The organism is Microbacterium sp. NRRL B-14842 (assembly GCF_050470785.1).
Genome location: NZ_JBFLUM010000001.1, coordinates 2,134,624 through 2,362,002, shown reverse-complemented (window position 1 = coordinate 2,362,002; position 227,379 = coordinate 2,134,624). Strand labels below are relative to the sequence as shown.

Annotated in this window: 210 protein-coding genes, 3 tRNA genes, 1 pseudogene and 1 riboswitch (2 of these 215 cut by a window edge); of the genes and pseudogenes, 126 read left to right on the top strand and 88 right to left on the bottom strand. The window is 70.9% G+C overall.

Annotation, left to right across the window (positions count from 1 at the left end; translation table 11 throughout):
• The 14 genes from AB1285_RS11610 to AB1285_RS11545 all read left to right on the top strand — a co-directional run.
• Positions 1–890 carry the 3' portion of an ABC transporter permease gene (locus tag AB1285_RS11610; RefSeq protein ID WP_259952983.1) on the top strand. 76 nt of this gene lie to the left of the window's left edge, so 890 of the gene's 966 nt are visible here — the last part of the coding sequence; its start codon lies off the left edge, out of view; its stop codon occupies positions 888–890.
• On the top strand, positions 887–2,686 hold the full coding sequence (locus tag AB1285_RS11605) for an ABC transporter ATP-binding protein (RefSeq protein ID WP_370428328.1): 1,800 nt from the start codon (positions 887–889) through the stop codon (positions 2,684–2,686). Before AB1285_RS11610 ends, AB1285_RS11605 begins: the two co-directional genes overlap by 4 nt.
• A gap of 276 nt (positions 2,687–2,962) precedes the next feature.
• Positions 2,963–6,466 carry a DNA-directed RNA polymerase subunit beta gene (locus AB1285_RS11600; protein ID WP_259952987.1) on the top strand — a complete coding sequence of 1,168 codons (3,504 nt, stop codon included), beginning with the start codon at positions 2,963–2,965 and terminating at the stop codon, positions 6,464–6,466.
• Between the two features lie 108 nt (positions 6,467–6,574).
• Entirely contained in the window at positions 6,575–10,450 is a 3,876-nt protein-coding gene (gene rpoC / locus AB1285_RS11595; RefSeq protein ID WP_187663361.1) for a DNA-directed RNA polymerase subunit beta', read from the top strand.
• Between the two features lie 204 nt (positions 10,451–10,654).
• A complete protein-coding gene (locus AB1285_RS11590) occupies positions 10,655–11,584 on the top strand; it encodes a PfkB family carbohydrate kinase (RefSeq protein WP_370428327.1) in 930 nt (309 codons plus the stop codon).
• An 86-nt stretch (positions 11,585–11,670) separates the two neighbouring features.
• Positions 11,671–11,755: transfer RNA gene (locus AB1285_RS11585), tRNA-Tyr, on the top strand.
• Between the two features lie 72 nt (positions 11,756–11,827).
• On the top strand, positions 11,828–12,319 hold the full coding sequence (locus AB1285_RS11580; protein WP_060922589.1) for an FBP domain-containing protein: 492 nt from the start codon (positions 11,828–11,830) through the stop codon (positions 12,317–12,319).
• Positions 12,320–12,364: 45 nt separating this feature from the next.
• The gene (locus tag AB1285_RS11575) at positions 12,365–13,165 is read left to right on the top strand and encodes an enoyl-CoA hydratase/isomerase family protein (RefSeq protein ID WP_370428326.1); all 801 of its coding nucleotides are present in this window, start codon (positions 12,365–12,367) and stop codon (positions 13,163–13,165) included.
• A 116-nt stretch (positions 13,166–13,281) separates the two neighbouring features.
• Entirely contained in the window at positions 13,282–14,301 is a 1,020-nt protein-coding gene (locus AB1285_RS11570) for a hypothetical protein (RefSeq protein ID WP_370428325.1), read from the top strand.
• Positions 14,301–15,095, top strand: a complete 795-nt coding sequence (locus AB1285_RS11565) for an inositol monophosphatase family protein (RefSeq protein ID WP_370428397.1) — start codon at positions 14,301–14,303, stop codon at positions 15,093–15,095. Before AB1285_RS11570 ends, AB1285_RS11565 begins: the two co-directional genes overlap by 1 nt.
• Before the next feature lie 239 nt (positions 15,096–15,334).
• Complete coding sequence (locus AB1285_RS11560; protein WP_429977468.1) at positions 15,335–16,486, top strand: M23 family metallopeptidase; 1,152 nt, start codon at positions 15,335–15,337, stop codon at positions 16,484–16,486.
• Positions 16,487–16,554: 68 nt separating this feature from the next.
• Positions 16,555–16,626 (top strand) — tRNA-Thr (locus AB1285_RS11555).
• A 32-nt stretch (positions 16,627–16,658) separates the two neighbouring features.
• A tRNA-Met gene (locus AB1285_RS11550) sits at positions 16,659–16,732 on the top strand.
• 156 nt (positions 16,733–16,888) lie between these two features.
• Positions 16,889–17,368, top strand: coding sequence for a hypothetical protein (locus AB1285_RS11545; RefSeq protein ID WP_187663366.1), 480 nt, complete (start codon positions 16,889–16,891; stop codon positions 17,366–17,368).
• Between the two features lie 9 nt (positions 17,369–17,377).
• Here the strand turns inward: AB1285_RS11545 and AB1285_RS11540 are convergent, their stop codons facing one another.
• On the bottom strand, positions 17,378–18,202 hold the full coding sequence (locus AB1285_RS11540) for a CPBP family intramembrane glutamic endopeptidase (protein ID WP_232089182.1): 825 nt from the start codon (positions 18,200–18,202) through the stop codon (positions 17,378–17,380).
• A 164-nt stretch (positions 18,203–18,366) separates the two neighbouring features.
• On the opposite strand from AB1285_RS11540, the gene AB1285_RS11535 reads away from it, so the two are divergent.
• Positions 18,367–18,528, top strand: coding sequence for a hypothetical protein (locus AB1285_RS11535; protein WP_259952998.1), 162 nt, complete (start codon positions 18,367–18,369; stop codon positions 18,526–18,528).
• A gap of 6 nt (positions 18,529–18,534) precedes the next feature.
• Here AB1285_RS11535 and AB1285_RS11530 read toward each other — a convergent pair whose 3' ends face one another.
• A complete protein-coding gene (locus AB1285_RS11530) occupies positions 18,535–20,202 on the bottom strand; it encodes an MDR family MFS transporter (RefSeq protein WP_187663369.1) in 1,668 nt (555 codons plus the stop codon).
• Positions 20,202–20,813, bottom strand: a complete 612-nt coding sequence (locus AB1285_RS11525; RefSeq protein ID WP_268777224.1) for a TetR family transcriptional regulator — start codon at positions 20,811–20,813, stop codon at positions 20,202–20,204. Before AB1285_RS11525 ends, AB1285_RS11530 begins: the two co-directional genes overlap by 1 nt.
• Positions 20,814–20,988: 175 nt before the next feature.
• Here AB1285_RS11525 and AB1285_RS11520 point away from each other — a divergent pair, with 175 nt between their 5' ends.
• The 9 genes from AB1285_RS11520 to AB1285_RS11480 all read left to right on the top strand — a co-directional run bounded on the left by AB1285_RS11520 (position 20,989) and on the right by AB1285_RS11480 (position 25,067).
• A complete protein-coding gene (locus AB1285_RS11520; RefSeq protein ID WP_187663371.1) occupies positions 20,989–21,426 on the top strand; it encodes an Asp23/Gls24 family envelope stress response protein in 438 nt (145 codons plus the stop codon).
• Positions 21,423–21,614 (top strand): DUF2273 domain-containing protein, encoded by a 192-nt coding sequence (locus AB1285_RS11515; protein ID WP_025104398.1) that lies wholly within the window; start codon positions 21,423–21,425, stop codon positions 21,612–21,614. The genes AB1285_RS11520 and AB1285_RS11515 overlap by 4 nt, the downstream gene beginning before the upstream one ends.
• Positions 21,611–21,952: a hypothetical protein gene (locus AB1285_RS11510; RefSeq protein WP_370428324.1), complete on the top strand. Its 342-nt coding sequence runs from the start codon at positions 21,611–21,613 to the stop codon at positions 21,950–21,952. The genes AB1285_RS11515 and AB1285_RS11510 overlap by 4 nt, the downstream gene beginning before the upstream one ends.
• Positions 21,949–22,515 (top strand): hypothetical protein, encoded by a 567-nt coding sequence (locus tag AB1285_RS11505; RefSeq protein ID WP_370428323.1) that lies wholly within the window; start codon positions 21,949–21,951, stop codon positions 22,513–22,515. Before AB1285_RS11510 ends, AB1285_RS11505 begins: the two co-directional genes overlap by 4 nt.
• The gene (locus AB1285_RS11500; RefSeq protein WP_268777222.1) at positions 22,512–23,210 is read left to right on the top strand and encodes a hypothetical protein; all 699 of its coding nucleotides are present in this window, start codon (positions 22,512–22,514) and stop codon (positions 23,208–23,210) included. The genes AB1285_RS11505 and AB1285_RS11500 overlap by 4 nt, the downstream gene beginning before the upstream one ends.
• A gap of 14 nt (positions 23,211–23,224) precedes the next feature.
• The gene (locus AB1285_RS11495; RefSeq protein WP_370428322.1) at positions 23,225–23,398 is read left to right on the top strand and encodes a CsbD family protein; all 174 of its coding nucleotides are present in this window, start codon (positions 23,225–23,227) and stop codon (positions 23,396–23,398) included.
• A gap of 117 nt (positions 23,399–23,515) precedes the next feature.
• Complete coding sequence (locus AB1285_RS11490; protein WP_259953005.1) at positions 23,516–24,082, top strand: RNA polymerase sigma factor; 567 nt, start codon at positions 23,516–23,518, stop codon at positions 24,080–24,082.
• Positions 24,079–24,681, top strand: a complete 603-nt coding sequence (locus tag AB1285_RS11485) for a hypothetical protein (protein WP_259953006.1) — start codon at positions 24,079–24,081, stop codon at positions 24,679–24,681. Before AB1285_RS11490 ends, AB1285_RS11485 begins: the two co-directional genes overlap by 4 nt.
• Entirely contained in the window at positions 24,678–25,067 is a 390-nt protein-coding gene (locus tag AB1285_RS11480) for a hypothetical protein (RefSeq protein WP_370428321.1), read from the top strand. The genes AB1285_RS11485 and AB1285_RS11480 overlap by 4 nt, the downstream gene beginning before the upstream one ends.
• Positions 25,068–25,091: 24 nt before the next feature.
• On the opposite strand, the gene AB1285_RS11475 is transcribed toward AB1285_RS11480, so the two are convergent.
• Positions 25,092–25,937, bottom strand: coding sequence for an SDR family oxidoreductase (locus AB1285_RS11475; RefSeq protein ID WP_370428320.1), 846 nt, complete (start codon positions 25,935–25,937; stop codon positions 25,092–25,094).
• A gap of 93 nt (positions 25,938–26,030) precedes the next feature.
• Here AB1285_RS11475 and AB1285_RS11470 point away from each other — a divergent pair, with 93 nt between their 5' ends.
• The 7 genes from AB1285_RS11470 to glmM all read left to right on the top strand — a co-directional run bounded on the left by AB1285_RS11470 (position 26,031) and on the right by glmM (position 32,165).
• Positions 26,031–26,396, top strand: a complete 366-nt coding sequence (locus AB1285_RS11470; protein ID WP_370428319.1) for a winged helix-turn-helix transcriptional regulator — start codon at positions 26,031–26,033, stop codon at positions 26,394–26,396.
• A 98-nt stretch (positions 26,397–26,494) separates the two neighbouring features.
• Entirely contained in the window at positions 26,495–28,033 is a 1,539-nt protein-coding gene (locus AB1285_RS11465; protein WP_187663380.1) for an APC family permease, read from the top strand.
• A gap of 37 nt (positions 28,034–28,070) precedes the next feature.
• Positions 28,071–28,919 (top strand): tRNA pseudouridine(38-40) synthase TruA, encoded by an 849-nt coding sequence (gene truA / locus AB1285_RS11460; protein ID WP_187663381.1) that lies wholly within the window; start codon positions 28,071–28,073, stop codon positions 28,917–28,919.
• 53 nt (positions 28,920–28,972) lie between these two features.
• The gene (locus AB1285_RS11455; protein WP_136052048.1) at positions 28,973–29,641 is read left to right on the top strand and encodes an endonuclease/exonuclease/phosphatase family protein; all 669 of its coding nucleotides are present in this window, start codon (positions 28,973–28,975) and stop codon (positions 29,639–29,641) included.
• A 192-nt stretch (positions 29,642–29,833) separates the two neighbouring features.
• Complete coding sequence (gene rplM, locus AB1285_RS11450; RefSeq protein WP_187663382.1) at positions 29,834–30,280, top strand: 50S ribosomal protein L13; 447 nt, start codon at positions 29,834–29,836, stop codon at positions 30,278–30,280.
• A 26-nt stretch (positions 30,281–30,306) separates the two neighbouring features.
• Positions 30,307–30,792 (top strand): 30S ribosomal protein S9, encoded by a 486-nt coding sequence (rpsI, locus tag AB1285_RS11445; protein WP_025104384.1) that lies wholly within the window; start codon positions 30,307–30,309, stop codon positions 30,790–30,792.
• A 14-nt stretch (positions 30,793–30,806) separates the two neighbouring features.
• Positions 30,807–32,165 carry a phosphoglucosamine mutase gene (gene glmM, locus AB1285_RS11440; RefSeq protein ID WP_144880707.1) on the top strand — a complete coding sequence of 453 codons (1,359 nt, stop codon included), beginning with the start codon at positions 30,807–30,809 and terminating at the stop codon, positions 32,163–32,165.
• A 67-nt stretch (positions 32,166–32,232) separates the two neighbouring features.
• Here glmM and AB1285_RS11435 read toward each other — a convergent pair whose 3' ends face one another.
• Together AB1285_RS11435 and AB1285_RS11430 are read right to left on the bottom strand one after the other, a co-directional pair.
• Positions 32,233–33,684 carry a hypothetical protein gene (locus AB1285_RS11435; RefSeq protein WP_292795027.1) on the bottom strand — a complete coding sequence of 484 codons (1,452 nt, stop codon included), beginning with the start codon at positions 33,682–33,684 and terminating at the stop codon, positions 32,233–32,235.
• Entirely contained in the window at positions 33,681–34,466 is a 786-nt protein-coding gene (locus tag AB1285_RS11430) for a glycosyltransferase family 2 protein (protein WP_259953021.1), read from the bottom strand. The genes AB1285_RS11435 and AB1285_RS11430 overlap by 4 nt, the downstream gene beginning before the upstream one ends.
• Before the next feature lie 54 nt (positions 34,467–34,520).
• Between AB1285_RS11430 and AB1285_RS11425 the strand changes: the two genes are divergently transcribed.
• Positions 34,521–34,967: a GtrA family protein gene (locus tag AB1285_RS11425; protein WP_187663385.1), complete on the top strand. Its 447-nt coding sequence runs from the start codon at positions 34,521–34,523 to the stop codon at positions 34,965–34,967.
• A gap of 19 nt (positions 34,968–34,986) precedes the next feature.
• Here AB1285_RS11425 and AB1285_RS11420 read toward each other — a convergent pair whose 3' ends face one another.
• Both AB1285_RS11420 and AB1285_RS11415 read right to left on the bottom strand, forming a co-directional pair.
• Positions 34,987–36,429: a polysaccharide biosynthesis tyrosine autokinase gene (locus AB1285_RS11420; protein WP_292795024.1), complete on the bottom strand. Its 1,443-nt coding sequence runs from the start codon at positions 36,427–36,429 to the stop codon at positions 34,987–34,989.
• Positions 36,430–36,500: 71 nt separating this feature from the next.
• Positions 36,501–37,868 carry a polysaccharide biosynthesis tyrosine autokinase gene (locus AB1285_RS11415; RefSeq protein WP_292795022.1) on the bottom strand — a complete coding sequence of 456 codons (1,368 nt, stop codon included), beginning with the start codon at positions 37,866–37,868 and terminating at the stop codon, positions 36,501–36,503.
• Between the two features lie 94 nt (positions 37,869–37,962).
• On the opposite strand from AB1285_RS11415, the gene AB1285_RS11410 reads away from it, so the two are divergent.
• Positions 37,963–39,063 carry a hypothetical protein gene (locus AB1285_RS11410; protein WP_292795020.1) on the top strand — a complete coding sequence of 367 codons (1,101 nt, stop codon included), beginning with the start codon at positions 37,963–37,965 and terminating at the stop codon, positions 39,061–39,063.
• Between the two features lie 24 nt (positions 39,064–39,087).
• On the opposite strand, the gene AB1285_RS11405 is transcribed toward AB1285_RS11410, so the two are convergent.
• Entirely contained in the window at positions 39,088–39,684 is a 597-nt protein-coding gene (locus AB1285_RS11405; RefSeq protein ID WP_292795018.1) for a low molecular weight phosphatase family protein, read from the bottom strand.
• 183 nt (positions 39,685–39,867) lie between these two features.
• Here AB1285_RS11405 and AB1285_RS11400 point away from each other — a divergent pair, with 183 nt between their 5' ends.
• The 9 genes from AB1285_RS11400 to AB1285_RS11360 all read left to right on the top strand — a co-directional run bounded on the left by AB1285_RS11400 (position 39,868) and on the right by AB1285_RS11360 (position 50,165).
• Positions 39,868–41,679, top strand: a complete 1,812-nt coding sequence (locus tag AB1285_RS11400; protein ID WP_292795016.1) for a polysaccharide biosynthesis protein — start codon at positions 39,868–39,870, stop codon at positions 41,677–41,679.
• The gene (locus tag AB1285_RS11395; protein WP_292795014.1) at positions 41,676–42,812 is read left to right on the top strand and encodes a DegT/DnrJ/EryC1/StrS family aminotransferase; all 1,137 of its coding nucleotides are present in this window, start codon (positions 41,676–41,678) and stop codon (positions 42,810–42,812) included. The genes AB1285_RS11400 and AB1285_RS11395 overlap by 4 nt, the downstream gene beginning before the upstream one ends.
• A 32-nt stretch (positions 42,813–42,844) precedes the next feature.
• On the top strand, positions 42,845–43,438 hold the full coding sequence (locus AB1285_RS11390; protein ID WP_292795012.1) for a sugar transferase: 594 nt from the start codon (positions 42,845–42,847) through the stop codon (positions 43,436–43,438).
• Positions 43,435–44,082 carry a NeuD/PglB/VioB family sugar acetyltransferase gene (locus AB1285_RS11385; RefSeq protein WP_292795010.1) on the top strand — a complete coding sequence of 216 codons (648 nt, stop codon included), beginning with the start codon at positions 43,435–43,437 and terminating at the stop codon, positions 44,080–44,082. The genes AB1285_RS11390 and AB1285_RS11385 overlap by 4 nt, the downstream gene beginning before the upstream one ends.
• Positions 44,079–45,257 (top strand): glycosyltransferase, encoded by a 1,179-nt coding sequence (locus AB1285_RS11380; RefSeq protein WP_292795008.1) that lies wholly within the window; start codon positions 44,079–44,081, stop codon positions 45,255–45,257. The genes AB1285_RS11385 and AB1285_RS11380 overlap by 4 nt, the downstream gene beginning before the upstream one ends.
• Complete coding sequence (locus AB1285_RS11375) at positions 45,254–46,423, top strand: glycosyltransferase family 4 protein (protein WP_292795006.1); 1,170 nt, start codon at positions 45,254–45,256, stop codon at positions 46,421–46,423. Before AB1285_RS11380 ends, AB1285_RS11375 begins: the two co-directional genes overlap by 4 nt.
• Before the next feature lies 1 nt (position 46,424).
• Positions 46,425–47,495, top strand: coding sequence for a glycosyltransferase (locus AB1285_RS11370; RefSeq protein ID WP_370428317.1), 1,071 nt, complete (start codon positions 46,425–46,427; stop codon positions 47,493–47,495).
• A 76-nt stretch (positions 47,496–47,571) separates the two neighbouring features.
• Positions 47,572–48,864, top strand: coding sequence for an O-antigen polysaccharide polymerase Wzy (gene wzy, locus AB1285_RS11365; protein WP_370428316.1), 1,293 nt, complete (start codon positions 47,572–47,574; stop codon positions 48,862–48,864).
• A complete protein-coding gene (locus AB1285_RS11360; RefSeq protein ID WP_292795000.1) occupies positions 48,861–50,165 on the top strand; it encodes a lipopolysaccharide biosynthesis protein in 1,305 nt (434 codons plus the stop codon). The genes wzy and AB1285_RS11360 overlap by 4 nt, the downstream gene beginning before the upstream one ends.
• Here the strand turns inward: AB1285_RS11360 and AB1285_RS11355 are convergent.
• The 4 genes from AB1285_RS11355 to AB1285_RS11340 form a co-directional block, all read right to left on the bottom strand.
• Positions 50,107–50,673 (bottom strand): acyltransferase, encoded by a 567-nt coding sequence (locus tag AB1285_RS11355; protein ID WP_292794998.1) that lies wholly within the window; start codon positions 50,671–50,673, stop codon positions 50,107–50,109. The two genes, AB1285_RS11360 and AB1285_RS11355, sit on opposite strands and share 59 nt — an antisense overlap.
• A 29-nt stretch (positions 50,674–50,702) precedes the next feature.
• A complete protein-coding gene (locus AB1285_RS11350; RefSeq protein ID WP_292794996.1) occupies positions 50,703–52,409 on the bottom strand; it encodes a DUF4012 domain-containing protein in 1,707 nt (568 codons plus the stop codon).
• A 270-nt stretch (positions 52,410–52,679) separates the two neighbouring features.
• A complete protein-coding gene (locus tag AB1285_RS11345; protein WP_292794994.1) occupies positions 52,680–53,153 on the bottom strand; it encodes a VanZ family protein in 474 nt (157 codons plus the stop codon).
• Positions 53,154–53,188: 35 nt separating this feature from the next.
• The gene (locus tag AB1285_RS11340; protein ID WP_370428315.1) at positions 53,189–54,124 is read right to left on the bottom strand and encodes a Ppx/GppA phosphatase family protein; all 936 of its coding nucleotides are present in this window, start codon (positions 54,122–54,124) and stop codon (positions 53,189–53,191) included.
• A gap of 28 nt (positions 54,125–54,152) precedes the next feature.
• Here AB1285_RS11340 and coaA point away from each other — a divergent pair, with 28 nt between their 5' ends.
• From coaA to AB1285_RS11300, 8 genes are all read left to right on the top strand, one after another.
• Positions 54,153–55,106: a type I pantothenate kinase gene (coaA, locus tag AB1285_RS11335; RefSeq protein WP_071327518.1), complete on the top strand. Its 954-nt coding sequence runs from the start codon at positions 54,153–54,155 to the stop codon at positions 55,104–55,106.
• A 64-nt stretch (positions 55,107–55,170) separates the two neighbouring features.
• A complete protein-coding gene (gene glmS / locus AB1285_RS11330; RefSeq protein ID WP_187663386.1) occupies positions 55,171–57,018 on the top strand; it encodes a glutamine--fructose-6-phosphate transaminase (isomerizing) in 1,848 nt (615 codons plus the stop codon).
• A gap of 105 nt (positions 57,019–57,123) precedes the next feature.
• The gene (locus tag AB1285_RS11325; protein ID WP_187663387.1) at positions 57,124–57,483 is read left to right on the top strand and encodes a holo-ACP synthase; all 360 of its coding nucleotides are present in this window, start codon (positions 57,124–57,126) and stop codon (positions 57,481–57,483) included.
• Positions 57,480–58,586, top strand: coding sequence for an alanine racemase (alr, locus tag AB1285_RS11320; RefSeq protein WP_259953053.1), 1,107 nt, complete (start codon positions 57,480–57,482; stop codon positions 58,584–58,586). The genes AB1285_RS11325 and alr overlap by 4 nt, the downstream gene beginning before the upstream one ends.
• A complete protein-coding gene (gene tsaE / locus AB1285_RS11315) occupies positions 58,583–59,077 on the top strand; it encodes a tRNA (adenosine(37)-N6)-threonylcarbamoyltransferase complex ATPase subunit type 1 TsaE (RefSeq protein ID WP_292794988.1) in 495 nt (164 codons plus the stop codon). Before alr ends, tsaE begins: the two co-directional genes overlap by 4 nt.
• Complete coding sequence (locus AB1285_RS11310) at positions 59,074–59,919, top strand: response regulator transcription factor (protein WP_187663389.1); 846 nt, start codon at positions 59,074–59,076, stop codon at positions 59,917–59,919. The genes tsaE and AB1285_RS11310 overlap by 4 nt, the downstream gene beginning before the upstream one ends.
• 209 nt (positions 59,920–60,128) lie before the next feature.
• Positions 60,129–61,721 carry a sensor histidine kinase gene (locus tag AB1285_RS11305; protein ID WP_370428314.1) on the top strand — a complete coding sequence of 531 codons (1,593 nt, stop codon included), beginning with the start codon at positions 60,129–60,131 and terminating at the stop codon, positions 61,719–61,721.
• On the top strand, positions 61,718–62,854 hold the full coding sequence (locus tag AB1285_RS11300) for a hypothetical protein (protein ID WP_187663391.1): 1,137 nt from the start codon (positions 61,718–61,720) through the stop codon (positions 62,852–62,854). The genes AB1285_RS11305 and AB1285_RS11300 overlap by 4 nt, the downstream gene beginning before the upstream one ends.
• A gap of 15 nt (positions 62,855–62,869) precedes the next feature.
• On the opposite strand, the gene AB1285_RS11295 is transcribed toward AB1285_RS11300, so the two are convergent.
• A complete protein-coding gene (locus AB1285_RS11295) occupies positions 62,870–63,538 on the bottom strand; it encodes a FadR/GntR family transcriptional regulator (RefSeq protein ID WP_187663392.1) in 669 nt (222 codons plus the stop codon).
• 278 nt (positions 63,539–63,816) lie between these two features.
• Between AB1285_RS11295 and AB1285_RS11290 the strand changes: the two genes are divergently transcribed.
• Positions 63,817–65,505: a 2-isopropylmalate synthase gene (locus AB1285_RS11290; protein WP_292795033.1), complete on the top strand. Its 1,689-nt coding sequence runs from the start codon at positions 63,817–63,819 to the stop codon at positions 65,503–65,505.
• Here AB1285_RS11290 and csrA read toward each other — a convergent pair.
• The 12 genes from csrA to AB1285_RS11230 form a co-directional block, all read right to left on the bottom strand.
• Positions 65,502–65,753, bottom strand: coding sequence for a carbon storage regulator CsrA (csrA, locus tag AB1285_RS11285; protein WP_025104370.1), 252 nt, complete (start codon positions 65,751–65,753; stop codon positions 65,502–65,504). The genes AB1285_RS11290 and csrA overlap by 4 nt on opposite strands.
• A 4-nt stretch (positions 65,754–65,757) precedes the next feature.
• Positions 65,758–67,821 carry a flagellar biosynthesis protein FlhA gene (locus tag AB1285_RS11280; RefSeq protein WP_187663394.1) on the bottom strand — a complete coding sequence of 688 codons (2,064 nt, stop codon included), beginning with the start codon at positions 67,819–67,821 and terminating at the stop codon, positions 65,758–65,760.
• The gene (locus AB1285_RS11275; protein ID WP_187663395.1) at positions 67,818–68,909 is read right to left on the bottom strand and encodes an EscU/YscU/HrcU family type III secretion system export apparatus switch protein; all 1,092 of its coding nucleotides are present in this window, start codon (positions 68,907–68,909) and stop codon (positions 67,818–67,820) included. Before AB1285_RS11275 ends, AB1285_RS11280 begins: the two co-directional genes overlap by 4 nt.
• Positions 68,906–69,667, bottom strand: a complete 762-nt coding sequence (locus AB1285_RS11270; RefSeq protein ID WP_370428313.1) for a flagellar biosynthetic protein FliR — start codon at positions 69,665–69,667, stop codon at positions 68,906–68,908. The genes AB1285_RS11275 and AB1285_RS11270 overlap by 4 nt, the downstream gene beginning before the upstream one ends.
• 4 nt (positions 69,668–69,671) lie before the next feature.
• Positions 69,672–69,944, bottom strand: coding sequence for a flagellar biosynthesis protein FliQ (gene fliQ, locus AB1285_RS11265; protein ID WP_025104366.1), 273 nt, complete (start codon positions 69,942–69,944; stop codon positions 69,672–69,674).
• Entirely contained in the window at positions 69,941–70,750 is an 810-nt protein-coding gene (fliP, locus tag AB1285_RS11260) for a flagellar type III secretion system pore protein FliP (protein ID WP_187663397.1), read from the bottom strand. Before fliP ends, fliQ begins: the two co-directional genes overlap by 4 nt.
• Positions 70,747–71,184 (bottom strand): FliO/MopB family protein, encoded by a 438-nt coding sequence (locus tag AB1285_RS11255; RefSeq protein WP_232089187.1) that lies wholly within the window; start codon positions 71,182–71,184, stop codon positions 70,747–70,749. The genes fliP and AB1285_RS11255 overlap by 4 nt, the downstream gene beginning before the upstream one ends.
• Positions 71,185–71,234: 50 nt before the next feature.
• Positions 71,235–71,894 (bottom strand): flagellar motor switch protein FliN, encoded by a 660-nt coding sequence (fliN, locus tag AB1285_RS11250; protein WP_187663398.1) that lies wholly within the window; start codon positions 71,892–71,894, stop codon positions 71,235–71,237.
• A complete protein-coding gene (locus tag AB1285_RS11245) occupies positions 71,891–72,787 on the bottom strand; it encodes a flagellar motor switch protein FliM (protein ID WP_429977467.1) in 897 nt (298 codons plus the stop codon). The genes fliN and AB1285_RS11245 overlap by 4 nt, the downstream gene beginning before the upstream one ends.
• Positions 72,788–72,861: 74 nt before the next feature.
• Complete coding sequence (locus tag AB1285_RS11240; protein WP_187663400.1) at positions 72,862–73,671, bottom strand: OmpA/MotB family protein; 810 nt, start codon at positions 73,669–73,671, stop codon at positions 72,862–72,864.
• Entirely contained in the window at positions 73,668–74,480 is an 813-nt protein-coding gene (locus tag AB1285_RS11235) for a motility protein A (RefSeq protein ID WP_071327503.1), read from the bottom strand. Before AB1285_RS11235 ends, AB1285_RS11240 begins: the two co-directional genes overlap by 4 nt.
• On the bottom strand, positions 74,480–74,734 hold the full coding sequence (locus AB1285_RS11230; RefSeq protein ID WP_187663401.1) for a flagellar FlbD family protein: 255 nt from the start codon (positions 74,732–74,734) through the stop codon (positions 74,480–74,482). The genes AB1285_RS11235 and AB1285_RS11230 overlap by 1 nt, the downstream gene beginning before the upstream one ends.
• 218 nt (positions 74,735–74,952) lie before the next feature.
• On the opposite strand from AB1285_RS11230, the gene AB1285_RS11225 reads away from it, so the two are divergent.
• The gene (locus AB1285_RS11225) at positions 74,953–76,338 is read left to right on the top strand and encodes a M23 family metallopeptidase (RefSeq protein ID WP_232089188.1); all 1,386 of its coding nucleotides are present in this window, start codon (positions 74,953–74,955) and stop codon (positions 76,336–76,338) included.
• A gap of 91 nt (positions 76,339–76,429) precedes the next feature.
• Here AB1285_RS11225 and AB1285_RS11220 read toward each other — a convergent pair whose 3' ends face one another.
• The 16 genes from AB1285_RS11220 to AB1285_RS11145 form a co-directional block, all read right to left on the bottom strand.
• Positions 76,430–77,590, bottom strand: coding sequence for a flagellar hook protein FlgE (locus AB1285_RS11220; RefSeq protein WP_292794345.1), 1,161 nt, complete (start codon positions 77,588–77,590; stop codon positions 76,430–76,432).
• 25 nt (positions 77,591–77,615) lie between these two features.
• Complete coding sequence (locus tag AB1285_RS11215) at positions 77,616–78,074, bottom strand: flagellar hook assembly protein FlgD (RefSeq protein ID WP_136050650.1); 459 nt, start codon at positions 78,072–78,074, stop codon at positions 77,616–77,618.
• Between the two features lie 14 nt (positions 78,075–78,088).
• Complete coding sequence (locus AB1285_RS11210) at positions 78,089–79,453, bottom strand: flagellar hook-length control protein FliK (protein ID WP_313366417.1); 1,365 nt, start codon at positions 79,451–79,453, stop codon at positions 78,089–78,091.
• Positions 79,450–79,872, bottom strand: a complete 423-nt coding sequence (locus tag AB1285_RS11205; protein WP_259955187.1) for a hypothetical protein — start codon at positions 79,870–79,872, stop codon at positions 79,450–79,452. Before AB1285_RS11205 ends, AB1285_RS11210 begins: the two co-directional genes overlap by 4 nt.
• Positions 79,869–81,161, bottom strand: coding sequence for a FliI/YscN family ATPase (locus AB1285_RS11200; protein WP_313366418.1), 1,293 nt, complete (start codon positions 81,159–81,161; stop codon positions 79,869–79,871). Before AB1285_RS11200 ends, AB1285_RS11205 begins: the two co-directional genes overlap by 4 nt.
• Positions 81,158–81,766, bottom strand: coding sequence for a FliH/SctL family protein (locus AB1285_RS11195; RefSeq protein WP_313366419.1), 609 nt, complete (start codon positions 81,764–81,766; stop codon positions 81,158–81,160). Before AB1285_RS11195 ends, AB1285_RS11200 begins: the two co-directional genes overlap by 4 nt.
• Positions 81,756–82,760, bottom strand: coding sequence for a flagellar motor switch protein FliG (fliG, locus tag AB1285_RS11190; protein ID WP_187663408.1), 1,005 nt, complete (start codon positions 82,758–82,760; stop codon positions 81,756–81,758). The genes AB1285_RS11195 and fliG overlap by 11 nt, the downstream gene beginning before the upstream one ends.
• Entirely contained in the window at positions 82,757–84,379 is a 1,623-nt protein-coding gene (gene fliF / locus AB1285_RS11185) for a flagellar basal-body MS-ring/collar protein FliF (RefSeq protein ID WP_370428311.1), read from the bottom strand. The genes fliG and fliF overlap by 4 nt, the downstream gene beginning before the upstream one ends.
• Entirely contained in the window at positions 84,379–84,639 is a 261-nt protein-coding gene (gene fliE, locus AB1285_RS11180) for a flagellar hook-basal body complex protein FliE (protein ID WP_051582258.1), read from the bottom strand. The genes fliF and fliE overlap by 1 nt, the downstream gene beginning before the upstream one ends.
• 41 nt (positions 84,640–84,680) lie before the next feature.
• On the bottom strand, positions 84,681–85,076 hold the full coding sequence (locus AB1285_RS11175; protein WP_071327494.1) for a flagellar basal body rod protein FlgC: 396 nt from the start codon (positions 85,074–85,076) through the stop codon (positions 84,681–84,683).
• Complete coding sequence (flgB, locus tag AB1285_RS11170) at positions 85,073–85,414, bottom strand: flagellar basal body rod protein FlgB (protein WP_025104347.1); 342 nt, start codon at positions 85,412–85,414, stop codon at positions 85,073–85,075. Before flgB ends, AB1285_RS11175 begins: the two co-directional genes overlap by 4 nt.
• 112 nt (positions 85,415–85,526) lie before the next feature.
• Positions 85,527–85,823: a hypothetical protein gene (locus AB1285_RS11165; RefSeq protein ID WP_363445537.1), complete on the bottom strand. Its 297-nt coding sequence runs from the start codon at positions 85,821–85,823 to the stop codon at positions 85,527–85,529.
• A complete protein-coding gene (gene fliS / locus AB1285_RS11160) occupies positions 85,820–86,206 on the bottom strand; it encodes a flagellar export chaperone FliS (protein WP_370428310.1) in 387 nt (128 codons plus the stop codon). Before fliS ends, AB1285_RS11165 begins: the two co-directional genes overlap by 4 nt.
• A 2-nt stretch (positions 86,207–86,208) precedes the next feature.
• Positions 86,209–87,597, bottom strand: a complete 1,389-nt coding sequence (fliD, locus tag AB1285_RS11155; RefSeq protein ID WP_187663411.1) for a flagellar filament capping protein FliD — start codon at positions 87,595–87,597, stop codon at positions 86,209–86,211.
• 88 nt (positions 87,598–87,685) lie between these two features.
• On the bottom strand, positions 87,686–88,516 hold the full coding sequence (locus AB1285_RS11150) for a flagellin (RefSeq protein ID WP_197971868.1): 831 nt from the start codon (positions 88,514–88,516) through the stop codon (positions 87,686–87,688).
• Positions 88,517–88,597: 81 nt separating this feature from the next.
• Entirely contained in the window at positions 88,598–89,401 is an 804-nt protein-coding gene (locus AB1285_RS11145) for a sigma-70 family RNA polymerase sigma factor (protein ID WP_370428309.1), read from the bottom strand.
• A gap of 218 nt (positions 89,402–89,619) precedes the next feature.
• Between AB1285_RS11145 and flgN the strand changes: the two genes are divergently transcribed.
• From flgN to AB1285_RS11095, 10 genes are read left to right on the top strand one after another with little or no spacing between them, the layout of a single operon-like run.
• On the top strand, positions 89,620–90,102 hold the full coding sequence (gene flgN, locus AB1285_RS11140; protein ID WP_025104341.1) for a flagellar export chaperone FlgN: 483 nt from the start codon (positions 89,620–89,622) through the stop codon (positions 90,100–90,102).
• Between the two features lie 13 nt (positions 90,103–90,115).
• Complete coding sequence (gene flgK, locus AB1285_RS11135) at positions 90,116–91,525, top strand: flagellar hook-associated protein FlgK (protein ID WP_259955202.1); 1,410 nt, start codon at positions 90,116–90,118, stop codon at positions 91,523–91,525.
• A gap of 13 nt (positions 91,526–91,538) precedes the next feature.
• Complete coding sequence (gene flgL / locus AB1285_RS11130; RefSeq protein WP_268777196.1) at positions 91,539–92,420, top strand: flagellar hook-associated protein FlgL; 882 nt, start codon at positions 91,539–91,541, stop codon at positions 92,418–92,420.
• Positions 92,417–92,788: a flagellar assembly protein FliW gene (locus AB1285_RS11125; protein WP_187663415.1), complete on the top strand. Its 372-nt coding sequence runs from the start codon at positions 92,417–92,419 to the stop codon at positions 92,786–92,788. The genes flgL and AB1285_RS11125 overlap by 4 nt, the downstream gene beginning before the upstream one ends.
• Before the next feature lie 58 nt (positions 92,789–92,846).
• Positions 92,847–93,464, top strand: coding sequence for a tRNA (adenosine(37)-N6)-threonylcarbamoyltransferase complex dimerization subunit type 1 TsaB (gene tsaB / locus AB1285_RS11120; protein WP_370428308.1), 618 nt, complete (start codon positions 92,847–92,849; stop codon positions 93,462–93,464).
• Positions 93,461–93,949, top strand: a complete 489-nt coding sequence (rimI, locus tag AB1285_RS11115) for a ribosomal protein S18-alanine N-acetyltransferase (RefSeq protein WP_370428307.1) — start codon at positions 93,461–93,463, stop codon at positions 93,947–93,949. Before tsaB ends, rimI begins: the two co-directional genes overlap by 4 nt.
• Positions 93,946–95,034, top strand: a complete 1,089-nt coding sequence (gene tsaD / locus AB1285_RS11110) for a tRNA (adenosine(37)-N6)-threonylcarbamoyltransferase complex transferase subunit TsaD (RefSeq protein ID WP_187663418.1) — start codon at positions 93,946–93,948, stop codon at positions 95,032–95,034. The genes rimI and tsaD overlap by 4 nt, the downstream gene beginning before the upstream one ends.
• Positions 95,031–95,513, top strand: a complete 483-nt coding sequence (locus AB1285_RS11105; protein ID WP_259955208.1) for a hypothetical protein — start codon at positions 95,031–95,033, stop codon at positions 95,511–95,513. The genes tsaD and AB1285_RS11105 overlap by 4 nt, the downstream gene beginning before the upstream one ends.
• An 11-nt stretch (positions 95,514–95,524) precedes the next feature.
• Positions 95,525–96,589, top strand: a complete 1,065-nt coding sequence (locus AB1285_RS11100) for a hypothetical protein (protein WP_370428306.1) — start codon at positions 95,525–95,527, stop codon at positions 96,587–96,589.
• On the top strand, positions 96,573–97,760 hold the full coding sequence (locus AB1285_RS11095) for a hypothetical protein (protein WP_259955211.1): 1,188 nt from the start codon (positions 96,573–96,575) through the stop codon (positions 97,758–97,760). The genes AB1285_RS11100 and AB1285_RS11095 overlap by 17 nt, the downstream gene beginning before the upstream one ends.
• Before the next feature lie 6 nt (positions 97,761–97,766).
• Here the strand turns inward: AB1285_RS11095 and AB1285_RS11090 are convergent.
• Positions 97,767–98,973, bottom strand: a pseudogene (locus AB1285_RS11090) (THUMP-like domain-containing protein).
• A gap of 150 nt (positions 98,974–99,123) precedes the next feature.
• On the opposite strand from AB1285_RS11090, the gene groES reads away from it, so the two are divergent.
• The 3 genes from groES to AB1285_RS11075 all read left to right on the top strand — a co-directional run bounded on the left by groES (position 99,124) and on the right by AB1285_RS11075 (position 101,885).
• Positions 99,124–99,420, top strand: coding sequence for a co-chaperone GroES (gene groES, locus AB1285_RS11085; RefSeq protein WP_017203655.1), 297 nt, complete (start codon positions 99,124–99,126; stop codon positions 99,418–99,420).
• Positions 99,421–99,551: 131 nt separating this feature from the next.
• The gene (gene rarD, locus AB1285_RS11080; RefSeq protein WP_370428305.1) at positions 99,552–100,484 is read left to right on the top strand and encodes an EamA family transporter RarD; all 933 of its coding nucleotides are present in this window, start codon (positions 99,552–99,554) and stop codon (positions 100,482–100,484) included.
• A 144-nt stretch (positions 100,485–100,628) separates the two neighbouring features.
• Positions 100,629–101,885 (top strand): ABC transporter substrate-binding protein, encoded by a 1,257-nt coding sequence (locus tag AB1285_RS11075; RefSeq protein ID WP_187663424.1) that lies wholly within the window; start codon positions 100,629–100,631, stop codon positions 101,883–101,885.
• A 64-nt stretch (positions 101,886–101,949) separates the two neighbouring features.
• On the opposite strand, the gene AB1285_RS11070 is transcribed toward AB1285_RS11075, so the two are convergent.
• Genes AB1285_RS11070 through AB1285_RS11055 form a run of 4 tightly spaced genes read right to left on the bottom strand, consistent with a single transcriptional unit; the run spans position 101,950 to position 105,969 of the window.
• Positions 101,950–102,717: an ABC transporter ATP-binding protein gene (locus AB1285_RS11070; protein WP_187663425.1), complete on the bottom strand. Its 768-nt coding sequence runs from the start codon at positions 102,715–102,717 to the stop codon at positions 101,950–101,952.
• Positions 102,714–103,712, bottom strand: a complete 999-nt coding sequence (locus AB1285_RS11065; protein WP_370428304.1) for an ABC transporter ATP-binding protein — start codon at positions 103,710–103,712, stop codon at positions 102,714–102,716. The genes AB1285_RS11070 and AB1285_RS11065 overlap by 4 nt, the downstream gene beginning before the upstream one ends.
• Positions 103,702–104,679 carry a branched-chain amino acid ABC transporter permease gene (locus AB1285_RS11060; RefSeq protein WP_025103732.1) on the bottom strand — a complete coding sequence of 326 codons (978 nt, stop codon included), beginning with the start codon at positions 104,677–104,679 and terminating at the stop codon, positions 103,702–103,704. The genes AB1285_RS11065 and AB1285_RS11060 overlap by 11 nt, the downstream gene beginning before the upstream one ends.
• Positions 104,680–104,682: 3 nt before the next feature.
• On the bottom strand, positions 104,683–105,969 hold the full coding sequence (locus AB1285_RS11055) for a branched-chain amino acid ABC transporter permease (protein WP_187663427.1): 1,287 nt from the start codon (positions 105,967–105,969) through the stop codon (positions 104,683–104,685).
• 316 nt (positions 105,970–106,285) lie between these two features.
• Between AB1285_RS11055 and guaB the strand changes: the two genes are divergently transcribed.
• On the top strand, positions 106,286–107,788 hold the full coding sequence (guaB, locus tag AB1285_RS11050) for an IMP dehydrogenase (RefSeq protein ID WP_025103734.1): 1,503 nt from the start codon (positions 106,286–106,288) through the stop codon (positions 107,786–107,788).
• A gap of 74 nt (positions 107,789–107,862) precedes the next feature.
• Here guaB and AB1285_RS11045 read toward each other — a convergent pair whose 3' ends face one another.
• Positions 107,863–108,273: a hypothetical protein gene (locus AB1285_RS11045; protein ID WP_268777189.1), complete on the bottom strand. Its 411-nt coding sequence runs from the start codon at positions 108,271–108,273 to the stop codon at positions 107,863–107,865.
• A gap of 100 nt (positions 108,274–108,373) precedes the next feature.
• Here AB1285_RS11045 and AB1285_RS11040 point away from each other — a divergent pair, with 100 nt between their 5' ends.
• The 16 genes from AB1285_RS11040 to AB1285_RS10965 all read left to right on the top strand — a co-directional run bounded on the left by AB1285_RS11040 (position 108,374) and on the right by AB1285_RS10965 (position 127,875).
• Entirely contained in the window at positions 108,374–108,685 is a 312-nt protein-coding gene (locus AB1285_RS11040) for a DUF2277 domain-containing protein (protein WP_259954242.1), read from the top strand.
• A 138-nt stretch (positions 108,686–108,823) separates the two neighbouring features.
• Entirely contained in the window at positions 108,824–109,870 is a 1,047-nt protein-coding gene (locus tag AB1285_RS11035) for a response regulator (RefSeq protein WP_187663430.1), read from the top strand.
• Positions 109,870–110,859, top strand: a complete 990-nt coding sequence (locus tag AB1285_RS11030; protein ID WP_187663431.1) for an ATP-grasp domain-containing protein — start codon at positions 109,870–109,872, stop codon at positions 110,857–110,859. The genes AB1285_RS11035 and AB1285_RS11030 overlap by 1 nt, the downstream gene beginning before the upstream one ends.
• Positions 110,856–111,569, top strand: a complete 714-nt coding sequence (locus tag AB1285_RS11025; protein WP_268777188.1) for a PHP domain-containing protein — start codon at positions 110,856–110,858, stop codon at positions 111,567–111,569. Before AB1285_RS11030 ends, AB1285_RS11025 begins: the two co-directional genes overlap by 4 nt.
• The gene (locus AB1285_RS11020; RefSeq protein ID WP_292794443.1) at positions 111,569–113,056 is read left to right on the top strand and encodes a glycosyltransferase family 2 protein; all 1,488 of its coding nucleotides are present in this window, start codon (positions 111,569–111,571) and stop codon (positions 113,054–113,056) included. Before AB1285_RS11025 ends, AB1285_RS11020 begins: the two co-directional genes overlap by 1 nt.
• The gene (locus AB1285_RS11015; RefSeq protein ID WP_187663434.1) at positions 113,053–113,196 is read left to right on the top strand and encodes a hypothetical protein; all 144 of its coding nucleotides are present in this window, start codon (positions 113,053–113,055) and stop codon (positions 113,194–113,196) included. The genes AB1285_RS11020 and AB1285_RS11015 overlap by 4 nt, the downstream gene beginning before the upstream one ends.
• On the top strand, positions 113,193–113,540 hold the full coding sequence (locus AB1285_RS11010; protein WP_025103741.1) for a response regulator: 348 nt from the start codon (positions 113,193–113,195) through the stop codon (positions 113,538–113,540). The genes AB1285_RS11015 and AB1285_RS11010 overlap by 4 nt, the downstream gene beginning before the upstream one ends.
• Positions 113,537–115,357 carry a sensor histidine kinase gene (locus tag AB1285_RS11005; RefSeq protein ID WP_187663435.1) on the top strand — a complete coding sequence of 607 codons (1,821 nt, stop codon included), beginning with the start codon at positions 113,537–113,539 and terminating at the stop codon, positions 115,355–115,357. Before AB1285_RS11010 ends, AB1285_RS11005 begins: the two co-directional genes overlap by 4 nt.
• A 32-nt stretch (positions 115,358–115,389) precedes the next feature.
• Positions 115,390–115,638: an AbrB/MazE/SpoVT family DNA-binding domain-containing protein gene (locus tag AB1285_RS11000; protein ID WP_259954249.1), complete on the top strand. Its 249-nt coding sequence runs from the start codon at positions 115,390–115,392 to the stop codon at positions 115,636–115,638.
• A gap of 93 nt (positions 115,639–115,731) precedes the next feature.
• Entirely contained in the window at positions 115,732–117,420 is a 1,689-nt protein-coding gene (locus tag AB1285_RS10995; protein ID WP_268777185.1) for an ABC-F family ATP-binding cassette domain-containing protein, read from the top strand.
• A 45-nt stretch (positions 117,421–117,465) separates the two neighbouring features.
• Entirely contained in the window at positions 117,466–118,581 is a 1,116-nt protein-coding gene (locus tag AB1285_RS10990; RefSeq protein ID WP_370428395.1) for a GuaB3 family IMP dehydrogenase-related protein, read from the top strand.
• A gap of 57 nt (positions 118,582–118,638) precedes the next feature.
• The gene (locus tag AB1285_RS10985) at positions 118,639–119,397 is read left to right on the top strand and encodes an SURF1 family protein (protein WP_292794475.1); all 759 of its coding nucleotides are present in this window, start codon (positions 118,639–118,641) and stop codon (positions 119,395–119,397) included.
• Positions 119,398–119,638: 241 nt separating this feature from the next.
• Positions 119,639–124,279: an ExeM/NucH family extracellular endonuclease gene (locus AB1285_RS10980; protein WP_292794454.1), complete on the top strand. Its 4,641-nt coding sequence runs from the start codon at positions 119,639–119,641 to the stop codon at positions 124,277–124,279.
• 103 nt (positions 124,280–124,382) lie between these two features.
• Positions 124,383–124,895, top strand: coding sequence for a DUF3817 domain-containing protein (locus tag AB1285_RS10975; RefSeq protein WP_060922041.1), 513 nt, complete (start codon positions 124,383–124,385; stop codon positions 124,893–124,895).
• Positions 124,892–126,478 (top strand): glutamine-hydrolyzing GMP synthase, encoded by a 1,587-nt coding sequence (gene guaA / locus AB1285_RS10970; RefSeq protein WP_136052711.1) that lies wholly within the window; start codon positions 124,892–124,894, stop codon positions 126,476–126,478. The genes AB1285_RS10975 and guaA overlap by 4 nt, the downstream gene beginning before the upstream one ends.
• An 8-nt stretch (positions 126,479–126,486) precedes the next feature.
• Entirely contained in the window at positions 126,487–127,875 is a 1,389-nt protein-coding gene (locus tag AB1285_RS10965; protein WP_292794459.1) for a glycosyltransferase, read from the top strand.
• A 56-nt stretch (positions 127,876–127,931) separates the two neighbouring features.
• Here AB1285_RS10965 and AB1285_RS10960 read toward each other — a convergent pair whose 3' ends face one another.
• Positions 127,932–130,028, bottom strand: a complete 2,097-nt coding sequence (locus AB1285_RS10960) for a glycoside hydrolase family 10 protein (protein ID WP_292794462.1) — start codon at positions 130,026–130,028, stop codon at positions 127,932–127,934.
• A 183-nt stretch (positions 130,029–130,211) separates the two neighbouring features.
• Here AB1285_RS10960 and AB1285_RS10955 point away from each other — a divergent pair, with 183 nt between their 5' ends.
• Positions 130,212–130,640: a YciI family protein gene (locus AB1285_RS10955; protein ID WP_268777181.1), complete on the top strand. Its 429-nt coding sequence runs from the start codon at positions 130,212–130,214 to the stop codon at positions 130,638–130,640.
• Positions 130,641–130,653: 13 nt separating this feature from the next.
• Positions 130,654–131,949, top strand: a complete 1,296-nt coding sequence (locus tag AB1285_RS10950; protein ID WP_259954257.1) for an RNA polymerase sigma factor — start codon at positions 130,654–130,656, stop codon at positions 131,947–131,949.
• Between the two features lie 97 nt (positions 131,950–132,046).
• On the opposite strand, the gene AB1285_RS10945 is transcribed toward AB1285_RS10950, so the two are convergent.
• The gene (locus AB1285_RS10945) at positions 132,047–132,319 is read right to left on the bottom strand and encodes a GlsB/YeaQ/YmgE family stress response membrane protein (protein WP_187663444.1); all 273 of its coding nucleotides are present in this window, start codon (positions 132,317–132,319) and stop codon (positions 132,047–132,049) included.
• A gap of 159 nt (positions 132,320–132,478) precedes the next feature.
• Positions 132,479–133,399 (bottom strand): Bax inhibitor-1/YccA family protein, encoded by a 921-nt coding sequence (locus AB1285_RS10940; RefSeq protein ID WP_259954258.1) that lies wholly within the window; start codon positions 133,397–133,399, stop codon positions 132,479–132,481.
• A gap of 90 nt (positions 133,400–133,489) precedes the next feature.
• Between AB1285_RS10940 and AB1285_RS10935 the strand changes: the two genes are divergently transcribed.
• Positions 133,490–134,476: a glycerophosphodiester phosphodiesterase family protein gene (locus AB1285_RS10935; protein WP_370428303.1), complete on the top strand. Its 987-nt coding sequence runs from the start codon at positions 133,490–133,492 to the stop codon at positions 134,474–134,476.
• 9 nt (positions 134,477–134,485) lie between these two features.
• Here AB1285_RS10935 and AB1285_RS10930 read toward each other — a convergent pair whose 3' ends face one another.
• Complete coding sequence (locus AB1285_RS10930) at positions 134,486–134,884, bottom strand: YccF domain-containing protein (protein ID WP_060922036.1); 399 nt, start codon at positions 134,882–134,884, stop codon at positions 134,486–134,488.
• Between the two features lie 89 nt (positions 134,885–134,973).
• Here AB1285_RS10930 and AB1285_RS10925 point away from each other — a divergent pair, with 89 nt between their 5' ends.
• From AB1285_RS10925 to ligD, 6 genes are all read left to right on the top strand, one after another.
• Positions 134,974–135,960 carry an ABC transporter ATP-binding protein gene (locus AB1285_RS10925; protein WP_370428302.1) on the top strand — a complete coding sequence of 329 codons (987 nt, stop codon included), beginning with the start codon at positions 134,974–134,976 and terminating at the stop codon, positions 135,958–135,960.
• Positions 135,957–136,973, top strand: a complete 1,017-nt coding sequence (locus AB1285_RS10920) for an ABC transporter permease (RefSeq protein WP_280568197.1) — start codon at positions 135,957–135,959, stop codon at positions 136,971–136,973. The genes AB1285_RS10925 and AB1285_RS10920 overlap by 4 nt, the downstream gene beginning before the upstream one ends.
• Positions 136,974–137,106: 133 nt before the next feature.
• On the top strand, positions 137,107–140,232 hold the full coding sequence (locus tag AB1285_RS10915) for a lamin tail domain-containing protein (RefSeq protein ID WP_292794935.1): 3,126 nt from the start codon (positions 137,107–137,109) through the stop codon (positions 140,230–140,232).
• 84 nt (positions 140,233–140,316) lie between these two features.
• Complete coding sequence (locus AB1285_RS10910; protein ID WP_292794933.1) at positions 140,317–142,770, top strand: ATP-dependent helicase; 2,454 nt, start codon at positions 140,317–140,319, stop codon at positions 142,768–142,770.
• Positions 142,771–142,814: 44 nt separating this feature from the next.
• The gene (locus AB1285_RS10905; protein ID WP_292794931.1) at positions 142,815–143,951 is read left to right on the top strand and encodes an SseB family protein; all 1,137 of its coding nucleotides are present in this window, start codon (positions 142,815–142,817) and stop codon (positions 143,949–143,951) included.
• A 66-nt stretch (positions 143,952–144,017) separates the two neighbouring features.
• Positions 144,018–145,088 carry a non-homologous end-joining DNA ligase gene (ligD, locus tag AB1285_RS10900; protein ID WP_280568186.1) on the top strand — a complete coding sequence of 357 codons (1,071 nt, stop codon included), beginning with the start codon at positions 144,018–144,020 and terminating at the stop codon, positions 145,086–145,088.
• Between the two features lie 6 nt (positions 145,089–145,094).
• Here the strand turns inward: ligD and AB1285_RS10895 are convergent, their stop codons facing one another.
• Positions 145,095–146,138 carry an ATP-dependent DNA ligase gene (locus tag AB1285_RS10895; RefSeq protein WP_292794927.1) on the bottom strand — a complete coding sequence of 348 codons (1,044 nt, stop codon included), beginning with the start codon at positions 146,136–146,138 and terminating at the stop codon, positions 145,095–145,097.
• Positions 146,139–146,181: 43 nt separating this feature from the next.
• Positions 146,182–147,633 carry a phytoene desaturase family protein gene (locus tag AB1285_RS10890; RefSeq protein WP_187663454.1) on the bottom strand — a complete coding sequence of 484 codons (1,452 nt, stop codon included), beginning with the start codon at positions 147,631–147,633 and terminating at the stop codon, positions 146,182–146,184.
• Positions 147,634–147,698: 65 nt separating this feature from the next.
• Here AB1285_RS10890 and AB1285_RS10885 point away from each other — a divergent pair, with 65 nt between their 5' ends.
• Positions 147,699–148,181 (top strand): hypothetical protein, encoded by a 483-nt coding sequence (locus AB1285_RS10885; protein WP_187663455.1) that lies wholly within the window; start codon positions 147,699–147,701, stop codon positions 148,179–148,181.
• A complete protein-coding gene (locus AB1285_RS10880) occupies positions 148,181–148,732 on the top strand; it encodes a GNAT family N-acetyltransferase (RefSeq protein ID WP_187663456.1) in 552 nt (183 codons plus the stop codon). Before AB1285_RS10885 ends, AB1285_RS10880 begins: the two co-directional genes overlap by 1 nt.
• Here the strand turns inward: AB1285_RS10880 and AB1285_RS10875 are convergent.
• The 3 genes from AB1285_RS10875 to AB1285_RS10865 form a co-directional block, all read right to left on the bottom strand.
• A complete protein-coding gene (locus tag AB1285_RS10875; protein WP_187663457.1) occupies positions 148,729–149,964 on the bottom strand; it encodes an acyl-CoA dehydrogenase family protein in 1,236 nt (411 codons plus the stop codon). The two genes, AB1285_RS10880 and AB1285_RS10875, sit on opposite strands and share 4 nt — an antisense overlap.
• Positions 149,965–150,030: 66 nt before the next feature.
• Positions 150,031–150,696: a TetR/AcrR family transcriptional regulator gene (locus AB1285_RS10870; RefSeq protein WP_259954271.1), complete on the bottom strand. Its 666-nt coding sequence runs from the start codon at positions 150,694–150,696 to the stop codon at positions 150,031–150,033.
• 125 nt (positions 150,697–150,821) lie between these two features.
• The gene (locus AB1285_RS10865; protein ID WP_292797720.1) at positions 150,822–151,106 is read right to left on the bottom strand and encodes a hypothetical protein; all 285 of its coding nucleotides are present in this window, start codon (positions 151,104–151,106) and stop codon (positions 150,822–150,824) included.
• Positions 151,107–151,280: 174 nt separating this feature from the next.
• On the opposite strand from AB1285_RS10865, the gene sucC reads away from it, so the two are divergent.
• Both sucC and sucD read left to right on the top strand, forming a co-directional pair.
• Complete coding sequence (sucC, locus tag AB1285_RS10860; protein ID WP_025103777.1) at positions 151,281–152,447, top strand: ADP-forming succinate--CoA ligase subunit beta; 1,167 nt, start codon at positions 151,281–151,283, stop codon at positions 152,445–152,447.
• Between the two features lie 28 nt (positions 152,448–152,475).
• Positions 152,476–153,378: a succinate--CoA ligase subunit alpha gene (gene sucD / locus AB1285_RS10855; protein ID WP_187663460.1), complete on the top strand. Its 903-nt coding sequence runs from the start codon at positions 152,476–152,478 to the stop codon at positions 153,376–153,378.
• 131 nt (positions 153,379–153,509) lie between these two features.
• On the opposite strand, the gene AB1285_RS10850 is transcribed toward sucD, so the two are convergent.
• On the bottom strand, positions 153,510–154,985 hold the full coding sequence (locus tag AB1285_RS10850) for an NCS2 family permease (protein ID WP_187663461.1): 1,476 nt from the start codon (positions 154,983–154,985) through the stop codon (positions 153,510–153,512).
• A gap of 91 nt (positions 154,986–155,076) precedes the next feature.
• Here AB1285_RS10850 and AB1285_RS10845 point away from each other — a divergent pair, with 91 nt between their 5' ends.
• The 8 genes from AB1285_RS10845 to AB1285_RS10810 all read left to right on the top strand — a co-directional run bounded on the left by AB1285_RS10845 (position 155,077) and on the right by AB1285_RS10810 (position 165,781).
• Positions 155,077–156,363 (top strand): cell division protein PerM, encoded by a 1,287-nt coding sequence (locus AB1285_RS10845; RefSeq protein WP_292797715.1) that lies wholly within the window; start codon positions 155,077–155,079, stop codon positions 156,361–156,363.
• Between the two features lie 61 nt (positions 156,364–156,424).
• On the top strand, positions 156,425–157,012 hold the full coding sequence (gene purN / locus AB1285_RS10840; protein ID WP_292797713.1) for a phosphoribosylglycinamide formyltransferase: 588 nt from the start codon (positions 156,425–156,427) through the stop codon (positions 157,010–157,012).
• Between the two features lie 33 nt (positions 157,013–157,045).
• Positions 157,046–158,653 (top strand): bifunctional phosphoribosylaminoimidazolecarboxamide formyltransferase/IMP cyclohydrolase, encoded by a 1,608-nt coding sequence (gene purH, locus AB1285_RS10835; protein WP_060923212.1) that lies wholly within the window; start codon positions 157,046–157,048, stop codon positions 158,651–158,653.
• A 144-nt stretch (positions 158,654–158,797) separates the two neighbouring features.
• Positions 158,798–160,315: a DNA-3-methyladenine glycosylase 2 family protein gene (locus tag AB1285_RS10830; protein ID WP_292797709.1), complete on the top strand. Its 1,518-nt coding sequence runs from the start codon at positions 158,798–158,800 to the stop codon at positions 160,313–160,315.
• Positions 160,312–160,809: a methylated-DNA--[protein]-cysteine S-methyltransferase gene (locus AB1285_RS10825; protein ID WP_187663465.1), complete on the top strand. Its 498-nt coding sequence runs from the start codon at positions 160,312–160,314 to the stop codon at positions 160,807–160,809. Before AB1285_RS10830 ends, AB1285_RS10825 begins: the two co-directional genes overlap by 4 nt.
• A 304-nt stretch (positions 160,810–161,113) precedes the next feature.
• A complete protein-coding gene (locus AB1285_RS10820; protein ID WP_232089190.1) occupies positions 161,114–163,060 on the top strand; it encodes an ABC transporter ATP-binding protein in 1,947 nt (648 codons plus the stop codon).
• A complete protein-coding gene (locus AB1285_RS10815) occupies positions 163,057–164,868 on the top strand; it encodes an ABC transporter ATP-binding protein (protein WP_060923216.1) in 1,812 nt (603 codons plus the stop codon). The genes AB1285_RS10820 and AB1285_RS10815 overlap by 4 nt, the downstream gene beginning before the upstream one ends.
• A gap of 91 nt (positions 164,869–164,959) precedes the next feature.
• Positions 164,960–165,781: a hypothetical protein gene (locus AB1285_RS10810; protein ID WP_370428301.1), complete on the top strand. Its 822-nt coding sequence runs from the start codon at positions 164,960–164,962 to the stop codon at positions 165,779–165,781.
• An 85-nt stretch (positions 165,782–165,866) separates the two neighbouring features.
• Here the strand turns inward: AB1285_RS10810 and AB1285_RS10805 are convergent, their stop codons facing one another.
• Positions 165,867–166,325 carry a GNAT family N-acetyltransferase gene (locus tag AB1285_RS10805; RefSeq protein WP_101847088.1) on the bottom strand — a complete coding sequence of 153 codons (459 nt, stop codon included), beginning with the start codon at positions 166,323–166,325 and terminating at the stop codon, positions 165,867–165,869.
• Positions 166,326–166,489: 164 nt separating this feature from the next.
• Here AB1285_RS10805 and AB1285_RS10800 point away from each other — a divergent pair, with 164 nt between their 5' ends.
• A complete protein-coding gene (locus AB1285_RS10800; protein WP_292796969.1) occupies positions 166,490–168,709 on the top strand; it encodes an NADP-dependent isocitrate dehydrogenase in 2,220 nt (739 codons plus the stop codon).
• Between the two features lie 167 nt (positions 168,710–168,876).
• Here AB1285_RS10800 and AB1285_RS10795 read toward each other — a convergent pair whose 3' ends face one another.
• Entirely contained in the window at positions 168,877–170,364 is a 1,488-nt protein-coding gene (locus AB1285_RS10795; protein WP_232089191.1) for a L,D-transpeptidase family protein, read from the bottom strand.
• A 115-nt stretch (positions 170,365–170,479) separates the two neighbouring features.
• Entirely contained in the window at positions 170,480–170,884 is a 405-nt protein-coding gene (locus AB1285_RS10790) for a RidA family protein (RefSeq protein WP_187663468.1), read from the bottom strand.
• A gap of 25 nt (positions 170,885–170,909) precedes the next feature.
• Between AB1285_RS10790 and AB1285_RS10785 the strand changes: the two genes are divergently transcribed.
• From AB1285_RS10785 to nagB, 5 genes are all read left to right on the top strand, one after another.
• On the top strand, positions 170,910–172,127 hold the full coding sequence (locus tag AB1285_RS10785) for an alanine racemase (protein ID WP_268777168.1): 1,218 nt from the start codon (positions 170,910–170,912) through the stop codon (positions 172,125–172,127).
• Positions 172,118–175,390 (top strand): family 20 glycosylhydrolase, encoded by a 3,273-nt coding sequence (locus AB1285_RS10780; protein ID WP_370428300.1) that lies wholly within the window; start codon positions 172,118–172,120, stop codon positions 175,388–175,390. Before AB1285_RS10785 ends, AB1285_RS10780 begins: the two co-directional genes overlap by 10 nt.
• A 79-nt stretch (positions 175,391–175,469) precedes the next feature.
• Positions 175,470–176,657, top strand: coding sequence for an ROK family transcriptional regulator (locus AB1285_RS10775; RefSeq protein WP_259951940.1), 1,188 nt, complete (start codon positions 175,470–175,472; stop codon positions 176,655–176,657).
• 31 nt (positions 176,658–176,688) lie between these two features.
• Positions 176,689–177,654 (top strand): ROK family protein, encoded by a 966-nt coding sequence (locus AB1285_RS10770; protein WP_187663472.1) that lies wholly within the window; start codon positions 176,689–176,691, stop codon positions 177,652–177,654.
• Positions 177,647–178,426: a glucosamine-6-phosphate deaminase gene (gene nagB, locus AB1285_RS10765; protein ID WP_292796958.1), complete on the top strand. Its 780-nt coding sequence runs from the start codon at positions 177,647–177,649 to the stop codon at positions 178,424–178,426. Before AB1285_RS10770 ends, nagB begins: the two co-directional genes overlap by 8 nt.
• Before the next feature lie 10 nt (positions 178,427–178,436).
• Here nagB and AB1285_RS10760 read toward each other — a convergent pair whose 3' ends face one another.
• The 6 genes from AB1285_RS10760 to AB1285_RS10735 all read right to left on the bottom strand — a co-directional run bounded on the left by AB1285_RS10760 (position 178,437) and on the right by AB1285_RS10735 (position 185,784).
• Positions 178,437–178,844 carry an NUDIX hydrolase gene (locus tag AB1285_RS10760; protein WP_187663474.1) on the bottom strand — a complete coding sequence of 136 codons (408 nt, stop codon included), beginning with the start codon at positions 178,842–178,844 and terminating at the stop codon, positions 178,437–178,439.
• On the bottom strand, positions 178,837–180,201 hold the full coding sequence (locus AB1285_RS10755) for an FAD-binding oxidoreductase (RefSeq protein ID WP_187663475.1): 1,365 nt from the start codon (positions 180,199–180,201) through the stop codon (positions 178,837–178,839). The genes AB1285_RS10760 and AB1285_RS10755 overlap by 8 nt, the downstream gene beginning before the upstream one ends.
• A gap of 10 nt (positions 180,202–180,211) precedes the next feature.
• On the bottom strand, positions 180,212–180,583 hold the full coding sequence (locus tag AB1285_RS10750) for a YrdB family protein (protein WP_187663476.1): 372 nt from the start codon (positions 180,581–180,583) through the stop codon (positions 180,212–180,214).
• A 9-nt stretch (positions 180,584–180,592) separates the two neighbouring features.
• Positions 180,593–182,596: a sigma-70 family RNA polymerase sigma factor gene (locus AB1285_RS10745; protein ID WP_370428299.1), complete on the bottom strand. Its 2,004-nt coding sequence runs from the start codon at positions 182,594–182,596 to the stop codon at positions 180,593–180,595.
• A gap of 507 nt (positions 182,597–183,103) precedes the next feature.
• The gene (locus AB1285_RS10740; RefSeq protein WP_370428298.1) at positions 183,104–184,276 is read right to left on the bottom strand and encodes an N-acetylglucosamine-6-phosphate deacetylase; all 1,173 of its coding nucleotides are present in this window, start codon (positions 184,274–184,276) and stop codon (positions 183,104–183,106) included.
• Positions 184,273–185,784, bottom strand: a complete 1,512-nt coding sequence (locus tag AB1285_RS10735) for a family 20 glycosylhydrolase (protein ID WP_370428297.1) — start codon at positions 185,782–185,784, stop codon at positions 184,273–184,275. Before AB1285_RS10735 ends, AB1285_RS10740 begins: the two co-directional genes overlap by 4 nt.
• A 117-nt stretch (positions 185,785–185,901) precedes the next feature.
• A riboswitch (ZMP/ZTP riboswitch) is annotated at positions 185,902–185,986 on the top strand.
• 38 nt (positions 185,987–186,024) lie between these two features.
• On the opposite strand from AB1285_RS10735, the gene glyA reads away from it, so the two are divergent.
• Together glyA and AB1285_RS10725 are read left to right on the top strand one after the other, a co-directional pair.
• A complete protein-coding gene (gene glyA, locus AB1285_RS10730; RefSeq protein WP_025103803.1) occupies positions 186,025–187,299 on the top strand; it encodes a serine hydroxymethyltransferase in 1,275 nt (424 codons plus the stop codon).
• Positions 187,296–188,174: a bifunctional methylenetetrahydrofolate dehydrogenase/methenyltetrahydrofolate cyclohydrolase gene (locus AB1285_RS10725; protein ID WP_292795406.1), complete on the top strand. Its 879-nt coding sequence runs from the start codon at positions 187,296–187,298 to the stop codon at positions 188,172–188,174. The genes glyA and AB1285_RS10725 overlap by 4 nt, the downstream gene beginning before the upstream one ends.
• An 80-nt stretch (positions 188,175–188,254) precedes the next feature.
• On the opposite strand, the gene AB1285_RS10720 is transcribed toward AB1285_RS10725, so the two are convergent.
• The 8 genes from AB1285_RS10720 to AB1285_RS10685 form a co-directional block, all read right to left on the bottom strand.
• Positions 188,255–188,977 (bottom strand): DUF6882 domain-containing protein, encoded by a 723-nt coding sequence (locus AB1285_RS10720; RefSeq protein ID WP_187663481.1) that lies wholly within the window; start codon positions 188,975–188,977, stop codon positions 188,255–188,257.
• A gap of 22 nt (positions 188,978–188,999) precedes the next feature.
• Entirely contained in the window at positions 189,000–190,244 is a 1,245-nt protein-coding gene (locus AB1285_RS10715; RefSeq protein WP_292795404.1) for an MFS transporter, read from the bottom strand.
• Positions 190,245–190,325: 81 nt separating this feature from the next.
• Complete coding sequence (locus AB1285_RS10710; RefSeq protein WP_259951968.1) at positions 190,326–191,129, bottom strand: HpcH/HpaI aldolase family protein; 804 nt, start codon at positions 191,127–191,129, stop codon at positions 190,326–190,328.
• Entirely contained in the window at positions 191,114–191,899 is a 786-nt protein-coding gene (locus AB1285_RS10705; protein ID WP_259951969.1) for a fumarylacetoacetate hydrolase family protein, read from the bottom strand. The genes AB1285_RS10710 and AB1285_RS10705 overlap by 16 nt, the downstream gene beginning before the upstream one ends.
• 9 nt (positions 191,900–191,908) lie before the next feature.
• A complete protein-coding gene (gene hpaD, locus AB1285_RS10700) occupies positions 191,909–193,075 on the bottom strand; it encodes a 3,4-dihydroxyphenylacetate 2,3-dioxygenase (RefSeq protein ID WP_187663485.1) in 1,167 nt (388 codons plus the stop codon).
• Between the two features lie 29 nt (positions 193,076–193,104).
• Entirely contained in the window at positions 193,105–194,604 is a 1,500-nt protein-coding gene (hpaE, locus tag AB1285_RS10695; protein WP_292795398.1) for a 5-carboxymethyl-2-hydroxymuconate semialdehyde dehydrogenase, read from the bottom strand.
• Positions 194,601–195,287: a GntR family transcriptional regulator gene (locus tag AB1285_RS10690; protein WP_025103811.1), complete on the bottom strand. Its 687-nt coding sequence runs from the start codon at positions 195,285–195,287 to the stop codon at positions 194,601–194,603. The genes hpaE and AB1285_RS10690 overlap by 4 nt, the downstream gene beginning before the upstream one ends.
• Positions 195,284–196,756 (bottom strand): fumarylacetoacetate hydrolase family protein, encoded by a 1,473-nt coding sequence (locus tag AB1285_RS10685; RefSeq protein WP_187663487.1) that lies wholly within the window; start codon positions 196,754–196,756, stop codon positions 195,284–195,286. Before AB1285_RS10685 ends, AB1285_RS10690 begins: the two co-directional genes overlap by 4 nt.
• 143 nt (positions 196,757–196,899) lie before the next feature.
• Here AB1285_RS10685 and AB1285_RS10680 point away from each other — a divergent pair, with 143 nt between their 5' ends.
• Entirely contained in the window at positions 196,900–198,279 is a 1,380-nt protein-coding gene (locus AB1285_RS10680) for an MFS transporter (RefSeq protein ID WP_187663488.1), read from the top strand.
• 57 nt (positions 198,280–198,336) lie between these two features.
• On the opposite strand, the gene AB1285_RS10675 is transcribed toward AB1285_RS10680, so the two are convergent.
• Positions 198,337–199,044, bottom strand: coding sequence for an IclR family transcriptional regulator (locus AB1285_RS10675; protein ID WP_259951973.1), 708 nt, complete (start codon positions 199,042–199,044; stop codon positions 198,337–198,339).
• Positions 199,045–199,172: 128 nt separating this feature from the next.
• Here AB1285_RS10675 and AB1285_RS10670 point away from each other — a divergent pair, with 128 nt between their 5' ends.
• The 6 genes from AB1285_RS10670 to AB1285_RS10645 all read left to right on the top strand — a co-directional run bounded on the left by AB1285_RS10670 (position 199,173) and on the right by AB1285_RS10645 (position 205,090).
• Positions 199,173–201,035, top strand: coding sequence for an FAD-dependent monooxygenase (locus AB1285_RS10670; RefSeq protein ID WP_292795415.1), 1,863 nt, complete (start codon positions 199,173–199,175; stop codon positions 201,033–201,035).
• An 80-nt stretch (positions 201,036–201,115) separates the two neighbouring features.
• The gene (locus AB1285_RS10665) at positions 201,116–202,090 is read left to right on the top strand and encodes an ABC transporter ATP-binding protein (RefSeq protein ID WP_292795391.1); all 975 of its coding nucleotides are present in this window, start codon (positions 201,116–201,118) and stop codon (positions 202,088–202,090) included.
• A 1-nt stretch (position 202,091) separates the two neighbouring features.
• Positions 202,092–202,853 (top strand): ABC transporter permease, encoded by a 762-nt coding sequence (locus AB1285_RS10660; protein WP_292795389.1) that lies wholly within the window; start codon positions 202,092–202,094, stop codon positions 202,851–202,853.
• Between the two features lie 29 nt (positions 202,854–202,882).
• Positions 202,883–204,010 carry a sensor histidine kinase gene (locus AB1285_RS10655; protein ID WP_292795387.1) on the top strand — a complete coding sequence of 376 codons (1,128 nt, stop codon included), beginning with the start codon at positions 202,883–202,885 and terminating at the stop codon, positions 204,008–204,010.
• Positions 204,011–204,021: 11 nt separating this feature from the next.
• Positions 204,022–204,633, top strand: coding sequence for a response regulator transcription factor (locus AB1285_RS10650; protein ID WP_259952189.1), 612 nt, complete (start codon positions 204,022–204,024; stop codon positions 204,631–204,633).
• 76 nt (positions 204,634–204,709) lie between these two features.
• Positions 204,710–205,090, top strand: coding sequence for a VOC family protein (locus AB1285_RS10645; protein ID WP_292795384.1), 381 nt, complete (start codon positions 204,710–204,712; stop codon positions 205,088–205,090).
• Positions 205,091–205,811: 721 nt separating this feature from the next.
• Here the strand turns inward: AB1285_RS10645 and AB1285_RS10640 are convergent.
• Both AB1285_RS10640 and AB1285_RS10635 read right to left on the bottom strand, forming a co-directional pair.
• The gene (locus AB1285_RS10640) at positions 205,812–206,660 is read right to left on the bottom strand and encodes a PhzF family phenazine biosynthesis protein (RefSeq protein ID WP_370428296.1); all 849 of its coding nucleotides are present in this window, start codon (positions 206,658–206,660) and stop codon (positions 205,812–205,814) included.
• Positions 206,661–206,686: 26 nt separating this feature from the next.
• Complete coding sequence (locus tag AB1285_RS10635; protein ID WP_370428295.1) at positions 206,687–208,414, bottom strand: thiamine pyrophosphate-binding protein; 1,728 nt, start codon at positions 208,412–208,414, stop codon at positions 206,687–206,689.
• 160 nt (positions 208,415–208,574) lie between these two features.
• On the opposite strand from AB1285_RS10635, the gene AB1285_RS10630 reads away from it, so the two are divergent.
• Positions 208,575–209,084, top strand: a complete 510-nt coding sequence (locus AB1285_RS10630) for a phosphoribosyltransferase (protein ID WP_292798040.1) — start codon at positions 208,575–208,577, stop codon at positions 209,082–209,084.
• Here AB1285_RS10630 and AB1285_RS10625 read toward each other — a convergent pair whose 3' ends face one another.
• The 8 genes from AB1285_RS10625 to AB1285_RS10590 all read right to left on the bottom strand — a co-directional run bounded on the left by AB1285_RS10625 (position 209,085) and on the right by AB1285_RS10590 (position 215,825).
• Positions 209,085–210,623 carry an ATP-dependent DNA ligase gene (locus AB1285_RS10625; RefSeq protein WP_292798043.1) on the bottom strand — a complete coding sequence of 513 codons (1,539 nt, stop codon included), beginning with the start codon at positions 210,621–210,623 and terminating at the stop codon, positions 209,085–209,087.
• Positions 210,624–210,690: 67 nt separating this feature from the next.
• Positions 210,691–211,461, bottom strand: a complete 771-nt coding sequence (locus tag AB1285_RS10620) for an enoyl-CoA hydratase/isomerase family protein (RefSeq protein ID WP_268777150.1) — start codon at positions 211,459–211,461, stop codon at positions 210,691–210,693.
• 12 nt (positions 211,462–211,473) lie between these two features.
• Entirely contained in the window at positions 211,474–212,637 is a 1,164-nt protein-coding gene (gene paaE / locus AB1285_RS10615; protein ID WP_292798048.1) for a 1,2-phenylacetyl-CoA epoxidase subunit PaaE, read from the bottom strand.
• Positions 212,637–213,140 carry a 1,2-phenylacetyl-CoA epoxidase subunit PaaD gene (paaD, locus tag AB1285_RS10610; protein WP_292798051.1) on the bottom strand — a complete coding sequence of 168 codons (504 nt, stop codon included), beginning with the start codon at positions 213,138–213,140 and terminating at the stop codon, positions 212,637–212,639. Before paaD ends, paaE begins: the two co-directional genes overlap by 1 nt.
• Positions 213,134–214,006: a 1,2-phenylacetyl-CoA epoxidase subunit PaaC gene (paaC, locus tag AB1285_RS10605; RefSeq protein WP_370428294.1), complete on the bottom strand. Its 873-nt coding sequence runs from the start codon at positions 214,004–214,006 to the stop codon at positions 213,134–213,136. Before paaC ends, paaD begins: the two co-directional genes overlap by 7 nt.
• Positions 214,003–214,332: a 1,2-phenylacetyl-CoA epoxidase subunit PaaB gene (gene paaB, locus AB1285_RS10600; RefSeq protein WP_025103829.1), complete on the bottom strand. Its 330-nt coding sequence runs from the start codon at positions 214,330–214,332 to the stop codon at positions 214,003–214,005. The genes paaC and paaB overlap by 4 nt, the downstream gene beginning before the upstream one ends.
• Entirely contained in the window at positions 214,332–215,321 is a 990-nt protein-coding gene (gene paaA / locus AB1285_RS10595) for a 1,2-phenylacetyl-CoA epoxidase subunit PaaA (RefSeq protein WP_370428293.1), read from the bottom strand. Before paaA ends, paaB begins: the two co-directional genes overlap by 1 nt.
• A gap of 84 nt (positions 215,322–215,405) precedes the next feature.
• Positions 215,406–215,825 carry a pilus assembly protein CpaE gene (locus AB1285_RS10590; RefSeq protein ID WP_370428292.1) on the bottom strand — a complete coding sequence of 140 codons (420 nt, stop codon included), beginning with the start codon at positions 215,823–215,825 and terminating at the stop codon, positions 215,406–215,408.
• A gap of 88 nt (positions 215,826–215,913) precedes the next feature.
• On the opposite strand from AB1285_RS10590, the gene AB1285_RS10585 reads away from it, so the two are divergent.
• On the top strand, positions 215,914–218,040 hold the full coding sequence (locus AB1285_RS10585) for a RecQ family ATP-dependent DNA helicase (protein WP_292798060.1): 2,127 nt from the start codon (positions 215,914–215,916) through the stop codon (positions 218,038–218,040).
• A 24-nt stretch (positions 218,041–218,064) separates the two neighbouring features.
• On the opposite strand, the gene AB1285_RS10580 is transcribed toward AB1285_RS10585, so the two are convergent.
• Positions 218,065–218,832 (bottom strand): IclR family transcriptional regulator, encoded by a 768-nt coding sequence (locus AB1285_RS10580; protein WP_268777145.1) that lies wholly within the window; start codon positions 218,830–218,832, stop codon positions 218,065–218,067.
• Between the two features lie 148 nt (positions 218,833–218,980).
• Here AB1285_RS10580 and dhaK point away from each other — a divergent pair, with 148 nt between their 5' ends.
• From dhaK to AB1285_RS10550, 6 genes are all read left to right on the top strand, one after another.
• Positions 218,981–219,973 carry a dihydroxyacetone kinase subunit DhaK gene (gene dhaK / locus AB1285_RS10575; RefSeq protein ID WP_370428291.1) on the top strand — a complete coding sequence of 331 codons (993 nt, stop codon included), beginning with the start codon at positions 218,981–218,983 and terminating at the stop codon, positions 219,971–219,973.
• Complete coding sequence (dhaL, locus tag AB1285_RS10570; RefSeq protein WP_370428394.1) at positions 219,973–220,614, top strand: dihydroxyacetone kinase subunit DhaL; 642 nt, start codon at positions 219,973–219,975, stop codon at positions 220,612–220,614. Before dhaK ends, dhaL begins: the two co-directional genes overlap by 1 nt.
• A complete protein-coding gene (gene ptsP, locus AB1285_RS10565) occupies positions 220,611–223,166 on the top strand; it encodes a phosphoenolpyruvate--protein phosphotransferase (protein WP_313366426.1) in 2,556 nt (851 codons plus the stop codon). The genes dhaL and ptsP overlap by 4 nt, the downstream gene beginning before the upstream one ends.
• A 155-nt stretch (positions 223,167–223,321) precedes the next feature.
• On the top strand, positions 223,322–223,699 hold the full coding sequence (gene paaI / locus AB1285_RS10560) for a hydroxyphenylacetyl-CoA thioesterase PaaI (protein ID WP_292797688.1): 378 nt from the start codon (positions 223,322–223,324) through the stop codon (positions 223,697–223,699).
• Between the two features lie 32 nt (positions 223,700–223,731).
• The gene (gene paaK, locus AB1285_RS10555) at positions 223,732–225,051 is read left to right on the top strand and encodes a phenylacetate--CoA ligase PaaK (protein ID WP_292797704.1); all 1,320 of its coding nucleotides are present in this window, start codon (positions 223,732–223,734) and stop codon (positions 225,049–225,051) included.
• 63 nt (positions 225,052–225,114) lie between these two features.
• The gene (locus AB1285_RS10550) at positions 225,115–225,723 is read left to right on the top strand and encodes a TetR/AcrR family transcriptional regulator (RefSeq protein WP_280566701.1); all 609 of its coding nucleotides are present in this window, start codon (positions 225,115–225,117) and stop codon (positions 225,721–225,723) included.
• An 87-nt stretch (positions 225,724–225,810) separates the two neighbouring features.
• Here the strand turns inward: AB1285_RS10550 and paaZ are convergent, their stop codons facing one another.
• A protein-coding gene (paaZ, locus tag AB1285_RS10545) for a phenylacetic acid degradation bifunctional protein PaaZ (RefSeq protein WP_292797692.1) crosses the window boundary here: on the bottom strand, positions 225,811–227,379 show its 3' portion. Its footprint extends 516 nt past the window's final position; 1,569 of the gene's 2,085 nt are visible here — the last part of the coding sequence; its start codon lies beyond the right edge, outside the window — the gene reads right to left on this strand; its stop codon occupies positions 225,811–225,813.

Sequence of the window (227,379 nt, the reverse complement as noted above, 5' to 3'; positions counted from 1 at the left end):
AGGCCGACCTCAAGGACGGCGGCGGCGGCTTCTGGCGCGACGTCTTCCGCCGGCTCCGGCGCAACCCGACGGCGTGGATCGGCGCCGTCATCGTGCTCCTCTTCCTGCTCGTCGCGGTGCTCGCGCCGGTCCTCGCTCCGTACCCCGAGACCGCGCTCCCTGGGGCGAAGGAGATCACGCCCACGCACATCCCCGGCCCGGGGGAGCTGCCGCAGTTCCCGCTCGGTCTGGACCGGTTCGGCGGCGACGTGCTGTCGAAGCTCATCTGGGGCGCGCAGGCGTCGCTGCTGATCGGCGTCGTCTCCACCGCGATGGGTCTCGTCGGCGGCATGATCCTCGGACTCCTCGCCGGCACGTTCGGCGGCTGGGTCGACACGGTCATCATGCGCGTCGTCGACATCATCCTGTCGGTGCCGAACCTGCTGCTGGCGGTGTCGATCGCCGCGATCCTCGGACAGACGCCGTACGCCGTGATGATCGCCATCGGGGCCTCCCAGGTGCCGATCTTCGCGCGCCTGCTGCGGGCGTCCATGCTCCAGCAGCGCTCCAGCGACTATGTGCTGTCGGCGCAGACACTCGGCCTCGGCCGCGGCCGGATCACGATGTCGCACGTCCTCCCGAACGCCATCGGTCCGGTCATCGTGCAGGGCACCCTGACCCTCGCGACCGCGGTCATCGACGCGGCAGCGCTGTCGTTCCTCGGTCTCGGCGGCGGCGGGCCCGCGACCGCCGAGTGGGGCCGCATGCTCACGTACGCACAGGCCGAGCTGGCGATCGCCCCGTGGCTGGCGTTCCTCCCCGGCATCTGCATCGCCGTCACCGCGCTGGGCTTCACCCTGCTCGGCGAGGCGCTGCGTGAGGCCATGGACCCGAGGACGAGGGCACGATGAACATCCATGACGAGGGCGCCGTGCGCGCCGCGAAGGAGAACGGCATGGCGGACGAGCCCCTGCTGTCGGTCGAGGGCCTGGCGGTGGACTTCGCCACCATGGACGGCGTCGTGCACGCCGTCGAGGGCGTCGACCTCGAGATCCGCCCCGGGGAGACGGTGGCGATCGTCGGCGAGTCCGGTTCCGGCAAGTCGACCACCGCGATGGCGATCATCGGTCTGCTCGCGGGCGGGGGGAAGGTGGCCGCCGGCAGCATCAGACTCGACGGGCGGGAGATCTCCCGCGCCTCCGAGAACGAGTTGCGGTCGATCCGCGGACGGGACATCGGCCTCGTGCCGCAGGACCCCATGTCCAACCTCAACCCGGTCGCGAAGATCGGCACCCAGGTCGCCGAGACGCTGCTCGCCCACGGCCTCGCCACCCGGCAGAACGTGCAGTCCAAGGTCGTCGAGGCGCTCACCGCCGCCGGCCTCCCGGATCCGGAGAGCCGTGCGAAGCAGTACCCGCACGAGTTCTCCGGCGGCATGCGGCAGCGGGCGCTCATCGCGATCGGGCTGGCGTGCAAGCCGCGGCTGCTCATCGCGGACGAGCCCACCAGCGCCCTGGACGTGACCGTGCAGCAGACCATCCTCGACCAGATCGGCGAGATGACCAGGGAGCTCGGCACCGCCGTGCTCCTCATCACGCACGACCTCGGGCTCGCCGCCGAGCGGGCCGAGCGGGTGATCGTGATGCACCGCGGCAAGGTCGTCGAGCAGGGTCCCGCGCGGCAGATCCTCGAGGATCCGCAGCACCCGTACACCCAGTCGCTCGTGAAGGCCGCGCCGTCGGTCGCGGTGGCACGGCTGCGCCCGGAAGCCTTCGTGCAGGGCGCTTCGACAGGCTCAGCGACCCAGGAGGAGGCTGGCTCAGCGACCCAGGAGGGCGCTCCGACAGGCTCAGCGACCCAGGAGGGCGCTTCGACAGGCTCAGCGACCCTGGAGAAGGCTGGGTCCCTGAGCTCGTCGAAGGGCAACATCGTCGAGATCGAGAACCTCACGAAGGTGTACCCCGTGCGCGGCAAGCACGAGGACTTCGTCGCGGTCGACGGCGTCTCGCTCGCGATCCCGCGCGGCGAGACCGTCGCGATCGTGGGGGAGTCGGGGTCGGGCAAGACCACGACCGCGCGCATGCTCCTCAAGGTGATCGAGCCCACGAGCGGCCTCATCCGCTACGAGGGCAAGGACATCTCGACCCTGAGCCGCGCGGAGACGAAGGACTTCCGGCAGCGGGTGCAGCCCATCTTCCAGGATCCGTACTCCAGCCTGAACCCCATGTTCACGATCGAGCGGCTGATCGCGGAGCCGCTGGAGTTCTACAAGCGGGGGAGCGGAGCAGACCGGCGCAAGCGCGTGCGGCAGCTCCTGGACGACGTCGCGCTGCCGCAGTCGATGCTGCGGCGCTACCCGTCCGAGCTCTCCGGCGGGCAGCGTCAGCGTGTGGCGATCGCGCGGGCGCTGGCCCTGTCGCCTGACCTCATCGTGTGCGACGAGCCCGTGTCGGCGCTCGACGTGCTCGTGCAGGATCAGATCCTGCGGCTGCTGGGCGACCTGCAGCGCGAGTACGGGCTGAGCTACCTGTTCATCTCGCACGACCTCGCGGTGGTGCGGCTCATCAGCGACTACGTGTGCGTGATGAAGGACGGGAAGCTCGTGGAGGCCGCGACGTCGGAGGAGATCTTCACCAACCCTCGCGACCCCTACACGCGCCGCCTCCTCGCCTCGATCCCCGGCAACGAGCTCAACATCGCGTCCTGACCCGAGACCCCGGTTTCGCGTCGAAACCCCGCCCTGCCCCCGCGGCGAGGGCGGGGTTTCGACGCGAAGGCGGGGTCTCGGCCGTCCCATTACCGCAGCGAGGAAGATTGGTCAAGGATTGCGCTTGCCATGTCGTGAGATCGCGTCTATAGTTGGTAGTTGCGCTCGCTTCTCCCTGCCCTCATATGGTGGTCGGCATCTCGTGAGCTTCTGAGCGCACTCCACCTGACGACAAAGGAATCGAGAAGCCCTGCGGGGCTCACGGAGGTTATTCCCTTGGCTGCTGCTCCCAACGCATCCACATCCACCACCACCAAGAACGGACGCGGAGCTTCCCGTCTCTCGTTCGCCAAGATCTCCGACACGCTGACGGTCCCGGACCTTCTCGCCCTGCAGACCGAGTCCTTCGGTTGGCTGGTCGGCAACGACGCCTGGAAGGCGCGCGTGGCCGAGGCCAAGGCCGCCGGTCGCACCGACGTGAACGAGAACAGCGGTCTGGGCGAGATCTTCGAGGAGATCTCCCCGATCGAGGACCTCGGCGAGACGATGCAGCTGTCGTTCACGAACCCGTACCTCGAGCCCGAGAAGTACTCCATCGAGGAGTGCAAGGAGCGCGGCAAGACGTACGCGGCCCCGCTCTACGTCGAGGCCGAGTTCATGAACCACCTCACGGGTGAGATCAAGACTCAGACGGTCTTCATGGGCGACTTCCCGCTGCAGACCGACAAGGGCACGTTCATCATCAACGGCTCCGAGCGCGTCGTCGTCTCGCAGCTCGTGCGCTCGCCGGGTGTCTACTTCGACAAGACCCCCGACAAGACGTCCGACAAGGACATCGTGTCGGCGCGCGTCATTCCGAGCCGCGGCGCGTGGCTCGAGTTCGAGATCGACAAGCGCGACCAGGTCGGCGTCCGCGTCGACCGCAAGCGCAAGCAGTCCGTCACGGTCTTCCTCAAGGCGCTGGGCATGACCAGCGAGGAGATCCTCGCGGAGTTCGCCGGCTACACCTCGATCGAGGAGACGCTCGCGAAGGACACCATCGTCACCAAGGAAGACGCGCTGCGCGACATCTACCGCAAGCTGCGTCCGGGCGAGCAGGTCGCCGCCGAGGCCGCCCGCGCGCTGCTCGACAACTTCTACTTCAACCCGAAGCGCTACGACCTCGCCAAGGTCGGCCGGTACAAGATCAACCACAAGCTGGGTCTCGACACCCCGCTGACGGAGTCGGTGCTGACGGTGCAGGACATCGTCGCCACCATCAAGTACCTCGTGCGTCTGCACGCGGGCACCGAGGAGACCTTCGAGGGCATCCGCGGCGGCAAGAAGACCGAGATCCGTCTCGCGACCGACGACATCGACAACTTCGGCAACCGTCGTATCCGCGCGGTCGGCGAGCTGATCCAGAACCAGGTCCGCACCGGTCTGTCCCGCATGGAGCGCGTCGTCCGCGAGCGCATGACCACGCAGGACATCGAGGCCATCACGCCGCAGACCCTGATCAACGTGCGTCCCGTCGTCGCCGCGATCAAGGAGTTCTTCGGAACCTCGCAGCTGTCGCAGTTCATGGACCAGAACAACCCGCTCGCGGGTCTGACCAACAAGCGTCGTCTGTCGGCTCTGGGCCCCGGTGGTCTGAGCCGCGACCGCGCCGGCGTCGAGGTCCGTGACGTCCACCCCTCGCACTACGGCCGCATGTGCCCGATCGAGACCCCGGAAGGCCCGAACATCGGCCTGATCGGTGCGCTCGCGACCTTCGCGCGCATCAACTCGTTCGGCTTCATCGAGACCCCGTACCGCAAGGTCGTCGACGGTGTCGTGACCGACCAGATCGACTACCTGACCGCCTCCGAGGAGGTCGACTACAACATCGCGCAGGCCAACGCGCCGCTCGATGCGAAGGGTCGCTTCCGCGAGAGCCACGTGCTCGCGCGCCCGAAGGGCGGCAGCGGTGAGGTCGACCTGTTCCTCCCGGAGGAGATCGGCTACATCGACGTCTCGCCGCGCCAGATGGTGTCGGTCGCGACCTCGCTCGTGCCCTTCCTCGAGCACGACGACGCGCAGCGCGCGCTCATGGGCGCCAACATGCAGCGTCAGGCCGTGCCGCTGCTCCGCAGCGACTCGCCGCTCGTCGGAACCGGTATGGAGGGCTACACCGCCATCGACGCCGGTGACGTGATCACCGCCGAGAAGGCCGGTGTCGTCTCCGAGGTCTCCGCGGACCGCGTCGTGGTCATGCTCGACGAGGGCGGCACGCAGGAGTACCACCTGCGCAAGTTCGACCGCTCGAACCAGGGCACCTCCTACAACCAGAAGGTCGTCGTCAACGCCGGTGAGCGCGTCGAGGTCGGAGAGGTCATCGCCGATGGCCCCGCCACCGAGAACGGCGAGCTGGCCCTCGGAAAGAACCTCCTCGTCGCGTTCATGACGTGGGAGGGCTACAACTTCGAGGACGCCATCATCCTGAGCCAGGACCTGGTGAAGGACGACACCCTCTCCTCGATCCACATCGAGGAGTACGAGGTCGACGCCCGCGACACGAAGCTCGGCAAGGAGGAGATCACCCGTGACCTCCCCAACGTCAGCCCGGAGCTGCTGAAGGACCTCGACGAGCGCGGCATCATCCGCATCGGCGCCGAGGTCCGCCCCGGCGACATCCTCGTCGGCAAGGTCACGCCGAAGGGCGAGACCGAGCTGTCGGCCGAGGAGCGCCTGCTCCGCGCGATCTTCAACGAGAAGAGCCGCGAGGTCCGCGACACGTCCCTGAAGGTGCCGCACGGCGAGCAGGGCACGATCATCGCGGTCAAGGAGTTCAACGCCGAGGACGGTGACGACGAGCTCGGCTCCGGCGTCAACCGCCGCGTCGTGGTCTACATCGCCCAGAAGCGCAAGATCACCGAGGGTGACAAGCTCGCCGGCCGCCACGGCAACAAGGGTGTCATCGCGAAGATCCTCCCCATCGAGGACATGCCGTTCCTCTCGGACGGCACGCCGGTCGACATCGTCCTCAACCCGCTCGGCATCCCGGGTCGAATGAACTTCGGCCAGGTGCTCGAGACCCACCTCGGGTGGATCGCGAAGCAGGGCTGGAAGGTCGAGGGCACCCCGGAGTGGGCCGCCAAGCTGCCGCAGCAGGCCTTCGAGGCCGCGCCCGGCACCAAGGTCGCCACCCCGGTGTTCGACGGTGCCAGCGAGGAGGAGATCTCCGGTCTGCTCGACTCGACGCTCCCGACCCGTGACGGCCTGCGCCTGATCGACTCGAGCGGCAAGACGCAGCTGTTCGATGGCCGCTCCGGCGAGCCGTTCCCGGCGCCGATCTCCGTGGGCTATATGTACATCCTGAAGCTCCACCACCTGGTGGACGACAAGATCCACGCCCGCTCCACCGGTCCGTACTCGATGATCACCCAGCAGCCGCTCGGTGGTAAGGCGCAGTTCGGTGGACAGCGCTTCGGTGAGATGGAGGTGTGGGCCCTCGAGGCCTACGGTGCGGCGTACGCCCTCCAGGAGCTCCTCACGATCAAGTCCGACGACATCCTCGGCCGCGTCAAGGTGTACGAGGCGATCGTCAAGGGCGAGAACATCCAGGAGCCCGGCATCCCCGAGTCGTTCAAGGTGCTCATGAAGGAGATGCAGTCGCTCTGCCTGAACGTCGAGGTCCTCTCGGCCGACGGCACGCTGGTCAACCTCCGCGACACCGACGACGAGGCGTTCCGCGCCGCAGAGGAACTCGGTATCAACATCTCCAGCCGCTTCGAGGCCGCCTCGATCGACGAGATCTAACCCTTCGACGGGCTCAGGGACCCAGGTTCCTGGGATCAGGACCCACCGGGTCGCTGAGCCCGTCGAAGCCCAGACTTCTCAAAAAGAATTTCCGACACAGGAGAACTAGTGCTCGAGTCCACAACTTTCGATGAGCTTCGCATCGGCCTGGCGACCGCAGACCACATCCGCGCGTGGTCCTACGGCGAGGTCAAGAAGCCCGAAACCATCAACTACCGCACCCTCAAGCCGGAGAAGGACGGTCTCTTCGGAGAGCAGATCTTCGGCCCGTCCCGTGACTGGGAGTGCGCCTGCGGCAAGTACAAGCGCGTCCGCTTCAAGGGCATCGTCTGCGAGCGCTGCGGCGTGGAGGTCACCAAGAGCTCCGTCCGTCGTGAGCGCATGGGTCACATCGAGCTCGCCGCTCCCGTCACCCACATCTGGTACTTCAAGGGCGTGCCCTCGCGCCTCGGCTACCTGCTGGACATGGCGCCGAAGGACCTCGAGAAGGTCATCTACTTCGCCGCGTACATGGTCATCTCGGTCGACGAGGATGCCCGTCACCGCGACCTGGGCACCCAGGAGAACAACATCCGTCTCGAGCTGAAGACGCTCGGCGACCGCCGCGACTCGAAGATCGCGGAGCGCCTGGCGAAGCTGGAGGAGGAGCTCGCGGCCCTCGAGGCCGAGGGTGCCAAGGCCGACGCCAAGAAGAAGGTCAAGGACGCCGCCGAGAAGGAGATGTCGCTCATCCGCAAGGGTGCCGACGAGGCGATCCTGAAGCTGGAGCGCGTGTGGGAGGACTTCCGCACGCTCGAGGTCGGTGCCCTGCGCCCGGAGGACGACGTCTTCCACGAGCTGCAGGACCGCTTCGGCCAGTACTTCGAGGCATACATGGGTGCCGAGGCGATCCAGCGTCGCCTGGCCGCTTTCGACCTGGCCGCCGAGGCCGAGAACCTGCGTCTGCAGATCTCGGAGGGCAAGGGCCAGCGCAAGATCCGTGCGATCAAGCGCCTCAAGGTCGTCAGCTCGTTCCTCGAGACCGGCATGAGCCCGGCCGCGATGGTTCTCGACGTCGTCCCGGTCATCCCGCCGGAGCTGCGTCCGATGGTCCAGCTCGACGGTGGCCGCTTCGCGACCTCCGACCTGAACGACCTGTACCGCCGCGTGATCAACCGCAACAACCGTCTCCGTCGCCTGATCGACCTCGGTGCCCCCGAGATCATCGTCAACAACGAGAAGCGGATGCTGCAGGAGGCCGTCGACGCCCTGTTCGACAACGGCCGCCGCGGTCGCCCCGTCACCGGTACCGGCAACCGCGCCCTGAAGTCCCTGAGCGACATGCTCAAGGGAAAGCAGGGTCGCTTCCGCCAGAACCTGCTCGGCAAGCGCGTCGACTACTCGGGCCGTTCGGTCATCGTCGTCGGCCCGCAGCTGAAGCTGCACCAGTGCGGTCTGCCCAAGCAGATGGCGCTCGAGCTCTTCAAGCCGTTCGTCATCAAGCGCCTGATCGACCTCGGTCACTCGCAGAACATCAAGGCCGCGAAGCGCGCCGTCGAGCGCACCCGTCCCGAGGTCTGGGACGTGCTCGAGGAGATCATCCGCGAGCGTCCGGTGCTGCTGAACCGTGCACCCACCCTGCACCGTCTCGGCATCCAGGCGTTCGAGCCGCAGCTCGTCGAGGGCAAGGCCATCCAGCTGCACCCGCTCGTCTGCGCGGCGTTCAACGCCGACTTCGACGGTGACCAGATGGCCGTGCACCTGCCGCTGTCGGTCGAGGCTCAGGCCGAGGCCCGCGTGCTGATGCTCGCGTCGAACAACATCCTGAAGCCGTCGGACGGCCGTCCGGTGACCCTGCCCTCGCAGGACATGATCATCGGTCTGCACCACCTGACGACGGTCAAGGCCGGCGCCAAGGGCGAGGGTCGTGCGTTCGGCTCCGTCGGCGAGGCACAGCTCGCGTACGACGAGGGCACGCTCGACCTGCAGGCGAAGGTCCGCATCCGCATCCCGGGTCTGGCCTTCCTCGAGGGCGAGGCTCCCGAGGGCTACGAGAAGCACGGCCTGGTCGACGCTTCGCTGGGTCAGGCGATCTTCAACGACGCGCTCCCGAAGGGCTACCCCTTCGTGCGCGAGCAGGCCGACAAGGGCAAGCTGTCGCAGATCGTCAACAAGCTGGCCGAGGAGTACCCCAAGGTCGAGACGGCCGCCACGCTGGACCGCATCAAGGACGCCGGTTTCTACTGGGCGACCCGTTCGGGTGTGACCGTCGCGCTGAGCGACATCCTCACCCCGCCGAACAAGGCGGAGATCGTCGCGGGCTACGAGAAGCAGGCCGCGAAGGTCCAGTCCCAGTACGAGAAGGGCCTCACGACCGACGCCGAGCGTCGTCAGGAGCTCATCAAGATCTGGACCGAGGCGACCGACGAGGTGCAGGCCGCGATGAAGGCGCACTTCCCGGAGGACAACACCATCAACCGCATGGTGTCCTCCGGCGCCCGTGGTAACTGGCTGCAGATCCGGAACATCGCCGGTATGCGTGGTCTGGTGAACAACCCCAAGGGTGAGATCATCCCGCGTCCGATCATCTCCTCGTACCGCGAGGGTCTGTCGGTGGCGGAGTACTTCATCGCGACGCACGGTACCCGTAAGGGTCTGGCCGACACCGCTCTACGTACCGCCGACTCGGGTTACCTGACCCGTCGTCTGGTGGACGTCTCGCAGGACGTCATCATCCGCGAAGAGGACTGCGGCACGTCGAAGGGCCTCGAGCTCCCGATCGCCGCTCCGAACTCGCAGGGTGAGCTGGTGCGCGACGCGAACGTCGAGAACTCGGTGTTCGCCCGCACGCTGGCCTCCGACGTGGTGAGCGAGTCGGGCGAGGTTCTCGCTTCGGCCGGCGACGACGTGGGCGACGTGCTCATCGACAAGCTCGTCGGACTCGGTGTCGAGACCATCAAGGTCCGTTCGGTCCTGACGTGCGACTCCGCCGTCGGTGTGTGCGCGCAGTGCTACGGCCGTTCGCTCGCGACCGGCAAGACCGTCGACATCGGCGAGGCCGTCGGCATCATCGCGGCCCAGTCGATCGGTGAGCCCGGTACCCAGCTGACGATGCGTACCTTCCACACCGGTGGTTCGGCGTCGGCGGATGACATCACGCAGGGTCTGCCCCGTGTGCAGGAGCTGTTCGAGGCGCGTACCCCCAAGGGTGCATCGCCGATCGCGGAGGCCGACGGCCGCATCACGATCGACGAGACCGAGAAGGCCAAGAAGGTCATCCTGACGCCCGACAACGGCGACGAGCCCGTCGTCTACCCGGTGCTGAAGCGTGCCACCCTCCTCGTCGAGGACGGCCAGCACGTCTCGGTCGGTCAGCCCCTGCAGGTCGGCACGCTCGACCCCAAGGAGGTCATGCGCGTCATGGGTGCCCGCGAGGTGCAGAAGTACCTCGTCGGCGGCGTCCAGGGCGTCTACCGCTCGCAGGGTGTGCCGATCCACGACAAGCACATCGAGGTCATCGTCCGTCAGATGCTCCGCAAGGTCACCGTCGTCGATCACGCCGACACGACCCTGCTGCCGGGTGAGATGGTCGACCTGAAGCGCTACCAGCAGATCAACCGCGAGGCCGTGGCCGAGGGCAAGCGCCCCGCGTCCGGTCGCCCGGAGCTGATGGGTATCACGAAGGCGTCGCTCGCGACCGAGTCGTGGCTGTCCGCTGCGTCCTTCCAGGAGACGACCCGCGTGCTCACGCAGGCCGCCATGGAGGGCAAGCGCGACCCGCTGGTCGGTCTCAAGGAGAACGTCATCATCGGAAAGCTCATCCCCGCCGGAACCGGTCTCTCGAAGTACCGCGACGTCACGGTCGAGGCCACCGAGGAAGCCAAGAGCGAGCGCTACCCGAACCGGATCTTCGCATCCGACGGTGCGTACGCGGACGGCGACTTCGGCTACGTCGACTTCGACGCGTTCTCGACGGACGACATCACCCCCGGTACCTACAACTGAGGTGTGAGTGAGTGAACGAAGGCCCCGGGGTTCTCCCCGGGGCCTTCGTCGTCCCTCGGTCCGTTCGGGTGTGCACAACTCAGGAGATACCGGGACGGCAGGCCGCCGTCGGCTGCTCGTGACGGCATGGAGGCCCAGGTCTCCTGAGTTATGCACACGGTTCGGCGCTGCTTCGGGGCGCGGGCGCCGCGGTAGGGTCGGCGAGTGAGCACTGAGACTTCCCCCGGCGGCGTGGCCGTCGTCATCGGAGACGCCCTGATCGACGAGATCCGGGATGACAGCGGCGTCCGTGAGTTCGTCGGCGGAGCGGCCCTGAACGTGGCGGTCGGGCTGCGCCGGCTCGGCATCCCCACGACCCTCATCGCGATGGTGGGGGAGGATGTCGCGGGCGCGCACATCCGCGAGTACCTGGCCGATCACGGCGTGCGGCTGATCGCGAGCGCGGCACCGCACGGGTCGTCGCGGGCCGTCGTGACCCGGGCTGCGAACGGTGAGCCGAGCTACGTCTTCAATCGCGCGGCCCAGGAGCGGACCATCCGGTACTCGGACGAGGCGAGGGCCGCCATCGGCGACGCGGACATCGTCGCCGTGAGCTGCTTCCCCTTCGATGCCCCCGAGGAGGTCGACGCCCTCGCGGCCGCAGTGGAGGACGCGCGGCTGGCGATCGACCCGAACCCGCGCACCGGCATGCTGTCCGACCGCGAGGAGTTCGTCCGCGGCTTCGAGCGGCTGGCTTCGAGGGCCGAGCTGGTGAAGGTCGGTGCCGACGACGCTGCCGTGCTCTACGACGGCGACCTCGACGCCCTGCGCGCGCGGCTCCGGAGCCTCGGAGTCACCGCTGTGCTCGCGACGGCCGGGGCAGACGGCGCGGTGCTCGAGTCGGACGGCGGGTCGGTCTCGGCTCCCATCTCGGCGCTCCCTGGTCGCGTGGTCGACACCGTGGGGGCTGGGGATGCGACTCTCGCCGCCGTCGCCGCCGGGCTGGTGGACGGCGGCCCGAAGGCGGCCGAGGAGTGGACGGCCCTGCTCACGCGCGCGATGGACGTGGCCGCCGCGACCTGCCGCGCCGAGGGCGGGCTGCTGCGCACACCGGAGTCGCTGGCCGTCGCCGACCGCGGCGTGTACGGGAGCTGACGCCTCGATTTCTCGCGCCCGCATCCGGCAGGTATGATGGTTCTTCGTGCCCCCGGTTGGCTGTTCAAGTCGGACGGGTGCGCTCTGGCGAGTTACCCAAGTGGCCAAAGGGATCTGACTGTAAATCAGCCGTCTTCGACTTCGGGGGTTCGAATCCCTCACTCGCCACCACGGAAGCCCCCGCTCGCGGGGGCTTCTCGCGTTCCCGGCCTCACCTCCGCGCCGAGTTCCTAGACTGGAGCGATGCGACCTCTCACCGAAGCCGACGTCCGGGCCTCGTTCGTGAACGCGGACGCCGACGAGCTGCGCGTCATGGAGATGCCGCACGACTTCCTCCTCGTGGACTGGGACTACCTCGACTTCTTCGCCTGGCGCGACCCGAGTGCCGGCAAGCGCGGCTACGTCCTGATCCCGCACGAGGGGCGCGTGGTCGGCGTGGTGCTGCGGGCGTCGGAACCAGGGCGCGGGCGCTCCGGCATGTGTAACATCTGCCACACGATGCAGCCGGGCAACCAGGTGGCGTTGTTCGCCGCCCGGCGCACGGGGGAGGCGGGGGAGCGCGGCGACTCGGTCGGCACCTACATCTGCGCCGACCTGTCCTGCCACGAGAACGTGCGCCTGGCGCATCCGCTCGCGCCGAACGAGATCCGGGCGGCGGGGCAGGTCGACTTCCGACTCGACGGCACCCGGCGGCGGATGGAGCGGTTCGTCGCTCGCGTCTGGGACGGCTCCTGAGCGCGACTAGCCTGGAGGCATCCGCCTGTGCTCGAAGGAGAAGCCATGAGTGATGCCATCCTGTTCGCCGTCGACGAGGGGATGGCGCGGTTGACGCTCAACCGTCCGACCCGCCTCAACGCCTTCAACGCCGATCTGGCGTACGCCTGGCAGGATGCGACCGTCGAGGCGACATCGCGGGACGACGTGCAGGCCATCCTCATCGACGCGGCGGGGCCGGCGTTCTGCGCGGGCGGCGACGTGATCGACATGGCGACGACCATGGGGTCGTCCGGGACGGAGATCACCGCGCTCGCGGAGGTCATCAACACCGGGATCCGCGCGCTCACGGAGTCGAGCGTGCCCGTGGTCGCCGCCGCGCACGGGACGACGGCCGGCGGTGGACTCGGCATCCTGCTCGCCACGGACTACGCGGTGGTGGGCTCGCGGTCGCAGCTCGGGAGCCTGTACGCGAACATCGGCCTCACGCCCGACCTCTCCGTGTCCGCGCAGCTCGCGCGGGCCGTCGGCCAGCGTCGCGCCCTCCAGCTGGTGCTGCAGGACCGGCTGCTCAGCGCCGCGGAGGCCCTCGACTGGGGGCTGGTGGCCGAGGTCGTGGAGGGCGAGGACGGCAGGGCGGAAGCCGATCGGGTCCGTGCGCGGGCCGAGGAGGTCGCGCGGTTCTGGCTCGCCGGGGCCGCCGACGCGTACGGACAGGCGAAGCGGCTGGTGCGGTCGCAGCCGGAGCGCACGTTCGCCGAGCAGTTGAGCGAGGAGGCCCGGTCCATCGGCGCCGCCCTGGAGACCCCGGACGCGCAGGCGCGGGTCGCGGCGTTCGCTGCGGCATCCGCGAAGAAGGCCGGCTGACCCCTCCTCCCCAGAGCGCGGTCGCGTCCCGATCTTCCGCGCGCCTGAGGGAAGCCGGAACAAGCGGGCCTGCGCGTGGCAGGATGAAGGCATCGCCGCTCGACGAGAGGATCCCCATGTCCCATCCGGACACCGCCCGGCTGCAGCCGCAGGGTGACAAGAAGAACATGTCGCTGCTCATCAGGGGGTCGCTGTGGGTCGCCATCGGCGCCCTCATCGCCGCCGCCTTGGTCTGCGTCGTGTGGGTCCTGGTCGGTGATCAGAACGGCCTCATCGGTCGTGCCTTCCTCACGATCCTCCTGCTCGCCGCCTTCGCCGGAATCGCCATCCTCGAGGCGGGCCTCGCCCCGAACCGGCCGGACTGGCTCCAGCTCGCCAGCATGGTCACCTGGGTCGTCGCGCTCCTCGTCGGCCTCGTGAAGATCTGGCTTCCGGAAGACGGCCTCTATTTCGGCGCGGAGCGGTTCTTCCAGCTGCTGCTCGTGATCGGCATCCTTCAGCTCGCACTGCTCCACGTGCGGTTGTTCACCCGTGCCGCGCAGCGCCACGTCACGACCTTCACGAAGGTGATCCACATCGTGACGATCGTCTTCCTCGGTGCCCTCGTCGCGCTGCTGGTGTTCTTCCTCGCGTTCCCGAACACCTTCGACTACACCGAGCTGTACTGGCGCATCGTCGTCGCCCTCACGATCCTCGTCGCCGTCGGCACCACGCTGATTCCGCTGCTGAACGCCCTGTTCGCGCCGAAGAAGGCTCCCGCCGCCCGTCCCGTCGCTTCCGCCCCGTCCTGGCCGACCTACGCCGATGGGATCACGCCGCTCCCGGTCCTCCCGGACGGCAGCCCGGACTGGAACGCCTACTACACGGGGTACCCCTCGACGGCCCCTCCGGCACTGGGTCAGGCGCCCGCCACGGCGTTCCCCGTGACGACGCCGCCCCTCGCGCCGACGACTCCGGCCCTTCCCGACTTCGGCGCTCCTCCCGCTCCGGGACCCGTGCCGCCCGCGCCTGACCGACCCGCTCCGCCGCAGCCGGCGCCTCCGCAGCCGGCCCCGCCGCAGCCCGCGTCGCCCGCCCAGGGCGAGCCCCCGGCCTTCCCGCCGCCGCCGCCCGCCCCTTCGCACCCGGCGCCGTGATCGACGCTCTCGAGCTCAGCGCCCTGGCGGCCGAGATCGCCGAGGAGGCGGGAGCTCTCGCCCGGACCCGTCGACGGGAGGGCGTACGCCTCGCCGCGACAAAGTCGACGCTCGCCGACATCGTCACGGACGCCGACCGCGAAGTCGAGGAGCTGATCCGCGAGCGCCTGCGCGCGGCGCGACCGACGGACGGCTTCCTCGGTGAGGAGTCGGGCGCGGCCACCGGCGACAGCGGGATCACCTGGGTGGTCGACCCCATCGACGGCACGGTGAACTACGCCTACGGCATCCCCGCGTACAACGTGAGCATCGCAGCCGTCAGCGGTCCGCCGGAGCCGGACGAGTGGGAGGCGCTGGCCGCGGCCGTGCACGCACCCGCCGTGGGGGAGACCTTCACGGCTGCTCGCGGCCACGGGGCCTGGTCGGACGGCGTCCGGCTCGCGGTCACCGAGGTGACCGACGCCGGCGCGCTCCTGGCGACCGGATTCGGCTACGACCCGACGACCCACGACGGCGATCTCGCGACGGTCCGGCGGGTGATGCCGATCGCCCGTGACCTCCGTCGTATGGGGTCCGCGGCCCTGGATCTGGCCTATGTGGCGGCCGGCCGACTGGACGGATATTTCGAGCGCGGGCTCAAGCCGTGGGACCATGCCGCGGGCGCGCTGCTCGTCCAGGAGGCGGGTGGCCGGGTCAGCCGGATCGATCGGGAATCGCCGCGGCCTTTCCTGATCGCGGGCGGCGTGACCCTGCACGACCGACTCCGCGCTATCCTCGATGAGGAAAAACCCTGACCGATCCATGGCATTCACAGGTCGATCGGGGTAGTGTTTACCCGATCGTTACTTTCACCACCCGAAGGTGAGAGTTGTCATTGCGCCCCCGAGCATCACGAACGACCGAGAGATTAGCTTTGCCCTTCGAGAACCCCCAGGCTGCCGCTGCGCCCACGCGCCGGTCCAGCCGCCCTCGCACTGCGGCCTCCGAGGCCTCGGCGAGCGGGTCGACGGCACCCCTCGCTGACGCGGAGACCGTGATCGCCCTCGCTGCTGTCATCCCGCTCTCCCGTCGCGCCGCGCGTCAGCGTCAGGCCGACGTTCCTCCGGTGCCCGCCGCGCCGGAGGAGCCCTTCATTGCGGCGGCTCCCGCGCCTGCCATCGCCGATGTCCCCGCGGTGCCCGTCGTCGCGGAGATCGTCGAGAAGGCCGAGGACACGGTTCCGGTCGAGGACATCGCCCCGGCGTCGGAGCCCTTCGTCGCCGAAGCCGACGCCGAGGGTGACGCCTTCGAGCGCGCCTCCCGCGCCTTCCGCACCACCGGCTCCATCCCGACGTCGTCGGCGTCCCGCCGTTCGGCCTTCGCCCCGAATGCCGCATCGCAGACCGCGCCGAAGATCGACACAGCAGGCCTCGCGGCCGTCGGTCCTCGCCGCACGCGCAGCATCCGCAAGGCCCTCACTGCCGGTGCCACCGTCGGAGCAATGGGCCTCGCCGGCCTCCTGGCCGTGTCCATGACGCTTCCTGCGGAGGCGGTCGCCGCCGCCCAGGGCGGCTCCCTCGCCTCGACCTCCCTCGTCACCGCGGCGGCTGCTGACGCAGCAGGCTCGGCGGACGACGAGATCCAGGCCTTCGTCGCGCCGTCCGGTGTGCAGAACGAGCCCCTCTCGCGGGCCGACAACTTCAGCACCGTCTCGCTCGTCGAGGTCGCCGCGGAGCAGGGCATCAACTACTCCGGCGAGATCTTCACGAACGACCCGGATGCCGCCATCCAGTGGCCGTTCCTCGTCGGCGTCGGCATGAGCTACGGCTACGGCATGCGCAGCGGCCGCCTCCACGAGGGCATCGACTTCGTGCCGGGCAACGGCGCGCCCATCCAGGCCATCGCCGACGGCACCGTCCGCATCGCGACCGAGCAGGGTGCCGCCTACGGTGTCACGGTCTACATCGACCACGTCATCGACGGCTCCGTCATCACGAGCCACTACTCGCACATGCAGTACGGCTCGCTGCAGGTCAAGGCGGGCGACAAGGTCAAGGTGGGCGACATCGTGGGCAAGACCGGCAACACCGGCCGCTCCTACGGCGCGCACCTGCACTTCGAGCTCATCGTGAACGGGACGACCATCGACCCGATGCCGTGGCTCAAGAAGAACGCCGGACGCACGTCTCTCACCTCGGAGGAGTGACCGTCTCGATTTCATGAGGACGCCACAGTGATGGTATTCTCGTGTGGTTGCCCCGCGAGGGGCAGCACGCCCCGATAGCTCAGTGGCAGAGCACTTCCATGGTAAGGAAGGGGTCGTCAGTTCAATCCTGACTCGGGGCTCGGAGTTCGCATCTGCGATGCGGATGCCGTGCGGCAGGGTAGCTCAGTTGGTGAGAGCGCACGACTCATAATCGTGAGGTCGCGGGTTCAAGCCCCGCTCCTGCTACAGAATGAAACCCCCGGAACATTCCGGGGGTTTTGTCGTCTCCGACCTCAGTGCCGGGATACCGTCCTCACCCTGCGCGGAGCGTCCTAGAGTGTGTGACACGTCGGCCTCCCAGCCGGCCACCGAGATGGCGGGCATCGAGGGACGAGGTCTGCCGTGTCTGCGCCCGATCGCCGTGCGAGCATCGTGTTCCGGGACGCCCGGCGCGCCCTGGAGGAAGCCGTCGCGGACGGGCGCGGTCATTCCCTCGGGCTCGAAACGCTCGCGCCGCACGAGTCCTGGGACCTGCTGGTCGCCGAAGGGTACGGGCGCGCGTTGCTGACCGGCGCCCTCGCCGGGGCACTCGCCGGGCTGCTGCGACACGGCGTGACCGTCGCCGACGTGCTGAGCTGTCCTGCGGTCCCTCTCGGGGTCGAGCTCGGGACGAGATCCCTCCGGCTCGTCATGGGGTGGCTCGCGGACGGCGTGGCCGAGATGGACGATGCCGTCGTGTCGCGGACGATGGTGGCCGGTGTCGCCGACGATCTCATCGGTGCCTCCGACGCGGCCCTGGCCGTCGGCGATGCGCACCGGGTCGCCGTGCTGGTCTTCGCGATCGCGGCCGTCGGCACGCACGCCGTCTGGCGTGCGGTGTGATCCGGGCGGTCAGCGCTGCGGGGCGAAGGTGTCGGGTGCGGAAGCCCCGACCCGACCACGGATGAAGATCATCAGCACGAGACCCGCGACGATCACGACGATGTTGCCGAGCCCCGCGACCGCGGTGAGCCCGCCCTCGGCGGGGTGCATGGTCTGCAGGAAGATACTCGGATCGGTGCTGGCGTGCAGGAGGATCGGGGCGATGATCGTCCCGGTGACCCGGAGCGCGAGGTACATGCAGATGCCGAACGCGAACGTGTACACGAGCTGGAACAGCGTCGGGAGCAGATCCTGCCCCGTCAGGAGATTCCCCGCATGCAGAGCGGCGAAGATCGCCGCGGAGACCACCGCGACGACCAGTTCGCGTGCGCCGGCGTCCCGCATCATCTTCACGACGAGGCCGCGCGTGAGCACCTCTTCCGCGAAGCCGATGGCGAGTCCCGCGAGCAGCCAGGTCGCGACAACATCACGTCCGACGCTGCCGTCCTCGATCGTGAGGAAACGGAGGACGTTGAACAGCAGGACCGCGATGATCGCGATCCACATCCACCCCGCTCCCCGGATGGGCTGGGGCCCGAACACGGGTCGCCACCACCCGAGCGAGGCGATGAACGCGACCAGCAGGAGGCCCCCGACGAGGATCGGCAGGACGTCGTAGACGAGGACGCCGGCTGCACTCGCCGGATCGTCGACCTGCGCGGCCAGCGGGAGGAGGGCCAGCGAGAGCAGCTGATAGAGCCCGTAGTACACGGCCGCGAGCAGGAGGGCGCGCCACCAGCCTCCGCGATCCCAGAAGCGCTGCCAGGCGGAACGGTGCGGTGCGGCGTCGATCACGGGTGCTCCTCGGGAAGGGAGGGAGAGGGGGCGAACAGCTCCAGTCTGGTGGCTCCGCCCCCGGCGAGTGGGCGTGCGGCGGCGACACGCCGTGTCAACCCCCTCGGCCGCGTCGGCGCCCCCGCGCAGACTGGCCGTCCGGATCCCCAACATCAGGAGGCGCCATGTCCGACACGTCGAACAGCCAGGACAACCAGGAGGAGATCGAGGCCATCGGCGTCGACCCCGACTTCGTCACCACCGATCACGACCCCGAGCCTGACGACCTTCCCGCGACGGGCGGTGGGGAGGACGACGACGACGTCGACGTCGCCGACCTCCCCTAGCGCGGGCTACCTGCCCGTGGACGCCGAGCCGGTCTCTTCCGGCTCGGCGTCCGTGCGTGCGGCACCGACCCGCCCGGCCGTGCGGAGCTCGGCCTCGAGGCGCTCGGCCTCCTCGCCGCTGATCGCCTCGCCGCGCGCGACGAGACCCGCCTGATCCGACAGCGGGATCTGCTTGAGGAACAGCGACAGGATGAGCGCGAGCGCGATGAAGGGCACGAGGTACCAGAACACCGGGGCGAGGGCGTCCGCATATGCCGTGACGATGCCGTCGCGGACCTCGTCCGGCAGGCTGTTCAGCGTGGCGGGGTCGATCGTGGACGCGGCCTCGGAGGCGGCCTCGGGGGACGCCCCGGCGCCGGCGAACACGCCGAGCAGGTTCTCCGTGAGACGCGTGGTGAAGATCGTGCCGAACACCGCCGTCCCCAGCGAGGCGCCGACCTCGCGGAAGTAGTTGTTCGTGCTCGTGGCGGTGCCGATCTCGCCCGCCGGGACGGCGTTCTGCACGACGAGCACGACGACCTGCATGATGAGGCCGAGCCCGGCGCCGAAGACGAACAGGAATGCGCAGATCAACCAGATCGGCGTCTCCGCCGACAGCGTGGTCATGGCGACCATCGCGATACCGGTGATGATCGTGCCGAGGATCGGATAGATCTTGTACTTCCCGGTCTTCGAGATCGCGAGGCCGGAGAAGATCGAGGTCCCCATGAGGCCGACCATCATCGGGATCATCAGCAGCCCGGAGGCGGCGGCGGAGGTGCCGGACGACATCTGCAGGAACGTCGGGACGAAGCCGATCGCGGCGAACATGCCGATGCCGAGGACGAGGCCGATCGCCGTGGCGTTCACGAAGATCGGGTTGCGGAAGAGGCTGAGCGGGATGATCGGGTCCTGCACCCGGGACTCGGTGATGACGAACGCCGTCGCCGACACCACGAGCCCGGCGCCCCAGGCCCAGGTCGCGAGCGAGTCCCAGCCGAACGCGGCGTCGCCGCCGAAGTCGGTGAAGAAGATGAGGCAGGTCGTCGCCGCCGACAGGAAGAGCACGCCGAGGATGTCGATCGGCTTCTCCGCCTTCTTGCTGGGGAGCTTCAGAGCCACGAGGGCGATGAGGAACGCGGCGATGCCGACCGGGATGTTGATGTAGAACGCCCACTGCCAGGTCATGTGGTCGACGAAGAAACCGCCGAGGAGCGGTCCGGCGACGGCGGAGAGGCCGAACACCGCGCCGAGCGGACCCATGTACTTGCCGCGCTCGTTGGCGGGCACGATGTCGGCGATGATCGCCTGCGACAGGATCATGAGCCCGCCGCCGCCGAGACCCTGGAGGGCACGGAAGACGACGAACATCCAGAAGTCCGTCGCGAACGCGCAGCCCACCGAGGCCAGTGTGAACAGGGCGATGGCGACGAGGAAGAGTGACCGTCGTCCCAGCACGTCGCCGAACTTGCCGTAGATGGGCATGACGATGGTGGTGGCGAGCAGGTAGGCGGTGGTGATCCAGACCTGATGGTCGACGCCGCCGAGCTGGCCGACGATCGTGGGCATCGCCGTCGACACGATGGTCTGGTCGAGGCTCGCGAGCAGCATGCCCGCGATCAGGGCGCTGAAGATGATCCAGATGCGGCGCTTCGTGAGGAGGAAGGGCGCATCCGCGGTGACGGTGGCGGACATCAGTGGGCTTTCTGTGAAGGGGAGTAGAGGTCGCGCGCGAGGCGCAGTCGGCGGGCGATGAGGTCGGCGAACGGCTCGGTGGAGTGGTGGTGCAGCAGCTGCTCCATGCAGAGGCGGACGAGCGCGCCGACGGAGTGGACGAGCACTTCGGCGCGGAGCTCCGCGTCGGTGGCACCGCCGATGCGGCGCGCGACGAGGGCGATGTCGCGCCGCTCGTGCTTCTCCTGCTGCTCGAACGCCGCGCGCAGCAGTCGCGGCTCCTGCTCGATGACGGCGAACAGCTCGGCGGCGTGCTCGATCGGATCGAAGAGGGCGAAGCGCTCGACGGTGAGCTGCACGAAGTCGTCCAGGAGATCGCCGTCGCGCTCGAGGAAGACCGCTTCGAGCTCCTCCTGGCGGGAGTCGATCACGGCGAACCCGAAGACGGCGTTCTCCTTGCTCTCGAAGTAGTTGAAGAACGTGCGCCGGGAGACTCCGGCGTCGGCGCACAGCTCTTCGACCGTGAAGCCGGCGAAGCCCCGCTCGGCCGTCAGGCGGCGTGCGGCCTGGGTGAGTGCCCGCGTGGTCTGCCGCTTGCGTTGCTCCCTCGTGGATTCTGCACTGTTCTCCATAGAGTGCAACTTTGCACTCTGAACCTTGGAGTGCACTGAAAGTCGCCGCCGAGGAAGGCCCGGAGATTCGTTCCGAGAAGTTTGTGACATTCTGTGCTCCCCGACCGTCTTAGTGGTGTCGTGAGAACACGGCCCGCGCGGAAACCGCGTGGACACACGGATGAAGGAGCTCGAGATGGCGAACGTGACTGGGGGCACCCAGCCCAAGGCTCAGGTCGTCCCGGCGTCGCAGGGGGCGGCGGGGAAGACGACGATCGAGGATGCGGTGGTCGCGAAGATCGCCGGCATCGCGGCGCGGGAGGTCGACGGCGTCTACGCGCTCGGCGGTGGCGCCGCGCGCATGATGGGTGCGATCCGCGACGCCCTCAACACGACCGACCTCGCGCAGGGGATCAGCGTCGAGGTCGGCGAGACGCAGGTGGCCGTCGACGTGACGATCGTGGCGGAGTACCCGGTGTCCCTGCAGAAGGTGGCCGACCAGGTGCGGGCCGCGATCCACCGGGCCATGGTGGAGCTGGTGGGCATGGACGTCGCCGAGGTCAACGTGACCGTCAACGACGTGCACATCCCCTCGGAGGACGACGACGAGGCTCCGGAGGCGCGGGTCCAGTGAACGCCTCGGTGATCGGCGGAGCTGCGGCGACGGTGCTCGCGCTGACCTGGATCGTCTGGGGGTTCTGGGCGTTCCTGCTCGTCACCCTCGCGATGCTCGTCGGCGCCGTCGTCGGCCGCATCGTCGACGGTCGCCTGGACGTGCGGGCGCTCGCCGACGTGGTGCGCGGGCGGCGATCGTCCTCATGAGCGTGGCACAGACGGACGGGCCGACGACCGTGGCGGGGGCCACGGTCGTCGAAGCCCGCGCGTTGCACCGGCTCGCTCTGGGGATCGTCCGCGATGCCGCTCGGGTCGGTACCGACGACGTGAGCGTTCAGCTGGCGGACCGTCGCGGCGACCTGCGGGTGTTCGTGGAGGTTCCGGTCGTGCTGAGCCGTCAGGGCACCGATCCCGTGAGTGCACGGGCGGACGCCGTCCGCGACGCCGTCGTACAGGGGATGCGCGACCTGGCAGCGCGTCACGTGGGAGCGGTGGACGTGCGCTTCGCCGGCGTCCGACGCGAGACGGAGAGGAGAGTGGCATGACGACGAACACCGCGACACCCCGGCGGCTCCTCCGCCGAGAGGCGAGGGCGACGCGTCGGGGCCCTGCGATCGCGCTCGCCGTGGTGCTGACCCTGGTCCTCGCCGTGTTGCTGGTCGGGGTGGCGGTGTGGGCCCTCGACGAGGGGTTCCGCACGCAGGCCGCCGCCTGGTTCGCGCCCGTCCCGGCGCTCCTGCAGATGCCGTCGGCCGTGATCGCGGTCGGGGTCGTGCTTCTCCTCCTGGCGTTGCTCCTCTTCGCGCTCGCTGTGCTTCCGGGCCGGCGTGCGCGCCGCACACGTCTCGACACGCGGGCAGCGCTCGTGATCGACGACGGTGTGCTCGCCGACGCCATCGCGGACGGGGTCGCGCGCCGGATCGGGGTGCCGCGCGGGCAGGTGGGCGTGACCGTGGCCCGACGCGCGGCGATGATCCGGGTCACTCCGACGAGTGGGGTGCCGGTGGATGCGGCTGCCGCCGAGGAGGCAGCGGCCCGAATGCTGGACGAGGTCGGCTTCCGGCTCTCGCCGCGCGTGCAGGTGGAACGGGAAGGAGTGATCGCATGACGTCGGCAGGGACGGCGGCGAACCGCGCGGTCCTCCTCGGGGGAGCGGCAGTGCTTCTGAGCGGGGGCGTCGTCCTCCTCGCCGGGGGGCTGCGGGGCACGGGCATGCTCCCGCCACCCTTCGAGGAGGTGCTCGCGCAGGCGGACGGCCTCGTGGCGTGGTCGGGGGCATGGGGCCTCGACATCCCCGGTGCGGGCTTCGTGCCGCTGTGGGCGATCGTGGGGATCGCCGCTGCGGCACTGCTCGTGGTCCTGCTCGTGGCTTTCCTGTTCACCCGCCGGCCGCGGCGGGAGCACACCGTCCTCCGCCTCGTCGGCGGAGGAGGAACGACCACCGTCGACCGGAGCGTGGCGGAGGAGCTGCTCGCGGCGCCGCTCGCCGATCGGGCGGACGTGCTCGCGGCCCGGCTGACGAGCCGGAGAGTCGGGCGAGGGATCGCTCTCGGCCTCGTGGTGACCCCGCGCCCCGGTGCGGCTCTGGGCGGGCTGCTCGCGGCCGTCGATGACGTGGTGCAGGAGTGGGACGCCCTCACCGGTACCCGCATGCCGCTCGTCGTGCACGTCGCCGACCGCGGGTGGCGGGAACTCTTCCGGTCGCGGCAGCGGATGCGTCGTTCGCTCGCGACGGGACGAACCGCGGCGCCGGAGGGCCGGAACGCCGCACGGACATCGACCCCGACCGTCGGGGTCGTGTGAGGAAAGGAGACGCCATGAGCGCGGAGAACAAGATCAAGGCCGCAGCCGAGAAGGTGGCGGGCAAGGCCAAGGAGGTCGTCGGCGACGTCACCGACAACGACAAGCTCGTCGCCGAGGGCAAGGCCGAGCAGGCCAAGGGCGATGTCAGGAGCGCGGCCGAGGATGTCAAGGACACGTTCACCAAGTGACGGAGGGGGAGGAGACGCCCGTGCGGGCGTCTCCTCCGCCTGCGCGCATCGGGTCGTCACGATCCGACGCGGCGCGGGCTCCGAACGCCTGGGGAACCGTGAACGAGGGGTGGGGGAATGGCAGCCGACCGCTGGGGTGAGGCGCTGGAGCAGGCTGGGGACCGCATCGTCGCCGGCCGTGCGATGGATGGGGACGTCGCCGCATTCGCGGTGCTCGTGCGCAGGTACACGCCGATGATGAGGGCCTACACGCACAGGATGCTGAACGCATCGGCGGAGGTCGACGACATCGTGCAGGATGCGTTCGTGACCGCGTGGCAGCGGTTCGGTGAGCTGGAGGACCCCGCCAAGGTGAAGAGCTGGCTCATGCGGATCGTGAGTCGCAAGGCGGTGGACCGGCTGCGGCAGACGCGGCCGGCCCTCGACGTGGACGAGATCGACCGGCCCGCGCCGCCGCAGGCGTCGCCCGCCGCGGTCGTCGAAGCGCGAGCGGGTGTCGCGGCCCTCGGTGCCGCTCTGCGCGAGCTCCCCGAGGCCCAGCGCGAGTGCTGGGTGCTGCGGGAGCTGGGCGGCTACAGCTACGACGAGATCGCCGAGGAGCTCGGCATCCCCGTCAGCACGGTGCGCGGACTGCTGTCCCGCGCGCGACGATTCCTGATCACACGGATGGAGGCGTGGCGATGACCGATCACCACGAGGACGACCAGCTGCGCCGCCTCGGTCTCGAGCCCGCCGACCTGGACGGGCACACGATCGAGGACCTCAGCGATTACCTGGACGCCGGACGCACCCCGCGGAACCCCGCGATCGAGGAGTCTCCGGGATGCCAGCTCGCGCTCGACGCCCTGGAGAGGCTGCGCGGCCTCGGCAGCGAGCTGATGGATGACGACGCGGCCTCTGCCGCGCCGGTGGACGAGAGCTGGGTGGACCGGATCCTCAGCGGCATCGCGATGGATGCCCAGGCAGGACGCCGTATCCCGTTCGCCTCCGACGATCCGGCCGTGGAGCTGGCGATCACCGAGGGTGCCGTGCGCGGACTGGTCCGTGCCGCGGAGGAGGCCGTCCCCGGGGTTCTGGTCGGCCGGTGCCGACTGGACGGCGACGTGACCGAGCCCGGAGCGCCCGTGCGGGTGATGATCGACGCGAGCGTGCGCCTCGGCGACCCTCTCCGCAGCGTCGCCGACCGGCTGCGCGCCGAGGTGGATGTCCGGCTGCGTCGTCACACCGAGCTGCAGGTCATGGCGATCGACGTCGCGATCACCGACGTCAGGGAGGGGGCATGATGGCCGACGCCGAGCTGACGAAGGAGGAGCGCGCGGATCTCGCTATCCGGATCGAGGCCGCCCTGCGCGCCTGCTCGGGTGTGCGCGGTGTGTACCGCTCCGGATCGCTCGTCTCGAACCTCGTGCGTGCGGGGGCGGCCGCCTGGGGCGTCGAGCGCGGTGCCGACCCGATCGTGTCCGTCACCGCGGCACCGGAGGGCGTGGCGGTCGAGGCCGCGATCGGGGTCGACGGGCGGGTGAGCAGCGTCGCGACGCTGCGGCACGCCCGCGACACCGTGGATGCCGTGCTGCACGCGGACGGCCTGCGGCGCGACAGGCTCACGCTGACCGTCGCCTACGTGCAGAGCGCCGGGGAGCCGGTGCCGGGGGAGCGCCGCCGCCCGTGACGGCGGCCGGCGGCGCTCCGCACCTCACACCAGGGCGCGGAGGCCTTCGACGAGCGGTGTCGTCGGGCGGCCGATGAGGCGGCGGAGCGTGCCGTCGGTGTCTGCCAGTGCGCCGTCGCGGATACCGGCGTCGAGGGCGACGACGAAGCCGGCGGTGCCCTCATCGAGCCCGGCGGCGCGCAGCGCGGCGAGCTGCTCGTCCGCGGAGAGCGGGAGGAAGGTGACCTCGCGGCCGGTGACCTCGGTCATCGCGGCGGCAAGGTCGGCGTAGGTCCACGCGACGTCTCCGCCGAGCTCGTAGACGGCGCCGATGTGTCCATCCTCCGTGGCCACGGCCGCGGCGGCCTCGGCGTAGTCCTTCCGGCTGGCGGAGGCGACGCGGCCGTCTCCGGTGCCGGCGCTGAGGGTGCCGGTCTCGGCGGCGCGGGCGAGGTCCGCGGCGTAGTTCTCGGTGTACCAGTTGTTGCGGAGGATCACCGCGGGGAGGCCTGCGGCCGCGATGAGCTCCTCGGTGGCCTTGTGCTCGGGAGCCAGGACGAGGGTGCTCGTGGTGGCCTTCGGCGCGCTCGTGTAGATGAACTTCGACACGCCGGCGTCCTTCGCGGCGTCGATCACCGCCCGATGCTGCGCGACGCGCTGGCCCACCTCGGAGCCCGAGACGAGCACGACGGTGTCCACGCCGTCGAGCGCCGCGGCGACCGATTCCGGGTCGGTGTAGTCGAGACGGACGACGGGCACGCCGAGGTCGGCACCCTTGGCGAGGTCGCGGGCGCCGGCGCGGATCGCCTGCGGCTCGACACCGCGCTCCAGGAGGGCGGCGACGATGAGGCGGCCGAGGTGACCGGTCGAACCGGTGACGAGGATGGTCATGGGAGTCCTTTCGTAGCTGACTCCCCGGACAACCCCGAAAGCCGTCGTGAGCATTCCTTTCAGCAGGTACCCACTTTTCGGTAAGGTACCCACATGACGGCGAGTTTTGCGCAGATCCGCGATTCGCAGCCGGCCCTCTTCGATCAGGGGTGCGGCACGCGCGTCGTCCTGGACCACATCATGAGCAAGTGGGGCGTTCTGGTTCTCTCATGTCTCTCCGACGGCACCCACCGCTGGGGAGAGCTGCGCCGACAGGTGGACGGCATCAGCGAGAAGATGCTCGCCTCCACCCTGCGCACGCTCACCGACGACGGCCTGGTGCACCGGGAATCGCTGCCGACGGTGCCGCCGCACGTCGAGTACAGCCTCACGCCGCTGGGGCGCGACCTGATGGAGCGGATGCTGCCCCTGATGGAGTGGGTGGCGGCGCACGCCGACGGAATGCTCGCTCGCGACTGACCCACGGAATCCTTCGCATATCCCCACACGACGCGTGGAATCCGTCGCCGAAACAAAAGGATTGACGGGATACCGCGGCCCGCCGTACTGTTCTGAGCATGGCAACGACGCCCATCCACCTTGAACGACCCGACGGCAAGGGCCTGGCTGCAGGCACCCTCGGCCTGTGGGGATCCACCGTCATCGGTCTGGCCTCCACGGCCCCCGTCTACTCGCTCGTCGCGACGCTCGGCTTCGTCGTGCTCGCGGTGGGAGCCCAAGCACCGATCGCCTTCATCATCGCCTTCGTGCCGATGCTGCTGATCGCCTTCGCCTACCGGGAGCTCAACAACGCCGTCCCCGACTGCGGCACCACCTTCACCTGGGGCACCAAGGCCTTCGGCCCCTGGGTGGGATGGATGGGCGGCTGGGGCGTCGCGGTCGCCGGCATGGTCGTGCTCGCGAACCTGGCGCAGATCGCCTCCGTCTACTTCTGGTCGCTGATCGGACAGGACCTCGAGAACAACGACTGGCGGGTCGTCGTCGTGGCCGTGCTCTTCATCGCCGCCATGACCTGGGTGAGCTGGCGCGGCGTGGAGATCGGCGAGCGCATCCAGAACGTCCTCCTCGCGATCCAGTACCTGGCGCTGGCGATCTTCGTCGTCGCCGCCCTCTGGCAGTTCTTCACCGGCGACGCCCCCGACGCCACGCCGTTCGCGTGGGAGTGGCTGAACCCGTTCGGCTTCACCGACTGGTCGGGCTTCACGGAGGCCATCCTCCTGGCGCTCTTCATCTACTGGGGGTGGGACACCTGCCTCGCCCTCAACGAGGAGACCAAGGACCCGAAGCGCATTCCCGGCCGTGCCGCGGTGCTCACCTGCGTGATCCTCCTGGTGACGTACGTCGCCGTGACGATCGCCGCGATGATGTACGCCGGACTCGGCGAGGATGGCACGGGACTCGGCAACGAGGCCAACGCCGACGACTTCTTCCTCGCCATCAAGGACGGCCTGCTCGGCCCGTTCGGGTGGGTGCTCGTGGTCGCGGTCATCATCTCGGCGATCTCGTCCACCCAGACGACGATCCTCCCGACCGCCCGCGGCACGCTCGCGATGGGCGTGTACCGCGCGCTCCCCGCGAAGTTCAAGGACGTGCACCCCGTCTACAAGACGCCGTCGTTCTCGACGATCGTCATGGGCGTGGTGGCCTCTCTCTACTACGTGGGCATGACCCTCATCAGCGACAACATCCTCCAGGACTCGATCCTGTCGCTCGGACTCGCGATCGCGTTCTACTACGCGATCACCGGCTTCGCCTGCGTCTGGTACTTCCGCGCCGATCTGCGGCGCTCCGCTCGCGACCTGTTCTTCAAGGGGATCTTCCCGCTGGTCGGCGCCCTGCTGCTCACCGGGGCGTTCGTCCAGTCGGCGATCGACATGTGGGACGTCGACTACGGCTACACCGTGCTCTTCGGCATCGGCGGGACGTTCGTGATCGGCATCGGGTCGCTGGCGATCGGTCTGGTCCTGATGTTCCTCTGGTATCTCTTCCCGCGGTCGAAGCGGTTCTTCCGGGGCGAGAGCCTGAACCGGGAGACCCAGGTGATGGTTCCCGAGGAGCCGGGCGCGCTGATCCGATCGGTCGACGGCGGCATCTGACGCACGGGTGCGCACGCGGCTGTCCTAGGCTGGCCTCGTGCGCATCCGGCTCGACATCGCCTACGACGGCACCCATTTCCGCGGGTGGGCCACGCAGCCCACGCTCCGCACGGTGCAGGGGACGCTGGAGGCGGCGCTCGCCCGGATCGTCGGCTCCGACGTGCGGTTCGTCGTCGCCGGGCGGACGGACGCCGGCGTGCATGCGAGCGGACAGGTCGCGCACGTGGATCTCGACGAGGCGCAGTGGGCGCGGATCGAGGCGCGCCACGGCCGCGCCGCCGAGGACCCGGCCGGCAGCATCGCGGCGCGCATGCGCGGGGTGCTCGGCGCCTACCCCGACGTGACGGTCACCCGGTCCTCGCTCGCCCCCGAGGGGTTCGACGCGCGATTCTCGGCCGTCTGGCGCCGCTACCGCTACCGGCTCGCCGACGACCTCGCCGGATACGACCCGCTGCGGCGGCTCGACACCACCACCATCCGGGGGCGGCTGGACGCGGAGGCGATGGACGCCGCGGCGCAGACGCTCATCGGCCTCCACGACTTCGCCGCCTACTGCAAACCCCGTGAGGAGGCCACGACCATCCGTACGCTGCTCGATTACCGGTGGCAGCGGGACGCGGACGGGGTGCTCGTCGCGGAGGTCAAGGCCGACGCGTTCTGCCACAGCATGGTGCGGGCCCTCGTCGGCGCCTGTGCGGCTGTGGGGGAGGGGCGCCTGGACGTCGGCGATCTCGTCGTGCTCCGCGATGCGCTCACGCGGACGAGTGAGTTCAAGGTCCTCGCCGCCCGCGGGCTGACCCTCACGGAGGTCGGCTACCCGGCAGAGGAGCTCCTGGCCACGAGAGCCGCCCAGACCAGGGCCCGCCGCGACCGCGAGAGCGACTGATCGCCGGGATCGGGAGCCGGGGCACAGATGGGGCGGGTAGCGTGGGGACGATCATGAAGGTCATCTCCTACAACCTGCGCAAGCACCGCGCCGCCGGCGAGCTCGCGGCGCTCGTCGATGAGCATGATCCCGACATCCTCTGCCTCCAGGAGTGCGATGTCCCGGAGCTTCCGGATCGGATCGGCGGTCTCGTGCTGGCGGACGCGACGCAGGGCAACAGGCTCGGCCTCGCCCTCTTCTATCGCGAGAGCACCTATCGTCTGCTCGGCATCCGCACCCTCGGCCTGAAGAAGTCGCTGCATGACCGCATCGCCAAACCCGCGCATGAGCGCGTCCTCGGCGCCCGCCTGCGCGACATCGACGACGGCGGCGAGTTCATCGTGGCGTCCTTCCATGCCGCGCCCCTGACGGCGTTGAACTCACTGCGCCGGCACCAGATCCGCGCGGCGCTCGCCGAGCTCGCGACGCTCGGCGAGGGGCTGCCGCAGCTCATGGTGGGGGACTACAACTACCCCGTCTTCAAGGAGAACCTCGGTCAGGCGGTGCGCGATCAGGGATACGCGCTGTCCCTCAGCGACGACCACACCTACACGCGGTACCGGGTCTTCCGCGGGCACTACGACTTCGCGACCTCGTCCGGCTTCGAGATCGAGCGCATCACCACGCTGCCGCAGCGCTCCAGCGACCACCGCCCGATCCTCGTGACGGTCCGTCCGAACTGACACCCGTGCCGGGCGGGTTTGGGGAATGCCGTTCCGGTGGCGTATGCTGACTCTTTGGTGCCCTTCCCTGCCTGCGGGGAAGATGCACATCCGAACGTGAGCCCTCCACTGGCGTGTTCCTCCCCGTAGGGAACGAACCACCCCGGAGTGGGATTCACGAACACCTCCGTTCGACAAGAAAGCAGCACTATCGTGACGCGCACTTACACCCCCAAGGCTGGCGAAGTCCAGCGCGACTGGGTCGTCATCGACGCCACCGACGTCGTTCTCGGCCGCCTGGCCTCGCACGCGGCGACGCTTCTGCGTGGCAAGCACAAGCCGACCTTCGCCAACCACATCGACTCGGGTGACTTCGTCATCATCGTGAACGCCGACAAGGTCGCGCTCACCGGTCAGAAGCTCCAGAAGAAGCTGGCCTACCGCCACTCCGGCTACCCGGGCGGCCTGAAGTCGGTCACCTACGCCGAGCTTCTCGAGAAGAACCCGGTCCGCGCCGTGGAGAAGGCCATCCGTGGCATGCTCCCGAAGAACAGCCTGGGCCGCCAGCAGCTGTCGAAGCTGAAGGTGTACACCGGTGCCGAGCACCCGCACGCCGCGCAGCAGCCCCAGCCGTACACCCTCGACCAGGTCGCCCAGTAAGCGCCGTACAGACTAAGGACATACTCGTGGCTGACATCCAGGACTCCACCGAAAACCTCCAGAACTTCTCGACGTCGACCCCGGAGACCGACGCGGTCGAGGCGGCTCCCCGCCCCGTGCTGAGCGTCCCCGGCGCCGCTGTCGGCCGTCGCAAGCAGGCCATCGCCCGCGTGCGTCTGGTCCCCGGCTCGGGCACCATCACGGTCAACGGCCGTACGCTCGAGGACTACTTCCCGAACAAGCTGCACCAGCAGCTGATCAACGACCCGTTCACCGCGCTGAACCTCGCCGGTGCGTACGACGTGATCGCCCGCATCTCGGGTGGTGGCGACTCCGGCCAGGCCGGCGCCCTGCGTCTCGGCATCGCGCGTGCCCTCAACGGCATCGACGCGGAGAACAACCGTCCGACCCTGAAGAAGGCCGGCTTCCTCTCGCGCGACGCTCGCGTCAAGGAGCGCAAGAAGGCCGGACTCAAGAAGGCCCGTAAGGCGCCTCAGTACTCGAAGCGTTAAGGTCCACTGCTCCGATGCCGATCTTTGGCACGGACGGCGTGCGAGGACTCGCCAATGGCATCCTCACCGCCGACCTGGCGCTCACCCTGGCCCAGGCGACTGCTGTCGTCCTGGGCCAGGGCCGTACGGCGGAGGCTCGCAAAGCCGAAGGCAAGCGACTCACCGCCGTCGTCGCCCGTGACCCCCGGGTCTCCGGGCACTTCCTGACCGCTGCCGTCGCCGCGGGCCTCGCCTCTTCCGGAGTCGACGTCCTCGAGGCCGGGGTCATCCCCACGCCGGCTCTGGCGTTCCTCGTGGCGGATCGCGATGCGGACTTCGGCGTGATGATCTCCGCCTCGCACAATGCGGCGCCCGACAACGGGATCAAGATCTTCGCCCGCGGCGGACGCAAGCTCCCCGACGTCGTCGAGCAGCGCATCGAGGAAGCCATGCATGGCGAGATGCTGCGCCCGACCGGTGCCGGCGTCGGTCGCATCGACCGTTTCTCCGATGCGGAGGACCGCTACGTCGTCCACCTGCTCGGCTCGCTGCCGCACCGCCTCGAGGGCGTTCACGTCGTGCTCGACTGCGCCCATGGCGCCGCTTCCGGGGTGTCTCCCGAGACGTTCCGCGACGCCGGCGCCGAGGTCACCGTGATCGGTGCCGACCCCGACGGCTGGAACATCAACGACGGCGTAGGCTCCACCCACCTCGACAACCTGGCCGAAGCCGTCGTCCGGCTCGGCGCCGACGTGGGCATCGCCCATGACGGCGACGCCGACCGCTGCCTCGCGGTGGACGCGCAGGGCAACGTCGTGGACGGCGATCAGATCATGGCGATCCTGGCGCTGTCGATGAAGGAGCGCGGCCGTCTCACCGACGACACGCTCGTCGCGACGGTCATGAGCAATCTGGGTCTGCACGTCGCGATGCGCGAGCACGGCATCACAGTGCGCCAGACGGCCGTCGGCGACCGCTACGTGCTCGAGGACATGAACGAGGGCGGGTACGCGCTCGGCGGCGAGCAGTCCGGACACGTCATCATGAGCGAGTACGCGACCACGGGGGACGGCCTGCTCACAGGTCTCCATCTCGTGGCCGAGATGGCGCGGCAGGGCAAGTCCCTCGCAGAGCTCGCATCGGTCATGACGGTCTACCCGCAGCTGCTGATCAACGTCCGCGACGTCGACAAGGATCGCGTCGCCGAGGACGAGGTCGTGCAGCAGGCGGTGCGCGATGTCGAGGCTGAACTCGGCGACACCGGGCGCGTGCTGCTGCGCAAGTCCGGCACCGAGCCGCTCGTGCGGGTCATGGTCGAGGCCGCCGACTCCGAGTCGGCCCGGACCTATGCGGAACGTCTCGCGGCGGTCGTGCAGGAGCGCCTCGCGCTCTAGGACCGCCGTCTCCGAACCGGTCGGTCGCCTCGGCGGCCGGCCGGTTCGTCGTCTCCGGAGGCCGCGTTCAGCGGGCGGCGCAGAGGCGGCTCGTGGTCCCCTCGGCCAGCGTCGCCGTGGGGCAGTCATCGAGGGCCAGTCGCGGTGCCTCGGTCATCGACGGCGCATCCTGCAGGCCGAGATGCGCGCCGGTGAGCACCACCAGCGGCACCGCCCAGCCCCAGCGCTCCGCGGCGACCCATTCGACGTCGTTCTCCTCGACCCAGGCCCGCAGCGGCTCCACGTCGGCGCGCTGCGCGGCGAGCGTCAGCCCGGGGGACGTGACGGTGCCTGCGAGGTGCAGCACCGCGCCCGCCGCGACGATCATCGCGACCAGGGCCGCCGCGACGGTCCCGCCGAGCCGCCACGCGCGTCGCTCGGGAAGCCGCGCGACCGCCCAGACCGCGACGGCGGCGAGGACCGGGAAGAAGGCGAGGATCCCCGGCGCGGGATGCCGGACCCACAGCGGCAGACGCGAGGCGGTCGCCCACCAGGTCACGAAGGCGAGGGCGCCGACGACGGCCGCGAGAGCGTAGGCGATGACCACACGTTCCTCTTCCGTCGCGATGCGCCAGCGACGGGCGACGCCGAGCGTCACCAGAGCGAGGGTGAGGACAGCGCCGAGGAGCGCGACGGCGGGCGGCAGCGACCAGGAGTCGGCGAGCGTGCCGAGCTTCTGCAGCACCGTCGTCGCGGCGTCGGCCTGGCCGCCGCTGCGCACGAAGCGGACGAACGCGCGCAGGTGCTCCACGAATCCGGCCGGGCCGAGAGCGAGGAGCGCCCCCAGCTCGAACAGGGCCGTCGGCACCGCCGAGAGGAGGAGCGGCAGCCACGCGCGGCGCAGGGCGTCGCGGACGCGTGCCCATCCGCGGCCATCGGCGAGGACCCACAGCGCGACGGCGTAGGCAGGGAGGGCGAGCGCGGCGATGAGCTTGGCCTGCACTGCGAGACCGACGAGAAGGCCCGCGAGCCAGGCCCGTCGCGGGAGCACGGCGAGAGCCCAGACCAGGAGCGCCGCGGCGGGGATCTCGCCCAGCAGGTCGGCAGGCCCCTCGATGGGGGAGACGCCGGCGCCGGCGGTGAACGCCAGGGGGACCGCGACGGCGAGAAGTGCCGCCCACCGCCCGCCGATACGACGGCCGAGGACCGCGAGTCCAGCGAGGAGCAGCAGCCAGAAGGCGAGCGGCACGAGTCGGGCCGCCAGCACCGGGTCCATGCCGGTCGCCAGGAGCGCCGCGACTGGGAGGAGCACGACGGGCCCCGTGGAGATGCGGGGGTCGAACGGAGTGATCGTCGAGCCGGACAGGGCGCCGTCACTGGCGTATCCGAGCCCGGCGAGGAGGTTGCGGGGCACGGTCAGATTGAACGCCTCGTCCTCCCAGAAACGGGACACCGTGAGGCTGTGCCAGGCGAGGACGACGTGGCCGATCACGAGGGCGGCGGCCGCCACCCAGAAGAGGGCCGTGCGCAGCCGGCTCATCGGCGCACGGGCTCCGGACGACGGACGGCGCGGAGCGGAGCGGACGGACGCAGCGAGAGGAGCCAGGCCTCGCTGAGGGCGGATCGCACGAAGACGCGCAGGCGCTTCGGTGGCAGGGGGAGCCCGCCGCCACGGCCCCACATGGTGCCGGTGCTGGAGGCACCGCGGCGCGGGATGCTGGCGACCCGGACGTACCGCACGCGGAATCCGCCGCGGGCCTCGGCGAGCGAGAAGTGTACGTGCGGCACCGTTGCGTCCGCGGGCACCGCCTCGACCAGGACTCGCAGAGCCTCGGGACGGTAGGCGCGCAGGGGCGTGTTCACGTCCGGGATGCGGCGACCCGCTGCGACGGCGATGAGGAGGCCGACCGCGCCGGTGAGCGTCTTGCGGTACCAGGGATCGGTGCGTCCGTCGCGCACGCCGTGCACGACGTCGGCCTGCTCGTCGGTGAGCGCACGCAGCAGCCGGGGGAAGTCGGCGCCGTGGAACTGCCCGTCACCGTCGACGTGCACGAGCGCGTCCGGGTCTGCGGCGAGTCCGGCGCGATAGGCCGCGAGGGCGGTCGGCCCGTGTCCGCGGTTGGTCGCCTGCACGACGACGGTGGCGTCGGCGACGTCGTCGAACACGGTCGCGGTGGCGTCCGTCGAACGATCGTCGGCGATGTGGAAGGAGACCTCGTCGGCCAGAGGCTCGACCGCCGACCGGATCTCGTCGATGAAGCCCCGGATGCCCTCCACCTCGTTGTAGGCGGGCATGACGATGGCGAGGTGGCGGAGAGTCACGGAGTCCTTGCGGTGGCGGGCTGCAGAGGTGTCAGCCAGTAGCCTAGTTGAGCCATGAATCCTCCCTCCCGACTGCGTCGCCTCGCCGGCGTGGGCAGCCGCTTCCTCGTGGTCGGGGCGCTGAGCACCCTGATCGAGGTCGGCGTCTTCAACCTCCTCGTCTACGCCTGGGGGTGGGACGTCGTCGCCGCGAAGATCGTGGCCTCGCTCGTCGCCCTCATCAACGCGTACATCGGCAACCGCGAGTGGACCTTCCGCCACCGCGATCGCCGGGGACGGGCCGCGGAGGTCGCCCTGTTCCTCGCGACCAACGCCGTGTGCACCGCGCTCGGGGCCGCGCTCGTGTGGGTCGGCGTCGAAGCGGTCGGCGGCATCCTCGGCCGCACGCCCGGAGCCGTGGCGGTCAACCTCGTGAACCTCGTCAGCATCGTCATCGTCGTGCTGCTGCGCTTCGTGCTCTACCACTCGATCGTCTTCCGGGTCGCGTCGCCGAAGGCCTGAGCGGCCGACGGGGTCGGCGTCAGGCGGTCGCCTTCGCTCGTCCCCGACGAGGACGAGCGTCGGACCTCTTCAACTGGATAGGGTCTTGCTCGATCGGGGTGGTCGCGCCGTAGGTATAAGCGCCGTAACCGTAGCTGTCCGGGCCCTTCGTCGGAAGCATGGTCACGACGGTGCCGAGCATAGCCACGCCGGCTGTCTCGAGAGCACGGATCGCGCCCGCGAGCTCCTGCTTCTTCGTCTTGCCGGACGCGGCCACCAGGATCACCCCGCTCGTCTTCTTGCCGATCACCGCGGCGTCTGTCACGGGCAGGAGCGGGGGAGCGTCGATAAGAACGTAGTCGAAGTACTCCGTCATCGACGACAGCAACTGGTCCATCGCTGACGATCCGAGCAGCTCGCTCGGGTTCGGCGGAACCGGGCCGCTGGGCAGCACGTACAGCTGGTTCGGCCCCCACTTCTGCAGAGCATCGGCGAGGTCGACACGCCCGATGAGGACGGTCGTCAGACCGACCCCTCCCTCTATTCCCATGTAGTCAGCGATGCGGGGGAGGCGCAGGTCGCCGTCGATCAGGGCGACCCTGACCCCGGTCTCCGCGAGGGCGATCGCAAGGTTTGCTGTCGTCGTCGACTTGCCCTCGCCCGGTCCGGAGCTTGAGACGACGATCGCGCGCGGGCCCGAGTCCACGCGGAGGAACTGCAGGTTGGTGCGAAGCGTGCGGAAGGATTCCGACCGCGGGCTGCGTGGGTCGGCGTGCACGATCAGCGGCCGTTTCTGGGCCTCGGGGTCGAAGGCGATGCCGCCCAACATGGGGCGATCCGTAATCTGCTCGATGTCGTGGAGCGTGTGGATGCGCACGTCGAGGAGCTGCCGCAACACGGCTACGGCCACCCCGGCGCCGAGACCGAGCAGACCTCCGAGAAGGGTGAGCAGTGGAACATTCGGGCTGGAGGGGCGGGTCGGAGCGGTCGCCGGGTCCGTGACGGTGATGCTCACCGGACTCGTCGCTCCCTCGGCGATCGGCTTCTCCAGCGTGTTCTGCACGGCGGCGGCGAAGCTGATCGCCGTCTGGTTCGCGATCTGCGCCGACCGCTGAGGGTCGGTGTCCGTCGCGGTGATGTTGATCGTGACCGTGTTCAGAGGGGTCGTCGCCGTCACCTGAGAGGCGAGACCGGTGACGGTCGTATCGAGATCCAGCTCGTCGATCACCGGTTGCAGGACCAGTTCCGTGCCGATCACATCGACGTAGGTCGTGACCATCTGCCGCGCGAACGTCGTGCCCTGGACGAGATCGCCGGTGGCGGCGCCCTCGCTGCGGACGGAGACGTACAGCTGTGTGGACGCCACGTACCTCGGCGGCTGCGTGAGGGCGTACGCAGCCCCGGCGAGCAGGCCGATGAGCAGCAGCACGAGCATGATGATCCAGTTCCTGTGCAGGATGCGCAGGTAATCGCGAAGTTCCACGCGGGAGATCTCCTGAAGTTTGTGGGGGAGAATGCGGTCATTCTCGCATAGCGGGGCGGGCGGGTGAGTTCTCAGCGCAGGAACTTCGCGCGTCGTTTCCTCGACGCTAGGAATCGTGCGGGGTTGGTCGTGGGCAGCATTGTGATGACCGTGCCGAGAATCGTGGCCCCGACTTTGTCGATGCTGTCGATGGCTGCACGGAGCCGTGGACTCGTCGTCTTGCCGGCGGCGACCACGAGGAGGGCGCCGTTGGACTGGCCGGCGAGAACGGCGGCATCCGTGACGAGCAGGACGGGCGGCGCGTCGATGATGACGATGTCGAATGCGACGCGGAGATCGGCAAGCAGGGAGGACATCGCGGTGGATCCCAGGAGCTCCGCCGGGTTCGGAGGGATGGTGCCGGCGGGAAGCACGAAGAGCGCGCCGCGGCCCCAGCGCTGGAGCGCATCGCTCGCGGCGATGCGCCCGGCGAGGACATCAGTGAGCCCGACTCCTCCCTCGATCGCGAAGTAGTCCGCTACGCGCGGCATGCGCAGGTCGCCGTCCACCAGCGCGACCTTCGATCCGGACTGGGCGAACGCGATCGCGAGGTTCGCGGCGGTCGTCGATTTCCCGTCTCCGGGCCCCGCGCTGGTGATGACGACGACTGGCGTCGAACCGCCTGCGGCGAGGAATTCGACGTTTGTACGAAGGGCGCGGAAGCCCTCCGCCCGTGGATCCCGCGAATCCGCAGCAACCACCAGGGGTTGCTGCGGGGCCTTCGGGTCGAAGGCGATACCACCGAGGACCGGCACCGAGGTCGAGCGCTCCACGTCGTCGATGGATCGCACGCGGGTATCGATTGCGGCGCGGAGCGCGGTCAGGGCGAATCCTCCCGCTATGCCGACAATCCCCCCGATCGTCATCGAGGTCGTGACGTTCGGGGCGACCGGGGCCACCGGCACCTGTGCCACCTGCAAGGTATCGATGCGGATGGGGCTCACCGAGTCATCGGCGCGCTTCTCCAGCTGTTCGACGACGACTGTCGCGAAGCTCTCTCCGATCGCATTGGCTACTCGGGCGGATTGACTCGGGTTCCCGTCGGAGACGGTCACAGAGATGGCCAGGCTGTTCAGTTCGGCGGAAGCTCTGACGTTCTCCGCCAACTGCGCCGGACGGAGATCCAGGCCGAGGTCGTCGATGACGGGCTGGAGGACGAGGGCACTGGGCACGAGCGCGACGTAGCTCGATACTGCTTGCTGGGCGTAGGTGCGACCGAGGTTCAGGTCGGTGGAACTTCCCGAAGGGGACTGCGCCGACACGAACAACGTGGTCGTCGCGTCATAGCGCGGCGCGGCATTCAGGGCGACGAAGGTTCCGCCTGCGAGGCCGATGAGGGCAGCGGAGAGGAGCAGCACCGCATTGCGTCGCAGGATGCGCACGTAATCGTGGATTTCCATCGTCTCCCGAACATGACCGCTTCGTCGTTCGACGCCGGTAGTAGTGTTTCTCGAGACTATCCTCCCCACGCCTCTCTCGTACGGAAGCCGTCTCATGAGCACGCTCGACGATCTCTTCGCGGGCGATCGCCGCACGCCGAGTCCTGCGCGCGATCACGGCGCGACGGCCTTCAGCGCGAAGCTGGAGCACTTGGTCGGGGAGCCGCGGAGGGAATCCCCGAGCGTTCACGGCGACGCGGAGACGCTGCGGCTGCGAGAGATGGTCGCCGCTCCTCTGGTCGCCGGTGCAGCGGACGGCGGCTCGCCCCCGCGCGCTTCGACCGCGCCATTGCGCCGAGGGCGAGGGCGCAGGTTGCGCATCGACCCTGTCAACGCCATCGCCGCGGCCCTGGCTGTTGCGGCCGTTGTGGGAGCCGCGGGTTTCGCGGGCATCAAGGGGGCCAGCGCGTCGCCAGCCGAGACGGCGGCGGAGGCCCTGCGGGAAGACAAGGCGGCTCTCGCCAGCGCCGAGCAGGGGCTGGAGGCCGCCGCAGGGCGCCTCGATGCGCAGACGTCATCGGAGAACGAGATGGCCGCCGCCACACGGGCGGCGCTCGTCGAACTCGACGGAACCATCGTGGATCCGGTGGCACGCGACGCGGCGGTCGCGGCGGCCGACGCCTACATCGGCGCGTTGCGGACATTGGAGCCGCCTGCGCTGCCGCAACCGAGTCCGCCGTCGCCGGTGGACACCGGTTCCCTTCCCGAAGTCGCAGCGGCCATCGACGATGTGCGGGCGCGGGCGGATCTGGTCGACGAGGCACTCACGCAGGTCCGTCTGCTCCGGGCCACCGCGGAATCGCACCGCTCACCGTTCATCCAGGCCCTGAGCTCCTTCGCCGTCGGCTTCACCGACCGCGCTGAAAGTGAGGTCCGGGCGAATCCAGCGGCCGCCCTGGAGTTCCGCGACGCCGTCACCGCGGCGGGTGTGCGCGTCTCGACCGCGCCGCTGCACGAGCCCGACGGACAGGAAGCCCTCATCGCGTATGAGGAGGCGGTCTGGGCTCTTCGCGCCGACGACCGCCGCGAGCGCCTCGAGGTCGAACAGGCGCAACGCGCACAGAGGGATCAGGGCGCCGAGGAGCAGGTGACGGACCCCAGCACGCCGCCGGAGGACGAGACGGCCCCCGAGAGCGGAACCGAACCGCAGCCGTGATCGGCGCTCGCGGGCAACCGAGGGTCAGCTCTCGGCGACGGCGAGACGGACCACACGTACGACCTGGGCGACCGCCGGAACGAGCTGCCGTCCGGATCGCTCGTATGTCGCCTGTGACTGTCGATACGGATCGACGATGTCGTCGTCCTCGGGGCTGAGCGCCGGCGGCGCCATGCCGCGACGGCCCGCGACGGCGGCGACGGCGGCGCGGAGCTTCGAGGACGGATCGGTGTGGTGTGAGGCCGCCTCTCGAAGCTCGCCGTCGGAGGCGTCGGCGGCCAATCGAGCGAACTCCCGAAGCGTGAAAGCCGCTCGCAGGCGGACCGGTGCCAGCTCCACGACGGACCGGCGGTGTTCCCGTGACATCCCCAGGATGAGGTCCGGTGTTTCCAGGAGGGAGGCGGTGAGCTGACGGGACCGGTGCGCCGTTGCGACGTCGAGGGCGACCCCGTACCGAGTGGCGAGGGTGACCGCCTCCTCCGGCATGACCGCGCCGACGATGCTCCGGGTGCCCGCGCTGGTGATGGTCCCCGGAAGATCGGCCAGACCGGCGCGGATCAGCTGTTCGGCCAGCGGAGAGCGGCAGATGTTGCCGGTGCAGATGGTGGTGATCTCGAACACGGGAGCCTTTCGTGGCGGTCGTGGTCAGCGTAGCCGCGTTCCGTAGCGGCCTCGGTCCTCGCCGGAGGTCGAACCGATGTATGGGTAGGCTGTGCCTCAACTGAACACACCACGCGAGGGGGCAGCGCGAGCGTTGGGAATTCGAGGAGCGGGGGGTCAAGTTTGAGTCCTGAGGGTGTCGCCATGGCGCCCGAGCGGCGTCGTGCGCTCGCCGCGGCTCTGGACGCCGGCGCGTGGGCGCTGGGAATCGTCGCCGCCGTGGTGCTGCGTTTCGAGTTCGCCATGACGGCGGCGACCTGGGTGGCGACGTTGGCGCTCGGGCTCGTCGCCGCGGCACTGCACGTCCTGCTCGGGCTCCAGTTCGCGCTCTACCGCGGGCGGCTGAGCTACGGCTCGTTCGACGAGGTTCGCGCGCTCGGGTTGGTCGTGATGGGGGAGTCGATCCTGCTCGGAATCCTCGTGATCCTGTTCGGCAACGCGGTCGGGATCCCGCGGGGCACGGTGTTCCTCGCCTTCCCCTTCGTGCTCCTCTTGATGTTCGGCGTCCGCTACCTCACCCGCTTGCTCTCGGAGCGGACGCGTAAGCCCGGCGATGAGGCAGAGCCGGCCATCATCGTGGGCGCGGGGTACCTCGGCGACAACGTGCTGCGAAGCATCCTCACCGACCCCGCATCGCCGATCCGGCCGGTGGGACTCCTCGATGACGACCCCGCGAAGAAGCACCTGCGCCTGCGGGGGGTGCCCGTGATCGGCACGACGAGCGACCTCGCGGAGGCCGCCGCGAGGACGGGAGCGACAACGCTCGTGATCGCCGTGGCGCGTGCCGACGGCGCGCTGCTGCGCGAGCTCACAGACCGCGCGGAGGCGGCAGGCATGAGCGTTTCCGTGACCCCGAGCCTCACGCAGATCCGCTCCGGCGAGGGATCGCCGGCCGACCTCCGTGACGTCAGCATCGAGGACCTCATCGGGCGCCACCCGGTGGACACGAACGTCGAGCTCATCGCCGGCTACATCACCGGCAGACGCGTGCTCGTCACGGGGGCCGGCGGTTCGATCGGCTCGGAACTGTGCCGGCAGCTCGCGAAGTTCGGCCCCAGCGAACTCACCATGCTCGACCGTGACGAGACCGGCCTCCAGCTCGCGCAGATCCGCACCGCTGGACATGGTCTTCTCGACACGAAGGATGTCGTCCTCGCAGACATCAGGGAACCCGAGATCCTCCGCCGCGTCTTCTCCGAGCGGTGTCCGGAAGTTGTCTTCCACGCCGCGGCACTCAAGCATCTCCCGATGCTCGAGCAGTACCCGGACGAGGCGTGGAAGACCAACGTGCTGGGGACACTCAACGTCGTGCAAGCGGCCCGCGAATGCGGTGTGGCGACATTCGTCAACATCTCAACCGACAAGGCGGCCAACCCGACGAGCGTTCTGGGCCATTCCAAGCGTCTCGCCGAGAAGATCACTGCCTGGGCCGGAGCGGAGACGCGGATGCGCTATCTCTCCGTTCGATTCGGCAACGTGATCGGCAGCCGGGGCTCCATGCTGCCGACCTTTCAGGCGCTCATCGACTCCGGTGGGCCACTGACCGTCACGCACCCTGACGTCACGCGCTACTTCATGACGATCCCCGAGGCCTGCCAGCTCGTCATCCAGGCTGGCGCGGTGGGGCGGTCCGGCGAGGTGCTGATCCTGGACATGGGAGAGCCGGTGTCGATCCTTGACGTGGCCAAGCGGATGATCGCGATGTCCGGCAAAGCGGTCGAGATCGTGTTCACGGGACTCCGGGATGGCGAGAAGCTGCACGAAGAGCTCGTCGGAGATCGCGAGAGCCTCGAGCGGCCCTTCCACCCCAAGGTGTCGCACACGCGTGCTGACCCCCTCGCACCGGACCGTCTGGACCGCGCCGGGTGGTACTCCCGGATGGGGGCCACGCCTCCGCCGGTTGACGCCACGTCGGTCACGCCGATGCCACTCGTCGACACGGAGGGCGCTCCATGAGCAAACGAATTCACATGTCGTCGCCCGACATCGGCGAGGCGGAGCACGAGGCGGTCCTCGCCGCCATGAGGTCGGGCTGGATCGCTCCTCTCGGCCCCGACGTCGATGCGTTCGAACGAGAGCTGGCTGCGCGAGTCGGCGTCGCGCACGGCGTCGCGCTGAGTTCCGGTACCGCGGCGCTGCACCTGGGGCTGATCGTGCTCGGAGCGGGGCCAGGCACAGTGGTCCCGACCTCGACCATGACTTTCGCAGCCACCACGAACGCGATCACGTACACGGGGGCGGAGCCGTACTTCATCGACGCCGACCCGGCGACCGGGAATATGGAACCGGAACTGCTGCGAACGGTTCTTCACGAACTCCGTGCCTCGGGCGCCACCGTGCCGGCGATCGTCCCGGTCGACCTGCTGGGAAAAGCGGTCGACTACACCGCCATCCTCGCGATCGCCGCCGAGTTCGAAGTGCCCGTGCTCGCGGACGCCGCGGAGTCACTGGGAGCCACCCATGGCGGACGAGCGGCGGGCAGCTTCGGATCGGCGTCAGCGGTGTCGTTCAACGGCAACAAGATCATGACCACCTCCGGCGGGGGGATGCTTCTCACCGATGACGGCCAGATCGCCCGTCGCGTGCGCTACCTCGCCACTCAGGCTCGCCAGCCCGTTGTCCACTACGAGCACACCGACATCGGCTACAACTATCGCCTCAGCAACCTGCTCGCGGCGCTCGGCCGCGCACAGCTCAGGCGCCTGGACGAGATGATTGGTCGGCGCCGGGAGATGAGAGCGGCGTACAAGACCCTCTTCTCGGACGTCCGGGGCGTCGAGGTCTTCGGCGCGGCGGGCGACGAGGCGGACAACGCTTGGCTCACTTCGATCCTCGTCGATGCCGATGAGACGGGGTGGACGCCTGCCGAGCTTTCCACCTACCTCAGCGGTGATGACATCGAGACGCGTCCGCTGTGGAAGCCGATGCACGCGCAGCCCGTGTTCGCCGGGGCACGGGGAATCATCACCGGAGCGGCGGACGAGCTCTTCCGCCGTGGGCTCACGCTGCCCAGCGGCTCCGCCCTGACGGATGAGCAGCGAGAGCGCGTGCTCACCCGGATCGGCGGGTTCCTGGACGGGAAGCGATGATGGCTGTCCGGGTTGCGTCTTCCTACGACCCGGTGAAGCGAACGTTCGACGTCCTGGGCGCTGCCATCGGCCTCGTTCTCCTGCTGCCGGTGATCGCCGTCACCGCGATCTGTGTCGCGATCGATGTCGGCCGACCGGTGATCTTCGCGCAGCCGCGTCCCGGCCGCCATGGTCGGATCTTCACGCTCTACAAGTTCCGCTCCATGCGCAGCGTCGATGACAGGCACCGCTTGGTCACGGACGAACAGCGCGTGACCAGGTTCGGGCGCGTTCTCCGCGGATCGAGTCTCGACGAGCTGCCGTCGCTGTGGAACGTGTTACGAGGGGAGATGAGCGTCGTCGGTCCGAGACCCCTGCTTGTCGAGTACCTCGACCGCTACACGCCGGAGCAGGCTCGGCGGCATGAGGTGCGCCCGGGGCTCACCGGCCTCGCGCAGGTCGCGGGCCGGAACGCCGTGAGCTGGGAGCGTCGCTTCGCGCTCGACGTGGCCTACGTCGATGCCCGAAGCCTGGGCCTCGATGCCCGTATCCTCGCGCGTACCGTGGGTCTCGTGCTCCGACGCGAGGGGATCACGCCCCCCGGCTCGGTCAGCGCGCACACATTCGAAGGAACCGGTCACCCATGAGCACTTCCCCGATCTCGCTGGTCATCATCGGAGCAGGGGGCTTCGGGCGTGAGGCCCTGGACACCTACCTCGCTGCGAAGGCCGTTGGACTGATCGACATCGACCTACTCGGAGTCGTGGACGATGCGATCACGGACGGGGATGCGGCGAAGCTCGACCGCCTCGGCGTGACCTACCTCGGTACGCGGGAGAAGCTCGCCGCACAGACGAAGGTGCGGCTCGCCGTGGCCATCGGGGACCCCCGCGTCCGGGGCAGAGTGACGGCGGAGTGCCTCTCCCTGGGGTACGAGCTGCAATCCCTCGTGCACCCTACGGCCGTCATCGGGTCACTCACCACTGTGGGCCCCGGAAGTATCGTCTGTGCGGGGGTCCTCGTCTCCACCTCAGTGCGCCTTGGTCGTGGCGTACACCTGAATCCCGGGGCCACTGTAGGCCACGATACGACGCTCGAGGACGACGTCTCGATCAATCCGCGAGCCGTCATCTCGGGGAATGTCCTCGTCGGACGGGAGGCGCTCGTCGGTGCCGGGGCTGTGGTGCTGCAGGGCCTCGAGGTCGGGGCGGGCGCGACGGTCGGCGCCGGTGCCTGTGTCACTCGCGACGTCGATGCCGGACGGATCGTGAAGGGAGTGCCGGCCCGATGACGCGGACGGTCGCCATCGTCCTGAAGACCGCAGCAGGGGGGCTCTGGATCCTCCCGCAGGTACGCGCGTTGCGCGAAGCGGGTGCGCGTGTGACTGTGTTCATCCCCGATGCGCCTGGTCGCCTCGGTGACCGGCTCGCCGAGATGGCTGCCGACGACGACGGCGTCGTGGTGCGGCGGACCCGCTATCAGTTCGGGCTTCTGCCGAAGCCGGCGAACATCCGCGACTTCCTCTCCTTCGCTCGCGACCTGCGTTCTCTCCGTCCGGACGCGGTGCTCTACCATCTGTACGCCAGCGCCCTGGCGACGCGAACGGCCCTGCTTGGTCGTCGGACGAGGGCGGTGCACATGGTCGCCGGTCCTCTGCATTTGGAGACCCCCGTGATCCGACTTGCGGAGAGGGTGCTGCACCGTGCGGACGACGTCATCGTCTGCGGGTCGGACGACACCCTGCGCCGGTACGCCGAGGTGGTCTCCGGTGCCGACAAGCTCGTGAGCATCCCCTACGGCGTAGACACGCGGGTCTTCATGCCACCGCAGGGTGGAGACCAGCCGATGGCGGACGAGCCCCGCCGCGCGGGCTCGTCTTTCGAGGTCATCATGGTCGCGTTCGTGTATGCCCCCAAACGTCTCGTGCATCGTGGACATGGCATCAAGGGACATGCGGAACTCCTGCAGGCGTGGGCGGCATTCGTGCGCGACCACGAGGACGCGCACCTGACAATCGTTGGCGGCGGGTTCCGTCCTGAGGGGGAGCTCTATCGCCGCCAGCTCGTCGATACCCTTCCCCGTTCGCTCGAGGAGCTGCGCGTCACGTGGTTGGACACGGTGGACGACGTGCGAGCGGCCTACGCGGCTGCTGACGTCAGCGTCAGCCCGTCGTTGTCCGAAAACCATGGCGCGGCGCTGGAGGCTTCGGCGATGGCGGTACCGTCGATCGTGAGCGACGCCGGCGGTCTGCCCGAGACCATGGTGCACGGGGTCACCGGCTGGGTGATTCCCGCCGGCGACTCCTCTGCTCTCCGTGACACGCTCGAGGAGGCGTATCGAGCATGGCAGGACGATAGGCTTTCCGCGATGGGCAATGCGGCGAGGGCGAGAGCCGTAGAGCTGTTCGACAGCACTGCCGCCGCAACACGCGTGGCGCAGGTCGTCCTCGACGGGGCATTCCGGTGACCGAAGGGGCGCCCCGGGTTCTCGTCTTCTCGGAAGCACGCTTCGCCATGGACGCGGCCGGACGCTTCCTCTCCGAGGATCCCGGCGTGAACGGCTGCGCCTGGGCGCGAGAGCTGCCAGGGGACTCTCTGTCTCCGGTGCTCGCCGCCCGTGCCCGGCTCGATGATGATTCCGCCGGCTCACCGCTGAGCGGGGAGACGATCGCGTTGCCGCACTACATCGGGCTCCGTCAGTCGGTCCTGCGCCTTCCCGCCACGTGGGCCGCCGTACGTCGGAGTGTCGGCGGCGCGGATCTCGTGTTGGTCAAAGTTCCCGGCGTGCTCGGCACCCTTGCGACCCTCTCGGCGCGTCGGCGCGGTATCCCCGTCGCCGCGGAAGTCGTTGGTGATGCCGAAGGCGTCCTGCGTTCCGGTGCGCTGGGCGCGGCGGGCCGCCTTCTGCGCCCCGTAGTAGGCATGGTCACGCGCCTTGTCGTTCGCCGAGCGAGAGCCGTCAGGTATGTCACGGAGCGGGAACTGCAGCGGCGCTATCCGCCCGCGCCGCATGCCGAGGTCGCGTCCTTCTCTGATGTGGTGATCGCCGACGAACCGCGCTGGAAGGGAACAGAGGACGGGGCACCGCACCTCGTGTCGGTTGGCTCCGTCGACCAGCTTTACAAAGGACATCACCACCTGATCGAAGCTCTGGGACGCATCCGGGATGAGTTTCCGACTGTCACGCTCACCGTGGTCGGTTCAGGGCGGAGGATGCCCTTCCTGCACGAGACCGCCCGCGAGCAAGGGGTACCCGACGCCGTCCGTTTCACCGGGTATCTGGGCGACCCGGCGGAGGTGGAGGCGGTGCTCGCCGAGGCGACGTTGTTCGTTCTCCCCTCGCTCACGGAGGGGATGCCGCGCGCGCTGATCGAGGCGATGGCAATCGGCGTACCGGCCATCGCTAGTCGCGTCGGCGGGGTGCCGGAGCTTTTGCCCCCGTCCGCGACTTTCGACCCGGGCGACGTGACGGCGATGACGCGACTGCTGCGCGAGCTGCTCCGGTCACCGGAGCGGCGCCGCGAGCTTTCGACCGCCGGAATCGCCGCGACCCGGCGATTCTCCCCGTCCGCGCGCGCCGCCGCGCTGGCAGACTGGCAGCGGACGCTGATCGGCCTGGCCGGAGGTGGATGAGATGAAGCCCACGGTCGTCGTCCATGTCATCGGAAGTCTCGATCACGGCGGCGCAGAGAAAGTCGCCCTCGATCTGTGCGAAGCGATTCCGACCGCCCGCGTCACGCAGGTCTTCTATTGCTTCTCCGGGCGAGAAGGTGCTCTCGCCCCGCGGTTCCGGCATGCGGGCGCGGTGGTGTCCGTGGCGCCTGCCGGTGGCACGCTCGCCCGAGTCGGCGCGCTCCGACGCCTCGTGCGAGAGCGCGGGGCGGATGTCGTCGTCTCGCACGTCTCGCTTGCGAGCGCTTTCCTCCTTCTGGCCGTGCGCGGCACGGGCGTGCGGCGGCGCATCGCCCGCGCCCACAGCACGGGTGACGATCGAGGCGGTGGCCTGCGAACGGCGTATCGAACGGCTGCTCGAGCGCTGTTGCCCTTCTCGGCGACCCACGTCGTGGGAGTCAGCGATGCGGCTCTCCGCTTCCTCATCGGACGGTGGGGGAGGCTCCATCGCTGGCTCGACGTGGAGACGCGCGTACTGGTGAACGGCGTCGACGTCGGGCGCTTCCACCCGCCGATGGAGGCGTATGGCGTGCGGCCCCCACGAGTTGTGCACGTCGGCCGCGCGTCGCCGGAGAAGAACCGCCGTATCCTCGTGCCGATCTTTCGGGCGCTCCGCGCCGTGGGGCCTGTGGAGATGGTGGTGGTGGGTCCCGGCGGGACCGCGGACCTCGGCGAGCTGCCCAGCGACGGAGGTTTCCGTGTCGTGGGTGTGGTCGACGATGTGGCACCGATCCTCCGGGAGGCGGATGTCCTTCTGCTGCCCTCGTTCCGGGAAGGGCTTCCTGGTGTCGTGCTGGAGGCCCTGGCCAGCGGTGTTCCCGTCGTCGCCTCCGACCTCCCGACCCTCCGCGAGCTCGAGACGCTTCCCGGCGTGGCCTTCGTCTCCCCAGAGGCCGCCGCCTCCGAGTGGGCGGCCGCAGTGGCACGAGCGATGGACCTGAGCCATGCTGACCGCCGCGCTCTGGCGGAAACCGTAAGAGGTTCGAGGTTCACCCTGGAGAGGAGCGTGAATGACTGGCTCTCGCTCTGGTGATCTTCTGCTCGTCGCGGACGCTACCGGTCGACACCATCGATGGGTGAGGGTGTGTCTCGGCCTCGCCATAGGCTTAGTGACGCTGATCTGGAGCACATCGACCGGAGGCGGGGAGGCGAGCGCGGCGCAGGCCGGTATGCTCATCGCCGCGTTCATCGGCCTCCTGGTCACGGCCTGGAATCCGCGTGCGGGGGCAGGCGGAAGCGCCTTCCTCTACTTCTTCGTCTTCGCCCTGTTCCACGGCGGCCTCGTTATCGCGTACGTGCTCCATGGCGACGCCGCACTGCTCGGCGGCGGCGACAACTCCTGGATCGCGGCCGAGCGGCTGGCTCCGGCGACCTCCCTCACCGTGATCGGTGCGGCGAGCGCCAGCGCGGGTGTTGCTCTCGGTCAGTTCGCGCGTGCCAAGACTCCGCCCTCGCCGGTGGCGACGGCGCCCGCCGGGAGGCTTCCGGTCGTCGGCGGCGCGGCCGCCGTCATCGGCGCGGGAATGATCGGTTCTGCGCTGTGGTCGAACGGCGGTCTCGCCAGCGTGGGTGGCTACCTCGAGTTCCTCGACGTGGTGGCCGGCGAGTCGGTGTTCAGCTACGGCACCCTCCTGCTCGGGCTGGGGCTGTGTCTGCTGGTGGCGAGTGGCGGACGCAGCCGCATCGTCGGCTGGGCCAGCATGCTGGCGCTCGCCGCCTTGGCGCTGCCGCTCGGGCTCCGCGGCCCGGTACTCTTCCCGCTCGTTACCCTGGTGATGATCGAAGCCAAGCGGCGACGCCTACGGTTGGGGGTCTTCCTGCTCGTGGCGGCCGCGGTGCTCTCGGCGATCAGTGTGATCCGGCAGACCAGAGCCCAGGGGTTCAGCGGGCTGCTCGAAGGTGGATGGACGCGGATCGACCCGATCGACGGTGCCGCCGAGATGGGCTATTCCCTGTTCCCGGTGGTGCAGGTCGAACAGTGGATGTCGGCGGGACTGCCTCAGATGAACGGCGTCACGTTCATCGCGCCGGTTGTAAGGGTCGCGGAGCGGCTGCTGGGGGTGCCGTCACCGCCGGGGGATCAGGACCTGCGCCTGTTCAACGTCGAGGTCTTCACCCGTATCGGCCCCATCGGCGGTTCGCCGATCGCGGAGGGGTACCGGAACTTCGATGTGCTGGGCGTCGTCCTCGTCATGTGTGTCCTGGGATTCGTGCTGGCGCGGATCGACCGGCTACCCGGGACTCCACAGGGAGCGGCGCTGGCCGCCGTCATCATGCTGCCGGTCGTGACCGCGGTGCGGAACTCCTTCGCTCCGGTCATCCCGCAGATCCTCATCGGTCTCGTCTTGGTGGGAGCGGCTTTCCTCGGGTCACGCGACCGGGGCGGCGGGGGGACTGGATGAGGAACCTCGTCAAGGCCGTCTCCGCCATGATCGCGGGATCAGGAGCGCAACTGGCGGCGAATGCGCTGGCGGGGTTCCTCGCGACGGCATGGCTGCCGGTGGCCGAGCGCGGGCTCATGATCCTCGCGCTCTCCGCGTCCGCCATCGTCTCCCTGCTGGTCAGCGCCGGCATCGGCAACACCCTCAGGGCGAGGCTGCCGCGAGCGAACCATGAGGAGGCGGTCGAGCTACGCCGCGCGTTCACGACGGCGGGGCTCATTGTGATCGTGGTCTCGGCGGTGGTCGGGGGCGGGGCCGCGGTGCTTCTGCAGGGCACCGACGCGAGGATGGCCACGGCGCCGATCATCGCGGCGGTCGCGCTCGCGACCTCGTCGCAGGTCGGCATCGCCCTGCTCACGGACGCGCGCTTCGCCGGGATGAGGTACGCCGCCGGCGCTCGCTGGGCCGCCGGCAGCGCTGTCGCGGGGCTGCTGAGCTTGGGCCTCGCGCTCGCGTTGTGCGCCGGGGGCGGCATCACGCCCACGGCAGCGCTCCTGGTGGCGGCTCAATACGGAGCGGTCGCGGTCGTCGCGGTCGTCTCTGTGGTCTTCGCCTTCCGCGATGGCGACCTGATGTCCGGGTGGGCATCCGCCCTCCGTGTATCGCGGCTCTTCGTCGCGGGGGTGTCCACCCTCGTCCTCCCGCTCGCCATCGTGGTCATCGCCCGGTCCGACCGGCTCATCCTCGGAGCCGTCACCTCGGCCACCGTGGTGGCGGTGTACGGCCTGGCGGCCACCTATGCAGAGGTCATCCGCGTCGTCCCGACGGCGGTCGCGCAACTCGCTCCAGCTCGGGTCGCCGGAGGGGGCGGATCGCGCAGCGTGGCGGGTCTCGCCGTACTCTCGGTGCTCGCAACCGCGGTCACGGCAGCTGTCGTCGGTCTCGCGGCGACCTGGCTGACCGTCCCGCTCTTCGGCACCCCGTACACCGATGCCGTCGCTATCACCTGGCTCCTTCTTCCCGGCGAGGTGTTCTACGCGCTGGTCGTGCTGGCGAACCTCGTCCTCATCGGGGGGGAGTGGAATCGCGCGGCGACACTCGTCGGGCTCTCCTCCGTGCCGGTCGCGCTCGTGCTCTACAGCGTCGGTGCGATGCTCGGGGGCGCTGAAGGGCTGGCCGTCGCGCGCGATCTGGTGCTGGCGGTCATGGCGATCGCCGGTGGCATCGCCGTCTACGTCGTCTTCCGCCGGCGCCGTCCGGGACTTACTGCACCCGAGCAGGGACGCCCCATGCCCGTGAACCCGCCGGCACCGACCGTGTGACGACGGCGCCCGCTCCGATGGAGCTGTGATCGCCGATCGTGACTCCGGCGAGCACCGTCACCCTGGCGCCGAGCCAGACGTCTTCCCCTATCGCCACCGGCGCGGCGATGAATCGCATCTCGGCGAGCGGGACGGTGTGGTCGTGGTTGGCGTCCCGGATGACCACGTTCTCCGCCACCTTGGTGCCTGTGCCGAGGAAGACCTCCTCGCGCGCGACTATCACGGCGCCGGGCCCCAGGTAGTGGGCGTCGATCGACAGCCGTGCCCCCGGCCCCGCCGTCAGCGTCACATTGCGGGTGACCGCGCAGGAGCGCACGCGTAGGGACCCGCCCGGTGACACCCTGATGTCGCAGCCGGGGCCGATGAAGGTGGCACGGTCGGCATCGAAACCGGGGTACATGAGGCGCAGACGCGTCTTGCGGACCGACGAGCACGCGAGCTCACCCAGTCGCCACACGCCGCGCAGGAGCTTCGCGACGGTTCGGCGCAGTGCGGCGATGGGGGTCATGGGAGGCTGCTCCGGATCGTGGGGTTTCGTCAAGGGGCGCACTGATCGGTGATGTGCACGGGGCTCTCCCGGGAGAGCGGGGTCTGCACCAGTCCAAGTTCGCCGGCCGCTCCCTGCGGAGGGGTGAAAGCGAACCGGATGCTGTGCACGGAATCGAGATGGTGTTGCACTTCCACCTTCACGACCGGGCGTCCGAGGTGCTGACCCGAAGAGATCGGCTGCACGGGTGCGCCGTCCACGCTGATCTGCTTCAGAGTGCCACCGGTCGGACCATAAATCGCGACGTAGGTGCTGATATCCGCGGGGGCGTAGTACGGCCCGGTGATGTAGTACGGAAGTCGCGACGCGGTGGCCGCGTCCAACATCGATGTCAGCGTTGTCGTCCCCTCCATCGTGCCTTCGCCACGGCACAGCGTGGTCGACATGTCGAGGTAGTAGCTCTTCTTCGAACCGGTGTTGTCGTTCACGAAGACGCCGATCTTCGTGGCGTTCGCCGTGTCAGGGGGAAAGGTGCCGGCGAGAGGTGAGTCCGAGACCAGCGCGGCTTCGTCCGCGTCGTCCGTCTGGTAGAGCAGACGGCGCTCGTCAACCGCCTGCGCGAGGGCGGCCATCAGCACGTCGGGCGCGAAGGCCCCACTGGTGAGTGCGCTGAACACGCTCGATGCGGCACCGGCGAAGAACGCGTTCTGCATCATCGGATCCTCGTACCGGAAGTAGACCTCGTTGAGGAGAAGCGGGACGGCGTTGTCGGCGGTCAGTGCATCTCCGGTCGGCAGCGTCAGGGGTCCGGTCGCCCTCAGGAGATAGGAGAGCGCCACCGGGTCGACCGAAACCATGCCGTCGAAGTCTGTCGGCCCGAGCTGTGCCCACCATCCCTGCATGATGGACGCCGCCGAGGGAAAGTCGGGCACCATCGTGAAATCCGGCGTGTACTTCCCGATCTTGTCGCCGAAGATGGCGACGGCCTCAGGGTCGAGTGATGCGACGGGTTCAGGAGTCGGCTGCGCGAAGTCGGAGCTGTCGGCGAGGCCGGTGATCTCGAGGCGACCGGCGTCGGCGCGCACGACGATGAACACGGCGGCGTTCCCGCCGAGGCTCCGAGCCTCCGAGTTGCCCTGAAACATGAGGAGATAGTCGCGGGGACCCGCTGCGCCGAGGGCGTCCGGGAGCAGGTGGGCGAGATCGCGGAGGGGGGCGAGGAGCGGGGTCGCCTTCGACAACGCCTCGTCGACCATGTTCACGCCCGTCGCGACCTGGCTTGTGAGCTGCGATCGGTCGATCGTGGCCATGGTGTCCACGGCGCTCGCGACACCGGCTGCGATGCGGTCGATCGTAGGCGCCAGCGTCGACAGCGCATCGAGGTCCATGCGTCCGTCCACAGGACGGAACGTGTCCAAGTCGATCGAGGTCGCGGGGTCGATGACATCTCGCGCGAGCTGGTCGACGACCACCGCGACGGATCTCACGGCAGCGAGATCGTCGCCAATCACGGGTAGCTTCGCAGCCAGAGCCCACAGCGGGTTTCCCGTCGTGTCCACGGCTGCAGCCGTGTCGTCGGAGAGCTGTGCGGCGGCTGCGGTTGCGGCCGGTCGGTCGGCGGCGAGAATGGCTGACTGCACTGTGGTGAGGCTGCTCATCGCGGCGGTCAGGTGCGAGCGCACACTCGATGCCTGCACGTAGAGCAGTGCGGCCCCGGCTCCGACCACCAGGACCAGGGCGGCCGTCCCGATCAGCACCGCCGTGAAAGCACGACGACGCCGGCTTCGGGTCCGGTGCGATCGCGGGTTGGAGGGCGTCGTCGTCTCCGGCACCGGTCGGCCCCGGTGCGCGCGGGCTTCGCGGCGACTGCGCGGGAATTCGGGTTCTTCGGCTGCGTCGCTCATCGGCGCGCTCCAGTGACGTCGAATTCTCGACGCCAACCGCCCGGCGGAACGGACTTGGCCGACATCGATGCACGCATAGTGACGAGAGTATCGCGGCACGGTCGGCGCGATAGAGCAGGATCGTCATCCGCTGGAAGAGGCCGGAACCCGACGGGCGCCGACGGACACCGCGGTGAGGAGGAGGCAGGTGATGACGGCCCCGAGGAAGGTGCCGGTGGTGTTGGCGATCACATCGCTGAGCGTGGGGAACCGGGACGGCATCAAGCCCTGCACCGACTCGATCACGACGCTCAGCAGACCACCGGCGAGCGTGACCTGCCAGAGTCGAAGCCGTGGCCAGGCGAAGGGCAGCAACAGCCCGACAGGGACGAAGAGGGCGACGTTGGCCAGGATCTCCAGCACCACGGCGCTCTGCTGGTACGGTGCGATGCCGGCTTCCGCGACCCAGCGGGCCATCACGCCCACGAGACCCGTGACCTTGGACGACACGGCCGCGGGCAGCCAGACGGTGAAGCCCACGAACAGCAGGTAACCGACCAGGGCGACGCGGGCTGCCACCCTGCCGCGCGGGGCACGGGTGGCGAGGGTCGGGGTCATGGCGTCATGCTATCCGCGCCGCCGGAGCAGTCCACTCAGGATCGCGACCCGAGCTGCTCGATGTACCGCAGCAGCACTCCTTCGCGCAGCGCCCACGGCGACACCTCCAGCTCCTCCACCCCCAGTGCGCTCATCGCAGCATGCAGCGACACCGCGGCCGCCACGATCTGGAACGTCCGGTCGGGCGTGATCCCCGGGAGCTCCTGGCGCGCCGAGGCGGGAAGGCGCGCGAGCCGCGGGATCCACGAACCGAGCACCTCGCGGGGGAGCAGCATCCGCTCGATACCCGACCAGCCGGGGACGGGATAGCCGACCAACCGTGCGAGCGAACGGATCGCCTTGGAGGACCCCACGACGTGGTCCGGACGGGGGAGGGCATGGAACCGGGGGACGACCGCGTCGAGAGTCGCTGCGGCGTGTGCCCGCAGCCGCTCCACATCGTCCTCACCCGGCGGATCCTGCGGGAGGAACTGCACCGTCATGCGCCCGGCTCCGAGCGGCACGGAGGCGGCGACGTCCGGTACCTCCTCGGCGCCCGCGGCGATCTCCAGGGAGCCGCCGCCGATGTCGAGGAGCAGCAGCTGGCCGGCGGACCACCCGAACCAGCGCCGCACCGCGAGGAAGGTGAGCGCGGCCTCGGTCTCCCCGTCGAGCACCTGGAGCGGCTGACCCAGGACGGCCTCGATGCGCGCGATCACCTCGGCTCCGTTGCGGGCATCGCGCACGGCGCTCGTGGCCGTGGCGAGGAGCGCGTCCACGCGTTCCGCCTCCGCCACCCGGCGCGCCTGCGCGACAGCGGTCTCCAGGGCCTGCACGCCGTCCTCCGCGATCGCCCCGTCCGGTGTGAGGTACCGCATGAGGCGCAGCACGGTCCGGTCGCTCGTGGTCGCGAGCGGTCGTCCGCCCGGGCGTACGTCGGCGGCGAGCATGTGGACGGTGTTGGATCCGATGTCGAGGACTCCCAGGCGCACGGGATGAGGATACTCGCGCGCGGTTACGATGGACGACGTGACCACCGCCGACCCCACGCTGCCGCTGTCGCCGTACCGGGAGATCGGGCGCGCGGAGTGGGCGCGTCTCGCCGCCGGACTCGACCAGCCTCTCACCGAGACCGAGGTCGTGGAGCTGCGGGGGATCGGCGATCGTCTCGACCTCACCGAGGTCCGTGAGGTCTACCTCCCGTTGAGCCGGCTGCTGAGCCTGTACGCGAGCGCGACGAAGCAGCTCGGTGCGGCCACCTCGTCGTTCCTCCAGGAGGACGACACGACCACGCCCTTCGTCGTCGGTGTCGCCGGCTCCGTGGCCGTGGGCAAGTCGACCATCGCCCGGCTCCTCCGCGAGCTGATGAGCCGGTGGCCGGGGACGCCGCGCGTGGAGCTGGTGACGACGGACGGCTTCCTCTACCCGAACGCCGAGCTGGAGCGCCGGGGCCTCATGGACCGCAAGGGCTTCCCGGAGTCGTACGACCGCCGGGCGCTGATCGAGTTCCTCACGGAGGTCAAGAGCGGAGCGCCCGAGGTGCGGGCGCCGTTCTACTCCCACATGCGCTACGACATCGTGCCGGACGCGCACGTCGTGGTGCGCCGCCCCGACGTCGTGATCGTCGAGGGGCTCAACGTCCTGCAGCCTCCGCCCGCGCCGAACGACGTCGCCGTCAGCGACCTCTTCGACTTCTCGATCTTCGTGGACGCCGACACCGCGCACATCGAGAAGTGGTACGTCGACCGGTTCCTCGCGCTGCGGCAGGGGGCCTTCAGCAACCCGTCGTCCTACTTCAACGTGTTCGCGCACCTCACCGACGAGGAGGCGATCACCACCGCACTGGGATATTGGAACGAGATCAACATGCCGAACCTCGTCGAGAACGTCATGCCCACGCGGCACCGCGCGCGGCTGGTTCTGCGCAAGGGCGCGGATCACGACGTGGAGAGCGTGCTGCTGCGCAAGCTCTGAGGCGCCCTGGCGGACGTCCTATTGTTCGGACGACTCGCAAAAATTCCCGCTTACCCTTATCCCCATGTGTGGAATCGTCGGATACGTGGGCCCGCGGCCCAGCCAGGACATCCTTCTCGCCGGCCTCGCCCGGCTCGAGTACCGCGGCTATGACTCCGCGGGCATCGCCGTGATCGACGGCGAGGGAACGCTGGGCATGCGCAAGAAGGCGGGCAAGCTCGCCATGCTTCGCGACTCGCTCGGCGATGCACCCCTCGCCGACGGCACGACCGGCATCGGTCACACCCGGTGGGCCACGCACGGCGGCCCGACCGACGTCAACGCGCACCCGCACCTCGCCGACGACGACAAGCTCGCGGTGATCCACAACGGCATCATCGAGAACTTCGCCGCGCTGCGCGACGAACTCCTCGCCGACGGCGTCGCCTTCCGCAGCGAGACCGACACCGAGGTGGCCGCAGCTCTGCTCGGCCGCGAGTATGCCGGCAACGGGGGCGACCTGGCGCTCGCGTTCCGCGCCGTCGTCAACCGCCTCGAGGGCGCCTTCACGCTCCTCGCGATGCACCAGGACCACCCGGGTCTCGTCGTCGGCGCTCGCCGCAACTCGCCGCTCGTGATCGGCCTGGGCGAGGGGGAGAACTTCCTCGGCTCCGACGTCGCCGCCTTCGTGGAGCACACCCGCAAGGCCCTCGCGATCGGTCAGGACCAGATCGTCTCGATCACCCCCGACGCGGTGACCGTGACCGACTTCGCCGGCACGCCCGTCGCCGCCGAGCCGTTCGATGTCTCGTGGGACGCCGCCGCCGCCGAGAAGGGCGGATGGTCGAGCTTCATGGCCAAGGAGGTCGCGGAGCAGCCGGAAGCCGTCGCGAACACGATCCGCGGCCGCATCCGCGACGGTCAGGTCGTCATCCCGGAGCTGGACGGTCTCGACGACCTGTTCGTCGGCATCAACCGCGTCATCATCACCGCGTGCGGCACCGCGTCCTACGCGGCCCTCGTCGGCAAGTACGCGATCGAGCAGTGGGCGCGCGTGGCGGTCGACGTCGAGCTCGCCCACGAGTTCCGGTACCGCGACCCCGTCATCGGCGCGGACACCCTCGTCGTCTCGATCAGCCAGTCCGGCGAGACCATGGACACCCTCATGGCCGTGAAGTACGCCCGGGAGCGCGGTGCCCGCACGCTGTCCGTCTGCAACACGCAGGGGGCGACGATCCCGCGCGAGTCCGACGCCGTCGTCTACACGCACGCCGGCCCGGAGGTCGCCGTCGCCTCGACCAAGGCGTTCTCCGCCCAGATCACGGCCCTGCTCCTGCTCGGCCTGCACATGGGACGAGTCCGCGGCGTCGTGGCCGACGCCTCGACCGATGTCGAGGAGCTCGCCGCGCTGCCGGAGAAGGTCGCGAAGGTGCTGGAGAGCGAGCACGAGCACGTGACCCAGCTCGCGGGCTGGATGGCCGACACCCGTTCGGTGCTCTTCCTCGGTCGCCACGTGGGCTACCCGATCGCGCTCGAGGGGGCGCTCAAGCTCAAGGAGATCTCCTACATCCATGCGGAGGGCTTCGCCGCCGGCGAGCTCAAGCACGGTCCGATCGCGCTGATCGAGCCGGGCCAGCCCGTGTTCGTGCTCGTGCCGTCGCCGCGGCACTCGGCACTCGTGCACTCCAAGGTCGTCTCCAACATCCAGGAGATCCGCGCCCGCGGTGCCCGCGTGATCGTGGTGGCGGAGGAGGGCGACGCCGCCGTGCTGCCCTTCGCCGACGAGGTCATCCACATCCCGCTCGCCGGCCCCATGTTCGAGCCGCTGCTGGCCGTCGTCCCGCTGCAGATCTTCGCGATGGCGCTGGCGACCGCGAAGGGCCTCGACGTGGACCAGCCGCGCAACCTCGCGAAGTCCGTCACGGTGGAGTGACCGCCGACCCACCCTGTTCTGTTCGCCCCACCCCTCTGCGTGCGCACGCAGAGGGGTGGGGCGTTCGTAACGGGGTGGGTGGGGAAGCCCGAGTAGGCTGAACGCGTGATCATCGGCACCGGCATCGACCTCGTGGACATCCCGCGGTTCGAGCGCACGATGACCAGGACCCCGCGGCTGCGGGAGCGGCTGTTCGCCCCGTCCGAACGGGAGCTCCGCCTGCCGTCCTTGGCCGCGCGGTACGCCGCGAAGGAAGCGCTGATCAAGGCCCTCGGCGGCTCCGACGGCGTGCACTGGACCGAGATCGAGATCGCCTCCGAGCCCTCAGGGCGGCCGCATTTCGTGCTGTCCGGATCCACCGCCGCGGTGGTCGAGGAACGCGGCATCCTCACGCTGCACCTCACCCTCACCCACGACGCCGGTCTCGCCGCCGCGTTCGTCGTCGCCGAAGGAGCCCCGCTGTGACCGTCCCGTTCCGCGAGGCGACGATCGACCTGGATGCGATCGCCGACAACGTGCGGCACTTCCGTCGCCTGACCGGCGTGGAGGTGCTCGTCGTCGTGAAGGCGAACGCGTACGGCCACGGTGCCGCCGCGGCCGCCGTGGCGGCTCTCTCCGCCGGCGCCACCCGCCTCGGCGTGGCCGAGATCCCGGAGGCACTGGAGCTGCGGCGTCAGGGCGTGCACGCCCCGATCGTGGCCTGGCTGCACGCTCCGGGGGAGCGCTTCGTCCAGGCGGCCGCCGAGGGGATCGAGCTCGGCATCTCGTCATACGACCAGCTGCAGGCGGCGGCCGCCGCCGCATCCGGAGACCGCCCGGTCGCCGTGCACCTGAAGCTCGAGACCGGGTTGTCCCGCAACGGCATCGCCCCCGACGGCTGGGGGACGGTGCTCGCGGAGGCCGCTCGCCTGGAGCGCATCGGACGGGTCAGGGTCGTGGGACTCTTCAGCCACCTCTCCAACGCCTCGCCCGCCGACGACCGTGCCGCGCTCGCCCGATTCGAGGAAGGGGTGGCGCAGGCCGCCGCGCTCGGCGTGCGACCCGAGATCCGACACATCGCCGCCACGGCCGCCGCCATCGACCTTCCCGAGACGCGACTGGACGCCGTCCGCATCGGCATCGGCACCTACGGCCTCTCGCCCTTCGACGACCGCTCCTCGGCGGAACTGGGCCTGCGTCCGGCCATGACCCTTCGTGGGGCGGTCGCCGCCGTGCGGCGCGTTCCCGCCGGCACCGGGGTCTCCTACGACTACGTGCACCGCACGGACCGGGAGACCACCCTGGCGCTCGTGCCGCTGGGGTATGCCGACGGCGTCCCCCGCAGCGCCTCGGGGCGACTGCCCGTGTCCATCGGAGGGCGGCGCTACACGAACGTGGGACGGATCGCGATGGATCAGTTCGTCGTGGACGTCGGCGATGCCCCGGTCGCGGTCGGCGACGAGGTCATCCTCTTCGGGGACCCGACCCTCGGCGTGCCCTCGGCCGCGGACTGGGCCGAGGCCGCCGGCACCATCGGCTACGAGATCGTCACCCGCATCGGGCACCGGGTGCCGCGGAGGACGACGTGAGCCTGGACCCGGCGTTCCTCGGACGCCGGCGGATCGCCACCTCCGAGGAGATGGAGCAGCTCGGGCTGCGCATCGGCGAGCAGCTCGAACCGGGCGACCTGCTCATCCTCACCGGACCCCTGGGGGCGGGCAAGACCACGTTCACCCGGGGTCTGGCCGAGGGACTCGGTGTGCGGGGGCCCGTGCAGAGCCCGACCTTCGTGATCGCCCGCACCCACCCGTCCCTGGTCGGCCGAGCGCCGCTCGTGCACGTGGACGCGTACCGCCTCGGCTCCGCCGCCGAACTCGACGACCTCGACCTCGATCTGGAGCGGTCGGTCGTGGTCGTGGAGTGGGGCCGCGGCATGGCGGAGGAGCTCGCCGACGCCTGGTGGGACGTCGAGATCGAACGCCCCGTCGGAGCCGGCGACGACGAGAACGACCTCGACCCCTCGGAGCTGGACGCCGACGCGCCGCGCTTCGTCACGATCGCCCGCGAGGAGCGCGCGTGACGGGGGAGACGCCGCTGGTCGCGGTCATCATCGAAGACGACCCCGGTGTGCGGTCGCTCCTGGACGAGGTGTTCCTCGCCGCGGGCTTCCGCACCGTGCTGGCGGGTTCCGGTCCGGACGGTCTCGCGGCAGTGGCGGCGCACCACCCGATCATCACCACCCTCGACATCAACCTCCCCGGCATCGACGGGTTCGAGGTCGCGCGACGCATCCGACGGGTCAGCGACACCTTCATCATCATGCTGTCCGCCCTCGCCGAGGAGTCGGACGTGGTGCTGGGCCTCACCTCCGGTGCCGACGAGTACCTCGTCAAGCCCTTCCGGCCGCGCGAGCTGCGGGCGCGGATCGAGGCGCTCCTCCGCCGTACCCGCCTGTCCGCGGCGGACAAGGGGACGCCCGCGGCCGCGAGCGCCCCGCCGCCCCGGGTCACCGTCTCGACGGCCTCCGCGGCGTCGAGCGCGTCCCTGCCGGTCATCGCCGCCGCCGACGCCACCGTCGCCACGTGGCGAGGGCTCGTGCACCGCGACCTCAGCCTCGACCTCGACACGCGTCTCGTGCTCGTCTCCCAGCGCCCCGTCGAACTCACCCCCACCGAGTTCGATCTGCTCGCCGCGCTCCTCGAGGCCGGCCGCAGAGTCTGCAGCAAGGCCGACCTCGCACGCGGGCTGCGCGGCCTCTCCGGAGACGCCTTCGACCGGGTGAGCGAGCCGGACAAGCGGGCCATCGAGACGCACATGGCCAATCTGCGCCGGAAGCTCGGTGACAACCCGAACGCCCCGCGCTACATCGAGACGGTGCGCGGCGTCGGCTACCGTCTGACCTCCGACGACCGGCCCGTCTGAGGAGAGGGGTCGAGGCCGCGGCTCCCCCACCGCGGCCCCGGATGCCTGCGAATCCCCACTCGCGCGGCCCCAGCTTCTGCGAAATCCCCAGTCGCAGCGTCGGCTCCCACTCAGAATCGTAGGACGGGAAGGCCACCTGAAGAGCGCGAAGTGACGATCTTTGAGTAATCTTGCGTGAATGCTGAGGATCGACCGGGAGGCGGGCCTTGATGATCCGCACGGTCTCGATCTGGCGGTGGCAGCTGGTGTTCACCGCGAGCATCGTCGCCATCGTGGTGATGGTCGCGGGCTTCAAGCCGCAGACCCTCGCGATCCCGCTGTTCATCGGGGGGATCGGCCTCATCGTGGTCACCACCCTGGTGGCGCTCATGGTGCCCTGGCGGCGCCTGCCGCGCACGGCGGTGACCGTCCTCCCGCTGCTGGACGTGCTCGGGGTGGGACTGACGACGAACGTGCCGGATCTCCGGCTCGGCTTCCTCTGGGTGTTCCCGGTGGTCTGGTTGGCGACCTACTTCTCGATGCCCTGGGTGTTCGTCGGCATCGTCCTCAGCGGCGGCTGCCTCGTGTTCTTCGCGGACCGCTCCGGGCCGCCGGAGGACGTACTGCTCCGGGTGCTCACCGTCGTCATCACCCTGAGCTTCCTCGGCGTGACCGTCCGTATCGGCGCCCAGCGCTCCGGTGCGGCGCGGCGGCTCCTGCGGCGCCGTTCCGAACAGGTGAACAGGGCGGCGGAGCGGGCCGAGACGAACCAGGAGCGCGTCACGCAGGTCATCGACGCGCTGGGCGTCGCGCTGGTGGTGGTCACCTCCGCGGGCCGCGTCCTGCAGATGAACGACGCCTACCGCGCCCTGTACGGCCGCGACCGCTTCGGCACAGCGCTCCCGTCGGCCTCCGTCGAGTACGACGCGCGGCGCGGAACGGCTCTGACGCCGGAGCGCACCACGCTGGCACGAGCCGCCGCGGGGGAGCAGATGCGGGAGGAGCGGGTGTGGCTGTACGACGGTGCAGGGCAGTGGCATGCCCTGGCCGTGACCACCCAGCCCATCGCAAGTGCCCGGGAGGGGGAGAGCATCACCCTCGTCGTCATCGATGACGTCACCGCCCTCCTCGAGGCCGCCGAGGAGCGTCGGGCGCTGACCGCCGTGATCTCCCACGAACTGCGCAACCCGCTCACGGCGATCATCGGCCATGTCGAGCTCCTGCGGGAGCGCGACGACCTCCCCGGCCGGGTGCCGGCGCAGATCGAGGTCATCGCGGACGCCGGGGAGCGGCTGCAGGATCTCGTCACGAGCATGCAGGCTCAGACGGGGCGGATCTCGCACGACCCCTTCGAGCCGGTGGACCTGCGCGTGGTCGTGGAGGAGTCCGCCGCATCGTTCGCGCCCCTGATGGGCGCCGCCCGCCAGGAACTCGTGCTCGATGGGGCGGAGCGGGTGGTGATCACGGGAGACGCGTTCCGGTTGCGTCAGGTGGTGGACAACCTCCTGGGCAACGCCGCCAAGTACACGGAGGGAGGCGGTCGCATCACGGTACGGCTGGTGGAGTCCGACGGCCATGCGGAGGTCACGGTGGCGGACACGGGGATCGGCATCTCCGAGGACGAGCTGCCGCGGCTGTTCGAGCCGTACTTCCGCGCCGACAGTGCCGTGCGCGGCGGCATCCCCGGTACCGGGCTCGGCATGGGCATCGCGCGGGACATCGTGGTCGCGCACGGCGGCGTCATCCTCGTGTCGAGCGAGGTGGACGTCGGCACCACCGTCACCGTCCGTTTCCCCCGACGAACGAAAGAGGACCCCGTATGACACCGCTCGTGCCCGTGAGCGTCGATGTCACCACGAGCATGGTGGCGGTGGTGACCGTGCTCACCGCGGTCGTCGTCGGTCTCGCGACTCTCGCCCGACCGAGCAGGGCGACCATCGTCTGGGGGGTCGCCTTCGGTATCGGGATGCTCGGCGCCTACCTGTGGCTGGCCGGGCACCACACCGGCAGCCCCGTGCTGCGGGCGGCCGCGTCCGCCATCGTCGTCTGCTTCGTGCCGCTGGTGTGGATCGGCGTGCGGATGCATTTCGAGCGCACGGCACCCTGGCTTCCGGTCATCGTCGCGCTCGTCGGGGTGCCCGCAGCCCTGATCCTGACGGCGGGCACGCGCTGGTATCTGCCGGTGTTCCACGTCGTCTTCCTGGCGATGGCGGTCTTCGCCGGGCTGCTCGCCTGGGAGCTGACGCGCGGGCAGGCGGCGACGCGGGACATCGTCCTGCCGCTCGCGCTCGCCGCGTGCGGCTTCGTGGTGGTCGCCGTCGTCAGCGCGGGATCCGCCCTCGTCTCCGGCGGCGTGAGCACCGAGGAGCAGCTCAGCGCGCTCCGCGGAGTGAACGCCCTGGGGACGATCGTCATGAGCACCTGCGCGGCGTTCACGCTCGTGCTCCTCGTCCGGGTGGAGAGCGCGCCGCCGGGGACCGACGGCGCCGCGAACCGTGCCAGGGATCGTCTGCGCAAGGCGGCAGCGCAGAAGGACCCCGCGTGGTCGGTCCTCGACGTCCGCCTGGACGATCCCGCCGACCTCCGCGAGGCGTCGAGCAGCGCCGGGTTCCGACGCATCGCGGACCGGTTCCACACGGACATCTGCGACGCGCTTCCGGCGACCGCCGATGCGGAACGGGTCGCCGACGACCGCGCGATCGTCCTCATCCACGGCAGCGACGAGGCGGTGCGCTTCCATCTGCGGGCGATCCTGGGATCCGTGTCGATCATGGACCTGGACGCGCCGGCGACCGGCATCCGTTCCTCCGCGAGCATCGGCTGGGCGACGGCATCCGTCGCCGGGTACGACTACGACGCTCTCGTCGCGGCGGCGGCATCGGCGGCGTGCCGGGCGCGCGATGCCGGTGGGGATCAGTGGAAGCGGGCGCAGGAGACAGACCTGGCCGCCGTGTGACCAGGCCCTCCGGCGTCAGCCGAACAGCCTCTTCGTCGTGTCGAGGTGCTCGCGCGTCAGGGCGGCGGCTGCTCTCGGGTCGCGCGCGACGATAGCGTCGCCGATTCGCGCGTGCGCCTCCTGGTCGGCATCGTCGCCGTGATGGCCGCGGATGCGCAGCATGTCGATCATCGCCTGCAGCGAGCGGGGGGCGAAGCCGTCGAACAGCTCCCGCAGCACGGGATTGCCGGACGCGACGACGACGGCGCGGTGGAAGGCCATGTCCGCCTCGACGTGCGCGCGGACGTCCGTGCGACGACGGTCACGTTCCGCGAGCGTGCGCGTCAGCTCGTCCAGGTCTGCGGAGGTCCGGCGCTCGGCGGCGAGAGCCGCGGCTTCGACCTCGATCGCGGTGCGGGCCTCGAGGACGGCGATGATGTCGGCGCGATCGAGGACGGCATCCCAACTCGCGGCGGGTTCCGTGGCCGTGACGAAGACCCCGGCGCCCTGGCGTGTGGCGAGCACGCCTCGCCCCGCGAGGATCCGGATCGCCTCCCTGGCCGTCGACCTTCCGACCCCGAGCTGCGGAGCGAGCGTCGTCTCGCCCGGCAGCTTGCCGCCGACCTGCCACTCGCCGGCTCCGATGCGTGCGAGAAGGAGCTCGGCGGCCTGTTCGGCGAGGGATTCGCGGCGCACGGTCGTCATGGGCCCATTCTCGCATCCGACGCACTTCTCTGCTTGTCTGAGGAGTTGTGGTAGAGTGCCCGTATGCGCACGCTCCGATTCCTCCTCCTTCGCCGCCACGGCGGGGCCTGATCAGACCGGCTCCTCGTCGTGGAGCCGCAGCACGCGTCGGTCGCCCTCCCCGCGATCCGAACAGGAACCAGACCATGACCCCGTCCCGCGCTTTCCCGACCCTCTCGACTCCCTCCGGTGTCCTGCCCGACGACGCTCCGCACTGGAATCGGCAGCGGCCCTCGCAGATGCCCTCGAACCGCTATCGAGACGTGTACTCCCGAGTCGCCGTTCCGCTGGAGACCCCGACCTGGCCGAGCGCGCGACTGACGCAGGCACCGCTCTGGGTCCCGGTGGATCTCCGCGACGGGAACCAGGCGCTGGCCGAGCCGATGGACCCGTCCCGCAAGCGACGGTTCTTCGAGCTCATGGTCGCCATGGGCTACAAGGAGATCGAAGTCGGCTACCCCTCGGCCTCCCGGACGGACTACGACTTCGTCCGGCTCCTCGCCGAGACCGACCTCGCTCCCGCCGACGTGACGATCGTGGTGTTCACGCCGGCGCGACGCGAACTCATCGAACGGACCGTGGAGTCCGTGCGCGGCATCCGCAATCCCGTCGTCATCCACATGTACACCGCTACCGCGCCCACGTGGCGGGACGTCGTCCTCGGACAGGACCGTGAGGGGCTCACCGCGCTGATCCTCGCCGGAGGGGAGGACGTGCTGCGGTTCGCGGGAGACCTCGACAACGTCCGCTTCGAGTTCTCCCCGGAGGTGTTCACCCTCACCGAGCCGGACTTCGTCCTCGAGGTGTGCGACGCGATGACGACTCTGTGGGACGCGAGCCCCGAGCGTCCCGTGATCCTGAACCTGCCGGCGACCGTCGAGGTCGCGACCCCGAACGTCTACGCGGACCAGATCGAGTACATGCACCGCAATCTCGGGCGTCGTGAGGGGGTCATCCTGTCCGTGCATCCCCATAACGACCGCGGCACCGGCGTCGCCTGTGCGGAACTCGCCGTCCTCGCCGGCGCGCAGCGGATCGAGGGGTGCCTCTTCGGTAACGGGGAGCGCACCGGCAACGTCGACCTCGTGACCCTCGCCCTCAACCTGCACGCGCAGGGCGTCGACCCGATGATCGACTTCTCCGATATCGACGAGATCCGCCGGACGGTCGCGCACTGCAACGGGATCGACATCCATGCGCGGCATCCGTATGCGGGCGACCTCGTGCACACCGCCTTCTCCGGCACCCATCAGGACGCCATCCGGAAGGGGTTCGCGGAACATCGCGCCCGTGCTGCGAGGGAAGGCCGCGCGGAACGGGACATCGAATGGCGCGTGCCGTATCTTCCCATCGACCCGGCGGACATCGGCCGCAGCTACGACGCCGTGATCCGCGTCAACTCGCAGTCCGGGAAGGGCGGCATCGCCTACCTGCTGGAGGACGCCTACGGGATCGAGCTGCCGCGGCGCCTGCAGATCGACCTCGCTCGTCACGTCCAGCAGCGCACCGAGCAGACGGGACGCGAGGTCTCGGCCGCGGAGGTATGGGCCATCTTCGATGCCGCCTACCTCGCGAGCACGAGCCCGACGACGCTGCGAGCGGAGGCCGAGGTCGCGGGAGGGTGCACGACGATCACGCTCCACGCCGACGGCGTCGAGACACGGACCCGCCATGACGGCGTCGGTCCGGTGGAGGCGCTGGGCACGGCGCTCGCAGGGATCGGCCTGCCCGTCGAAGTCCTGAGTCTGCACCAGACGAGCATCGGATCGGGGGCTGGGAGCGAAGCGCTCACCCTGATCGAGTATCGCGACGGCGTGCGCTCGGGCTGGGCGGCCGGGCGCGACCGCTCCGTGCTGACCGCGACCCTGCACGCCGTGCGGAACGCGGCGGAGCGCTCCGCCACCGCCCCGCGGGGCGAGCGGGCCTAGGGGGTCTGCTTCTCGCGCCCGCGCGCGAGTGCCGCGGTGATGGCGTCCGCGGCGCTCGCGTCGGTGTCGGCGGCGGCGGAGACGTTCTCGGCGACGACGGCCTCGATGATCTCGGTGCGCTGGATGCGGGTCTCCCGCGGGGCCTTGACGCCGATGCGCACGCTGTCGCCCTTGATGTCGAGCAGCGTGACCTCGATCTCGCCGTCGATGCGTACGCTCTCACCGATCCGCCTCGTCAACACCAGCATTCGTTCAGCCTACTGGTGCGGCGGGGGCGGCCCCGAGCGACGCGGTGGACGAGTCCCGGACCACCCCGATCGTCTCGATCGTGAGGGCGGCCGCGGTCGCCTCGCTGTAGGAGAGCACGGGGAGGCCGTCGGTCTGCGCCGACACCAGCCGCCGCACGGCGGGGCGCAGCGATGGTGCGCACACGAGCACCGGCTCTCCGCCGTCCGTCTGCGCGGCCACGGCCTGCTTCACCGACGCGATCACCGCTTCCATCCGCGGTGGATCGAAGACGATCTGAGAGCCCTCGTCGCCGGGACGGAGGCTCTCCAGCATCGCCTGCTCCAGCAGCGGGGCGATCATCACAACCCGGAGCGTGCCGTCCTCGGCGAAGCGGGAGGCGATGGCAGGGCCCAGCGCGGCACGGGCCGCCTCGATCAGCCCTTCCGGGTCGGTGGAGACCTTGGCACGGAGCGCGAGCGCCTCGTAGATGCGGCTGAGGTCGTTGATGGGCACGCGCTCGGCGAGCAGGCCCTGCAGCACCCGCTGCACCTCCGCGAGCGAGAGCAGGGCGGGCGTGAGCTCCTCGACCGCCGACGGGGAGACCTGCTTCAGGGCGTCGGTGAGCTGGCGGACGTCCTCCCGGGTGAGCAGCCGGGCGGCGTGCGTCTGGATCACGCTCGACAGATGGGTGATGATGACACTCGCCCTGTCGATCACCGTCGCCCCGGCGAACTCCGCGCTGTGACGCATCTCCATCGGGATCCACTTGCCCTCGAGACCGAACACCGGGTCCAGAGCGGCGGTCCCCGGCAGGCTGTCCAGCCCCTGCCCGAGGGCCAGGACCGACCCGGTGGGCGCGGTGCCGCGTCCGGTCTCGACACCGGCGATGCGGATGACGTACGTCGCCTGGGGGAGTTCGATGCTGTCCCTCGTGCGCACGGGCGGGGTGACCAGACCGAGGTCGAGTGCGATGCGGCGCCGCAGCGCCTTCACCCGGGCGAGGAGGTCGTCGGGTCCGCCGGTGACCAGGTCGACGATGTCGGGGGCGAGCAGGATCTCCAGAGGATGCACCCGCATGCGCTCGATGAGCTCCTCGGGCTGGTCCACCGGCGCGGGAGCCGGGGCCTGTGCGGCCTCCGCCTCCTCGCGCTTGCGGGTCGCGGTGATGCGCTGCGCGATGAGGAGCAGCAGGGCGCCGATCACCAGGAAGGGGAGCATCGGCATGTGCGGGATGAGCGACATGACGATGGCCGCGCATCCCGCGATGATGAGGGCGTTGCGCGACTGGCCGAGCTGCGTGGACGCGGCCGATCCCATCTCGGCCTCGGCGGTCGAGCGGGTGACGATCATGCCGGTCGAGACCGCCATGAGCAGGGCGGGGATCTGCGTGACGAGGCCGTCGCCGATCGTGAGCAGGCTGTAGGTGCTCACCGCCTGGTCGATCGACATGCCGTGCTGCACGAGGCCGATCGCGATGCCGCCGACGAGGTTGATGATGATGATGACGAGTCCGGCGATCGCGTCGCCCTTGACGAACTTCGAGGCGCCGTCCATCGCCCCGTAGAAGTCGGACTCGGCCGCCACCTCCGCCCGGCGTTCGCGGGCCTCGGTGTCGCTGATGAGGCCGGCGTTGAGATCGGCGTCGATGGCCATCTGCTTGCCCGGCATCGCGTCGAGCGTGAACCGGGCGCCCACCTCGGCCACGCGCTCTGCACCCTTGGTCACCACGACGAACTGGATGACGACGAGGATGAGGAAGACCACGGCGCCGATGATGAGCGAGCCGCCCACCGCGATCGCCCCGAACGCCTCGATCACCTGTCCCGCATATGCCTCGCCGAGGACGAGGCGGGTGGAGGCGACGTTCAGCCCCAGCCGGAACAGCGTCGCCACGAGCAGCAGCGAGGGGAACACCGAGAAGTCGAGCGGCTTCTTCACGAACATCGAGGTCAGCAGGATGACCAGCGCGAACATGATGTTGAGGATGATCAGCACGTCGAGCAGGAACGGCGGCACCGGGACGACGAGCAGCATGATGATGCCGACGACGCCGATCGGCACCCCGAGCGTGATGAGCAGCTTCTTCATACGGTCCTCCGATACGGGAGAGAGTGGATGCCGCGGGCGGCGCCTCGGCGCCGGAGCGCGTCGACGAACACGAGCACGCGTGCCACGGCGTTGTAGAGGTCTTCGGGGATCTCCTGACCCAGCTCGCACGCCGCGTGCAGGGCTCGGGCGAGGGTGACGTCACGGACGAGGGGGACGCCGGACTCGAGCGCCTTCTCGCGGATGCGCTCGGCGATGACCCCGCTGCCCTTCGCCACGACCTTGGGCGCGGACGTGCCGGGGTCGTACTCCAAGGCGATGGCGATGTGCGTGGGGTTGACGACCACGACGTCGGAGCCGGCGACCGCGGCGATCATGCGGTTGCGGCTCACCGCGAGCTGGCGCGACCGGCGCTGCTGGCGGATGAGCGGATCGCCCTCGGAGTTCTTGTTCTCGTCGCGCACCTCGCGTTTGGTCATGCGGGTGTGCTTGCGGTTGCGACGCATCACCACGAACAGGTCGATGGCCGCGAGCACCAGGCCCACCGCGATCGCAGTCTGCAGCAGCGCGGCGGTCCCGTCCGCCGCGGTGCCGAGCAGCCGGGAGATGGAGTGGGCGCCGCTCGCGGTGAGCACGGGCATGAGGCCGGCGATGACGACCCACAGGGCGAGGGCGATGGCGGCCGTCTTCAGCAGGGCCTTCGCCCCCTCCCAGAGGGCCTGCAGGCCGAACACCCGCCGGACCCCGGAGACGAGGTTGAACTGCTCGTAACGCCCGGACAGCTTCCGCAGATGCACGCCGCCCTGCACCACCGCACCGAACAGCGTCACGATCGCGACCGCGGCGAGCAGCGCCCCCAGGGTCGGCAGCACCGAGGCGAGGGCCCGCCCGAGGGCCGCGAGGGCGGCGTCGGGTGAGGGCGCCTGCATGAGCGAGGTGAGGGAGATGAGCTGCTCGGTGCCGGCGCCTGTCCCCGCGGCGATGGCGGCGGGCATCATGACGGCGGCGGCGCCGATGCCGAGCCACGCCGTCAGGTCCTGGCTCCGGGCGATCCGGCCCTTCTGCCTGGCCTCGCGGAGGTGCTTCTCGGTGGCCTTCTCGCTGCGCTCGCCGCTGTCCGACCCGCTCACGGCGTCACCCCCTGCATCACGCGGAAGGCCTGGGTGGCGAGGGCGTCGACGATGCCGGGGAACGCGACGTACACGGCACCGGCGAGCAGGAGCGTCAGCAGGATCTTGACCGGGAAGCCCATCGCGAAGGCGTTGAGTGCCGGCGCCACACGCGTGATGAGCCCGAGCCCGACATCGGCGAGGAAGAGCACCAGCACCAGAGGGCCGGCGATCTGCACGGCCGCCAGCACCATCTGGGACACCCCGTCGACGAGCAGCTCGGTCGGTCCCGCCACCCGGAAGATGCCGTCGACCGGAACGGCGTCGAAGCTGCGGGCGAGCCCGGCGAGGATGAGCTGATAGCCGCCGGAGGCGAAGAGCAGCGTGAGCGCCGTCAGGTGGAACAGCCGGGTGAACTGCGCGCCGTTGACCATCGCCGCCGGGTCGAAGGCCTGGGCGAGCTGGAACCCGCCGAACACGTCGATCAGGCTGCCCGCGGCCTGCACCGCGGAGAAGCAGAGCAGCACGAGGAAGCCCAGCAGAGCACCGGTGAGGAGCTGGATCACGAGTGCGCCGAGGAACGGCCCCGTGTCGAGGCTCTCGTAGCCCGGGGCGACCGCGGCACCCACCGCGAGGGACAGTCCGATCGAGAGCATCGCCTTCACCCGCACCGGGATCGCCCGGTACGAGAACGGCGGGGCGATCATGATGAACGCCGTGATCCGCACGGCGGCGAGCAGCGTGGCCTCCAGCCACGCGAAGTCGATCGGGATGAACACGGGCTCATCCGCTCAGCAGAGACGGGATGCGGGCGAACATCTCGTTCGTGAAGGCGATGATCTCGGCGATCATCCAGTTCCCGGCGATGAGCAGGGCGATGCCGACGGCGACGATCTTCGGCACGAACGACAGCGTCACCTCCTGCACCTGGGTGATGGACTGCAGCAGCGAGATCGCGAAGCCCACCACGAGCGCCGTGATCAGCATCGGTGCGGCGAGCTTGGCCGCGATCAGCAGCCCTTGGGCGCCGATGTCGAGGACGGCCTCGGGGCTCATCCCACACCTCCGTAGCTCTCCAGGAGGGCTTTGATGATGAGCCCCCAGCCGTCGACGAGGATGAACAGCAGGATCTTGAACGGGAGTGAGATCATGACCGGCGGGAGCATCATCATGCCCATCGACATCAGCGCCGCGGCCACCACGAGGTCGATCACGAGGAACGGCACGAAGATCACGAAGCCGATGATGAACGCGGCCCGGAGCTCCGAGATCATGAACGCGGGGATGAGCGTGTACATCGGCACGCTCGCGGGGTCCTCCGGGTTGTCCTGCGCGGCCATACGGGTCATCAGCGCGAGGTCCTCCTCGCGGGTGTAGTGCAGCATCCACTCCCGCAGCGGGCCCTGCCCGACGTCGACGGCCTGCGTGAACGTGAGCGCGCCGTCGATGTACGGCTGGACGGCCAGCGTGTTGATCTCGGTCAGGACCGGCCACATGATGAACAGCGACAGGAAGAGCGACAGCCCGGCCAGCACCTGGTTCGGCGGGATGGTGGGGAGGGACAGCGCGTTCCTGGTCATGGCGAGCACCACGAAGATCTTCGTGAACGACGTCATCATCAGCAGCAGCGCGGGGGCCACCGACAGCAGCGTGATCCCCAGGAGGGTGAGGATCGATCCGGACGGCCCGCCGTCGATCCCGTTGATGTCGATCGTCACGCCCTCCCCGTCGTCCGGGGTGATCTCGGCGTGCGCGGCGCCGCCGGTGACGACGACGAGGACCAGGGCCAGGAGGATCGCGCCCGCGACGACGACGAGGAGCCGCGAGGCGCGAGCGCGATCGACGGCACGGCTCGCGCTCATCGGGCGCGCCGGAGGGCCTCGGCGGTCTGCCGCCAGGTATCGGGGGAGAGGATGGAACCGCGGAGCGGGTCGTTGCGGTGCCGTACGCGGCGACGGAGCTCCGGTGCGGCGGTGCCCGCTGCCGGGTTACCGGTGAGGGCGGCCGCGGCGAGGATGCGGTCGAACTCGGCGTCGTCGCTCACCGGATCGCGCTCGGACGCGGATGTCGTCTCCGAGGTGTCCCGGAGCTCGGGTCGGACGGGGAGACGGTCGACCACGCTCACGCCGTGCTCGGTGACCCCGAGCACGTAGCGCGCGTCGTCGGTCTGCACGACCACGAGCTGCGCCTTCGGGCCGATGCCCTGGCGTCCGAGCACCGTGATCGCCTCCGCGTCACGGCGCCGCGCCTGGGTCTTCGACACCCGGCGCTGCAGGAACCAGAGCAGCCCGAGCACTGCGGCGAGCGACAGCCCGACCCGCAGCGCGAGCAGGAGGTCGTCCAGGGTCAGGCCTCGACGTTCTCGAGGATGCGGGTGATCCGCACCGCGTAGTCCTGATCCACGACGACGACCTCGCCGTGTGCGATCGTGCGTCCGTTGAGCTTGACGTCCGCCGGGGCTCCCGCGGAGCGGTCGAGCTCCACGATGCGACCCGGCTCGAGGTCGAGCACGTCGCGGACCGCCATGCGGGTGCGGCCGATCTCCACCGTGAGCTCCATCTCGACGCCCGCGATGCGGTGCAGGCGGCCGTCGGCTCCCGTCGGACGCGCCGGGCGATGCGTGATCCGCACCGCGAGTCGGCCGATGGTCCGCTCGGTGTGGTCCACGAGGTCGAAGAGCTGGGTCTGCGGGTCGGCGAAGACGGCCGAGGCGTCGCCGACCGCCGCCTCGCCCAGCAGCCCAGGGCCGAGGGCGGTCGCGGCGGCCTCGAGCGCATCCAGGAGCCGGTCCGTGAGCGGACGGTCCCCGAGGCCGTCGACCAGCACGTCGGCGTCGAGGAGCTGCACGGCGAGCTGCGCGCTCGCCTCTCCGACGAACTGCGCCACGACGGCCTCCCCGGTATCCCCGGACGCCTGGGAGGCGCGGGCGGTGACCGGTGCGGCGGTGGGCAGTCGCGCCGCGAACGCGGCGGCGACGGCGGACTCGTAGGCGGTGGTGCTGATCACGCGGACTCCTGAGCGGGGGCGGTTTCGGGGACGGTGGCGGTCACGACGCAGGCGAGGCGGGCACCGGCACTGCCGACGGCCGCCGTCGCGACGGTCTGATCGCCGACGGTGAGGAGCATCGGACGGTCGGCGGCATGCGGCAGGGGCAGCAGATCCCCGACGGCGAGGTCGAGCACCTCACGGGGCAGCACGGTCCGCGGTGCCAGCCGGAGCGCGATCTCGACCGGAGTCGATTCCACCTGGCGGCGCACGAGACCGGGGGTCTCGGAGCGGTCGGCGTCGGAGGCGCGCACCGCGAAGCCGGCGAGCACCGAGGCGGGGAGCATGATGCTGGCGGGGACGGTCCGGCCGCCGTGGCGCATCGACAGACGCGCCACGATCACCGGCTCCCCGGCGGCGGCGACCTGCGCGAACTGGGAGCTGTACTGGATGCCGGCGACGGCGACCCCGGTGGGCAGCAGCCCGTCGAGGCTGCCGGTGAGGTGATCGATCGCGTCGCCGATCAACGACCGGATCAGCGCCTGCTCGATCGGGGTGAACGTGCGGTCCTCGGCGGTGGCGGTGACCCGGCCGCCGACCATCTGCACGATCCAGGAGGTCGCGGTCGGGATCGGCACCTGCACGATCAGGCGCTCGTCGGAATCCGGCAGCGCGCACACGATCATGGTCGTGGTCGTGGGCAGCGACTGCGCGTATTCGCCGTACGTGAGCATGCCCACGTGCTCGACGGCGATGGTCGCGCGCACGTGGATCTTGCCCGAGAGCTGGGCCGACCATTGCCGGGCGAACGTCTCGAAGGCGAGCTCCAGGGTGCGGGCGTGCTCGCGCGACAGCGTCGCCGCCCGGCCGAAGTCGTAGACCTCGACGTCGGCGGTCGCCGTTTCCGCGCGCACATCGCGAGCGCACGCCGTCATCCATCACCACGAACCCGACTATCGGGCGGTGATCGGCGTGCGTTAGGGGCAGGTCAGGGGGAGGTCTGCGCAGCACCCGCGGCAGGGATCAGCGCTCGCACCTCCTCGCTGGCGTCGGAGAGGATGACGATGTCCACGCGGCGGTTCTCGGCGAGCTGCTCGGGGGTGCTCCCGGCGGCCACCGGACGGGTGTCGCCGAAGCCCACGGATTTGAGATGTGCGGGGGGCAGGCCGGCTGCCTCCACGAGATAGCGCAACACCTGGGTGGAGCGTCCCGCCGAGAGCTCCCAGTTGGTCGGGAAGGGTGCGACCGAGCCGCGGGCGTCGGCGTGCCCCTCCACCGAGATCTCGTTCGGCGCGGAGACGAGGACCGAACCCAGGGCGTCCAGCACCTGCGTCGCGGCCGGACTGAGATCCGTGCTGTTGGTGGTGAAGAAGGTCTCCGCGCTCACCAGTCCGATGGTCAGCCCGCGCTCATCGATCGTGAAGGTGACGTCGGTCTCCAGTCCCCGCTCCGCGAGGACCTGACGCAGCCGCTCGCGCAGGGCGGACAGCTCGTCGAACTCGCGCTCCGCGGCCTCCAGGCCCGTGTCGGCGAAGTCCTGGCCCTCGTCGTCGATGAGCTCCGGAGGCACGACCACGCCGCTGGTCACGTCGACGTCGTCCGAGGGCTCCTGGCCGAAACCCGTCGCGAGCGAGGCGCTGAGGGCCTCGAACTTCTCCTGGTCGACCGTCGACATCGCGAACAGCACGATGAACATGCACATGAGCACCGTCACCATGTCGAGGTAGGACGCCATCCAGCGCTCGTCCGGTCCGCTGTGCTCGGACTCCTGGACACGGCGTCGGGTGCGCACGCTCATGAGAAGAGGTCCTCGTGCGCCTCCGTCTCCGCGGGCTGCTCGCGGCGGCGGGAGCGGCCGGGGGAGCGGTCGGAGACGAGCGCGCTCAGACGTTCGCGGACGTGGGCGGGGGCGGCGCCGGCCTGCACGGCGAGCATGCCCTCCATCAGCACCGTCATGCGTTCGAGCTCCAGCTCGCCGAGGCGCTGCAGCCGGCCGCCGATCGGCAGCCAGATGAAGTTCGCCGACAGCAGGCCCCACAGCGTGGCGACGAAGGCCGCGGCGATCATCGGGCCGAGCGTGTCCGGCTTGTCGAGCTTCTCCAGCACGTGGGTGAGGCTGACCACCGTGCCGATGATGCCCACCGTGGGAGCGAACCCGCCGAGGGTCATGTAGAAGCGCGAGGCGGTGCGGTTCCGGGCGGCGGTGGACGTGAGCTCGTCCTCGAGGAGCACCCGCAGGTCCTCCGCGTCCGTGCCGTCGGCGATGCTCTGCAGGGCCTGCCGCAGGAACGGGTCCTTCTCCTCGTCCAGACCCTGCTCCAGCGCGAGCAGGCCCTCGGAGCGGGCCTTCTCCGCGTAGCCGACCACGGTGTCGATCGTGCTCTGCGCGGTGCGCCGCTCGCCGCGGAAGGCGCGGGGGAGGGACTTCACGGCGTGCAGGGCGTCGCGCAGCGTGCCGCTGGCGAGCCCGACCGCGATCGTGGCGCCGAAGACGAGCACCATGGGAGCCGGGAGCAGGAGCGACCCGACCGTCGCTCCCTCCAGGTTGATCATGGCGATCAGGGCGCCGAACGCGAGGACGAGCCCGAGGATGAGAGACGGATCCATCAGGCGTCCCCTCCCGTCACGTCAGCGCCGGGCAGGGGGTCCTCGGTGCCGGCCGCGACCAGCGCGGCGGCGGTCGCGAGGACACCGGCGCGGAACCGGGTGATGCGGGCGATCACGTCGTCCATCGTCTCCGTGACGACGAAGGTCGCGCCGTCGACCATCGTGATCGTCGTGTCCGGCGTGGCCTGGACACGTTCGATCAGGTCGGGGTTCACCGCGAACCGGGAACGGTTCAGGCGCGTGAGGACGATCATGGGCTCCATCCTGGAAAAGCTCGCCCCGCCCGGAAGCGGGGAACCGACGGCCCGTCCTGGGCTGTCGGAGGGGACTGTCGGCCGGGCGCTGCGCGTCGTTAGCGCCGGTGCCCGAGCGGACGGGGATCTTCCTCACGACGGGCGCGTCGTCGCCGATAGGGATCAGGGGCGGGGGACGATGAGCAGCGGGCGAAGGGAGCCTTGTGCGGGATCGGAACGTGGAGAAGGCCGCGGCGACGGCGGCCGAGGAATGCGGCTGCGCGCCGACGGCGGCCGAGCGGGGCGCGCTGTGGCGCCAGCCGGTCAGCCGCCGCAGCGCCTTCGGGATCGGGGCGCTGGGCGTGGTCGCGCTCGCCGCCTTCGGCGTCGGGTCCGGCGTCACCGCCGCGCACGCCGCGTCCTACCCGAGCTGGGACGACGTCCAGCGGGCGAAGAACAACGAGGCGGCCAAGGCCGGTGAGGTCACCCGGATCCAGGGGCTGATCCAGTCCCTCGAGCGCAAGGTCGCCGAGACCCAGGCGGCGGCACAGGTCGCGTCGGACGAGTTCTACGAGGCCCAGCAGGCGTACTTCGCGGCCATCACGGAGGCGGAGACCCTGCAGGCTCAGGCCGACGAGCAGTCGGCGCTCGCGGAGGAGACGGCGAAGAAAGCCGGTCAGGTCGCCGCCCAGCTGTACCGCAGCGGCGGGGACGACACCGCTCTGGAGCTGTTCTTCGCAGGGTCAGGCGCCAACGCCGACGAACTCCTGTCGCGCCTCGGCACGATGAACAAGTTCCTCGAGTACAACCAGACCACCTACGACAACGCCGTCTCGGCGCGCGACACCGCCCAGGCGCTGACGGCGCAGGCCGACGTCGCCCGGGACGAGCGCGACCGCCTGCAGCAGGTCGCCGAGCAGAAGATGGTCGCGGCGCAGCAGGCCGCGGACGCCGCGCAGGCCGCACTCGACGAGCAGGCGGCGAACCTCGAGACCCTCAAGGCGCAGCTGGCGGCCCTCAAGGACACCACGACCAAGACGGTCGCGGGGTACCAGGCGGGCGTCGAGGCGCGGCGGCGGGAAGAGGAAGCCCGCCGCAAGCGCGAGGCGGCTGCGGCGGCCGCGGCGGCGGCAGCTGCCGCTCGGGGGACCAGCGGCGGTGGTGGCGGTGGCGGTGGCGGCGGTGGTGGCGGCGGCTCCGCGGGCAACGGTGGCTGGGTCCGCCCGCACGGCGGCGCGCGCAGCTCGAGCTACGGCCCGCGCACCCCCATCTGCGGTCCTCAGGGCTGCTCGTCGAGTTTCCACTACGGTGCGGACCTTGCCAACGGCTGCGGCGCCGCGATCTACGCCGCGAACTCCGGCACGGTCGACTATGCCGGACCGAACGGGAACTACGGCAACTACATCCGCATCCAGCACGGCGGCGGCATCAGCACGGGATACGCCCACATCAAGCCGGGCGGCATCAACGTGCGCAGCGGACAGTGGGTGCGCTCCGGCCAGGTCATCGCCTATGCCGGTGACACCGGGCGATCGTTCGGATGCCACCTCCACTTCGAGGTCTACATCAACGGCGGGTACACGAACCCCGTGCGCTTCATGGAGCAGCGCGGCATCTACGTCTGAGGCGCCCGAAACCCCGTGTTGTCGCCGAGGCCCCGCCGTATCCACGTGGATACGGCGGGGCCTCGGCGCGAAAGCGGGGTCTCGGGAGGGGTCAGCGCTTGAGGTTGGTGAGCTCCTGGAGGACCTCGTCGCTGGTGGTGATGATGCGGGCGTTCGCCTGGAAACCGCGCTGCGCGACGATGAGGTTCGTGAACTCCTGGGAGAGGTCGACGTTCGACATCTCCAGAGCACCGCTGATGATGCCGCCCAGGCCGCCGGTGCCGGGCTGTCCGAGCTCGGCCTGACCCGAGTTGCCGCTCGGACGGAACTGCGACGAGCCGACCTTCTCCAGACCCCCGGGGTTGACGAAGCCGGCGAGCGCGATGCGGGCCAGCACCTGGGTGTCGCCGTTGCTGAACGTGCCGACGAGGCTGCCGTCGTTCGTCAGGGCGTAGGAGCTCAGCGTGCCGGCCGGCTTGCCGTTCTGCTCCTTGATGGCGATGTCGCTGACGTCGGCGAAACCGGTCACCCCGGACAGGTCGACGGTGACGCCGCCGGACACGATGCTGCCGGCGCCGTTCTGCACGCCGTTGGTGAAGGTCAGCGCGGTGCTCGCGCCCGCGCCGTCCGTGACATCCCACCCGGTCGCGCTGCGCGTGAAGGTCAGTCGCAGGGTCAAGGCGGAGCCGTCGGCGCCGTACGTCTTGATGTCGCGCACGAGCGTCTCGCCGACCGGGGCGCCGGAGGGCAGGTTGCCCGTGGCGCGCGCGGTGGTGGTGGCCGCGGCCGGGCTGAGGGCGCCGACCGGGAGGGTGATGTCGCCGATGCCCTGGCCGGGGACGATCGCGCCGTTGCGCGCCGTCCACCCCTGGACGAGCGCGCCGCCGGCGCCGACCAGACGGCCGCTCGCGTCGAAGGTGAAGCCGCCGTTGCGGGTGTACAGCGTCTCGCCACCGGAGCGGACGACGAAGAACCCGTCGCCCGAGATCATCAGGTCGGTGGGAACGCCGGTCGGCTGCGGGGCGCCGCCGGCGAAGTTGGTGCTGATGCCGGCGACCTGCACACCGAGCCCGACCTGGGCCGGGTTCTGTCCGCCCGTCGCCTGCTGCGGCAGCATCGAGTTGCGCAGCAGCTGCGAGAGGGAGTCCTGGAACTGCACGGACGAGGCCTTGAAGCCGGTCGTGTTGACGTTGGCGATGTTGTTGCCCGTGACGTCGAGCATGGTCTGGTGCGAGCGGAGTCCGGAGATTCCGGAGAAGAGGGAACGGAGCATGGTGATGCCTTTCTGGGGAGCGGGGTCAGGCAGCGGTGCCGGGGACGAGGGAGACGCCGGAGACGGCGTCGAGGGGGATCGACTTCTCGCCGATGGTCACGGTGGGGATGGCTCCCGCATAGGAGACCGCGGTGACGATGCCCTTCTGGGTGACACCGTCGGCGTCGACGTACTGCGCCTCCTGGCCGAGGAGGGCGGCGGCGGTCTGCCGCATGCTGAGCGCGAAGCTCTCGGTGCTCGTCGAGGCGAGCGCCGTCAGCTGCTCCATGGAGGCGAGCTGCGTGGTCTGCGAGATCATCTCGTTCGTGTTCATGGGGGAGCTCGGGTCCTGGTTGGTGAGCTGGGTCACGAGCAGCTTGAGGAACACCTCGGAGTCGAGCGTCTTCTTGCGCTCGGTCGCCGGGGTCGTGCTGCCGGTCTGCACACCGGACGTCGGCGTGGCACCCGGCGGGAGGGTGCCGGTGATGGAGTCGACCGTGGTCATGGGGTCCTCTCTGGTCAGGCGTAGACGTCGATGCCGCCGAGCGGAGCGACGGGCGGTGCGGGAGGGGGCGGGGGTGGAACTTCTGCCGGCGTCGGCGGGACGGCGGAGGCGCGCGCGGCCGCCTGGTGCCGCTGGGCATCGGCGCCGCCGTTCCCGGTCTGACCGCCCGTCCCTCCGTGCTGCGGCGAGGAGGGCGAGCCGTCCGACGTGGTGAGGCTGAGGGTCGCCTGCGGAGCGGCGATCGCGAGATCACGACGGAGGTCGCCGAGGATGGCGCGCAGCGCGTCCCGCCCGAGCTCGCCGGGGGCGTGCAGCTCGATGCGGATCGTGGACCCGGCGATGAGGGCGCGCACGGTCACGGGGCCGAGGTTCTCCGGCGAGACGGTCAGCGTGATCCGGTGGTCCCCGTCCGGGGCCTGGGCGAGGGACACCACGGGGGCCGCCACCTGCGGGAGGAGAGCTGGGCGGGCCGGCGCGGCGACCGCGCTCGGCGGTGCCGCGGGGGCGAGAGCGGTGGCGGCGACCGGGCTCGGGGCGGCAGCGGCCCCCGCGGCCACGGGATCGACGCTCGGCGGGGCCGCGGCCGGCGGGGCGACCGATGCGGGGATCGAGGGTGCCGCCGGTACCGGGACCGCGTCGTCGGCGGTCGTCGCCTCTGCAGCAGAGGTCGAGGGCACGGTCGACGTGCGAGCCGGCGCGGCCGTGGAGACTCGGGGCAGGGAGGCGTCCGGTCCTGTGGCCGTCCCGCTCCCGACGGCGGTGCCGGGGGGCGCGACTTCTCCGGTCTCTCGACCCGGGGTGGGGGGCCGCAGGCCCGGTCGGACGGTCGCCGGGTCCGGAGACGGTGCGACCGGCGGCGCCGACGTCGGGAGGAGCGGGGCCGCCACGGCGTCCCCGGCGTCGGACGGCGAGGCGGAGGAGGGGGTACCCGCGGTCTCCCCGGAGGCGGGCGTCGCCGCGGCGCCCGCCGTGCCCTCGCCGGGTACGAGGAGGGCGTCCTGCCCGGCGGCGGACGGGAGGCGCGGAGGCGAGACCGCCGTGGGTGTCTCCGTCGTCGCCGGAGGTGCGTCCGATTCGGCGGAGAGGGCTGGCACGAGTGGCGCGCCGGCACCCGCGGGCGTCGGCGGGGCCGGGAGCAGCGGTGAGACGGTCGCGGCGCCCTCGACCGGAACGGTGGCCGCAGGCTCGGCCTCGGTCGTGGTCTCCGCGGCGCTGCCGGGGTCGTCGGTCGCACCGGGACCGGGGGATGCCGTCTCCCGCACCGCATCGCGCACAGCCTCGGCGAACGCGGTCGCACCGGGTGAGCCGGTGCGTGCGGCTGGGGTGGAGGGACGCACGGGGCGGGCATCCAGGGCGGTGAGGAGGTCGAGCGCGGTCATGCCGTCCCCTCCGTCCGCGAGCGTGCGGCGATCTCGTCGAGCTCCGCCTGCTCGGCGTGCAGGTCGGCCGTCCGCACGGCTACCGCGTGGTTGTCCGCGAGTCGTTCGAGGCCGCGGAGCGTGCGCCGGGCGTCCGCGTGCGCGGACCGCGCCTCCGCGACCGTCTCCTGCTGGAGGTCGGCCAGCGCGGTGAGGTCGGCGAGCAGCGCCCGCCCGGAGACCCGGGCCGCGGCGAGCGCAGCGAGGGTGCGCACGTCGACGGCCTCCGTGTCGGTACCGGCCAGGTGTGCGCGCAGGGCCCGGTCCCTGGCCTCGGTGTGCTGCGCGTCGATGACCGCGCGCGAGAGGCGCTGCGCGGCGGCGCGCTCCTGGATCTCCCGCACGCGCAGGAGACCGGCGAGAGAGAACCCTCTGCTCATGACACCCCCTCGAAGGCGGAGACGAGGCCGTCCAGTCGCGTCCAGGACTCCTCGATCGCGCTCGTCTCGTCGAGCGGCTGGGTGAGGAAGGCCGAGATGGCGCGCTCGTGGGCGATCGCCGCATCGATGCGGGCGTCGGCACCGGCGTGGTAGGCGCCGATGTCGATGAGGTCGTTCGCCCGGCGTCGGGCAGCGAGCACGGCGCGGAGGGTGGCCGCCTGTGCACGGCGCTCCGGACTCGTGATCTTGCCGGCCACGCGGGACACGGACCCGAGGACGTCGATCGCGGGGTGGTGGCCGGCGAGGGCGAGGGCGCGATCCAGCACCACGTGGCCGTCGAGGATGGAGCGGACCGTGTCGGCGATGGGCTCGTTGTGATCGTCGCCGTCGACGAGCACGGTGTAGATGCCGGTGATGGACCCGGCGCGGTCGGTGCCGGCGCGCTCCAGCAACCCGGCGAGGAGGGAGAACGTGGACGGCGGGTAGCCGCGGGTGGCCGGCGGCTCACCCGCGGAGAGCCCGATCTCGCGCTGGGCCATCGCGACCCGGGTCAGCGAGTCCATCATGAGGATCGCGTGGGCGCCCTCGTCACGGAAGGCTTCCGCGATCCGAGTGGCGGTGAACGCGGCACGGATGCGGGCCATGGCGGGCTGGTCCGAGGTCGAGACGATGACGACGGAGCGGGCGAGTCCCTCCGGCCCCAGATCGTCCTCGATGAACTCCCGCACCTCGCGACCGCGCTCGCCGACGAGGGCGATCACGTTGACCTCGGCCTCGGTGCCGCGGGCGATCATCGACAGCAGCGACGACTTCCCGACCCCTGACCCCGCGAACAGGCCGACGCGCTGTCCGCGGCCGACGCTGACGAGGGTGTCGAGGGCGCGCACGCCGAGGGGGAGCGCGGTGTCGATGCGGTCGCGCTCCATGATCGAGGGGGTGTCGTGATCCAGGCTCACGTGCGGCGCCGCGAGCGGACCCTTCCCGTCGATGGGGCGTCCGAGCCCGTCCAGGACCCGGCCGAGCAGCGCCGATCCGGTGGGAACCCTCACCGGGCCGCCGCGGCCGCGCACGGGGGCGCCGACGGTGAGCCCGGCGACCGAGGCGAGCGGCATGCAGCGCAGCCCGTCCTCCCCGGTCGCGACGACCTCGGCGTCGATGCCGTCGAGCGTCACCACGTCCCCCACGGCGCCGTCGAGCCCGCGGACCTGCACGCTGAGGCCGCGGACCTGCGAGACCTCGCCGATCCGTTCCGGACGCGCCGCCTCGAGCACCGTCGTCCAGGCGCTCACGGCGCGGCCTCCGCGACCGCGCGGCGCGCCCGGTCGAGGGCGGTCCCCACCCTGGCGTCGATGACACCGTGCTCCAGCACGGCCACGGCGTCGCCGCGGGTGAGGGTCTCGTCGGGCACCAGCGTGAGTCCGGAGATGTCGTCGCCGGCCTCCGCGGAGAGGACGCGGAGGTCGTCCGGGTGCAGACGGAGGCGACGTACGGCGGCCGCATCGGTCGCGCTCAGGGCGCGGCGGGCCGCGGCGGCGGCCGACGCTCCTGCGTCGCTCAGCTCCGCGGCGATGATCAGTTCCGCGAGGTCGATCGCATGGGAGTGCACCTGGCTCGTCGCAGCGGACTCCAGCTCCGCCTCTCGGGCGGCGAGGGACCGCGCGGCGGCGTGCAGGGCGGCGACGGCGGCGGCGACGTCCGCGGCGCGGGCGCGCTCCCGTTCGGCCAGCTCGGCCTCGGCGCCGCGACGGGCGGCGTCGGCGTCGGCCGCGCCCGCCCGGAAGCCCGCGGCGTGTCCCTCCGCGTACCCGCGGCGGCGGGCGCGCTCCTGTTCCGCCCGGTGGTCGGAGCCGCCGAGCCGGGGGAACGCAGCGGGGGCGAAGGCGTCAGTAGACATATTCGTCCTCGTCCGCCCGCTGCACGGTGATGTCTCCCGCGGCCTCCAGGGCACGGATCGTCCGGACGATCTCGGCCCGCGCCTCCTCGACCTGGGAGACGCGCACCGGGCCCAGCGTCCGGGCCTCCTCGTCGAGGTTCTCGCGGTTGCGCTCGGACACGTTGCGGCGGATGAGGTCGACGATCGGCTGCTGGGCCCCCTTGAGGGCGAGAGCCAGGGAGCGGATGTCCATGCCCCGCAGCACGCGCTGGGTGTCCCGGTCGTCGAGCTTGACGATGTCCGCGAACGTGAACATGCGCGAGCGGATGTCCTCGGCGAGGGCGCTGTCGCGGTCCTCGATGCTGGCCAGCAGCGCCTTCTCGATCGTCGCTCCCGACCGCCCGATGATCTCCACGAGCGGCTCGACGCCGCCGAGCACCTCGGGACTGTCCCGCGAGGCGAGGCTGCCGGTCCGGGCCTTGAGGGCGTCGGCGACGATGACGATGGCCTCCTGCGAGGCGGTGCCCATGGTGGCGATGGCCTGGGCGACGTCGGTCCGCGCCGGATCGGGCAGCGCGGCGAGGACGGCGGCGGCCTGTTCGGCGGGGAGATGGGCGAGCACCAGGGCGACGGTCTGCGGCAGCTCTCCGTCGAGGAGCGTGGCGAGGTGGGCGGCGTCGGCGGAGGCGAGGAAGTCGAACGATGCGCTCATCGACGTCGAGCCGACCCGGCCGAGCACGGCTGCCGCCCGCTCGGAGCCGAACGAGGCCTCCAGCAGGCCCGCGGCGATGTCGCGTCCGCCGCGTGCCGGAGGGAGGTGCCCCGCGGCGATGCGATGGAACTGCCCCAGCGCCTGGACCGTGGTCTCCGCGTCGAGATCCTGCAGCCCGATGATCTCGGCGGCGACGGCCTCGGCCTCCGCCTCGGAGAGGTGCTTCATGACCTCGACGGCCTGCGCGCGGTCGAGGTTCATCAGGACGATCGCGGCCGTCTGCCGATCCGTCAGTCCGCTCATACCCGCGACCTGTCGTCGATGAGGGTGCGCAGCAGCTCCGCGGTGCGCTGCGGATCCTGACGGGTGAGCGCGGCGATCTCGGCGCGGCGGCGCTCGAGGCTGATCTGCGTGGGCTCGGGCTCGGGATCCGGGTCGAGGTCGGGTACCGGCTCGAGGAAGGCGAGCGGCGTGGTCGGCGCCTCCAGCACGGCCGTCGGCGCGTCCGCCGAGAGCGCGGACAGCTCGACAGGACGATCGCCGAAGAGCTGGTCGAACTCCTCCACGCCGCGCGCCTTCCGCCGGGAGCGGACGATGAGGGCGGCGATCGCGGCGATGAGCGGGATGGCGATGGCGGCCGCGATGATGACGGTGTTCAGGAGGGCGGCCTGACGGGCACCCTCTTCGGCCTCCTTCGCCGCCTGCAGCGCGGCCTGCGCGGCCTCGGCATCGGTCTGGCTGAAGGCGACGAGTTCGACGGCGAGCTCGTCGCCGCGGGTGCGGTCGATGCCGGCGGCGGTGGCCACGAGGTCGCTGAGCTGGGCGGAGCTGAGGTCGCCCCCGGCCCCGGCGTCCACGGCGACCGACACGGACTGCCGCAGCAGGGTGCCGGCGGGAGTGGAGGTGCTCTCCGTGGCCTTGTTGACGGCGTTGGTGCGCGTCACCTCGGTGTTCGTGTAAGTGCCGTCGCCGTTCCCGTTCGGCACGGCGATGTTGTCCGGACCCAGGACCCCGGCCTCGGAGGTCGATCCGTTGCTGTTCTGCTCACGGACCTCCTCGGTGAGCGGGGGAGCGCCCTCGGCCGGCGTGTAGGTCTCCTCGACGCGTTCGTTCACCGAGCGGTCGATCTCGGCGACGACGGTCACGGTCGCATTCCCCGGGCCGACCACGGTGTCGAGCATCTGCTGCACGCTCGCGGCCACGCGGGCCTCGTAGTCGCTCGCCTGCTGATCGAGTCCGCCGGTGGCCCCGCCGCCCACGGTCGAGAGCGTGCGCCCGGTCTGATCGACCACGGCGACATTCTCCGGCTTCATGCCGCTGACGGCCGCCGAGGTGAGGTGCACGATGGCCTCGACCTGCTTCTGGTCGAGCGTCGTGCGTCCGGCGGTCTCCACGAACACGGAGGCGGTCGCATCGACGGTCTCCGACACGAAGACGCTCTCCTCCGGGATGGCGAGCTGCACCGACGCGGCGGAGACGCCGTCGATGGCGGAGATCGTCGCGGCGAGCTCGCCCTCGATCGCGCGCTTGTAGGTGACCGACTGCTGGAACTCGCTCGTGGTGACACCCATGTCGTCCAGCAGCGAGTACCCGGCCGATCCGGCGCTCGGCAGCCCGGCGGAAGCGGCGGCGAGCCGCTGGTCGTACACGTCCTTCTCGGGGACGAGCACCGTGGCGCCGCCGTCGGCGAGCTCGTAGGGCACGGAGGCGGAGCGCAGCTGCTCCACCACGGCGTTCGCGTCCGAGGCGTTCAATCCCGAGAACAGCGGGGTGTAGGTGGGGCGGCTGAGCCAGCTGGACAGCGCGATGATGCCGAGCGCGAGCACCGCGATACCGATGATGGCGATGGTCCGCTGCGCGAGCGAGAATCCGGCGACCACCCGCCGCATCCGCTGGAACGCCCCGGTCACTGCCGGGGGCATCAGGCCTGCATCCGCATGATCTCGTTGAACGCGTCGACGCCCTTGTTGCGGACGGCGGCGACGAGTTCGAGGGTGACGGCGGCGCGCGAGGACGCGATCATCGCCGCGTGGATGTCGTCGAGGTCCCCGGTCACGGCCGCGACCTTGAGGGTGTCGGACTCGGACTGCAGCGAGCGCAGTTCGTCGATCGCTCCGGTGACGCTGTTCGCGAAGGCCGTGTCGTCGCCCGTCTTCGCGCCCGTGACGGGCGAGGTGGTCATGCCGAGGGACGAGGCGACGGCCTCGATGCCGGCCACGGCGCTCACGCGTTCCGTCCGATCTGCAGCGCCGCCTCGTACGAGTTGCGGGCGCGGTCCACGATCGCCGCGCTCGCCTGGTATCCGCGCTGCGCGAGGATCAGCTGGCTCATCTGGTCTCCCAGGTCGATGTCGGGGTAGCGCACGTAGCCGTCGGCGTCGGCGAGCGGGTGGTCGGGCTGGTGCACGAGCCGGCCCTCCGCATCGCCCTGGACGGTCCCGGCGACGTAGACGCCGGGGGACTGGTCGCTGGTCTGGGCGAGGATGTAGCGTGCCCGGAACGCCGCGCCGTCGGTGGGTGTCGCGGTGTTGATGTTGGCGATGTTGTCGCTGATGGCGTCGAGCCACTTCCGGTGCACGGTCAGCCCCGTGCCGGCGATCCCGATGGCGTCGAAGGTCATGACGTCCTCATCGCGGTGCGCATCGAGGAGAACGACCCGTTCACGGCCTGGGTCGCGAACTGGTAGCGCAACATGGTGTCGATGCTGGAGAGGGTCTCGGTGTCGAGGTTCACGTTGTTGCCGTTCAAGCGCGTCGGCTCGAGCGAGGTCCCGACCGTGGCGGACACGTCCCCGTCGCCGGCGGCGATCGAGTCGGCGAGCGCCGCCTCGAACTGCACACGCTTGGCGTGGTAGTCGGGGGTGTTGATGTTGGCGATGTTGTCGGCGATGGCTCGCTGGCGCAGCGAGAGGCCGTTCAGCGCACTCGTCAGTGCGGTGATGGTCACAGAGTCGAACACGAACCGGCTCCCCGTGTGTGGGCGAAGTGGCCGTTCCCTGGCCGAGTCTTGCGAGCCATCCGTGCTCTCGGGAGACTGTCGGCCGTTCGTGCGGTTTCGTTAGGAGGGTCGCTCACCCGTCCACATCGAGGTAGGCGGGAGCATCCGGCGGGCGGGGTGCCGGAACCCGGCGGACGGCGCCGAGGTGCTGCCGCAGCCCGTCGAGCTCCGACCGGGCGCGTTCCATGGCGGCGTGCTGCCGGTCGATCACCGCGCGGGCGCGGTCGGCGAGGTGCGGCGGGAGCGGCGAGGACGGCGGCGCCCAGGGGATGATGTCATGCACCTCGACGGATCCGGCCGGCGCGGCGAGGATCCGGTCGGCGTCCGCCTCGAGCCTGTCCAGCAGCGCGGCCCAGTCCTCGTCCGTCATGCGCGGCCCTCCGCGACGGCCAGGGCGGCGGTGTGCCAGGCGTCGCGCAGCGGCACGACGAGCTCGCGGCAGGCATGGGTGCGCTCCGGGTCGCGGCCGATGTTGGCGCCGATCAGCGTCTGCGACAGGAACACGTACAGCGAGCGCAGTCCGGCGCTGCCGCTCCATCCGTCGGTGAGGGAGGACGACAGCTCGGCCACGATCGCCTGCGCGTGCTGGAGCTGGGTGTTGGCCTCGGCCCAGTCGGCCGCCCGCTGCGCCGTCTCCGCGCGCTCGATGTCGAGCAGGAGCCGGTCGTAGAGCATCGTGACCAGGCGCTCCGGCGGGGCGGACAGGACGGCGTCCTCGCGGTACCGCTGCTGGGCGCGCAGGGCGGCGTTCATGCTCACGAGTCCGACCCGGAACGGCTGCTCGGCAGCGAGTTGATCTGCGAGGCGAGGTAGGAGGACTGCGACTGCATCTGCGACAGCATCACCTCGAGGCGGGCGTAGGTGCGCTCCAGCGAGGCCTTGCGCTGCGCGAGGCGCACGTCCCAGCGCTCCATCTGTTCGCCGAGGCTCTTGACCTCGCTCTCCTGGCCCGTGATCCGCGAGGTGAGCAGCCCGTCGTACTTGTCCGAGTAGGACGTCGCCGTCTGCTCCACACGCGCCGCGACCGCAGAGAAGAGAGCGCCGACGGCCGCGGGGTCCTTCGCCAGCGCCTCGGAGAACTTCTCCTCGTCGAAGGTGAGCTTGCCGTACATGTCGGTCGAGATGCCGACCGTGGAGGGGGAGACCCCGTCCACCGGGTGCTGGATGGCGTCGGCGAGGGCGGTCCGCAGGCCGCGGATGGTGCTGTCGCCGGTGAAGACGCCGAGCGTCGTCTTCTCGCCCTGTCCCGCGGCGACGGTGGCCTTCGAGCCGTTGTCGATGCGGGTGAAGATGTCGGTGAGGAGGGCGATGAACTCGCCGGAGGCCTTGGCCCTGGCCTCGCTGTCGACGGCGACGGTCACGGTGACGGGGGACGTCGAGACGGTGGAGACCGTGACGTCGACGCCCTCGAAGAGATCGGTGAAGGTGTTGCCGGACGAGGTGATGACCTGTTCGGCCGCGGTGCCGGCCCAGAGGCGCAGCTGCGCGTCCGTGCCCGTGGCGATGACGGCGGCCCCGGGCTCCGTGGACACGTCCGTGGCGGTGCCGGCGGTGACGGCGGCGAGGTCTCCCGCGTAGACGCGGAAGCGTCCCGCCTCGCCGGACTCCTCGGCCCGGAGCTGCAGGCGGTAGACGGGGGTGCCGTCGGCGTCCTTGCCGGCGGGGACGGCGGTGGCGAGGACGCCCGTGTCGGCGTCGTTGATGGCCTGGGCGATGTCCTGCATCGAGGTGGAGTCGGCCTGCACCTGCACGCGCTTCCCCGTGGCGTCCTCGAGGGTCAGCACGGGCGGGTCCGCGGGCCAGCGGGAAGCGGCGGCGGAGACGACGGTGTGCGCCTGGGCGACGCGGTCGACGACGATGTCGGTCGACACGGGCGCGGCGCCGGTGCGCAGGGCGACCTTCACCGATTCCGACGACGAGGTGCCGGTGAAGCGGTCGAGACCGCCAGGCGCTGCGGCCTTCTCGGCGGCGGCGGCGAGGTTCTGCACGGCGGTGTTGAGGGTGCGCAGCTGTGTCATGACGACGTTCTTGTCGTCGATCTTGGCCTTGAGCAGCGTGCGGGGGATGGCGTGCACGTCCATCAGCGCCTTGATGACCTCGGTGGTCTTCAGCCCCGACACGAGGCCGTCGAGCGAGAGCGACATGCGGCTTCCCTTCTGTGTGCGGCGGGGCCCGGGTGACGGCCGAAGCCGTCACCCGGACCCCCGGAGTGATTCCGTGCGGCGGCGCGGGTCAGCGCAGCAGCTGGAGCACGCCCTGGTTGGCCTGGTTGGCCTGGGCCAGCATGGCCGTTCCCGCCTGCGACAGGATGTTCGCGGACGTGAACTTGACCATCTCGGACGCCATGTCGGTGTCGCGGATGCGGCTCTCGGCGGCGGCGAGGTTCTCGGCCGACACGTTGAGGCTGTTGATGGTCGACTCGAAGCGGTTCTGCAGCGCACCGTAGCCGGCACGTGCGGTCGAGACCGCCTGGATCTGCGTGTCGATGCCCGCCAGAGCCGCGCCGTACGTCGCCGCGTCCGTCATGCCGGCCGCGAGCGTCTTGATGTCGGCGCCGAGCGTGGCGAAGTTGGTCAGGCCCACCGAGATCTGGTCCTCGGCGGCGACCGCACCCGCACCCACCTGGAACGTCAGCGTCGCGCCGCCCGAGAGCAGCTTGATGCCGTTGAAGTTCGTGCTCGACGCGATCCGGGTGAGCTCGTCGCCCAGGGCGGAGATCTCGGTCTGGATGGCCTCGCGCGACTTCGCGTTGTTCGAGTCGTTCGCGCCCTGGTTGGTCAGGTCGCGCACGCGCTGCAGGATGGAGTGCACCTCGGTCAGGGCGCCTTCTGCGGTCTGGATGACCGAGATGCCGTCCTGGGCGTTGCGAGCCGCGACGTTCAGGCCGTTGACCTGCGAACGCAGGCCCTCGGAGATCGCGAGGCCGGCGGCGTCGTCCGCTGCGCGGTTGATGCGCAGACCGCTCGAGAGCTTCTCGAGCGACTTCGACAGGTCGTTCTGCGTGTTGGACAGGTTGCGGTAGGCGTTGAGCGCGCCCACGTTGGTGTTGATCTGCATACCCATGAGGGTTTCCTCCGTGATGTGTTGTACGGGAGACCATCCGTGGTCTCCTGCCCTGACCTATCGGCGGAGGATGCGGACGCGTTAGGCGGGGGCGGCGGCGCGGAAGACGTCGCCGATCCGGACGCCGGCGGCCTCGGCGATGCGGCCGAAATAGGCGTCGCGTGCGGCAGGCGAGACGCGGGTGGTGGTCGTGGTCTCGGTGCCGCCCTCCGCGAAGTAGCGGTCGAGGGCGTCGCGGAGCAGGCGCACGGCCTCCGACCGCTGCTGCGAGACGGCCGAGTGGGTCACGCACAGCTCCTCGGCGATCTCCTTCACGGGCCGCTCCTCGATGTAGACGGCCATGATGATGCGCCGCATGCGCTCGGGGAGGGCGCCGATGGCGTGTTCGAGCACCTCACGCCGTTCGCCGACCATCGCCGACTCCTCCGGCAGCGGGATGTCGGCGACGAGATCGCGCGTGGCGGGGTCGTCCAGCGGGGCGACGGTGCGTGCGGCGTCCGCGAGGGCCTCGACGACCACCTCCTTGGGGGAGCCCATGGCGGTGGCGATCTCGGTGGCGGTCGCCGTGCGGCCGAACGCGGCGGTGAGGGTCTCGCGGACGGCGACCGTCTCCTTGATGCGCTTGCGGATGCCGCGGGACGCCCAGTCCATGGCGCGCATCTCGTCGGCGAACGCGCCGAGGATGCGTCGACGGGCGTAGGCGCCGAAGGGGACGCCGAGCGCGGGGTCGTACGCGTCGGCGGCGGTCACGAGGGCGAGCGCGCCGACGGCGGCGAGCTCTTCGCGGGGGATATGGGTAGCCCGAGCATGGGTGTCTGCAGCGAGGTAGCCGACCAGGGGGAGGTTGGCCTCGACGAGGCGGTTGCGCTCAGCGCGCGACGACATGGGGGATGATCCACCTCTCTGGATGCACTCCGGAAGCTCATGGCGAGGGATAGATGGCCATATCACAAGGTCCGAGATATGTCCATGGGGAGCACTAACCGCCGCCAATGCACATAGTAACCTTAGGGGCGCGGCGGCCGATAGAGATTTATGAACCGTTAACAGGCGGGCCGATCGCACCCGCGTGGGGCGGGGGATCGCTGGGGACAAAGGGGATCATGGGAGCCAACGAACTATCGATGCAGCTCTGGCGCGAGCGCGAGCTGCTCGAGATGCTGCTTTTCAAGCTCGACGAGCAGCAGCTGCTGCTCGCCGCCGGCCGGTCGCACTGGATCCAGTTCGCGGCCAGGGAGATCGATCAGGTGCTCGACCGCCTCCGCGCGGCGAGCCTGGCCAGGGCCGTCGAGGTCGCCGGTGTCGCCGAGGAGTGGGGGGCTCCTCAGGACGCGACGATCGGTCAGCTCATCGAGCACGCTCCGGACGGAGCCTGGGGCGATGTCTTCACCGACCACATGCGTGCGCTGGTGAAGCTGACAGCGGAGGTCGAGCAGATGCGCGACGCCGCCGCGGAGCAGCTCAGCGGAGTGCTCCGCGCCACGCAGGAGACCATCGCCGCTCTCGGCCAGGAGAGCGGCGAATACACCACCCGCGGCGACCGCGCCCGCGAGGACGCCGCCCGCATCATCGACACCGAGATGTGACCGAGAGGGATTCATGTCGACCTTCAGTGGACTGACCACCGCCGCCAGCGGCCTCGCCGCCGCACGGCGGGGCATGGACGTGGTCGGGCAGAACATCGCCAACCAGAAGACCGAGGGGTACACGCGGCAGCGCGTCGAGACCTCCTCGATCGCCGCCGTCGCGCAGACGGGCCGCTTCAGCATGGGCGCGCTCCCCGGACACGGCGTCTCGATCGACGGGGTGTCCCGCCTCGGTGACGCGCTGCTCGACGCCCGGGTCCGCGACACCCTCGGCGCTTCCGGCTACTGGGCCACCCGCGCGCTGGCAGCGACGACTGCCGAGTCGGCCCTCGCGGAGCCGACCGACAAGGGCCTCGCCAACCGGCTGACCAGCTTCTGGGCGGGCTGGCAGGACCTCGCCAACACCCCGGATTCGGGTGCGGCGGCCGCGAGCATCCTGGAGTCGGCGAAGGAGCTCGCCGCCCATATCTCCGGCGGCTACCGCACGGTCGCCGCGCAGTGGACGGCCGCCCGCGGGACCGCCGAGCGCACCGTCAGTCAGGTCAACGCCGCCGCCGACCAGATCGCGGTGCTGAACAGCGAGATCCGGGAGGCGCTGGCCTCGGGGCGATCGGCCAACGAGCTCACCGACCGCCGCAACCTGCTCGCGGAGGACGTGGCCCGGCTCGCCGGCGCGACGGCCACCGTGGAGACGGACGGCACGCTCACGGTCCGCCTCGGCGGCAACGCCCTGGTCTCCGGCGGCGACGCCCGTCACATCGCGCTGACCGGCTCGGCGACGATCGACGGCGCTCCGCGCGTCGGGGTCGCCTGGGAGTCGGTGCCGGATCTTCCCCTCGTCGTCGACGGGGGAGAGCTGGGCGGCTCCCTCGCGGTGCTCGCCCCGGCCGCCGACGGCGGGATGCTGGCGCAGCTCGCCGCGACATACGACCGCGTCGCCACGGCGCTCGCGGAGTCGCTCAACGCCCAGCACCGCGCCGGCGTCACGGCGTCCGGACAGCCGGGCGGCGACTTCTTCACCCTCCCGGCCACCGGCTCCGCCGCGCTCGGGATGCAGGTGGCCGTCAGCACGGCGGCCGACCTCGCCCTCGCCGCCCCCGGGGCCGGAGCCAAGGACGCGACCAACGCCGACCTCATCTCCCAGATCGGGCAGCGCGCGACCTCTCCGGACGCACTGTGGACCGATCAGGTGACCCGCTTCGGCGTCGCCACCGCGGCCGACGTGCAACGCGCGAAGGTGTCGGATGCGGCGGCTGTCGGCGCCGTCGGTGCGCAGCAGTCCGTCGCGGCCGTGGACGGCGACGAGGAGACGATCAGCCTGCTCACCTACCAGACCGCCTACCAGGCGGCGGCCCGCGTGCTCACCGCCGTCGACGAGGCCCTCGACGTGCTCATCAACCGCACGGGCGTCGTCGGACGCTGATCGGAGAAGCTCCATGATCTCTCGCGTGACCCAGACCACGATGACGCAGACGGCGATGCGCCAGCTGCAGTCCAACCTCTCCGAACTCGCCCGTCTGCAGGAGCAGGCCACGTCGCAGAAGGCGTTCGCCGCCCCCTCGGACGACCCGGCAGCGGCGGCGGCCGCCCTCGCCCTGCACGCCGAGCAGCGGCGCACCGAGCAGTATGCGCGCAACATCGACGACGGCCTGGCCTGGGTGACTGCCGCCGATACGGCGATCACCTCCAGCACGTCCCTGCTCTCGCGGGTGCGGGACCTCACCGCGCAAGGGGCCAACGACGGGGCGCTGGACGCCACGGCGAAGGAGGCCCTCGCGGTGGAACTGGAGGGCATCCGCGACGAGCTGCTCGCGCAGGCGAACACCCGGCTGCTCGGCCGGTCCGTCTTCGCCGGCACGTCGGACACCGCGGCCTTCGGGTCCGACTACTCCTACAGCGGTGTCGCCGGCTCCGAGGTCACCCGCCGCGTGTCCGATGCGGCGGCCGTCCGCGTCGACACGGACGGTGCGGCGGTGTTCGGCACCGGAGACGACTCGGTGTTCGCCCTCGTCGACCGCATCGTCGCCGATCTCCGCTCCGGCACCAACGTGGGGCCCCGACTCGGGGAGATCGACGACCGCCGCACGGCGATGCTGGGCGTGCAGGGCGCGGTCGGCACCAGACAGGCTCAGATCGAACGCGCCAAGGAGGCGGCAGTGCAGAATTCCGTGTCCCTCGAGTCCCGCCGCGCCGCGGTCGAGGATGTCGACTCGGTCGAGGTGCTCATCCGCCTGCAGGCGCAGGAGCTCGTCTACCGCTCGGCGCTCGCCGTCAACGCGCGCGTGCTGCAGCCGACGCTGATGGACTTCCTGCGATGACCGCCGTGCTCACCTTCACGGCCCCACCGCCCGGGCTGGCTCCGCACGTGGACTTCGCCCTCGCACCCGTCGACGGTGCGGACGGGCTCTTCGCGATGCGGGCGGTCGAGGACGACGCCCTGCGGCTCTACCTCGTCGACCCGAACACGGTCCTGGCGGAGTACGCGCCGATCCTCACGGACGCCCAGGTGGCCGACCTCGCTCTCGCCTCGGCGGACGACGCCTTCGTGCTCGTGGTGGCCCACCCCGGCGCCGACGGCGTCAGCGTCAACCTGCTGGCGCCGGTCGTCGTGAACCGGGCGACGGGAGCGGCGACCCAGGTCATCCTCGAAGGCCAGGACTACCCGGTGCGGGCGCCGCTGGGCTGACCCGCGCGGGTGCCGGGGCGCCGGGCGTGACGGGCGGGGTGACGACTACCCTGGAGACGTGATCCTCGCCGTCGACACGTCCCTTGGCACCGCCGTCGCCCTCATCGACCCAGACGGGACGTCTCGTGCCGAGGCCGGTACCGCCGATCCGCTGGGCCACGCCGAGGTGATCGGCGACCTCGTCCACGACGTACTCCGGGAGGGGGGAGCCGACGGCATCACGCACGTCGTCGCCGGCATGGGCCCCGGTCCGTTCACCGGACTGCGCATCGGCATCGCGACCGCGCGGGCGTTCGCCCTCGGCCGCGGCATCCCGGTGGTGCCGGTCCCGAGTCACACGGCGGCCGCGCTGACGATCCAGTCCACGGTGACCGAGCCGTTCGCCGTCGTCACCGACGCCCGCCGCCGCGAGGTCGCCGTCACCGTGTTCGACGGACAGGACGAGGACGGGATCCCGCGCACGATCGCCGACACGGTGCTCGTGCGGGCCGCCGACGCCGACGATCATCTCGCCGGTCTCCGCCGGGTCGACGTGACGACGCTGTCCGCAGCCGACCTCGCCAGGGTGGGGGCGCGCGCACTCGCCGCCGGGCGGGTCCTCGCGGGGGACGAGCCGCTCTACCTGCGGCACCCGGATGTGTCCCTGCCCGGTGCTCCGAAGAAGGTGGGCGCATGACCCTCCGGGACGCGCGGCAGGACGATCTCGACGCGATCATGGCCATCGAGCAGCGCTCGTTCCCGACCGACGCGTGGAGCCGGGACACCATGGCGAGCGAGCTGGCGAGCCCGCACGGCCGCTACCTCGTCGACGAGCGGGGCGGGGCGATCGTCGGATACGGCGGCATCCGGGCGCTGCAGGGCGGTGCGGACGCCGACATCCAGACCATCGCCCTCCTCGCCGAGGTCCGGGGTCAGGGCCGCGGGCGCGCGCTGCTGCGTGCGCTGCTGCAGGCGGCCGCCGACCGTGGGGCGCATGAGGTGTTCCTCGAGGTGCGCGCCGACAACCCTCCGGCCGAAGGACTGTATCGCGCGGAGGGCTTCGAGGAGATCGGCAGGCGCCCCCGCTACTATCAGCCGGATGACGTGGACGCGATCGTGATGCGTCTGGATCTGCGCCGCCACCCGGCGCCCGCCGACACGCCGGAGGAGGCGACCGCATGAGTGAGCCCCTGGTGCTCGGCATCGAGACGAGCTGCGACGAGACCGGCATCGGCATCGTGCGCGGTCGTACGCTGCTGTCCAACACGATCGCCTCCAGCATGGACGAGCACGCCCGGTACGGCGGCGTCGTGCCGGAGGTCGCCGCCCGCGCGCATCTCGAGGCCCTCCAGCCGACCATCGACGCCGCGCTCGCCGAGGCCGGCGTCCGTCTCGCCGACCTCGATGCGGTGGCCGTGACCAGCGGTCCGGGCCTCGCGGGAGCGCTCATGGTCGGTGTGGGGGCGGCGAAGGGACTCGCGGTCGCCTTGGACAAACCGCTGTATGCGGTCAATCACCTCGTCGGTCACATCGCGGCCGACATCCTGACGCCGGACTCGGCGCCGTTGGAGTATCCGACGATCGCGCTGCTGGTCTCCGGCGGCCACACCTCCCTGCTCCACGTGCGCGATCTCACGACCGACGTGGAGCTGCTCGGCGAGACCGTGGACGACGCCGCGGGCGAGGCTTTCGACAAGGTCGCCCGACTGCTGTCCCTGCCCTACCCCGGCGGCCCCGAGATCGACAGGGCCGCGGTGGGCGGAAACCCGGACGCGATCCGCTTCCCGCGCGGGCTGTCCCGCGCCTCCGACCTCGCGAAGCATCGCTACGACTTCTCGTTCTCCGGGCTGAAGACCGCGGTCGCCCGCTGGATCGAGCGCTTCGAGGCCGAGAACGCCGAGGCGGGTGCCGACGCCCGGGACCTCCCGATCGCCGACGTCGCTGCCAGTTTCCGGGAGGCCGTCGTCGACGTCCTGGTCACCAAGGCGCTCAACGCGTGCGCCGACCTCGGAGTGCCGCGGCTGCTCCTGGGTGGCGGTGTGATCGCGAACCGTCGGCTCCGCGACGTCGCCCTCGCCAGGGCCGCCGAGGCCGGCGTCACCGTGCGCATCCCTCCGCTGTCGCTCTGCACGGACAACGGCGCCATGATCGCGGCGCTGGCCGCTGAGCTCATCGCGTCCGGGCGCCCCGCATCGACCCTCGGCTTCGGCGCCGACTCGACCCTGCCGGTCACCGAGATCCAGGTCGCGGAGGCGGTGCCGGCGTGACCGGGCTCGCGCAGGAGCCGGAGTCGGACGGGGCCACGCCCCGTGCGCGGGTCGAGCGCGCGAGCGGGCAGGTCGAACGCCCGGCCGGGACGGCGCGCCTTCCCGGAGCCCCGCGCGAGGGCTACACGAAGCTGCCGACCGGTCCGGTCGGCATCGAGCCCGTCGTCGTGACCGGGCCCGACCTCGACCACGGAGAGGACGAGGGCTGGGAGCCGGCGGTCGAGCCCGCCGTCGTCGACGACACCCGCCTGGCCCCGTGGGCGCTGCTGGCGGCGATCGTCGCCCTCGGCGCGTCGTTCTTCGTCGGGTGGGGGATCCCGGTCGCGATCGTCGCGGTGATCGCCGCCATCATGTCCCTCCGGCGCCCCGTGGAGAACCGGGCGATCGCGCGCTGGGCCCTCGTGCTCGGCCTGTGCGCGACCGTGTACAGCCTGGGATGGCTGGTCTGGGCGGGGATGCAGTTCGAGAGACTCGGCTAGGCGGGCTGGCCATGACGGACGACGACGACGTCGAGGAGCGCAGGGCCCTGCAGCGCAAGGCTTTCGGCCCGGGCGGAGGCCTCACGGACGCGGAGGCCGCGCGCCTGCGACAGCTCGACGCCGCCCGGCGAAGCCCGTCGCCGGTACCTCCGCCGTCCCTCGGCTCCTTCGCCGCTGCAGAGGACGACGACGAGCCGTCGGCCGGAGACGACGCGCCCGTGGAGCCGGACGAGGAGTCCGCGGACATCGTCACCGCTCAGAGCGACGTTCCGGCTCAGAGGCGGCGGCGCCGTTCCCTCGGCATGCTCGCGCTCGGCGCGGTCGTCGTGCTCCTCCTCGGGGTCGGCGTCGGATGGCTGGCGTTCGGCCGGAGCGGCGGCACGGCGGTCTCCCTCAGCGCCGAGCAGCAGGGATGGCAGTCCGATCTCGTCGCGTCCGGACGATTCGACCCGGGCTCGGTGCGCGCGCTCGCGACGGAGGACGACGCGGTCATCTGGGTGGCGACGCAGAACGGGGGTGCGAGCATCTGCCTGGTCCTGGGCGCAGGGGAGAGCACGACGCCGAGCTGCAACCAGCGGGAAGCGGTGCAGGAGGACGGCCTCTGGGGCGAGGTGACGACCCAGCGCGACGACGAGTACACGCGCCAGGTCATGGCCCATCTGCTCCTCACGCCCGACGGTGAACCGGCGGTGAGCGTCGACGTCTCGGAGTACGGCTCCGGCGAGGGCGGCCCCACCTACGCGAACGAGGCGGAGACACGGACCGCCGAGCGCCTGGCCGATGACGGCTTCGACCCGAACTCGATCTGGGTCGCCGGGTACGACCGCGACGTCCCGATCTGGACGGCCTCCGAAAGGGAGACGGGTCGGCAGTGCCTCATCTACGACGGGGCGACGGCCGACGCGCCGCGGGCCTGTGAGACGACGGAGACGCTGCAGGAGCACGACGGTCGGCTGCGGTTGCAGGTGACCGACGCGGAGACCGGCGGAATGACGACCTACGAGCTGCCGACCTCCGGTTTCGGGTCGTTCGTGATCATCCGAGAGGGGAGCGACGTCGGTGCGGGAGGAGACTGACCGCCAGGGCTCCGCTGCGGCGGAGGAGCGCCGAGCACTGGAGCGCGCGGCCTATGGTCGGGACGGCGGACTCGACGCCGCCGGTGCCCGGCGCCTGCGCGAGCTCCAGGAGGAGCATCGACGGCAGGAGCTTCCGGCGGAGGAACGGCCGACGACAGCCTCCGAGGCGCTCCCGGTGGCGGAAGACGAGGGTCGGGAGTCCGATCCGCCGCCGGCTTCCGACGCATCGCCGCTCGCCGCGGCCGGAGCACCACCCGCACCCGTCGAGACGGGCGCGCCGATGCGGGCGCGCGGAGTCGTGCCGGTGCTCGTGGCGGCAGCGGCCCTCCTGGCGATCGGCGTCGGGGCGGGGTGGGCGCTGTTCGCCCCGCGGTCGGAGGCGTTCCCCTTGACCGAGACGCAGGAGCAGCGACGGATCGAACTCGCCGGGGAGGACTACGACCCCGGCTCCGTGCGTCCGGTGGCGGAGGCGGAGGGCGCCCTCGCCTGGTTCGCCACGCAGGATGACGGGGCCACCCGGTGCCTGATCCTCGACGTGGGTGAGGACTCCCAATCCACCTGTCTGGCAGCGGAGGAGGAGCTGGGGCCGGGCCTGTACGCCGCGCTCCCCGTGGCGGCCTCCGATGCCGGTGACGACGAGGACTCGTTCTCCACCGACAGCGTGACGGCGGTGATGCTGTTCTCCACCGCGGACGAGCCGATGGTGAGCATCCAGCGGTGGGGCGGAAGCTCCACGCTCTTCGCCCAGTTCGGGGAGGAGCAGCGCCCGAGGGTGAAGGAACTCATCCGCGACGGCTATGACCTCAACCTCACCCTCCTCGGCTCGTTCCGCGAGCAGCCGGTGTGGCTGGGCGACCGCCGTACGACGACCGGCCCCGCCCAGCGCTGCCTGATCGTCGACGCCGACGGTTCGCGGCAGTGCGCCACCCTCGACGAGGCGCTCCAGTCCGGGCTGCGCGTGCAGCTCCTCGACGTGGATCAGGAGACGGGAGAGCTGCTGTCGGCGTCCGTGGTCGAGGTGGCCTTCACCCGCTGGCAGATGCCGTACCTCACGGTGACCTCGGGCCCGGCCGTGGTCGACGAGGCGACGGGCGAGTCGTATCTCGTGACCACCGGGCCGCCGGGGGATCCGATCCGCGTCGACATCCCTGGCCGCGACCCGGACGACTGATCGCTCTCAGTCCGCGGCGGGCACCCGGTCGGCGAGGATCGCGCGTCGCTGATCGCCGAAGCGGGCGAGGATCAGGGTCGCCTCGGCGTCGCCGCGCAGGGTCAGCTTGCGCCGGAAGGCCGCGGGGTCGACGTCGACCCCGCGCTTCTTGATCTCGATGCGGCCGATGCCGTGCGTCTTCAGGGCCGCGTTGATCGTCTTCGGCGTGATCGGCAGCGTCTCCCGGACGCGGAAGGACTGCACGAACGGGCTCGTCAGCGCGGCATCGGAGGTGAGGTAGGCGATGCGCGGGTCGAGCATCCCCGCATCGAGGCTGCGGGCGACGTCGCCGATGAGGCGCGCCCGGATGACGGCGCCGTCCGGCTCGTGGAGGAAGGCCCCGAGCGGTCGGACCGGAGCGTCCTCGGCATCGGCAGGGCCGGTGAGCTCGTGCGAGCGCTCGCCGCGGATCACCAGGGCCGAGCGCCGGACCCCTTCCCTGGCCAGCTCCCTGGACCAGACGACGAGCTCCACGACGCTGCCGTCGGCGCTCACCCACTGCGTCTCCGCGTCCGCGGGCAGGGCGTCGCGGTCGTGGGCGGGGCCGAGCTTGATCCCGGTGGGGCGCTGCGCGGCGACGGCGAACGCCCAGTCGAGGGACGGCGAGTAGTCGTCGGCGGAGACGCGCCGGGTCTCGCTGTGTCCGGAGGTGCGGCGGGCGGGATCCATCCAGATCGCCTGGCCGGGGACCGGCTCTCCGAGCGCGTCCTCCGCCGTGGCGTGCCGGACGGTGGCGTCGTCGCCGAACGGGGGAGGTTGTAGGCGGCGAGGGCCGCGGTCACCTCGTCGGCGTCCACCGCGTGCACCGCCAGTCCCGCGCCGGCGAACGCGAGGGCGTCGCCGCCGATCCCGCAGCCGAGGTCCGCGACGCTCGTGAGGCCGGCTCGGCGGATCCGCTGGGCGTGGCGGGCGGCCACGCCGAGGCGGGTGGCCTGCTCGAGGCCCGCGCGGTGTGAACAGCATGCGGGCGGCGAAGGGGCCGAACTTCGCCGCGGCCCTGGCGCGCAGGTGCGCCTGCCCGACGACGGCGGAGACGAGGTCGGTCGGAGTGTCCCGCAGCACGCAGTCGGGAGACGGCTGCGGCCGCCTCGGCGGTGGAGGTGACCGGCCGGAGCGCGTCGAGCAGCTCGAGGCCGGCGGGGGTCAGCAGGGCGCGCAGCTCGGACATCTCCACCCTCCCAGCCTAGGACCCGCGTGACGTGTGACCCGGGTTGGCACTCGCATTGCATGAGTGCCAGCCGACCGCCTACACTGGCATTAGCACTCTCGGGTTGAGAGTGCGAACGAGTCTTTCGTGTCAGCGTCAAGAAAGAAGAGGTAGACCGTGTCGGTTTCCATCAAGCCGCTCGAGGACCGCATCGTCATCAAGCAGGTCGAGGCCGAGCAGACCACCGCGAGTGGCCTGGTCATCCCCGACACCGCCAAGGAGAAGCCCCAGGAGGGCGAGGTCGTGGCGGTCGGCCCCGGCCGCATCGACGACAACGGCAACCGCGTTCCGCTCGACGTCGCCGTCGGCGACCGCGTGCTCTACAGCAAGTACGGCGGCACCGAGGTGAAGTTCGGCGCGGACGAGTTCCTCGTCCTGTCGGCTCGCGACGTCCTGGCGGTCGTCGTCCGCTGATCGCACACTCGGTTCCCTCTGCACGGCGGACGGGAACCCGGTCCGAAGAGGGCCCGGATGCTTCGGCATCCGGGCCCTCTTCCGCGTCCGGAGCGGCGCGGCCCTCGTCCTCGCGGGCATAGGGTTGTGCGGTGACCCCCGAGACGACCCGCGCCACCCGGACGGCGGGCGTCGCCTACGCCGGGAGCGCATACCTCCTGTGGGGCGTGCTGCCGCTCTACTTCCTCCTGCTGCAGCCCACCGGGCCGTGGGAGGTGGTCGCCTGGCGGGTGCTGCTCTCCTTCGTCTTCTGTCTTCTGCTGCTCACCGTCACGAGGGGATGGCCCGCCTTCCTCGCGATCGTCCGGAGTCCGCGACTGCTCGGGTGGACGGCCCTCGCCGGCCTGCTCATCTACGTCAACTGGCAGGTCTTCGTCCTCGGCACGTTGAGCGAGCACGTGGTGGAGACGGCGCTCGGCTACTTCATCAACCCGATCACCACCGTGCTGCTCGGCGTCTTCGTCCTCAAGGAGCGCCTCCGCCGTCTGCAGTGGGCGGCGGTCGGGATCGCGGCCGTCGCGGTCGTCGTCATCATCGTGGCGTACGGCCACGTCCCCTGGATCGCCCTGACCCTCACCGCTTCCTTCGGTCTGTACGGGCTCATCAAGAAGAAGATCGGCCCTGCCGTCGACGCGGTCAGCGGGTTGACGCTCGAGTCGTTCTGGCTGATCCCCATCGCGGTGGTGCAGCTCGTGGTCGTGGCGACGACGCCCGTCGGCCTGACGATGGGGACCGCGGGCTGGCCGCACGCCGTGCTGCTCGCCTTCGCGGGGGTGGCCACGGCTGTCCCCCTGCTGCTGTTCGCGGCCGGCACGCGTCGCGTCGACCTCACGATCATCGGGATGCTGCAGTTCCTCACCCCGGTCCTGCAGTTCGTGATCGGGGTCGTCGTGCTGCACGAGCCGATGCCGCCGGAGCGCTGGATCGGGTTCCTCCTGGTGTGGGTCGCGATCGCGGTCTTCGTCGTCGATCTGCTCCTCGCCGCGCGTCGCGGCCGTCGTGCCACCCGCGCCGCGGCGCTCTGATCGGTCCTGCCCGCGCCCCGAAACGGCGGCCCTGGATCGTTAACGCACCGAGATACTTGCCCCTCCTGCGCGCGGGGCGCACGCCCTAGTGTTAGAGCACCCGACTGTGGTCATCATCCACGTTCGTTTACGCAAGGGAGCATCATGAACGCACTGAAGGGCTCGCGCAGCGCGAGGATCTTCGCCGGGATCGCGCTGGTCAGCGCCTCCGCCCTCATCATCGCGGGCTGCAGCAGCACGCCCGATGCGGAGCCGTCGGACGGGGGCGGCGACAAGCCCGCCGCCGACCTGACGCTCAAGCTCGGTTCGCTGCTGCCCGCCACCGGTACGCTCGCGTTCCTGGGCGCGCCGATGGAGGCCGGCGTCCAGCTCGCCGTCAACCAGATCAACGAGGCCGACGCCGGCATCACGATCGACCTCAGCACGGGCGACGAGGGCGACCTCGACAACAAGGCCTACGAGACCTCCATCACCAACCTGCGCAACGGCGACATCACCGCCATGATCGGCGCGGCGTCCTCCAGCGTCACCAAGCTCATCCTCGACGGCAACGCGGGTGCGGACATCCTCACGGTGTCCCCGTCCAACACCTCGCCGGACTTCACGGGCATCAACCCGCTGTACTTCCGCACCGCACCGAGCGACAACCTCCAGGGCGAGGTCCTCGGCAACGAGATCGCCGAGGACGGCCACAAGACGCTGGGCATCATCTACCAGAACGACCCGTACGGCACGGGCCTGTTCGAGGCGATCAAGGCCACGTTCGAGAGCACCGGCGGCGAGGTCGTCGCCGATGCGTCGTACAACCAGGGTGACGGTCAGTTCAACGCGCAGGTCTCGGAGATCGCCGCGGCGAACCCGGACGCCGTCGCTGTCGTCTCCTACGACCAGTTCGCCACCATCGCGCCGCTGCTGGGCAACGCCGGGGTCGACACGGGCTCGCTGTACCTCGTCGACGGCAACCTCAAGGACTGGGGCGCCGACATCCCGGTGAGCCTCGAGGGCTCGAAGGGCACCCGCGCCGGCGCCGAGCTGCCGCAGGACTTCCTCGACCAGCTGAACGAGGTCTGGACGGCCGAGGGCAACGACCCGATCGACGCCGTGACCTACTCGGCCGAGGCGTACGACGCCGTGGTCCTCATCGCTCTGGCGGCGCTGAAGGCCGGCTCGGTCGAGGGCCCGGACATCGCGGCGGAGATGATCACCGTCTCCGGCGGCGACGGCGACGGCGAGAAGTGCGACAACTTCGCCGACTGCGCCGCGATCATCAACGACGGCGGCACGCCGGACTACGACGGCCTCTCCGGCGAGATCACGTTCGACGAGAACAACGACCCGAAGGGTGCCGCGATCGGCGTCTACGAGTTCGACGCCGAGAACGTCACCTCGCGCATCAAGTAAACACCGCACGAGGAAGGCCCCGGGTGCTTCGGCATCCGGGGCCTTCATCGTGCGGCGCGAGGTCTCAGGCGGCGTCGGTCCCGAGGGTGCCGAGGTAGAGGCCGATGACCTTCGGATCGTTCAGCAGCTCCCGACCGGTGCCCTCGTAGGCGTCCTTCCCCTGGTCGAGCACGTAGCCGCGGTCGCAGATCTGCAGGCACCGACGGGCGTTCTGCTCGACCATGATCGTCGTCACGCCCGCCTTGTTGATGTCGGAGACGCGGATGAAGGCGTCGTCCTGCCGCACGGGGGAGAGGCCGGCGGACGGCTCGTCCAGCAGCAGCACGGACGGGTCCATCATGAGCGCGCGGGACATGGCGACCATCTGGCGCTCGCCGCCGGAGAGCGAGCCCGCACGCTGCTTCAGGCGCTTGCCGATCTCCGCGAAGATGCTGCTGACGAACTCGAGCCGCTCCGCGAAGATCTTCGGGTTCTGGTAGAGCCCCATCTCCAGGTTCTCCTGGATGGTGAGCGACGGGAACACGTTGTTCGTCTGCGGCACGAAGGCGACACCGCGGCGTACGAGCTTGTCGGCCTTGAGGCCGACAATGCTCTCGCCCTTGACGGTGATATCGCCCTCGCGGACGTTCACCATGCCGAAGATCGCCTTGAGGAGCGTCGACTTCCCGGCGCCGTTCGGGCCGATGATGCCGATGAGCTCGCCCTGGCGGGCGACGAGGTTCGCGCCGTTGAGGATGTTCACTCCCGGCAGGTAGCCGGCGTGCACGTCCTTCAGCTCGACGATGACGTCGCCGGTCTCGGGGGTGCCCTCGGCGGGGATCGCGGTGCTCATGCCTTCTCCTCCTCGGCGGCGTCCTCGGCCTCGACCTCGGCCTCGACCTCCGTCTCGATCTGCTCGCGGATGCGCTCCGCGTCGGCGTCCGAGATCACCGGGAGGCGGCCGGTGACGGCGCCGAGGTCCACGTCCTGATGGGCGCCCAGGTAGGCGTCCACGACCGCGGGGTCCTCCATGACGGTCTCCGGAGGCCCCTCGGCCACCACGCGCCCCTCGGCCATCACGACGACCCAGTCGGCGATGTGACGCACCATGTGCATGTCGTGCTCCACGAAGAGCACCGTCATCCCGAGGTCCTTGAGGTCGAGGATGTGGTCGAGGAGCGACTGCGTGAGGGCGGGGTTCACCCCGGCCATCGGCTCGTCGAGCATCACCAGGTTCGGGTCGCTCATGAGCGCCCGTGCCATCTCCAGGAGCTTGCGCTGACCGCCGGAGAGGGAGGCGGCGAAGTCCTGCTCCTTGGCGTCGAGCTTGAAGCGCACGAGGAGCTCGTGGGCCCGCTGCTCGATCTCCTGCTCCTGCGCGCGCCAGAGGAAGGGGAAGAGCCCGGCCCAGAAGCCCTCGCCGCGCTGGTCCTTCGCGCCGAGCTTCATGTTCTCCAGCACGGTCAGCAGCGACAGCGACTTGGTGAGCTGGAAGGTGCGCACCTGGCCCATCCGGGCGACCTTGAAGGACGGGATGCCGGAGAGGCTCTTGCCGTCGTACGACCAGGTACCGCTGTTGGGTTTGTCGAACCCGCAGAGGAGGTTGAACAGTGTGGTCTTCCCGGCGCCGTTGGGGCCGATGAGTGCCGTGATGGCGCCACGCGGGATCTCGAGGTGATCGACGTCGACGGCGGTCAGTCCGCCGAAGCGCCGCTGCACCGCGTCCACGACGAGGATCGGGTCGACCTTCTTGACTCCGGGGGCGGCGGGACCCGCGGCGAGGCCGGTGGTCTTGGCGCGGGGAGCGCTCTTCGCGGGCGTGACGGCCGCGTCGTTCTCACTTGACAAAGGTCATCTCCCTCTTGTTCCCCAGGATGCCCTGCGGGCGGAACACGACGATGAGCATCAGCACGATGCCGATGAGGATGTAGCGCACCACGTCGGCCTGTGCGCTCGTCATGGGCAGGTAGCCGGCCGTGGCCATCGCCGGGAGGAGCGCGCCGAGGAAGGCGAACACCACCCAGAAGAGCACGGCGCCGAGCGTCGGGCCGAAGACCGTCGCCGCACCGCCGAGGAGCAGGATCGTCCACAGGAAGAACGTCAGCGACGTCGAGTAGCTGCCGGGGATGACCGCCGAGGGCAGGACGAAGACGATGCCGCCAAGCGCACCGATCACACCACCCACCACGAGCGCCTGCATCTTGTACGCGAAGACGTTCTTACCGAGCGACCGCACGGCGTCCTCGTCCTCGCGGATGCCCTTGAGCACGCGGCCCCACGGGCTGCGCATGAGCGCCCAGACCACGAGGATCGTCAGAGCGAGGGTGAGCAGACCGAACACCCGCACCCAGAGGTCGTTCGCGTTGTACGTCCACGGGCCGAAGCCGTACGTCCCCGGAGGGAACGGGTTGGCATCGCGGAAGCTCTGGTGGTAGCCGGAGAGCCCGCCGGCGGAGTTCGTCCAGTCCTTGAACAGCTCCGTGACGAACATCAGGCGCACGACCTCCGCGGCCGCGATGGTCGCGATGGCGAGGTAGTCGGCGCGCAGACGCAGCGTCGGGATGCCCAGCAGCAGGGCGAAGAGCGCTCCGCCGGTGATGCCGACGAGCACGCCCAGCCACCACGGGAAGCCGAAGGTGAGGATCGAGATCGCGTAGCCGTAGCCGCCGATCGCCATGAACGCCGCCATGCCGAAGTTGAGCAGACCCGTGTAGCCGAAGTGCACAGCGAGGCCGGTGGCCGCGAGCGCGTAGGCGATCGTCGTCGGGCTGAACAGGTAGGAGGCGGTGTTGCCGAAGATGCTTCCGAAGTCCATGCGTCAGCCCAACCTTTCCTTGCGTCCGAGGATGCCCTGCGGTCGCACGAGCAGGATGATGATCAGCGCGACGAGGGCGCTGGCGTACTTGAGGTCGGTCGGCACCCCGAGGAGCGTGGACACCTCGACCGCGAGGCCGACGATGATCGAGCCGATCAGGGCGCCGATCGCCGAGCCGAGCCCGCCGAGCGTGATGGCGCAGAACATCAGCAGCAGCATCTGCATACCCATGTCCCACTTCACGCCGGGGCGGAAGTACGCCCAGAGGATCCCGGAGATCGCGGCCAGGGTGCCGGCGAGGATCCAGACGATGCGGATGACCTTGTCCACGTCGATGCCGGAGGCGGCGGCGAGCTGCGGGTTGTCCGAGATCGCCCTCGTCGCCTTGCCGGTGCGGGTGCGGGTGAGGAAGAACGCGACGCCGAGGATCACGATGATGCTGGTCGCCATGCCGATCAGGTCGATGTACGACAGGGAGATCGGCCCGAGACGGATGGGCTCCGGGCTGGAACCGGGCAGCTGATAGGTGTTGCCGCCGATGATGTACTGCAGACCGTAGCGGAGGGCCAGCGAGAGGCCGATGCTGACGATCATGAGCTGGACGACGCCCAGACCCCGGCGCCGCAGCGGCTTCCAGATGCCGGCGTCCAGAGCCCAGCCGAGCGCCGCACCGCCGATGACCGCGGCGATGATGCCGGCCCACAGCGGGAGTTGCCAGAACGAGGTGACGACGAGCGTGACCACCGCGCCCCAGCTCACCATCTCGCCGTGCGCGAAGTTCGACAGCCGGGTCGTGCCGTAGATCAGCGCGGCGCCCATCGAGGCGAGCCCCAGCAGCAGACCGAAGTTCAGACCGCCCACCATGCGCGACAGGAGCTGGTCGAGGAAGGAGACGGTCACCCGCTCGCCCTCGCCCAGGAAGAAGTTCACGATCTTCGTGCCGGTGAGCCCGAACTCCAGCTCGAACGAGGCGGTCGTGCCCGAGACGGGCTGGATCCCCTCGGGGAGCTGCGTCGCGTCGACGATCACGCCGTCCGGAAGCGTGGACTCGTCGACCGTCAGGGTGTACGTCTCCTTCTCCGGCACGTACAGCCGCCACTTGCCCTCGGCGTCGGTCTCGGTCTCGGCGTCGAAGCCGTTCCCCTCGATCGTCATCACGACGCCCTCGACGGGCTCGTCGCCGTCGGTGACGACGCCGGCGAAGTAGAAGTCGGTGACCTCCTGGCCGTCGTCCGTCGTCTCCGCGGATGCGGCTGAGGGAGGGAGGAGGAGCGATGCCGCGAGCGCCATCAGGATTCCGAAGAAGGCGAAGGCCCAAGGGCGCTTTCGCGGTCCGGCGAGTGCTGTGGGTCCCACGCAACCTCCACTGTGAGTGCTGTCTCCGCGGACTCGGGTCGAACCGCGGGGATGGACGACGCACTTGAGCGTAATGGGCGATCGGCGATTCACCTATCGTCCGGGCCAACGGTCCGGTAACGACAGGGCTCTGGGAATGTTCTCGGGCGTGTCTCGCTTAGAATCTCCATACGGGTCACGCCCGCGCACCGGCCGACGTCGACCCCCCATTCGCACCCGGATCCGCGCCACTCGCGCAGGAGGAGATTCCATGGACCAGCACGATCCCTTCGGCTTCGTCGGACTGACCTACGATGACGTGCTGCTGCTCCCCGGGCACACCGACGTCATCCCCAGCGAGGCCGACACGTCGTCCCGGATCACGCGGCGGATCTCCGTCGCGACGCCGCTCCTCTCCAGCGCGATGGACACCGTGACCGAGTCCCGCATGGCGATCGCCATGGCGCGGGAGGGTGGCATCGGCATCCTGCACCGCAACCTCTCGATCGCCGACCAGGCCGCGCACGTCGACCGCGTGAAGCGGAGCGAGTCCGGCATGATCACCGACCCCATCACCACGACGCAGGACGCGACCGTGGAGGAGGTCGACGCGCTGTGCGCCAAGTACCGGATCTCCGGTCTCCCGGTCGTGGACGACGAGGGTCGTCTGGTCGGCATCATCACGAACCGGGACATGCGCTTCGTCTCCGGCTTCGAGCGCCAGAGCACGTTCGTGAAGGACGTCATGACGAGGGAGAACCTCGTCACCGCCCCGGTGGGCGTCGCGGCAGGCGAGGTCATCGCGCTGTTCGCGAAGCACCGCGTCGAGAAGCTGCCCCTCATCGACGAGGACGGCAAGCTCGCCGGCCTCATCACCATCAAGGACTTCGACAAGAGCGAGAAGTACCCGCTCGCCACCAAGGACGACCAGGGCCGCCTGCGGGTGGGCGCGGCGATCGGTTTCTTCGGCGACGCCTGGGAGCGCGCCGAGGCCCTCCGCGACGCCGGTGTCGACGTGCTCGTCGTCGACACCGCCAACGGCCAGTCCCAGGGCGTGATCGACCTCGTCAAGCGCCTCAAGGCGGACGAGTCGTTCGCGCACATCGACGTCATCGGCGGCAACGTCGCCACCCGCGAGGGCGCGCAGGCGCTGGTCGACGCGGGGGTCGACGCGGTCAAGGTGGGCGTGGGTCCCGGCTCGATCTGCACGACGCGCGTGGTCGCCGGTGTCGGCGTGCCGCAGGTGACGGCCGTCTACGAGGCGTCGCTCGCGGCGCGTCCGGCCGGCGTCCCGGTGATCGCCGACGGCGGCCTGCAGTACTCGGGCGACATCGCGAAGGCCCTGGTCGCCGGCGCCGACGCCGTGATGCTCGGCTCGCTGCTCGCCGGCACGGACGAGTCGCCGGGCGAGATCGTCTTCCAGTCGGGCAAGCAGTTCAAGCAGTACCGCGGGATGGGATCGCTCGGCGCCATGCAGACGCGCGGCAAGCAGACCTCGTACTCGAAGGACCGCTACTTCCAGGCCGACGTGCCCAGTGACGACAAGCTGATCCCGGAGGGCATCGAGGGCCAGGTCCCGTACCGCGGCCCGCTCTCCGCCGTCGCCTACCAGCTCGTCGGCGGGCTGCGGCAGTCGATGTTCTACGTCGGTGCGCGCACCATCGAGGAGCTCAAGCAGCGCGGCAAGTTCGTGCGCATCACCTCGGCGGGACTCAAGGAGTCGCACCCGCACGATGTGCAGATCGTCGTCGAGGCGCCGAACTACAAGAAGTGACAGCGGCCCCCGGGAAGGGGGACGCAGGAGGGGCCGGATGCGCTGCATCCGGCCCCTCGTCGTCCGCGGTGCGGTCAGCCGCAGCGGTAGGTGACGCCGCCGACGTCCCACACCCCGGGTCCGAGCTCGGCGCACGTCCCGATCACGCCGGCCAGCACGGTCACCAGCAGGACGATCCCGATGATCGCGAAGATCGTCAGGATGGCTCCGACGATGATGCCGGCGATCGCGATGCCCTTGGGGGCCTTCGCCTTGCCGAGCTGCACGGCGGCGATGATGCTGAGGATGAGGCCGACCGGCGGCAGCAGGAACGCCAGCACGAGGCCGATGATCGACAGCACCCGCCCGGGCGGCGAGGTCGGCACGTCCTGCGCGTAGGGGGCGCCGGGCGGGGGAGCGGAGGCCGCGGGATACGGCGAGGGCGCGCCGCCGGGCGGCGGCGGGTTGTAGGGCGGCGGGGCGTCGGGCGACGGTGCGTCGGTCATGATCTCTCCTCGGTTCCGGTCGTAGCCCAGAGCGTAGCGACGGAGGGACGGGCATGCCATCCCCCTTCCGGGCCCCGCGCGCCGCGCGTACGGTGCCGGTATGTGCCGAAACATCGTGCCTCTGAACAACCTCGAGCCCGCAGCCACGGATGAGGAGTGCCAGGAGGCCGCGCTCCAGTTCGTCCGCAAGATCTCTGGGACGACGGCGCCCTCGCGCGCGAACCGCGAGGTGTTCGATCGCGCGGTGGCCGAGATCGCCGTGGCCACGCGGCGGCTGCTCGACGATCTCGTGACCTCGGCACCGCCCAAGAACCGCGAGGAGCAGGCGGCGAAGAGGCGGGCGCGATCGGCGGAGCGCTACGAGGCGATCCGGGTCTATCAGGAGGAGAAGCGGGCGGCGCGCGCGGGCTGACGCGCTGCGGGCCGGGGGTGGAGCCCTGTGCCAGAATCGACGTACCCCGCTCGACTTTCCCTGCGGCCCGGTGATGAAGGCACCGAGCTCGCACCGCCGAATCCCCCCGGCAGGGAATCTCCCCAAGGAGAGCTGTACATGGCTGAGGTCCCCCCTCGCATCCTCGTCGTCGACGACGACCACGACGTCGCCCTGCTCGTCAAGACCGTCCTGGAACGGCGTGCAGGCTGCGTCGTCGATCTCGCGGACGACGGCCGGTCGGCGCTCGAGAAGGCCGCGGCGGTGAAACCCGACGTCGTCGTGACCGACATCGAGATGCCGGGGCTCAGCGGCCTGGAGCTGCTCGCGGAACTGCGGCGCCTCATGCCGACCGTGCCGGTCGTCGTGATGACCGCGCACGTCTCGGTCGAGTACGCCGTGTCGGCGCTCCGGGCGCAGGCCGACGAGTTCCTCACCAAGCCGCTCGACAACGCCCGACTCGTGGAGTCGGTCACCCGGCTCGTCGAGGAGTCCCGGCGCCGGAAGGCGGAGGCGAAGACCGGCGAGGTCGTCCTCGCGATCGGGGCGCACCCGGACGACGTCGAGATCGGCGTCGGCGGCATCCTCGCGGCGCACGCGGCCGCCGGCGATCAGATCACGATCCTCACGCTCTCCCGCGGAGCGCGCGGCGGTGACGCGGACAGTCGCCAGCATGAGTCGCTCGCCGCGGCCGAGCAGGTGGGGGCGCGCCTGTTCGTCAAAGACCTCATCGACACCGAGATCTCGGGCGGAGGATCGACCGTCCGCCTCATCGAGGAGGTCGTGCAGGAGATCCAGCCGACCATCGTCTACACGCACTCGCACCACGACCGCCACCAGGATCACCGCGCGGTGAACGAGGCGACGATCGTCGCGACCCGCCGCGTCGGCACGGTCGCCTGCTACCAGAGCCCTTCCGCGACCATCGACTACCGGCCCACGCGCTTCGTCCGCATCGACCGCTTCCTGGATGACAAGCTGCGGCTGCTGGAGTGCTTCCAGTCCCAGACCGCGGCGAACCGGGAGTATCTCGCGCCGGAGTTCGTCACCGCCACCGCACGCTACTGGTCGCGGTTCGGCGGCGGCGAGGCGGTCGAGCCGCTGGAGGTCGTGCGCGAGACCGCCGAGTTCATCGGCGCCCATGAACTGAGTCGACGGGAGAGCTGATGACGAAGCGCGTACTGGTCACCGGAGCCGGAGGCCCCGCCGGCGTCGCCGTGATCCGCTCCCTGCTGCGACGGCCCGATCTGACGGTCTTCGCGGCCGACATGGACGGATGGGCGAGCGGCATCTACCTCGTGCCACCGGCGCAACGCCGTCTGGTTCCCCCGGGGCGTGACGAGGACTTCGTGCCGGCGATCGCGCGGATGGTCGCGGAGGACGGTCTCGACCTCGTGATCTCGACCGTCGACGTGGAGCTGATCGCCCTCGCGGACCGCCGCGACGAGCTGGCCCCCGCGGTCCTCGCCGCGCCGCCCGCCGACACGCTGCACACGGCCCTCGACAAGCTCGCTCTCGCGGAGCGCTGCGCGCCGACCGGTCGTGTGCCGCGCACCGTGCTCGCCGGGCCGGATGCCGCGGAAGTCGCGTGGGAGTTCCCCGTGTTCGCCAAGCCCCGCCAGGGTGCGGGCAGTCGCGGTGTGCGCCTCGTCCCGGACGCCGAGGCGCTCGCCGCCCTCCCCACCGATGAGGGGCTGATCGTGCAGGACTTCCTCCCGGGCGAGGAGTACTCGGTCGATGTGATCGCCGACGCGTCCGGCGGTGTGGTCGCGGCGGTCCCGCGCACCCGCGCCCGTGTGGACTCGGGGGTCGCCATCGCCGGTCGCACCCTCCGCGATCCCGAGCTCGAGGAGACCGCCGCCGCCATCGCGCGGGCGATCGGCCTCGTCGGCGTCGCCAACGTGCAACTCCGTCGCGATCGGGACGGGCGGGCCGTGCTGCTCGAGGTCAACCCGCGCTTCCCCGGGGCGCTCCCGCTGACGATCGCCGCCGGAGTCGACATCCCGTCGCTCGTCGCCGACCTCTTCCTCGGCCGGGAGATCCCGGTGCAGGTGCCCTTCCGCGAGGTCGCATCGGTGCGCTTCCTGGAGGACGTGATCGTCGAGGTCGACGACGTGCTCGTGTCGGCGCACGCCGGTCACCAGGAGGAACTGTGAGCCATCCCGCCCTGCGCGGAGACCACCACGTCCACTCCACGTTCTCCGATGACGCGGTCTCCACGCTGGAGGAGAACGTCGCCGCCGCTGCGGCCGTCGGTCTCGAGACGGTCCGCCTCGTCGACCACGTACGGCAGAGCACGACCTGGGTGCCGGAGTACCTCGCCGCGGTCCGTCGGCTGCGCGTTCCGGACGGACTCACGGTGCTCACGGGCGTCGAGGCGAAGATCCTCGACGCCTCGGGGGAACTCGACATCCCGGTGCTGCCTGAGGGCATCGACCGGATCCTCATCGCCGACCATCAGTTCCCCGGCGTGGACGGGCCGCTCGGTCCCACCGCCGTCCGCGAGCGCATCGCCGCGGGGTGGGCGCCGGTCGACGTCCTCGACCAGTTCACGGACGCGGTCATCGCGACCATGCGACGCCATCCGGGCAACCAGCTCGCGCACTGCTTCTCGATCCTGCCGAAGATCGGTCTCGCGGAGGAGGAGCTCGGAGCCGAGCGTCTCGAGGCCTGGGCTCGCGCCGCCGCGGAGACGGACACCCTCGTCGAGGTCAACGAGAAGTGGGTGTGCCCCGGCGCGGAGGCGCTGACCGCGCTGGAGCGCGCGGGTGCCGGGATCGTCGCGTCCACCGACAGCCACGTGGCCGCAGACGTCGGCCGGTACTCCCGCATCCTCCCGCTGCTCGACGGGACGGAAGGACGCTGATGCCCGAGCTGACCTGGATCGAGACGGTCGTCGTCGTCATCCTCCTCCTCTGCGTGCTGATCGGCACGCTCCCGGTCGTCAACACCGGGCTGCAGTTCCTCATGCTGCCGCTGCACGCCTTCCGCAATCACTACGGCAAGGCCGCGCCGTACCACCCGAACGTGGCCGTGGTCATCCCGGCGTGGAACGAGAGCCTGGTCATCGGCCCCGCGATCGAGCGGCTGCTCCAGCTCGAGTACCCCGCCGAGCGCCTCCGCGTCTTCGTCGTCGACGACGCATCCACGGACGACACCCCGGCGATCGTGCAGCAGAAGGCGGCGACCTACCCGGGGCGCGTGGTCCACCTGCGGCGCGAGAAGGGTGGCGAGGGCAAGGCGCACACGCTGAACCACGGCCTCGACGTCGTGCTCGCCGACCCGTGGACCGAAGCGGTGCTCATCATGGACGCCGACGTGATCTTCGCGCGGGACTCCCTGCGCAAGCTCACCCGGCACCTCGCGGACGAGGAGGTCGGGGCCGTCACGGCCTACATCGCGGAGGGCAGCAGGGACCGCAACTACCTCACCCGGTTCATCGCGATCGAGTACGTCATCGGCCAGCTCTCGGCACGGCGCACGCAGAACGTCGGGGGAGCGATCGCCTGCCTCGCCGGGGGCGCCCAGCTGCATTCCCGCGCGAACCTCGAGGCGATCGGCGGTCGCATCCCGACGGGCACGCTCGCCGAGGACACCATGACGACCTTCGAGAGTCAGCTCCACGGCCGCCGGATGGTGTTCGAGCCGCACGCCGTGGTGCTCGCCGAGGAGCCGCGGACGATCGAGAGTCTCTGGAAGCAGCGGCTGCGCTGGGCGCGCGGCAACGTGCAGCTCACCTCGATCTACAAGAAGCTCTGGTTCCGTCCGAGTCGCGACCACAACCTGGGCAGCATCCCCTTCGGGCTGGCCTGGTTCACGATCCTGCTGATGCCGGCGCTCCTGCTCCTCGCCGCCACCGCGATGATCGTCCTCCTGCTCCTGCACAGCGACGTCGCGGAGTTCGTGTTCCGGTTCATGTGGATCGCCGCGGCGGCCATCTACATCTTCTCGATGCTCTACTCCGTCCAGCTCGATCCGCGCATCGGGCGGCAGTCCTGGCGCGAGGCGATCATGTTCCCGGGGCTCGGGGCGCTGATCCTCATGGCCCTGGCGCTGTTCCCCTGGGCCCTGGACGGCCTGATCGGCGCGGCCGGGCAGGAGTCGACGGAGCAGACGCGTGTGCTGTGGCTGCTGGCGTTCGCCCTCTGGGGGCCGGTGTCGATGCTCGGCATCTGGCTCGCGCGGGCGGTCGAGCCGCTTCCGGCCGGACGCTTCTTCGCGGGCCTGCTGCTCTACGTCTGCGGCTACGGATCACTGCTGTGCGCGATCACCGCCGACTCGTACCTCAAGGAGTGGCGTCGCGCGGATGCCTCCTGGATCAAGACCGAGAAGATCGGACGGGTCGACTCATGACCGACGCACCATCGCACGACGCCGAGGTGGAGGAGATCACGGCCGACGCCCGGAAGGAGCGCCGCCTCATCCCGCAGGCGCTCATCTCCCTCGCCGTCGTGGTCGTGATCGTCGTAGTCCGAGAGCTGCTCCTGCGATGACCGGACGGCCGCTCGCCCTGGTCGTCGAGGACGCTCCGGATCAGGCGACCCTCCTGGGGCGGTACCTCGATCGGGAGGGCTTCGACGTGTTCGTCGCGCCCGATGCGGAGTCTGCCATCGCCGCCTTCCCGGACATCGACCCCCAGGTCGCCGTCCTGGACCTGCTGCTCCCCGGCATCTCCGGTCAGGCGTGCTGCCGGCTGATCCACGAACGCTACCCGGAGTGCTTCCTCATCGTCAGCTCGGTGCTGGACGTCGCGGAGTATCCACCGGCTGACGCCGCGCTGCCGAAGCCCATCACGGGGGCGGACCTGCATCGGGCCGTGGAGCGGGTGCCGCGATGAGGGCCACGCCGCTGGAGCGTGCCGAGAACCGCTGGTACCGGGTCGTCGACAACCCGAGCCCGATCGTCAAGCAGGTCCCGACTCTCGTCGCCGCCGCGATCGCGGGCGTGATGACCTGGGCCATCCCCAGCCTGCCGTTCACCGATGTGGCCCTCGCGCTGACCGGCCTCGCGGTCGTGCTCGTCGCGACGCTCCACGCCGGGGTGCTCAGCGCGCTGCACATCCGCGAGGGCTGGATCGTGCTGCTGGTGCCGATGGTCGACATCCTGGGACTGGGCCTCTTCCGTGCAGGGACGGGAGGCGCGGCCTCGCTCTTCGGATCGCTCGTGCTGCTCCCGGTGATCTGGATCGCGGCGGCGCCGGGGATCCGCTGGGTCTTCGTCGTCGGCGCGTTCACGTCGTTCGCGCTGCTGATCCCCTACGTCGTCGAACCGCCGACGAACGCGGTGGTGTGGCTCCGCGGCGTCGTCGGTCCGCTCGTCTTCGCGGCCGTCGCGGCCGTGGTGAACGAGCTCTCCCGGCAGCAGCGGCTGCGGGTGCAGCAGGCGGAGGAACTGGTCACGGAGCGGACCAAGGCGCTGTCCGAGAACGTCTCGATGATCGTGCAGCTTCGTCAGAAGGAGCACGAGTACCGCGTGCTGCTCGACTCGTTCGAGGGCCTGTGGGCGTCGATCACCGCGCAGGCCGTGATCGGCACCGATCGCGAGGGGCGCGTCACGGCGTGGAACCCCGGGGCCGTCCGCCTGCTCGGGCTCTCCCACGATGAGGCTCTCGACGACGTGCGCGTCGACCGCTTCTTCTCGCCGTCGGCGCTGAAGATGCTCGCCGAGGACACCGCGTCGCGCGAAGACGTCTCGGGGGTGCCGGCGGGGCAGGGCGGGGCGCCCGACCGCGCAGGAGTGCCGGACGGGCTCCGCGAGCTCTTCGCCCACGCGGACGCCGGCCATACCGTCGACGGCGACATCGAGGTGAGGACCGCGGGTGGCACGACGGTGCCGGCGCGGGTGACCGTCACCCCGCACAAGGATCCGTCCGGCGCGCAGCAGGGCTACCTGTTCGTGCTCACGGACGAGACCAGAGCCGTCGAGGTCGCGCGCATGAAGGACGAGTTCGTGGGGATGATCTCCCATGAGCTCCGGACGCCGCTGAGTGCGATCATCGGCTTCCTCGACCTGTTGCAGAACGACCCCGGTCAGCCCCTGACCGAGGACCAGCAGGAGTTCGTCGGCATCATCGAGCGCAACGCGAAGCGCCTGCTGAACCTCGTCGGCGATCTGCTCTTCACGGCGCAGGTGGAATCGGGGCGCTTTCCCCTGGAGCGGGACGAGGCCGACATCGCGGACCTCGTGCGCTCGGCGGTCGCCTCGGCGGGGCCGCATGCGCAGCGCGAGGGGATCGAACTGGAGCTGCAGGTCGGTGACGAGCCGATCCCGCTGCTGGTCGATCCCGGACGCCTCGGGCAGGCGGTGGACAACCTCCTCTCGAACGCCATCAAGTTCACCCCGCGCGGGGGGCGAGTGACGGCCGCCGTGCGTCGCCTCGACGGCGGGGTGCAGGTCGCCATCGCCGACACCGGGGTCGGGATCCCGCAGGACGAGCAGCGCATGCTCTTCACCCGGTTCTTCCGCGCCTCGACGGCCACGCGCAACGCCGTCCCGGGGGTGGGGCTGGGTCTCACGATCACGCGCGCGATCGTGCTGGCCCACGGCGGATCGATGGACGTGACCAGCGAGGAGGGCGTGGGCACCGAGTTCCGGTTCGTGCTCCCGGCGGCTCCCAAGACCGAGGTGCTGCAGACCCTCAGTCGCGCGGACTGACACATCGGTGGGGGAGCGGTACGGTGGGCGTCATGACCGCCACCTTCACTGCTTCGCTGGATGACCACGGGCACCTGGTCATTCCCGGCGAGTTGCGCGCGCGGCAGCGTTGGAACGAGGGCGTCACTCTGCTGATGATCGAGGAGGACCGCGGCGGCGTCGTCCTCCTCGCACGGGAGCAGGCGCGGACACTTGTCCGTGCGCAGCTCACCGGTGCCAGTCTGGCGAACGCGCTCCACGATGAGCGTCGAGCGGCCGCAGCGCAGGAAGACGCGGCTTGACGGGCCCGGAAGGCTCGTCCCGGTGGTCGCGAAGCCGCGCGGACTGATAGCCTGGTCGGCTCGCTGTCCGCGGGCGGAAGGACGGCCACGCCCGTGGGGTATATCGACGCATCCGGGATCTCACTGACGCTTCCCGACGGCAGACCGCTTCTCGACGAGGTGTCGTTCCGGGTCGGGGCGGGCTCGACCAGCGCTCTGATCGGGCCGAACGGGGCGGGGAAGACGACGCTGCTGCGGATCATCCGCGGCGAGCAGCCGGCCGACGACGGGGTGGTGACCATCGACGGCGGACTCGGCGTCATGGACCAGTTCGTCGGGCACGGCGAGCCGGGCCAGACCGTGCACGAGCTGCTCGTGCGGGTGGCCCCCACGCGTCTCCGTGCGGCGGCGGAGGCGCTGGAGGCCGCGGAGAACGCGCTCATCGACCGCGACGAGCACGACACCCAGATGGCCTACGCCTCCGCCATCGCCGAGTACGCGGACGCCGGCGGATACGAGCACGAGACCGTGTGGGATCAGTGCACCGTGGCAGCGCTCGGCGTGCCGTTCGAGCGGGCACGGTACCGCGAGCTCACCTCCCTCTCCGGCGGAGAGCAGAAACGGCTCGCCCTGGAGGCGCTGCTCCGTGGCCCCGATGAGGTGCTCCTGCTCGACGAGCCGGACAACTACCTCGACGTGCCGACCAAGCGGTGGCTCGAGGAGCGGCTGCGCGCCACGGACAAGACCGTGCTGCTGGTGTCGCACGACCGCGAGCTCCTCGCCAGAGCCGCCGATCGGCTGATCACGCTGGAACCCGGTGCGGCGGGGTCGACCGCCTGGGTGCACGGCGGGAGCTTCGCGACCTACCATCAGGCGCGCGCCGATCGGATGGACCGGCTCGACGAGCTGCGCCGGCGGTGGGACGAGCAGCATGAGAAGCTCCGCATCCTGGTGGCGAACCTCAAGGTCAAGGCGTCCGCGAACGACGGCTTCGCGTCCCGGTATCAGGCGGCGCAGACGCGACTGCGGAAGTTCGAGGAGGCGGGCCCGCCCGAGGAGCGGCCCCCGGCGCAGGAGTTCGACATGCGCCTCCGCGGGGCCAGGACCGGGAAGCGGGCGGTCGTGGCTGACCGACTCGAGCTGACCGGTCTCATGCGGCCCTTCGACACCGAGATCTGGTACGGCGACCGGGTGGGCGTGCTCGGGTCGAACGGCTCAGGCAAATCGCACTTCCTGCGACTGCTGGCCCGCGGTGGCACCGACCCGGATCCGTCCCTGGGACATGTGACCGCGGTCGCGGAGGACCTCCGCCCCGTCGAGCACTCCGGACGCGCGGTGCTGGGCGCCCGCGTGGTGCCGGGGCTCTTCGCGCAGACCCACGCGCACCCGGAGTTCGTCGGCCGCACGCTGCTGGAGATCCTGCATCGGGGGGACGACCTCCGCGACGGCATGCCCCGGGACGCGGCGAGCTCGGCCCTGGACAGGTACGGCCTCGTCCGCCAGGCCCAGCAGGCGTTCGAGTCGCTCTCCGGCGGACAGCAGGCGCGGTTCCAGGTGCTCCTGCTCGAGTTGTCCGGCGCGACCCTCCTCCTCCTCGACGAGCCCACCGACAACCTCGACCTGGAGTCGGCCGAGGCGCTGGAGGAGGCGCTCGGACGCTTCGAGGGCACCGTGGTCGCGGTCACCCACGACCGATGGTTCGCTCGCTCCTTCGACCGGTTCCTCGTGTTCGGCACGGACGGCGAGGTCTACGAATCCGACGAGCCGGTCTGGGACGAGCGGCGGGTGGCGCGTGCACGCTGACCGCCGCGGAGGCCGCCGGGCGCCGGGTAGGCTGGACGGGTGACCATGGAGATCGAGCTCGGCCGAGGAAAGCGCGCGCGTCGCGCGTACACGTTCGACGACATCGCGGTGGTGCCCTCGCGGCGCACGCGGAACCCCGAGGACGTGTCCACCGCATGGACGATCGACGCCTTCGGCTTCGAGATCCCGGTGCTCGGGGCGCCGATGGACTCGGTCGTCAGCCCGCGCACCGCGATCATGCTCGGGCAGCTCGGCGGCCTGGGGGTGCTCGACCTCGAGGGGCTCTGGACCCGGTACGAGGACCCGGAGCCGCTTCTCGCCGAGATCGCCGGCCTCGCGGAGGACCGCTCGACCGTGCGCATGCAGGAGCTCTACTCGGAGCCCATCAAGCCCGAGCTCATCACCCGCCGACTCGCCGAGATCCGCGAAGCCGCCGTCACCGTCGCCGGCTCCCTCACCCCGCAGCGCACGCAGGAGTTCTACGACACCGTCGCCGCGGCCGGCGTCGACCTGTTCGTCATCCGGGGCACGACCGTCTCCGCCGAGCACGTGTCGAGCGTGGCGGAGCCGCTGAACCTCAAGAAGTTCATCTACGACCTCGACGTGCCGGTGATCGTGGGCGGAGCCGCGACCTACACGGCGGCCCTGCACCTCATGCGCACCGGTGCCGCCGGCGTGCTCGTGGGCTTCGGCGGCGGCGCGGCGTCCACCACCCGGGCCACCCTCGGCATCCACGCGCCCATGGCCACCGCGGTGTCCGATGTGGCCGCGGCTCGCCGTGACTACCTCGACGAGTCCGGCGGGCGCTATGTCCACGTGATCGCCGACGGCGGCGTCGGCACCTCCGGCGACATCGTGAAGGCGCTCGCCATGGGCGCAGACGCCGTCATGCTCGGGGTCGCCCTGGCTCGCGCGACGGACGCTCCCGGCCAGGGATTCCACTGGGGCCCCGAGGCGCACCACCCGAAGCTGCCCCGCGGACGACGCGTCGAGGTCGGCGGGATCGGCACGCTGGAGGAGATCCTCTACGGTCCGGCGCCGGTCGCCGACGGCACCGCGAACCTCATCGGCGCGCTGCGCAAGTCGATGGCCACCACCGGGTACTCCGATCTCAAGGAGTTCCAGCGGGTGGAGGTCGTGCTGGCCCCGTACGAGGCCTGAGGTCTCCGCATCACCGTGACCGCACCTGCTCCCTTCCCGCCGACCCTTCGTGAGGTCATGCTGCGGGGACGCTGGATCGCGATGCTGCTGCTGTGCCTCGTCGTCGCCGGGGTGTTCGCCTGGCTCGGCCAATGGCAGCTGGAGCGGGCGATCGAGACAGATCCACCGGCGCCGGGGGCGACCGAGCAGGTCCGGCCGCTGGACGAGGTCGTGCAGCCGGGGGAGTACCTCCCCGAGCCCCTCGTCGGGCAGCGCGTGGAGACGGAGGGCGTCTGGGTCCCCGGGGACTTCCTCGTCGTGGGCAGCCGCTTCAACGACGGCGCCGAGGGGTACTGGGTCACCGGACAGCTCCGGGTCGACGAGCGCGTCTCGCTGGCGGTCGCCATCGGCTGGGCGCCGGATCGCGAGGCCGCCGACGCCGCCGTGGAGCGTCTGGAAGCCGAGGCGGACGGCGGCGTGGTCGAGGTCGCCGGTCGCGTCATCTCGGATGAGGGTCCGTCGGTGCCTCCGCGCTCCGATCCGGAGCAGATGGACCGGATGTCCCCGGCCGCTCTGTTGAGCCGCTGGCACGACATCGAGCAGCTCGACGTCTACCGTCCGTATCTCGCCTCCACGACCGCCACGGCAGGGCTCGACGACATCGCCTCGCCCGCGCCGGAGGAGCAGTCCCCGGTCAACTGGCTCAACGTCTTCTATGCCGCCGAGTGGGTCATCTTCGCGGGCTTCGCGTTCTACCTCTGGTACCGCCTGGCGAAGGACGCCTGGGAGCGCGAGGTGGAGGAGTTCGAGGACGCCGAGGGGTCAGCGGTCGTCTGACGACCACTGCGCATCCGCGCGACGGGCGCTGCGCTTCTGCGCGCCGCGGGGCCGGCGTGTGAACCTTCGTCAGGGGGCGTCGCGGCCATTCGGTGAGCGCTGGATGACCAATGGGAAAACTCCGTTGAGGATGTCCGAACCGCTCCGTATGCTCGCTCCATGTGCGCACGCTGGGAGTTCCCGATGTGTGCGATGACAGCGTCCTGAGCAGCGCCGGAACACGATCGAGGAGACAGCACCGATGATGTCCGCTCCTGAGCACGGGGAGACCCTGACCCCCGTCTCGCACCGCAGAATCCGAGGGCGCGTGGGCGCTCTCGCCGCGACGTGCGTCGCCGCCCTGAGCCTCGGCTCGCTGGTGGCCGCGCCCGCATCGGCGAACACCGAGGGCACCGGGGTGGTGATCAACGAGGCCTATCTGTCCGGCGGCAGCGCCGGGGCGGCGTTCACGAACAAGTTCGTGGAGCTCTACAACCCGACGGCGGCGCCCGTCACGCTCGACGGCATGTCCCTGCAGTACCGCTCCGCGGCCGGGACCGGCGCCTTCAACGGCGTCGCACCGCTGAAGGGGACGATCCCGGCGGGCGGCTACTTCCTCGTGCAGGCGAACAGCAACGGCACCAACGGCGCCGCGCTGCCCACTCCCGACGCCACCACGACGCTGAGCCCGAGCGGCACCAACGGCACCCTGGCGCTCGTCGAGGGCACCGCGGCCGTGACCCTCACCCCCGGCTCGACCGTCGGCGTGGACGGGGTGATCGACCTCCTCGGCTACGGCACCTCGAACACCTTCGAGACGGCGGCGGCCACCGCCCCCACCAGCAACACCGACGTCCGGTCGCTGAATCGCACGGACGGTGCGGACGCGGACGACAACAAGGCCGACTTCGCGCTGTCGGCGACCATCACCCCGCAGAACTCCGGCGGCACGGATCCCGGCACCGACCCGGGCGAGGAGCCGGGGACGGAGCCGAAGGCCGCCACCATCGCGGAGGTCCAGGGCACCGGCGACGTCTCGCCGCTCGCCGGACAGCGCGTCCGCGTCGAGGGCGTCGTCACGGCGGACCACCGGACCGGCGGCTACAAGGGCATCGTGATCCAGACGCAGGGCTCGGGCGGCGAGACCGACGCGACCCCGGGCGCCTCGGACGGCGTGTTCGTGTTCCTGAACGCGCTCGCGCCCACGCTCGAGATCGGCGACCTCGTCTCGGTGACCGGCACGGTGAGCGAGTACTACGGTCAGACCCAGATCGCCCCTGCCGCGGTCGCGGACGTCTCGGTGGTCACGGCCGGCGTGGGCGTGCCCGCGCTCACGCCGCTGCCCGACACCGTCCGCGGTGCCGACCGCGAGCAGTACGAGAACATGTACGTCGCCCCGACCGGCACGTACCGGCTCGCGTCGAGCCACCAGCTCTACAACTACGGGGCGCTGTGGCTGAACGCCGGCGACGACCTCAACGTCAAGAGCACCGAGACCACGCGTCCCGGGGCCGACGCGGCCGCCATCGCGGCCGAGAACCGCGCCAACCGCATCCTGCTCGACGACGCCTGGTCCATCCAGGTGACCAACAACGGCCACCCGGGCCAGCAGCCGTACTTCACGGAGGACACGGTGGTCCGCAACGGCGACACCGTCGACTTCGGGTCCAACGGCTACGTGCTCCAGTGGGGCTTCGACGACTGGCGTCTGCAGCCGGTGGTCCCGATCGACGACGCCTCCCCCGCGGAGCGCAAGGTCACCTTCGAGGCGACGAACCCGCGCCCCGCGGAGGTCCCGGAGGTGGGCGGTGATGCGCAGGTGGCGTCGTTCAACGTCTACAACTACTTCACGACGCTGAAGAGCGAGAACGCCGACGCCCGCGGCGCGGCGAACGCGGCCCAGTTCGCGATCCAGAAGTCCAAGATCGTCTCGGCCATCAACGGCCTCGACGCGGAGATCGTGGCGCTGATGGAGATCGAGAACTCGGTCAAGCTGGGCAAGCCCGTCGACACCGCCCTCAAGGACCTCGTCGCCGGCCTCAACGCCGACGCGGGCTCCGACGTGTGGGACTACGTGCGGACGCCCGAGGCTCTGCAGGACCCGGCGACCACGGACTACATCACCAACGCGATCATCTTCAAGAAGGACGCCGTGAGCACGGTGGGCGACAGCGCCACCGTCACCGACGAGTCCGTGTGGGGCAACGCCCGCGAGCCGATCGCCCAGGCGTTCGACATCGACGGCCGGGTCGTCACCGTCGTCGCCAACCACCTGAAGTCGAAGTCCCCGCCGCAGGGCGCCGGGGCCGAGCCCGCCGACGGTCAGGGCTTCTTCAACGCCGACCGGGTGAAGCAGGCGCAGGCCGTCCTCGACTTCACCGACGAGCTGGCCGAGAGCAGCGGCAGCAGCGACATGCTGCTGATCGGCGACTTCAACGCCTACGGGCAGGAAGACCCGATCGACGTCTTCATCTCGCAGGGGTGGAGCGACGTCGCCGCCGACAAGGCCGCAGGTCAGTACACCTACACGTTCGACGGCGAGCTCGGCTCGCTCGACCACGTGATCGCCTCGCCCTCGCTCGTCCCGTCGATCACGGGCGCCGGTGTGTGGGGAATCAACTCCCCCGAGTGGAGCGACCGCGGCTATGCGTTCGGCGCCGCCGAGGAGGGCACCCCCTACCGGTCCAGCGATCACGACCCGATCCTCGTCGGCGTCTCCTCGGAGATCCCGCCGGTGAGCATCGACGTGGTGACGGTGAACGACTTCCACGGCCGTATCGAGGCGGACGGGGCGGCGGCGGGAGCTGCCGTGCTCGCCGGCGCGGTGCAGCAGTTCCGTGCGGCGAACCCGAACACGATCTTCGCCGGAGCCGGCGACCTCATCGGGGCGTCGACGTTCACCTCGTTCATCAACGACGACAACCCCACGATCGACGCGCTCAACGCCGCCGGGCTGGACGTGAGCGCCGCGGGCAATCATGAGTTCGACCAGGGCTGGGAAGACCTGCGCGACCGGGTGCAGGAGCGCGCGGACTGGGAGTACATCTCCTCGAACGTCTTCCTCACCGAGACCGGTGAGCCCGCGTTGGCCCCGGCCTGGGTCAAGGAGCTCGACGGCGTGCGCGTCGGATTCGTGGGCGCCGTCACGGAAGACCTCGACTCGCTCGTCTCGCCCGAGGGCATCGCTGATCTCGAGGTGCGCAGCATCGTCGACTCCGTGAACGCCGTGGCCGACGACCTGCGCGACGGGGACCCCGCCAACGGCGAGGCGGACGTGGTGATCCTGCTCGTGCACGAAGGCGCGGAGAGCACCGCGCTGTCCGCGATCACCGAGGACTCGCCGCTGGGTGAGATCGTCTACGGGGTCGACGACGACGTGGACGCGATCGTCTCGGCGCACACGCACCTCGCCTACAACCACGTCATCGATGGCCGGCCGGTCGTCTCGGCGGGGCAGTACGGCGAGAACCTCGGCCTCATGAACATCCAGGTCGACCCGAAGACGAAGGAGCTGCTCTCGATCATCAACGAGATCAAGCCCCTCACGGCTGCGGGCAAGCCGCTGTACCCGGCGGTGCCGGAGGTGCAGGCGATCGTCGACAAGGCGAAGGCGGAGGCCGACGTGCTGGGCGCCGTGAAGGTCGGCGACATCACCGCCGACTTCAACCGTGCGCGGCAGACCAACGGCTCGGAGAACCGCGGTGGCGAGTCCACCATCGGCAACTTCGTCGCCGACGTGCAGAAGTGGTCCACGGGCGCGGACATCGCTCTCATGAACCCGGGCGGCATCCGTGCCAACCTGACCTACGCGTCGAGCAACGCCGACGATCCGAACGGCAACGTCACCTACCGGGAGGCGGCGACCGTCCAGCCGTTCGCCAACACGCTGGTCACGCTGACCCTCACCGGCACGCAGCTGAAGGGCGTGCTGGAGGAGCAGTGGCAGCCGGCCGGATCGGCGCGACCGTTCCTCAAGCTCGGCGTCTCCGAGGGGCTGGTCTACACCTACGACCCGACGGCGGCCGCGGGTTCGCGGATCACCTCGATCACGCTGAACGGCACTGCGATCGACCCGAACGGGGAGTACGCGGTGGCGGCGAACTCCTTCCTCGCGGCGGGCGGCGACAACTTCGCCACCTTCAAGGAGGGCGCGGGCAAGCGGGACACCGGCAAGATCGACCTGCAGTCCATGGTCGACTGGTTCGACGCGAACAAGACGGCCTCGCCCGACCTCGCCCAGCGTGCGGTCGGCGTGACGGTCAGCCCGGCGGACGCCGACGGCTACCGCGCGGGCGACCAGGTGACCGTCTCCCTCTCCTCGCTGGCCTTCAGCGGGGGCGAGGCGGCTCCGGGAGCGGTCACCCTGTCGCTCGGTGACACGCAGCTCGCGGCCGGCACGGTCGACCCGACCATCGTGGACACCACGGACGAGGGCGGGCGCGCCACCCTCACCTTCACGGTGCCGTCCGGGGTGTTCGGCGAGCAGCAGCTCACGGTCGAGGTCCCGGCGACGGGCACCACGGTGCAGGTGCCGTTCACGATTTCCGGCGAGGAGGAGTTCGCGGGGACCATCGCGCTCGGCTCCTCGAAGGTGGCCGCGGGCAAGAAGCTCGTGATCACCGGCGAGGGCTACCAGCCCGGCGAGACTGTGACCGTGGAGCTCCGCCCGAAGAAGGGCCAGGGCGTCGAGGTCGGCACGGTGCAGGTCCGGCAGGACGGCACGTTCAGCACCTCGGTGACGGTGCCGAAGAACGCCCAGCCCGGGAAGTACACCGTCGCGGTGGCGCAGGCGGACGGGGACGAGGCCACGGCCACCGTGACCGTCAACCGGGCCGGCGGTATCGGCGGGATCATCAAGGACATCGTCGACTGGCTGTGGGACCTCCTGACCGGATGGTTCTGACGCCGATCGGCGGATGACGTGGCGGAGGCCGTCGGGGCGACCCGGCGGCCTCCGTCGTTTCCGCGGGGTCGGGGTGGCGCGCCCCGCCGACTAGACTGGGGGCATGCCCGAACCGAAAGTCGCCAGCTTTCCGGCGATCCGCGGTGCGCTGAAGTTCTACCAGATCGCGTCGATCATCACGGGAGTCATGCTGCTCCTGCTGCTCGCCGAGATGGTGCTGAAGTACACGCCGATCCACCTCGAGCTCTTCGCCGGAGGGTCGGGCGGCCCGCTCTGGTTCGCCGGCGTCATCGCCGGACCGGACTGCCAGTGGTGGTCGCTGTTCGCGCCGTGGACGAACTCCTGCGAGATGACCTCCCTCGGGGACGGCTTCAACATCTCGCTGTTCATCCTCGTCGCCCACGGCTGGTTCTACGTCGTCTACCTCTTCGCGTGCTTCCGCATGTGGAGTCTGATGCGCTGGCGGTTCCCGCGGTTCATCCTGCTCGCGCTCGGCGGCGTCGTGCCGCTGCTGTCGTTCTTCATGGAGGCGGTCGTCGCCCGTGAAGTCAAGACCTATCTCGCCACCAGGGAGGCCGCCGAGGCCTCCGCGATCGCCCCGGAAGGTGTCCGTTGACCGAACAGTCCGAGACCCAGCAGCGCCCCGCGCTCGTCGTCGACTTCGGCGCCCAGTACGCGCAGCTCATCGCCCGCCGCGTGCGCGAGGCCGGGGTCTACAGCGAGATCGTGCCGCACACCGCCACCGCGGAGGAGATCGCCGCGAAGAACCCCGTCGCCATCATCCTCTCCGGTGGTCCGTCGTCAGTGTACGAGGAGGGTGCGCCGAAGCTCGACCCGTCGGTCTTCGACCTCGGCGTCCCCACGCTCGGCATCTGCTACGGCTTCCAGTACATGGCCCAGACCCTCGGCGGCGAGGTCGCGCACACCGGCCTCCGCGAGTACGGCGCGACCGATGCCGTCATCTCCGGTGACGGCGGCACGCTGCTCAGCGGGCAGCCGACCGAGCAGAACGTGTGGATGAGTCACGGCGACCAGGTCGCGAAGGCCCCGGAGGGCTTCGAGGTGCTCGCGACGACGGAGGCCACGAAGGTCGCCGCCTTCGCGAACGAGGAGCGCGGTTTCTACGGCGTGCAGTGGCACCCCGAGGTCAAGCACTCCGACCACGGTCAGCGTGTGCTCGAGAACTTCCTCCACAAGGGTGCCGGTCTGGCATCCGACTGGAACCCCGACAACGTGATCGCCGAGCAGGTCGAGCGCATCCGCGAGCAGGTCGGCGACGCCCGGGTCATCTCGGCGCTGTCCGGCGGCGTGGACTCCGCCGTGTCGACCGCCCTCGTGCACAAGGCGATCGGCGACCAGCTCACCGCGGTCTTCGTCGACCACGGCCTCCTCCGCAAGGGCGAGCGCGAGCAGGTCGAGAAGGACTACGTCGAGTCCACCGGCGTGCGGCTCATCACGGTCGACGCCGCCGAGACCTTCCTCGGTCACCTCCAGGGCGTGACCGATCCGGAGGAGAAGCGCAAGATCATCGGGCGCGAGTTCATCCGGGCGTTCGAGAAGGTGCAGCTCGACCTCGTCGAGGAGGCGAAGGCCGACGGCGGCGCCCCGGTGAAGTTCCTCGTGCAGGGCACGCTCTACCCGGACGTCGTGGAGTCGGGTGGCGGTGCGGGCACCGCCAACATCAAATCGCACCACAACGTGGGCGGGCTGCCGGACGACCTCGACTTCGAGCTCATCGAGCCGCTGCGGGCCCTCTTCAAGGACGAGGTCCGCGCGATCGGTCGCGAGCTCGGCATCCCCGAGGCGATCGTCGGCCGCCAGCCGTTTCCGGGGCCCGGCCTCGGCATCCGGATCATCGGTGAGGTCACCGCTGACCGTCTCGAGATTCTGCGTGAGGCCGACGCCATCGCCCGCGAGGAGCTGACCAAGGCCGGCCTTGATCAGGAGATCTGGCAGTGCCCCGTCGTGCTCCTCGCCGATGTGCGCTCGGTGGGCGTGCAGGGGGACGGCCGCACCTACGGGCACCCGATCGTGCTGCGTCCGGTCTCCAGCGAGGACGCGATGACGGCAGACTGGACGCGCCTGCCGTACGACGTGCTGTCAAAGATCTCGAACCGGATCACGAACGGCGTCCGTGACGTCAACCGCGTCGTGCTCGACGTCACGTCGAAGCCGCCGGGGACGATCGAGTGGGAGTAGGGGGCACGATGCCCCCGGTCTCGGCGCCCGCCCTCCCGGACGCCGAGTACCTGGTGCTGTCCAGCCGCCTGATCCCGGGGCTGGACGGCGGGTACACGATCGCCACGCTCGCGCGCGCCCGGCTGTTGGCCGCCGCAGGGGCGGGGGAGGGCGCGGGTCCGCAGTTGCTGACCTTCGACCCGGGGACGGCGGCCGAGCACGCCGAGCACCGTCGCGTGTTCACCGAGCGCGGCGCGCTCACCGCCCGCGATCGCCTGCGGAACCTCTTCGACGAGGCGGTCGCGCCGGAGGGCGGAGCCGCCTCCTGGCTGCGAGACGCGGCCGACGCTGCGGTGGCGGCCGACCCCGACGTGGAGTACCGGGTGCTCGCGGACCCCGAGGGGCGCCCCTTCGCGGCGCTCCCGGTGATCCCGGGCAACCCCGACTGGCACCTGACGGATGAACCGGTGCTGGTGTACGACGGCGCCGGCGTGGTCGTCGGTGCGCTGCACGGTTTCCGCGGACTCTACGGTGCCTGGCTCGGGCACGTCACCGCGGCGGTGGGGGACCGTCCGATCGTCGTGATCTGCGAGTCCCGCCAGCTCGGTGAGCTGATCGCCGATTGGGTCGACCCGCGCGTCCGCATCCTGCACCCCATCCACACCATGCACGTGGAGGCGCCCTACACGCCCGACGCGACCCTCAACACGCTCTGGACTCGCTGGTTCCGGCTGGCCGACCGCTTCGACGCCGTCATCTGGCCGACGGCCACGCAGCGGGACGACGTCGTGGCGCGGTTCGGTGAGGCCGCCAACCATGTCGTGGTGCCGAACCCCATCGCGCCGGTCGAGCGCCGTGACGACCTGCGCGAGGAGGGCCTCGTGGTCGTGCTGGGGCGGCTCGCGGCCGGCAAGCGCATCGACCATTCCATCCGTGCCTTCATCGAGGCGGACGTGCCGGGCTCCCGGATGGAGATCTGGGGCACGGGAGCAGAGCAGGAGCGGCTGGCGGCACTGATCGCCGAGCTCGACGCCGCGGACCGCGTGCGTCTCTGCGGCTACACCGCGGATCCGGCCACCGTGCTCGATAGGGCATCCGTGCTCGTCACCTCCACGGCGTTCGAAGGGCAGCCGCTGGGCATCGTCGAGGCCCTCCTGCACGGCACGCCCGTGGTGTCCTACGACGTGCGGTACGGCATCCGCGATGTTCTCGGTGCGGGCGGCGGGGTCCTCGTCCCCGCGGGCGACGTGAAGGCGCTGGGGGAGGCGCTCCGGGAGCTGCTGACCGACCAGGACCGTCTGGCGGCGCTGCGTGCCGAGGCGCCGGCCGTCGCGGCGGCGTGGAGTCCCGAGCGCTCGATGGAGGCGCTGGCCACGACCATCGCCGCCGTCGTGCAGGCTCCGTCCCGGCGCCGCTGAACGCGACCGTCGCGACCGCCGGGAGGTCGCGAGCGGCCCCCCGGCGGTCGATGGCGTCATCGCGTGCGGCGCCCGTGTGCGGCCACGACCGTGGTGACGGCGCCGGCGGCCAGTAGCAGGCCGCCCAGGACCAGAGCGACGATGGGGGCGTCGCCACCCGTCGCCGCGAGATCACCGCGCTCGCCACGCGTGGCCCCGCCCCCGGGTGCCGTGACGCCGTCCTCACCCGCAGCGCCCGGGTTCGACGGGCTGCCGGGGTCCGTCGGTCCGGTCGGATCCGTCGGAGTCCCCGGGTCGGTCGGGTCCACCGGCTCGTCCACGGCGACAGCCACCGGCGCACTCTCGACGGCGGCGGCATCCAGCGCGGTCACCACCCAGGTCTCCGTCGCAGCGCGCGCGGCGGTGGGGGCATCGTCGGCGGGGAGGGGGAAGCGGAACGACGCCGCGCCGCCTGCCCAGACCGTGTCCACCAGCGCGCCCGGCGTGGCGACGATCTGCGCTGGATCACCGGTTCCGCGATAGATCGCATACTGGCGGGCCTCCTGCGCGTCCCCGGCTTGCCAGCGGAGCTCGCCGTCGATGACCTCGGGGGCCGCCGGGGTGGCCACCTGTCCGTCCGAGAGCCAGGGCTTGGCCGGAACGAGCGTGGGGTGGGCGAAGGCCTCGCCCTCGAGGAGCTCGATCGCGGTGTTCTTGGCCTGGTGCTTGGGCTGCTGATCAGCGGGGAGAGAGCTCAGATCGCTGGCCTTCATGTCGTTGTAGCTGAACAGGACGCTGCCCTCGATGCCGTCGAGCTTCTGGTTGTACCGGATCTGGTTCGGCACCTCCTCCGGGTTCATCCAGGCCTGCTCCCAGCCGCCGTTGTTCACGTGCTTGTAGAGCGCATGCCCCACGTAGACCTGGGTGCGACTGCCCGCTGCGACGTCGCTCCACCACTGCGCGAGCTCCCCGTAAGGGGCGGCGGCCTGGTCGAAGCTCCAATAGATCTGCGGCACGATGTAGTCGATCAGCTCGTCCTGGACCCATCCGCGGGTGTCCGCGAAGACCGCCTGGCTGTACGTCTGTGACGAGCTGGTCGGCGTGTGGGATCCGGCCGGGTCCAGCGCCTCGTGCTCCCAGATCCCGAACGGGCTGATGCCGAGCTGCACGGCGGTGCCGCGGGCCGCGTTGCCGGCATCGATCGCGTCGCCGACGAGGGTGATGAGACCCGTGATGTTGTCGCGCCGCCACGCCTCGATGCCGTCCACGGTGTCGGGGTAGCCCGCCGTGAGGCCGAACTCCTCGAAGGTCGCGCGGTCCTCGCCCTGCGCGCCGAAGAACACGTTCTGGCCGCCGACGGTGATCCGGTACGGGTAGAAGTAGTCGTCGAAGTGGATGGCGTCGACGTCGTAGTTCTCCGTGATCTCGGCGACGGTGGCCGCGACGTACGCGGGGACCTCGGGCTGGCCCGGGTCCAGGAACAGCTTCTCCTCGAACGACAGCACCCAGTCGGGGTGCTGCACGGCGAAGTTGTCGTCGGCGAGGATGCCGGCGTCGTTGAGCGCCGCGATGTACTGCGGGATCGAGAGCGCCTTCACCTCGTCCGCGGTGAGCCCGAGTGCGGTGAGGATCGCGGGAGACGTCATCTTGGTGTTGGTCACACGGTAGGGGTTCAGCCAGGCGTGGAACTCCATGCCGCGCGCGTGCGTGGCCTCCACCATGCGCTGCAGCGGGTCGTACCCGGGATCGGCGCCCTGGGTGCCGGTGAGGAACTCGGACCACGGGTTGAGCGCCGACGGGTAGTAGGCGTCCAGCAGCGGACGCACCTGGAAGATCACGGCGTTCATGTTCCAGGAGGCGAAGTCGTCGAGCACCGTCGCGTAGCGGGCGTCGAAGTCCGCCGCATCCGTGGGCTTGCCGAAGTTCAGGTTGCCGATCGTGCCGACCCAGGCGCTGGAGAAGCGGCGGTTCTCCGGCGTCAGCGTCGTGGGGATGGCGACCTGCTCTCCGGATCCCGGATAGGTGTACACGGGCTCCGTGCTGTAGCCATAGGCGCCGGAGGTGTCCTTGACGTACCGGGTCAACGGCTCCTCGTCGGGGGCCGCTCCGGCGGTGGTGGGGAGCGCCAGCAGGAGCAGGGCGGCAGCGGCGGTGGCCGCGATGGGTCTCTTCATCGAGTCTCGTCCGATCTGGAAAACAATTTCCATTGAAAGGGTGTGAACTGAAACTCTATGCCTTCAGTGCGTCCTCGAGAAGTCAACGAAAGAAGTCCCACCCCGATGTCGATCTCCGCTGTTCCCGTTCGACGTCTGTGATGAGAGGGTCGAGGAACGGCCCTTCGGAACAAGGAGAACATCATGAAGTTCATGCTCATCATGCGCGCGACCGACGACGCGGTGGCGGCCTACCAGGAGATGCCCTTCGAGCAGGTCATCGAGGCCATGGGCCGATACAACGAGTCGATGATGAAGGCGGGCGTCCTCGTCGCCGGCGAGGGCCTGACCGACGCGGCGGAGGGCTTCGTCGTCGACTTCAGCGCCGAGAAGCCGCTCCTCACGGACGGCCCCTACGGGGAGACGAAGGAGCTCTTCAACGGCTTCTGGATCATCGAGGTCTCTTCGCGCGAGGAGGCCGCCGAGTGGGCGAGCCGGGCGCCGCTGGGACCGGGGTCGTTCCTCGAGGTGCGCCGGGTGACCGGCCCCGAGGACTTCCCCGCCGACAACGAGTGGATCGAGAAGGAGGCGGGCTGGCGGGAGGAGCAGGCTCGCCGTACCGAGCAGGCGTGAGGCCGCTCCGCTGATGGACGGCTCCTCGGACCCGGGGACCACCTCGGCCGCCTCTGCGCAGGAGGCGGCCGAGCGGGCTGTCGCAGCGGTGTGGCGCATCGAGTCCGCGCGCATCGTCGGCACGCTGACGCGGATGGTCGGCGACTTCGGCCTGGCGGAGGATCTGGCGCAGGAGGCCCTGGTCGCCGCGCTGCGGCAATGGCCCGTCGAAGGGGTCCCGCGCAACGCCGCGGCGTGGCTCACGGCCGTGGCGAAGCGGAAGGCGGTGGACGGGTGGCGCCGCCGCGAGCGGCTGGACGATCGTCTCGCTCTGATCGCGCACGAGCTCGAACAGGAGCAGGCGCAGGTGCCGGACCTGCCGTGGGATCCGGACGCGGTGGACGACGACGTGCTGCGCCTCCTCTTCATCGCGTGCCACCCGGTGCTCTCGCGGGAGGCGCAGGTCGCCCTGACGTTGCGGGTCGTCGGCGGTCTGTCGACCGGGGAGATCGCCCGCGCCTTCCTCATCCCCACAGCCACGGTGCAGCAGCGGATCGTGCGCGCGAAGAAGACGCTGGCGGCCGCGCACGCGCCGTTCGAGGTGCCACCGCGGGACGAGCATCCGGCGCGGCTCGGTGCGGTCCTCGGGGTGCTCTACCTCATCTTCAACGAGGCTCACGCAGCCAGCAGCGGTCCGGAGTGGATGCGGCCGGAGCTGAGCGACGAGGCCATCCGGCTCGCCAGGGTGCTCGCCGCGCTGCAGCCTCGGGAGCCGGAGGTGCACGGCCTGCTCGCGCTCCTGGAGCTCACGGCCGCCCGCTTCCCGGCGCGTACCGACCGGAACGGGGACCCGGTGCTGCTCGCCGATCAGGACCGCGGACGCTGGGACCGCAGCCGGATCGCGCGGGGGAGAGCGGCTCTGGCGACGGCGGACGGACTCGGCCGCGGTCGCGGGGCGTACGGTCTGCAGGCAGCCATCGCCGAGTGCCATGCCGTCGCGCCGTCCGTGGAGGAGACGGACTGGGATCGCATCGTCGTGCTCTACGAGGCGCTGGGCCGGCTCACCCCGTCTCCGGTGGTGGAGCTGAACCGCGCGGCCGCCGTGGCCATGGCGACCGGGCCCGCCTCCGCCCTGCGGCTGCTCGATGAGCTGAGCGCGTCCGGGGTGCTGCGCGGATACCATCTCCTCCCGGCCACGCGCGGCGAGCTGCTGCGTCGGCTCGGCAGGGAGAGTGAGGCGCGCAGCGAGTTCGCGGTGGCCGCAGGGCTGGCCGGCAACGACCGCGAACGCCGACTCCTGGAGCGCAAGGCACGTGGAGCCGAGGGCTGACCGGCAGCGGCACGAAAAAGACCCGCCCCTCACGGATGCTCTCGCAGCCGTGAGGGACGGGCGTGGGTGACGCGGAGCGCGTCGAGTGGGGTCTGCGTCAGTCGTTGACCCGCTGGCTGCGGCCCGCGATGAGGCCGTAGATCAGCAGCACGATGATCGAACCGCCGATGGCCAGGAGCCAGGTGCCGAGGTCCCAGAACTCCGTGAGCGGACGGTTGAGGATCAGGCTGCCGAGCCAGCCGCCGAGCAGGGCGCCGACGACGCCGAGCAGCAGGGTGATGAACCATCCGCCGCCCTGCTTGCCGGGCAGGATCAGCTTCGCGATGGCTCCGGCGATGAGGCCGAGAAGAAGAAAGCCGAGAAAACTCATGGTCAGCTCCTTGGGTCAGGAGCCCCGGGGTGCCGGGGCTTCGTGGTATCCACTGTGGCGGGTCGCCGGACCGCGTGCCAACCCCTTGCGCGCACCGTCCCGGATATGGCAAAGGCCCGCCTCCGCAGGGAGACGGGCCTTTCGTGGTGCCGTATCGCGTCAGTTGTTGCCGCGGGCGATCGCGATGATCCGCAGGATCTCGACGTACAGCCAGACGACCGTGACCATGATGCCGAAGCCGCCGAGCCAGCCGTACTTGCGGGGAGCGCCGTTGCGCACGCCCTGCTGGATCTGGTCGAAGTCGAGCACCAGCGAGTACGCCGCCATGATCACGACGAGGACGCCGATGATGAGGCCGAGCGGGATGCCCATGACCTTCATGCTCAGGAGACCGAAGGCGTTGTCGTTGATCCCGGTCCACATGAGGACGAGGTTCAGGAGCGAGAAGACCAGGTAGCCGATCATCGCGATCATGAAGATCTTGGTCGCCTTCTTCGAGGCGCGGATCTTGCCGCTGGCGAAGAGGGCGAGGGTCACGCCGACGACCGAGACGGTCGCGAGCGTCGCTTGGAAGACGATGCCGGGCCAGCGGACCTCGAAGAACGCCGAGATGCCGCCGATGAAGAGGCCCTCGAAGGCCGCGTAGGCGAAGATCAGCGCGGGGCGGACCTTCTTGCGCGAGGTGAAGGTGATCACCATCGCCAGCACGAAGCCGCCGAGCGCCCCGAGGGCCCAGGGCAGCACGTTGACGGCGGCGGGGTTGTACGGGTCGTACCGCGGCACGTCGAGGCCGCCGAGCGTCAGCACCCAGCCGACGGCGGCGGTGACGAGGAGGATGCCGAACAGGCCGGCGGTCTTCCACACGGTGTCCTCGACGGACATCCGGTCGGTCTCGAGGGCGCCGGCCGCGGGGGCGGCGTACATGCCCTCGAGCTGCGCGTTGGCGGCGGCATCCATCGCACCGTGCTGGAGCGACGCGGCCTGTGCGCCCTGCGCACCCTGGGGGGCACCCGGGTAGGTCGCGACGTTGCGCGGGTCCTGCTGCTGGAAAGCAGGATTGTTGAAGGCGAAGTTGCTCATCAGGTGGGCCTCACTCCAAAGGGGGTCGTAGGTCGCTTTCCTCCACGATACCCGGGCGGCGACACTCCCGGGGTGCCTTACGCTGTGAGCGTGCCCAGCAAATCCCCGCTCGTCATCGGGCATCGCGGCGCTCCCGGCTACCGCCCCGAGCACACCCGCTCGTCCTACGAGCTCGCCCTCGCGATGGGGGTCGACGCCGTCGAGCCGGATGTGGTCGCCACCAAGGACGGCGTGCTTGTCGTGCGGCACGAGAACGAGATCTCCGGCACCACCGACGTCGCCGATCACCCGGAGTTCGCCGACCGCCGCACGACGCGGCGCGTGGACGGCGCTGCACTGACCGGCTGGTTCACGGAGGACTTCACCTGGGCCGAGCTGTCCACGCTGCGCTGCCGGGAACGGCTGCCGAAGCTCCGGGCATCCAGCGCCTCCTTCGACGGCACAGAGCCCATCCTGCGCCTGCGCGACGTCCTGGACCTCGTACGGGCGGCCGCGGCCGCTCAGGGGCGGGAGATCGGCGTCGTGCTCGAGGTCAAACACGCCACCCACTTCGCGAGCATCGGGCTCGGCCTCGCGCCCCTCGTCGCGCAGGAGCTGCGGGATGCGCGGTGGGCGGCGGGGGAGTTGCCGCTCATCGTGGAGAGCTTCGAATCGACCGTGCTCGGACAGCTCCGCGCCGCGGGCGTCGCCGCGAGCTTCGTCTACCTCGTCGAGGCGGCGGGACAGCCGTACGATCTCCTCGTCGCGGAGGGAGCAACCGCCCTGAGTTACCCGGAGACGGTGGTGCCCGAGAACCTCGACCGTCTGGTCGGGCGGGTCGACGGGATCAGCGTCGACAAGAAGATGCTCCTCGTTCCGGGGACGACGCTGGTGTCCGACGCCCATGCCCGCGGTCTGACCGTCTTCACCTGGACCTGCCGGCCGGAGAACGCCTTCCTCGCGGCGCCCTACCGCGGACCGGGAGGCAAGAGCGCGTTCGGGGACTACGAGGCCGAGTGGGCCGTGATCGCGCGGCAGGGCGTGGACGGCGTCTTCGTCGACCACCCCGACCTCGGCGTCGCCGTCTTCCGCGCCTGACCCACGGCGCTAGAGCGTGCGGTCGAACGCGCCCTGACGGGTGGAGACGATCTCCTTGCCGAGTGGCATGAGCGAGACCGGGACCATCTTGAAGTCGGCGATGCCCATCGGGATGCCGATGATGGTGATGCACAGCGCCAGTCCCGACACGATGTGACCGAGCGCGAGCCACCATCCCGCGAGGATGACCCAGAGCACGTTCCCGAGGAACGAACCCACGCCGGCCGTCGGCTTGCTGACGACCTCGCGGCCGAAGGGCCAGATGGCGTAGGCGGCGATGCGGAACGACGCGATGGCCCACGGGATCGTGATGATCGGGATGCACAGCAGCAGGCCGGCCAGCACGTAGCCGAGGAAGAGCGCCCAGCCCGCGAGGATGACCCAGATGATGTTGAGGATCGTGCGCATACTGCGATTGTGTCACCCGCGGGGCGGCGCGGCTGGGCATCAGCCCGGAGGTCCCCGGCGCTCGCGCCCGGCGATGCCAGACTGACCGCATGACCGGAATAGTGGTGGACGACGTCAGTAGAGCGTTCGGGGACGTGCAGGCCGTGCGAGGGGCCACGCTGCGCGCAGAGGCGGGAAGGGTGACGGGCCTGGTGGGCCCGAATGGGGCGGGCAAGACGACCCTGCTCCTGATGCTCGCCTCGCTGCTCGCCCCCGACAGCGGCTCGATCCGCATCGGCGGCATCGACCCCGAGGCCGATCCGCTCGCCGCCCGCCGGGTGCTGGGGTGGATGCCGGACGCGCTCGGCGCCTGGCCCTCGCTCACGGCCCGCGAGACGATCGTGACCACCGCTCGGCTCTACGGGATCGATCGCCCGGACGCGGAACGGCGGGCGCAGCACCTCCTCGGCCTGGTCGGTCTCGGGGAGCTCGCGGATTCGGCGGCGAAGGTGCTCTCCCGCGGGCAGAAGCAGAAGCTCGGCCTCGCCCGTGCCCTGGTTCACGACCCGCAGGTGCTGCTCCTCGACGAGCCGGCGTCGGGTCTCGACCCCGAGGCCCGCGTACAGCTGCGGGTGCTGCTGCGCCGCTTCGCGGCCGAAGGACGCACGGTCCTCATCTCCAGCCACGTGCTGTCCGAGCTGGAAGAGGTCGTCGACGACGCCGTCTTCCTCGTCGGCGGGGCCGTCGTGGATGCCGCTCCGGCGCAGAGCGCGGTCCGCGCCTGGCGGGTGCGGCTCGCCGGCGCGACCCCCGCACGCCTGACCGCGGACACCTGGCAGGTCGCGTCGACTCTCGGGCTCGCTCCCGAGTCCCTCGTCGTGGACCGCGGCGCCGTCCTCGTCGGCTTCCCCGGGGAAGACGCCGCCGCCCAGTCGCTGCGTCACCTCGTGGAGGCGGGGCTGCCGGTCGCGGAGTTCGCGCCCGCGCAGAGCGACCTGGAGCACACCTTCCTCGCGCTCCGGAACCCGCAGCCGCCCGCGGCGACGACCCCACCCCCGCCGCCTGCGGCACCCCACGGAACGGAGGCGGGAGCATGAGCCTCGCGAACATCGGCGTCATCGCGCGCCTGGAACTGACCCAGCGGCTGCGGAGCGTCGGCTGGTACGTGCTCCTCGGCGTCTTCGCGCTGGTGCTCCTCGGCGTCACCGGCCTGTCGTTCGCCGTGTACTCCTGGGGGGAGGACGTCGGGGCCGGCGTGTCGTCCATCGTCGTCAACGTGGTCCTGCTGCTCGTCGTGCTCGTCTCGCCGACGCTCAGCGGCAACGCCATCAACGGCGACCGGGAGGCGGCCACGCTCGCGCCGATCCAGGTCACCGCGGCGTCGACCGGCGACATCATGCTGGGAAAGCTCCTCGCGGCGATCGCGACGGGGGGCGCGTTCCTGCTGGTGGCCGTTCCGTTCCTCGCGGCGTCGCTGCTGGCGGGTGGAACCGATCCGATCGTGCTGTTCGTGGCGCTGCTCGTCCTCGCCGCCGAGATCATCATCGTCGCCGCGATCGGCGTGGGGCTGAGCGGCCTCATCGCCCGACCGCTGTTCTCCGTCGCGTCCACCTACCTCGTGGTGTCGGCGCTCGTCATCGGCACGATCATCGTCTTCGCACTCGGCGGCCTGGCCGTGCGCAGCGAGGCGACCACCTACAGCCGCCCCTACGACAGCAACGGCAACGTGGACTGCGAGAGCTGGGACAGCTACACGTACGAGGCGCCGCGGTTCGACCTCGTGTGGTGGGCGCTCGCCGCCAACCCGTTCGTCGTGCTCGCCGACGCGACCCCCACCGAGTTCAACACGAGCGGGTACCCGGTCGATCTGTACGGGCAGATCAAGTTCGGTGTCCGCAGCGCGCAGCTCTCGCCGCTGGAGCAGCGATGGGACGACTGCGATCCGGAGAGCGGTTCCCAGACGGCTGAGCAGGTGATCGACGAGACCGTGCCCAGCTGGTTCGTGGGGCTCGGGGTGCAGGTCGTGCTCGCTGGGGCGCTGTTCGCGGGAGCGTGGGCACGGACGCGGACGCCGGCGCGACGGCTGCCGCCCGGCACGCGCATCGCCTGACCGGCAGGGCCGAGGAAGACGCCACCGACCGTTCACCGGCCGTCCACCGACGGGTCGACGGACGGCCATGCGGCAGCGGTGGTCTGGACGGGTACCCGTCTGCGCTCAGTCGAGCCATCTTCCAGGAGCCCCCATGCCCCGACTGCACTCCGTGGCGGCAGTCACGGCGGCGTGCGCGCTGAGCGCCGCCGCCCTGATCGCCGCCCCCGTCGCCGCCTCCGGTGCCATCCCTCCCGGCGAGCCCGCGCCGACCGCCGAAGCAGGGCTCGTCCTCAACGAGATCGTCTACGACGACGCGGCGACCGGGCTCGCCGACCGGATCGAGATCTACAACGCGGGCTCGGCGAGCGTCGACCTGACCGGCTGGCGGGTCTCGGACGAGAAGCGCGACAGCTTCGGCGCGGCACCGGCCGGGACGGTGCTCGCGCCGGGCGCGTTCCTCGTCCTGGTGAAGGACGTGGACTTCGCCTTCGGGCTGGGCAAGGGGGACGAGGTCGTCCTCCACGACCCGGAGGGGGTCGAGGTCGATTCCTACGCCTACGCGAACACCGCGCCGCTGGCGGTCTGGGCGCGCTGCCCCGACGGGACGGGCGACTGGGCGCATGCCACGGCGGCGACACCGGGCGCGCCCAACGACTGCCAGGTCGCGTCGGTCGCGGGCTCGATCCGCATCAACGAGGTCGACTCGCAGCCGGCCGACTGGGTCGAGTTCCACAACCCGGGGACGGAGGCGCTCGATGTCTCCGGGTACGAGATCCGCGACAACTCCGATGACCACCGGTGGCGCTTCCTGCCGGGCACCACGATCGAACCAGAAGCGTTTCTCGTCGTCGATGAGGGCACGATCGGGCTCGTCGACGGCGTGGAGGCGGCGTTCCGCGACCCGATCGGCATCGGCAGCGCCGACCGCATCCGCCTCTTCGACACCGCGGGCACGCTCGTCGACGATACGCAGCCCTGGGAGGGACACGCCGCCATCGACGGGGACTTCGCCGCCGCCACGCTCGCGCGCTGCCCGGACGGTACCGGCGCTTTCGTGCTCGCGCACGCGACCCCGGGAGCGGTGAACTCCTGCGTCCTCCCTGATGTCGCGATCAACGAGATCGAGTCCAACGGGGACGCGACCGACTGGGTCGAGGTCGTGAACACCGGCAGCACCACGGTCGACCTGTCCGGCTGGACCGTCATGGACGGCGATCCGGTCGGACACGCCTCGGAGACGACGCCGCTGCCGGCGGGGACGCTGCTGCCTCCGGGCGGATACCGGGTCTTCGATCAGCCCGCCGACTTCGTCTTCGGGCTGGGCAACGGCGACACCGTGACGCTGCGGGACGCGAACGGACTCATGATCGACGAGCACGTCTACTCCGCGCACGCCGACGGCGTCTGGGCACGCTGCGCCGACGGGACGGGCGCGTTCGTCGACGCGCCGGCAGCGACGAAGGGCCAGCGCAACGCCTGCGGGAACCCGGTGCGGATCAACGAGGTCGAGTCGGACGGCGGCGCGCCGGACGACTGGATCGAGCTCGTCAACCCGACCGGCGCCTCGCTCGAGATCGGTGGCGTCGTCGTGAAGGACGACGACGACGCCCACGCCTACACCGTTCCCGTCGGCACGACGATCCCAGCCGGAGGCTTCTTCGTCATCGAGCGTTCGGCCCTCGGCTTCGGGCTGGGCGCGGGCGACGCCGTCCGCCTCTTCGACGGTGAGCTGCTCATCGACGAGACCGCCTGGGGCGAGGGCCACGCGGCGACCTCCTGGGGCCGCTGCCCTGACACCACGGGAGCCTTCGCGGCGACCGCGACGCCGACGAAGGGCGCGCCGAACGTGTGCGCGGGCGAGGTCACCGTCGGCACCTGGCCGGGGTCGGCCGAAGTGCGGGTGCTCGACGACGTGCCGACGTTCCTCGAGGACAGCTCCGGCCTCGACGTGCAGGAGACCGCGGACGGGGCATTCCTCTGGGCCGTGGATAACGGCGAGGGGCGCATCTGGAAGCTCGAGGCCCACGCGGACGGCTCGGTGGAGAAGGCCGCGGGCTGGGACGAGGGCAAGCGTGTGCGCTTCGCCAAGGACACCGGGAACCCGGGCGCCGCAGGGCCGGACACCGAAGGCATCACGGTCGACGGGAGGGGCCTGGTCTACGTGGCGTCCGAGCGCGACAACAGCGCCAAGGGTGTGAACCAGAACGTGCTGCTGCAGGTCGATCCGGACGCGGCGGCCGGCGATCTCGTGGCGCAGCGGGAATGGGATCTCACGGCGATGCTCCCGGCGGTCGGCGCGAACCTCGGCATCGAGGCCGTGCAGTGGGTGCCGGACAGTGCGCTGAACGGAAAGCTTTTCGACGACACCACCGGGACCGCCTACGACCCGGCCGTGCATCCGGGACACGGCGACGGCCTCTTCTTCGTCGCGGTGGAGGACAACGGGCACGTCTACGCCTTCGCGCTCGCCGCGGACGGCACGGCCACGCTCGTCTCCGAGATCTCCCCCGGGCTCACCGGTGTCATGGCGCTCGACTGGGATGCCGTCCGCGGCACCCTGTGGGCGGTGTGCGACGACGGCTGCCAGGGCCGCTCCGCCGAGCTCACCTTGAACGGGACCGCGCGGCCCGGGATCGCTCACTACGCGCGGCCCGCCGGCATGCCCGACATCAACAACGAGGGCTTCGCGACGGCTCCCGCGTCGCTCGCGGTCGACGGACAGCGTCCGGTGTGGTGGTTCGCCGATGGCTTCGCCTCGGAGGCGCTGCGCACCGGCACGCTGCCGGGCGGCACAGGCGCCGAGAACCCCGGTGGGGAGAACCCCGGCGGCGAGAACCCTGGTGGCGAGAACCCTGGTGCGGAGAACCCGCCGCTTCCCGGCACGGAGCTCGTGGACGGCAACCGCCGCGGCGTCACCGTCGATCCGGCGGTGGCCGCACCGGGGCAGCGGGTCACCGTCACGGTCGGCGCGGATGCCGCGGGAGCGCGGGCGGAGGTCTGGATGTACTCCGTCCCGGTCCGCCTGGCTGCGGGGACGCTTTCGGCGACGGGTGCCCTCACGGTCACCGTTCCGGTGGACGCGCCGCTGGGCGCGCACCGCATCGCGGTCTACGCGGCGGATGGGACGCTCCTCGGCTGGGCTGACCTGCGCGTCACCGCCGCGGGCGAGGGGCTGGCCGCGACCGGAGCGGACCTGCCGGTGGCCGCCACCGCGCTCGCGTTGATGCTCCTCACGACCGGGGTCCTCGCGCTGCGCCGTCGGAACCGCACCGCCTGACCGGGGGAGGGGTGCGGGCGGTCGCCTGTATCCCTCCCCGACGCGGACCGCGATGTCGGTGCCGCCGCCTAGACTCGAGAGGTCATGACCGAAGCCCCTCTCATCGTCCCCGGATCCGTCGGCCCGCAGTCCTCCGGCGCCCCCGCGCAGGACGACCTCCTCGCCGGCCTCAACCCCCAGCAGCTCGAGGCCGTCACCTATCGCGGCCCCGCGCTGCTCATCGTCGCCGGCGCCGGATCGGGCAAGACGAGCGTGCTCACGCGCCGCATCGCCTCGCTCCTGCGCAGCCGGGAGGCGTGGCCGAGCCAGATCCTCGCCATCACCTTCACCAACAAGGCCGCCGGCGAGATGCGCGAGCGCGTCGAAGGGCTCATCGGGGACGCCGCGCGCGGCATGTGGATCTCCACGTTCCACTCCGCGTGCGTCCGGATCCTCCGCCGCGAGGCGCAGCAGTTCGGGTTCACGAAGAACTTCACCATCTACGATTCCGGCGACTCCCGCGCCCTCCTCAAGCGCCTGGTCAAGGAGCATGAGGCCGACGCCTACGGCCTCACCCCGGCGGCGGTCCAGGGGCGCATCTCCAAGCTCAAGAACGAGCTCTCCGACGCCGAGGCCTATGCCCGCCAGGCCAACATGAGCGACCCGGCCGAACGCGTCTTCGTCGAGGTCTTCGCCGACTACCAGCGGCAGCTCCAGAAGGCCAACGCCTTCGACTTCGACGACCTCATCGGCCAGACGGTCTACCTGTTCCGGGCGTTCCCCCAGGTCGCCGACACCTACCGCCGCCGGTTCCGCCACATCCTCGTCGACGAGTACCAGGACACCAACCACGCGCAGTACGCGCTCATCCACGAGCTCACCCGTCCGGCGTCCGGGGTCGGCGCGACACCGGAGCCGTATGCCGCCAACGGCATGATGATCTTCGAGCCCGACCCCGAGCCGGCACCGGGCGCCGGTGAGGCCGGGGCGTCGCTGACGGTGGTCGGCGACTCGGATCAGTCGATCTACGCCTTCCGCGGCGCGGACATCCGCAACATCAGCGAGTTCGAGCGCGACTTCCCGGGGGCGAAGGTCGTCCTCCTCGAGCAGAACTACCGCTCGACGCAGAACATCCTCTCCGCGGCGAACGCCGTCATCGGCAACAACTTCGACCGCAAGGACAAGAAGCTCTGGAGCGACCGCGGCGAGGGCGACAGGATCATCGGCTTCACCGGCTACTCGCAGCACGACGAGGCCCAGTTCGTCGCCGACGAGATCGAGGCCCTGCACCGCAAGGGCATGCCGTACTCGGAGATGGCCGTCTTCTACCGCACGAACTCGCAGTCCCGCGCGCTGGAGGAGATCTTCATCCGCTCGGCCGTGCCGTACAAGATCATGGGCGGCACCAAGTTCTACGAGCGCGCCGAGATCAAGGACGCCCTGGCCTACCTCGTGGCGGTCGCCAATCCCGCCGATGAGATGGCCGTGCGCCGCATCCTCAACAAGCCGCGGCGCGGCATCGGCGACGTCACCGAGACCGCCATCGCCCGTTTCGCCGAGGAGCACGGCATCTCCTTCCGCGATGCCCTGTCGCTGCCGGGGCAGCTCGGTGTGGGCCCGAAGATCCAGGCCGCCATCGCCCAGCTCGATGCGGTTCTCGCCGAGGCGACGGCGATCATGCTCCCGCCGACGGGGGAGGTGCCGCCGCCCACCTCCGTGGCCGACGGGCTCAGCCTCCTGCTGTCCAAGAGCGGGTACCTCGACGCCCTGCGCGCCAGCCGCGACCCGCAGGACGAGGCCCGCGTGGAGAACCTCGACGAGTTCGTGGCCGTGACGCGCGACTTCGCGCGCAACAACCCTGAGGGCACCATCACCGACTTCCTCACCGAGGTCGCGCTGGTCTCCGATGCGGACGACCTCGACGACGAGTCCGGGTCGGTCTCGCTCATGACGATGCACACCGCCAAGGGCCTGGAGTACGACGCGGTCTTCGTCACCGGCGTCGAGGAGGACCTCATCCCGCACCGCATCTCGGCGGGAGAGCCCGGCGGACCGCAGGAGGAGCGACGCCTGTTCTACGTGGGCATCACCCGCGCCCGCAAGCGCCTGCACCTGTCCCTGGCGATGACCCGCGCGCAGTTCGGCGAGGTGACGGTCGCGATGCCCAGCCGGTTCCTGCAGGAGATCCCGGCCTCCCTCATCGACTGGCGGCAGTCCCCGGGCGACGTCAACTCCCGCGGGGGCATGCAGTCCAGGGCGCTGAACGCCCGCCGCTCCGGGGGCTCCGGCGACCGCTTCGGCGTCAAGGCCCTGCCCCGCGACTCCCTCAAGCCGCTCTCGACGGCGATGGACAAGATCCCCAACCGCGTCACCGCCAAGATGCGCGACAACGGCGACCTCGAGCTCGCCGCCGGTGACCGCATCCGGCACGATGATTTCGGTGAGGGTCGGGTCGACGCCGTCACCGGTGAGGGGGCCAAGCGCATCGCCCACGTCCGGTTCGACACGGCGGGGCAGAAGAAGCTGCTCATCAAGGTCGCACCGATCCAGAAGCTCTGACGTCGCGGCGAAGGGGGCGGGGAGACACGGTTAGGCTGGCTCCCATGGCCCTCTTCTCCCGCCGCAAGAAGTCCGGCGACGACGCCGTCGCTCCCGCCCCCTCCGCCGCTCCGGCAGCCGACACCGAGGAGGACGCGAGCATGGCGACCGAGGAGACCGAGGCTCCGGCGGCCGAGGCATCGCCCGCCGTCGGCATCTCCGTCCAGGCGTTCCGCGGTGTCGGCGCCGAAGCCGGACCCGAGGTCGCCCTTCCGGATCCGGATGCCGCGACAGCACCGGCGCCCGCTGCCGCAGCGACACCGCCGAGCCCGGCGGAGGAGCCCGCGGCGCCGGCTGCCGAGCGGAAGCTCCCGCTCGCTCCTGCGCTCCCGCCCGAGCAGACCGAGACCGTGGCGGGCATGAAGGACAACGTCCTCCTGCGCGAGTCCCTGGCGCAGATCGAGGCGGGCGCCTCCAACGAGCAGCTCCTCGGAGTGCTCCGCCAGGCTCTGCAGAGCCACCTCTACATCCGCGTGAGCGGTGATGCCCGCGCGCAGATCAGCGAGGGCAAGCCGCTGGCCGTCGCCGTGGTCCGTGACGGAGAGCGGCAGTTCATGCTGGCATTCAGCTCGGCGGCCGCCGTCCGCGACTCCGTCCAGCTCGAAGCAGACCCGTCCGCCACGTCCGCGGTCGCCCAGCCGACGACCTCGGTCATGCAGCAGGTCGTCTCCGGCGACTTCGCGGGTCTCATCATCGACAACGCCTCGGCGCCGCATCGTGTGGTGTTCCCCACCGAGCTCCTGCAGAAGACGCTCGAGCAGGCCGACGTCGACATGACCGTGAAGTCGCTGCTCGCCGCTCCGCGGGAGCAGGACTCGCCCGCCAAGGTGGGCGAGGCCCTCGCCACGACGCGCATGTGGGTGGCCGTGAACGACGGATCCGGCACCGGTCAGGTCGGCATCGCCGAGGCTCAGACAGCCGACGGTCGGCGCTTCCTCCAGCTCTTCTCGCACCCGCTGGAGGTCATCGCGCTGGGCCGCGGCGACCGCCCGCTGCCCTTCGAGCCTGACCAGCTCGCGAAGGTGCTGTCGAGCCACTCCGAGATGGCCGGCGTCATCATCGACTCCGCAGGACCCTCGATGGTGGTGGAGCGCGACGCCCTCGCCCCGGTGCTCGTGCGCGCGGTGCGGATCGAGGACTGACGGCACGCGTACACCGGGGGCCTGCCGGGGGTTCCGTGCGTCGTGACCGCCCCCTAGGGTCGGAGCATGGCCTCTGAACGCGTGACCCTGACCGTCGCCGACACCGACGGAGAGCGTGAGGTCGCGCTCTCCAGCCCGAATCGGATCGTCTGGCCCGACCTCGGCATCACCAAGGCGGAACTCGCCGAGTACGTGCAGCTCGTGTCTGTGCCGTTCCTCTCGGCGAACGGCAACCGCCCGGTGTCCCTGGAGCGCTTCCGCGACGGCGTCGGCGCTGCCGGCAGTCCGCGCCCAGAGGGGTTTTTCTCGAAGAACCCGCCGAAGGGCACTCCGGACTTCGTCGACGCCGTCACGGTCACCTACAACAGCGGCCGCCGCCATCCCCAGATCGTCCTGAACCGCACGAGCGCGATCGTGTGGGCGGTGCAGATGAACACCATCGTCTTCCACCCGTGGGCATCGCTGGCGACCGACTCCGACAACCCGGTCGAGCTGCGGATCGACCTCGATCCCCAGCCGGGCACCGGGTTCGCCGAGGCCGTCCCCGCCGCCCACGCTCTGCGGGAGGTGTTGCGGGAGGCCGGGCTGGAGGCGTTCGCGAAGACGAGCGGCAACCGCGGCCTGCACGTCTTCGCCCCGATCGAGCCGACCCACGAGTTCCTCGACGTGCGGCACGCCGTGATCGCCGCCGGCCGGGAGCTCGAACGCCGGATGCCGGATCGCGTCACGACGAACTGGTGGAAGGAAGAGCGGGGCGAGCGCCTCTTCGTCGACTTCAACCAGGCCAACCGCGACCGCACGATGGCCGGCGCCTACAGTCCGCGCGCCCTCCCCGGTGCGACCGTCGCGACGCCTGTGCACTGGGACGAGCTCGACGATCTCGACCCCAGGACGTTCACCGTCCGCAGCGTCCCGCAGCGGCTCGAAGACGTCGGCGACCCCTGGGCCGACATGCAGGCGAAGCCCGGGCGCATCGACACGCTGCTGGAGTGGTGGGAGCGCGACACGGCGGACGGGCTCGGGGAGTTGCCCTTCCCACCGGAGTTCCCGAAGATGCCGGGAGAGCCGCCGCGCGTGCAGCCGAGCAAGAAGAACGCCGCGAACTGGGATGCCGACGGCAACCCCGTCGACGACTGAGCGCGCTCAGCTCAGGACGTCGGCGAGGTCGTAGCCGTCGACGGTGTCGAGCTGGTCGTACGTGCAGGAGCGGGCGTCCCGGTCCGGCCTCCATCGCTCGAACTGCACGGTGTGGCGGAAGCGGGCGCCCTCGAGCTGGTCGTACCGCACCTCCAGCACCCGCTCGGGGCGCAGGCGCACGAACGACACGTCCTTCGATCCGCTGAACCGCGACCGCTCACCCTCACCCGTCACGGCGGCGCCGTCCTCGTCGCGCTCGACCAGCGGCGCGAGCTCCTCCACGAGCTGCTTCCGCTTCGCGTCACTCCACGCCGCGACCCCGCCGACCTGGCGCAGGGTCCCGTCGGCGTCGTAGAGCCCGACGAGCAGCGAGCCGACCCCGGTGCCGGACTTGTGGATGCGGTAGCCGAGGGCGACGACGTCGGCGGTCCGCGCATGCTTGATCTTGAACAGGGTGCGCTTCCCCGGCGCGTACGGCTGGGCCAGCGGCTTCGCCACGACGCCGTCGAGCCCCGCGCCCTCGAACTCCTCGAGCCAGCGGACGGCCGCGTCCCGATCGCGGGTGGTCCTGGTCAGGTGCAGCGGGTGCTCCACGGACTCCATGAGCGTCTCCAGCCGGGCTCGGCGCGTCTCGAACGACTGGGCCCGCAGGTCGTCCTCCCCGGAGGCGAGCAGATCGAAGGCGATGAACATGGCCGGGGTCTCCGTGGCGAGCTTCGCGACCCGGGAAGCCGCCGGGTGGATGCGCTGACTGAGGGCCTCCCAGTCCAGACGCTGCGCGCCGTGCGGACCCGTGGCCACGACGATCTCGCCGTCGAGCAGGCAGGGCACGGGGAGTAGCTGCGGAATCGCGTCGACGAGTTCCGGGAAGTAGCGCGTCAGGGGCTTCGCGCCGCGGGACCCGATCTCGACCTTCTCGCCGTCCCAGGCGATGAGCCCGCGGAACCCGTCCCACTTCGGCTCGTAGAGCAGGCCGCCCGGCGTCTTGTCGGCGTCGGGAACGGCCGCGACGGCTTTGGCGAGCATGGGGGCCGGGATCTCGTAGCGCATGCACCCATCCTGGACCGGGCGGCGAGCGGGGGAAAGGGCCGGGTCAGCCGAACAGGTCGTCGAGTTCCGCGGGCGTGCCGGCGTCGCGGAGCACGGTGTGTGCCGCGTGCCATCCCGCCATGCCGTTGACCGCGGGGCCGGGCGGCGTCGAGGCCGACGCGAGGTACACGCCGCGCATCGGCGTCCGCCACGGGGTGGGGGAGAGGACGGGGCGGCGCAGGGCCTGACGCATGTCGAAGACGCCGCCGGAGATGTCGCCGCCGATCTCGGCCGGGTTGATCGCCTCGCGGGAGGATGCCGGCACCGCGTGGTGGGCGAGGATCCGGTCGCGGAATCCCGGCGCGAAGCGCTCGACCTGTGCGGTGATGAGTTCGGTCGGGTCGAGGTCGGAGCCGTTCGGCACGTGGATGTACGCCCAGAGCACGGCCTTGCCGTCGGGCGCTCTGGTCGGGTCGAAGAGCGAGGGTTGGACCGCCAGCACGTACGGACGCTCGGACACGTGGCCGACCGCGACCGCGTTCTCGCTGTTCCACACCTCCTCCCTCGTCCCGGCGACGTGCACGGTCGGGGCGCTCCGCACGTGCTCGTTCGCCCACGGGACGGGTCCATCGAGCGCGAAATCGACCTTCGCCGCCGCGGCGCCGTAGCGGTAGCCGCGGAGGGCGCGGGCGTACGAGGCCGGGATGTCCGGGTGGGTGAGTGCGAGCCGGGGAGAGGTGTTGAGCAGCAGCACGTCACCGCGGTCGGGGTCGCCCCCGTCCAGGTCCGCGAGGTCGGTGACGCGGGCGCCCGTCTCGATCGTGCCGCCATGGGCCTCGAGATCGGCGATGAGGGCGTCCGCGATCACCTGCGAGCCGCCGCGGGGGTACGGCCAGCCGCCGGCGTGGGCGAGCCCGGCCAGCAGCAGACCCGCCGCGGCGCCGGCGAGCGTGGGCTGCGGGGAGTTCGCGTGCGCGACCACTCCGGCCATGAGCGCGGCCGCTTCCTCCGTGCGGAAGGCGGCCCGCGCGAGGGGCGTGCCCTGGTCGAGCATGCGGATGGCGTAGCGGACGGCGGTGATCGGGTCCTGCGGGAGGCGGAGGAGCTGGTTCCCGGTGAAGTCCGTGACGCCGTCGATGTGCGTGCTGAGGGGGCGGAGCCGGCGCAGCCAGGCGTCCCCGTCGATGCCGAGGTCGGCGGCGGTGCGCTCGATGTCGCGCCACGCGATGGCGGCACGACCGTCGTCCAGAGGATGGGCGAAGGAGATCTCGGGGCGGATCCACTCGATCCGCTCGTCGAGCCCGAACGCTTGGAAGAAGGGCGAGGCGACGGCTGCAGGGTGGACGGCCGAGCAGACGTCGTGACGGAAGCCGGGGAGGGTGGCCTCCCGGGTGCGCAGGCCCCCTCCGACCGTGTCCGCAGCCTCGAGCACGCGTACCCGGTAGCCGGCGCGGGCGAGGGAGACGGCGGCGGCGAGGCCGTTCGGGCCGGATCCGATGATCGTCGCGAGTGCCATGCGGCCAGTCTCGCACGCGAGTCCGCGGTCGGCGGAGGGGGTTGCGCCGTGCGATCCTGGAAGGGATGAATGAAGTCCAGGGCCCGACCCCCGCCGGCACCTCCCGTCCGTACCGCTCGCTTCCCGAGGCGCTCCGCGCGCACCGCATCGATCCGGTGAACCATGCGTTCATCACCGAGATCGTCGATTCCGCGGGGGTGACCTCTCTGATCGACCGCGGTCGCTACATCGAGGCGATCCGGCGCGAGGGCGCGGCGCTGCACATCGGCCGCACGTACACCAACGGATTCACGGAGGACGAGGTCGTCACCGTAGGCTCGACCCGCCTGCGGCTGCAGCCCAGCGAGGGGCGCGCGCCGTACTTCTACGTCACGCACCCGAGCGAGTTCGCCCCGCAGGCCCCCGTCAAGGCCAAGCGTCCCACGACGCCGCGCACCCCTTCGGCGCCGCGCACCCCCGCGGCGCCGAAGCCCGTCGAGCGCGACTACGGCGTGTGCGACGTCTGCTTCATGGTGAAGACCCCCGCCGGCGGCTGCGGCTGCGACTGATGCCCGCGGCCTCCGCGTCGCACGGCGGCGTCTCCGTCCGCGAGGCGGAGTGGCCACAGGATTCCGCGTTCGTCGGTACGGCGGTTTCGACGTACCTCCGTCAGACGGAGCAGGAGAAGCACGACGTCCTGGGTGATCCGGAGGAACCCGAGGGTGAACTCCCCGAGCGGTACCGGCCGGAGGTCCGTGACCCTGCCACCGCGTACGCCGGTGGTCGGGTGCTCGTGGCAGAGATCGACGGGGCCCCGGCCGGCGTGGTGATCGCCCTGCCGTATGCCGGTCACACCGAGGTCAAGCGGCTCTGGGCTGACCCCGCCGTGCGCGGCCGAGGCGTCGGTTCCGCGCTGCTCGACGCCGTCCTGGCGGAGGCCGAGGGTGCGGTGCGGCTGTCGGTGTGGGAGTGGCGCGACGCCGCGATCCGGCTCTACACGTCCCGCGGCTTCCGCCCCGTCGACCCCTGGGACGATCGCGACCGCCTCCTCTGCTTCGAATCGCTCACTTCGCTGCATCCGGCCGCCGAATCCAGCGAAGTGAGCGATTCGAAGGGCTAGGCGAAGGCGCTCATCCCGGTGATGTCGCGGCCGAGAAGGAGGGCCTGCACGGACTCGGTGCCCTCGTAGGTGTGGATGGCCTCGATGTCGGCCATGTGCTGCATGACGCCGTTCTCCAGGAGGATGCCGTTGCCTCCCAGGAGGTCACGCGCCGTCGCCGCGATCCGCCGGGCCGCCCGGGTGTTGTGGAACTTGGCGAGCGAGGCCTGGGTCGGACGTAGCGCTCCTGCCTGCTCGAGGTCTGCCATCCTGCGGCAGTAGAGCTGCATCGCCGTCAGGTCCTCCAGCATGTGCGTCAGCCGCTCCTGCACCATCTGGAACTTCGCGAGCGGCTTGCCGAACTGCACACGCTCCTTCGCGTAAGCCAGAGCCGCCTCGTAGCAGGCCGTCGCGTGGCCCAGCGCCGACCAGGCGACTCCGGACCGGGTGGCGTAGAGCACGGTCGAGGCGTCCTTGAAGCTCCTGGTCCCCGGCAGCACCGCGTCCAGCGGTACCCGCACGTCGTCCAGGCGGATGTGCGCCTGGTGGATCGCGCGGAGTGAGGCCTTCCCGCGGATCACAGTGCCGGTGTACCCGGGGGCGTCCTGCTCGACGAGGAAGCACCGCACCGCCCCGTGCTCGGCAGCGGACTCGTCGTCGACCCGTGCCCAGACGAAGGCGATGCCGCCCGAGGCGCCGTTGCCGATCCACTTCTTGGCGCCGCGGAGCACCCAGGAGTCGCCGTCGCGGCGGGCCACGGTCTCCAGCGAGACGGAGTCCGAGCCGTGGTCGGGCTCGGTCAGCGCGAAGGATCCGAGTACCGAGCCGTCGGCGAGTGCCGTGAGCCAGCGGTCCTGCTGGGCGGGCGAGCCGAACAGGGCGAGCGTCCGCAGCGCGAGGCCGCCCTGCACGGCGAGGATCGTGCCGAGGGAGCCGTCTCCCCGCGAGATCTCCATGTTGACCAGGCCGGCGGCGAGCGGGGAGAGCCGGGTGAGCGCGGGATGGTCGACGCCGTCGACGACGAGGTCCATCTCGCCCATCCGGCGGGCGGCGTCGAGCGGGTACTCGGCGCGGTCCCAGGCCTCGGCCATCTGCGGGGCGACCTCGTCGACGTACGCCTTCGCGCGGTCCCAGGCTTCCCGGTCGACGGCGGGGATGTCGGCGAAGACGGCGTAGTAGTCGCTGTCCTGCCGTCCGGTGATGTCGTAGGACGAGACGCGCTCGCCGGGGACGGGGGAGGCTTCCGTGCTCATGATGCTCCTTCGTGACACCAGGTATCGTACTCCTCGATACTCGGTATCACGACCTCTCCGGCGGGCTCAGTCGAGCTCGGAGCGCAGCCTCCGCGTGACCTCGGCGACGGGCATCGAACGCGGGAAGACCGCCACCACCATGTCGTCCGGAGCCCCCGCCGCGGTGTCCTCGCCGACGCCGTACCGTCGACGCGCATCCGCGAGCGCGGACTGGAGGGTGGACAGCGGCACCTTCTTGCGTCCGCGCAGGAGCTGTCGCAGCACGTGGTTGTGCACCGCCGTCACGAGCGCCGCGAAGCCCACCGCGTCCAGCGGATCCACTCCCGGCAGGGCGCTGCGCAGGTACTCGTCGAACAGCCGCTCGTAGCGGAACACGGTGATGATCTCGCGTTCACGGAGCACCGGCACCTCCCGCACGATCTGGTAGCGCCGTCGCGCGAGCTCCGGGTCGTTCGCGAAGTGCGTGAACACGGACTCCGATGCCGCGCAGACCGCGCCCCACGGATCGTCGTGCCCCTCGTCGAGGAACTCCCGGAGCTGCTCCAGCAGGACCTCGTGATCGGCGAAGACCACGTCCTCCTTGCCGCCGAACTGCCGGAAGAAGGTCGACCGGGAGACGCCGGCGGCCTTGGCGATCTGCTCCACGGACGTCTGGTCGAACCCCTGGGCGCTGAAGAGTTCGAGCGCGGCGGCGACGACGCCCCCGGTGCGCAGCTCTGCGGATTCCTGCATGGCGAAATCCTAGACCGCCGTGGGGCTCACGCCCGAGCGTCCCCGCGGGAGCGCACCGCTGACGCAGTTCCAGGACCCGCGTTTCCGTGAGGGCGCGCGACCGTCCATGCTGATCCTGGCTGTGGTCACGAGGCGTCCGGGGTTCGCCGACTCGCGCGCGAGTCCGATGCCCGATACCGCCGAGCGATCCGTATGAAGAGGTCCAGGGCCTCGGCTTCCGAGCGGAAGCGGAGCGGCGCATGGAAGCGCTCACCGCGCTCGTCGGCCTCCCAGACGATCCACTCCTCGCCTTCGCGCTCGATCCAGGCGGACGACTGAGGTCGGCCTGTACGGCCGAACCAGTTCGCGGTCGCGGTGAGCTTCTCGTCGCGGATGATGCGCTGCGCCTCGGCGCCGGTGAGGTCGCTCACGTCGTCTCCTCCGTCATGCTCCGACGCCGAGAATCGTACCGGAGGCGTCGGGGCGTCGGGGAGGGCGTCGGGGCGTCGGAGCGTTCAGCCTGCGGTAGTAGGCTGGGGGACTGGTCGATGTCTCGACATCGAGAGAATCACCAGACCAGACCGCAGCCCAGTGAAGGAAGCACAGTGGATCTGTACGAGTACCAGGCACGAGACGTTTTCGAGAAGTACGGAGTGCCGGTCCTCGCCGGCATCGTCGCGGACACCCCCGAGGAGGTGAAGGCGGCTGCCGAGAAGATCGGCGGTGTCGTGGTCGTCAAGGCCCAGGTCAAGACCGGAGGCCGCGGCAAGGCCGGCGGCGTCAAGGTCGCCAAGACCCCCGATGAGGCGTACGAAGCCGCGAAGGCCATCCTCGGACTCGACATCAAGGGCCACGTCGTCAAGCGCGTCATGGTCGCGCAGGGTGCCCGCATCGCCGAGGAGTTCTACTTCTCCGTGCTGCTCGACCGCGCCAACCGCTCCTACCTCTCCCTGTGCTCCGTCGAGGGCGGCATGGAGATCGAGCAGCTCGCCGTCGAGAAGCCCGAGGCACTCGCCCGCGTCGAGGTCAACCCGCTGACCGGCATCGACAAGGAGAAGGCGGTCGAGATCGCTCGCGCCGCGAACTTCCCGGAGGACCTCGTCGAGAAGGTCTCCGATGTGTTCGTGAAGCTGTACGACGTCTACAAGGGTGAGGACGCGACGCTCGTCGAGGTCAACCCGCTCGTCCGCACCGAGGACGGCGACATCATCGCGCTCGACGGCAAGGTCACGCTCGACGACAACGCCTCCGAGATCCGCCACCCCGAGCACGAGGCGCTCGAGGACAAGGACGCCGCCGACCCGCTCGAGGCCAAGGCCAAGGCGTCCGGCCTCAACTACGTCAAGCTCGACGGCGAGGTCGGCATCATCGGCAACGGCGCGGGTCTGGTCATGTCGACGCTCGACGTGGTCGCCTACGCCGGAGAGAACCACAACGGCGTGAAGCCCGCCAACTTCCTCGACATCGGCGGCGGCGCCTCGGCCGAGGTCATGGCCGCCGGTCTCGACGTCATCCTCGGCGACCCGCAGGTCAAGAGCGTGTTCGTCAACGTGTTCGGCGGCATCACGGCGTGCGACGCCGTCGCCAACGGCATCAAGGGTGCCCTGGAGACGCTGGGCGACACGGCCTCCAAGCCGCTCGTCGTCCGCCTGGACGGCAACCGCGTGGACGAGGGTCGTGCGATCCTCGCCGACTACGCGCACCCGCTCGTGACCCTGGCCGCGACGATGGACGAGGGCGCCGACAAGGCCGCCGAGCTCGCCAACGCCTGACGCTTCGACAGGATTTAAGGAACAGAACATGTCGATCTACCTCAACAAGGACTCCAAGGTCATCGTCCAGGGCATCACCGGCGGCGAGGGCACCAAGCACACCGCGCTCATGCTCAAGGCCGGCACGCAGGTCGTCGGCGGCGTGAACGCCCGCAAGGCCGGCACCACGGTCTCGCACACGGACAAGGACGGCAACGCCGTCGAGCTCCCCGTCTTCGCCTCGGTCGCCGAGGCCATGAAGGAGACCGGCGCCGACGTGTCGATCGCCTTCGTCCCCGGCGCCTTCACGAAGGACGCGATGATCGAGGCCATCGACGCCGAGATCCCGCTGCTCGTCGTCATCACCGAGGGCGTCCCCGTGGGCGACTCGGCCGAGGCCTGGGCCTACGCGCAGAGCAAGGGCAACAAGACCCGCATCATCGGGCCGAACTGCCCCGGCATCATCACCCCCGGTGAGGCGCTCGTCGGCATCACGCCCGCGAACATCACCGGCAAGGGCCCGATCGGCCTCGTGTCGAAGTCGGGCACCCTGACCTACCAGATGATGTTCGAGCTGCGCGACCTGGGCTTCTCGACCGCCATCGGCATCGGCGGCGACCCGGTCATCGGCACCACGCACATCGACGCGCTCGCCGCGTTCGAGGCCGACCCCGAGACCAAGGCCATCGTCATGATCGGCGAGATCGGCGGCGACGCCGAGGAGCGTGCGGCCGAGTACATCAAGGCGAACGTCACCAAGCCGGTCGTCGGCTACGTCGCGGGCTTCACGGCTCCCGAGGGCAAGACCATGGGTCACGCCGGTGCGATCGTCTCCGGCTCGGCCGGTACCGCGCAGGCGAAGAAGGAGGCCCTCGAGGCCGCCGGCGTCAAGGTCGGCAAGACGCCGTCCGAGACCGCCGCTCTCATGCGCGAGATCATCGAGTCGCTCTGATCTGAGCTACGCTTGACCTGAAGGCCCCGGGCTCCACCCCGGGGCCTTCGTCATACCCTCACCTCCCTCGAATCACGCACATGGCCCCATTCCGTGTCGGAATGGGGCCATGTGCGCGACTCGGAGCGGGGCTAGATCCCGACGCCGAAGAGGGCCTCGATGGGACCGCGGGCGAAGAAGATCAGGAAGCCGGCGCCGACCACCCACAGCAGCGGGCTGATGGTCTTGGCCTTGCCGGAGAAGGCGTGGATGAGCACCCAGCTCACGAAGCCCGCCCCGATGCCGTTGGCGATCGAGTACGTCAGCGGCATGACCGAGACCGTGAGGAACACCGGCAGGAGCACCCGGAAGTCGCCGAAGTCGATGTGCCGGATCTGGGCCATCATCATGGCACCCACGATGATGAGCGCCGCGGCGGCGATCTCCGTCGGGACGATCGAGGTCAGCGGGGTCAGGAACATCGCGATGAGGAAGACGATGCCCGTCACGACGTTCGCGAGTCCCGTCCTGGCACCCTCGCCGATACCCGCGCCGGACTCGATGAAGACCGTGCTGGAGGACGACGAGGTCGCACCACCGGCGATCGCCCCGACACCCTCGACCACGAGGGCCGACTTGATGCGCGGGAAGTCGCCGTTGTCGTCGGCCAGGTTGGCCTCCTTGGCCAGGCCCGTCATGGTGCCCATGGCGTCGAAGAAGTTCGTGAAGAGGAGCGTGAAGACGATCATCACGAGGGCGACGAGGCTGACCTTGCCGAGGTCGAACGAGAAGTCGACGGCGCCGATGAGGCTCAGGTCGGGGACGCTGACGGGGGAGCCGTTCAGTGCCGGGACGGTGAGTCCCCAGCCGCCGGGATTCACGACATTGCCCTCATCATCGACGCCGCGGGCGCCGATGTGCCAGATGGCCTCGACGATGACCGCGAGCACGGTGCCGCCGATGAGGCCGATGAGCATGCCGCCCTTGATGCGGAGCGCGACGAGGATGCCCGTGAGGAGCAGGGTGATCACGAACAGCAGGCTCGGCACGGTCGCGACCGACCCGTTGACACCGAGGCCGACGGGCGGCGACGAGGCGCCGGTCGCCGTGACGAAGCCCGAGTTCACGAAGCCGATGAAGGCGATGAACAGGCCGATGCCGACCGTGATCGCGATCTTCAGCTGGAAGGGCACGGCGTCGAAGATCGCCTTCCGCAGCCCGGTGGCGGCGAGGAGCACGATCACGACACCGTTGATCATCACGAGCGCCATCGCCTCGGGCCAGGTGACCTGGCCGACGACGGAGAACGCGACGAAGGCGTTGATGCCGAGGCCGGCGGCGAAGCCGAACGGCAGGCGGGTGACGACACCGAAGAGGATCGTCATGACGCCGGCGGTCAGGGCCGTCGCGGCGCCGACGGCGTTGAAGTCGAGCATGTCGCCGGCGACGTCCGGCTTTCCGGAGAGGATGATCGGGTTCAGGATCACGATGTAGGCCATCGTGACGAACGTCACGAGGCCTCCACGGATCTCGGTGCCGATCGTCGATCCGCGCTTGCTGATCTCGAAGAAGCGGTCCAGGGTACCGGTGGGTTCGGTGGACGCCGGGGCGGGTGGGGCAGTAGTCATCGGGAAACCTCCGGAGAAACGCTACCGTGTCGTCCGCCTCGCGCGCGCCCACGGGGGCCGGACGGGAAGTCGTCGTAGTCTCGAAGGCGCTATGCAACGCCTCCTCGTCGCGCTCCTCGCCGCCCTCGACGCCGCCATCGCGGCCGCCGTCGGGCTGGCCGTGCTGCTGGCGCCGTTGACGCTCCTGTGGACGCTCGCGTTCGGTGTCACCGCGGACTGGGGGGCGCTGTGGCCGCTCACCGGAACGCTGTGGGAGTTCGGGCACGGTGTCCCTCTGGAGATCACGATCCCGGACGCCCTGCTCGTCACCCTGGCGATCCCGGCCGACGCCGCGCGCTTCGCCGTCTCGGTCACGCCGCTGGCGTTCCTGCTGCTCACGCTGCTCTTCGCGGCGCGCTCCGGCGCCCGGGCCGCACGGTCCGGCGCGTGGGTGCTGGGATCCCTGTCGGGGACGGTCGTCTTCGCCGTGATCTCGACGGTCGTCGCCCTCACATCCGCGCTGGGCGCCGCACGCGTCCCACTGGCTCTCGCGATCCTGCTGCCCCCCGCCGTCTACCTCGTGGGCGCCGTGTGCGGCGCCGTCCGCGTCGCGTGGGAGGACGGCGACGGCGGCGTGCTGGACCGCATCCACGATGTGCTGGACGCCAGGGAGGACTGGGCGCCGGTACCGTCCGCGGTCGTGCGCGGGGCGGCGTTCGCGCTCGTCGGTGTGCTGGGGGCTGCCGCGTTGGCCGTCGCCCTGTCGGTCCTGACCCGTGGGGGCGAGGTCGTCGCGCTGTTCCAGGCGGCGCGGGTCGATGCCCTCGGGGCGACCGTGCTGACCCTCGGGCAACTCGCCTATCTGCCCACACTGGTGGTGTGGGCGGCGTCCTGGCTCGCCGGCCCCGGGTTCGCCGTCGGCGCGGGCACCGCGGTGTCGCCGGCGGGGACGCAGCTCGGCGTCGTCCCGGGCATCCCCGCCTTCGGTCTGCTGCCGGAGAACACCTCGATGTGGATGCTCATCGTCATCCTGATCCCGGTGGCCGCCGGGGCGCTCGCCGGGTGGGCCGTGCGCTCGCGCCTCGTATGGGAGGGGACGCCGCTGGGGCTCCTGCAGCGCGTCGTGATCGCGGTCGGAATCGCCGCGGTCTCAGGCGGCGTTGCCGCGCTCGCCGCCGCCTTCGCGAACGGTTCGATGGGCCCGGGCCGACTCGAGGTCGTCGGTCCGGCGATACTGCCGTTCGCCTTGTCTCTGGGGGCGGAGGTGCTCGTCGGGGCGGCGATCCTGTTGCTGTCCCCCCGCAACCGCGACGAGCTCGCGGAGGAGCGCACCGATCGCTGGATCGCGGAGATGTCCGAACGGGCCTCCGAGGAGCACGCTGACGACGACCGCCGCTAGCCGCCCCGGACCTCCGGCGACGCCGGTCGGAGCGTCATCGGCACGCCGGTAGACTGGGCGCGTGCTCACGGTCGCCGTACTCATCTCGGGCGCCGGCTCGAACCTTCGCGCCCTCCTCGAGGCCGCTCGTCACCCCGATTTCCCGGCGCGTGTCGTCGTCGTCGGGGCGGATCGCGAAGCCGACGGGTTGGCCCATGCCGAGGAGTTCGGCATCTCCAGCTTCACCGTGCCGTGGCACGAACACGAGAGCCGCGAGGCGTGGGGCGAGGAGCTGGGACGTCAGCTCGCCGTCTGGTCGCCGGACCTCGTGGTGCTGAGCGGCCTCATGCGCCTGCTGCCGTCCTCCCTCGTCGCCGCCTATGCGCCGCGGATCATCAACACCCACCCCGCGTTCCTCCCGGAGTTCCCCGGAGCGCACGGCGTCCGCGACGCGCTCGCCGCGGGCGTCCGCGAGACCGGCGCCAGCGTGATCGTCGTGGACGACGGGGTCGACACCGGCCCCATCCTCGCCCAGGAGCGCGTGCCGATCCGGGCCGACGACACCGAGCACACGCTGCACGAGCGCATCAAGCCGGTCGAGCGCCGGCTCCTCATCGACGTCGTCCGGCGCATCGCTACCGGCGACCTCGCCCTGACCTCCGCCCCCTGACCCCCCCCGACGCCCCGCACGAAGGAGCCCATCATGGCCGGCCCCCGCCACGACCCCACGCTCTACCGCGATCGCGACACCGTGCCGATCCGGCGCGCTCTCGTCTCGGTCAGCGACAAGACCGACCTGCTCGTGCTCGCCGCTGCGCTCGCGGAGGCGGGCGTCGAGATCGTCTCGACCGGGTCGACGGCGTCCACCATCCGCGACGCCGGCTTCGAGGTGACGGATGTGGCCGCGGTCACGGGTGTCGCCGAGATGCTCGACGGTCGCGTCAAGACCCTGCATCCGAAGGTGCACGGCGGGCTGCTCGCCGACCTGCGCCTGGAAGATCACGAGCGGCAGCTCGCCGACCTCGACATCGCGCCGTTCGAACTCGTCGTCGTCAACCTGTACCCGTTCGTGGAGACCGTGGCCTCCGGTGCCGAGGGTGACGACGTGGTGGAGCAGATCGACATCGGCGGCCCCGCCATGGTGCGTGCGGCGGCGAAGAACCACGCCAACGTCGCGATCGTCGTGTCGCCGCAGTCCTACCCGGCGATCGTCGCGGCCGTGGCACAGGGCGGCACGTCTCTCGCCCAGCGGCGGGAGCTCGCGGCGCGGGCCTTCGCGCACACCGCGGCCTACGACACGGCCGTCGCGCAGTGGTTCGCCGAGGGCACGCTCAACGACCCGGGCGACCTCCCGGCGCACCTGACGATCCAGGCCGAGCGGCTCGCGACGCTGCGCTACGGCGAGAACTCCCACCAGCGCGGCGCCATCTACACCCGCGCCGGCGGCCACGGCATCGCTCAGGCCACGCAGCTGCAGGGCAAGGAGATGTCGTACAACAACTACGTCGACGCCGACGCCGCCCTGCGCGCCGCCTACGACATGGTCAAGCCCGCCGTCGCCATCATCAAGCACGCGAACCCCTGCGGGATCGCCACCACCGCCCCGAACGCCCTCGACCCGATCGCCAGCGCGCACCTCCGTGCCCACGAGTGCGACCCCGTGTCGGCGTACGGCGGCGTGATCGCCGCGAACGGCACCGTGACGCTGAAGATGGCCGAGAACCTGAAGGACATCTTCACCGAAGTGATCGTGGCGCCGTCGTTCGAGCCCGCGGCCCTCGAGGTCTTCAAGGCGAAGAAGAACCTGCGCCTGCTGCAGCTCCCCGAGGACTGGCAGCAGGAGCGCATGGACGTGCGGCTCGTGTCCGGCGGTCTCCTGCTCCAGGACGCGGACCGCTTCCCGGACGACATCGTCTCGGTCGCGAAGAACTGGGAGCTCGTGTCGGGGGAGCGTCCGAGTGACGAGGAGATGGAGAACCTGATCTTCGCGTGGAAGGCCTGCCGGGCCGTGAAGTCGAACGCGATCGTCCTGGCGAAGGACAATGCGACGGTCGGCGTCGGCATGGGCCAGGTCAACCGGGTCGACTCGTGCCGCCTCGCGGTGGAGCGGGCAGGGGATCGTGCCGCCGGATCGGTCGCGTCGTCCGATGCGTTCTTCCCCTTCGCGGACGGTGCCCAGGTGCTCATCGACGCGGGTGTCACGGCGATCGTGCAGCCCGGTGGGTCCGTTCGTGACGAGGAGGTCGTGGATGCCGCGCGCAAGGCCGGCGTCACGATGTTCTTCACGGGGGAGCGTCACTTCTTCCACTGACCGAGACCCCGGTCTTCCGTCGAGACCCCGGTGTGCGCACGTCCGCACCCCGGGGTCTCGGCGCGTCGGCGGGGTTTCGGGGAAGAAACCGCGATGTCCGATTTCCGCCAGCCGTAGCCCTGCGGGGGTGAGAGAGTGGAGGACATGAGCCTCCCCGTGACCGCGTTCGACGAGCGTTACCGGGCCATCAGCGCCCGGGACACCCGCTTCGACGGCCAGTTCGTCACCGCCGTGCGCTCGACCGGGATCTACTGCCGTCCGAGCTGCCCCGCCCGCACCCCCAAGCCGCAGAACGTGACCTTCTATCCGACCAGTGCCGCGGCGCACGAGGCGGGCTACCGCGCATGCAAACGCTGCCTGCCGGAGGCCGCCCCCGGGTCGCCCGCGTGGGACGTCCGCGGAGACACCGCCGCTCGCGCCATGCGGCTGATCGCGTCCGGCGTGGTCGAGCGCGAGGGCGTGCCAGGGCTCGCCGCGCGCCTCGGCTACTCGAGCCGTCACCTCACGCGGCTGCTGACGACCCAGCTCGGCGCCGGACCTCTGGCACTGGCGAGAGCGCATCGCGCCCACACCGCCCGCATGCTGCTCGTGGGGACGGACATGCCCATCGCCGACGTCGCCTTCGCCGCCGGCTTCCACAGCATCCGCCAGTGCAACGACACGATCCGCGAGGTGTTCGGCCTCACGCCCGGAGAGCTGCGCGCCCGCCGCCGCACGCCGTCCGCGTCCGTGCCGGGAACGATCGACCTGGTCCTGCCGTGCCGGGGTCCCCTGGATGCGGCCGGGATCTTCGCGTGGATGGCGGCGCGGGCGGTGACCGGGGTCGAGGAGGCCACGGCCACGGCGTTCTCCCGACACCTCCGGATGCCCGGAGGCCCTGCGTGGTTCGAGGTGCGTCAGGAGGAGACGGAGCGGCTGCACCTCCGGGCTCGGGTCGCGCAGCTCGGCGACCTCGCGCCGCTGGTGGCGACCGCGCGTCGGATCTTCGACCTCGACGCCGACCCCCTGGCGATCGACGAGGCCCTGGCGGCGCACCCGCCTCTCGCTCCCCTCATCGCGCGCACCCCCGGTATCCGCGTGCCCGGAGCGGCCGATCCGCACGAGATGCTCATCCGCGCGATGATCGGGCAGCAGATCACGGTCGTCGCCGCCCGCACCGCGCTCACCGCCCTCACCGACGCGCTGGGGGAGCGGACCCCCGAGGGACTGCTGTTCCCGACGATGTCGGCCATCGCGGCCCACGGCGCCGAGGTGCTGCGGGGGCCCGCCGCCCGCATCCGCGCCGTCACCGGAGCCGCCGCCGCCCTCGCGGACGGGAGCCTGACCCTCACGGTCGGCGACGACGGCCCCACGCAGCGCGCGGCCCTGCTGGCGATGCCCGGCATCGGTCCCTGGACCGCCGACTACGTGAGGATGCGGGTGCTCGGCGATCCGGACGTGCTGCTGCCCGGTGACGTCGCCCTCCGCGCCGGAGCCGCGGCGGCCGGTCTCCCGGCCGAACCGAAGACCCTCACCGCCTGGGCGGAGCGCACCGCGCCGTGGCGGAGCTACCTCAGCGCGCACCTGTGGCGTGCCGCCCCGATCCGCCCCGCCGGACCGCGGAGCAAGACCGCCACCCGGCCCGCCCGCGGCCCCGAATCCGACACCGAGGAGACCTCATGACCGCACTCATCCAGACCCTCGACACCGCCGACGGTCCTTTCACGATCCTCGCCGATGAGCGCCAGCGGGTGCTCGTGTCCGGGTGGACCGACGACGTCGAGGCGATCCTCGGACGCCTGCCGTCCCGAAGCCGTCCCGACGCCGTGCGGGAGGCCGAGACGGACGCGGCGGGCGCCGTCCGCGCGTACTATGCCGGCGACGTCACGGCGATCGACGCGGTCCCGGTCGCGCAGACCGGCACCGCCCTGCAGCTCGCCGGATGGGCGGCGCTCCGCGGCATCGCCCCGGGGGAACCCCTGACGTACACGGGCTTCGCGGCCCGGCTCGGCAATCCGCGTGCGGTGCGGGCCGCCGCGTCGATCTGCGCCCGCAACGCCCCGGCCCTGTTCGTGCCCTGTCACCGGGTGCTCCGCACGGACGGCTCTCTCGGCGGCTTCGCCTGGGGCCTGCCCGTGAAGGAGAGGCTCCTGGCGCGCGAACGCGCCGCCCGCTGACCTCTCGGTTCGAAGAGCCCGCTCCCCGGAGAGCGGGCTCTTCGTCGTCTCGGGAATTCCTCTTGCGCTCAGCTGGTTCACAGGAATAGGCTGATGGGCTGTCGCGCCAACCGGACGACCTCGCCGAGCCCTGAGGAGGACACCATGACCACGATCGCCACCGCGCGGATCGCCACCCTCGGCTCGACCCCGGCGCGCCCGCTCTCCTAGAGCCCCGCCCTCTTCTGCACCGGATGCCGGGCTCCGTGAGCCCGCTCTCGCATCCGTCCTTTCACTCTTCTCACCCTCGACTCCTCTGAGAGACATGTCTTCCACGTCTTCCGCGCAGAAACCGTCCCCCTCGTCCTCCCTCTCCACGCCCGCCGCGCTGTGGCGGCTCAAGCCTTTCGTGAAGCCGGTCATCTGGCGTCTCGCCGGCGGTGCCGCCAGCGCGCTCGCGGCCGCGCTCATCGCGCTGATGATCCCCATCGTGCTCGAACAGATCATCGGCGGGCCGGTGCAGTCCGGAGCGCTCGACGCGATCGTCTGGGGCGCGCTCGCCGTGTTCGCCCTCGGCCTCGGCGAGGCGCTCATGGTCTGGCTCCGCCGGCAGTTCGTGCTGTTCCCGGCCACGCAGGTCGAGTACCGCATGCGCACCGAGCTCTACTCGCGACTGCAGACCCTCCCGGTCGCCTTCCACGACCGGTGGCAGTCCGGCCAGCTGCTCAGCCGCATGATGCAGGACATCGGCCTGATCCGCCGGTGGCTCGCCTTCGGCCTCGTGCTTCTCGTCGTGAACGTGCTGACGATCCTCATCGGCTCCGTCCTGCTGTTCCGCTGGCACTGGCTGCTGGGCACGATCTTCCTGGTGACGGCGATCCCGCTGTGGATCCGCGGCTACCTGTTCGAGAAGCGCTACGGCGCCCTCACGCGGCGCAGCCAGGACCAGGCCGGCGACCTCGCCACGAGCGTCGAGGAGAGCGTGCACGGCATCCGGGTGCTCAAGGCGTTCGGACGGGGCACGCACGCCCTCCGCCGCTTCAGCCGTCAGGCCGAGACGCTGCGCGAGACCGAGATGAGCAAGGCCCGAGCCATCGCCTCGATCTGGTTCTGGCTCGACCTCATGCCGCAGATCGCCTTCGGCCTGAGCCTGATGTCCGGCATCTGGCTCATCTCGCAGGACGCGATCACCTCGGCGGAGCTCTTCGCCTTCTTCGCGATGGCCGTCGTGCTGCGCTGGCCGATCGAGTCGATCGGCTTCCTCTTCTCGTTCATGCTGGACGCGCGCACGGCGACGGACCGCGTGTTCGACATCTTCTCGGAGACGAACACCATCACCGACCCCGCGAACCCCGTGCACATCGAGAACCCGCGCGGCGAGCTCGCGTTCGAGAACGCGCACTTCCGCTACCAGGACGCGGCCCCCGACGAGCGGGACCTGCTCGACGGCATCGACCTCGTGCTCCGACCGGGGGAGACCATGGCGCTGGTCGGGCTCACCGGCAGCGGCAAGACCACGTTGACGACCCTGCCGACGCGGCTCTACGACGTGACGGGAGGGCGGGTCACGCTCGACGGCGTCGACGTGCGCGACCTCACCCTCGCCGAGCTGCGCGAGCACATCGCGATGGCGTTCGAGGACGCGACGCTCTTCTCCGCCTCGGTCCGCGAGAACGTCCTGCTCGGGCGCGCCGACCTCGACGTGCACAGCCCCGAAGCCGAGCGCGTCCTGCGCGAGGCGCTCGACGTCGCGCAGGCCGCCTTCGTCGACACGCTCCCCGAGGGCGTCGAGACGGTCATCGGCGAAGAGGGACTGAGCCTGTCCGGCGGACAGCGCCAGCGGCTCGCCCTCGCCCGAGCGGTGGCCGCCACGCCGCGGGTGCTCGTCCTGGACGACCCGCTGTCGGCGCTGGACGTCGACACCGAGGCCCTCGTCGAGGAGGCGCTGCGGCACGTGCTCGCCGACACCACGGCGATGATCGTCGCACACCGTCCGTCCACCGTGGCCCTCGCCGATCGCGTGGCGCTGCTGGAGGACGGCCGGATCACCGCGGTCGGCACGCACACCGAGCTGCTGAAGACGAGCCGGCACTACCGGCACGTCATCTCCAGCTTGGAGGCCGAGGAGGCGGCCCGCACCGGCGCCATCCCGATCATCCGCGACGAGCAGTCGGAGATCCACGACACCGTGCAGGACGGCATCCGCCAGGAGGCCGACGATGAGGCGCCGGGAAGCGCCTCCCGATTCGCAGGAGAGGAGGTGCAGCGATGAGCTCCCTCACCGGAACCCAGGACGAGGACCGCTCCCGCCTCACCACGGAGGAGAGCAGGGCGATCCGCCGTCGCTCGCTGCGGCTGCTCGGCTCGCTCGTGCGCCCGCTCAAGCCGCAGATCGTGCTCGCCGCCACGGTGCTCGTCATCTCGACGGCGCTGCAGGTGGCCGGGCCGATCCTCATCAGCATCGGCCTCGACCGCGCGCTGCCGGCGGTGCTCGACGATGCCGACTGGATGCCCACCTTCGTCGTCGGCGGGATCTATCTTCTCGCCGGCGCTCTGGCCGCCGTGCTCATTGCCTGGTACGTCATCATCGCGGCCAAGCTGACCCAGGCCGTCCTGCTGGACCTGCGCAAGCGCATCTTCCTGCACACCCAGCGCCTGAGCCTGGAGTTCCACGAGTCGTACACGTCCGGGCGGATCATCTCGCGCCAGACGAGCGACCTGGACTCCATCAAGGAACTCCTCGACGGCGGTCTGAACGAGCTCGTCTCCGGCGTGCTCTTCGGTGTCTTCACGTTCATCGCCCTGTGCGTGTGGGACTGGCAGTCCGGCCTGATCCTCGCGATCGGCGGCGTACCGCTGTTCTTCCTCATGCGCTGGTTCTACTCGCGCTCCCAGCTCGTGTACCGCGAGTCCCGGGTGATCAGCGCGAAGGTGATCGTGCAGTTCGTGGAGACCATGACGGGCATCCGCGCGGTCAAGGCCTTCCGGAAGGAGCCGCGCAACGACGAGGCCTTCCAGGGCGTGGCCGGCGAGTACCGGGACGTGAACCGCCGCTCGATGCTGCTGTTCGGCACGTTCGAGCCGGGGCTCATGGGCGTCGCGGCGCTCGTCCTGGGCGTGGTCGTGCTGTGGGGCGGCATCCGGGTCTCGGAGGGGGCCCTGACGGTCGGCGTGCTGCTGTCCGCCGTCCTCTACGTGCGCAACTTCTTCGCTCCGATGCAGGAGATCGCGATGTTCCTCAACTCCTACCAGTCCGCCACCGCGGCGCTGGAGAAGGTGTCGGGCGTCCTGGAGGAGGTGCCGACGGTGCCGGACCCCGAGAAGCCGGTGGACCTCTGGGAGTCCCGGGGGCACATCCGCTTCGACGAGGTCACGTTCGCGTACAACGAGGACAAGACGATCCTGCCGAACTTCTCGCTCGACATCCCCGCCGGGCAGACGATCGCGCTGGTCGGGACGACGGGGGCGGGCAAGTCCACGCTGGCCAAGCTCATCTCCCGGTTCTACGACCCGTCCGCGGGGACGGTGACCCTCGACGGCGTCGATCTGCGGTCGCTGCACCCGAAGGACCTCCGCCGCGCGATCGTCATGGTCACGCAGGAGGCGTACCTGTTCAGCGGGACCGTCGCCGACAACATCGCGCTCGGGCGCCCGGATGCGACTCTGGACGAGATCCGCGAGGCGGCGCGGGCGGTGGGCGCCGACGCGTTCATCTCGGCGCTGCCGGACGGGTACGACACCGACGTGAACAAGCGCGGTGGTCGTGTCTCGGCAGGGCAGCGACAGCTCATCTCGTTCGCCCGCGCCTTCCTCGCCGACCCGGCGGTGCTGATCCTCGACGAGGCGACGGCCTCGTTGGACATCCCGTCCGAGCGGCTGATCCAGGACGCGCTGCAGACGCTGCTGGCCGACCGGACGGCGATCATCATCGCGCACCGGCTGTCGACGGTGGCGATCGCTGACCGTGTGCTCGTGATGGAGCACGGCCGGATCATCGAGGACGACACCCCCGCCGCCCTCATCGGCGGCACCGGGAAGTTCGCCCAGCTGCACGCGGCCTGGCAGGAGACGCTCGTCTGACGTCCTGACGCGACAGTGGCCCCGGCATCCGTACGGATGCCGGGGCTTCCTCGTCCGGGCGCGGGTGCGCCGGGATCGGTAGCATCGAGGGATGGACCCCTTCCTCCTCGTCGCGGAGTGGTGGTGGCTCGTGCCGACCGCCGCCGCTGGGGTGACCGCGGGCGCGATCGGCGTCCGTCGGCGCAACACCCGCAGCGGCCGCCGGCTGGAGTACGACGCGGCCCGGCACGACCTCCGCGAGGCCCAGCAGCGCGCGGTGGTGCGACGGACGGCCCTGAAGGTGGCACGGGCCGACCTCGCCCGGGTCTCCGCCGAGCGGGCCGCGCAGCGGGCGAGCGCGGAGCAGGTGTCCGGCGCCCGACGCATGCTCAAGGAGCGTGAGCGCGACGCCAGGGCCGCGGCGGCCGACGTCCGCGCCCGGCGGGTCAGGGTGAACGCCGCTCGCGCCGCGATCCCCGCCGGCTCCGCGCCGCGGCCGCTGGAGCGCCTGTATGCGGAGCACGACGCGGTGACGGCGCGGTGGATGCGGTATGAGACAGACCCCGCGTTGCAGATCACCTATCCCGAGATGACGGACGTGAAGCGTCCGGAGACGGCCGCCTACCTGCGGGCCGCCGGTGCCGCGGTCGAGGCGCGTCGGCAGACGACGGGCCGGGTGACCGCCGCCGAGTACGCGGCGTACCGCGACGCTGTCGCGGAGCTGGAGCGGGCGTTCGAGGCCGCCGAGCACGCGGCGAAGGTCCAGACGGGCGAGGCACCTCCCACCGCGGCCTGGCAGGACGCCGCGCAGGACATGCTGCACCGCTCCGCGGAGGCCATCGACCGCGCAGCAGGTGCTGCCGCCTCAGCGCTCGCCGCGTGGAACAGTCGCCGGGGCAAGGGCACGCCTCCGGACGGCAACGGTCAGCGCTGAGGAGGATCGAGGTCGAGCCGTCCGGCGGGATCCGAGGGCGACGGAGTCTCGATGGGGGAGGGGATTCGAGACCCCGCCGCCGGTCTCAGGAGGGGACGCGGATCTCGGCGATGACCTCGCCGTAGGCCGTCTCCCCGACGGGGGTGAAGCCGACGCGACGGAAGAAGGCCTCCGGGCCGTCCTCGCCCGCTTCGTAGATCACGTTGACGTGGTCGACGCCGCGGGTGCGCGCTTCGTCGATGAGGTTCTCGACGGCGAAGCGGCCGATGCCGCGACCCTGGTCGTCCGCGTCGACGTTGATGCGCCACAGCACGGAGCGGAAGTGCTCCTCCGGGGCCTCGTCGTCGAAGTTGGCGCTGACGAAGCCCACGACCTCGTTGCGGTCCAGGATCACCCGCTGCCAGGAGGTCTGCGGGTTGATGACGGTGGCCGCGATGCCGTACGAGACGGGCGCGAGGAACTGCTCCTGTCCGGGCTTGAGCGACAGGTTGTTCACGGCGACGATCGTCGCGGCGGAGAGTTCGACCATGCGCAGTTCGGACATGCCCCCAGGCTAGCCCCTCCGCTCACCGCATTCATCACTCGGGCGGACTTTTCACGGACCGGTCACGTGCCGGACCCCGTCGCCGGGAGCGCCGCTTCGGGGCGAGGGCCGCTCAGGTATCTTGGTATCGAGACAAATAGCCCTCGTGAACGGAGAACCTCCCGGTGACCGACGACGCCATCATCTACACCTACACCGACGAGGCACCGGCGCTGGCCACCGCCTCGTTCCTGCCGATCATCCAGGCCTACACGGGCCAGGCGGGCATCGAATTCGAGACGCGGGACATCTCTCTGGCCGGCCGCATCCTCGCCGCCTTCCCCCAGAAGCTCACCCCGGAGCAGCAGGTCGGCGACGCGCTGGCCGAACTCGGCGGCCTCGCCACGCTCCCCGAGGCGAACATCATCAAGCTGCCGAACATCTCCGCGTCGATCCCGCAGCTCAAGGCCGCCATCGCGGAACTGCAGCAGCAGGGCTACGACGTCCCCGACTTCCCGGACGAGCCCTCGTCGCTGGAGGAGAAGGACGTCCGCGCCCGCTACGACCGCATCAAGGGCTCCGCAGTGAACCCGGTGCTGCGCGAGGGCAACAGCGACCGCCGCGCGCCGCTCGCGGTGAAGAACTACGCCAAGAAGCACCCGCACCGCAACAAGCCGTTCGCCGAGGGCTCGAAGACCCGCGTCGCGACCCTCGGCCACGACGACTTCAAGCACAACGAGCGCTCGTGGGTCGCCGCTCACGACGACGTCCTCTCCTTCCGCCACACGGCGAAGGACGGCACCGTCACGGTCCTCAAGGAAGGACTCAAGGTCCTCCCGCGCGAGATCATCGACGCGACGTTCCTCTCCGCGAAGGAGCTGGACGCCTTCCTCGCGGACACCCTCGCGGAGGCCAAGGCCGACGACGTACTCTACTCGGTGCACCTCAAGGCGACGATGATGAAGGTCAGCGACCCGATCATCTTCGGCCACGTGGTGAAGGCGTTCTTCAAGGATGTCTTCGACCAGTACGGCACGCAGCTCGCCGAGGCCGGACTGAGCGCGAACGACGGCCTCGGCTCCATCCTCGCGGGCCTGGCGAACGTCACCGGTGGCGAGGAGATCGCTGCGGCGTTCGACAAGGCCATCGCCGAGGGGCCGCGTCTGTCGTACGTGAACTCCGACAAGGGGATCACCAACCTCCACGTGCCGAGCGATGTCATCGTCGACGCGTCCATGCCGGCGCTCGTCCGCAACGGCGGCAAGCTCTGGGGCAAGGACGGCGAGGAGGCCGACACGATCGCGGTCATCCCCGACTCGTCCTACGCGAGCGTCTACCAGGCGGTGATCGACGATGTGATCGCGAACGGCCCGCTCGACCCGGCCACCATCGGCACCGTGCCGAACGTGGGTCTCATGGCGCAGGCGGCCGAGGAATACGGCAGCCACGACAAGACGTTCGAGATCGCGGCGGACGGCATCGTCCAGGTGCTGGACAGCGAAGGCACCGTCCTCATCGAGCACGAGGTCGGCAAGGGCGACATCTGGCGCGCGACGCAGACCAAGCACATCCCGGTCATGGACTGGGTCAAGCTCGCCGTCGGCCGTGCCCGTGCGACCGGCGTGCCCGCGGTGTTCTGGCTCGACGCGAACCGCTCGCACGATGCCCAGATCATCGCGAAGGTGCACCAGGGCCTCGCCACGCTCGACACCAAGGGCCTGACGATCACGATCCTCGCGCCGGAGGAGGCGACGCGGTACACGCTGGCGCGCATGCGTCACGGTCTCGACACCATCTCGGTGACGGGCAACGTGCTGCGCGACTACCTCACCGACCTGTTCCCGATCCTCGAGGTCGGCACGAGCGCCAAGATGCTCTCGATCGTGCCGCTGCTCGCCGGCGGCGGACTGTTCGAGACGGGTGCCGGTGGCTCCGCTCCGAAGCACGTGCAGCAGCTGGTCGAGCAGAACTACCTGCGCTGGGACTCTCTGGGCGAGTTCTTCGCGCTGGCCGCCTCGCTCGAGCACTTCGCCGACCGCACGGGCAACGAGAAGGCCCGCGTGCTCGCCGAGACGCTGGACGCCGCGACCGGTACCTTCCTCGAGGAGGACCGCTCGCCGGGCCGCGCGCTCGGCACGATCGACAACCGCGGCAGCCACTTCTACCTGGGGCTGTACTGGGCGCAGGAGCTGGCGAAGCAGACGAAGGACCCGGAGCTCGCCGCGGCCTTCGCCCCGGTGGCCGAGAAGCTCGCAGCGAACGAGGAGGCCATCGTCTCCGAGCTCAACGCGGTGCAGGGCAAGCCCGTGGAGATCGGCGGGTACTACCGCCCGGACGAGAAGCTCGTAGCGGCGGTCATGCGCCCGTCCACGACGCTCAACGAGATCGTCGACGCCCTGCGCTGAGACGACGGAAGGGGGCGGATGCTGCGGCATCCGCCCCCTTCTCGCTGTCCGCCCTCCGCCAGGCCCGAGCACGACTGCGGAGCGCGACCGCGACACCCTGGGAGAGGGGACGCCTCGGCGGCGTGTCGTTCCGCGTCTCCGAAGCTGTGCTCGGCACGCGAACCGGATCAGTTGTAGACGGAGACCTCGAGGCCGACGGGGGACCAGTCGTAGACGTACTTGGCGAGGTCGATCGGCAGGTTCACGCAGCCGTGGCTCATCCGGTTGCCGAAGTTGTTGTGCCAGTAGGTGCCGTGGAAGCCGATGTTCGGGGCGAACCATGTGATCCAGGGCACGTCCTCGGTGCAGTACGGCGCGCCCTCGTAGCAGCCCATGTCCTGCATCGACGTGTGCGCGAAGACCTTGAAGTTGCCGGTCGGCGTCGGCGTACCGGGCAGGCCCGTCGAGACCGCCCAGGACTGCACGACCTTGTCGTTCTCGAAGAGGTAGGCGCGCTGCGTGCTGAGGTTGATCTCCGCACGGCGGAACAGGTTCGTGGTCTCGAACGGCGTCTCGGTCACGGAGAGCGCGAAGGTGCCGTCGCCCGCGGCGAGCTGCGTCGCGAAGTCGTCGGCGATGCCGTCGGTGTCTCCCAGGGCGCGTCCGGTGGCGCCCTCCTTCTCGGCGCGCAGCACATTCCCCGCGGAGTCGACGATGTTGGTCGCGTTCACGGGCGCGCGGTCCACGGCGGCGGGCAGCGTGTCGACGGTGGTCTGGATCGCCGCCGGATCCGCCTCGATGCGGAGCTGGCCGTCTTCGTCGACCACGGTCAGCCAGGACGCGGCGACCGCGGGGGAGACCGGGACGGTGCGCTCCTTGCCGACGTAGAAGCCGATGGTGGACAGCATGGTGTTGAGGGTGGTGGCGGTCGCCGTCGCGTCGTCGTCGGACACGGCGGGCAGGGCTTCGACAGGGTCGCCCGGGTACTCGAAGGTCGTGCGTCCGTCGCCGACAGCCTCGACGAAAGCAGCGTTCAGATCGGCCACGTCGACACCGGTGCCGGGAACGGACGGAGTGACGGTGTAGGTGCCCTTCGCGGCGTCGAAGACCACGGCGGCGTCGACCGGGTCGACGAAGCTCCCGGGGACGGCCGCCCGGAGCGCGGCGGATGCGGTCTCCTGGTCGAGGACGATGTCCGCGGGCACGGGGTCGCCCATCCAGGCGCCGAGATTCCACATCGGATGCGCCGAGAACGCGGCATCGGCGAGGGCCGTGGCGTCGGCGGTCGCCCCCAGGTCGGCGCCGGTGAGCACGGCGTCGTCGCCGTCGCCCGTGAGGGTGACCTCGGTCTGGGCGAGGTGCGAGCTGATCGTCTCGGCGGCGGCACCGGGAGTCATCCAGCCCACCGGGATGCCCGCGACGGTGGTGCCGGGGGCGATGAGGATCATCGAGGCGGCGCCGGCGCCGAGCGCGACCACGCCGAGGCCGAGACCGATCCACAGGCCGAGGCGGCGTTTCTTCGGGGCCGGCTCGACGGGAGCCCAGGCCAGGGGCTGCTCGCCGGTCTGCGGCGGGGCCGTGTCGGTCGCCGCCTCCGGCGTCAGGACACTCGTCGGTGTCGCATCGTCGGGCTGTGCCCCCGTCGCAGTGCCCGGCGTGGAAATCAGATCGGTCACGAACTACACCCCCCGCAGTCTCGACGTGTCCTGTCGTCCATGGTACGGGATGGCTGGTAACGGGGAGGCAACGGTCCTGATAAGGTGCCTCCCCGTTCGCCAGGGGTGTCGGGGGTCAGTCGATGACGGCGAGCCCGTCGATCTCGACGAGCATCTCCTCGCGGGGAAGACCGGTGAAGACGGTGGTGCGCGAGGGCAGCACGCCGCTGGTCGTGTGGGCCTCGACGAACGCGCCGTAGGCCTCGTTCATGATCGGGAAGTCCTCGCGCGTGGTGAGGTACACGCGCAGCATCACGACATCGTCGAACGTGGCGCCGGAGGCCTCCACGATGGCCTTGACGTTCTCGAGCGTGCGGGTGGTCTGCGCCGCGACGTCGCCCGGGTACAGGTACTCGTTGGTCTGCGGGTCGACGGGGCCCTGGCCGGAGACCTGGACGATCGGGCCCTTGCGGACGCCCTGGGAGAACGTGTGCGCGGGAGCGGGGGCGGCGTCGGTGGAAACTCGTGTCTTCGCGGTCATGCCGCCAGCCTAGTAGCCTTGTTAGATGCCTCTACAAATTCCGGATCCCGTCCTCGGCGCCTGGGCGAAGGGGTTCCCGGCGCACGCCGCGGGCCTGCGTCTGTCGGAGGTGGCTGGTGCGGGGCTGCGCCTCTCGGACCTCGGCACGCCGGTGCTCACGGTGCATGCCGACGCGATCGCGCACAACGAGGACACGGTGTTCGGCTGGGCCGCGCGCGAGGGCGTCCGCCTCGCCCCGCACGGCAAGACCACCATGGCGCCCGCGCTGTGGCAGCGCTTGCTGGACGCCGGGGCCTGGGGGATCTCCGTGGCGACGCCGTGGCAGGCCCGCGTCGCCGTCGACGCCGGTGTCCCGACGGTGCTCATCGCCAACGGGGTGACCGACGGCGCTGCGGCCCGTGAGCTCGGGGCGCTGCTCGCGGCCGACGAAGGCCTGCGGATCCTGTGCGGGGCGGACTCCCTCGCCGGCGTGGCGATCCTCGCCGACGCCCTCGCGGACGCCCCGCGTCCGCTGGACGTGCTCGTGGAGCTCGGCGGTGCGCAGGGGCGCACGGGTGCGCGGACCGTGGCGGAGGGCGAGCGCATCGCCGCGGCGATCATGGCCGCCCCCGGTCTCCGCCTCGCCGGAGTGACGGGCTACGAAGGCCCCTTCGGCCCCGATCGCTCCGCGGCGTCAGTCGCCGCGGTGGACGGCTTCCTGGCCACCCTCGTCGAGCTGCATCGCCGACTGGAGTACCCCGACGGCGTCCGCCCCGTGCTCAGCGCGGGCGGCAGCTCCTTCCCCGATCGCGCCGCCGCGGTCCTCGGCGCCGCGGGAGCGGACGCCGAGGTCGTGCTGCGCTCCGGTGCCTTCCAGATCCACGACGACGGCTTCTACTCCCGCATGTCGCCGTTCGGTCCGCTCACGGACACCGCCCCGCTGCGCTCCGCGATGCACGCGTGGTCGCGGGTGGTCTCGCAGCCCGAACCCGGCCTCGCCCTGCTCGACGCCGGGCGGCGGGACGTGCCGTTCGACATCGACCTCCCGGCGCCGCAGTCGGTCGCCGGCACCGTGACGGCCCTGAACGACCAGCACGCCTTCCTCCGACCCGCCGACGGGGCGACCGTCGCGGTCGGCGAGGTCGTGCGCCTCGGCCTCTCGCACCCGTGCACCGCGTTCGACAAATGGCGCGTCGTCGCCGTGATCGACGACCCCGACGCCGCGGACCCGCGGGTGATCGGGGCGGTGGCGACATGCTTCTGAGCGCGGAGAAGGCGGCGGCGGGCCTCGTGCGCGTCTACCGGCGGGCGACCGTCGTCGACGGCACCGGCGCCCCGCGCTTCGTCGCGGACGTCGCGGTGGAGGGGGCCAGGGTCGTCGCCGTCATCCGCGACGGCGACGGGACGACGCTGGAGCTGCCGGACGACGCGGTCGAGGTCGACGCGTCCGGCCTCGTCCTGGCGCCTGGTTTCATCGACATGCACGCGCACAGCGACCTCGCGGTGCTCCAGGGCGCCGCGCACGACGCCAAGATCCGTCAGGGGGTCACGACAGAGGTGCTCGGCCAGGACGGCCTGGGCTACGCGCCGCTGGACGAGGCGACCGCCGCCGTCGTCCCCGCCCAGATCGCGGGCTGGAACGGGCGGCCGGCGGAGGTCCCGTGGCGGTCGATGGACGATTTCCTGGAGGCGATCGACGTCGCCGCGGTGGCCAACGCCGCGGTGCTGGTGCCGCAGGGCAACCTCCGGATGATGGTGGTCGGGCACGATGACCGTCGGGCGACTCCCGCCGAGATCGTGGCGATGGCCGACCTCCTCGGCCAGGCCCTGGATGCCGGGGCCTTCGGCATGTCGAGCGGCCTGACCTACACCCCGGGGATGTACGCCGACGTCGCCGAGCTGGAGGCGCTCTGCCGAGTGGTCGCGGAGCGCGGCGGCTACTGGGCGCCGCACACCCGCAGCTACGGACGGGCGGCGCTGGATGCGTATCGCGAGGCGATCGAGATCGGCCGCCGTACCGGGTGTCCCGTCCATCTCACACACGCGACCATGAACTTCGCGCCGAACCGCGGGCGTGCCGCGGAGCTGCTGGCGCTCGTCGACGAGGCGACGGCCGACGGCGTCGACGTGACGCTGGACACCTACCCGTACCTCCCGGGGGCGACCACTCTCGCGGCGCTCCTGCCGAGCAGGCTGGCGGCGACCGGCGACCTGCTGGGCGTCCTGGCCGGCCTGGATGCGGAGGGGCGCGAGGCCGTCCGCGTCGAGCTGGAGGAGATCGGCTGCGACGGGTTCCACGGCGAGGTGGCGGACTGGTCGGTGATCCAGATCTCGGGGACGGGCACCCCCGCTCTGGCCGGCCTCGTCGGCCGCACGATCGCCGCCATCGCGGCGGAGACCGGGCAGCGCGCCGTGGACGTCGTGATCGACACGATCCTCGCCGATGCGGGCGCCACCGGCGTGCTCATGCACATCGGCGACGAGGACAACGTCCGCGCCATCATGCGGCACCCGCGGCACTCCGGAGGCAGCGACGGCATCCTCATCGGTGCCCGGCCGCACCCGCGCGGCCGCGGCACATTCCCTCGCTACCTCGGTCACTACGTCAGGGACCTGGGGGTGCTGAGCCTCGAGGAGGCCGTCCACCATCTCTCCGGCAACCCGGCCGCCCGCCTGGGCCTCGACCGCGGTGACGCGCCGCGCGGTGTGCTCCGCGAGGGCGCCACCGCCGACCTGGTGCTGTTCGACCCGGAGACGATCGCGGCCGGAGCCACGTTCGACGACCCGCACGGTGCGCCGCAGGGTGTGCGCGAGGTTCTCGTCGGCGGCGTGCCGGTCGTCATCGACGGCGACCCCACCGGTGCGGTCGCCGGCCGCGCGTTGCGGATGCCCCCCTCGGCGGCGCGCGCGACGGTGCCGCACGTCGTCGCAGAGATCGACTCCCTGGCTCCGGGCCTCCGATGGACCCCGTCGACCCCGATCGAGGCGGCACCGGAGCTGGCCGCGGCCGTCGCACGACTCGGCGGCGGGGGAGCGGACGACACGCTGCCCGCCATCCGCCTCGTGATCGATCCGGAGCTGGGCGCCGCGGCATCCGCGGCAGGGCGCCATGGCCCCGAGGCCTTCCGCGTGACCGCGACGGCCTCGGGGATCGAGATCGCGGGGGCGACGCCGGAGGGGGTCTTCCGCGGCGCGACCACGCTCCGTCAGCTCCGCGACCCGGACCACGACCCCGCTCTCCCCGCGACGATCCCGGCAGGGCGCTGGGAGGGCTCTCCCGCCTACGCCTGGCGTGGAGCGATGCTCGACGTGGCGCGCCACTTCCGCCCCGTGGAGGACGTACGTCGTCTCATCGACCTGCTCGCCGATCACCACCTCAGCATCCTGCACCTGCACCTGACGGACGATCAGGGCTGGCGCTTCGAGGTGCCGCGGTATCCGCGCCTGACCGAGGTCGGTGCGCGGCGCGAGGCCACGCAACGCGGCCACGGCCCTGAGGCCACGGTCGAGCCCGGCGTGCACGAGGGCTTCTACACGACCGCCGAGCTGCGCGACCTCGTGCGGTATGCGGCCGACCGCTTCGTCACTCTCGTGCCCGAGGTGGAGCTGCCGGGACACATCCAGGCCGCGCTCGCCGCGTACCCGGAGCTGGGCAACCTCGACGTCGGGACGCCGCCCACCGGGCCGTGGGAGCGTTTCGGCGTGAACGCGCGCACCCTCGCGCCGACCGAGGAGGCGCTGGCCTTCGGCCGTGCCGCCATCGATGCGCTGTGCGACGTGTTCCCGTCCGCATGGATCGGGATCGGCGGCGACGAGGTGCCGGTGACCGAGTGGGCGGAGAGCGCGGCCGCCGCCGCGCGGATGCGGGAGCTCGGGCTGGCCACCGCGCACGACGTCCAGCCCTGGTTCACGGCGCACTTCGTCGCGCACGTCCGCCGCAGGGGACGGACGGCACTCGCCTGGGACGAGGTGCTGGAGGGCGAGGTCCCGGAGGGCGTGCGCATCCTCGCCTGGCGCGGGCCGGTCGCCATGCGCGAGGCGCTGCGGCGGGGGATCCCCGTTGTCGGGTGCCCGGATCTCGAGGTGTACCTCGACTACCCGCAGTCCGAATCGGCCGAGGAGCCCATCCGCGTCGGGCCCCCGCTGACCATCGAGCGCGCGTACTCGTTCGAGGTCGTCGACGGCGCGGTCGGCGGGCAGGCGAACATCTGGACGGAGCACCTGCCGAGCAGGGACCGGGTCGACTTCGCGATGTTCCCGCGCCTCGCCGCGATCGCGGAGCGGTTGTGGGACGGGGGAGAGCCCGCGCCCTTCGCGGACTTCGCCCGGCGGCTGCCCACGCATCTGCGGCGCCTCGCCGCGGTGGGCGTGCGGTATCGTCCGCTGGACGGGCCGTCGCCCGAGCAGCGGCGACCGGGGGTTCCCGGCAAACCCATGACCGTCGAGACCCGGGAGGGGATCGTCGCCGGGCTCGTCGAGCGGCTGCTCCGGATGGCGGCGGACGACGAACCGCCGCGGTCGGCATGATGTCACGTTTCGGTAACCCTGCCCGCGGAATCGCGCGGAACAGTTGCACAAATCCTGTTCGTAAGGTCTACTAACAAACATGTCCGTTTCGGATGATCAGCGCCCCGCGGCGACGACAGACTTCGTCGCCGCGAACGCGCACGCCTTCGGCCCCGCGCGGCATCTCCGCTCGCGCACCAAGGTGCTCCCCGAGCACGCCCGCGGACACAACCGCGCGCTCGTGCTGCAGACGCTGTATCACTCGGGGGCGATGAGTCGCGCTGACCTCTCCCGCGAGACCGGCCTCACACGCGTCACGATCTCGGATCTGGTCGCGGAGTTCATCGCCGACGGCATCGTCGTCGAGATCGGCGTGCGCGAGGCCGTCGGCCCCGGCAAGCCGCCCATCCTCATCGACATCGATCGGGTGGGGCATCAGATCATCGGGCTCGACCTCTCCGGTCCGACCGCCTTCGAGGGCGCCGTCCTCAGCCTGGACGGCGACGTGCTGGAGCGGCGGCAGGTGCCGCGTCCGGAGACGCCGGACGGCGATGCCGCGTATGAGGCTCTCCGCGGCCTCGCGCAGACCCTCGTCGAGATCGCCACGCAGCCGGTGCTCGGCGTCGGCATCGGCACCCCGGGTGTCGTGCGCCCAGACGGCCTCGTCCTCAGCTCGCCCAACCTCGGCTGGACGGACTTCCCGCTGGAGGCGAAGCTCAGCGCCGACCTCGACCTGCCGGTGCTCGCACGGAACGACGCCAATGCCGCGGTCCTCGCCGAGTACACGTTCGGCGAGGCGGAGGCCGACTTCATGCTGATCAAGATCGGTCGAGGCGTGGGTGCTGGGCTGATCACCGGGAGCCAGCCGCTCCTCGGCAGCCGTTTCGCCGCCGGGGAGATCGGTCACGTCGTCGTCGGCACGGACGGCGGCCCTCGCTGCGCCTGCGGCAAGATCGGCTGCCTGGAGGCATGGCTGAGCGTGAGTCGCATGCAGGAGGCGCTCGACGCCGACCCGGCCGCCCGCGAGGAGATCCTCCGCGACTCCGGGACCCGCATGGCGATCGCGATCGCCCCGATCGTCGCCGCCCTGGACCTGTCCGAGGTCGTGCTCTCCGGGCCCGCCGAGCTGCTGGACGGCACGCTCATCGACGCGGCCGTCGAGACGCTGCACGCGCGGACGCTCGAGGGCGTCTTCGAGGACGTCATGGTGCGGCTCACCCGTCAGGACGACATCGTGCTCCGCGGTGCCGCCGTCATGGTCCTCTCCGGGCAGCTGGGGGTGTCGTGACATCCGCGACCATGATCGGGAACGGCATCCGATGATCGTCCCCGCCTCCGCCGACCGCGCCGGTCGGCCCCTTCGCGTGGGTCTGGACGTCGGCGGCACGAAGATCGACGCCGTCGCCGTCGATCCGGCAGGGACGATCCTCGCCCGCCTCCGCCGCCCGACCGGGTGGGGAGAGGACGCCGTCGTCGACAGCATCGTGTCGACCGTCGCCGCCCTTGCCGAGGAGAGCGGACTGCCGCTGTCCGCGGTCGGATCCGCCGGCATCGGCATCCCCGGCCTCGTGGATGCGGAGACCGGCCGCGTGCTGCACGCCGTGAATCTCGGGGTGGAGTCGCTCGACCTCGCGGCGCGCGCCGAGCACGCACTCGGCGTTCCGTTCCGGGTGGAGAACGACGTGAAGGCCGCCGCGCTCGGCGCCGCGGTCCTGAGCGACGTCGCCGGCTCCATGGCCTATCTGAACCTCGGCACCGGCGTCGCCGCCGGCATCGTGGTGGACGGCCGCATCTGGCGCGGCGCCCGCGGGACCGCCGGCGAGGTCGGACACCTCTCCGTCGATCCCCGCGGCCGGCTGTGCGGGTGCGGGCAGCGCGGCTGCGTGGAGACCTTCTGCGGCGGTGGGGCGCTGGCCAAGGCGTGGGGACGTCCCGGTGCGCTGCCCGTCAAGGACATCGTCGAGGCGGCCGACGCGGGCGATCCGCACGCCCAGGCCCTGCAGGCGGACCTCTTCTTCGGGGCCGCGGCGGCCGTACGCGTGCTCGTGCTGTCGGCCGACGTCGAGACCGTGGTCATCGGCGGGGGACTCACCGCTCTCGGCGGCCGGCTGGCGGCGGGGGTCCGTGCCGCGCTGCACGCCGGTGCCGAGGCGTCACCGTTCCTGAAGTCCCTGCGGCTGGATGAGAGAATCGAACTGCTCCCCGCGGGTTCCCCCGCCGCCGCTTTCGGCGCCGCTCTGGTGGGCGCATCCATTTCTGAGAAGGAGATCGTTCCGCATGGCTGAGGTCGTCATCGTCGAGAATGCCGAGGCCGCCGGCGCCCTGGTCGCCACCGAGATCGTCGAGCTCATCGACAGCCGTCGGGACGCCGTCCTGGGGCTCGCGACCGGATCGACGCCGCTGCCGGTCTATCAGGCTCTCCGCAGCCGCCTCGCGGGACGCGACGTGTCGCAGGTGCGCGGCTTCGCGCTCGACGAGTACGTCGGCATCGACCCGTCCCACCCGGAGAGCTACCGCTCCGTGATCACCCGTGAGGTGGTGGAGCCGCTCGGCCTCGACCCGGAGCGCATCCACGTGCCGAACGGCGCGCAGGCCACCATCCAGCACGCCGGTGAGGACTACGACGCGGCCATCGCGGCGGCCGGCGGCGTCGACCTGCAGATCCTCGGCATCGGCACGGACGGCCACATCGGGTTCAACGAGCCCGGGTCCTCTTTCGCGTCCCGGACGCGGGTGAAGACCCTCACCGAGCAGACGCGTGAGGACAACGCCCGTTTCTTCGACTCTATCGGCGACGTGCCGATGCATTGCATCACGCAGGGCCTCGGCACCATCCTCGAGGCCCGCCACCTCGTGCTGCTGGCATTCGGCGCCGGCAAGGCGGAGGCGGTGGCCGGCGCGGTCGAGGGGCCGCTCACGGCGCTGCTGCCCGGATCGGCCATCCAGTTGCACCCGCACGCCACTGTCGTCGTCGACGAAGCCGCCGCGTCGAAGCTGCAGCTCGCGGACTACTACCGCTACACGTTCGCGAACAAGCCCTCCTGGCAGGGCATCTGACCCGGACGGGCTAGCGCGCTGCGGCGGGCCAGGCGAGCGGCAGCAGGTGCTCGACGCTCAGCGGGGCCAGCGGAAGCGTCGCGACGTCCGCCGGGGTGATCCAGCGCAGTTCGGCGAGCTCGGCCTGCACCCGGACCCCGTCGGGATCGATCGAGGCCGAGAACGCGTCGGCCACGACGCGGTGCCCCGGCTCGTTGGCGGCCGCCGACACGAAGCGCCCCAGCGGCCGGAGGTCGGTCTCCGCGAGCTCGAGACCGAGCTCCTCGTGCAGCTCCCGGATGAGGGTCTCGGCGGGGGACTCGCCCGCTTCCGGCTTCCCTCCCGGCTGCATGAAGCGCGTCGTGCCGTGCTTGCGGACGACCAGGACGCGGCCCTCCGCATCGACGATCACGGCCGCGCTCACGTGGATGTCAGGCATCGGGGGAGAAGACCTTTCCGGGGTTGAGGATGCCGAGCGGATCGAACACGGCCGCGATGTCGCGCTGAAGGCGCCACTGGTCCTCGCCGAGTTCGTCGGCCAGCCATCGTCTCTTGAGGACGCCGATGCCGTGCTCGCCGGTGAGGGTTCCGCCCAGCCGGATCGCGGCGCGGAAGAGCTCATCGGCCGCCTCCCACACCCGGGCCGGGGTCTCCGGGCCCTCGAAGATGAAGTTCGGATGCAGATTGCCGTCGCCCGCGTGTGCGACCGTCGGGATCACCATGTCGAACTCCCGCTCGATCCGTGCGATCTCGTCGAACATCGCCGGCATGGCGCTCCGCGGCACGGAGACGTCCTCGATGAGGGTGGTCCCGAGCGACGCCATCGCGGCGTGCATGGATCGCCGGACCGCGAGCAGCCGATCGCCCTCGACGGGGTCGTGCGAGACCACGGGGACGCCCTCGTGGGCGCTCAGGATCGCGGCGATGGCCTCCGCCTCCGCGCGGGCGGCGGGGCCGTCGGTCTGGATCGTCAGCTGCGCGGCCCCCGGCGTCGGTGCCGGGAGCCCGAGGAGGGCATGGACGGCGGTGAGACTGGCGGCATCCATGAGCTCCATGATCGCCGGCTGGATTCCCGCAGCGGTCACGGCGGCAGAACCCGCGGCCGCGGCTCGCACGCCGGGGAAGGTCGCGGTCACCGTGCAGGTCTCGCCCGGCACCAGTCTGCGCAGCTTGAGCGTCGCCCCGACGACGACGCCGAGCGTTCCCTCCGATCCCACCACGAGAGCGGTGAGGTCGAGCCCGGTCACGCCCTTCACGCTGCGGTGGCCGAGGTGCAGCAGGCGACCGTCCGCGAGGACGAGGTCGACGCCGAGGACCGCATCCCGCACGACACCGTACTTCGCGCAGAGGAGTCCGCCGGCTCCGGTCGCGATGTTGCCACCCACCGTCGAGATGTCGCGGCTGGCGGGGTCAGGGGCCCACCAGAGGCCGTGCGCGGCCAGGTGCGCGTTGAGGTCGGCGTTGAGGATCCCGGGTTCGACCACGGCGAGGAGGTCGTCCGGTCGCACCTCGAGGACGGCGTCCATCCGGCGGAGGGAGAGGACGATCTCGCCGTCGCCCGCATTCGCGGCGCCGGCGAGCCCCGTCCCGGCGCCGCGCACGACGACGGGAGTGCGCGTGGCGGTGGCGATCCGCATCGTCTGCTGCACGTCGTCCACGCTCTCGGCATGGACGACGGCCAGCGGGAGGCCCACCGCGGCATGACCGGAACGGTCGGACCTGGCGTCCTGCCTCGTCTGCTCGCTGACGTCCACGCGCGCCCCGAGGGCGTCGCGGAGCAGCGAGACGACGCTCACGACCGTGCGCTCATGCCAGGGCGCGGCGTCCGCTGAGGACGCCCGCGACGACGGCGACCAGGGCGAAGGCGGTGCCGATCAGGGCCTGGCCCATGGACCACCAGGCGATGGTCACGCCCACGTAGATGAACAGTTCGACGACCGCCCGGAGGAAGGGATGCACGCGAAGAACCGGCCGCGGCGAGAGGAAGAGCGCCCACAGCAGCAGGGTGACCACGGGGGCGCCGACGCCGATGACGATGCTCCACGGCAGGTCCCAGCTGGCGAACCCCCACAGGGCGAGCGAGGCGATCGCCACGATGAGGACGACGACGCGCACGATGTCGAGGGCCGTGATGGCCGGACGGTCGACGCCGGCGACGGGGGCGGAATCCGGGGTCATGCGTCCAGTCTATTCCGCGACCGGAGCGTCCTCGGTCGGAGCCGGGGCCTCCGTGGCCGGGGCCTCCTCAGCCGGTGCGGCCGGTGCAGCGTCGGCGGCCGGCGCAGCTTCGGGGGCCGGCGCAGCTTCGGCGGCCGGCGCGGGCTCCGCCGGCGCGGGCTCCACGGGTGCGGGAGCTGCCTCGACCTCGTCGGCGGGTGTCGCGGTGTCCTCAGAGGCGGCGGGCGCCGGGGCCTCGACCGGAGCGGTCACCGGCTCGGCCTCGTCGATGACGACCGCCGTCTGCTCGACAGGCGCAGCCGCCGCAGCGCGCTGATCGGCCGCCGCGTCCTCGGGCTGCAAGGCGTAGAGCGTGGTGACGGCCGACGGGGCGTCCGCGCCGGAGGGGAGGACGTAGCGGAAGGTCACGGGCACGAGACTGGCTTGCCAGAACTGTTCCCACGACGGGCGGAGCTCGATGGTGCCCGTGCCGTCGTCGCCGAGGACGACCCTGCCTCCCTCCTCGCCGCCGAGGAGGGCCTGCACGATGGTGCCCGGCGCACCCGCGACCGGCACGACGTAGTGCCAGTTGAACTTGTCATCAAGCCAGAAAGCAGCGGTGCTCCATGTGGGCGGGTCAGTCGGGATTGTGGGCTCGCTGGGCTCGCTGGGCTCCCCGGGAGGCTTCGGCGAAGTGTCGGGGTTCTCGGGGACGACAGGCGGCTGCGTGGCCTCGGGAAGCGCCGCGGGGACATCCGGGACGGCGGGTGCCGTGTCGGGCCCGGCCTCTGAGGAGACGGGCGGCGCCGTCTCCTCCTCGGCAGGAGGTGCAGGCGTCTCGTCGTTCTCCGGCGTCTCGATCACCACGGGCTCGTCGAGGTTCAGCGAGGAGTCCGGGGCGATGTCGGTCGCGATCGACGACGGGTCGGTGTCCGAGGCGCTGGGCAGGGAGGTCGCCGGGTTCGCGCCCGCGAGTCCGGGGACGATGGCCGCTGCGGCGACCACTCCGGCCACCACGAGGGCTGCCGACCCGGCGCCGACGACGGCGCCCATGCCCGTGAAGACGCCGCCCGTGCTCGCGCCCGAGCCGGCGCCGCCGGCCGAGCCCGCTCCTGAGCCGGCTGCGCCCGCGCCGGAGGTGGCCGCCGCGGCCTGGCCGATGCCGCCGTCACCGACGAACACCGCGCCCGGGATGGTGGACGACATCCCCGCCACGGCCAGGACCGGCGCACCGCCCTGCAGGGCGGCGAGGTACCCGGAGGCACCGGTGGCGCCGAGGACGAGCGGGAGCAGGACGAGTGCGAGGCGCTTGGACACATCCTTCGCCTCGGCCGCGACGATCATGCAGCGGGCGCACTCGTCGAGGTGCAGCTCCAGTCGTCGGTGGTCGCGGGTGGCGAGGTTGCCGCGCGAGTAGGCGCCGAGGTGCTCGATCGTCCACTGGCACTCGGAGCCGGGACTGGCGCTGCGCAGGTGCGCCTGGATCCACGCCTCGCGCAGCCCCTCGCGGGCACGGAAGGCGAGCTGCGACACCGCACCGGCCTTCATCCCGAGGAGCGGAGCCACCTCCTGCGGCTTCATCTGCTCGATCTCGGTGTACCAGAGCACTTCTTGCCACCGCGACGGGAGGCTGCGGAAGGCCTGCGCGGTGAGGCTGCGGTCGAGGGCCTCGTTCGTGGCGTGCTCGGTGCTGTCCGGATCGGCCACCGTGTCGAGCTCGTCGATCGCGGTCTCGCGACGTGCTCGTCCCCACGCCGCGGCGGTGTTGCGGATGCTGGTGAAGAGGTAGGCGCGGAACGAGCCGTTGGGACCGCCGCCCTTGAGGATCGCCTGGTAGATGCGGGTGTAGGACTCCTGCACCAGGTCGTCCGGGTCGATCGAGGAGGTCACCGAGCGTGCGACCGCCATTCCGGACGGGTAGTGCCGCCTCCAGAGTTCCCCGAACGCCCCCTTGTCGCCGGAGCGGACGCGGAGGATCAGGTCGGCATCGCCGATGGTGTCGTCTGGTGTGGTGTTCTCTCGGTGCACGGTCATCCATCTGGTCCCGGGGCACACAACCGTCCCCAGGAGGAGAGACGCGGGAAGGCGTCTTTCATTACGCGGTCAGACCATTCTCTCGCGAAATGGGTGCCGTGGCCACCCCCGGGACGGACTCCGAGCAGATGCTCGGGGACGCTTCCGCGGCCCCGGCGATGACGCCCGGCGAGAACTTTCTGAACTTTTTTCCGAGAACCGCGTAATGAACCGAGCCGGCCCTCGTCTCATCCCGTAGAGACAGCCGAAATGGACTCCACCGGGGGGCGGAGTTCCGGCGCTGGTGCGGGGGGTACTGCACCAGTGGGCGGGTCGGGATCCTCGGGGGAGGAGCTCCCGGCCCCGCCCGCTCGAACGGGAGGGAAAGGGCCGCCGATCTGGGGAGAACGGCGGCCCTCCACTCTCACCTTGCGAGACGCACGTCACTGATCTGGGGAGTCCGGTGACATCGTCTCGTCCGATCGACCGGAGACCGCAGCGCTGCGCGTCGCGCGGAGCGCTGTCTTCCTAGGCGGGCAGCGCCGGTCCCGTCCAGACCCGCGCGACGCGCAGCCCCGCGTCCAGCAGCACGGCATCGCCGAGCAGGCCGGGACGCAGCGCGCCGAGGTGCGCCTCGCGTCCGATCGCGCGGGCCGGGGTCTCCGTGAGCGCCCGCACGACCTCCGCAAGAGCGACGCCCGCTGCCACGGCCCGCTGCAGCGCGACGTCCTGGGTCAAGGTGGAGCCGGCGATCGAGCCGGTGTCGTCGGCGCGGGCCACGCCGTTCTCGACGGTCACCTTCACCGCACCCAGGTCGTATCTGCCGTCGGCGCTTCCTGCGGCCGCCATGGCGTCGGTGATGAGCGCCACGCGGTGCGGGGCCGCGTCGAACACGAGCTTTACGACGTGCGGGTCGAGGTGGACGTCGTCGGCGATGGCCTCCAGGATCACCCGGTGGTCGGCGGCCGCGGCGAGCACCGGGCCGGGGGCGCGGTGGTGGATGCCGGGCATCGCGTTGAACGCGTGGGTCAGCAGCGAGGCGCCGGCCTCGAAGGCCGCGACGGCCATGGCGGCATCGGCGTCGGTGTGACCCACGGCGGCGGCGGCGCCGGCCGCGACGATCTGACGGACGGCGTCGATCCCGCCCGGGAGCTCCGGAGCGATGGTGACCTGGCGGACCGTGCCTTCTCCGGCCTCCAGCAGCCGGGCCACGTCGGCCGCGACGGGGTGCCGGAGCAGCGTGGGCTCATGGGCCCCGTGGTGACCGGGGTCGAGGAACGGGCCCTCGAGGTGCGAGCCGAGCACGTCCCCGTCGGTCCTGGTCAGGGCGGCGATCAGGGCGACGCTGCGGGCCAGGTCGTCGATCGTGCCGGTGACGAGCGAGATGACCGCCCTGGTGGTGCCGTGCGCGCGGTGCAGGTTCCGCCCCGTCCGGATCGCGTCCACCCCGTCGTCGTACGCGGCGCCCGCTCCACCGTGACCGTGGATGTCCACGAAGCCCGGCGTGAGCAGCGCGCCGGCGCCTGCCACCTCCGTCCCGTCCACCACCTCGGTCGCGGGCTCCCAGTCCGTGCCCGTGCCGCGCGCGACGACGACGCCGTCCTCGATGCGCACCCACGCGTCCTCGGCGATCTCCCCGCGATCGACGAGGCGGACGGAGTGGACGACGAGGGAACCGGTCGCGGAGGAGAGGGTCTTCAACGGGCGCTCCAGGGGATCTCGGGGGCGGGGTGGAAATCGACCCCCTCAGCCTTCCACAGCGGTGCGAGCGCACCGAGTCGGTCGCGGAAGGACTCCCACGTGCGGCCGACGCCCTCGCGCGGCGACCAGGCGATCTCGGCCTGCGCGGCGGCACGGGGGAACACGAGCTGTTCCACCTCGTCGAGCGTGCGGGTGGTCTCGGACCACAGCGGCGCCTCGATTCCCAGGATCGCCTCGTCGGGCACGTCGAGGACAGCGGTCGGCTCCCACTCGTAGGCGCGACGGACGTCGATGATCGCGGCCCAGGCGAGACCCAGCGGGAAGTCGGCGGTGTACTTCATGTCGAGGTAGGTCGCATCCGCCGCCGACATGATGAGGGCGCCGCCGCGCTCGACGAAGTGCGCGGCCTCCTCGGCGTGCGTTCCGGTCGGCGTCGTCATACCCCAGTACTGGCCGACCGTGCCGGAGGCGATGCCCGCAGCCGAGCCCATCTCGTGCCAGGCCACCGGGGTCTTGCCCTCCTCGACGACGATCGCCGTCGCGCGCTCGGCGAAGAGGTCGAAGTCGGCCTGGGGCGTGCCGAGGGACTCGTCGCCGCCGATGTGGATGTACGGCCCCGGGGTCATCTCGGCGAGCTCGCGGACGACGTCGCGGACGAATCGATACGTCTCCTCCTCGTGGATGCGCACGCTGGAGTGCCCGACGCCCCAGCCCAGATAGGGCTCTCCGGCCACCGGGAGCGGCTGGCCGAGCTGCTCGGACTGGGCCACCAGTGCGTCGTTCAGGACAGGGGCCTCGACCAGCTCGGGGTAGGCCACGCCGATCGCGTGGGTGTGCCCGGGGAGGTCGACCTCGGGGATCACGATCATGTGGCGTGCAGCCGCGTACGCCACGATCTCGCGGTAGTCGTCCTTGGTGTAGAAGCCACCGGGGGCGCCGTCGGCCGCGGTGGTGGCCGCCCGCTCGGTGAGCAGCGGCCAGGAGTCGATGTGCACGCGCCAGCCCTGGTCGTCCGTCAGGTGCAGGTGCAGGTGGTTGAACTTCAGCGCGGTGGTGCTGTCGATGAATCTCTTCACGTCGTCGACGCCGAAGAAATGCCGGGCCACGTCGAGCATGACGCCGCGGCGGGCGAAGCGCGGGGCGTCCGCGATGTCGGCACGGAGCAGCGCCCAGCCGGCGTCGTCCTCACGCAGCAGCTGCAGCAGCGTCTGGACCCCGTAGAAGAGCCCCGCCTCATCGGCGCCGATGAGGATGGCGCGGTCGCCGATCTCGAGCGTGTAGCCCTCCGGCGCGGAGGATGCCGGATCGACGAACAACTCGATCTCGGCGGGGCCGGAGTCCGCCGCGGTGAGGGTGAGGCCGGTGCGGCGTGCGACGGCGTCGATCAGCTGTCCGGCGGCGGGGGAGGAGCCGAGCACACGCGTCGTCGCGGACAGCGGCAGGCGTCCGTCGCGGGCCTTCGCGGACACCGGTGCAGGGACGAGGGGCAGATCAAGAGGTAGGACCATGAACAAAACCTAGCCGCCGGAACGCCGCAAGGGAACAGGGCGATCGAAACGATTCTGCAAGCGGCGGGCACGACGCCCGAAACGACCGCGTGCGCGGCGTCGCGCATCGGCTATGCTCGTAACCGTCGCGACTGGCGTCTGGGTGGACAACCACCGGGGAGCGACTGACCACGGAATTCGACCGCGCGCCTGGGCCGATAGGAACACCCTTTTCGAATCCGTCGTCAAAAGGAGCACGTCATGACCGACCGTTACTTCAACGCCCCGCTGTCCGAAGTCGACCCGGAGATCGCCGAGGTCCTCGATCGCGAGTTGAAGCGTCAGCAGACCTTCCTCGAGATGATCGCCTCGGAGAACTTCGTCCCCGTCTCGGTCCTGCAGTCGCAGGGCTCCGTGCTCACCAACAAGTACGCCGAGGGCTACCCCGGCCGTCGCTACTACGGCGGCTGCGAGGAGGTCGACGTCGCGGAGGAGCTCGCCATCTCCCGCGCCAAGAGCCTGTTCGGCGCCGAGTTCGCGAACGTCCAGCCGCACTCCGGTGCCTCGGCGAACGCCGCGGTCCTGCACGCGATCGCCCGCCCCGGCGACACCCTGCTCGGCCTCTCACTCGACCAGGGCGGCCACCTCACGCACGGCATGAAGATCAACTTCTCCGGCCGCCTGTACGACATCGTGGCCTACGGGGTCGACGCCGAGACCTCGACGATCGACATGGACGAGGTCCGCCGCCTCGCCATCGAGCACAAGCCCAAGGTCATCATCGCCGGGTGGTCCGCCTACCCGCGCACGATGGACTTCGCCGCGTTCCGCGCCATCGCCGACGAGGTGGGCGCGATCCTCTGGGTCGACATGGCGCACTTCGCCGGCCTCGTCGCCGCCGGCCTGCACCCCAACCCGGTGCCGCACGCGCACGTCGTGTCCTCCACCGTGCACAAGACCATCGGCGGCCCCCGCTCGGGCTTCATCCTCACCAACGACGCCGACCTCGCCAAGAAGATCAACACCGCGGTCTTCCCCGGTCAGCAGGGCGGTCCGCTCATGCACGTGATCGCGGCGAAGGCGACCGCCTTCAAGCTCGCCGGCACGCCGGAGTTCAAGGAGCGCCAGGAGCGCGTGCTGCGCGGGGCGAAGCTCATCGCCGAGCGCCTGTCGCAGCAGGACGTGAAGGACGCCGGCATCGCGGTGCGCTCGGGCGGGACGGACGTGCACCTCGTGCTCGTCGACCTCCGCGACGCCGAGATCGACGGCAAGCAGGCGGAGGACCTCCTGCACGACATCCACATCACCGTGAACCGCAACGCCGTGCCGAACGACCCGCGTCCGCCGATGGTGACCTCGGGCCTCCGCATCGGCACGCCCGCGCTCGCGACCCGCGGTTTCGGCGACGCCGAGTTCACGGAGGTGGCCGACATCATCGCCCTCGCGCTGCTCCCCGGTGCCGACATCGAGGCGCTCCGTGCCCGCGTGGACGCGCTCGCCGCGGCCTTCCCGCTCTACCCGGACCTGCAGCAGTGACCGCGGTCGTCCTCGACGGCAAGGCGGCGGCGGCCGACATCCGTGCCGAGCTGACGGAGCGGGTCGCGGCGCTGAAGGAGAAGGGCGTCACCCCCGGCATCGCCACGGTGCTGGTGGGGGCCGACCCCGCCTCGCAGCTCTACGTGGGCATGAAGCACCGGCAGTCCGAGGCGATCGGGATGAACTCGATCCAGCGCGAGCTGCCGGCCGACGCCACACAGGCCGACGTCGAGGCGCTGATCGACGAGCTCAACGCCGATCCCGCCTGCCACGGGTACATCGTGCAGCTGCCGCTGCCGAAGCACCTCGACACCGACGCGATCCTGGAGCGGATCGATCCGGCGAAGGACGCGGACGGGCTGCACCCGACCAACCTCGGACGCCTCGTCCTCAATGTCAACGCGCCGATCCACACGCCGCTGCCGTGCACCCCGCGCGGGGTCATCGAGCTGCTGCTGCGCAACGACTACGACCTCAAGGGCAAGCACGTCGTGGTCGTCGGTCGCGGTGTCACGATCGGGCGCTCGATCGGGCTGCTGCTGACCCGTCGCGACCTCAACGCCACGGTCACGCTGACGCACACCGGCACGGTCGACATGCCGCGCTACCTGCGGGAGGCCGACGTGATCGTCGCGGCCGCGGGGGTCAAGCACCTCATCCGCGCCGAGGACGTCAAGCCCGGCGCCGCGGTGCTGGACGTCGGCGTGACCCGGGAGACGGACCCGGAGACCGGGAAGAACGTCGTCTTCGGCGACGTCGCTCCCGAGGTCGCCGACGTCGCCGGGTACCTGTCGCCGAATCCGGGAGGGGTGGGGCCGATGACCGTCGCCCTGCTCATGACCAACGTCGTCGAGGCGGCCGAGCGGACGGTCTGACCTCCGCGCCGCGTCGCAGATTCACGCGAACGCCGCAGGGATCCCGGTGATCCCTGCGGCGTTCGTGCGTTTCTGCGGACTCAGACCTGGCCGTGCAGCGAACTCTCCACGCCGCTGATCCGGGCCTGCTCGTCGAAGCGGATCGTCGCGGTGCCCGAGGCATCCGTCACCGTGGCGCCGGAGAACGACTCGTCCGTCCAGGTGAGGGTCCACCCGGCGAGGCGGGCGAGGTCCCAGACGGCCGTGCGGGCGTCGGGAAGGGGCGTCTGCGCGAGGGTGCGGGGGAGGGCCACCACCGTGTCGGCGACCGTGAGCGGGGCCAGCGGCGCGTCGAGCAGGAACACCGCGCGGGTGCCGCCGTCGACGGGTGCCGAGTAGTACGGGGAGCGTCCGGTGAGCTCGACCGCGACGCCGCCGATCGTGTGCGCGGCGCGGGCGATCCAGTCCGCATCGCCCGAGGCATCGGCCGGGAACGGGACCTCGGGGGTGGTGAGCTCGGCGATCCCGTGCTGCTCGCCGTAGGCGCGGAGCTGCGCCGCGACGCCCTGGGGGTCGCCCTGCGGGTGCGCCCACGCCCACAGCAGCGAGCGCGGACCGGGGGCGATCGTGGCGATGAGGTGCGCGCGGGTCACGAGCTGCCGGGTCGGGTCGGCATTCGCGGTGAAGGTCAGGGTCCCCGCAGCGAGATCGGCGTCCCACCGGTGCTCGCCGAGTGCGTCGGCGGCCGCGGAGAGGGCGTCCTGGCGGAGCGCGGTGAAGAGGGCGGCACGGTCGGCGAGGGGCTGCAGCGGGGGGAAGGTCATGCTCACAGTCTCGCCGGGATTGCTATGAATCCGCCACTCCCGCGCGCTCCGTGACGGCCGCCGCGGGGCGCCCCATCCGCCATACCGCGGGGACGAGCAGCGTCATCAGGGCGATCGTGGCGTAGAGGACGGCGGAGGTGGTGAGCACGGTGGCCGGTTCCGCGTGCGTCACCAGCCAGCCGTACACGAGCGTGCCGATGGGCATCACGACGAAGCTGCCGAGCATGTCGTAGCTCGCGACCCGCGAGAGCTTCTCGCCGGGGATGTTCTCCATCATCGCGAGGTTCCAGCCGGTCGCGAAGACCTCGGCCCCGGCCCCGGCCACGAACGCGGCCATCGCGAGCAGCACCACGGCCGGGTGCACGCCGAGGAGGGTGAGCGGCAGGGCGAACACCGCCATCCCGATCATCCCGTAGCGCAGGGGGCGGCGGAGCGGGAACCACATCAGCAGCAGGGTCATCACCAGGACCCCCGCGCCCTCCGCGCTCACGACCCACCCCCAGCCGGAGATGCCGAGGCGATCGTCGTTCTTCGCGATGTAGGGGCCGACGACGCCCCAGGCGCCGACGTGGATCGCGTTCATGATCATGAAGGCCAGCACGATCGTCCACAGCCAGGAGCGGCTCCAGAACTCGCGCCAGCCCACCCGGAGGTCGTGGAACATCGTGGTGCCGCCGGAGGCCGCAGGCGGCGGGAGCTTCACGAGGGCGAGGACCGGGATCGCGAGCAGCCAGCCGGCCGCCTGCACGACCATGGCCCACGCGGGTCCCGCGGTCGCGACCAGGACGCCCGCGATGACCGGCCCGCCGATCGTGACGGCCGAGCGGACGAACGACAGCATCGCGTTCGCCTGCTGGAGGTGCGCGGGAGTGGTCAGCTGCGGGATGATGCCCTGCATCGCCGGGAGCACGAACGCGGACGAGGCGCCGTTGATCGCGGACAGCACCGCGAGGAGCGGGACCGTAGCCGTGCCGGTGAACAGCAGAGCGGCCATCGCCCCGACCGACAGGATGTCCACGACGTAGCAGGACTGGATGATGAGGGCGCGGGGGAGGCAGTCGGCGACGACCCCTCCGAACAGGACGAACACGATGTTGCTGATCGTGAAGGCCGCGAGCACGATCGAGAGCGAGCGGGCGTCGTTGTCGATCTCGAGCACCGCGAACGCCAGGGCGATGGCCGACATCGAGCCGGTGACGAGCGTCAGGGCGCGCGCGAGGAAGAACCACCGGAAGTTGCGGTCCTGCATCGCCGCCAGTCTGTGCACCGGCTCATCCTTCCCGGCCGCTTCGAATCGCGCAAATGGCCCCATTCCGGCCGCGGATGGAGCCAGGTGCGCGACTCGAAGTCAGTAGCTGGGGCGGCCGGGGGCGTCGGAGCGGGGGAGGAAGCGGGCGGCGAGGGCCTCGGAGGCACGGGCGAGGAGGGCGACGTCGGCCCCGACGGCCACGAAGTCGGCACCCGCCGCGAGATATGCGTCGGCGGCGGAGGGGTCGAAGGCGTTCACGCCCACCGGCTTCCCGGCGGCGCGGACCGCGGCGAACACCGACTCGACGGCGGCGACCACGTCCGGATGCGTCTGCTGTCCGAGCAGGCCCATCGACGCGGACAGGTCGGAGGGGCCGACGAACACCGCGTCCACTCCGTCCACCGCGGCGATGTCGGCGGCGGCCTCGACCCCCGCGGCCGTCTCGATCTGCACCGTCAGCGACACGTGCTGCGCGGACTCCTGCAGGTACCGGTCGACGCGGTTCCAGCGAGCGCTGCGGGCCAGGGCGCTGCCGACCCCGCGGACGCCCTCGGGGGGATACCGCGTCGCGGCCACGGCGGCCCTGGCCTCGTCGGCGGACGACACCATCGGCACGATGAGGTTCTGCGCGCCGAGGTCGAGCACCTGCTTGATCGCGACCGCATCGTTGAAGGGCACCCGGACGAGCGGGGTGACCGGATAGGCCGCGACCGCCTGGAGCTGGGTCAGCACGGACTCGAGCGTGTTCGCCGAGTGCTCCATGTCGATGAGCAGCCAGTCCAGCCCGGACCCCGCGGCGACCTCGGCGAGCAGCGGGCTGCCGGAGCACACCCACATACCGACGAAGGGGCGGTCGGACGCGGCGAGCTGCTCACGGAAGGACGGATCTAGACGAAGCGGCATGTGATGGTCCCCATCGGTCCGTAGTCGCACAGCACCTCGTCGCCGCGCGACACCCACATCGGGCGTGTGAACGATCCTGCCAGGATGATCTCGCCCGCCTCCAGACGCGCGCCGTGCTGATGGAACTTGTTCGCGAGCCAGGCGACTCCGGTGGCGGGGTGGCCGAGCACACCTGCGGCGACACCGGTCTCCTCGATCTCCCCGTTGCGGGAGAGCACGCCGGGGACCCACCGCAGGTCGATCTCGTCCGGGCGCTTGCGCACCGTCCCCAGCACCATCGCCCCGTAGGCGGCGTTGTCGCTGATGGTGTCGACGATCGTGCGGCCCTCGAGCTCGATGTGCGAGTTCAGCACCTCGAGGGCCGGCACGGCGTAGTCGATCGCGGCGAGGGCGTCGTCCAGCGTGCAGTCGGGGCCCTCCAGGGGCTCCTTGAGCACGAAGGCGAGCTCGACCTCGATGCGGACGTTGGAGAAGTGATCGGTGGGGATCTCCGCGCCGGACTCGTACACGGTGTCGTCGAACATGACGCCGTAGTCGGGTTCGGTGATCCCCGTCGCCTGCTGCATGGCCTTCGACGTCAGACCGATCTTGCGGCCCACGAGCCGACGTCCGGCCGCGACCTGCGAGTCCCGCCACACGCCCTGGATGGCGTACGAGTCCTCCACGGTCGCCTCGGGGTATCGCGCGGTGATGCGCGGGATCACCCCGTGGGTGCGGTCGGCCTCGGCGAGCTCCGCCGCGATCTGCGCGATCGTCTCCTCAGACAGCATCCGTGACCCCTAGAGCTGGTGGCCGAGCTTGTACTCGCCCTGCTTGTACTCGGGCATCGAGGTCTCGCCCTCGCCCGCGCGGGTGTAGGAGAAGCCGTCGGCGCCGATCGTCACGGCCATCTCGCTGGAGTCCGTGCGGGCGATCACCGGCTGCGGGTTGCCGTCGAGGTCGAGCACGAGCGAGGCGTCGGTGTACCAGGAGGGGACGACGGGGGTACCCCACCAGTCACGGCGCTGGTTGTCGTGCACGTCCCAGGTGACGACAGGGTTGTCGGGGTCACCGGTGTAGTAGTCCTGCGTGTAGATCTCCACGCGGTGGCCGTCGGGGTCGCGCAGGTAGAGGTAGAACGCGTTGGAGACGCCGTGCCGGCCGGGGCCGCGCTCGATGGCGTCGGAGCGGCGCAGCGCCCCGAGCTTGTCGCAGATCGCGAGGATGTTGTGCTTCTCGTGCGTGGCGAAGGCGACGTGGTGCATGCGCGGACCGTCGCCGCCCGTCGCCGCGGTGTCGTGCACGGTGGGCTTGCGACGCATCCACGCGGCGTACACGGTGCCCTCGTCGTCCTGGATGTCCTCGGTCACGCGGAAGCCGAGGTCCTGGTAGTGGCGCACCGCGCGCGGCACGTCAGGGGTGACCTGGTTGAAGTGGTCGAGGCGCACGAGCTCGCCGGGGGTGTGCAGGTCGTACCGCCAGGACAGGCGCTCCACGTGCTCGGTGGCGTAGAAGAACTCGTACGGGAAGCCGAGCGGGTCGACGACGCGCACCGAGTCGCCGATGCCCTTCACGAAGCCGTTCTCCTGCCGACGGACGTCGCAGCCGAGCTCCGTGTAGAACTCCACGGCACGGTCGAGGTCCTCCGCGGCGCGCACCCGGTACGAGAACGCGGCGACCGCGGCGATCGGCCCCTGACGCAGCACGAGGTTGTGGTGGATGAACTCCTCGGTCGAGCGCAGGTAGATCGCCTCGTCGTCCTCCTCGGTCACGTACAGGCCCAGGATGTCGACGTAGAACTGGCGCGAGGCGGCCAGGTCGGTCACGACGAGCTCCATGTACGCGCACCGCAGGATGTCCGGCGGGGTGCTCTTCGGCGTCGCGACGGGGTTGTCGCTCTGGATCGGTGCCTCCTGGCTCACGTAGTAGCCGGAGGAGGTGAGGGTCTTGGCGGTCTTGTCGGTCATGTCAGCGTCCTTGCTTGTGTCCGGGGGCGTCAGTTCTTGCCGAACGTCGGGTTGTGCGGGGTCGAGGCGAGCGTGATGTGCACGCTCTGCTGGTCGGTGTAGAAGTCGATGGAGCGGTAGCCGCCCTCGTGGCCGAGGCCCGACGCCTTCACGCCGCCGAAGGGCGTGCGCAGGTCGCGGACGTTGTTGCTGTTCAGCCACACCATCCCGGCCTCGACGGACTGCGCGAACGTGTGGGCGCGCTTGAGGTCGTTCGTCCAGATGTAGGCCGCGAGGCCGTACTTCGTGTCGTTCGCGAGCGCCAGCGCCTCCTCGTCGGAGTCGAACGGGGTGATCGCGACGACCGGGCCGAAGATCTCCTCCTGGAAGATGCGGGCGTCGGGGGCCACGTCGGCGAACACCGTCGGGGCGACGAAGTTCCCCTCCTCGAAGCCCTCGGGGCGACCGCCGCCGGCGACGAGGCGGCCCTCGGTCTTGCCGATCTCGACGTAGGACATCACCTTGTCGTAGTGCTCGGGGTGCACGAGCGCGCCGACCTCGGTCTCGGGGTCGTGCGGGTAGCCGACCTTGACGCGCTGCGCCTGCGCGGCATAGCGCTCCACGAACTCGTCGTAGATCGAGCGCTCCACGATGATGCGGGACCCGGCGGTGCAGCGCTCGCCGTTGAGGGAGAAGACGCCGAAGATCGTGGCGTCGACGGCGGCCTCCAGGTCGGCGTCCGCGAAGACCACGGCGGGCGACTTGCCGCCGAGCTCCATCGACAGGCCCTTGAGGAACGGGGCGGCGTTGCCGAAGATGATCTGTCCCGTGCGGCTCTCGCCGGTGAAGGAGATGAGCGGCACGTCGGGGTGCTTCACCAGGGCGTCGCCGGCGTCTTCACCGAGGCCGTTGACGAGGTTGAAGACGCCCTGCGGGAGCCCCGCCTCCTCGAAGATGCCCGCCCACAGCGAGGCGGAGAGGGGCGTGAACTCGGCCGGCTTGAGGACGACCGTGTTGCCGGTCGCGAGCGCGGGCCCGAGCTTCCACGACTCCAGCATGAACGGCGTGTTCCAGGGGGTGATGAGTCCCGCGACACCGATCGGCTTGCGGTTGACGTAGTTCATCTGCTTGCCGGGCACCTTGAAGGCGTCGTCGGCCTGCGCGACGATCAGGTCGGCGAAGAAGCGGAAGTTCTCGGCGGCGCGGCGGGCCTGGCCCAGGGCCTGCGTGATCGGTAGGCCGGAGTCGTAGGACTCCAGCTCCGCAAGGCGGGCGTCGCGCGACTCCACGATGTCGGCGATCCGGTGCAGCACGCGCGAGCGCTCGCGGGGGAGCATGCGCGGCCAGGGACCTTCGTCGAAGGCGCGCTTGGCGGCGGCGACGGCCCGCTCGATGTCGGCCTTCTTGCCGGCGGCTGCCGTCGTGTACGTCTGGTTCGTCACCGGGTCGAGCACGTCGAACGTGTCGCCGTCGATCGAGTCGACGAAGGCGCCGTCGATGTAGTGCTGGATGTGGTCGGGCAGGTCGGCGGGGATACGGGAGTCGGTCATGATGCTTCTCCTTCGGCGGGGACGGAACGGGTGTGCAGGGCGTCGAGGAACGCGTCCCTCGTGCGCCACCGGTGGTTGCGGGCGGCGAGCTCGATCTCCAGCGGCTCGGCGCCGTCGCGGATGAGCTCGAGGATCTGGGTGTGCTCGTCGACCGAGTGGTGGGCGCGGCCGGGCACGTAGGCGAAGGTCGAGTCGCGGATGCCGGACAGCCGGGCCCAGCCGCGGTGCACGAGGTCGAGCAGGTGCGGGTTGGGGCAGGGCTCGAACAGCACGGAGTGGAACTGCCGGTTGAGCTCGGTGAACGTGTGCGGGTCGAAGTGGTCGAGCAGGCGGCTCATGCGCTCGTTGACCTCCGCGGCCTGCGCGAGCGCGTCCGCGTCGAGCAGGGGAGCGGACAGCGCGGTCGCCGCACCCTCGACGAGTCCGAGCGTCTGCATGGTGTGCGCGTACTCGCCCTCGTCCACGAGGGTCACCCGGGCGCCGACGTTGCGCTCGAAGGTCACGAGCCCCTCGGCCTCCAGGCGGCGGATGGCCTCGCGCACCGGGACCACGCTCATGCCCAGCTCCTCGGCGATCGGCCCGAGGACCAGACGGTAGCCGGGACCGTAGGTGTGCGCCGAGATGCGCGCGCGGATCCAGGCGTACGCCTGCTCCGACTTGCTGGCGCTCTCGACCGTGCTCACTTCCGCTCCGCTCCGGTGCCGGTCGCCTGCTCGTAGCGGGCGCGCCATTCGGCGTTCATCGGGAACAGGCCGTCGACCGGGTGTCCGGCGGCGACCTGCTCGGCGATCCAGGCGTCCTCGATCTCCTGGGCCACGGCGTCGGCGGCGACCTCGGCGGCGAGAGCCGGCGGGATCACGATCACACCGTCGCTGTCGCCGACGATGATGTCGCCGGGCTGCACGGTGGCACCGCCGCACGAGATCGTCACGTCGACGTCCCACGGCACGTGCTTGCGGCCGAGTACGGACGGGTGCGCGCCCTGGGAGAAGACCGGCAGTCCGATCTCGGCGACGGCCTGGAAGTCGCGGACGCCGCCGTCGGTCACCACGCCCGCCGCACCGCGGGTCTGCGCGCGCAGGGCGAGGATGTCGCCGAGCGTGCCGGTGGTCGCGTCGCCGCGGGCCTCGATGACGATGATCTCGCCCTCGGCCACGGCGTCGAACGCGCGCTTCTGTGCGTTGTACCCGCCTCCGTGGCTCCGGAAGAGATCCTCGCGGAACGGCACGAAGCGCAGGGTCTTCGCGGTGCCGACGATCTTCGTGTCCGGGAGGTTCGCAGAGACACCGTCGATGAAGCAGGAGTGGTGTCCGCGCTTGCGCAGCTGTGCCGAGAGGCCGGCGGTGGGGGCTTCGAGAAGCTGGGCGCGGAGCTCGGGGGTGAGCGTGGGCGCGGTGTCCTCGGCGGGCAGGCCCGCGGCCTCGCGGGAGCCCCAGGCCTCGGTGCGCTGGAGGTCGTCGACGGCGGGGAGCGAACCGAGGTCGCCGTCGAAGGGGACATCGCCCTGCGTGACTGTCGTGATCAGGCGGCCCGACGTGGGAGCGCCGGGGGCGTCCGGGGCGTCGACCTCGATCTCGACCACGTCGCCGGGGACGATGACCGAGGATCCTGCGGGAGTGCCGGTGAGGATCACGTCGCCGGTCTCCAGCGTGAAGTGCTGGGAGAGGTCGGCGACGAGCTGGGCCAGCGGGAAGATGAGGCCCGCGGTGGTGTCGTCCTGGCGGAGCTCGCCGTTCACCCAGGCGCGCACGCGGAGGGCCGCCGGGTCGACCGTGCGGGCGTCGATCAGCTCGGGACCGAGCGGGGTGTACCCGTCGCCGCCCTTGGAGCGGACGTTGGAGCCCTTGTCGTTCGCGCGCAGATCGTAGAGGCCGAGGTCGTTCGAGGCGGTCACCCACTGCACGTGATCCCAGGCGTCGGCGAGGGCGACCCGGCGGGCCGGGGCGCCGATGATCAGTGCGATCTCCCCCTCGAACGCGAGCAGTTCGGTGCCGGCGGGGCGCTCGACGGTGCCGCCGGAGGCGCCGACCGAGCTGGCCGGCTTGAAGAAGTAGGAGGGGTGGGCGGGGCGTCGACCACGCTGGTCGGCCCGCGAGGCGTAGCTCAGGTGGATCGCGATGATCTTCCCAGGGCGGGCGATTGTGTCCGTCACGGATGCGCCTCCTCGCGCTCGTCAGGACGCGTTGTGCGTCGTATCCGAAATCATATATCATCGTCTCACCCCTCGGCAAGCAGATCGGATTCACGTCCGTGCGCGCCGTGACAACGCGGTCACAAGCACAAAGGAGACACCCCATGAGCGGGCAGTCACAGGATGGGTTCACACCCACCGGAACCATCGCGACGGCGGCCGACCGGCGTCGTGTCGTCTTCGCCACCGTCGTCGGGACCACCGTCGAGTGGTACGACTTCTTCATCTACGCCACGGCGGTCGGGCTCGTCTTCGGACAGCTCTTCTTCGCGCCGCTCGGCGCCAACAGCGCTCTCGTCGGCTTCGCCACGGTCGGTGTGAGCTTCCTCTTCCGGCCCCTCGGCGCGTTCCTCGCGGGCCACTACGGCGACAAGCTCGGCCGCAAGGCGGTGCTGATGTGGACGCTGATCCTCATGGGCGCCGCGACCGCCCTGATCGGTCTGCTCCCCACCTACGAGACCATCGGCGTGATGGCGCCGATCCTCCTCGTGCTGCTGCGCATCGTGCAGGGCATCTCGGCCGGCGGCGAGTGGGGCGGCGCGGTGCTGATGGCCGTCGAGCACGCCCCGCGCAAGAAGCGCGGCATCTTCGGCGCCTCCCCGCAGATCGGCGTGCCGCTCGGCCTGCTGCTGGCGTCGGGCGTCATGGCGCTGATGACCGCGATCGCTCCGGGAGACCAGTTCCTCGCCTGGGGCTGGCGCGTGCCGTTCCTGCTCAGCGTCGTGCTGATCCTCGTGGGCTACTACGTCCGCCGTCGCGTGGAGGAGAGCCCGGTGTTCGCCGAGCTCGCCGAGCGCAAGGAGAAGGCGAAGATGCCGATCGTGCAGCTCTTCCGCAAGCACCTGCTGCTCGTCATCATCGCAGCCCTCGTCTTCGCCGGGAACAACGCCGTGGGCTACATGACCACCGGCGGCTACATCCAGGGCTACGCCACGAACCCCGACGGACCCATCGGGCTCGAGCGCGGGCCGGTGCTGTGGGCCGTCACCGGATCGGCCGTGACCTGGCTGCTGACCACGCTGCTGGCCGGCTGGGTGTCGGATCGCATCGGCCGTCGCACGACCTACCTCATCGGCTGGGTGCTCCAGCTCGTCGGCGTGTTCACGCTGTTCCCGCTCGTCAACACCGGCGAGGTGGGGCTGCTGTTCGCGGGCCTCGCGATCCTCACGATCGGCCTCGGCTTCACCTACGGGCCGCAGGCGGCGCTGTACACCGAGCTGTTCCCCGCGAGCATCCGGTTCTCCGGTGTCTCCATCTCCTACGCGATCGGCGCGATCGCCGGTGGCGCCTTCGCGCCCACCATCGCGACGTTCATCGTCGATCAGACCGGCTCCACCGAGGCGGTCACCTGGTACCTCGCAGGCATGACGCTCCTCGGTCTCGTCGCCACGCTCCTGCTGCGCGACCGGTCGGGCATCCCGCTCGGTCCGGACCACGAGGAGGAGCAGTCCGTCAGCCCGATCCGCGGGCTCGCGAAGGTCTGACCCGGCGATCCGAGAGCGCACGTCCCTGAGGGGGCGTGCGCTCTCGTGCGTTCCGGCTCAGCCCTCGAGGGCTGAGCGGATGAGGTCGGCGGAACGCTGGAGTCGCGCGGCGATCTCCCCGTCGTCCAGGTCGGTGGCCACGTGCACGACCGCGATCGCGGCAGGACGCTGGCCGCGCAGACGCAGCGGGACGGCGACGGACTGCACCGTGGGGATGACCTCGTCGTGGCTCGTGGCATAGCCGCGTGCGGCGGCGGTGTCGATGTCGGCGCGCAGGGCGGGGGAGATGCCGACGGGCACCTCCGCCGGGTCGAGCTGCGCGAGGATCGCCTTCCCGGGAGCGCCGACCGTGACGGAGTGCCGCGCGCCGGGGCGCTGGGCGACGCTCGCGACGGCGTGCCGCGGTTCGACGCTGGCGAGGGTGATGCACTCGGCGCCATCGAGGACGGCGAGGAAGCAGGTCATGCCGAGCTCGTTCGCGATGGCGGTCAGCTCCGGCAACGCCTCTGCCTGGAGGTCGTGGGCGACGCCGGCGGCGAGAGCGGCCATGCGGGCGCCGAGGCTCACGGCGCCGCTCGCATCGCGGGTCACGAGGCCGTGATCCTCGAGCGTGCGCAGGAGACGGTAGGCGATGGACCGGTGCACGTCGAGGCGCCCCGCGATGACGTCGATGGTCAGCGCGCCGCGGGCGTCGGCGAGCGCCTCGAGGATGCGGATGCCGCGACTGAGCGTCTGCGACGCGGGGGCGGCGGGGCGCTCGGGCATGGCTCTCCTTGCGATGCGCGCGGCACCGGTCTAGGCTGTGTTCAATAGTAGAACACTGTGTTCGAATATAGAACACCGTGTTCCTGGACGCAACACCCGACGAAGACGTCCGGAAGGAATCGACGACGATGCAGTTCCACCACCACGGCTATGTGTCCGGAGACCCGCGCGTGCAGGACGCCGCCGGCACCGGGATCGACCGCCCCGCCGCCCTGCCCGACGAGGTCGACGTCCTCATCGTCGGCTCCGGGCCCGCGGGCATGCTGCTCGCGGCACAGATGTCGCAGTACCCCGACATCACCACCCGCATCATCGAGAAGCGCGAGGGCCGCCTCGTCCTCGGGCAGGCCGACGGCATCCAGCCCCGCAGCGTGGAGACCTTCCAGGCATTCGGCTTCGCCGAGCGCATCATCGCCGAGGCCTACAACATCGGCTGGATGAACTTCTGGGGCCCCGATCCCGAGCACCCCGATCAGATCGTGCGGACCACCCGCACCGCCGACTACGCCTACGACATCTGCGAGTTCCCGCACCTCATCGTCAACCAGGCGCGCGTGCTCGACTACTTCGCCGAGGCGGCGGCCGACGGTCCCGGCCGGATCGTGCCGGACTACGGCGTCGAGTTCCTCGGGCTCACCGTGCACGAGGAGGGCGACTACCCGGTCGAGGTGCGCGTCCGCCATGTCGGGGAAGCGGACGAGCGCATCGTCCGGGCGAAGTACGTGGTGGGCTGCGACGGAGCCCGGAGCGGGGTGCGCCAGGCGATCGGACGCACGCACGTGGGTGCGAGCGCCGCGCACGCCTGGGGCGTCATGGACGTGCTCGTCAACACCGACTTCCCGGACTGGCGCACCAAGTGCGCGATCAACTCCAAGGCCGGCAACATCCTGCACATCCCGCGGGAGGGCGGCTACCTCAGCCGCATGTACATCGATCTCGGCGAGGTCGCCGCGGACGACGACCACCGCGTGCGCCAGACGCCCATCGAGGAGATCATCCGGCGCGCCAACGCGATCCTCCACCCCTACACGCTCGATGTGAAGCAGGTGGCCTGGCACAGCGTCTACGAAGTGGGCCACCGTGTGACGGACGGCTTCGACGACGTCGACCCCGGCGTCGATCGCAGCCCGCGGGTCTTCCTCACCGGCGACGCCTGCCACACGCACAGCGCCAAGGCCGGCCAGGGCATGAACGTGTCGATGCAGGATGGCTTCAATCTCGGCTGGAAGCTCGGTTCCGTGCTGAGCGGCCGTGCCCCCGAGGCGCTGCTCGCCACGTACGGCGCCGAGCGTCGTCCCGTCGCGCAGCAGCTCATCGACTTCGACCGCGAGTGGTCCAGCCTCATGGCCCGCAAGCCGGAGGAGATCTCCGACCCGAACGAGCTGGCCACGTACTACCTCGCGACGGCCGAGTTCCCCTCCGGTTTCATGACCCAGTACACGTCCTCCATGATCACCGGCACCGACGCCCATCAGGAGCTCGCGGTCGGCTACCCGCTGGGCAAGCGCTTCAAGTCGGCGGAGGTCGTGCGGGTCGGGGACGGCAACGTCGTCCACCTCGGGCACCATGCGAAGGCCGACGGCCGCTGGCGGGTCTACGCCTTCGGCGACCGGACCGGGGAGGCGCTCGCCGCGTGGGCGGAGGAGGCGGCGCCCGTGTTCGCGCGGTTCACCCCGGCCGACGCCGACGCCGACGCCGTGTTCGACGTGAAGGCCGTGTACCAGCAGCCCTTCGAGGAGGTCGAGGTCACGACGACGCCCGAGCTCTTCCAGCCGAAGACCGGCCCGCTCGGACTCACCGACTGGGAGAAGGTCTACGCCGCGGGCCCGAGCAAGTGGTGCGAGACGGACATCTTCGAGGCGCGGGAGCTGTCCCGCGACGGCGTCGTGATCGTCGTGCGTCCGGACCAGTACGTCGCCGCGATCCTCCCGCTGGACGGCGTGGACGAGCTGGCGAAGTTCCTGGACGGGGCGCTGCTGCCGGCGCGCTGACCCTCGGCATGACACGTGTCATGCCGAGGAGATGACACCGCCCTCCGGACGGCCGCGCGCTCCGGCGCGAGGCTGGAGGCATGAACGAGACATCCGTGCAGGAGGCGGCACCGCGCGTCGCGTCGTCCTCCGCGTCCCCCGCCGTCGATGACAGACCCGTGGCGCTGGAGCTGATCGACCTGCGCAAGCACTTCGGCAGCGGCGAGCGCCGCGTGCCGGCCGTCGACGGTGTCGACCTCTCCATCCGGCGCGGCGAGGTGGTCGCCCTGCTCGGCCCCAACGGCGCGGGCAAGACCACCACACTCGACATGCTCCTCGGGCTCACCGCCCCCAGCAGCGGGACCGTGCGCGTGCTCGGGGCGGCTCCGGAGCGGGCCACCGCGAACGGGGCCATCGGAGCCGTGCTGCAGACCGGGGGGCTGCTCGGCGACCTCACCGTCGGCGAGACCGTGCGGCTGATCGCCTCGCTCTACGGGCGGGAAGCCCTCGCACGCGTGCCGGAGGTGATGCGCCGTGCCGACCTCGCCGGTCTCGCGCGCCGCCGGGTGTCCAAGTGCTCGGGCGGCGAGCAGCAGCGCGTGAAGTTCGCGCTCGCGATGATCTCCGATCCCGACATCCTCGTGCTCGATGAGCCGACCGCCGGTATGGACGTCACCGCGCGGCGCCACTTCTGGGACGTGATGCGTGCCGACGCGGACGCCGGGCGCACGATCGTGTTCGCCACGCACTATCTGGAGGAGGCGGAGCAGTTCGCCCGCCGCACGGTGGTCATGCATCGGGGCACCGTCGTCGCGGACGCGCCCACCGCCCTGCTCCGCGCGAGCCTGGGCGAGCGCACGGTCTCGGCCACCGTGCCCGCCGTGTCGGACGCGCTGGTCGCCGCGCTGACCGCCGCGGAGGGCGTGACGGGCGTGCGCATCGACGGGGACCGCCTCAGCCTCCGCGCCACCGACTCCGACGCCGCCGCCCGCCTGCTGCTCGACGGGGGAGCGCACGACCTGGAGATCACCGCCCCCACGCTCGAGACCGCCTTCACCGCCCTCACGGAGGACTGACATGACCACGACCGTCTCGCCCACCATGCTGCGCATCGAGGGGCTGCGCCAACTGCGCAACCCCTACACGCTCGCCTTCACCCTCGCCATGCCCGTGGCCATGTACCTGCTCTTCGGTGCGGGCATGGGGTACGGCACGCTTTCTGCCGGCAACGGCAACGTCTCCTTCTACGTGATGGTCTCGATGGCGGCCTACGGCACCGCGGTGGCGATGAGCTCGCTCACCTCGCTCGCGGCCACCGAGGCCCAACAGGGGTGGGGAAGGCAGCTCGCGATGACGCCGCTGACGACCACCGGCTACGCCCTGACGAAGCTGCTCACCGCCGTGTCGTTCGCGGCGCTCGCCCTCGTCGCGGTGTTCGTCGCCGGGCTGCTCACCGGCGCGGAGGCGGACGGCGCCTGGCGCTGGGTCGTGACCGCCGCCCTCATCCTCGGCATCGGCCTCATGTTCGGCCTCTACGGGCTCGGGGTCGGCCTGTTCTTCGGCTCCGACTCCGCCGCCGCGCTCGCGTCCATCTCGATGACCTTCTTCGCCTTCTTCGGCAACGTGTTCATGCCGCTCGACGGCGTCATGCTCGACATCGCCCGGTTCACCCCGTTGTACGGCTTCGTCGCCCTGAGCCGGTGGCCGCTCACGGAGGGCGTGCTGACGACGGGGCAGACGGATGAGCTGTGGATGCTGCTCCTCAACGTCGCGGTCTGGCTCGTCGTCTTCGCGGTGCTGGTGACGATGGGCGTGCGGCGCTCACGGTCACGGCGGTGAGCGCCCCGGCGCGACAGTAGGTTGGACGGATGACGATGCAGGAGGGCCGGGAGGCGGACGCCCGATCCGGGACGGGCAAGGACCCCTGGGCACGGTTCGGCTGGCTGATGGCCGTCGTCTGGCTCGTGTTCCTGATCTACCCGGTCCTCGCGCTGCTCGCCTCCGCCGCTCCGCCGGCGTGGGTCGTCACGGGATGGGTGGCGCTTGTGGCGTTCATCGTCCTCTATGTGACGGGGTTCATGCACGGCATGCGCGGCGGAGGCGGCCTCGGTCGCACCCCCTCGCGGCGACAGTGGTTCACGTTCGCCGCGCTCATCGCCTGCGCGCTGATCACGATCCCGGCGGTGGGCGGGTCGGCGCTGAGCTTCCTGCCGTTCATCATGTCGTTCGCCTCGTACGGACTGACCCGTGCCTGGCACTGGATCACGACCATCGCCGCGCTCGTGGTGGCGGCCGGCTGCGTCTTCCTCATCCCCGACAACCTCTCCTACCTGTCCGTCCTCGCGATCGTCGCCCTCCTCGGCGTCGTGAACACGGTCTCGACCTGGCTCATCGTGCGCTCGGCGGAGGCGGAGCAGCTGGGCAGGGAGCTGGCGACCAGCGAGGGGCGGGAGGCCGTGGCGCGCGACGTGCACGACCTCATCGGCCACTCGCTGACGGTCGTCGGACTCAAGGCACAGCTCGTGCGGCGGCTGATGGACTCCGACCCGGAGCGCGCCAAGGCCGAGCTCGCCGACATCGAACGTCTGACCGCGGAGGCCATCGCCGGAGTGCGGCAGACCGTCGCCGGTGCGCGGGCGACGACCCTCGTCGAGCAGCTCGCCTCGACCGAGGACTCGCTGCGCGCCGCCGACATCGCGCTCGTCGTGGACGGGACCCCGGACGCCCTCTCGCCGGTCCAGGCGATCACGGCGAGCTGGATCCTCCGCGAGGCGACGACCAACACGCTGCGGCACTCCGGTGCCGCGGCCGTCCGTGTGCGCATCGCTCCGGGCGTGCTCACCGTGGAGGACGACGGTGTCGGGCCTGCGTCCGGGACCGGGCATCGCGAGGGCAACGGCATCCGGGGGATGCGGGAGCGCGCGGCGGCGGCGGGCGCCGGATTCGCCGTGCGGCCGGGCGAGGCGGCGGGCACGCTGGTGGAGGTGACGTGGTGACCGCGGCCCCGATGGTTCCGATCCGGCTGCTCATCGCCGACGACCAGGCACTCGTGCGCGGGGCGCTCGGGGCCCTTCTCGACCTGGAGCCGGATCTCCAGGTGCAGGGCCTGGCAGCGGACGGCGCGGAGGCGCTGCGCCTGGCGGAGGAGCTGCAGCCGGACGTGTGTCTGATGGACATCCAGATGCCGAGGGTGGACGGCGTCGAGGCGACGACGCGGATCCGCGCGGTCAGTCCGCAGACGCGCGTGCTCGTGGTGACCACGTTCGCACGACCCGGATACCTGCGCGCGGCGCTCGACGCCGGGGCGAGCGGGTTCGTGGTGAAGGACACCCCGGCCGAGGAGCTCGCCGCGGCCGTGCGCCGCGTGCACGCCGGACTCCGAGTGCTCGATCCGAAACTCGCCGAGGAGAGCCTGTTCGAGGGAGCCAACCCGCTGAGCGACCGGGAGCGGCAGGTGCTGCGGCTCGCCGCCGACGGACGATCCGCGGCGGCCATCGCGGCGGAGGTGTTCCTGTCGGCGGGCACCGTGCGCAACCACCTCTCCGCCGCGATCGGCAAGACCGGTGCCGAGAACCGGGCGCAGGCGGTGCGGATCGCGTCCGATAAGGGCTGGCTCTGACTCCTCTGGCGGGTGTCGGAGGCCCCGCGTACTGTGAGGGCCGACGGGTGACGGAGCCCGGCAGGAGGAGTGCGTGATGGACTGGAAGATCGAACTCATCTTCGTCCCGGTCAGCGATGTCGACCGGGCGAAGGACTTCTACGTGAAGATCGGTTTCAACGCCGACCACGACCATGTGCCGTACGAGGGGCTGCGCTTCGTGCAGATGACGCCGCCGGGATCGGCCTGCTCGATCGCCTTCGGCACGGGGCTGACCACCGGCCTGGCACCAGGGCAGCAGAACACCATCCAGGTGGTCGTCCCCGACGCCGACGAGGCTCTCGCGCACCTGCGCGGCCTCGGCGTGGAGGCGGAGGGCGTGGACGAGCAGGACTGGGGGCGCTTCGTGCGCTTCGACGACCCCGATGGCAACACCTGGACCCTGCAGGAGCTCCCGGACTACAGCGCCCAGGGGTGACGACTCGGGGTCCGGTTCGGGCTCCGGTTCGGGTTCCGGGTTCGGGTTCCGGGGTCTGGTTCGGGTTCCGGGGTCTGGTTCCGGTTCGGGTTCCGGGGTCTGGTTCGGGTTCCGGGGTCCGGTTCGGATTCCGGTTCGGGTTCCGGGGTTCGGTTCGGGTTCCGGGGTTCGGTTCGGGTTCCGGGGTCTGGTTCCGGTTCGGGTTCCGGGGTCTGGTTCGGGTTCCGGGGTCCGGTTCGGATTCCGGTTCGGGTTCCGGGGTTCGGTTCGGGTTCCGGGGTTCGGTTCGGGTTCCGGGGTCCGGCTCGGGTTCCGGGGTCCGGCTCGGGTTCCGATTCGGGTTCCGGGGTTCGGTTCGGGTTCCGGATGCACGATGGCGGGGCGGGTGCACGACCAGGGGCTGAGGTTGGTCGTGCAGGTGGAACCGGCTCGTGCAGACGTTCCGGTGCCCGGGGAGGCGGGGCTCGAGTCGGATGACGGGTGCGCGACGCGGGTGCGGGTGCACGACCCGGGGAGGGTTTTGGTCGTGCAGACGGAGCCGGGTCGTGCCGGTGAGACCGTGCCGTAGGAGCGAGGTCTCGGGTGGTGTGACGAATGCACGATCCGGGGACGGATGCACGGACGGGCGAGGGCTGTGGTCGCGCAGACGGAACCGCGTCGTGCGGGTGACCGCGCGTGCCTCGTGCTCCGTCTCTCGAGTCCGAGGAGTCCGCGGCCGGGGTCAGGGGAGGCGGGTGGCTCCGCCCGAGACGACGAGGCCGCCGGAGGCCGGTATCGCGACGCGGAGTTCGCTCGGGCGACCGACGTGGGCGCCCTGATGGATGCGGACGGTGTCGCCCGGATAGCCCTGGGCGCGGAGGTAGGCGCCGACCGAAGCGGCCGCGGACCCTGTCGCCGGATCCTCCGTGATGCGCCCCACGGGGAAGAGGTTGCGGGCCTGGATCTCGGCAGGATCCTCGGCGTGCAGCACCGTCACCGTGCCGTGCCAGCCCCGCGCGCGCATGAGAGTGGCGACCTCGGCGGGGGAGAAACGGAACTGGTGGAAGAGCTCCCGGTCGGCGACGAAGACGATCGGATGCCAGTTGCCCGCGAACGCCTCGCGGACCGGGAAGCGCGGGTCGACATCGGCCGGCTCCATCCCTAGCAGCGCGAGGAGGCGGTCACGCACGACGGGGTCGAGGTCGCGCACCTCCGGCTCGACGCTCGTGAACGACACCGTGACCCGGCCGTCCGCGTCCGCGAAGGATTCCATCGACACGTCTCCGGCCGCGGTCTCGAACACGACCGCCCCGGGACCCTGCCGTTCCGCGAGGGCGACCGCGGTCGCGACCGTCGCATGACCGCAGAACGGCACCTCCGCGGCAGGCGACCAGTACCGCACCCGGAAGTGGGAGCCGTCCGCCGCGGCATCCTGCACGAACGCGGTCTCCGAGTAGCCGACCTCGGCCGCGATCCGCTGCATGTCCGCCTCGTCGAGCCCGTCCGCGGCGAGCACGACCCCGGCCGGGTTGCCGCCGTCCGCGGTCGCGGCGAAGGCGCTGTAGCGCAGGACCTCGGGAGCATCCGTCATCCCGGGAGCCTATCGGCCCGCGCGGGTCAGGAGTTCACGCGGATGATCTCCTGCTGGTACGGCGCGATCACGTCGCCGGAGATCCGGAGGTCGAGGACGAGGAAGCGCCGGGTCGCCGGGTCCTCCTCGGCCCAGGTGGCGAGGCGATCCAGGTCGTGGAGCGTCCGCACGACGACACCCTCCGCGCCGACCGCGGCTCCGAACGCGGCGAAGTCGACCTCGGGAATGCGCATCGGTCCCTCGGCCAAGCCCTTCAGCCCGTAGAGGTTGACCTCGGCACCGTACGCCGCGTCGTTCCAGACCACGGCCATGCCGCGTCCGCCCGCCGCCCGCACGGCCGATTCGAGGTCGGCTATCGCCATGAGCCCGCCGCCGTCGCCCGAGGTGAGCACGATGGTCGCGTCACGACGGGCGAGGGCCGCCCCCACCACGCTGGGCCAGCCCTGTCCGATCGACTGGAACGCGGTGCCGATCATCATCATCCGGTCCGGTGCGGCGACCGGCCAGTACATGTTCGCCCAGCCGATGAAGTGCCCGCCGTCCGAGACCACGACGCGGTCCTCGGGGAGGAGCTCGGCGATCCGGCGCGCGGCGGAACGCGGGTCGAGGCGTCCGTCGGGTGCGAGGTCGTCCCCGGGCTCGTACGCGCGGGCCGCGGCGACATCGACCGTCTCCCGCCAGGGTCGGGCGGACACAACTGCGGAGCCGGTGCCCGACTCGCCGCCGGAGTCGGGGGTGGCCTCGGCGAGTTCTGCGCCATCTCCGAAGTCGTGCCCGGAGGAGAGGCGAGTGACGAGGGCCTCGGCGGCGAGACGGGCATCGGCGCGCACGAAGCCGCCGACATGCGCATGCGTGGCGGCCGGAGCGGTGTCGACCTGGAACACCCGGGTACCAGGGGCGAAGAGGTCGCCGAAGCGCATCGTGAACTGATTCAGGCTCGCGCCGAAGACCACGGCGACATCGGCGGTCCGCACGAGCTCCATCGCCCCCTCGGCGCCGAAGCCGCCGGTGACCCCGAGGTCGTACCGGGTGTCCGGGAAGATACCGCGGCCGAGGGCGGAGGAGGCGGTCAGTGCCCCGGTCTGCGCGGCGAGGGCGCCCAGAGCCTCGCCGGCGCCGGCCAGCCAGGCGCCCCGGCCGGCGAGGAGGAACGGACGCTCGGCATCGCGCAGGGCGGCGGCGATCTCATCCAGCATGCCCTCGGCGAACACGCCGCGCGGTGCGAGCGGCGCGGGGAGCCGGGGAGCCGGGGCCGCCGGTACCGCGCCCGCCTCGAGGGCCGCGACGTCGTAGGGGATCGCGAGCACCACGGGCACGCGATAGGTGAGGGCGTGCTCGACGGCGATGACGGTGGTCGCGGCGGCATCGGTCCGCCCGACGGTGTAGGTGCGGGCGCCCACCGCCGAGGCCAGCGCGATCTGGTCCACGTCCCACGGCCGCGGCCCCGAGGTCGGCTCGTCGCCCACCACGAGGACGAGCGGCACGTGCGCCTGCACGGCCTCAGCCAGCGCCGTGATCGTGTTCGTGAAGCCGGCGCCGTAGGTGGACGTGCCCGCGGCGATGCGGCCGGAGGCGCGGAAGTGGGCGTCGGCCGCGACGACCGCGCCCTGCTCGTGACGGACGGCGGTGAACGTGGCGTCGGTCTGCGTCTCGAGGGCGTCGAGGAAGTAGGCGTTGCCGTTGCCCATGACGCCGAAGACGGCATCGACGTGCTGGGCGAGGGTGAGGGCGACGTGCGCGGAGACGGAGGGCATGGAGAAGCCTTTCGAGACAGGGACGGAGAAGGGGGATCCGTATGTGTCTCGCCCTCGCGGCGATGCGAGGTGCTTCGTGCCTCTTTTTCAGGCACCGGCGGGGCCGGACCTGCTCAGTCTAGCGGCGGCTCGGGCGGAGCGGATGCGCGAGAATGGACCGATGACGGATGCATCGATCGAGCGCGAGACGCTCACCTGGGACGGCTTCGGCGTGGCGACGCGCGATCTGGCGCGGAACATCTCGGCGACGGGCTTCGAGCCGGAGGTCGTGGTGGCGATCGCCCGCGGCGGCCTGCTCCCGGCCGGGGCCATCGCATACGGGCTCGGCGTGAAGAACTGCGGCGCGATCAACGTCGAGTTCTACACCGGCATCGGCACCGTGCTGGACGCCCCGGAGGTGCTGCCGCCGGAGCTCGACATGGCCTATCTCGACGGTCGCCGCGTCCTGCTCGTGGACGATGTCGCCGACTCCGGTCGCACGCTGGCGCTCGCGGTGCAGCTGCTGCAGAAGAAGGGCGCCGACGTGCGCTCGGTCACGATCTACACGAAGCCCTCGACGATCATCGAGCCGGACTTCGCGTGGAAGGACACCGACCTCTGGATCGACTTCCCCTGGTCGTTCCGCGGCACCGTGCGTCAGGAGGACGAAGGCCTCCCGCCCACGGCCTGATCAGGCGTCGTCCGTCGCGCCCCGCCGCAGGGCGAGGAGCGTCTGGATCGTGTCGGCCTCCGCAGCGGTCTTGTCCGGACGGTAGCCCTTGACCCGGGCGAACCGGAGGGCGAGGCCGCCGGGGTAGCGCGGGGACCGCTGCACGCCGTCGATCGCGATCTCGACCACGAGCTCCGGCCGGAGGAACACCGTCGACGCGGAGCGATGGCTCTCGTGCGCCGGGAACTCGTCGGTCTGCCACTGCAGCAGCGCATCCGTGAGGCCCTTGAACGTCTTGCCGACCATCACGAAACCGCCCGGGTCGCCGAAGTCGCCGTCCGGGTCCCGCGCGCCGAGGTGCAGGTTCGACAGCCATCCACGCCGGCGCCCCGACCCCCACTCGGCGCCGAGCACGACGAGGTCGAACGTGAGCACAGGTTTCACCTTCACCCAGGACTTGCCGCGTCGACCGGCGGCGTACGGCGCATCCACGGCTTTGACCAGCACACCCTCGTGGCCGGCCGCCAGCGCTTCCCGGGACAGACGCTCGGCTTCCTCCGCACTGTCGGTGACGATGCCGGGCATGCGCCACTCACCGGCAACCGCGGCCAGGACCTCCTGACGCACCGACAGCGGCTCGTCGAGCAGATCACGGCCGTCCACGTGCAGGACGTCGAAGAACCAGGGGCGCAGGGCGAGTTCCCGCGCGGCATCCGCACCGAACCGCGACATCGTCTCCTGGAACGGCCGGGGACCGCCGTCCTCGTCGAGCGCCAGCGTCTCGCCGTCGAGGATGACCTCCTGCGCGGGAAGACCGCGGACGACCTCGACGATCTCGGGCAGCCGGTGGGTGACGTCGGCGAGGCTCCGCGTGTAGATGCCGACCTCGTCGCCGCGGCGGTGCACCTGGATGCGCGCGCCGTCGAGCTTGTACTCGACCGAGGCGCGCCCGGTGATCTCCAGAGCGGCCGTGGGCGTCGGCGCCGTGGCCGCGAGCATCGGGAGCACGGGGCGACCCACCCGGAGCCCGACCTCGTCGAGTGCGCCCTCGGCGCCGGTGAGCGCGAGCAGCGCCGTCTCGCCGAGGTCGCCGGAGAGCATGGCGGCTCGTCGCACCGTGGCAGGCGGGGCCTCGGCGGCGCGGGCGATCGCGTCGAGGAGCACGCCGCTCAGCGCTCCGGTGCGGAGCTCCCCGAGCATCGCCCTGGTCAGGAAGTCCCATTCGGGAGCGGTGGCTCGGGCGGCGAGGTCGTGCAGCAGCTCGCTGCGCACGCCCGCCGAACCGGAGCCCGAGGTGTGCGCGAGGGTGTCGAAGGCGTGGTCGATCTCCGCGATGGTCAACCTCGGCGTCGTGGTGTGCTCGATGGCGAGGGCCGTCAGCCCCCGCCACCCCACGCCGAGGCGACCCTGGCGGGGCGCGGCCAGGAGCAGCCCCACGAGAGGCGCGATGTCGTCGGCGTCGGCCCGGCGGAGCAGCGCCGCTATCGCCTCGATCTTGGCCAGGCGGGACGAGGTCGCGGCGACCTGGTCGGTGGTGGTGACGAGCTCCGAGAGCAGCATGCGGGCATCCTCCCACCGGCGTCGGACACCGCACGAGACGGTTGACAGCGACCACCGGGGCGTGGCGTCAGCGTCCGCGGAACTCCGGCGTCCGCTTCTCCTGGAACGCGGCGAAGCCCTCCCGGTAGTCCTCGGTGTCGCACAGGGCGGCCTGGGCCGCGTTCTCGACGTCGATGGACTCCCACAGGGTGAGCCGTTCGTCGCGAATGCGAGAGACGAGCTCCTTGCTCGCCCGGAAGGCGGCCGTGGCGCCACGCGCGGCCTTCGCCGCGGCGGCCGTCGCGGCGGCCCGCACCTCGTCATCCGGGAGCACCTGGGAGAAGACCCCCGAGCGCACGGCTTCCGTGCCGCTCATGAGCCGACCCGTATAGATGAGGTCGAGCGTCTTGTGCGGGCCGAGCCGGTCGAGGAACAGCGCGTGCCCGCCGGAGTCGAGGGTCGCGCCGAGCGCCGCGAACGGGGAGCCGATCTTCGCGGATTCCGCGACGTACACGACGTCCGTCGCGATGAGCAGTCCGAGTCCCACGCCGAGGCAGGCGCCGTGGGCGACGGCGAATGTCGGCGCCGGGAAGCGGGACATGCGCTGCAGCAGCGGTGTCACCCGCCCGCCGAGGTAGCCGAGCACATCGTCGTCCCGCGGATCGACGGCGGAGATGTCCCGCCCGGCGCAGAACGCCCGCCCTTCACCACGGAGCAGCAGCGCCCGCACCCCGGCGGCCTCGGCCTCCCGGTACGCGGCGTCGAGCTCCGCGAGGGCGGCCTCGTCCAGGGCGTTGAGCTTCGCGGGGGCGTCGAGCACCACGGTGGCGACGTCGTCGGCGATGGCGAGATCGATCATGGGGTCTCCGGGTCAGACGTCGTAGTCCACGACCACGCGGTCGCTGGTCGGGTGGGACTGGCAGGTGAGCACGTAGCCGCGCTCCAGCTCGTCGGGCTCCAGGGCGTAGTTCTCGGTCATCGTGACGCTGCCCTCCAGCACGCGCGCCCGACAGGTGCCGCAGACGCCACCCGCGCACGCGAACGGGGCGTCCGGCCGCACCCGCAGTGCGGCGTTCAGCACCGACTCGCGCGCTGCGACGGGGCTTTCCACCGTCGACGAGACGCCGTCGAGGTTCACCTCGATCCGCACGGTCTTCTCGCCCGAGCGCACCGTGACCGGCCGGGCGGCCCGCACCGGCTCGTCGCCGGTCGTGAACAGCTCGAAGCGCACGTGCTCGCGGGGCACGCCCACGTCGGCCAGCACCTCCCGGCACAGGTCGACGAGTGCGAGCGGTCCGCACAGGAACCACTCGTCCACGTCGGCCGGATCGATCAGCGCGTCGAGGATCGTCCGCAGCTTGGGCTCGTCGATGCGGCCGGACAGCACCGGCGCGGTCCGCTGCTCGCGGGACAGCACGTGGTGCAGCGTGAGCCGTGTCGGGTAGCGGTCCTTGAGGTCGGCGAGGTCCTCCAGGAACATCACGTCCAGCGTCGAGCGGTTCGTGTACAGGAGCGTGAACCGCGAGGTCTGTGAGCGGGAGAGCACGGTGTGCGCGAGGGCCATCAGCGGCGTGATCCCGGAGCCGGCTGCGATCCCGACGACGTGCTTCTCGTCCAGATCGTCGAGGCCGGAGGTGAAGGTGCCCTGGGGGCTCATGACGTCGATGCGGAAGCCCGGGTGCAGGCCGGTCTGGGCCCAGGTGGAGAACGTCCCGCCCTCGTCGCGCTTCACGGCGACGCTCAGGCGGGTGGGTGCCCCGTCGGTGCGATGCTCGGGCGCCCGGCACAGCGAGTACGAACGCCGCACCTCCACGCCGTCCAGCGTCGTGCGCAGCGCCACGTATTGCCCGGGGAGATGGTCGTAGTCGTCGGCGAGCTCCGCGGGCACCGTGAAGGTCACCTCGACGGAGTCCTCGGTGAGCGGCCGGACGTCCTCGACGGCGAGCGTGTGGAACCGGGCACGGCTGCGCGCCCGGGTGGGGGAGGCGGGAGAGGGCACCGGCGTCGTCGTCGGGGCCGGGGAGAACAGCGACATCAGTGCACCTTGAAGTGATCGAAGGGTTCCAGGCAGGCCCGGCACTCGTACAGTGCCTTGCACGAGGTCGACCCGAAGCGGGAGACCTCCCGGGTGTCGAGCGAGCCGCACCGCGGACAGCGCACGCTAAGGGCGAGCCGGATCGGACCGGCGGGTACGGCCGCACGGCCGCTGGGCGGCGCGATCCCGTACGCGCGGAGCTTCTGCTTCCCGGCGTCGCTCATCCAGTCCGTCGTCCACGCGGGGGAGAGCACGAGTCGCACCTCGACGTCCGCGAAGCCGGCGGCCGTCAGCGCGAGCACGACGTCGTCGCGGATCGTGTCCATGGCCGGGCACCCGCTGTAGGTCGGCGTGATGTCGACGACCATGCGCTCGCCGCGGAGCTCGACCGCCCGCAGCACGCCGAGGTCCTCGATCGTGAGCACCGGCACCTCCGGGTCCGGCACGGCGGCGGCGATCCGCCAGGCCTGAGCCTCGACATCGGCGGTGGTCCGGGTCACCATGACGCCCCCGGATGCCGTCGCGCCAGCACCTGCATCTCGGCGAGGAGGTGACCGAAGGGGGTCGCGTGGGCGCCGTTCCGGCCGCCCGCCGACGACGCCGCCACCGGCGGCACCGCGAGCTCGGCCTCCGCGAACACGGTGGCGATGACCGCATCGAAGGGGGCGCGGAGCGTCGACGGTCGCACGGCGGCGTCGCCCAGCCGGTCGATCAGCGGTTCATCGCGGAACAGCTCGTCGACGTACGGCCACACATCCGCGAGGGCACGGATCATGCGGCGCCGTGACTCCTCCGTCCCGCCCGCCAGGCGCAGCACCCACTGCACGGCGTGGTCGCGGTGGTAGTCGACCTCCTTCAGCGCCTTCTCCGCGATCGCGGCGAGGGTGGGCTCGGAGCTCGCACGGAGCCCGGCATACAGCTCGACGAGGTAGACGGACGCGACGAGCTGGCGGGCGATGGTCTGCGCGAAGTCGCCGTTCGGCTGCTCCATGATCCAGGCGCTGCGGAACTCCGGCTCGTCGCGGAAGTAGGCGAGGTCGTCCTCGGAACGGCCGTCCCACGTCCCCGCGAAATGCAGGAAGGAGCGGGCATGGCCGAGCAGGTCGAGCGCGATGTTCCCGAGCGCGACATCCTCCTCCAGCTCGGGGGCCCGGGAGATCCAGGCGCCGAGCTGCTGCGACAGGATGAGCGCGTCGTCGCCGAGCCACAGGGCGTATTCAGCGATGTCGGCGCTCGCCGCGGTCGTGCCGGCGCCCGCGAGCTCCTCGCTGAGCCGCAACTCGTCGACGGAGACGTCCCCGTGCGCATCCCCGTGGACGTCGCCGGCTTGCTGAGCGGAGCGGGGTCCCTGAGCGTGTCGAAGGGTCACAGGTGCGGCACCCCCTCGGACGCGGTGTAGTACACCGCATGCCGGTAGTTCTTACCCGCGGGACTCTCGAAGTACGCGCCCTTGGCGTCGGGGTCGCTCGTGGTGATCGCCTCGGCGGGGACCGCCCAGATCGACACGCCCTCGCCCCGGCGGGTGTAGAGGTCGCGGGCGTTGCGGATGGCCATGTCAGCGTCGGGCGCGTGCAGCGAGCCGACGTGCACGTGGCTCAGCCCGCGGTTCGCCCGCACGAAGATCTCCCACAGCGGCCAGACCTCCCGTCCCTGGGTCCCTGAGCTCGTCGAAGGGTCGGCCCCGGGGGTCGCCATCACGCCACCGCCCCTTCAGGGGTCAGGCGGGAACGCTGCTTGCGGGCGTACTCCGCGGCGGCCTCCCGCACCCACGCGCCCTCGTCGTGCGCCGTGCGGCGGCGCTCCAGACGCTCGGCGTTGCACGGGCCGTTGCCGCGCAGCACCTGGAAGAACTCGTCCCAGTCGATCTCACCCATCTCGTAGCGACCGGTCTCCTCGTCGAACCGCAGGTCGGGATCGGGGAGGGTGACGCCGAGGATCTCGGCCTGGGGCACGAGCATGCTCACGAACCGCTGACGCAGCTCGTCGTTCGAGAAGCGCTTGATCTTCCACGCCATCGACTGGGCGGAGTTGGGGGACTGGTCGTCGGGCGGCCCGAACATCGCCAGGCTCGGCCAGTACCAGCGGTCGACCGCATCCTGCGCCATCTGCCGCTGCTCGTCCGTACCGCGCATGAGCGAGAGGAGGATCTCGAACCCCTGGCGCTGGTGGAACGACTCCTCCTTGCAGATGCGCACCATCGCGCGGCCGTAGGGGCCGTAGGAGGCGCGGCACAGCGGCACCTGGTTGCAGATCGCGGCGCCGTCGACGAGCCAGCCGATCGCGCCCATGTCGGCCCAGGTCGGGGTGGGGTAGTTGAAGATCGACGAGTACTTCGCCTTTCCGGAGATGAGGTGGTCCATCATCTCGTCACGGGTGATGCCGAGGGTCTGCGCGGCGGAGTAGAGGTAGAGCCCGTGACCGGCCTCGTCCTGCACCTTCGCCATGAGGATCGCCTTGCGCTTGAGGCTCGGGGCGCGCGTGATCCAGTTGCCCTCGGGCTGCATGCCGATGATCTCGGAATGGGCGTGCTGGGAGATCTGCCGGATGAGGGTCTTGCGATAGGCCTCGGGCATCCAGTCGCGGGGCTCGATGCGCTGCTCGTTCGCGATCAGCTCGTCGAACAGGCGTTCCTCGTCGGAGGTCTCGCCGTCCACGAGGGACAGGTCTGCGGGACTGGTCATCATCGACTCCTCGGGGTCCGGTCCTTCTTTACTGACCGATCGTTAGGTAATTCTGACACACGCGACGGCCCGATTCAACAGGACGTGTCAGCGGGAGCGCGAGATCAGCGCCAGCAGGGCGCGGCCGTAGGCCTCCGCCGGGTCCGGGTGCTCGAACAGCAGGGGAGTCCCGGCGAGCTCGATCTCGATGCGGAACGTGTCGGGGAGGCGGATGAGGGCACGGAACGTCCCGCGGAGCAGGTCCCGCAGCTGGTCCTCGCGCGGCAGCCACACCGCATCGGCGAGGGTCACGGCGTCGAGCGCCCACTCCGTCGTGCCGTTGAAGGCGAGATCCGTGCCGGCCGGCGTCTGCCGCGCCACGATGGTCATCGCGCTGACCGTGAAGACGTCGGCCTCCGCCTCCAGCTCCACCTCGTCCGGGAGGTCGAGCTGGAACCGGTCACCCTCCGCGGGCTTCCAGGTCAGGCCGGCATCGCGGAGCGCGACGGCGAGTTCGCGGGTGATCATTCCTCCACGCTACGGGTTCCGCGCCGGTCGTCCACCGAGCGCGGGCGACGGGCAGAGTCCTGTCAGAGGCCTGCGGCAGAGTGGAGGCATGACCTCCACGACTGCCGTGCCCCTCCGCGAGGCTGCTCGCGCCGCCCTCGGCGAACTCGTCGGCCGCCCCGACGTCGACTTCCACGACGGCCAGTTCGAGGCGATCGAGGCGCTGGTGGAGGGGCGTCGCCGCGCGCTGGTCGTGCAGCGCACCGGGTGGGGGAAGTCGGCGGTGTACTTCGTCGCGACCCTCCTGCGCCGCCGGCAGGGCACCGGCCCCACCGTGCTCGTCTCCCCGCTCCTGGCGCTCATGCGCGACCAGATCGCCGCGGCCGAGCGCGCGGGGGTGCGCGCGGTCGCCATCAACTCGACGAACGCGCACGAATGGGCGGAGGTGCAGGACAGCCTCGCTCGGGACGAGGTCGACGTGCTGCTCGTCTCCCCGGAGCGGCTGAACAACCCGGCCTTCCGCGAGGAGCAGCTGCCGACGCTGGTGGCGCGGCTCGGCATGCTCGTCGTCGACGAGGCGCACTGCATCAGCGACTGGGGGCACGATTTCCGCCCGGACTACCGCCGGCTCCGCGATCTCATCGCGCAGATGCCCGCCGACGTGCCGGTGCTGGCGACGACCGCGACGGCCAACAGTCGCGTGGTGGCCGACGTCGCGGAGCAGCTCGGGGCGCTGCCGGGTGGCGCGAGCGGAGCGGAGGCGGTACCCGTGCTCACGATCCGGGGGCCGCTCGCCCGCACCTCGCTGCGGCTCGGCGTGCTCCGCCTCAGGGACTCGGCGAGCCGCCTGGCCTGGCTGCTCAGTCACCTCGACGACCTCCCCGGCAGCGGGATCATCTACACGCTGACTGTGGCGGCGGCGGTCGACACCGCCCGATTCCTGCGCGACCACGGCCACGACGTGCGCGCCTACACCGGCCAGACCGATCCCGAGGAGCGCGCCGAGTCGGAGGGCCTGCTCAAGCGGAACGAGGTGAAGGCGCTCGTCGCGACCAGCGCCCTCGGCATGGGGTTCGACAAGCCGGACCTCGGGTTCGTCGTGCATCTCGGTGCCCCGTCCTCGCCCGTCGCGTACTACCAGCAGGTCGGACGAGCCGGGCGTGCCAGCGAGAGCGCGGACGTGCTCCTGCTCCCCGGTGTCGAGGACCGTGAGATCTGGCACTACTTCGCGACCGCGTCGATGCCCGATCGGGAGCGCGCGGAACGGGTCATCGCGGCGCTCGGCGACAGCCCGATCTCCACGCCGGCGCTGGAGGCCGTCGTCGACATCCGTCGTACGCCCCTCGAGCTGCTGCTGAAGGTGCTCGACGTGGACGGTGCCGTGCGCCGTGTGCAGGGCGGCTGGGTCGCGACGGGACAGCCGTGGACGTACGACGCCGAGCGCTACGAGCGCATCGCCGCCGAACGGGTCGCGGAGCAGGAGCACATGCTGGAGTACGAGCGCACGGACGGCTGTCGCATGGCCTTCCTGCAGCGGGCGCTCGACGACGACACCGCGGCTCCCTGCGGTCGGTGCGACAACTGCGCGGGCGTGTGGTTCCCGGCGGAGATCGCGCAGACGGCGAGTGCACAGGCGACGGAGTCCCTGGACCGGGTCGGTGTGCCGGTCGAGCCTCGCCGCGCGTGGCCGACCGGCGCCGACCGTCTGGGCGTGCCGGTGCGCGGTCGCATCCCCGCGGGGGAGCAGGCCGACGAGGGACGCGCCCTCGCCCGGCTCACCGACCTCGGCTGGGGCGGCGCGCTGCGCGAGATCTTCGCCGCGGGTGCCGCGGACGCGCCGATCAGCCCGGCGCTGCTGCAGGCCTGCGTGCGCGTGCTGGCCGGGTGGGACTGGGCGGAGCGGCCGATGGCTGTGGTCGCGATGCCGTCGCGCTCGCATCCGCAGCTCGTCGACTCCCTCGCCCGCGGGCTCTCGGAGATCGGGCGGCTGCCGTACCTCGGCGCGCTGGAGTGGCGGAACGGGGGTCCCTCGGGGCAGGCGGGCGGGAACAGCGTGTTCCGGCTCGCGGGGGTGTGGGATCGGTTCGACGCGGCGCATCTCGAAGTCCCCGCCGGTCCGGTGCTGCTCGTCGACGACCTCATCGACAGTCGCTGGACCCTGACGGTCGCGGCGCGCGCGGTGCGGCAGGCCGGAGCCACGGCCGTGCTGCCGTTCGCGCTCGGCCTGCGCGGCTGAGCACCGGTCCCCGAACCGACGCCGTCAGTCCTCGGCGGGGGCCACGGGTGGCGGCCAGGTCGTCGCGCCGAGTTCGCGGGAGATGTTCCGTGCCGTGTCCCGCAGCGCGTGCATGGTCGCGTCGGATGCGGGTGCCTCCGACGTCGGCAGCACGACGGCGACGGCGGCGACGATCGTGTTCGAGGCGTCGGCGATCGGGGCGGCGAGGGAGGATTCGCCGAGCACGGCTTCGTCCGTCTCGGCCGCCGTCCCGCGCTCCGCGATCCCCGGCAGCTCGAGGGTCAGTCGGGCGACGTCAGTGATGGTGTCGCCGGTGAGGCTGCGCAGGGGCTCCGCGAACACGCTCTGCTGGAAGCCCTGGTCGTAGGCGAGGAGCACCTTCCCCATGGCGGAGGCGTGCGCGGGGACGGCCATCCCGGTCTCCAGCATCTGCGGGCTGTCGTCGGGCCGGAGGTTGTGGTGGATCACGAGGACGTCCGTGAGGTGCGGCGCGCCGAGGCGCACGGACAGCTCGGTGCGCCGGGCCAGTTCCTGCGTCCAGCGCATCGCCCGCGCCCGCACATCCAGTGTGTCGAGGTACACGTTGCTCAGCCGCAGGAGGGTAGGGCCGAGCATGTAGCGCTGTCCGCCGCGCTCCTTCGCGACGAGGCCGTGCGCGCGCAGCGACTTCACCAGCCCGTGCACGGTCGACGGCGGAAGGCTCAGGGCCGCGGCGAGATCGGTGATACCGAGGTGGCGGGCGCCCTGGAGCAGGTCGAGGATCTTCGCCGCGCGGTCGATCGCCTGGATCATGCGCGTCCTCCTTCCGGTCGTCGTCGAGCCGGGTTTCCGGTCGCCGGATCGATCTTGACAACCCGGCAGGCTCCGAGCATATTCGACATTGACGAATCCTTTTCGGATTTTTGCTCGAGACTCACGCCGCATCAAAGGAGATCGCAGGATGAAGAAGCTCATCAACGCCCCGGAGGACGTCCTCGTCGAGTCCCTGAAGGGCGTCGCCGCCGCGCACCCCGAACTCTCCGTCGACCTGGAGAACCACGTCATCACCCGGGCGACACCGAAGGATCAGGGCAAGGTGGCCGTCGTCTCCGGAGGGGGATCCGGCCACGAACCGCTGCACGGCGGCTACGTCGGCACCGGCATGCTCGACGCGGCCGTCGCCGGCGAGGTCTTCACCTCGCCCACCCCCGACCGCGTGCAGGTGGCGACCCAGGCGGTCGACCGCGGCGCCGGCGTGCTGCACATCGTCAAGAACTACACGGGCGACGTGCTCAACTTCGAGATGGCCGCCGAGCTCGCGGCGATGGAGGGGATCGAGGTCGGCACGGTCGTCGTGGACGACGACGTGGCCGTGCAGGACTCGCTCTACACCGCCGGCCGTCGTGGCGTCGGCCTCACCGTCCTGCTGGAGAAGCTCGTAGGGGCCGCGGCGGAGGAGGGCCGCGACCTCGCGTCGGTCGTCGACCTCGCGAAGCGCATCAACGGGCAGGGGCGCTCGATGGGCATGGCCCTCACGAGCTGCACGGTGCCCGCCGCCGGGAAGCCCACCTTCGACCTCCCTGACGATCAGATGGAGATCGGCATCGGCATCCACGGCGAGCCGGGACGGCATCGTGAGCCGCTCGCGCCGGCGTCGGAGATCGCCCGGCAGCTCGTCGAGCCGATCCTCGGCGACCTCGATGCGGCAGGACCCGCGATCGTGATGCTCAACGGCATGGGCGCCACACCCCTGATCGAGCTCTACCTCATGTACGGCGAGGTCGCCGCGATCCTGGAGAAGTCCGGCGTGCAGATCGCGCGGAACCTGGTGGGCAACTACATCACCTCCCTCGACATGGCCGGGTGCTCCGTCACGGTGCTGAAGGCCGACGACGAGCTGCTGCGGCTGTGGGACGCCCCGGTGAACACCCCCGGCCTGCGGTGGGGCGCGTGATGGCGGCCGTCGGCACCGACGTCCTCGTCGACTGGATCTCCCGCTACCGCGAGGCCGTCACCGCGCAGCGCGACTGGCTCACGGAACTGGACTCCGCGATCGGGGACGCCGACCACGGCGCGAACATGGCGCGGGGCTTCACGGCGGTCGGGGAGAAGCTCGCGGCGACGACGCCCGCGACGATCGACGAACTCCTCAAGTCCGTCGGCATGACCCTGGTGAGCTCGGTGGGCGGTGCGAGTGGCCCCCTCTACGGCACCTTCTTCCTGCGCATGGGGATGTCGGCCGGTGCGGTGACGACATTGGACGGACCGGCGCTCGCCGCGGCACTGCGGGCGGGGCTCGAGGGCATCGTCGCGCGGGGCAAGCCCGAGGCCGGCGACAAGACGATGTTCGATGCGATGGCCCCCGCGGTCGACGCTTTCGATGCCGCCCTCGCCGGCGGAGCGGATACCGCGGCGGCGGCCAGGGCGGCCGCGGACGCCGCGGCCGCCGGTCGTGACGCCACGGTGCCCCTCGTCGCCCGGAAGGGCAGAGCGAGCTACCTCGGTGAACGCAGCGCCGGACATCTCGACCCGGGAGCCGCCTCGACGGCGCTCCTGTTCGAGACGCTCGCCGCGGCCCTCACGGACGCCGGATGATCGGGATCGTCGCCGTCTCCCACAGCGCCCGGCTCGGGGAGGCGGCGCTCGAACTCGCCCTGCAGATGGTGCCGGGCGGCGGCGTGCAGGTCCGTGTGGCGGCCGGTGCGGGTGTGGACGCGGAGGGTGCGCCGATCCTCGGGACGGACGCCGTCGCGGTGTCGGCGGCGATCGACGAGCTCGCCCCCGACGTCGACGGCGTGCTCGTGCTGATGGATCTCGGGTCGGCCGTGCTGAGCGCCGAACTCGCGCTCGAACTGCGCAGCAGCGACGTGCCGGTGCGGCTGGCTCCGGCACCGTTCGTCGAGGGCCTCCTCGCGGCGGTCGTGGCTGCGGCGGCAGGCGGCGACCTCGACGCGGTCGCCGCCGAAGCCTCGTCCGCCCTCGCGGCGAAGACCGGCCAGCTCCTCCCGCCGGACGCGGAAGGCACGGCGGCAGCGGACTCCGCGCCGGTGTCGGCGGGGGACGCCTCCGCCTCGCCCGACGTGGCCGGGGAGACCGTGACGCGTCGTGTGCGCGTGCGCAACCCTCTCGGCATCCATGCCCGCCCCGCCGCGCTGATCGCGGAGTCGGCGGCGGGGGCGGACGTGCGTCTGCGGCGGCTGCCGGACGGCCAGGAAGCCGCGGCCGGAAGCCTGACCCGGCTGCTCGCGCTCGGGGCGCGTCAGGGGACCGAGATCGAACTCACCGGTCGGGGAGCGGACGCCGAGGCGGCGATCGACCGCCTGGTCTCGCTCTTCCAGGGAGGGTTCGGCGAGGGCGTCGAGGCGGACGAGGGTGCCGCCGGCAGCTCCGGAACCGCACCCGCGCCCGCGCCCGGCACGGCCGGGGACGATCAGACGCGAACCGGGGCCGACCACGCGTCCGCGCCGCCGCCGGAGATCGTCTCCGGGACCGTGCTGCAGGGCCGTGGGGTCAGTCCCGGACGTGTGGCCGCGAGGGCGGTGTCCCTCGCACCGGCACTCCCGGAACCGGATGCCGAGACCGTCGTCCCGCCGGAGGGTCGCGAGGCCGAGGTCTCCACGATCGAATGGGCGGCGGTCGCCGTCGCCGATCAGCTGCGATCGCGCGCCGAGCGGGCGCGCGGAGAGGCGCGGGCGATCCTGGACGCGTCACGGCTCCTCGCCTCGGATCCTGAGCTGGTGGCCGAAGCCACCGCCCTCGTGCGCGCACAGGGGCGGACGGCGGCGCGAGCGGTCTGGGAGACCTCCGCGGCGCACGAAGCGGCGCTCACGGCTCTCGGCGGGAGGATGGCGGAACGCGCCGCCGACATCCGTGACGTCCGCGACCGCATGATCGCCGAGATCCTCCGGGTGGACATGCCAGGGGTCCCCGAGCGTGACGAGCCGTTCGTGCTCGTCGCGACCGACCTCGCCCCCGCCGACACCGCGGCGCTGGAAGGGGGTAGCTGCGTCGCCCTCGTGACAGCGGACGGCGGGCCGACCTCGCACACGGCGATCATCGCGCGCGCGCTGGGACTGCCCGCCGTGGTCGGGGTGGCCGGAGCGACGGGGATCCCCGAGGGTGCCATGCTCCTCGTCGACGGCGACCACGGCACCATCCACGTCGACCCGGACGAGGCGGAGATCGCCGAGGCACGGGCCGCGGCGGTCGTCGTCACCTTCGATGGACGGGGCCGTCTCGCCGACGGGACCCGCGTGCCGCTCCTGGCCAACGTCGGAGGGGCATCGGATGCCGGGAGCGCCGCGGCGGCGCACGCCGAGGGGGTCGGACTGTTCCGCACCGAGTTCTGCTTCCTCGACCGGACCGAAGCGCCGAGCATCGAGGAGCAGGTGGAGGCGTACCGCGGGGTCCTTCGCGCGTTCCCCGGACGCAAGGTGGTCGTGCGCACGCTGGATGCGGGGAGCGACAAGCCCCTGCCGTTCGCGAACGACGACGACGAGGACAACCCGGCGCTCGGCGTCCGGGGCCTGCGTCTCTCCCGTCGCCGGCCAGCGCTGCTCGACGACCAGCTCCGCGCGCTCGCCAGGGCTGCCGACGCGGAATCCGCGGACGTGGAGGTCATGGCGCCGATGGTCGCCACGGTCGACGAGGCGGCGGACTTCGCCGCGCGGTGTCGTGCCGCGGGGCTGGACAGAGCGGGGATCATGATCGAGACCCCGGCGGCGGCGCTGCTGGCTGCCGAGCTGTTCGAGGTCGTGGACTTCGTGAGCCTGGGGACCAACGATCTCGCGCAGTACACTCTGGCCGCCGACCGGCTGTCCAGCGCGCTCGCCGATCTCAACGACCCCTGGCAGCCGGCGGTGCTGCGGCTGATCGGGACGGTCGGGGCGGCGGGGCGAGCGGCGGGCAAGCCGGTCGGGATCTGCGGGGAGGCGGCCGGTGATCCCGCGCTCGCTCCGGTACTCGTCGGGCTCGGCGCGACCTCGCTGTCGATGACGCCTCGCGCGCTCGGGCGGGTGGCGGCCGCGCTCGACGTGGTGGGCCCGGACGAGTGCCGACGGGCGGCGGAGGGGGCGAGCCGCGCGGCGACCGCTGCGGAGGCGCGGCAGGCAGCAGCTCTCGTGCTCGGCGGAGGCGGCGCCGGCTGAGCCGCACGGCTCCTGCGTCCAGCTCCTTGCGTTACTGACCGATCGTTCAGTTAGTATGGGCGGACGGGACGCGGTCGTCCCGTCCCAGCGCGACGAGGAGGTCGGCGATGACGGAGGCGACGGAGACGGCGGAGGCCATCCGGCCGAATCGGGCCATGATGGCACGAGACCGGGCCTCGGCGATGCTCGGTCTGGTCGTGGAGCGCGACGACCCCGGGCACGCGGTCGTATCCATGCGCGTCCGTGACGACATGACCAACGGCTTCCGGATCACCCACGGCGGGCTCGTGTTCGCGCTCGCCGACACCGCCTTCGCGATCGCGTGCAACGAGGACGATCGGGTGACGGTGGCCGCCGGTGCCGACATCTCGTTCCTCAAGCCCACCGTCGCGGGGCAGACGCTCACCGCGACCGCCGTCCGCCGCGCCCGCACCGGTCGCTCCGGCCTCTACGACGTGACGGTCGTGGACGACCAGGGCGACGCCGTCGCCGAGTTCCGCGGCCGCTCCCGCACGACTTCCCGCACCTTCTGACCCCGCCCCCGTCCCGAGGAGTCCCCGTGTCGATGATGACCGCCCCCGCCTCCGCCCTCCGCCCGCCCACGGCCGATGAGCTCGACCCCGAGGAGCGGATGAGCCGCGCCGAGATCGAGCAGCTCCAGCTCGAGCGCCTGCGGTGGACCGTGCAGCACGCCTACCGCAACGTCCCGCTCTACACGCGGAAGTTCGATGAGGCGGGCGTGCACCCCGACGACATCCGCACGCTCGACGACGTGCACCGGCTGCCGTTCACCACCAAGGACGACCTGCGCGAGACGTACCCGTTCGGGATGTTCGCGGTGCCGATGGCCGACGTCGCCCGCATCCACGCGTCCAGCGGCACCACGGGGCGCCCGACCGTCGTCGGCTACACGCGTGGCGACCTCGACCGCTGGGGGTCACTCGTGGCCCGCTCGCTCCGGGCCAGCGGGATCAGGCGCGGCATGAAGGTGCACAACGCCTACGGCTACGGCCTCTTCACGGGTGGGCTCGGCGCGCATGCCGGGATCGAGGCGCTGGGAGCGACCGTGATCCCCATGTCGGGCGGGCAGACCGCGCGCCAGGTGCAGCTCATCCACGACTTCGAGCCGGACGCGATCCTGTGCACGCCGAGCTATTTGCTCACGATCGCCGACGCGATGGCCGCGCAGGGCATCGACCCGCGGTCCACCTCGCTCAAGGTCGCGGTGCTCGGCGCGGAGCCCTGGACCAACGAGATGCGGCACGAGTTGGAGCAGCGGCTCGGCATCGACGCCCTCGACATCTTCGGACTCAGCGAGGTCATGGGGCCCGGCGTCGGCAACGAATGCCTCGAGACCAAGGACGGCCCGCACCTGTGGGAGGACCACTTCCTGCCGGAGGTGATCGACGGCGACACGCTGCAGGCGCTTCCGGACGGCGAGCGGGGGGAGCTCGTCTTCACCTCGCTGACCAAGGAGGCGTTCCCCGTCATCCGGTACCGCACGCGCGACATCACCCGTCTGCTCCCTGGCACGGCGCGGCCGGGGATGCGGCGCATGGAGAAGGTCACCGGACGCAACGACGACATGATCATCCTGCGCGGCGTCAACCTCTTCCCGACGCAGATCGAGGAGCTGGTCCTCGGCATCGAGCAGCTCACCCCGCACTTCATCCTGGAGCTGACGAAGGAGGGCCGGATGGACGCCCTCACCGTGCGCATCGAGCGCCATCCCGACCTTTCCGTGGAGACGTGCGAGGCGGCGGCACAGGTGCTGGTGCAGCGCATCAAGGTGTTCATCGGCTCGTCGGTCGCCGTCCGCCTGGAGGAGCCGGGGGCACTGCCGCGTAGCGAGGGCAAGTACAAGCGCGTGTATGACCTGCGCTGACACGCGGGGGTCTCGGCGGCGACCTCCGCGATGAGCGCGGCGGGCGGTGCGAGACTGAGGGGGATGTCCGAGATGCAGACCACGCGGCGCGGCCGCCCCGGGTACGACCAGCAGGGGATCCTCGCCGTCGCGGTGACCGCCTTCAACGAGCACGGCTACGACGCGACCTCGATCGGGATGCTCGCGGAGCGCCTCGGGCTGTCGAAGTCGGCGATCTACCATCACTTCGGGTCGAAGGACGAGATGCTCGACCGCGCCCTCGACAGCGCCCTCGGCGGACTGGAGGCCGTGGTCGACGCGCCCCTCCCGGACAGCGGGGGAGCCGCCGATGCGGTCGCCCGCCTGGAGCACGTGCTCCGCGGGGCCGTCCATGTGCTCGTGGACCAGCTCCCCGCCGTGACGCTGCTGCTGCGCGTGCGCGGGAACACCGACGTCGAGCGCCGCGCCCTCACCCGGCGGCGGGCGTTCGACCGCCGCATCACGGCCCTCGTCGCGGAGGCGCAGGCCGAGGGCTCCCTGCGCTCCGACATCGATGCGGCCGTCGTCGCCCGCCTGACGTTCGGCATGATCAACTCGATCGTCGAGTGGTATCGCCCCGGCGGTCGCGAGGGCGCCGATCGTCTCGCGGACGACGTCGTCGCGATCGCCCTCGACGGCCTCCGCCACCCCTGACCCGCGAGACCCCGTCTTCGCGCCGAGGCCCCGCCCTCTCCGCGTGGGAAGGGCGGGGCCTCGACGAGTGCCCGGGGTCTCGGGGGACTATGCGGCGGGGGTGAGCTCCTTCGCGACGAGGGTCAGGACATCGTAGGTCGCGACGAGCTCGTCGTCCTGGTTCTTCAGGACCGCGTCCCAGCGCACCTCGCCGTACTCGTCGGTCTCCCGCGGCGTGATCTGCTTGGCGGTGAGCTCGACGCGGATCTCGTCGCCGGGGGAGACCGGGGTCACGAAGCGCAGGTTCTCCAGCCCGGAGTTCGCGAGCACGGGCCCGGGAGCCGGGTCGACGAAGAGCCCCGCCGCCCACGACACGAGCAAGTAGCCGTGGGCCACGCGTCCGGGGAAGAACGGGTTCGCCGCCGCCGACGCCTCGTCCATGTGCGCGTAGAACGTGTCGCCCGTGAACGCCGCGAACGTCTCGATGTCGTCGAGGCTGACGGTGCGTGAGGGACTGACGACCTGGTCCCCAATGCGCAGCTCCGCCAGCGACTTGCGGAAGGGGTGCACGCCGTCGCCGGCGTCGAACGGACGGGCCGAGGCCCCCTGGTGCCAGACACCGGTGAGCGCGGTCATCATCTCCGGGGAGCCCTGCACCGCCGTGCGCTGCATGTGGTGCAAAACCGCCCGGATGCCACCGAGCTCCTCGCCGCCGCCGGCGCGGCCGGGGCCGCCGTGCACGAGGTTCGGGAGCGGGGAGCCGTGTCCGGTCGAGCTGCGGGCGTCGTCGCGGTCGAGGAAGAGCACGCGGCCGTTGTACGCCGCGATCCCCGCGGCCAGCGTCGTCGCGACCTCCGGGTCGTGCGTTGCGACGCTCGTCACGAGCGAGCCGCCGCCCCGGGCCACGAGCGCCGCCGCCTCGTCCAGCGTGCGGTAGCCGAGGATGCTGGAGACGGGGCCGAACGCCTCGATCTCGTTCACGGCGGGGCTCGTCGCATCGGTGAAGCGCAGGAGCATCGGCGCCACGAACGCGCCGTCCTCCGCCGGGCCCTCGCTGCCGTCCGCACGGCGGACCGTCGGGGCCTCGGGGGAGCCGATCACGAGCTCGCCGCCGCCCTCGCGGAGTCGCGCCACCTGCCGGAGCACCTCGTCGCGCTGGGCCGTCGAGGCGAGCGGTCCCATCGTCACGCCCTCGGCGCGCGGGTCGCCCACGACGATCCGCGCCGCGAGCCGGTCGCGCACGGCGGCGATCACGTCGTCCACCGCGTCCTCCGGCACGATCGCCCGCCGGATCGCGGTGCACTTCTGCCCGGCCTTCGACGTCATCTCCGCGACGAGCTGCTTCACGTAGGCGTCGAACTCCGGGGTGCCGGAGGCGGCGTCCGTGCCGAGGACCGAGGCGTTGATCGAGTCGGTCTCGCTGGTGAAGCGGACCCCGCCGGTCTGCACCGAGTCGTGCGCCCGGAGCCGCTCGGCCGTCGACGCGGAACCGGTGAACGCGACGAGGTCGCCCAGGCGGAGGTGGTCGAAGAGGTCGGGCACGCTGCCGGACACGAGCTGCAGCGACCCCTCGGGCAGCAGACCGGACTCGACCATCACGCGCACCATGGCCTCGGTGAGGTACCCGGTGGGGGTGGCGGGCTTCACGACCGTGGGGACACCGGCGAGGAAGGCCGG

Excerpts from the sequence above, each read along its gene's own strand:
- AB1285_RS10815 (WP_060923216.1), top strand. The coding sequence starts at position 163,057 with ATGAGCTCCCTCACCGGAACCCAGGACGAGGACCGCTCCCGCCTCACC.
- AB1285_RS10735 (WP_370428297.1), bottom strand. The coding sequence starts at position 185,784 with ATGGTCCTACCTCTTGATCTGCCCCTCGTCCCTGCACCGGTGTCCGCG.
- AB1285_RS11295 (WP_187663392.1), bottom strand. The coding sequence starts at position 63,538 with ATGACGACCGTGCGCCGCGAATCCCTCGCCGAACAGGCCGCCGAGCTC.
- AB1285_RS11380 (WP_292795008.1), top strand. The coding sequence starts at position 44,079 with ATGACGCGGACGGTCGCCATCGTCCTGAAGACCGCAGCAGGGGGGCTC.
- AB1285_RS10790 (WP_187663468.1), bottom strand. The coding sequence starts at position 170,884 with ATGACCGCGAAGACACGAGTTTCCACCGACGCCGCCCCCGCTCCCGCG.
- AB1285_RS11360 (WP_292795000.1), top strand. The coding sequence starts at position 48,861 with ATGAGGAACCTCGTCAAGGCCGTCTCCGCCATGATCGCGGGATCAGGA.
- guaB (WP_025103734.1), top strand. The coding sequence starts at position 106,286 with ATGGACCAGCACGATCCCTTCGGCTTCGTCGGACTGACCTACGATGAC.
- AB1285_RS11205 (WP_259955187.1), bottom strand. The coding sequence starts at position 79,872 with ATGAGCAGAGGGTTCTCTCTCGCCGGTCTCCTGCGCGTGCGGGAGATC.
- AB1285_RS10930 (WP_060922036.1), bottom strand. The coding sequence starts at position 134,884 with ATGCGCACGATCCTCAACATCATCTGGGTCATCCTCGCGGGCTGGGCG.
- AB1285_RS11165 (WP_363445537.1), bottom strand. The coding sequence starts at position 85,823 with ATGACGGACGAGGACTGGGCCGCGCTGCTGGACAGGCTCGAGGCGGAC.
- AB1285_RS10975 (WP_060922041.1), top strand. The coding sequence starts at position 124,383 with ATGCCCGAACCGAAAGTCGCCAGCTTTCCGGCGATCCGCGGTGCGCTG.
- dhaL (WP_370428394.1), top strand. The coding sequence starts at position 219,973 with ATGGCGGCCGTCGGCACCGACGTCCTCGTCGACTGGATCTCCCGCTAC.
- AB1285_RS10665 (WP_292795391.1), top strand. The coding sequence starts at position 201,116 with ATGAACGAGACATCCGTGCAGGAGGCGGCACCGCGCGTCGCGTCGTCC.
- AB1285_RS10890 (WP_187663454.1), bottom strand. The coding sequence starts at position 147,633 with ATGGCACTCGCGACGATCATCGGATCCGGCCCGAACGGCCTCGCCGCC.
- AB1285_RS11410 (WP_292795020.1), top strand. The coding sequence starts at position 37,963 with ATGAGCACGCTCGACGATCTCTTCGCGGGCGATCGCCGCACGCCGAGT.
- AB1285_RS11100 (WP_370428306.1), top strand. The coding sequence starts at position 95,525 with ATGACGGACGACGACGACGTCGAGGAGCGCAGGGCCCTGCAGCGCAAG.
- AB1285_RS11215 (WP_136050650.1), bottom strand. The coding sequence starts at position 78,074 with ATGACCACGGTCGACTCCATCACCGGCACCCTCCCGCCGGGTGCCACG.
- AB1285_RS10805 (WP_101847088.1), bottom strand. The coding sequence starts at position 166,325 with ATGTCCGAACTGCGCATGGTCGAACTCTCCGCCGCGACGATCGTCGCC.
- AB1285_RS11575 (WP_370428326.1), top strand. The coding sequence starts at position 12,365 with ATGAGTGATGCCATCCTGTTCGCCGTCGACGAGGGGATGGCGCGGTTG.
- fliQ (WP_025104366.1), bottom strand. The coding sequence starts at position 69,944 with ATGAGCCCCGAGGCCGTCCTCGACATCGGCGCCCAAGGGCTGCTGATC.
- AB1285_RS10625 (WP_292798043.1), bottom strand. The coding sequence starts at position 210,623 with ATGCTGCTCTCGGAGCTCGTCACCACCACCGACCAGGTCGCCGCGACC.
- AB1285_RS11195 (WP_313366419.1), bottom strand. The coding sequence starts at position 81,766 with ATGTCTACTGACGCCTTCGCCCCCGCTGCGTTCCCCCGGCTCGGCGGC.
- AB1285_RS11210 (WP_313366417.1), bottom strand. The coding sequence starts at position 79,453 with ATGACCGCGCTCGACCTCCTCACCGCCCTGGATGCCCGCCCCGTGCGT.
- AB1285_RS10750 (WP_187663476.1), bottom strand. The coding sequence starts at position 180,583 with ATGACCCCGGATTCCGCCCCCGTCGCCGGCGTCGACCGTCCGGCCATC.
- paaB (WP_025103829.1), bottom strand. The coding sequence starts at position 214,332 with ATGGCGACCCCCGGGGCCGACCCTTCGACGAGCTCAGGGACCCAGGGA.
- AB1285_RS11425 (WP_187663385.1), top strand. The coding sequence starts at position 34,521 with ATGAATCCTCCCTCCCGACTGCGTCGCCTCGCCGGCGTGGGCAGCCGC.
- AB1285_RS10990 (WP_370428395.1), top strand. The coding sequence starts at position 117,466 with ATGGAGATCGAGCTCGGCCGAGGAAAGCGCGCGCGTCGCGCGTACACG.
- flgN (WP_025104341.1), top strand. The coding sequence starts at position 89,620 with ATGGGAGCCAACGAACTATCGATGCAGCTCTGGCGCGAGCGCGAGCTG.
- AB1285_RS10670 (WP_292795415.1), top strand. The coding sequence starts at position 199,173 with ATGCAGTTCCACCACCACGGCTATGTGTCCGGAGACCCGCGCGTGCAG.
- AB1285_RS11505 (WP_370428323.1), top strand. The coding sequence starts at position 21,949 with ATGACGACGAACACCGCGACACCCCGGCGGCTCCTCCGCCGAGAGGCG.
- purH (WP_060923212.1), top strand. The coding sequence starts at position 157,046 with ATGGCCGGCCCCCGCCACGACCCCACGCTCTACCGCGATCGCGACACC.
- AB1285_RS11230 (WP_187663401.1), bottom strand. The coding sequence starts at position 74,734 with ATGATCGTCCTCACGCGCCTGAACCGTTCCCGGTTCGCGGTGAACCCC.
- AB1285_RS11005 (WP_187663435.1), top strand. The coding sequence starts at position 113,537 with ATGAGGGCCACGCCGCTGGAGCGTGCCGAGAACCGCTGGTACCGGGTC.
- glmM (WP_144880707.1), top strand. The coding sequence starts at position 30,807 with ATGCCGATCTTTGGCACGGACGGCGTGCGAGGACTCGCCAATGGCATC.
- AB1285_RS10910 (WP_292794933.1), top strand. The coding sequence starts at position 140,317 with ATGACCGAAGCCCCTCTCATCGTCCCCGGATCCGTCGGCCCGCAGTCC.
- AB1285_RS11060 (WP_025103732.1), bottom strand. The coding sequence starts at position 104,679 with ATGGACTTCGGAAGCATCTTCGGCAACACCGCCTCCTACCTGTTCAGC.
- AB1285_RS11020 (WP_292794443.1), top strand. The coding sequence starts at position 111,569 with ATGCCCGAGCTGACCTGGATCGAGACGGTCGTCGTCGTCATCCTCCTC.
- AB1285_RS10780 (WP_370428300.1), top strand. The coding sequence starts at position 172,118 with ATGCTTCTGAGCGCGGAGAAGGCGGCGGCGGGCCTCGTGCGCGTCTAC.
- AB1285_RS10660 (WP_292795389.1), top strand. The coding sequence starts at position 202,092 with ATGACCACGACCGTCTCGCCCACCATGCTGCGCATCGAGGGGCTGCGC.
- fliS (WP_370428310.1), bottom strand. The coding sequence starts at position 86,206 with ATGAACGCCGCCCTGCGCGCCCAGCAGCGGTACCGCGAGGACGCCGTC.
- AB1285_RS10760 (WP_187663474.1), bottom strand. The coding sequence starts at position 178,844 with ATGCCTGACATCCACGTGAGCGCGGCCGTGATCGTCGATGCGGAGGGC.
- AB1285_RS10905 (WP_292794931.1), top strand. The coding sequence starts at position 142,815 with ATGGCCCTCTTCTCCCGCCGCAAGAAGTCCGGCGACGACGCCGTCGCT.
- AB1285_RS11455 (WP_136052048.1), top strand. The coding sequence starts at position 28,973 with ATGAAGGTCATCTCCTACAACCTGCGCAAGCACCGCGCCGCCGGCGAG.
- AB1285_RS11015 (WP_187663434.1), top strand. The coding sequence starts at position 113,053 with ATGACCGACGCACCATCGCACGACGCCGAGGTGGAGGAGATCACGGCC.
- AB1285_RS10965 (WP_292794459.1), top strand. The coding sequence starts at position 126,487 with ATGCCCCCGGTCTCGGCGCCCGCCCTCCCGGACGCCGAGTACCTGGTG.
- AB1285_RS11385 (WP_292795010.1), top strand. The coding sequence starts at position 43,435 with ATGAGCACTTCCCCGATCTCGCTGGTCATCATCGGAGCAGGGGGCTTC.
- flgL (WP_268777196.1), top strand. The coding sequence starts at position 91,539 with ATGATCTCTCGCGTGACCCAGACCACGATGACGCAGACGGCGATGCGC.
- AB1285_RS11145 (WP_370428309.1), bottom strand. The coding sequence starts at position 89,401 with ATGTCGTCGCGCGCTGAGCGCAACCGCCTCGTCGAGGCCAACCTCCCC.
- AB1285_RS10920 (WP_280568197.1), top strand. The coding sequence starts at position 135,957 with ATGAGCCTCGCGAACATCGGCGTCATCGCGCGCCTGGAACTGACCCAG.
- AB1285_RS10680 (WP_187663488.1), top strand. The coding sequence starts at position 196,900 with ATGAGCGGGCAGTCACAGGATGGGTTCACACCCACCGGAACCATCGCG.
- AB1285_RS11470 (WP_370428319.1), top strand. The coding sequence starts at position 26,031 with ATGACGGCGAGTTTTGCGCAGATCCGCGATTCGCAGCCGGCCCTCTTC.
- AB1285_RS10635 (WP_370428295.1), bottom strand. The coding sequence starts at position 208,414 with ATGCCCTCCGTCTCCGCGCACGTCGCCCTCACCCTCGCCCAGCACGTC.
- AB1285_RS10810 (WP_370428301.1), top strand. The coding sequence starts at position 164,960 with ATGGACCCCTTCCTCCTCGTCGCGGAGTGGTGGTGGCTCGTGCCGACC.
- AB1285_RS10640 (WP_370428296.1), bottom strand. The coding sequence starts at position 206,660 with ATGACGGATGCTCCCGAGGTCCTGCGCTACAGCGCCTTCGCCGCGACC.
- paaK (WP_292797704.1), top strand. The coding sequence starts at position 223,732 with ATGATGACCGCCCCCGCCTCCGCCCTCCGCCCGCCCACGGCCGATGAG.
- paaE (WP_292798048.1), bottom strand. The coding sequence starts at position 212,637 with ATGTCGCTGTTCTCCCCGGCCCCGACGACGACGCCGGTGCCCTCTCCC.
- AB1285_RS10705 (WP_259951969.1), bottom strand. The coding sequence starts at position 191,899 with ATGCTGTCTGAGGAGACGATCGCGCAGATCGCGGCGGAGCTCGCCGAG.
- AB1285_RS10580 (WP_268777145.1), bottom strand. The coding sequence starts at position 218,832 with ATGATCCAGGCGATCGACCGCGCGGCGAAGATCCTCGACCTGCTCCAG.
- AB1285_RS11480 (WP_370428321.1), top strand. The coding sequence starts at position 24,678 with ATGATGGCCGACGCCGAGCTGACGAAGGAGGAGCGCGCGGATCTCGCT.
- AB1285_RS10850 (WP_187663461.1), bottom strand. The coding sequence starts at position 154,985 with ATGACTACTGCCCCACCCGCCCCGGCGTCCACCGAACCCACCGGTACC.
- paaD (WP_292798051.1), bottom strand. The coding sequence starts at position 213,140 with ATGGTGACCCGGACCACCGCCGATGTCGAGGCTCAGGCCTGGCGGATC.
- AB1285_RS10895 (WP_292794927.1), bottom strand. The coding sequence starts at position 146,138 with ATGCGCTACGAGATCCCGGCCCCCATGCTCGCCAAAGCCGTCGCGGCC.
- AB1285_RS10585 (WP_292798060.1), top strand. The coding sequence starts at position 215,914 with ATGACCTCCACGACTGCCGTGCCCCTCCGCGAGGCTGCTCGCGCCGCC.
- AB1285_RS11525 (WP_268777224.1), bottom strand. The coding sequence starts at position 20,813 with ATGGAGAACAGTGCAGAATCCACGAGGGAGCAACGCAAGCGGCAGACC.
- AB1285_RS10915 (WP_292794935.1), top strand. The coding sequence starts at position 137,107 with ATGCCCCGACTGCACTCCGTGGCGGCAGTCACGGCGGCGTGCGCGCTG.
- AB1285_RS11045 (WP_268777189.1), bottom strand. The coding sequence starts at position 108,273 with ATGACCGACGCACCGTCGCCCGACGCCCCGCCGCCCTACAACCCGCCG.
- AB1285_RS11125 (WP_187663415.1), top strand. The coding sequence starts at position 92,417 with ATGACCGCCGTGCTCACCTTCACGGCCCCACCGCCCGGGCTGGCTCCG.
- sucD (WP_187663460.1), top strand. The coding sequence starts at position 152,476 with ATGTCGATCTACCTCAACAAGGACTCCAAGGTCATCGTCCAGGGCATC.
- AB1285_RS11475 (WP_370428320.1), bottom strand. The coding sequence starts at position 25,937 with ATGACCATCCTCGTCACCGGTTCGACCGGTCACCTCGGCCGCCTCATC.
- AB1285_RS11355 (WP_292794998.1), bottom strand. The coding sequence starts at position 50,673 with ATGACCCCCATCGCCGCACTGCGCCGAACCGTCGCGAAGCTCCTGCGC.
- AB1285_RS11400 (WP_292795016.1), top strand. The coding sequence starts at position 39,868 with ATGGCGCCCGAGCGGCGTCGTGCGCTCGCCGCGGCTCTGGACGCCGGC.
- AB1285_RS10820 (WP_232089190.1), top strand. The coding sequence starts at position 161,114 with ATGTCTTCCACGTCTTCCGCGCAGAAACCGTCCCCCTCGTCCTCCCTC.
- AB1285_RS11570 (WP_370428325.1), top strand. The coding sequence starts at position 13,282 with ATGTCCCATCCGGACACCGCCCGGCTGCAGCCGCAGGGTGACAAGAAG.
- AB1285_RS11465 (WP_187663380.1), top strand. The coding sequence starts at position 26,495 with ATGGCAACGACGCCCATCCACCTTGAACGACCCGACGGCAAGGGCCTG.
- AB1285_RS11490 (WP_259953005.1), top strand. The coding sequence starts at position 23,516 with ATGGCAGCCGACCGCTGGGGTGAGGCGCTGGAGCAGGCTGGGGACCGC.
- AB1285_RS11010 (WP_025103741.1), top strand. The coding sequence starts at position 113,193 with ATGACCGGACGGCCGCTCGCCCTGGTCGTCGAGGACGCTCCGGATCAG.
- AB1285_RS11300 (WP_187663391.1), top strand. The coding sequence starts at position 61,718 with ATGACACCGCTCGTGCCCGTGAGCGTCGATGTCACCACGAGCATGGTG.
- csrA (WP_025104370.1), bottom strand. The coding sequence starts at position 65,753 with ATGCTGGTGTTGACGAGGCGGATCGGTGAGAGCGTACGCATCGACGGC.
- AB1285_RS11235 (WP_071327503.1), bottom strand. The coding sequence starts at position 74,480 with ATGGATCCGTCTCTCATCCTCGGGCTCGTCCTCGCGTTCGGCGCCCTG.
- AB1285_RS10875 (WP_187663457.1), bottom strand. The coding sequence starts at position 149,964 with ATGAGCACGGAAGCCTCCCCCGTCCCCGGCGAGCGCGTCTCGTCCTAC.
- fliF (WP_370428311.1), bottom strand. The coding sequence starts at position 84,379 with ATGCCCCCGGCAGTGACCGGGGCGTTCCAGCGGATGCGGCGGGTGGTC.
- AB1285_RS10830 (WP_292797709.1), top strand. The coding sequence starts at position 158,798 with ATGAGCCTCCCCGTGACCGCGTTCGACGAGCGTTACCGGGCCATCAGC.
- coaA (WP_071327518.1), top strand. The coding sequence starts at position 54,153 with ATGGACGACGTGACCACCGCCGACCCCACGCTGCCGCTGTCGCCGTAC.
- AB1285_RS10985 (WP_292794475.1), top strand. The coding sequence starts at position 118,639 with ATGCTGCGGGGACGCTGGATCGCGATGCTGCTGCTGTGCCTCGTCGTC.
- AB1285_RS11040 (WP_259954242.1), top strand. The coding sequence starts at position 108,374 with ATGTGCCGAAACATCGTGCCTCTGAACAACCTCGAGCCCGCAGCCACG.
- fliG (WP_187663408.1), bottom strand. The coding sequence starts at position 82,760 with ATGAGCGGACTGACGGATCGGCAGACGGCCGCGATCGTCCTGATGAAC.
- AB1285_RS11070 (WP_187663425.1), bottom strand. The coding sequence starts at position 102,717 with ATGAGCACCGCGATCCCCGCCGAGGGCACCCCCGAGACCGGCGACGTC.
- AB1285_RS10845 (WP_292797715.1), top strand. The coding sequence starts at position 155,077 with ATGCAACGCCTCCTCGTCGCGCTCCTCGCCGCCCTCGACGCCGCCATC.
- AB1285_RS11435 (WP_292795027.1), bottom strand. The coding sequence starts at position 33,684 with ATGAGCCGGCTGCGCACGGCCCTCTTCTGGGTGGCGGCCGCCGCCCTC.
- AB1285_RS10940 (WP_259954258.1), bottom strand. The coding sequence starts at position 133,399 with ATGAGCAACTTCGCCTTCAACAATCCTGCTTTCCAGCAGCAGGACCCG.
- nagB (WP_292796958.1), top strand. The coding sequence starts at position 177,647 with ATGGCTGAGGTCGTCATCGTCGAGAATGCCGAGGCCGCCGGCGCCCTG.
- hpaE (WP_292795398.1), bottom strand. The coding sequence starts at position 194,604 with ATGACCGACTCCCGTATCCCCGCCGACCTGCCCGACCACATCCAGCAC.
- AB1285_RS11415 (WP_292795022.1), bottom strand. The coding sequence starts at position 37,868 with ATGGAAATCCACGATTACGTGCGCATCCTGCGACGCAATGCGGTGCTG.
- tsaD (WP_187663418.1), top strand. The coding sequence starts at position 93,946 with ATGAGTGAGCCCCTGGTGCTCGGCATCGAGACGAGCTGCGACGAGACC.
- AB1285_RS10770 (WP_187663472.1), top strand. The coding sequence starts at position 176,689 with ATGATCGTCCCCGCCTCCGCCGACCGCGCCGGTCGGCCCCTTCGCGTG.
- AB1285_RS11280 (WP_187663394.1), bottom strand. The coding sequence starts at position 67,821 with ATGAAGAAGCTGCTCATCACGCTCGGGGTGCCGATCGGCGTCGTCGGC.
- AB1285_RS10950 (WP_259954257.1), top strand. The coding sequence starts at position 130,654 with ATGGACGGCTCCTCGGACCCGGGGACCACCTCGGCCGCCTCTGCGCAG.
- AB1285_RS11580 (WP_060922589.1), top strand. The coding sequence starts at position 11,828 with ATGCGACCTCTCACCGAAGCCGACGTCCGGGCCTCGTTCGTGAACGCG.
- AB1285_RS11150 (WP_197971868.1), bottom strand. The coding sequence starts at position 88,516 with ATGGGTATGCAGATCAACACCAACGTGGGCGCGCTCAACGCCTACCGC.
- AB1285_RS11345 (WP_292794994.1), bottom strand. The coding sequence starts at position 53,153 with ATGACCCCGACCCTCGCCACCCGTGCCCCGCGCGGCAGGGTGGCAGCC.
- paaA (WP_370428293.1), bottom strand. The coding sequence starts at position 215,321 with ATGATGACCAGTCCCGCAGACCTGTCCCTCGTGGACGGCGAGACCTCC.
- AB1285_RS10720 (WP_187663481.1), bottom strand. The coding sequence starts at position 188,977 with ATGACCTTCCCCCCGCTGCAGCCCCTCGCCGACCGTGCCGCCCTCTTC.
- hpaD (WP_187663485.1), bottom strand. The coding sequence starts at position 193,075 with ATGACCGACAAGACCGCCAAGACCCTCACCTCCTCCGGCTACTACGTG.
- fliP (WP_187663397.1), bottom strand. The coding sequence starts at position 70,750 with ATGAGCGCGAGCCGTGCCGTCGATCGCGCTCGCGCCTCGCGGCTCCTC.
- AB1285_RS10960 (WP_292794462.1), bottom strand. The coding sequence starts at position 130,028 with ATGAAGAGACCCATCGCGGCCACCGCCGCTGCCGCCCTGCTCCTGCTG.
- AB1285_RS11240 (WP_187663400.1), bottom strand. The coding sequence starts at position 73,671 with ATGAGCGTGCGCACCCGACGCCGTGTCCAGGAGTCCGAGCACAGCGGA.
- AB1285_RS10880 (WP_187663456.1), top strand. The coding sequence starts at position 148,181 with ATGCCCGCGGCCTCCGCGTCGCACGGCGGCGTCTCCGTCCGCGAGGCG.
- AB1285_RS11055 (WP_187663427.1), bottom strand. The coding sequence starts at position 105,969 with ATGGCGCTCGCGGCATCGCTCCTCCTCCCTCCCTCAGCCGCATCCGCG.
- AB1285_RS11290 (WP_292795033.1), top strand. The coding sequence starts at position 63,817 with ATGCCCTCGAACCGCTATCGAGACGTGTACTCCCGAGTCGCCGTTCCG.
- paaI (WP_292797688.1), top strand. The coding sequence starts at position 223,322 with ATGATGGCACGAGACCGGGCCTCGGCGATGCTCGGTCTGGTCGTGGAG.
- AB1285_RS10980 (WP_292794454.1), top strand. The coding sequence starts at position 119,639 with ATGATGTCCGCTCCTGAGCACGGGGAGACCCTGACCCCCGTCTCGCAC.
- AB1285_RS11500 (WP_268777222.1), top strand. The coding sequence starts at position 22,512 with ATGACGTCGGCAGGGACGGCGGCGAACCGCGCGGTCCTCCTCGGGGGA.
- AB1285_RS10925 (WP_370428302.1), top strand. The coding sequence starts at position 134,974 with ATGACCGGAATAGTGGTGGACGACGTCAGTAGAGCGTTCGGGGACGTG.
- AB1285_RS11395 (WP_292795014.1), top strand. The coding sequence starts at position 41,676 with ATGAGCAAACGAATTCACATGTCGTCGCCCGACATCGGCGAGGCGGAG.
- glyA (WP_025103803.1), top strand. The coding sequence starts at position 186,025 with ATGACCGACCGTTACTTCAACGCCCCGCTGTCCGAAGTCGACCCGGAG.
- AB1285_RS11535 (WP_259952998.1), top strand. The coding sequence starts at position 18,367 with ATGTCCGACACGTCGAACAGCCAGGACAACCAGGAGGAGATCGAGGCC.
- dhaK (WP_370428291.1), top strand. The coding sequence starts at position 218,981 with ATGAAGAAGCTCATCAACGCCCCGGAGGACGTCCTCGTCGAGTCCCTG.
- ligD (WP_280568186.1), top strand. The coding sequence starts at position 144,018 with ATGGCCTCTGAACGCGTGACCCTGACCGTCGCCGACACCGACGGAGAG.
- AB1285_RS11495 (WP_370428322.1), top strand. The coding sequence starts at position 23,225 with ATGAGCGCGGAGAACAAGATCAAGGCCGCAGCCGAGAAGGTGGCGGGC.
- AB1285_RS10955 (WP_268777181.1), top strand. The coding sequence starts at position 130,212 with ATGAAGTTCATGCTCATCATGCGCGCGACCGACGACGCGGTGGCGGCC.
- AB1285_RS10650 (WP_259952189.1), top strand. The coding sequence starts at position 204,022 with ATGGTTCCGATCCGGCTGCTCATCGCCGACGACCAGGCACTCGTGCGC.
- AB1285_RS10550 (WP_280566701.1), top strand. The coding sequence starts at position 225,115 with ATGTCCGAGATGCAGACCACGCGGCGCGGCCGCCCCGGGTACGACCAG.
- AB1285_RS11305 (WP_370428314.1), top strand. The coding sequence starts at position 60,129 with ATGATCCGCACGGTCTCGATCTGGCGGTGGCAGCTGGTGTTCACCGCG.
- fliD (WP_187663411.1), bottom strand. The coding sequence starts at position 87,597 with ATGTCGCTCTCGCTCGACGGCCTCGTGTCGGGGCTGAAGACCACCGAG.
- AB1285_RS11035 (WP_187663430.1), top strand. The coding sequence starts at position 108,824 with ATGGCTGAGGTCCCCCCTCGCATCCTCGTCGTCGACGACGACCACGAC.
- AB1285_RS10825 (WP_187663465.1), top strand. The coding sequence starts at position 160,312 with ATGACCGCACTCATCCAGACCCTCGACACCGCCGACGGTCCTTTCACG.
- AB1285_RS11000 (WP_259954249.1), top strand. The coding sequence starts at position 115,390 with ATGACCGCCACCTTCACTGCTTCGCTGGATGACCACGGGCACCTGGTC.
- AB1285_RS11220 (WP_292794345.1), bottom strand. The coding sequence starts at position 77,590 with ATGCTCCGTTCCCTCTTCTCCGGAATCTCCGGACTCCGCTCGCACCAG.
- AB1285_RS10630 (WP_292798040.1), top strand. The coding sequence starts at position 208,575 with ATGACGGATGCATCGATCGAGCGCGAGACGCTCACCTGGGACGGCTTC.
- AB1285_RS11605 (WP_370428328.1), top strand. The coding sequence starts at position 887 with ATGAACATCCATGACGAGGGCGCCGTGCGCGCCGCGAAGGAGAACGGC.
- AB1285_RS10655 (WP_292795387.1), top strand. The coding sequence starts at position 202,883 with ATGACGATGCAGGAGGGCCGGGAGGCGGACGCCCGATCCGGGACGGGC.
- AB1285_RS11510 (WP_370428324.1), top strand. The coding sequence starts at position 21,611 with ATGAGCGTGGCACAGACGGACGGGCCGACGACCGTGGCGGGGGCCACG.
- rimI (WP_370428307.1), top strand. The coding sequence starts at position 93,461 with ATGACCCTCCGGGACGCGCGGCAGGACGATCTCGACGCGATCATGGCC.
- ptsP (WP_313366426.1), top strand. The coding sequence starts at position 220,611 with ATGATCGGGATCGTCGCCGTCTCCCACAGCGCCCGGCTCGGGGAGGCG.
- AB1285_RS11030 (WP_187663431.1), top strand. The coding sequence starts at position 109,870 with ATGACGAAGCGCGTACTGGTCACCGGAGCCGGAGGCCCCGCCGGCGTC.
- AB1285_RS10785 (WP_268777168.1), top strand. The coding sequence starts at position 170,910 with ATGCCTCTACAAATTCCGGATCCCGTCCTCGGCGCCTGGGCGAAGGGG.
- AB1285_RS10870 (WP_259954271.1), bottom strand. The coding sequence starts at position 150,696 with ATGCAGGAATCCGCAGAGCTGCGCACCGGGGGCGTCGTCGCCGCCGCG.
- glmS (WP_187663386.1), top strand. The coding sequence starts at position 55,171 with ATGTGTGGAATCGTCGGATACGTGGGCCCGCGGCCCAGCCAGGACATC.
- AB1285_RS10945 (WP_187663444.1), bottom strand. The coding sequence starts at position 132,319 with ATGAGTTTTCTCGGCTTTCTTCTTCTCGGCCTCATCGCCGGAGCCATC.
- AB1285_RS10745 (WP_370428299.1), bottom strand. The coding sequence starts at position 182,596 with ATGACCGTGCACCGAGAGAACACCACACCAGACGACACCATCGGCGAT.
- AB1285_RS11530 (WP_187663369.1), bottom strand. The coding sequence starts at position 20,202 with ATGTCCGCCACCGTCACCGCGGATGCGCCCTTCCTCCTCACGAAGCGC.
- flgK (WP_259955202.1), top strand. The coding sequence starts at position 90,116 with ATGTCGACCTTCAGTGGACTGACCACCGCCGCCAGCGGCCTCGCCGCC.
- AB1285_RS11175 (WP_071327494.1), bottom strand. The coding sequence starts at position 85,076 with ATGACCTTCGACGCCATCGGGATCGCCGGCACGGGGCTGACCGTGCAC.
- AB1285_RS11485 (WP_259953006.1), top strand. The coding sequence starts at position 24,079 with ATGACCGATCACCACGAGGACGACCAGCTGCGCCGCCTCGGTCTCGAG.
- AB1285_RS10675 (WP_259951973.1), bottom strand. The coding sequence starts at position 199,044 with ATGCCCGAGCGCCCCGCCGCCCCCGCGTCGCAGACGCTCAGTCGCGGC.
- AB1285_RS11075 (WP_187663424.1), top strand. The coding sequence starts at position 100,629 with ATGAACGCACTGAAGGGCTCGCGCAGCGCGAGGATCTTCGCCGGGATC.
- AB1285_RS11370 (WP_370428317.1), top strand. The coding sequence starts at position 46,425 with ATGAAGCCCACGGTCGTCGTCCATGTCATCGGAAGTCTCGATCACGGC.
- AB1285_RS10775 (WP_259951940.1), top strand. The coding sequence starts at position 175,470 with ATGTCCGTTTCGGATGATCAGCGCCCCGCGGCGACGACAGACTTCGTC.
- AB1285_RS11520 (WP_187663371.1), top strand. The coding sequence starts at position 20,989 with ATGGCGAACGTGACTGGGGGCACCCAGCCCAAGGCTCAGGTCGTCCCG.
- AB1285_RS10645 (WP_292795384.1), top strand. The coding sequence starts at position 204,710 with ATGGACTGGAAGATCGAACTCATCTTCGTCCCGGTCAGCGATGTCGAC.
- AB1285_RS10885 (WP_187663455.1), top strand. The coding sequence starts at position 147,699 with ATGAATGAAGTCCAGGGCCCGACCCCCGCCGGCACCTCCCGTCCGTAC.
- AB1285_RS10710 (WP_259951968.1), bottom strand. The coding sequence starts at position 191,129 with ATGCCGCTTCGTCTAGATCCGTCCTTCCGTGAGCAGCTCGCCGCGTCC.
- AB1285_RS10590 (WP_370428292.1), bottom strand. The coding sequence starts at position 215,825 with ATGATCACCCGCGAACTCGCCGTCGCGCTCCGCGATGCCGGCCTGACC.
- AB1285_RS10620 (WP_268777150.1), bottom strand. The coding sequence starts at position 211,461 with ATGATCGATCTCGCCATCGCCGACGACGTCGCCACCGTGGTGCTCGAC.
- fliE (WP_051582258.1), bottom strand. The coding sequence starts at position 84,639 with ATGACCACCTCGCCCGTCACGGGCGCGAAGACGGGCGACGACACGGCC.